This is a genomic window from Marichromatium bheemlicum (assembly GCF_012276755.1).
In the GTDB taxonomy this organism is placed as follows: domain Bacteria; phylum Pseudomonadota; class Gammaproteobacteria; order Chromatiales; family Chromatiaceae; genus Marichromatium; species Marichromatium bheemlicum.
In genome coordinates this window covers 1-228,004 of the sequence record NZ_JAAXKX010000001.1, presented here as the reverse complement: position 1 = coordinate 228,004, position 228,004 = coordinate 1, and the positions used below count along the sequence as shown (strand labels likewise).

Sequence of the window (228,004 nt, the reverse complement as noted above, 5' to 3'; positions counted from 1 at the left end):
GACCCATCCACGGGCGCTGCCGATTCGTCGATGGGGCGGTGGATAGCACGTAGGTGGGGTTGCCAACGGCAACCCAACACCGGCGCCGAAGCCCGGCGATCACGCGCCGCTGTTGGGTTAACCGTCCACGATCGTCGCCGATTCGTCGATGGGGTGGTGGACGGACGGTTAACCCAACCTACGAGACTTTGCGTCCTTGGCGTCTTTGCGGTTCGAACCAGCTTCCAGCGCCGTAGGTTGGGTTGCCAACGGCAACCCTACACCGGCCCCGAAGCCCGGCGATCACGCGCCGCTGTTGGGTTAACCGTCCACGACCGTCGCCGATTCGTCGACGGGGCGGTGGACGGACGGTTAACCCAACCTACGAGACTTCGCGTCCTTGGCGTCTTTGCGGTTCGAACCAGCTTCCAGCGCCGTAGGTTGGGTTGCCAGCGGCAACCCAACACCGACATCGGGTGATCGTGCACCGGCGCCGAAGACCGGCGATCGTACCTCGATGTTGGGTTAACCGTCGCCGAACGTCGTCGATTCGTCGATGGAACGGTGGACGGACGGTTAACCCAACCTACGAGACTTTGCGTCCTTGGTGTCTTTGCGGTTCGAACCAGCTTCCAGCGCCGTAGGTTGGGTTGCCAGCGGCACCCCAACACCGACATCGGGTGATCGTGCAGCGGCGCCGAAGCCCGGCGATCGCGCCTCGATGTTGGGTTAACCGTCGATGAACGTTGCCGATTCGTCGGTGGCATGGTGGACGGACGGTTAACCCAACCTACGAGACTTCGCGTCCTTGGCGTCTTTGCGGTTCAGTCTTGACGGCTGTCCGCGAGCGACTTGCGCCCGACGAAGCGGTAGTAGGGCACGCGCAGGCCGGGGAGGTAGGGGATCGGGGCGAGGTGTTCGTCGAGCTGGTGGTCGGGGAGGTGGTCGCGCAACCAGCGCAGCGGCTCGGGGCTGGGGTGGACGCCATCGTGGGCGAACCAGCGGGGCCAGAAGGCGCGGGCGAGGGCGCCGTGGCGGGTGTTGCCGGGGCCGCCTTGGGCGTCGGAGACGTAGAAGTCGACCACCCCTAGGGTGCCGCCGGGGCGGAGCATGGCGAGGGCGTTTGCGAGTACCGCCCGCCAGTTGGGCATCATCGTCAGCGAGTAGGCGCAGTAGACGCAGTCGACCGGCCCCTCGGGGCGATAGTCGGCGGCGTCGGCTTCGATCACCCGCACCCTGGCGAGGCCGGCGGTGCGCCGGCGCGCCTCGTCGAGCAGCGCCGGGCAAAGGTCGACGAGATCGATCCGGCCGAGGGTATCGAGGCGTTCTCCGAGATAGAGCAGGTTGCGTCCGGTGCCGGCGCCGAGTTCGACCAGATACGCGCCGGGCGCCGGGTCGAGTGCGGCGATCAACTGCGCGCGTCCGTGCAGCAGGCGCTCGCGGAAGCGATCGTAGTACGCCGCCTGGGGGGCGTAGAAGTGCTGTAGCCGTTCGGCGTGCGAGCCCTGGCGACGCTGGCCGCGCAGCAGGTGGAGGAGGATGCGCGCGTCGCTGCCGATCATGCGCGCACATCCGCGATGTGGAAGCCGGCGTAGGTGTGCACGCGATCGAGGCGGTTGAGCGCGGCGGCGCGCTCGGGGTGGAAGCGCAGACGCTCGCTCAAGCGGGTGCGCTCGGGGCCGAGTTCGAGCCGTTCGAGATAGCGCGGCGCGACATGGGCGCTGCGGAAGATGATCCGCGCATCGGCGCTGGCGCGTGCGAGGATCGCCTGCCACTCCTCGGCGAGTGCCTCGGGGTGGTAGGAACTCATCCAGTCCATGTGATCGAGCAGCACGTACTTGGAGATGGGCTCGTCCGTGGCGTGGAGGAACTCGGTGACGGTGCAGGTGTGCGGCACGATGCGCTCGACCAGCCCGGCCTTGAGCGCGGCGAAGTTGTCGCGCTTGAGATACTCGGGGCAGCACGCCGGGGTGTAGCGACCGCGCAGATAGACCGACCAGAAGTAGTTGTCGGCGAGCGGCAGTTGGCGCAGCACGTATTCGAGCGCCTCGCGGATGAAGCCGGCGACGCCCTGCGCGTGCTGTGCCTGGACCTCCTTGCGCTGCGGATGGGGGACACCGAGCAGGCTCATGGTGAGCTGGCGCGAGAGCGTCCAGTTGAGCGCCGGGGTCCAGAACAGCGGCTGGACGCGGGTGTCGTAGATCTCGCGCTGGTGGTCGAGGTCGGCGCTGGCGAACAGCGCGCGCACGTGGGCGGCCAGTTGGGGGCGGGCGCGCAGATAGGCGTGGAAGAGCCGGGCGACGACCCCGGAGAGACCGTGGAAGTAGAAGCTGCCATTGGGGTTGCCGAACCAGACCGCACGTTTATCCCAGAAGGTACGGGCAAAGGGCGTGAGCCGATCGCGCAGGGCGTTGTGGTAGAGCGCGCGGAAGTCCGGGTGGTAACCGTGGCCAAAGACGGCGAAGAAGTCGTCGAACTCGAGTGCGCGGATGCCGGCGAGCTTGAGTTCGAGCAGCGCGTTCTGACGCGGGTTGGCGTCCACCGCGTGGATCCGTCGCGGCGCGGTGAGGGCGTAGTCGAGCACGTTGCAACCGGCGCTGGTGATCACCAACAGGGTGTCGTCAGCGCTTAGCTCGAGGGCCAGCCGGTCGACCGCCGGGTCCTCCCAGCAGGTGTTGTAGACCAGCGCGCGTGAGTAGATGGCGTCGAAGACCCGTTGGTCGATGCGGTCGGCGAGTGTCGGTGCGGTTTTCAAGCGTTGGCTCCCTGGCCGGTGGACCGGATCGGGTTTTCGCAATGCGTGTTCACCCAGGTCGCGTCAGGATAGGCCGCTTTAGTGACCGTGGCGTGGCGTGGCCGCGACGAAGCGGTTGCGGATCGGTTGCGGCGGGATTGCCCCGGCCCTTTGCCCATCCCTGGCCTGAGCCGGTTTGATCACCGGGCTCAGGCGCTCAATAATGATCTGCCAACCATATGGAATTCGCGGAGAAACGAACGATGTCCGAAAAGGCCCCCTGGATCACCTTCCGGCCTGAACTCAAGGTCCTCGACTGCACGGTTCGGGACGGGGGGCTGGTGAATGCCCATCGCTTCGACGATGCCTTCGTCAGCGCCGTCTACCACGCCTGTGTCGATGCCGGGATCGACTACATGGAGATCGGCTATAAGAACTCGAAGCGGGTCTTCCCCAAGGACAAGTTCGGGCCTTGGCGTCACTGTGACGAGGCCGACATCCGCCGTGTTGTCGGCGATCACGATGCCGAGAAGACCGGGCTCAAGCTCGCGGCCATGGCCGATGCCGGCAAGAGCGACTGGGAGCAGGACCTGGTGCCGGCGGCCGACAGCCCGCTGTCGATGATTCGGGTGGCCTTCTACGCCCACCAGGTCTCCGAGGCGGTGGACATGATCCACCACGCCCACGAACTCGGCTACGAGACCACCGCCAACCTGATGGCCGTCTCCAACATCACCGAGGAGGAGATCGACAAGGTCCTCGAGGCCGTCTCCCACACTCCGGCCTCGACCATGGTCATCGTCGACAGCTTCGGCTACCTCTACCGCGAACAGATCGACCGGCTCTACCACAAGTACACCGACGCGCTCGCCGGCAAGGGCATGGAGATCGGTATCCACGCCCACAACAACCTGCAGCTGGCCTTCGCCAACACCATCGAGGCGATCATCCTCGGCTGCAATCGTGTCGACTCGACCATCTACGGTTTCGGCCGCGGCGCGGGCAACTGCCACACCGAGCTGCTGCTCGGCTTCCTGCGCAACCCCAAGTTCGACGTCCGTCCGATCGTCGAGGTGATCCAGAAGTACATGCTGCCGCTGCGCAAGGAGCTCGACTGGGGGCCGTCGCTGCCCTACAACCTCACCGGTCAGCTCAACCAGCACCCGCGCTCGGCGATCGAGTGGCGTGAGGGTCCGACCCCGGAAGACTTCCTCGGCTTCTACGACAAGCTGGTCGCCGAGATCTGAAGGGCACGGGGCGCGGTTGGTCGCGCGCGCGACTCGGCAGCCTTGGTGAAGGGCTGATCCGGTCGGCTCACGGGGTCTTCCCGTCGCGCATCCGCCGACGTTCCCAACGTACCGGTACGAACGCGCCCGCTCTGGCCCCCTTGCCAGACGGGCGCGTTCGCGTTACACCATCGACTCCGATCCCGAGCGCGCACGCCCTCTCCGGGGCGCGCCACCCGGTCCCTGTGCATCTTCTCGGAGTCTCTCTCCATGTCCGACCAAGCGACCCTGATCCTGGGTGACGCGCATCATTCACTGCCCCTCGTCACCGGCAGCGCCGGCGAGCGCGCGATCGACATCCAGACACTGCGTGCCCGCACCGGGTTGATCGCGCTCGATCCGGGCTATGCCAATACCGGCAGCTGTCGCAGCGCCATCACCTATATCGATGGTGAGCGGGGCATTCTGCGCTATCGGGGTATCCCCATCGAGCAGTTCGAGCACAACCCCAACTTCGTCGAGGTCGCCTGGCTGCTGATCTTCGGTCACCTGCCCAACGCCCGCGAGTATGCCGACTTCTCCGCCGAACTGACCGCCTGCGCCAACCTCGACGAGGGGATGAAGCATCATTTCGAGGGCTTCCCGCGCGCCGCACCGCCGATGGCGATCCTCTCGGCGATGATCAATGCGCTCTCCTGTTTCCATCCCGAACTCTTCGAACTCGACGACGAGCAGCGCTTCCGTGCCGCCGCCGCCGGGCTGATCAGCCGTATCCGCACCATCGCCGCCTACGCCTATCGTCACTCCATCGGACAGCCCTACATCTATCCCCACCCCGGGCTGCGTTATGTGCCGAACTTTCTGCATATGATGTTCTCCGACCCCTACGCCGAGTACGTCTGTGATCCGCTGGTGCGCGACGCGATCAACCTGGTGTTGTTGCTCCATGCCGATCACGAGCAGAATTGCTCGACCTCGACAGTGCGTATGGTCGGTTCAAGCCAGGCGAATCTGTTCGCCGCCTGTGCCGCCGGCGTGTGTGCGCTGTGGGGACCCTTGCACGGGGGCGCCAATGTCGCGGTGTTGCGCATGCTCGAGGAGATCCATCAGGGGCGGATCACCCCCGAGGAGTACGTCCGGCTGGCCAAGGACCGAGACAGCAAGGTGCGGCTGATGGGCTTCGGTCATCGGGTCTACAAGCAGTTCGATCCACGTGCGCAGATCCTCGGTCGGGTGGCCGAGCGCCTGCTCGCCCAGCTCGGGCTGCACGATCCGCTGCTCGACATCGCCCGCCGGCTCGAGGAGATCGCGCGCGAGGATGCCTATTTCATCGATCGCCAGCTCTACCCCAACGTCGATTTCTACAGCGGCATCATCATGCGTGCGGTGGGTATCCCCACCAACATGTTCACGGTGATGTTCGCGATGGGACGGTTACCGGGCTGGATTGCGCACTGGTGGGAGCAGACGCGCGCCGGGGGGCGTATCGCCCGGCCGCGTCAGCTCTATGTCGGCTCCGCCCCGGTCGATTATGTGCCGATGGATCAGCGCGACTGAGCGCCTGCCCGATCAGGCTGCCACCGCGCTGGGTTGATGGCTGAGGCAGCCCTTGGGACAGACCCGGGAGCAGGCGGCGCAGCCGATGCAATCGAGCGCATCGGCAAGGTGCATGACCATCCCCGGCGCGTCGTCGAAGTCGTCGTCGTCCTCGATCGTGTCGAGGTCGTCGCGATCGATCAGGGTGAAGACCTCACGTGGGCAGACCTTGTAGCAGCGGCCACAGCCGATGCAGCGCTCCTGGTCGATGGTGATGACGAATGACGGGGTCCACTCGACCCCGCCCCGAGTGATGCCGGTGATGACAGTCATGACGCGTGGCTCCCGATCTGCGGTACTGATGGTCGCGTGCCGTGGTTGACGCGACCGGCGCGTGGCCGGTCGCAGGGGCTGGAGGCGCGGTTCAGAGCCCGGCCACCTTGGGGTGTTCGCCGATCAGCTCGATGGCCACCGAGAGGTACTTGTCGGCCTCGTCCTTCATCCGCGACAGGCTGGGGAAGCCGAAGCGGTGCACGTCGCGCAGGGTGCGGTCGAGCACCACCAGCTTGCCGACGGTGATCAGCGCCCGGCCGAAACCCTCGTGGCTGAGATGCACCAGGGGCACGGCCATCAGCCCGCACTCGGACTCGATCAGCGCCGCGATGGCGTTGTAGAAGGCCTTGACCCGCTCGACCACGATCTCGTCGGGGTCGCCGATGATGGGGATCTCGCGTCGTGCTTCCTTGGTGAGGACGAAGGGATCGAGCAGATCGGCGTTGGCGAGGTGCTCGTACTGGCCATAGGCGTCGATCGCTCGCATCTGGCGCACCATCTCGATCATGAAGTCGCTCTCGAGCAGCCCTCGGCTGGCCATTGTGGCCGTCGCGGTGTCGGTCATCGTCGTGTCTCCTGACTGGGATCTTGGGTCGGGGGTGATGAATCAGCACAGGCGCCGTAGCACCACCGGCCGGGGTGCCGCGCGCCCGAGCCGCTCGGCCAGCCACAGCCCGGCACCGAGTGCGAGCAGCGCACCGCCGAGCGTGGCCCACAGCGGCAGCGCGAAGCGGGTGCCGACCCAAGCCGTCGCGGCCAGTGCCAGCAGCGGCAGCAGATAGGCGAGGATGGCGGCGCGTAGCAGTCCGGCGCCGGGGATGCCGATCACCACCGACTCGCCGGGGCTGAGTCCGAGTGGGTCGTCGATGGCGATCTGTCGGCCCCGCCCGCGGCGCCCGACCGTGGCGCCGGCGCAATAGCCCGACTGGGCGCAGCCGGAGCAGGCGCCGGCGTTGTTGGGCGCGACCCAGGCGCGTGGCGGGGCGCTCGCGGTCACTACCGCGATGGTCTCGATCATTCGCTCCATCCCTCGGCCTCCATCTGGTCGAAGCGTGCATGGGCCGGTTCGCCGCGAGGCGCCGGTGCGAGTGCGCGTGTCAGCCACGGGCTGGGGCGCCCGCGCAGCTCGCCCTGCAGCGCTGCGATCTGGGCGCGGATCCGGGTGCCGTGGGGCACCTTGAACGGCTGGATCCCGAGGGCGCAGAGCCGTCGGACCGCCGAGGCGCCGATCGCCGTGCAATAGACGGCGAGACAGCCCTCGAGCGCGCCGATACGCTCGCCGAGCTTGTCCCCGTTGCCGTCATCAACCCCCGGGGCGAACTCGATGACCTCGATGAGTCGATGACGGGCGTGATCGACGCCGTGGATCACGAAGGCCCGGGTGGCACCGAAGTGCTGGTCGATGCGCGTGCGGTCGCTGCTGGCGAAGGCCACCCGCAGCGGGCGCCTGGCCGGCGCGGTGGCACTCTCGAGCAGTCGCAGTCGTCGTTGCATCCGTGCCTCCCGGCTAGGCCGCCGTGCGTTCGTGCTCGGGCCATTGCTTGAGCCGCGAGCGATAGGGATGGATTTCGCCGCGCTCGAGTTCGAGCAGTAGGTTGGCGAGTTCGAAGAGGGTGTCGCGGGTGCCTTGGTAGCCGATCCAGGTGCGGCGGAAACCGCCGAGCCGATCGAACTGCGGGAAGCCGGCGCGCAGCAGCGGGATGCCGAGCCGGGCGGCGCTCTGCACGCCGTGGGCATTGGCCACCAGCAGCTCGGCGTGCGCGGCCCCGGCCTGTCGCTCGAGGTCCTCGAGGTCGCCGATGCGGACCTCGGCACACCGGGCGCGGGCGAGCACCGGGGCATTGCTCGGCGCGACTGCGGCCACGGTCTCGGCACCGACCCCGGCGAGCAGCTCGGTCCAGCCGACCAGCAGGTCGGGGTCGGCGGCGATCGCCACCCGGGTCATGCCGAGCATGAAGTGGCTGTCGAGCATGGCGTCCTGGAGCTGCTCGCGCTGGCGCTCGATGGCCGCCGGCACCGGCCTCTCGGCGATCGCCGAGAGGGTCAGCATCAGCTGGTCGACCGCCTCGATCCCGAGCAGATGGGTGAAGCGGTGATCGGGCACCCCGGTGCGCTCGGCGAGCAGGTCGGCGGCCTCGCCGAGGGCATCGCCGATCACCAGGGTGGCGGCGGCCCCGCCGAGCTCGGCGAAGGCGCCGATCGGCGTGCCGCCGGTGGTCAGCGCGCTGTAGTCGGCGGTGGGCAGGTGACCGTCGAGCGAACCCGAGAGGTCGGGTAGCACCAGCGCCTCCAGCTCGAAGGCGGCGATCAGCGTCTTGAGGTGTTCGAGGTCACCGGGGGTGAGGTGGGCGCCGGCGAGGACGTTGACCCGGCGCGATCGCCGTGCCGCGCGGCGCGGCTCGCCGCTCGGCACCAGGGCGTCGATCAGCGCGCGCACCGCGGCGGCATAGCCCGACTCCAGCGAGCCGCAGTAATCCGGGGTGGCGACCGCGACCACCGCGGTGTCGGCGTGCTCCGGGTGGGCGGCGCGGAAGGTGCGGATGCCACGCTCGACGTCCGCTCCCTGGGTCTCGACCAGCCCGGTGGTGGGGATGCCGATCAGCGCCGGGGCGCTCTTTGCGCAGAGGGTGCAGAGCCCCTCGACCAGCTGCTCGTCGCCGCCCATGATCGCGCTGACCTGATCGATGGCGGTGGTCTGCAGCGGGATCGGTTCGCGGAAGTGACGCACCAGGAACACCTTGCCGAAGGCGGTGCAGCCCTGCGAGCCGTGCAGCATCGGGATGGCGCGGTCGAGGCCGAGGAAGGCGAGCGCGGCGCCGAGGGTGGAGCTGGCCTTGAGCGGATTGACCGCCAGCGCCTTGTTACGTTTGCGGATCTCAGCCATGACGGGCGACCTCCTGGAGCGGGCGTGGGGGCTCGGCGCTGGTGCCCGACCACGGCGGCGGCTGGCGCACCGCGTCCCAGATCGGGCTCTCCACGGTCAGGCAGAGCTGGCGCGCCAGCTCCACCATCCCGGCATAGCCGGCGTAGCCGAATTCGCGCTCCTGGTTGATGTCGAGGAAGGGGATGCGCGCCTTGAGCGCGGTGTAGAGGTTGCGTCCACCGGCGATCAGCACGTCGACCCGGTGGGTGTTGACCAGGTCGATCAGGGTGCGCGGGTTGCCCTCCTCGAGCATCACCGCATCCTCGCCCATCAGCGCGCGGATACGCGCCTTGTCCTCCTCGGTGGACTTGCGGGTACCGGTGGCGACTACCGTCATGCCGAGGTCTTGCAGTGCGGAAATCACCGACCAGGACTTGACCCCGCCGGTGTAGAGCAGCACCCGACGCCCGGCCAGGCGCGCGCGCCAGGGGGCGAGTGCGGCCGCCGCAGTGGCCTCCTCACGGGCGATCAACGCCTCGGTGCGCTGGTGCAGGTCGGGGTCGTCGATCAGGCGGGCGAAGTCGCGCAGCGCCGCCGAGCAGTCGGCGATGCCGTAGAAGCTGCCCTCGAACCAGGGGGTGGCGAAGGCCTCCTCAAGCCGGCGGGCGACATTGATCATCGCCTTGGAGCAGACCATCATGTTGGCCTCCGAGCGGTGCATGGTCTGCACCTCGCGAAAGCGCGCGTCGCCTGAGAGCGCGCACAGCACCCGCAGCCCGAGTTCGTCGAACAGCGGCAGCATGTGCCACAGCTCGCCGGCGATGTTGTACTCGCCGACCAGACAGATGTCGTGGACCTTGAACCCGGGGCGCTCGATCCCCGGCGGCAGTGGGTCGGGCTCGCGGGTGCCGCAGACCTCGCGCACCATGGTCTCGCCGGCGATGCGGTTGCCGAGGTTCTTGCTGCCGTAGAAGCTGGCGGCGTCGACCAGCACCACCGGGATCGACCAGCGCCGCTCGGCCTCGCGACAGACCGCGGCCACGTCCTCACCGGTGAGCGCTGGTACGCAGGTGTTGTAGACGAACACCGCCGCCGGCCGATGGGCATCGATCGCCTGACGGATGCCATGGAACAGGCGCTTTTCGCCGCGTCCCATGATCACGTCCTGCTCGGTGAGGTCGGTGGTCATGCCGACGCGATAGAGGCTGGGACCGCTCGAGCGCGCGCCGCGGTTATCCCAAGAGTTGCCGGCGCAGGCGATCGAGCCGTGTACCAGGTGGGCCACGTCACCGATCGGCAGCAGTGCGATCTGCGCGCCGTCGAAGGCGCAGCCACCGGCGGTCGCCCCCGGCTTGGGCCGCGCGCACCCCGACTTGTGCTTGTGGTTGTGCGCGCAGGCCGGCTCGTCGAGTAGCGCGGCGATCTCTTTTTGCTTCATTCGGTCACTCCTGGCGAATCCCTCTCTGGGACCATGGAGCACGGACCGTGCCGCTTTCTATGCGATTGAATGTGTTGGTGATTTCTTCGTGTCGCGGCGCGTACGCTGTCGTACAACCGACGTCTTTGCAGGGTTTGCGACAGGCGAAGCGGATGTCGGCCACCAGCCTTCAGCGCCCAGCCGCCAGTCAGCGCGAGTCTCTGGCGTCGACGCTGGAGGCCGGACACTTACTGGCGGCTGGCGGCTGGCGGCTGGCGGCTGGCGGCTCGTCGCTCAGCCGTTGAGCTGTGGGGCGATGTTCGGAGGGGGCTCGGGCTGGGCGGGGAAGGGGTTGCGGTAGACGTGCAGGTGCAGCAGGCGTCCGTCGACGAGCAGTCCGCCACCGCTCAGCCCAGGGACAGTCAGGCGCAGTAACTCGCTGCCGGGGTGGAGCGGTTGGCTCATCACCGGGGCGCCGGTGAGGGCGTCGAGTAGGGTTCCGGGGGCGTCGAGCGGGGCACGGCGGCGTTTGAAGCTCAGGCACTCGATGGCATCGAGGGCGTAGCTGGCGATGATCCGTGGCAACAGCTCGCGCAACGTGGCTGGATGGGCGAAGAGTTCGAGTCCGCAGATCCGTTCGTTGATGGCGATGATGGCGCCGATCTGGTCCGGCTGTGGTGGTAGGGCGCTGATGTACTGACCGATGAATTCGGCGTAGTCGTCGTAGAGGGCGCCGAGTGGTGGGTGGCTGTCGTGACAGTCCATGCGCGTGAGCTTGAGGGCGATGTCCTCGCAGAGTGCCCGTGGGTGCGGGGGCGTGGCGGGCTCGCCGAACAGGCGTGCGGTGATCCGCGCCGCACTGCGTGCCCGGGCACTGGCGAACAGCAGTTGCCCGGCGGGGGTGAGTTGGGTCGGGGTCGGTTGGTTGGCGCGTTGTTCGAGTGGGATGAGCGCGAGGGTCATGGATTCCCGCGGCGCGACCAGTAGGCTGTGTTCGAGCACATGGTCACCCGTTGCACCGCTCAGTGCCTCGCCCTCGAGGAGCAGCAAGGGGCGATCGCCAGTGTTGTGGAGCCTGGCCCCGGGGGCTTGGGCGCGGGTGCCGTGGGTCTGGATGCGTGCCCGTCTGCTGGCCAGGGCCGCGCCCAGGGTCAGGTAGTCGGGTGCAGTTGGTCGGACCGCGCAGATCGGGGTAAGGGTGATGTTGCGATAGCGTCGCGGCTCGGCGAGCGCGAGCGCGGGGAGGTAATGATGGAGCCTATCCATGAGGCTTTCTCCTTGTGCCGGAAACACTCGATGTCCTGGGTCACTGGGGATGCGTCGGTTGTCTCCCTCCCTGAGAGCGCACCTGACCAGGGCGTGGTTCGCCGGTCGTCGCATCCGTCTCGTCAGCCAGCTGCACGCCTCGGAACGGATCGTCGTGGCGTGTCACAGCGGCCTCGGGCACGGGGGCGCCCCGTGCCCGAGGCCCCAGTGTATTCCGATCGGGCGCCTTATCCCCTAAAAAGCGTCGGTTTATTGCGTTTACGCAATACCTGATTGGCGTCGAGGTCGGGCGTCGTCGGTGAAGGGGCGGGTTGGTTCAGCGGCGGCGTTGTCTGGGGCGCCGTGGCGCGGGCGCGGTGCGGGCCGGCAGGTCGAGCACGCGGAAGCGTCCGGGTTCGAGCCCGTCGAGCCGCCACTGACCGATGGCCATGCGCACCAGCCGCAGGGTCGGCAGCCCGACGGCGGCGGTCATGCGCCGCACCTGGCGGTTGCGGCCCTCGTGGATGGCGATCTCGATCCAGGCGGTGGGCACCGACTTGCGAAAGCGTACCGGTGGCTCGCGCGGCCACAGCGCCGGCTCGGCGATGGCGCGCACCCGTGCCGGACGGGTCGGGCCGTCCTTGAGCGTGACGCCGGCGGCGAGTGCCTCGAGCTGGGCGGCCTCCGGGGTGCCCTCGACCTGCACCCAGTAGGTCTTCCAGGCCTTGTGTCGAGGGTGGCTGATGCGGTGCTGGAGCTGGCCGTCGTCGGTGAGCAACAGCAGCCCCTCGCTGTCCTTGTCGAGCCGCCCGGCGGGATAGACGCCGGGCAGCGGGACGTGGTCGCTGAGGGTTGGGCCCTCGCCGGAGAACTGGCAGAGCACGCCGTAGGGCTTGTTGAGCAGGATCAGGCGGGACATCGGATCAATCACGCTCCAGGGCGGCGCGCACGCACTGCAGCACGCCGTAGTCGAACTCACCGCCGAGGGCCTCGTGGAGCGCGCGCAGCGGGCTGATGGCGTTCTCGGGCAGCGCGGCGAAGGCCGTCTCGATGCGCTGCAGGCTGGCGGCGTCGAGCCCGGTGGCGGTGGCTGCGTCGAGCTCGCCGGCGGCCACCGCGCGGGCGAGATGACCGTGGATGGTGCGCGGCTTGAGACCGCGGCGCGCGGCGATGGTGGCAACATCGGCGCCGGTGCGCGCCAGCGCCAGGGTCTCGCGCTCGCTGTCGCCGAGCCCGCGCGGCGCGCGCGGCCGGGGGGCTGCGCGTGGCGGCGGCGCAGCGGTGCCCTCGGGGCGGCCGTGTTCGGCGGCGTGGGCCCCGAGCACGGCGAGCAGTCCGGCGCCGAAGCGTTCGAGCTTGGCCTCGCCGAGCCCGCTGATGCGCGCGAGTTCGTCGAGATCGCGCGGGCGGTGGGCGAGCAGCTCCTGCAGGGTGAGATCGTTGAAGATCACATAGGCCGGGACGTTGTTGGCCTGGGCCAGCTCGCGACGATGGCCGCGCAGCGCCTCCCACAGCGCCTGGGCCTCGGCGTCGCGCGGCGCGGTCTCGACGGTGCCTTGGCGGGCGCGCTGGGCGCGGCGCGGCTCGGGGTCGCGGCGCAACTCGATGCGGGCCTCGCCGCGCAGCAGCGGGCGGCTGCGCTCGGTGAGGCGCAGCGCGCCGTGGCCCTGATGGTCGACCTCGACCAGCCCGGCGGCGACCAGCTGGCGATAGACCGAGCGCCACTGCGCGGCGCCGAGCTCCTGGCCGATGCCGTGGGTGCTCACCCGGTCGTGACCGAAGCGGCGGATGCGCTCGTGGTCCTTGCCGAGCAGCACGTCGGTGAGATAGGCGCTGCCGAAGCGCTGGCCGGTGCGATAGATGCACGAGAGCGCCTTGCGCGCGGCCTCGGTGCCGTCCCAGGTGTCGACCGGCTCGAGACAGGTGTCGCAGTTGCCGCAAGGCTCGACGCGGTGCTCGCCGAAGTACTCGAGCAGCACCTGACGGCGACAGGCGATGGTCTCGCAGTAGCCGAGCATGCCGTCGAGCTTCTGGCGCTCGATGCGCTTGAAGCGTTCGTCGGCCTCGGAGTCCTCGATGATCCGTCTGAGGGTGACTAGATCGCCGATGCCGTAGGTCATCCAGGCATCGGCGGGCAGGCCGTCGCGCCCGGCGCGCCCGGTCTCCTGGTAGTAGGACTCGAGGCTCTTGGGCAGGTCGAGATGGGCGACGAAGCGCACGTCGGGCTTGTCGATGCCCATGCCGAAGGCGATGGTGGCGACCATCACCACCCCCTCCTCGCGCAGGAAACGGGCCTGATGGGCGCGGCGCTGCTCGGCGGCGAGCCCGGCGTGATAGGGCAGGGCAGTGAAGCCCTCAGCGGCGAGGAAGGCGGCGGTGTCCTCGACGCGCTTGCGCGACAGACAGTAGACGATGCCGGCGTCCTGGGGGTGTTCGCGGCGGAGGAAATCGAGCAGCTGCTGGCGCGGGTTGGCCTTCTCCACCACTCGGTAGCGGATGTTCGGGCGGTCGAAGCTGGAGACGAACTGGTGCGCCCGCTCCAACCCCAGGCGCGAGACGATCTCGGCGCGGGTGGGCGCATCGGCGGTGGCGGTGAGGGCGATGCGCGGCACCTCGGGCCAGCGCGTGTGGAGCAGCCCGAGCTGGATGTACTCGGGGCGAAAGTCGTGCCCCCACTGCGAGACGCAGTGCGCCTCGTCGATGGCGAAGAGCGCGATGCGCGCCTCGCCGAGCAGGCCGAGGAAGCGCTCGGTGAGCAGCCGTTCGGGGGCGACGTAGAGCAGATCCAGGGTGCCCGCGCGCAGCGCCTCCTCGACGCCCTGCGCCGCCTCCGGGTCGAGGGTGGAGTTGAGATAGGCGGCGGCGACGCCGAGCTGGCGCATCGCGTCGACCTGATCCTGCATCAACGCGATCAGCGGCGAGACCACGATGGCGGTGCCGGGGCGCAGCAGCGCCGGGATCTGGTAGCACAGCGACTTGCCGCCGCCGGTGGGCATCAGTACCAGCGCGTCGTCGCCGGCGAGCAGGCGGTCGATGATCTCGGCCTGGTCGCCGCGGAAGCGCTCGTAGCCGAAGACGCGGTTGAGGATCTGCAGGGGTGTCTCTTGCACCTGGGAACGGACTCCTCGCCGGCCTCGTTGCGCCGGCGTCGTGTGAAGCGGGCCTCGGCTACCAGCCGCGCGCGAGCAGCGGGGCGAGGAAGCGCCCGGTGTGCGAGCGCGGCTCGGCGGCGATCGCCTCGGGGGTGCCGGTGGCGACGATCTCGCCGCCCTTGTCGCCGCCCTCGGGGCCGAGGTCGATGATCCAGTCGGCGGTCTTGATGACGTCGAGGTTGTGCTCGATCACCACCACGGTGTTGCCCTGGTCGCGCAGCCGGTGGAGCACCTCGAGCAGCTGGCGCACGTCGTGGAAGTGCAGCCCGGTGGTCGGCTCGTCGAGGAGGTAGAGGGTGCGCCCGCTGCCGCGTTTGGCCAGCTCGCGACTGAGCTTGACGCGCTGCGCCTCGCCGCCGGAGAGGGTGGTGGCGCTCTGACCGAGGCGGACATAGGCGAGGCCGACGTCGACCAGGGTCTGCAGCCGGCGCTGGATCAGCGGGATGGCGGCGAAGAACTCCAGCGCCTCGGCGATGGTGAGGTCGAGCACCTCGTCGATGCGCTTGCCCTTGTAGCGGATCTCCAAGGTCTCGCGGTTGTAGCGCCGGCCCTGGCAGGTGTCGCACTGGACATAGACGTCGGGGAGGAAGTGCATCTCGACGCGGATCAGCCCGTCGCCCTTGCACGCCTCGCAGCGCCCGCCCTTGACGTTGAAGCTGAAGCGCCCCGGGCCATAGCCCCGGGCGCGCGCCTCGGGGACGCTGGCGAACAGCTCGCGCACCATGTTGAACAGCCCGGTGTAGGTCGCCGGGTTGGAGCGCGGGGTGCGCCCGATCGGACTCTGGTCGATGTCGATGACCTTGTCGAAGTGCTCCAGCCCCTCGATCGCGCCGTGCGGGCGCGGGCGCAGGCTGGCGCCGTTGAAGTGACGCGCGGCGACCGGGTAGAGGGTGTCGTTGATCAGCGTCGACTTGCCCGAGCCCGACACCCCGGTGACGCAGCACAGGGTGCCGACCGGGATGGCGACGTCGACCGCGCGCAGGTTGTTGCCGCGCGCGCCGAGGATGCGCAGCTGGCGCTCGGGGTCGGGGGGGTGGCGCTGTGTCGGGATGGCGATGCGCTCGGTGCCGCTGAGATAGCGCCCGGTGAGCGAGGCGGGGTCGGCGGCGATCTCCGCCGCGCTGCCTTGGGCGATCACCTGGCCGCCGTGGGCACCGGCGCCGGGGCCGAGGTCGACGACCTGGTCGGCGGCGCGGATCGCGTCCTCGTCGTGCTCGACCACGATCACGGTGTTGCCGAGGTCGCGCAGGTGGGTGAGGGTGCGCAGCAGCCGGGCGTTGTCGCGCTGGTGCAGCCCGATCGAGGGCTCGTCGAGGATGTAGAGCACCCCGACCAGCCCGGCACCGATCTGGCTGGCCAGGCGGATGCGCTGGGCCTCGCCGCCGGAGAGGGTGTCGGCGCTGCGCTCGAGGGTGAGGTAGTCGAGGCCGACATCGACTAGGAAACGCAGTCGGGTGGCGATCTCTCCGATCACCTTGGCGCCGATCTCGCCGCGCGCGCCGGTGAGGGTGAGTCCCTCGAAAAAGCGCAGCGACTCGCCCACCGGCAGCGCGGTCAGCGCCGGCAGGTTGTGTTCGCCGATGAAGACGTGACGCGCCGCCTGGTTGAGGCGCGAGCCCTGGCAGGCGGGGCAGGGCTGGTGGGAGAGATAGCGCGCCAGCTCCTCGCGTACGGTGTTCGACTCGGTCTCGCGGTAGCGCCGCTCCATGTTGCGGATCACCCCCTCGAAGGGGCGCTCGCGCCCGGGACCGCGCTCGTTGGGTAGGCGCACGCGGATGCGCTCCTCGCCGCTGCCGAACAGCACCCGTTCGCGCACCACCTCGGGCAGCTCGCACCAAGGGGTCTCGACGTCGAAGCCGTAGTGCGCGCCGAGCGCGCGGATCAGCCCGAAGTAATAGGCGTTGCGCCGGTCCCAGCCGCGCACCGCGCCGCCGGCGAGGCTCAGCTCGGGGTGGATCACGACCTTGTCGGGGTCGAAGAACTGCTCGATGCCGAGGCCGTCGCAGTCGGGGCAGGCGCCGGCGGGGTTGTTGAAGGAGAAGGCGCGGGGTTCGAGTTCGGTGATGCTGTAGCCGCAGTGCGGGCAGGCGAAGTTGGCCGAGAAGGTGAGCAGCGCCCGATTGGGCTGGTCGAGGGCGACGACGCTGGCGATGCCCTCGGTGAGCGCCAGCGCGGTCTCGAAGGACTCGGCTAGGCGACCGGCGAGATCGTCGCGCACGCGGAAGCGGTCGACCACCAGGGCGATGTCGTGCTTGCGCTTGGCCTCGAGCGCGGGCAGGGCGTCGAGTTCGTGCACGCTGCCGTCGATCAGCGCGCGCACGAAGCCCTGGGCGTGCAGCTCGCCGAGCAGGCGCTGGTGATCCCCCTTGCGGCCTCGTACCACCGGGGCGAGCAGCATCAGCCGCTCGCCCTCGGGGCGGGCGAGCACCTGGTCGACCATCTGGCTGACGGTCTGGGCGGCGAGCGCCACCCCGTGGGTGGGGCAGCGCGGCTCGCCGACCCGGGCGAAGAGCAGGCGTAGGTAGTCGTAGATCTCGGTGATGGTGCCGACGGTTGAGCGCGGGTTGTGCGAGGTGGTCTTTTGCTCGATCGAGATCGCCGGCGAGAGTCCCTCGATGTGATCGACGTCGGGTTTGTCCATCACCGAGAGGAACTGCCGGGCATAGGCCGAGAGCGACTCGACATAGCGTCGCTGGCCCTCGGCATAGAGGGTGTCGAAGGCGAGCGAGGACTTGCCCGAGCCCGACAGCCCGGTGAAGACGATCAACCGCTCGCGCGGCAGGTCGAGGTCGATCCCCTTGAGGTTGTGGGTGCGTGCACCGCGGATGCGGATGGTGTCCATGGGCTGGCCGCAGAGGTCTCGAGGTCGAAGGTGGCGGCGCGCTCGCCGTCGCGTGGATGATCCCCGGGGCTTGGTCCGGCCTGCGCCGGCCCGGGGCAAACTGCTATTATGCGAAGCTTCGCGTACCAGAAGCAAAGGCCACCGGCCGTGAGCCAGACAGAGATATCGAGCCCGCCCCTCTCTCCCACCGAACGGCGCGCCGCCGCCGGACTTGCCGCCATCTTCTCGACCCGGATGCTGGGTCTGTTCATGATCCTGCCGGTGTTCGCGCTCTATGCGCACGAACTCAGTGGCGCGACCCCGCTGCTGATCGGGTTGGCGATCGGCGCCTACGGCCTGACCCAGGCGCTGCTGCAGATCCCGCTCGGGCTGCTCTCCGATCGTATCGGGCGCAAGCCGGTGATCCTCGGCGGCCTGCTGCTGTTCGCCGCAGGCAGCGTGGTGGCGGCACTGGCCGACAGCATCCACTGGGTGATCGTCGGTCGGGTGTTGCAGGGGAGTGGTGCGATCGCTGCGGCGATCATCGCGCTGACCGCCGACCTCACCCGCGAGGAGGTGCGTACCAAGGGCATGGCGGCCATCGGTATCAGTGTGGCGCTGTCCTTCGCCGCCGCATTGGTGATCGGCCCGGCGCTGGCGCGCTGGGTCGGGGTTGCCGGGGTGTTCTGGGTCACCGCAGCGCTGGCGGTGGTGGGGATGGTGCTGCTCTACACCCTGGTGCCCGATCCCGAGCGCTCGCAGCTCCATCGCGACGCCCAGCCGGCGCTCGACCAGTTGCGCGGGGTACTCGCCAACCCGACCCTGCTACGGTTGGATCTGGCGATCTTCATGCTGCACCTGACCATGGTCAGCCTGTTCGTGGTGCTGCCGCTCTCGGTCGAGGCGGCGGGGCTGGAGGCGGCCTCGCACTGGCGGCTGTATCTGCCGGTGGTGCTGCTGGCGATCCCGGCGATGGTGCCCTTCATCATCCTCGCCGAGCGTCGCGGCCGGGCGCGCGGGGTGCTGCTCGGCTCGGTGATCGCGCTCGGCGTGGCGATGCTCGGCTTCGCCCTGTTCGGGCAGTCGCTGTGGGTGCTCGGCGTGCTGCTGGTAGTGGTCTTCACCATCTTCAACCTGCTCGAAGCGGTGCTGCCCTCGCTGGTCTCGAAGAGCGCGCGCGCCGGGGCCAAGGGCACCGCCATGGGGGTGTTTTCCAGCGCCCAGTTCGTCGGCGCCTTCCTCGGTGGCCTGCTCGGCGGTTGGGCACACGAGCGCTTCGGCCCGGATGCCGTCTATCTGGTCGGCGTGCTGGTGTCGCTGGCCTGGATCGCGCTGGTGGCGGGGATGCGCATGCCCGAGGATCTGGGGCGGCGGGTGTTGACGCTGGCGCCGGGGACCCGGGATGCGGCGGCGCTGGAGCGCCGGCTGCTCGCCGAGCCCGGGGTGCGCGAGGCGGTGGTGGCGCCCGACGAGGGCGTCGCCTACCTCAAGGTGGACAGTCGTCGACTCGATTGGGCAAGATTGCAGACCCTTTCGGCCGACGCCTGAGCACGGATCCGGGGCTGGCCCCGCAGGGTCGCCACCGGTCACGGTGGCGACGACGGAATCAACCAGATACCGGATCGGCGCGGCCCGGAGTGGGTGCGCGTCGATCCTCCATGTTTCACGCAACCGTATACAACACGTCCGGCGCGCGGCGCCCGGCGGGAGGAAGAGATGGCGACACGTGGTGTCAATAAGGTGATCTTGATCGGCAACCTCGGGGCCGACCCCGAGGTGCGCTACATGCCCAGCGGCGACGCCGTGGCCAATCTGCGTCTGGCCACCAGCGAGAGCTGGCGCGACCGCGCCACCGGCGAGACCCGCGAGCGTACTGAGTGGCACAATGTGGCCATCTTCGGCAAGGTCGCCGAGATCGCCAAGCAGTATCTGCGCAAGGGCTCGAAGGTCTACATTGAGGGCAAGCTGCGCACCCGCAAGTGGCAGGGCCAGGACGGTCAGGACCGCTATACCACCGAGGTGGTGGTCGACATCAGCGGCACCATGCAGATGCTCGACAGCCGCTCCGGCGGCGGTGGTGGCTACGCCAGCTCCGCGCCCTTCGACGACGAGCCGCCGCGCGGTGCGCCCCAGGGCGGCGGTCGCCAGGGTGGTCCTCAGAGTGGGCCCCAGGGCGGGGGCTACTCCGGTGGCGGCTATGCCGGCGGCGGCAGTGGCGGCGCCGGTGGTGGCGCCCCCTCGGGCGGGTTCGGCGGTGGGGCTGACTTCGACGACGACATCCCGTTCTGACCCGAACCTCAAGGAGTGATCCATGCAGACCCTGCTCGTCACCGGTGGCGCCGGCTTCATCGGCAGCAATTTCGTACGCCTGGCGCTCGCCCGGCCCGATGTCCGGGTGGTCAACCTCGACCTGCTGACCTATGCCGGTAACCTCGACTCGCTCGCCGACCTCGAGGACGAGCCGCGCCACCACTTCGTGCGGGGCGATATCGGCGATCGCGTGCTGGTCTCGCGGCTGTTGCGCGAGCACCGGGTCGACGCGGTGGTCAACTTCGCCGCCGAGAGCCATGTCGATCGCTCGATCGACGGCCCGGGCGATTTCGTGCAGACCAATCTGGTCGGCACCTTCAATCTGCTCGAGAGCGCCCGCGCCTACTGGACCGAGCGCGGTGAGCCGACGGGCTTCCGCTTCCTCCACGTCTCCACCGACGAGGTCTATGGCTCGCTCGGCCCCACCGGGGCCTTCACCGAAACCACGCCCTATGCCCCCAACTCGCCCTACTCGGCGAGCAAGGCCGGCTCGGATCACCTGGTGCGCGCCTGGTTCCACACCTATGGCCTGCCGGTGCTCACCACCAACTGCTCGAACAACTACGGGCCCTACCAGTTCCCCGAGAAGTTGATCCCGCTGATGATCCTCAAGGCCAGCCGTGGCGAGGCGCTGCCGATCTATGGCGACGGCGGCAACGTGCGCGACTGGCTGTTCGTCGAGGACCACTGCCGGGCGATCTGGCGGGTGCTCGAGGCCGGCACCCCGGGCGAGGTCTACAACGTCGGTGGCAACAGCGAGCGCACCAACCTCGAGGTGGTCGACACCCTCTGCGCGCTGCTCGACGAGCTGCTGCCCGAGGCCCCACACCGCCCGCACGCCGCGCTCAAGACCTTCGTCAAGGACCGCCCCGGCCACGATCGTCGCTATGCGATCGACGCCTCCAAGCTCCGGCGCGAACTCGGCTGGACGCCGCAGGAGACCTTCGAGAGCGGGTTGCGTCGCACCCTGGTGTGGTATCTGGAGCACCCCGAGTGGTGCGCGCGGGTGACCGATGGCAGCTATCGTGGCGAACGCCTCGGTGGTGCCGACAACTGAGATTCGACGCATGAACAGAAAGGGAATCATCCTCGCCGGCGGATCCGGCACCCGTCTCTATCCGCTTACCCGGACCCTCAGCAAGCAATTGCTGCCGGTCTACGACAAGCCGATGATCTACTACCCGTTGGCACTGTTGATGCTGGCGGGGATTCGCGACATCCTCATCATCTCCACCCCGCGCGACCTGCCGCACTTTCGCGCGCTGCTCGGCGACGGCAGCCAGTGGGGGGTGGGGCTCTCCTACGCCGAGCAGCCGAGCCCGGACGGGTTGGCGCAGGCGCTGCTGATCGGCGAGGACTTCCTCGCCGGCGATCCCAGTTGCCTGATCCTCGGCGACAACATCTTCTACGGTCACGGCCTGGTCAATCAGCTCAAGGCGGCGAGCGCGCGCGAGTCGGGGGCGACGGTGTTCGGCTACTACGTCTCCGATCCCGAGCGTTATGGCGTGGCCGAGTTCGATGCGGCGGGACGGGTGGTTGGGCTGGAGGAGAAGCCCGCCGCCCCCAAGTCCAACTGGGCGGTGACCGGGATCTACTTCTACGACGGTAAGGCCAGCGAATTGGCGCGTACCTTGCGCCCCTCGGCGCGCGGCGAGCTCGAGATCACCGACCTCAATGCGCGCTATCTCGAGCGTGGCGAACTCTACCTCGACCGTCTCGGTCGTGGCACCGCCTGGCTCGACACCGGCACCCACGAGTCGTTGATGGAGGCCGGGCAGTACATCGAGACCATCGAGAAGCGTCAGGGCCTGAAGATCTGCTGCCCCGAGGAGGTCGCCTACCTCAACGGCTGGATCGACGCCGCGACCCTGCGCGCCACCGGCGAGGCGCTGCGCAAGAGCGGCTATGGCGAGTATCTGTTGGGACTGCTGAAACGGGTGCAATGATGCAGGTGATCGAGACCGAACTGCCGGGCGTGCTGATCCTCGAACCCAAGGTGTTCGGGGACGCGCGCGGCTACTTCCTGGAGACCTATCGCGCCAACCGCTATGCCGAGTTCGGCATCCCGGCGCTGGTGCAGGACAACCAGTCCTATTCGACCCACGGCGTGCTACGTGGCCTGCACGTGCAGCATCCGCACGCCCAGGGCAAGCTGGTGCAGGTGCTCGAGGGCGAGGTGTTCGACGTCGCCGTCGACATCCGTCGCGGCTCACCGCACTTCGGTCGCTGGACCGGGGTGACCCTCTCGGGCGAGAACAAGCGCCAGTTCTGGGTGCCGCCGGGCTTCGCCCACGGCTTCGTGGTCACCGGCGAGCACGCCCTGTTCGTCTACAAGAACACCGACTACTACAGCCCCGAGACCGAGTTCAGCGTCCGCTGGGACGATCCCGCGATCGGTATCGAGTGGCCGCTCGACGGCGCGCCGTCGCTGTCGCAGAAGGACGGCGCGGCGCGCTGTCTGGCCGATATCCCGGCGGATCGTCTCCCCGGCTACGAGGATTACGCATGAGTCAGAAACACCAGACCCCCGAGCGTCCACGCCTGCTGCTGATCGGTGCCAACGGCCAGGTCGGCTGGGAGCTGCGTCGCACCCTCGCCGGGCTGGGCGAGGTGGTGCCCGCCTCGCTCGAGGGCGAGTACGGCCCGACTATCGACCTGATGGATCCACAGTCGCTGGCGCGACTGGTCGATGAGAGCCGCCCCGACGCGGTGATCAATGCCGCGGCCTACACCGCGGTCGATCGCGCCGAGCAGGATCCAGAGAGCGCGCGCCGGGTCAATGCCGATGCCGTCGGCGAACTCGGCGCGCTGCTGGCCAAGCGTGCCGTTCCGGTGGTGCACTATTCCACCGACTTCGTCTTTCCCGGCACCCTGGGGCGCCCCTATACCGAGGCTGATCAGCCCGATCCGCTCAACGTCTACGGTGAGACCAAGCTCGCCGGTGAGCGCGCGCTGCTCGACTCCGGTGCCCGTGCCTTGGTGTTCCGTACCAGCTGGGTCTATGGCGCGCGTGGGGCGAACTTCCTGCTGACCATGCGGCAGTTGTTCGCCGAGCGCGACGAGCTGCGCGTGGTCGACGACCAGATCGGCTCGCCGACCTGGAGCCGGATGCTCGCCGAGATGACCGCCCAGGTGCTCTATCGGGTGCTGCGCGGCGAGCTTGACCTCGACGAGGTCGGCGGCCTCTACCACCTCAGCGGCGGTGGTGAGGTGAGCTGGTACGGCTTTGCCTGCGCCATCCTCGAGGCCTGTGGTGAGGACTGCAACCTGCTTCCCATCCCCTCCTCAGAGTATCCCGCACCGGCGCGTCGTCCGACCTACTCGGTGCTCGACAACAGCCATTTCGAGCGCACCTTCGGGTTGGCGATGCCGCACTGGCGCGACTCGCTGGCGCAGTGTCTCGAGGAACTCGACTGAGCCATCGGCCCGGCGGCGCCGTCGCCCGCCGCCGGGCGCTGTCGCTGTAACCGTTGCCGCCCGCGCGTTGCTCATGGACAGGCGCGGCACCCGGGTGGCGTGGTCTCGGCGACGGGCGGGCCGATCTCCGCCCCCAGCGCGATCAGGGCGAGCAGTGCCGTGAGTGCGGTGAGCCAGCCCAGTGTCCGTTGTCCCTTCGATGTCGACATCCTCTCTTGCTCCTGCCTACGCTTGTTGAGTCGTTAGGCTAGGCGGTCCACCGCATCGGTCACAGAGACAAAACCAAGGAAAATGACCGGTACAGTTGTCGTTTGTGCGCCATCTGTACCCGTCGGTTGTCGGGAAACTGTACCTGTCATGTCGACATCCTATCGCTATGCCGAGATCGCCACCGCGCTGGAGGGACGGATGCGCGACGGGCTCTATCGCCCGGGCGAGCGGTTGCCGGGGGTGCGTCGGTTGGCGCACGAGTTCGGGGTGAGTATTGGCACCGTGCTCGAGGCGCTGCACCGGCTCGAGGCCCAGGGGCGGGTGCGGGCGCGGGCACGTTCGGGCTATTACGTGCAGGCGCCGACCCGCTCGGCCCAGCCGGCGATCTCGACGCCACCCCCGGCACCGGCGCCGGTGCGCGGGCAGGACATGGTGTTGCGGCTGCTGCAGGCGGCCAATGACCCGGCCTTCGTCCAGCTCGGCGCGGCGGTGCCCGATCCCCGACTGCTGCCGCGCAAGGCGCTGGCGCGGGCGGTGGCCAGCGCCTACCGGCGCTACCCCGACGCGGCGGTCGACTACGCCTTCCCGCCCGGGCTCGAGGCACTACGCCGTCAGATCGCCCGCCACCTGAGCGCACACGGTACCCCCTTGCACCCGGACGCGCTGTTGATCACCAGCGGTTGCCTGGAGGCGGTGACCCTGGCGTTGCGCGCGCTCACCCGTCCCGGTGATGTGGTGGCGGTGGAGTCACCGACCTACTACGGGTTGCTGCAGGCGCTCGATGCGCTCGGGCTGCAGGCGCTGGAGATCCCCACCGACCCGGCCCAGGGCATCAGCCTGGAGGCGCTCGGTTTCGCCCTGGAGCAGTGGTCGGTGGCCGCCTGTATCGTCACCACCAACTTCAGCAACCCGCTCGGCGCGGTGCTCTCGAGCGCGCGCAAGCGTGCCCTGAGCGAGCTGCTGGCCGCTCATGGGGTGGCGCTGATCGAGGACGACATCTACGGCGATCTGGCCTTTTCGGGTGTGCGCCCGGACACCGCCAAGTGTTATGACCGGGAGGGGCGGGTGATCTACTGCGGCTCCTTCTCCAAGACCCTGTCGCCGGGGATGCGGGTGGGCTGGGTCGCGCCGGGCGTCGAGTTCGAGCGCATCGAATTCCTCAAGTACGCCACCAACCTGGCCGCACCTTCGGTGCTCCAGCTCGCCCTCGCCGAGCTGCTCGCCAGCGGTGCCTATCTGCGTCATCTGCGCGAGGTCAGCGCGGGGTTTGCGCTGGCAGTGGGGCGGATGCGTCATGCCGTCGAGCGTCACTTCCCGCCCGGCACCCGGGTGACCCGGCCGAGCGGCGGTTTCCTGCTGTGGCTGCAGCTGCCGGCGGGGATCGACAGCATGGCGCTGCACGCGCGCGCCCATCGCGAGGGGATCAGCATCGCCCCGGGGCCGATGTTCTCGGCCAGCGGCAAGTATCGCGACTGTCTGCGGCTCAACGCCGCGGTGCCCTGGACCCCGGCGGTGGAGCGGGCGCTGCGCCGGCTCGGCGCGCTGGCGCACGAGCTGGCCGGCGACTGAGGGCGATCAGGCGACGCGGTAGAGACAGACCTGACCCTGCGAGCCCTCCTCGCGGATATAGTCGGTGGTCAAGGTCTCGATCTCCTGCCACAGCCCGGCGTCGGTGATCGCGGTGATCTCGCGGGCGTAGTCGTCCTCCTCCCAGGCGCGGTCGCGCACGGTGAAGCAGATGTGACCGCCGGGGCGGGTGATGCGGATCAGCTCACGCAGCGCCTGCGGGCCGACATGGCCGCAGGTGAAGGTGCCGACACAGAGCACGGCATCGTAGCGGTCGTCGTCGATCGCCAGACGGGCGGTGAGATCACCCTGGCTGAGGTTGCGATAGATGCCCTTGGCGCGTGCCTGTTCGAGCATGTCGGGAGAGTAGTCGAGACCGTCGAGCTGGTGGTAGCCGGCCTGGTGTACGCAGGCCCCGGCCAAGCCGGTGCCGCAGCCGGCGTCGAGGATTTCGGCGTCGGTGTTGGCGAGTTGGTTGACCAGTTGACGCCCGGCGATGGCCGGAGCGACATAGTCCATCTTCCCGGTGAGGTCGGCATCATAGTGGGCCGCCCATTCGCGATAGGCGTTGGTGATCGATGCCTTGTCGCCGGAGGCGAGTGCGCGGGCGAGGATGTCGTGGTGATCGCTCATCGAGGACTCCTTGAGGCTGGGCGAGCACGCGCGGGTCGTGCTCGGGACGCGTTCGTGCGTCCGGATGATGATGCGCCCTGGCCTGGTGAGACCGGGTCGATGGGGTGGCAGTCGGATCGAGACCGCCGTCGGGCGCATCGAGGTGTCCTTTCATGCTGGCGTGTTCGCGTGTGCGCTGTCAAACCGTCGCGGCCGTGACGGGTCTCGCTTGGAGGCGTTTCGTGTTCGCCCGCCCTCATGCCCGGCATGAGGGCGGGGTGGCGCTCAGCGGCGTTGGCGCGCCCGGGCACGTGGGGCGAAGAGTCGCGGTAGCAGGTCGTCGAAGCGCGAGGCGAAGTGCACCGTCAGGCCCTTGCGCACGTGCTCCGGGACCTCGTCGAACTCGCCGCGGTTGTCGGCCGGGAGCACGATCTCCTTGATCCCGGCGCGGCGCGCGGCGATCAGCTTCTCGCGGATGCCGCCGACCGGGAAGACCTCGCCGGTGAGGGTGATCTCGCCGGTCATGGCGATGCGCCGCACCGGCTCGTCGCGCGCCAGCGAGAGCAGTGCACTGGCGATGGTGATGCCGGCCGAGGGGCCGTCCTTGGGGGTGGCGCCCGCGGGGACGTGGAGATGGATGAAGGCGTGCTCGAAGAAGGCCGGGTCGACGCCGAAGCGTTCGGCGTTGCCGACCAGAAAGCCGTAGGCGATCTCGGCCGACTCCTTCATCACCTCGCCGAGCTGACCGGTGAGCTTGAAGCCGCGGTTGAAGCCATGGGTGCGCGCCGCCTCGATCGACAGGGTGGCGCCGCCCATCGCCGTCCACGCCAGCCCGGTGACCACACCCGGACCTGAGAGCTTGCGCTCGTCGCGGAACACCGGGCTGCCGAGATAGCCCTGGAGCTGGTCGCGACCGATCTCGACCGGGGCCTCGGCGTGTTCGAGCAGTTCGACGGCGACCTTGCGCACGATCTTGCCGAGCTGTTTCTCGAGCCGGCGCACCCCGGCGTCGCGGGCATAGCCCTCGATCAGCGCCCGCAGGGTGCGGGCGTTGAGCTTGACCGTACCCTTGGCCAGTCCAGCCCGCTCGATCTGGCGCGGCAGCAGGTACTTGCGCGCGATCTGCAGCTTCTCCTCGGCGATGTAGCCGGAGAGCTGGATCACCTCCATGCGGTCGAGCAGCGGGCCGGGGATGGTGTCGAGCTGGTTGGCGGTGCATACGAACAGCACCTTGGAGAGGTCGAAGCGCAGGTCGAGATAATGATCGAGGAAGTCGCCGTTCTGCTCCGGGTCGAGCACCTCGAGTAGCGCCGAGGCCGGGTCGCCGTGGTAGGAGGCGCCGATCTTGTCGATCTCGTCGAGCAGGATCACCGGGTTGGCGGTGCCGGCGTCCTTCATCGCCTGCACGAATTTACCGGGCATGGCGCCGATATAGGTGCGCCGATGGCCCTTGATCTCGGCCTCGTCGCGGATGCCACCGACCGAGAAGCGGTAGAAACGTCGGCCCAGGGCGTCGGCGATGGAGCGCCCGATCGAGGTCTTGCCGACCCCGGGCGGGCCGACCAGGAGGATGATCGAGCCGGCGATCTCGCCGCGATGGATGCCGACGGCGAGGAACTCGAGGATACGCCGTTTGACGTCCTCAAGGCCGTAGTGGTCGCGGTCGAGGATGCGCCGCGCGCGCTTGAGGTCGAGCTTGTCGGTGGAGTAGCGTCCCCAGGGCAGCAGACTCACCCAGTCGAGATAGTTGCGGGTGACGGCATACTCCGGCGAGCCGGTCTCGAGGATGCGCAGCTTGTCGAGTTCCTCCTCGACGCGCTTGGCCGCCTGCTCGGTGAGGTCGAGTTCGGCGATGCGCGCCTCGATGCGATCGATCTCGGCGGTGCGGTCGTCCTTGGCGATGCCCAGCTCCTTCTGGATCGCCTTGAGCTGCTCGCGGAGGAAGAACTCGCGCTGATGCTTCTGCATCTTCTCCTCGACGCTGCGGCGGATCTTTTGCTGGGCGCGCGCCAGTTCGAGCTCGGTGTTGAGCAGCGCCAGCACCTTCTCCATACGCGGCAGCAATGGCAGCGTCTCGAGCACCTCCTGGAGCTGCTCGGCGCTGGAGGTGGTGAGGCTGGCGGCGAAGTCGGCCAGGCGTGATGGATCATCGGGGCCAAAGCGTTCGAGGAAGGAGCGCAGCTCCTCGACATAGAGCGGGTTGAGCGGCAGCAACTCCTTGATGGTGTTGATCACCGCCATGGCATAGGCCTTAACCTCGGTATCGGGCCCGCCATCGGGCTCGGGGAGGTAGGCGACACAGGCGCTGAAGGGTGCCTCGCGACCGATCCAGTTGGTGATGCGAAAACGCTGCAGGCACTCGACGAGGACCTGCAGCTGGCCGTCCTGGTGATGGATGCGGTGCACCCGGCAGGCGGTACCGATGGTGTAGAAGTCCGCGGTGGTGGCCTCCTCGGAGCGCTCGGCCCCGACCAGCACCACGCCAAGGATCTTGTGCTCGCTGTCGGCCACCCGCTGTAGCGTCGGTGCCCAGTGCTCGGCGCTCATCGTCAGCGGCACCGCCTGGGCGGGGAAGAAGGGGCGGGCGGCGACCGGGAGCAGGGGTAGCTCGGTCGGCAGGACATCGTTGGCGCGCGCGAGGGTGACGGGTTCGTGCTGCGTCGGCGTCTCTTCGGTCTCGGCCTCGATCACCGCATCGTCCCCGTCCAATCGCTCCTCCGGCATGTCAGAACCTCTTCGCGTCGATACTCGAAAAACCCCTTAGTCTTCTGTTTCCGATCGGGTTTGGCAAGCCACGGCATTGGCCAGGGTGGCGAACTCGGTCACCGACAGGGTCTCGGCACGGCGTCCCGGATCGATCTCGGCGGCAGCGAACTGCTCTGGCATGACCAGCCCGGAGAGGCTGTTGCGCAGGGTCTTGCGCCGCTGGCTGAAGGCGGCGGCGACGATCCGGGCGTGATGCGCGGGATCGGTGAGCGAGTGAAGCTCGGGCGCCGGCTCCAGACGGACGATCGCCGAGTCGACCTTGGGCGCCGGGGTGAAGGCGCCGGGGCCGATGCGAAACAGGCTGCGGGCGTGACAACGGGTCTGCACCATCACCGAGAGTCGGCCATAGGTCTTGCTGCCGGGCTCGGCGACCATGCGATCGACTACCTCCTTTTGCAGCATCAGATGCAGATCGGCGAGACAAGGCGACTGGTCGAGGAAGTGGAACAGCAGCGGGGTGGAGATGTTGTAGGGCAGATTGCCGACCACCCGAACCCGCTCCTCCGGCCCTTGGCGCAGTGCGCAGAGGTCGAACTTCAGCGCATCGACATTGTGGATGCGCAGGGTGCCGCGGCCACCGAGCCGCGCACGCAACGGCTCGATCAGGTCGCGGTCGAGTTCGACGACATCGAGTTCCCCGACGGCCTCGAGCAGGCCCGCAGTGATCGCCCCCTGACCGGGGCCGATCTCGACCAGCCGCTCGCCGGGGCGCGCGGCGATAGCGGCGTGGATACGGGCGATCACGCCCTGGTCGTGGAGGAAGTTCTGCCCGAAGCGCTTACGGGGTTGGTGAGGGGTCAGCAATGTTGGCAAACCTCGCGGGTGAACTGCTCGAGCTTGCGGGTGTCGGCGGCGAACAGGCGGATGCCCTCGGCGAGCTTCTCGGTGGCCATGGCGTCCTCGTTGAGCGCCCAGCGGAAGCCGGTCTCGTCGAAGCTGACTCGGTCAATCTCCATGTCCTGGGCGTGCTCGGGGTCGAGGCGGCGGCAGATCTCGCCGTCGGTCGAGGCCAGCTCGCCGAGCAGTGCCGGGGAGATGGTCAGCAGGTCGCAGCCGGCCAGCTCGAGGATCTCGTCGAGGTTGCGGAAGCTCGCCCCCATTACCGCGGTCTGGTAGCCATGGCGTTTGTAGTAGTTGTAGATGCGGGTGACCGAGCGCACGCCCGGGTCCTCGTCGGCGGGGTAGCCGGCGACGTTCTCGGCGTTCTTGTACCAGTCGAGGATGCGCCCGACGAAGGGCGAGATCAGGGTGACTCCGGCCTCGGCGCAGGCCACGGCCTGGGCGAAGCTGAACAGTAGGGTTAGATTGCAATGGATGCCCTGGCGCTCGAGCCGCTCGGCGGCGCGAATGCCCTCCCAGGTCGAGGCGATCTTGAACAGCACCCGTTCGCGCGGATCGACGCCGGCGGCCTGGTAGAGCTCGACCAGGCCCTCGGCGCGCCGCACCGTGGCCTCGGTGTCGAACGACAGGCGCGCGTCGATCTCGGTGGAGACCCGGCCGGGGACGATCTTGAGGATCTCGGTGCCGAAGTTCACCGCCAGCTTGTCCATGGTCCAGCGGGTGCGTTCCTCGCCGCTGCCCTTGGTCTGACCGAAGTCGAGGGCGTCCTCTACCAGCTCGCGGTACTGCGGCATCTGCGATGCCTTGTAGATCAGCGAGGGGTTGGTGGTGGCGTCCTGGGGGCGGTATTCGACGATCGACTCGAAGTCGCCGGTGTCGGCGACCACGGTGGTCATCGCACGCAATTGATCGAGCTTGGTCATGATGCGAGGTCCTTGTGTTGGCTTGGTCTAGGGTGGATGGCGAGGCCTGTGGGGGGCTCATGCCATCACTTGACCCTAGTCCAATATGGTGACGATTCCGATTCCATCGGGGCGGGTCGACGGACCCTGGCCCGGAAAATTTCTCATAATGACACCGACACCCTGTTGAATGCACGTGCTGCGCCGGCCGGCGCCGTGCCAATGGGGGCGGTGCCGTCAGCAGGAGCTGTTCATGCGCGAATCGGAGATCGACTATCTGTTGCCCGAGGATGATGTCCCGCTCGCTCGACTCGAGGACTGGGCCCGCGGGCTGGGGCGGTTGGCGCCGCCCGCGAGCGAGACCACCCGCCGGGTCTATTACGATACCTTCGATTGGGCGGTACACGGCGCCGGTGCCATGCTCGCCTGCCAGGGCCGCGGTCCGCGTTGGCACCTGGTGCTGATCCCGCTGGCGCGGCATCGGGGCGGGCAGGTGCTCGAACTCGAGTCCCTGCCGGACTTCCCGGCGCGACTCCCCGCCGGGGCGTTGCGCGAGCAGCTGATCGATTGCTGCGGCGGGCGGCGTCTGTTGGCGCTGATGCAGCTCGATACCGAGGCCGAGGTCTATCGGCTGTTGGCCGAACAGGGGCATACCCTGATCCGGTTCGCTGTCGTGCGCACGCGCTTTCGCGATCCGCAGGGGCGAGGCTCGGGGCTGCTGCCGCTCCGCCTGCGGGTCCTGCCCGGGCAGGGCGAGCGGCGTCAGCGTGCGCGTCTGCTCCCCGCGCTCGAACGGGCGTTGGGGTTGAGGCGGATCGACGAACCGCCACTGTTTGCCGCGCTCGCCGCGGTCGGTCGCCGCCCGGGTGAGTATTCCTCCAAGCTCGACATCGACCTCGATGCCACGGCCAGCGCCGAGCAGGCCGCGCGCCAACTGTTGCTCGCCCTCCTGGCAGTGATCGAGGCCAATGTCGAGGGGGCGCGTACGGCGCTCGATCCCGAGTTCCTCCATGACCTGCGGGTGGCGACACGGCGTACCCGTTCGGCGCTCGGTCAGCTTCGCGGGGTCTTTCCAGAAGCGGTGATGGCGCGTTTCGGCGAGGGGTTCGCTTGGTTGCAACAGGTCACCGGGCCGGTGCGGGATCTCGACGTCCAGCTCGAGCAGTTCGCGGCGCAGCGTGCAGCCTTGCCCGAGCCGTTGCGTGCCGGGCTCGATGGGCTGTACGCGCGGTTACGTGCCGATCATCTCGAGGCCCAGCAGGCGCTGGCCGAGGTGCTCGGCGGTGCCGAGTGCGCGCAGTTGCTCGCCGACTGGCGTACCTTTCTCGAGACCCCAGGGGTTGCGTCCGCCTCCGCGCCCCTGGCGGGCCGGCCGGTCAAGGAGGTGGTCGATGCCCGGCTGCGCCGGCTGTTGCACCGGCTGCGGCGCGAGGGCAAGGCGATCGCTGCCGACGCGCCGCCCGAGGCACTGCACGCATTGCGTAAGCGCTGCAAGAAGCTGCGTTACATGATGGAGTTCTTCAGTCGCCTCTATCCGCCGCGTGAGATCCGCGCAGCGATTCGCCAGACCAAGACCCTGCTCGATCATCTCGGCGGCTTTCAGGACCGGACGGTACAGGCGGCACGACTGCGCCGTCTGGCCGAGCGCATGTACGCGATGGGCGAGGCCGACAGCGACACCCTGCTCGCCATCGGTGCCCTCATCGGTCAGTTGCTCGCGCAGCAGCAGCGCTATCGCCAGGACTTCGCAGCGGTCTTTGACGCGTTTTACGCGAAGCGTTCACGGGCGCGGCTGCGGGGGCTGTTCGGTCGCTGAGCCGGGCGTGCGTCGGGTGATCGGGTCCCGGCGCCCGCCCAGCGTGCGCCGGGGGTCAGGGCAGGGGCGGGGCGGCGACGGTCTCGGGGGGGGCGAACCAGTCGAGCTTGTCGTGGAGGCGCACCACCTCGCCGACGATGATCAGTGTCGGCGGTTCCGGTGGGTCGGCGTCGAGCTGCTCGACGATGGTCCCGAGGGTGCCGGCGTAGACCCGGTGTTTGGGGGTGGTGCCCTGTTGTACCAGCGCGACCGGCATGCTGTCGGCCACGCCGTGCTCGCGCAGTCGTGCGATGATCACAGGTAGCCCCGCCAGTCCCATGTAGAAGACCACCGTCTGATTGGGTTGGGCGAGCGCCGGCCAGTTGAGGTCGATGGTGCCGTCCTTGAGATGCCCGGTGACGAAGGTCACCGATTGCGCGTAGTCTCTGTGGGTCAGCGGGATGCCGCTGTAACAGGCGCAGCCGGAGGCGGCGGTGATCCCGGGGATGACCTGGAAGGGCACGCCCTCGGCGGCGAGGGTGTCGATCTCCTCCCCGCCGCGCCCGAAGATGAAGGGATCACCACCCTTGAGACGCAGCACCCGGTGCCCGTCCTTGGCCAGCTCGGCGAGCAGCTGGTTGATCTCCTCCTGGCGCATGGCGTGATGGTTGCGCTGTTTGCCGACGTAGATGCGGCGTGCGTCGCGGCGGGTCATCTCCAGGATCGGGGTGGAGACCAGACGGTCGTAGACGACCACGTCGGCCTGCTGCATCAGCCGCAGCGCGCGGAAGGTGAGCAGGTCGGGGTCGCCGGGACCGGCGCCGACCAGATAGACCTCGCCCAGCTCGCTGTGCTCGGGGTCGGCGTCGAGTTCGGCGCGGATCAGGCGCTCGGCCTCGCCCTGGCGCCCGGCGAAGACGCGCTCGGCGACCCCACCGAGCAGCACCCGGTCCCAGAACCGGCGGCGATCGCGGGCGTCGTCGAAGCGCTGCTTGACCGGCGCGCGATAGCGCCGACAGAGTTCGGCGAGTCGACCGTAACCGGCCGGGATCAGGCCCTCGAGACGGGTACGCAGCAGCCGCGCGAGCACCGGCGAGGCGCGTCCGGTGGACACCGCGACGATCACCGGTGAGCGGTCGACGATCGAGGGCAGCAGGAAGCTGCAGGCATCGGGGTCGTCGACCACATTGACCGGGATGCCGTGTCCCTTGGCGATCTCGGCGATCCGTCGGTTGGTGGCGCGGTCGTCGGTGGCAGCGATCACCAAGCGATGGCCGGGGATGTCCTCGGGTGCGAAACGGCGCGCGAGGTGGCGTACTCGTCCGTTGGCGGCCTGTTCGGCGAGTTCATCGCTCAGGGTGGGGGAGATCAGAGTGAGGGCGGCGCCTGCGCGCAGTAGGTTGCCGGCCTTGCGTGCCGCCGTGGTGCCACCGCCGACCACCAAACAGGGCTGCCCCTGCATATCGAGAAAGATGGGGAGAAGTTCCATGGTCATCTCAGGGGTTTTGGTCCCACAGCGTCATTGAGTTGGCTGTCAGAAGTCATTAATATACTTAAATACTTAGAATTGTGGTAGAACCCTAGGTGATCAACGAGATCGACTCCGAATCATTACGCGCCCGCATCAGTGCCGGCCAGGATCAACTGTTGGTCGATATCCGTACCCCGGCAGAGATGACGCAGGGCATGATTGCAGATGCCATGCCATTGCCGATGCACCTGTTGCCGGTGCGCCTTGCCGAGTTGCCGCGTGATCGCGATATCGTGCTCTACTGTCGCAGTGGTGCGCGCTCCTATCAGGCCTGCGCCTATATGCAACAGCAAGGCTATGATCGGGTCATCAACCTGCGTGGCGGGATCATTGCCTGGGCGCGCCATGGCTATCCGATCCAGGTCCCGAAAGAAGGCTGAGCGACGAGGGCCTGCTAATCAGGAAAAGAGCCACTGATCAAGCCCATATCTTGCCTTTTCAATGGGTTTCGCCTATAACGCCGAACCTTGGTTTTCAGCGATTCCTTCACCCTGCACCCTACCGGAGGTACCCGATGGCCGACTTCGATCAACAACTCGATGCGAGCGGACTCAACTGTCCCCTACCGATCTTGCGTGCCAAGAAGACGCTGAACGCGATGAGTTCCGGGCAGGTGCTCCATGTGGTGGCCACCGATCCGGGGTCGGTGCGTGATTTCGACGCCTTTGCCAAACAGACCGGTAATCAGTTGATGGAGTCCAAGGAGGACGGTGGCAAGTTCCACTTCCTGATCAAGAAGTCCTGACGCTGCGTTCGGCGCCGCTGTATTGCGCGCTGGATGCGCGCACCCCGAAGTGACCCACGAGGAGGACTGAATGGAAGACAAGAAGTTGGCGATCATCGCCACCAAAGGTTCGCTCGATTGGGCCTATCCGCCCTTCATCCTGGCCTCGACCGCTGCGGCACTGGGTTACGAGACACAAATCTTCTGTACCTTCTACGGGCTGCAATTGTTGAAGAAGAAGCCCAAGCTCGAGGTCACGCCGCTGGGTAACCCGGGGATGCCGATGCCGCTGGGCATGGACAAGTGGTTCCCGGTACTGGGGCTGGCGCTGCCCGGCATGCAGGGCATGATGACCGCGATGATGAAGAAGAAGATGCAGGACAAGGGCGTGGCCAGCATCGAGGAGCTGCGCGAACTCTGTCTCGAGGCCGAGGTCAAGCTGATCGCCTGCCAGATGACCGTCGATCTCTTCGAGATGGACACCGACGACTTCATCGAGGGGGTCGAGTACGCCGGGGCGGCCTCCTTCTTCGAGTTCGCCGGCGACAGCGATATCTGTCTCTATATCTGAGTCACGCCGCCTCCGCACCATCTGCTGACGCCGCCGACTGGCGGCGTCCTTGCTGTGGCGCCAGCGGTGTCACGCCGGCGCCCGGTCTCATCAGAAGACCTTGACCAGCTCAAGTCCGAATAGGTGGGCGTCCATCTCGTAGTCGCCATTGAGCGCGCTGGTACCGTTGACACCCTGACCGGTGAAAGGGGTGTCGCTGCGGTAGTTGCGATCCTCGGCCATCACGTACATGTAGCCGGCCTCGATCGAGAAGCCCTGTGCCAGGGTCTGTGCCAGACCGATGCTGAACAGGTGACGGTCGTTGTCGGGCACGCGCACGCTGAAGTGGTTGTCGCCCTGGCCGGTCTCGTCGAAGGCATAGCCGAGACGCAGCTGGGTGCTGGGACGCAGCTGATAGGTGATACCCAGACGATAGGCGTTGGTGTCGGTCCAACCGTTGGTGTCGGAGAAGATCAGGTCGCCACTGGAGCGCCCCTTGATCTCTAGGGTATCGAACTCGGTCCAGCCGGTCCGGGTCCAGTCGAACTCGACCGCAAGTTGCGGATTGACCTCGTAGCGCACCCCGAGCTGTACCCGCCAGGGCAGATCGAAGTCGATCTTGGCCGCCTGACTCGGCTCGGCCAGACCGAGCGCCACCAGGGTCTGGCTGTTGGCGACATAGTGGCCGTCGAGCCCGACGCTGGAGGCGGAGTGGAAGGAGGCACCCAGGCTCCACGGCCCCTGGACGTAGAGGGCGCTGAGGTTGAAGCCGATGCCGGAGCCGTCACCGCTGAGTCGGCCCGCGGTGGAGTTGAGTTTGGCGCTCTTGCCCCAGTAGAGATCGAGCCCGGCCGAGACGCTGAGTGTGTCGTTGACCCGATAGGCCACCGTCGGTGCGATCTGGATGACCTCCAACTTGCTCGCGGTCGGCTGACCGAGCGGGATCTCGGGGTCGAGCGGCGGGGGCACGGGGACACTGCGGGTGCCGCTGACGGCGGGGAAGGTGCCGTCGTCCCAGCGGGTCTCGAGCCCGAAGGGCGCGGTCACGCCGAGTCCCAGGCTCCAGCGCTCGTTGACGCGGGCGGCGATCTGCAACTGCGGGCTGGCGAGCCAGTCGGCGCCCTGGCTGTCGTGTTCACCGCTGCCGGTGCGTACCGAGAAGGTGGGGCTGATCAGCAGGCCACCGGCGGCGACGCTCGACTGGTCGTGGAAGGCGATCGCCGCCGGGTTGTAGGCGAAGGCGCCGGTCTCGTCGGGGTTGGCGACCATGGCATTGGCCGTGCCGAGTCCGGCGATCGAGGACTCGGGCAGGGCGAAGCCTGCGGCCTGGGCCGGTCCCTGGGTGGCGAGCGCGCCGACGGCTGCGCTCAACGCGAGTGCCTGGGTGAGCGGGCGTTGGAACATGGGCATCTCTCTGTGCTTGCTGTCTCTTAAGGTATCGTCGATTTGACGGTGATCTGGTATTGGCCGGTGGCCGTGTCGGTACGTACCGCCTCGCGACGGTGTTTTCGACCGCGGAGCCGGTCGGGCGAAACGAAACTACGGGTTCGTGTGAACCGCTGACATGCATCGGGCGCACGGGCGAGAGACAGGATGCGCCATGTTGCCGTTCTGTTACCCCCGGGCGGCGGCGCACAACTGTATGCGATGCGTCGGTCCTAATCCAGCCATTGGCTGCGGGAATGGCCCGCAACCCTCGGCATCTCGTTCATTTCGTGTACTAAATACCGGCTTGTCGGAATGCGCTTGATGGGGTGTTGGTATCAGATCATTGTGGTATAAGGAATTTTTATTAATCCTTTTTGAATCCACTATGGCTGATCGTAGACTTCAAGTGTTCCATACGGTTGCGCGCTTGTTGAGCTTCACCAAGGCGGCCGAGGCGTTGCACATGACCCAACCGGCGGTCACCTTCCAGGTGCGTCAGCTCGAGGATCAGTTCGATACCCGGTTGTTCGATCGCACGCACAACCGCATCAGCCTGACCGATGCCGGTCGGGTGGTCTATGAGGCGTCGGATCGTATCTTCGAGCTCTACGCCGAGATGGAGAATGCGGTGCGTGAGCTGACCGGCGAGGTCAGCGGTACCCTCACCATCGGCGCGAGCACGACCATCGCCGAGTATTTGCTGCCCAGGCTGCTCGGTGAGTTCAAGGGGTGTTATCCCGATGTGGCCATCCAGCTCAAGGTCGCCAATACCGATAGCGTGTTGGCGATGGTCGAGACCAATGCCATCGACCTGGGCATCGTCGAGGCCCCGGTGGGGAACAAGAACCTCGTGGTCGAGACCTGTCAGCGTGACCAGCTGGTGGCCATCATGCCGCCTGGACATCCGCTCGCCGCGCTCGAGGTGGTGCCCTTCGAGCAATTGCTCCGCTACCCCTTCATCTGTCGCGAGGAGGGCTCGGGGACGCGTAACGTGATCCGTGACTACCTGCGTGAGCAGGGCTTTTGTCTCGAGGCGCTCAAGGTGGTGCTGGAGCTGGGGAGCCCGGAGGCGGTGAAGGGCGCGGTCGAGGCCGGAATGGGGGTCTCGGTGCTCTCCCAGGCCACCCTGGCCAAGGAGCAGCGCCTCGGTACCCTGGTTGCCGTACCGCTTGACCCCCCGCTACATCGTCCGTTCTCATTCGTACATCAGAAACAGAAGTTCCGGCTGCGCGTGGTCGACGAGCTGTTCGATTTCGCGCGGACCTACTTCCAAGTCCATCATCCGTCTCAGGACGCGTCGTCAACGACCCCGCCCTGAGCGATGGGGTTTGTCGCGGAGGAGTGATGATGCATCTGCTCGAGTTCTGTCGCGCCGCCTCGGTCGCGATCCCAAGGTGCGCCCGGCGCGCCGGGCGGGTATGTTGACGCCAACCCCCGCGCCCGCCGATCCGGCGGCGCGGCTGCTGCGGCTGTTCCGTGCGCTCCCGGTCGCCGAGCGCGAGACCCTGCTCGCCTTCGCCGAGTTCCTGGCCGAGCGCGCCGGTGGCGCTGCCGCCACGAGACCGGCCATCGTGCCGGAACCTGCGCCCGAGCCGCGCCCCGAGGGTGAGCGGGTGGTGGCGGCGATCAAACGTCTGGCGCGTGGTTACCCCATGCTCGATCGTGCGGCGATGCTCGAGGAGACCTCGGCGTTGATGTCCGCGCATGTGTTGCAGGGTCGCCCGGCCGCCGAGGTGATCGACGCGCTGGAGGCCCTGTTCGAGCGTCACTATCAGCAACAGCGGGCCGATCGGCCCATGCAGGATTGAGTGCCCCTGAGTCATGAATATCATCACCGATTGGTTTCGCCGCCACTTCTCCGATCCCCAGGTGGTGTTCCTCGCGCTGCTCCTGGTGGTGGTCTTCGCCGTGGTCTTCTTCCTCGGCGATGCGCTGGCGCCGGTGCTGGCGAGTATCGTCATCGCCTATCTGCTCGAGGGACTCGCGGCGTATCTCGAACGCCGCGGAATGCCTCGCCTGGCCGCGGTGTTGGTGGTCTATCTGGTGTTCATCGCCTTTCTCGCGTTGATCCTGTTCGGGGTGATGCCGCTGGTCTCGCGTCAGATCACCGAGCTGGTGCAGCAGTTGCCGTCGATGATCGCCGAGGGTACCGAGGCGCTGTTGGCGCTGCCCCACGAGTACCCGGAATTGGTCACCGTCGAACAGATCGAGGAGCTGATCGCTGCGATCCGCTCCGAGGTCATCTCCTTCGGTCAGCAGGTGCTGTCGTGGTCGCTGGCGAGCGTGGTCGGCGTGATCACGGTGATGGTCTATCTGATCCTGATGCCGTTGCTGGTGTTCTTCTTCCTCAAGGACAAGGACCTGATCCTCGATTGGTTCAGGCGCCTGCTGCCGCGGCATCGTGGGATCGCCGGGCATGTCTGGCAGGACGTCGATCGCGAGATATCCAACTATGTGCGCGGCAAGGTGTGGGAGATCCTGGTGGTCTGGGGGGTGAGCTACGCCACCTTCTACGCCTTCGGCCTGAACTATGCAATGTTGCTCTCGCTGCTGGTGGGGCTGTCGGTGATCATCCCGTATATCGGTGCCTCGGTGGTGACCGTGCCGGTGCTACTGGTGGCCTGGTTCCAGTGGGGGTGGGGGCCGACCTTCGCCTGGCTGACGATGGCCTATTTCATCATCCAGGCACTCGACGGTAACGTGCTGGTGCCGCTGCTGTTCTCGGAGGTGGTCAACCTGCATCCGGTGGCGATCATCGTCGCCATCCTGGTGTTCGGTGGGTTGTGGGGTTTCTGGGGGGTGTTCTTCGCCATCCCACTGGCGACCCTGGTCAAGGCGGTGCTCTCGTCCTGGCCGCGTCGTGGGGGCGAGGAGGGGCCACCGACCCCGGCCTGAGGGTCATCGGGGCCGGCGCGGGTATACAATTGCAGACCGATGCAACCGGCCGGCCAACGCCCCATGCACGCCTTTGCGCTCTCTCGCTTTCTGTTCTGGTTCGTGGTTTTCTTCCTGGTGGCGCTGTTCTCGCGTCCCTGGATCGAGGACCTGATCTTCGCCCACTATGCCGAACCGCGTGCGGTCGAGGCGCGTGGTGAACTCGCCGCCGACGAGCGCACCACCATCGCGATCTTCGAGCGCGCGAGTCCCTCGGTGGTCTATATCACCACCTCGGCACGGGTACTCGACCTGCTCACCCGCAACGTGCTCGAGGTGCCGCGTGACACCGGCTCGGGGTTCGTCTGGGACCGCGCCGGTCATGTGGTGACCAACTATCATGTCGTCGCCGATGTCGAGGCGGCCTATGTCCGCCTCTCCAATCAGCGGACCTATGCCGCGCGGCTGGTGGGGATCAGTCCCGAGCACGATATCGCCGTACTGCGCATCGCCACCTCGATCGCAGGTCCGCCGCCGCTCTCGCTCGGCAGCAGTCATGACCTGCGGGTGGGACAGAAGGTGTTCGCCATCGGCAACCCCTTCGGTCTCGATTACACCCTCACCGCCGGGGTGATCTCTGCGCTCGATCGCAGCATCCCGGGTGATGATGGGCGCACCATCGATCACCTCATCCAGACCGACGCGGCGATCAATCCGGGCAACTCCGGTGGCCCGTTGATCGACAGCGCCGGGCGGCTGATCGGGATGAACACCGCGATCTTCAGCCCCTCGGGCGGGTTCGCCGGGATCGGCTTTGCCGTCCCGGTCGATACCATCAATCGGGTGGTACCCCGGCTCATCGCCCAGGGTCGCTATTTGCGCCCGACCCTGGGGATCGTGACCAATCGTGCCCTCAGTGAGCGTATCGGTGCGCTGCTCGGGACTGCCGGGGTGGTGGTGGTGAAGGTCGATCCAGGCTCTCCCGCCGCCGCCGCTGGATTGCGCTCGGCGCTGGTCTCGCGCGCCGGTGAGCTGGTCGCCGCCGACCTCATCATCGCCGCTGCCGGGCGCCGGGTGCGCTCGCTCGATGACCTGCTCGACGTGCTCGACAACTACGCCCCGGGTAATCACATCGAGATCGAGGTGGTACGTGGCGGTGAACGTCTGTCGCTGTCGGTGACCCTCGGTGAGGGCATCCCCCGGGTCGGCGCCGGGCTGCCTCGGCCTCTGCCGCACGCCTGAGATGATCGCTGCCGGCGACCCCGGCGGGTGTGAGCGGTATCGCGCGCTGCTCGCGCTGACCCTCGGCGCCACCCTGTGTGGGCTCTATTGGTTGCCGCTGCGTCTGGTGGTGGAGGCCGGGGTCGGCGGATTGTGGGCGGTGGCGCTGTTCTATGGGGGCGCGGCCCTGCTCGGGCTGTGGTTCGCTCGTGACCAGCTGGCGGTGGCACGGCGCGCGCCCTGGCGGTTGCTCGGTATCGGTGTGAGTGCCGCCTGCTCGGTGATCGCCGTCAGCCTCGGGGTGATCGAGGGCGCGGTGGCGCCGGTGCTGATCCTCTTCTATCTCGCCCCGTTGTGGACCCTGCTGCTCGGCTGGGTGTTGCTCGGCGAGCGGCCGGCGCGCCTCACCCTGGCGGCGTTGGTGGTGGCCTTGCTCGGGGTGTGGACGTTGCTCGGCGGTGCTGCGCTGGCCGAGGGGGCCGCCTGGCGGGGTGCGACCCTCGGGTTGGTCGCCGGCGTCGGGTTGGCGTTGACTACGGTGCAGGTGCGCGCCGCGCGCCACTTGCCGGCGGCGACGCGCAACCTCGCCGCCTGGTCGCTGGCGCCACCGCTGGCGCTGGGGTTGGCGGTAATGCTGGACAGCCCGCCACCGCCCGCGCTCGCGCCGGTGCTGGTCGCGCTGCTGGTTGGTGCACTGTGGGTGGGGCTGATGATGGCGGCACTGCAGTACGGGATGGCGCGCCTGCCCTTGGCGTTGTCGTCGCTGGTACTGCTGCTGGAGTTGGTGGTGGGGGTACTCTCGGCGGTCTGGCTGGCTGGTGAGCCCTTAGGGTGGCGTGAGCTATTGGGGGGTGCGGCGATCCTGCTCGCCGGGGTGGTGGTGGCACGCCAGCGTTGAGTGCCGGCGTGCCCGGGTCGGGGTCAGAGCCCACACATGCCGTTGCTGCAGCAGCTGCCGCTGGGGCAGCAGGCAGGTGCGGCGCCACTGCCGAGGCTGGTGCTGGCGATCAGGTTGCCGCCGGTGGCGAGACGACGTACCGGGGTCTCGGGGGCGGTGTCGCCGGGCTCGATGCCGGCGCGTGCGCACAGCTCGCCCCAGGTCGAGAGGGTCTCGCTCATGCGGTGGCTGACTTCGATCACCCGATCGTTGGCATCGCAACGGTAGTCATAGGTCGGCATCGCTGCTCTCCGTGTCTGGTTTGGTATATCGATGAATGCTAATGCGGGCGATTATAGGCGAGCCGCGGGGGGCGGCAAAGTCTCCGCCGCGGGCGTGCCCTGCGCCGCCGCCCACAGCCGGGCACGCAGCCCCGGAGCGGTGCTCAAACCCATGGTCGAGCTGTGGATGGCGCCCGTGGCGTCGATCACGAAGCTGGTCGGTACTGCGCCCACGCCCCAGCGTCCGGCGATCGCCCCGTCGGGGTCGGGGATGACCACCAGGTCGAGCCCCTGGGCGTCGAGATAGGCGGCGATGTCGGCGTCGTTGCCGGACTGCATTGCCACCGTCACGACCTGATGGTCCTCGGCGACGGCGGCGATCGCGTCTTCACTGAGGCGACAGATCGGGCACCAGGTCGCCCAGAAGTGCACCAGCAGTGGTGCGCCCCGATAGTCGGCGAGCGCGCGTATCTCGCCGTCGAGGGTGATGCCCTGCAGCGGTGGCGCGGCGCCGTTCGGCAGCGTTCGGGTCTTCCACCAGTCGATCGCCTGGAGCGCGGCGATGAACAGCAGCAGGTTGAGGGTCCAGCGCCACAGTTGGCGGCGACGTGGTTTCTTCGCGTCGGTGGGTGCGGTCATCGGCTCGGGGTGGGGCGCTGCGTGCGCCCCGGGCTCATCAGCAGGAGTGGCAATAGTAGCGTGGTAGTCCGGCGATCCGGCAGGCCTGCTTGCAGCCGCCGCCGGGGAACAGCGCCTCGAGGTGCTTGCGGGTGCAGGGGACATGGGCCGAGACCTCGCTGCCGATGGTACGGATCACCACCTTGGGCGAGGGCGGGATCTCGTGCATCGCGTAGTAGGCGCGGAGAAATTCGATCACCTTCCAGTGGCACTCGCCGAGGGTCAGTCCTTCCTCCTCGGCCAGGGCCTCGGCGAGTTCGCGGTCCCAGTCCTCGAAGTGCACCAGGTGTCCCTTCTTGTCGAACTCCAGCGCGCGACCGGCGATCTGGGTGGCGGTCATGGCTTGGCTCCTGTGGTGGTTGGCTGCCGCCCGTCGTCGCTGATGGGCTTCCTTGCTGGACGGCTCCCCGCGGGTCGGTGGCAGGCGACCCGCGCCGGCCGCGCGGCGGGTGGCGGACCGGGACCGGTATCGACTTAGTGTAGGCGCGGACTGGAGATGTTCCGCCCCGGCGTGTGCCGGGACGGTGGACGCGGCTCAGGGGGTGGTTCCGTGCTGATCCTTGAAGCGCCGGCGCATGCTGTGGAGGGTGGGTTCGGTATAGCCATTGGGCGCCGCGCAGCCGGCGAAGATCAGCTCGCAGGCGGCGGTGAAGGCGATGCCGTCGAAGCCGGGGGCCATCGGTCGGTAGCCGGGGTCGGCGGCGTTCTGGGCATCGACGACCCTGGCCATGCGCTCGAGCGCGGCGCGCACCTGGGCGCGCTCGACCACCCCGTGGTGCAGCCAGTTGGCCAGGTGCTGACTGGAGATGCGCAGGGTGGCGCGATCCTCCATCAGCCCGACGTCGGTGATGTCTGGCACCTTGGAACAACCGACGCCCTGGTCGATCCAGCGCACCACATAGCCGAGGATACCCTGGCAGTTGTTGTCGAGTTCCTGCTGGATCTGCTCGGCGCTCCAGTTGGCGGGGTCGCCGAGCGGGATCTCGAGGAGCTGTTCGAGGCGGGCGCGGGGACCGTTGGCGGCAAGCTCGGCCTGCACCGCGGCGACGTCGATCTGGTGGTAGTGCAGCGCGTGCAGGGTGGCGGCGGTGGGCGAGGGCACCCAGGCGCAGTTGGCGCCGGCGCCCGGGTGGGCCTGTTTGGTCTCGAGCATGGCGCGCATCTCGTCGGGCATGGTCCACATCCCCTTGCCGATCTGGGCGCGTCCGCGCAGTCCGCAGGCTAGCCCGACGTCGACGTTCCAGTCCTCGTAGGCGCGCAGCCAGCCGGCCTGCTTCATCTCCGCCTTGCGCAGTACCGGTCCGGCCTCCATGTCGGTGTGGATCTCGTCGCCGGTGCGGTCGAGGAAGCCGGTGTTGATGAAGATCACCCGCTCGCGCGCGGCACCGATGCATGCCTTGAGGTTGAGCGTGGTGCGCCGCTCCTCGTCCATGATGCCGATCTTGAGGGTGTTGCGCGCCAGCCCCAAGGCGTCCTCGATGCGGGCGAACAGCTCGACGGCGAAGGCGACCTCCTCGGGGCCGTGCATCTTCGGCTTGACGATATAGAGACTGCCGGCGCGCGAGTTGCGGTGCCGGCCGTGCTCGGGGTGGATGTCGTGGAGCGCGCACAGTGCGGTGACCATGCCGTCGAGCATGCCCTCGGGGATCGCCTCGCCGGCGGCGTCGAGCACCGCGTCGGTGGTCATCAGGTGGCCGACGTTGCGCACCAGCATCAGCGCCCGCCCGGGCAGGGTCAGCGCGGTGCCGTCGGGGCGGGTGTAGTGACGATCCTCGGCGAGGCAGCGTTCGAGGCTGCGTCCGCCCTTGTCGAAGCGCGCCGTGAGCGTCCCCTTCATCAGCCCCAGCCAGTTGCGATAGACCTCGATCTTGTCCTCGGTGTCGACCGCGGCGACCGAGTCCTCGCAGTCCTGGATGGTGGTCAGCGCCGACTCCAGCACGACATCGGCTAACCCCGAGCGACTCTCGCGCCCGACCCGGTGGTCGCGGTCGATCACCAGCTCGATGTGCAGTCCGTGATTGACCAGCAGAATCGCCTCGGGCTGTTCGGGGGCGCCGCGCGAGCCGGCGAACTGCGTCGGCTCGCGTAGCATGGTCTGGCTGTTGTCGGGCAGATCGACGAGCAGCGCGCCGTCGAGCACCCGATAACCGCAGGCGTCTCGGTGCGAGCCGCGATTGAGCGGCACGGCCTGGTCGAGTAGCTCGGCGGCACGCGCCACCACCGCCGCGCCGCGCTTGGGGTTGTAGGTGGCGCCGCGCGCGCAGCCGTCGTCCTCGGCGATGGCGTCGGTGCCGTAGAGGGCGTCGTAGAGACTGCCCCAGCGGGCGTTGGCGGCATTGAGCGCATAGCGGGCGTTGCTCACCGGGACGACCAGCTGGGGACCGGCGAGGGTGGCGATCTCGGGGTCGACGCCGTCGGTCTCGATCTGGACGTCCGGACCCTCGGGTTGGAGATAGCCGATCTCGGTGAGGAAGGCGCGATAGGCCGCGGCCTCGTGTGGTTGGTCGCGGTGGGTGCGGTGCCAATCGTCGATCTGGCGTTGCAGCCGGGCGCGGGTCTCGAGCAACGCGCGGTTGCGTGGTGCCAGGTCATCGACCACCTGGCCGAGGGCCGTCCAGAAGGCGTCGGGGGCGATCCCGGTGCCTGGGGCGATCTCGTCACGGAGCAGTTCGTACAGGGGCTTGGCGATGCGCAGACCGCCGACCTCGATGCGTTCGTTCATCCTAGCTACCTCTCCCTCCCTCGCGCGACGAGGGGCGATTCGATGATCCTTGGTGCCGCCATTGGGTCGATCGGGGCACAGGCTCGCGGGACGCCGCACGCCCGGGACGGGCACGCATGGCCGACCCCACCCAGGGTCAGGAGTAGATCAGGTCGCTTTTCGCAGGTGCAACAATTTGGTGATTGAATCTCTCAAGCCTGAGGATTCGCAATGACAATGCAGGCGTGCGGGAGAGGGCCGCCCCGGGCGCGCAACCCGGGGCGGTGGGCTCAGCAGTCGACGATCATCTCGCTGAGGCCCTGGCCCGGCGGCACCATCGGCACCACGTTCTCGGCCTTGTCGATCCACACGTCGACCACCACTGGGCCGGGCTCGGCGAGGGCCTCGGCGATGCCCGGGCGCAGCTCGTCGACATGCTTGATCCGGATCGTCTTCAGCCCCGGGTAGACGTGCTTGAGTCCGCTGAGGTTGGGGATCTGGCGGCGGCAGGTTTGGTCGAGTTCGGTGCAGTCGGGCGGGCAGTCGATGTTGCGAGCCAGGCAGGTCTCGTAGTGCAGCCCGCCGTCCATCATGTCCTCCCACTGGCGCACCATACCGAGGAAGCTGTTGTTGAGCACGAACATCTTCAGCGGGATGCGGTTGGCGACCACGGTGCCGAGTTCCTGGATATTCATCTGGAAGCTGCCGTCGCCGTCGATCAGTACCGCCGGGTGTTCGGGGTCGGCGTACCAGGCGCCGATCGCCGCCGGCAGGCCGAAGCCCATGGTGCCGAGACCGCCGGAGCTGATCCACTGCCGCGGACGACGGAAGCGGTAGTACTGCGCCGCCCACATCTGGTGCTGACCGACGCCGGTGGAGACGGTGGCCAGGCCCTCGGTGAGTTCGGAGATCACCTCGATGGCCGCCTGCGGCTTGATGTAGTCACCCTCGCCATAGGGCTTGGGCATCTGTTCGCGCCAGGTGGCGATCTGTGCCATCCACTCGGGGTGACGGGCCGAGCGGGTGGTGGCGAGGGCGTGGTCGAGGAAGACATCGATCGCGGCCACCAGGTTGAGGTGGCTGGAGATGGTCTTGTCGATCTCCGAGGGGTCGATGTCGATATGGGCGATGCGCTTGCCGGCGCCGAAGCCCTTGACCGCCACTCGATCGTCGAAACGACCGCCGAGGCTGAGGATGAAGTCGGCCTCGTGCAGCGCATAGTTGGCCGGGATGGTGCCGTGCATTCCCGGCATGCCGAGATTGTGAGGCAGCTCGAAGGGCAGGGCGCCGAGGGCGTTGAAGGTGGTGGTCACCGGCGCCTCGAAGCGCTCGGCAAGCTGTGCCAGCCGGGTGGCGGCATTGGCATGGATCACCCCGCCGCCGGCCTTGATCACCGGGCGTTCGGCGCAGGCCAAAGCCTCGAGGATGGCATCGGCGCGCGCGGTGTCGAAGGCCGGCTGCTCGCGGTGACGGGCCCGGGCCGGATTGGTGGTGGTGCGCGTAGCGAGCTGGACATCCTTGCACAGATCGATCACCACCGGGCCGGGGCGGCCGCTGGTGGCCAGGGCATAGGCCTCACGCAGCACCCACTCGAGATCTGCGACGTCCTTGATCAGATAGTTGTGCTTGGAGATCGGCCGGGTCATGCCGACGGTGTCGACCTCCTGGAAGGCGTCCGAGCCGATCGCGCCGCTGGAGACCTGGCCGGTGATGAACAGCGTCGGCAGCGAGTCCTTGTGGGCATCGGCGATCGGGGTGGCGAGATTGGTCGCGCCCGGCCCGGAGGTGACGATACAGATACCGACCCGGCCGCTGGCGCGGGCATAGCCCTCGGCGGCATGCCCGGCCCCGCCCTCCTCGCGACAGAGGATGAACTGAGGGGCGGCCCGACCATCACGCATGCGCCGGTTGAGCTCGACGTGTAGCGGGATGATGGCGCCCCCCGTGTGCCCGAACAGGTGCTCGACCCCGAGGTCGGCGAGAACGTCGAAGAAGATGGAGGCACCTGTCTGGGGAGGGTTGGTCATGGCGGCGGCTGCTCGAGGCTCTTGATTGTGGAAAACCCTATATGATAACGCTTCCGTCCACGAAAGGTAGAGGGCGTGCCGATGCATTGCGATCAGCAACCAGCAACCCGGAGGACCGAGTCGCGAGGTCAGGCTGGGCCAGGGGGGCGGTGTTCGATACCCCTGGCGCCGTTCCCGTTTTCAGGGCCGCCCCTTGCTCTAGCCTGGTGGGGTGACTGGCCAGGTCCGCCTCGACGCCAAGCGGTTGCGCCATTGCACGGTTACTCAGCCCACCGACTCGCCGCAGTCCGCCCCGTCGCCACCCCGTCAGGCGTGCTCTCGGGCAGCATCCCGCATGGGGGAGAGACGTTGGGCGCTCGCCACTGGACACCACATCCCTTTGTGTCTTGCGTGACTTCGCGGTTCAATTCCCCTCAGCCAGCTGGCCGCTGGCGGACACATTCATCTCAGAGATAGCGTCGATCACGATGGAGGTCAGCGAGAGAGGCCGCCTACGGGCGGGTGCTATCCCCTCGGTCCGTTCGACCGGGTTCTCGCGGTGAGAATGATGAAACAGTTGTGGAGTCTGTTCATGCGCCTGCGCCGGCTCGATTGGGAGCGGCTGCTGGTCCGTACGGTATTGGTGGCGACCTTGCTCGGGGGTGTCTACGTCTATCTGGTCGACTTCCATCCCGAGTGGTGGACGCAGCCGCGCGGTGAGGCGCCGTCGCTGGCACCGATCGGTCACGTGGTACACGCCCCGCTGGCTGAACCGGGGGGGGAGTCGCCCGCCCCCGCCCCATCGCCTGTCGATCCCGGACCCGCTGAGTCCGGACCGGACCGGACCGACCCGGTCGCCGCCGCTGAGCGCTTGGCCCCCGAGGAGGCGACGAGCGCCGTCGTCCCGCCGGCGCCCGGCGCAGTGGGGGCCGCTGCCGGTGTGCTCGGCGAGGAGGGACACGCCGGCCCCGAGGGGACGGCGAGCGCCGAGCCTGCCGTCGAGACCGCGGCGCCCGAGCTGTCGTCGAGCGCCGGCGCCGTGCCGGAGACGGAGGCCGTGAGTGCGTCCGTCGGGGGGGAGCTGGCAGCCGAGACCGCATCACCGACCGTCGCTGCCGATGATGTCGAGGTCTCGGTGGGGGCGGGCGGCGACCAGCCCACAGGGGATGAGATGCCCCCGGCTGCGTACGTGGTCGATGATATCGTTGCAGAGGATGGCGTGCCTGTCGCGGAGGAGGCCAACGGTGGCGCCGCGGTGTCCTCGCCCACAGACATGAACGCGATGTCGCCCCCGGCTCCGACCGCACCGCCGCGTCCGGCGTCGGCGCCTTGGTATCCGCCCCAGGGCTATTACCCACCGCCTCCTGCGCCCTATCCGCCGCATGGTGGCGTGCCGGTGCCCTACCCGCCACACCACCCGGGGCCTCATCCCCATCCGGGTGGCTGGGGCTACTGAGCGGCCCGGCTCAGAGTTGGGCGCGAGCGCGCTGGCTGGTGAGCCAGTAGAAGTGGAACGGCGGGATCACCATGCGGTTGTTGAACAGCGCCGGTGACTCGCCGGTGATCAGGTCCTCGATCTGGCCCTGACGGAACAGTCCGCGCTGGTTGAGCACGTCGAAATCGAGGAACTGTGGGTTGGCGTCGAAGTTGGCCGCTACCAGCACCGAGCCGCTCTGCAGTGTCGGGTGGGTGCGCAGGAAGACGAACAGGTGGGGGTTGGCGACCTCGATCAGCTCGCGATTGTTGAAGTCGGCGAATGCCGGGGTGCGCTTGCGCACCTCGATCAACCGCCTCAGCCCGTCGAAGATCCGCTGCTCGATCGTGCCCGGCTGGTGGCGGCGCTCGGCGCGTCCCCAATCGATGCGCGGGCGATGGATCCAGCGACTGTCGCCGGCCTTGGTGGCGTCCTCGAGGAAGGAGTTGTCGTTGAGGGTGCCGAGTTCGTCGCCGTACCAGATCAGCGGGATGCCACCGAAGGAGAGGATCATCGCGTGCAGGGTGAGGATCAGGTCGACGGCCTGGTCGATGGCCTGCTGATCGCCGCGTTCGAGCGCCGTCTCCAGCCCGGCGAGCGAGGCCAGCGCCCCGGAGATGCGCGCGTCCCCGGTCTTGGGATTGACGCCGAAGGGTCGGCCGCGTCCCGGTGAGCCCGCGTAGACGCCGGTGAACCAGTCGATCAGGAATCGTCGGTGGTGATAGGGGTCGTAGCCGCTGGCGCGGATGTCGGCGTCGTCGAAGCCAAGCCCGATGTCGTCGTGACAGCGCACGTAGTTCAGCCAGGTGGCGCGATCGAGCTTGTGCGGCAGGCTCTGGATGCCCTGGTTGAGTAGCTTGGCGTTCTTGGTTGCCACCGCGTCCCACAGCAGTGCCATGAAGGTGGCGTTGTAGGCGATCTCGCACTCCTTGGCGATCACCGCATCCTCGCCGAAGTACTTGATGATCTCCGAGGGCGAGACGATCGCCTCGGCGATGAACAGCGGTCCCGGTGCCACCACCTGACAGCAGTCCTTCATCAGCTGCAGGATCAGGTGCGCCTCGTGCTCGTTCTGCGAGGTGGTGCCGATCTTCTTCCACAGGAAGGCCACAGCGTCGAGGCGGATGATGTCGGCGCCTTGGTTGATCCAGAACAGGATGATGTCGAGCATCTCGATGAACACCGCCGGGTTGGCGTAGTTCAGATCCCACTGGTAGTTGTTGAAGACGGTCATCACCCAGCGCTGCATCTCGGCGTCCCAGGTGAAGTTCCCCGGCGCGGTCTCGGGGAAGATCTCCGGTAGGGTCGCCTCGAACATGTCGGGCACGTCGCGGTTGGGGAAGGTGTAGTAGAAGTCCTGGAAGGCGCGCTCGCCGGCGCGCGCGCGCCGTGCCCAGTCGTGCTCATCGGAGGTGTGGTTGACCACCACATCGAGGGTCAGCAGCATGCCGTGCTCGCGCATTCGTGCGCCGAGCGCGCGCACGTCCTCGACCGTGCCCATGCGTGGGTCGATGTCGCGGAAGTCACTCACCGCATAGCCACCGTCGCTTGCCCCCTGCGGGCAGCGCAGGATCGGCATCACGTGCACCATGTTGACCCCGAGTTCCTGCAGATAGGGCAGGCGCTCGATCAGCCCGGGCAGGTTGCCGGCGAAGCCGTCGGCATAGAGCGCCATCCCCACCCATTGTTGATCGAGGAACCAGTTGTGGTCGGCCTCGCGCACCATGTCGAGCGCCTTGAGCGGCGCCGGGCGCTCGACATAGGCCTGCGCCAAGCGCTCGGTGAGCCGCACCATTTGCTCCTTGAAGTCCTGGCGGTGTCCGTAGAGATGCCCGAACAGCGAGTGGATGGCGTAGAAGTTCGCCCCCAGGCGGGTATAGAAGTGCCGGAGGTCCTCACGTCTGACCCGGTGACTGAAGGCATCGAGGATGTCGTTCAGCAGGGCGTGTGAAACCTGTTCGTACATGCATGCTCCAGATGGACGGGGCGTCCGCCCGGGGTGTGGCCACCCGGACGGACGAAAGGGGGCCTGGGCTCAGGTGGTGAGTCCCCAGCGCTCGATGAAGGGGCGATAGAGCTCGGGGTCGGCGGCGGTGGCGCCGCGCTGGGCGACGATGCGCGAGGCGAAGGCCTGGGCGCGCTCGAGGGTGGTCTGCAGTGGCCAGTCCTGGAGTAACCCGAGGATGGTCACCGCGGCGAAGGCATCGCCCGCGCCGACGGTGTCGACGACCTCCTGTGTCGGCTGGGGGGCAACATGGACGGGGGCATCGTCGACGCCGAGCCCCAGCGCGCCGTCGCTCCCAAGGGTGACCAGCAGCCCACTGAGCTGGTGACGTTCGAGAAAGGCGCGCGCGCGCTGTGGCAGCGGGGTATCGGCAGGGCCCGTGTCGAGCTGGTCGAGCTCGTGGTGATTGAGCTTGACCCAGTGGGCCGTCTCGATCAGGGCCAGGGTCTGTTCGCGCGACCACCAGGGGTCGCGCAGGTTGACGTCGACGAAGACCTGGTCGACCCCGGCGGCGCGAGTCGCTGCCAGCGCGGCCTGGGCATCGGTGTGGCGCAGCGCCAGGGTGCCGTGATAGAGCAGGCCGCAACGGCCGGGGTCGGGGACGGGACGGAGGTGGTCGTAGGCGCAGTCGGCGACGATGTCGTAGCTCGGCTCGCCGTGCTCGAGGCTGACCTCGACCCGCCCGGTGGGGTGCGCGGGGTCGGTCTGCAGCGCGACGGTGTTCATCCCCCAGTCGGCCATGGCGGTGCGGACCCGTGCGCCCTCGGCGTCGGCGCCGACGGCGCTGATGAAGCGCGGGTCGGCGCCGAAGGCTTGGAGGTGCCAGGCGACATTGAACGGGGCGCCGCCGAGGATCTGACGACCGTCGGGAAAGTGGTCGAACAAGACCTCGCCGAAGATACAGAGTGGCGATGTGTGCACGATAACGGGCTCCTCGCTAGAGGGATACGTTCACGGGTCCGGCGGCACGGATGCCGCCTCCGAGTCCACGAGCAGACGCTCGACCAGGTCGGGGCGAAAGTGTGCCACCCCTTCGAGGATTCCGGCCGCGTAGTGGCCGTTCAACCCCTGCCAGCCGCCACGCGCGCAATACAGCCGTGCTGGATCGACGCAGTCGCGTCGTGCCGCGGCACGTACCTCGGCGTGGGCGTTGGCCACCAGCACCGCGGGGATCGCGCTGACCAGGACCTCGAGGTCGTTGCCGCTGTCGCCGGCAAACACCGTCGTCGTGGCATCGTGCCCGAGCCGCTGCATCAAGAACTCGACGGCATGGTACTTGGTCGCGTTGGCCGGCAACAGGTCGAGCAGCCCGCAAGCGGCCGCCTCGTCGACGCTCCACACCAGGCTGGCGCGGATGCCGCGCGCCTCGAGTCGCGCGCGCATGCGTGCGCGTAGCGACTCGACATCGAGGCGGGCCGGGGTGAAGTAGCTCAGCTTGAACCGACCCTGGCGGTCATCGGGTTGGGGGCTGAGGACATCGAGATCGGCGAACAGTGGCCGCAGCGCGGCGGCCTGTGCGCCGTCCCAGTCGGCGCCGATGCGTTGCTGCCACTCGGGCAGTGGTTGCCAGTGTCCAGCGTTGATGGCGTGGATGCTGGTGCCGACGTCGCCGACCACATAATCCGGCATCGGCAGATCGTAGTCGGCGATGGCCGCTTCGACCAGGGCGCGATGGCGGCCGCTGACGTAGGCGAGGGTGACCTCGGGCAGCGCCGCCAGCCGGCGGAACCAGGGGCGGGCGCTGGGCGACTCGGGCTCGGCGCCGTTGGGGATCAGGGTACGATCGAGATCGGTGCACAGCAGCAACGGGCTGCTCATCGGGGCCTCCACGGGATGCTTCGGGTGGCGAACGCGGTGGTGCCCCATGGTCGCGGGGCGGGCGTGTCGCGTCGGAGTGATGCGGCCCCGGCGTGCCGGGGCGAACAAGGCTCGGTCAGCTCGATTCGGTCGTCTCCGGCGTCTCCCTGGGGATGGTGCAGGCACCGAAGAAGTCGTAGTGCTCGACCGCCTCGATGATGCCGAGGGCATGGGCCTGCTCGGCGAAGTAGATGTTGTCCATCTCCTCGAGCTGGGAGAGTTCCTCGTCATGGCGATTGGCGACCACCACCGCCAGGGTGTTGCCGCGCATCATATCCTCGTCGGCGCCGGAGCCACCGGCCACCAGCACGTGCTCGAGCGGGATGCCGAAGCGGTGGGCGACGTAGCGCAACGCCTGTCCCTTGCTGGCGCGGGTCGGGATGATGTCGAGGAACTGACCGAAGGCGTGGACGACGTTGACGGTCAGCTCGCGGGTGCGCAGCAAGGTGGCGATCTCCTCGACCGAGGGGGCGATCGTGGGGTCGTAGTGGAAGGAGATCTTGAAGCGGCTCTGTTCGCCACGCGCCTGCGGGATCAGTCCGGGGATGTCGGCGAGCGCGCGGCGTACCGCCTTGGGCTTCCACAGGTGATCGACGTGCTCCTGCCAGTAGCTGTCGGGGACCAGCCGAGCGCTGTAGTGGATCTCGGTGCCGAGGCTGGTGATGAGTACGTCGGGGATCGGCAGGCCGTGGCGCTTGAGTTCGGTGAGCAGTGAGTCGAGCCGACGCCCGGTGGCGATGCCGAAGTTGGAGCAGCGGCGGTTGGCACGCATCATCGCGGCGAAGCGCTCTACCCCCTCGGGGCTGCCGAGCAGGCTCTGGTCGAGATCGGTGAACAGCGCGCGGTCGCGATAGATCATGCTGCGGCGCATCGGTGGGGTATCGGGCAGGGGCTCGCGCTGCTCGGCCAGCGGCTCGATACGCTGTCGGTAGGCGGCGGCGTGGGCCTGCCAGGAGTAGTGCTCGCGCACCCCGGCAAGGCCCTTGCGCGAATAACGCCGCCAGGTGTTGCGGTCCTCCAGGATCTCGAGCAGGGCGGCGGCGATCGCCTCGCGATCGAGCGGGTCGACGAGGATACCGTTGTCGCAGTTGCCGATGATGTCGACCGGACCACCGTTCTCGGTGGCCACCAGCGGTAGCCCGGTGGCGGCGGCCTCGAGCAGGGTCAGCCCGAAGGGCTCGGTGAGCGCGGGGTTGATGAACACCCCGCCGGAGCGGGCCACCAGACGGTAGATCTCCGGTACCTGATCGGGGGTGTGGTGCTTGGGGATGGCGATCTTGCCGAATAGGTCGTAGGCATCGACGGTGATCAGCAGGTCGGTGAGCACGGTGCGCGCGCCCTCGTCGAGTTCGCGGATGTCGTCGCGGTTGCCGGCGATCACCAACAGATTGGCGCGCGCCTGTAGCGCTGGGGACTCGCCGTAGGCCTCGACCAGGGCGATGATGTTCTTGCGGTGATCGGCGCGGGAGAGGGCGAGGATGAGTGGCTTGTCGGGGTCGTCGAGGAAGCGCTCGATCTCGGCGGCGAAGGTGGGCTCGGGGTCTTGGGGGACGGGCGGATGGAACTGGTCGAGGTTGGTGCCGGGTGGGATGACCTGCATGCGTTCGGGTTGGTAGTAATCGTAGAGCTGGTACTGCTCCTCGATCTCGTGGTGGGTGCTGGTGATCACCAGGTCGGCGGTGGCCAGGACCGATTCCTCGGCATCGATGCGCCGCACCATGTTGTACCGGGCATCGATCTCGGCGCCGTCGAGCCCGCTGGCGAGTAACCGCTGACGCTTGTCACGACCGAGCGAGTGACCGGTGTGGACCAATGGGGCACCGATCAGGTTGGCCAACCGCACCCCGACATAGCCGGCGTCGGCATAGTGGCTGTGGACGATGTCTGGCCAGCGGTTGAGGCCGTGGAGGTAGGCGCTGAGGTTGTCGACGAAGCTGTCGAGGTGATCCCAGAGCTGTTCCTTGGGGATGTATTCGTCGGGGCCGGCCTCGATGCGTACGATGCGCACCTTGTCGTCGAGTGGCTCGATCGGTTCGGCATAGTCGGAGCTGACCGCCGGATCGCGGACCAGGCGGGTGACCAGGTCGACCTGAGAGACGTCGTCGCGTTCGCCCAGTGCGCGGGCGAGATCGACCACGTACTTGGTCTGGCCGCCGGTGTCGGCATCACGTCCGAGTTCGAGGTCATGACCGCGGATGAGGCCGTGGATACTGAGTAATAGGATGTACATCGTCGTTCGGACCCTTTCGAGTTCGACGCCGTGCCCGTGGCCGCGGTCGTCGCGGCAGGTGGCGTCCCCCACCTGGGTGCGGCGTATGTGCGGAGGTGATAGATGGACGACGGATGGATCGGGAAAGCGCACTTGCCGGCGCAAATACGGTTTCCGGATCGCTCATGCCGCGTCCACGCGCCGGGACGGGGCCATGAGGGCATCCGCGTTGCGCACCGTCCGATGATGCGCGCGGGCAAGACGAAACGCCCGTGGTGCGATGGTCTCGGCGTCCATGCTTCCGGTCGTGGAGGAATGGATGCAGAGGACGACCGCTTACCCTAAGGTAAAGGACTCAAGGGCCGATTCCAAATCAGGCCCCATGGGGCGGCCGGGCCGAGTGTGCGTGATGGCGGCGGCGAGAGGTGTGGTCTGTGTGGCTGCGTCGGCCCGCGTCGGCCGTCGTCACGGGACAACGCATGGCCGCTGGCGCGTCGTTGCCACCTCCCCTAGCGTTTTTTGTCAACCGAAGGAGCAAGACCGATGTCGGACTCACCCATCGCCGTGGTCACCGGCGCCTATCGCGGCCTCGGCCACGAGGTCTGTCGTCAACTCGCTGGTCAGGGCTATCGTGTGGTGCTCACTGCGCGGCGTGCCGATCGCGGTGAGACCGCCGCCGCGGCGTTGCGTGCCGAAGGGCTCGACGTGCGTTTCCACGTCCTCGATGTCACCGACCTCGACTCCATCCAGGCGTTGGCCGACTTTGTGCGCGACACCTTTGGTCGGCTCGACGTGTTGGTCAACAATGCCGGTATCTTCCCCGATCCGCCGCCAGGGTCCGGGGCCGAAGGGGTCTTCTCGACCGATGTCGATTCCCTGCGGCGTGGTCTCGAAACCAATACTCTGGCCCCATTGCTATTGTGCCAGGCGTTGATTCCCCTGATGTATGAGCGGGGACGCGTGGTCAACGTCTCCTCCGGCCTCGGCCAGCTTGCCGCGATGGATGGTGGCATCCCCGGCTATCGCATCTCCAAGACCGCGCTCAACGCCGTCACCCGCATCTTCGCCGCCGAGCTGGCCGAGACCGGGGTCAAGGTCAACTCCGTCTGTCCGGGTTGGGTGCGCACCGAGATGGGCGGACCTCAGGCCGAGCGCTCGATCGAGGAGGGTGCCCGCGGCATCGTTTGGGCCGCGACCCTGCCCGACGATGGTCCGAGTGGCGGGTTCTTCAGAGACGCCACCGCCATCGACTGGTGAGTGTTTGCTGGGGCAGGGAGCCCCGACGGCCCTGATCGCATCCGGGTGCTGTGCGTGCGGCATGATCAACCCTGATCATTGATACCCTGTCGATCACGCTCCATTCTCTCAACGAGCACAGGCCAGGGGCGCGCGAGCTGCATCATCTCGTTCGATGTGCGCTGAGTGTCTGCTGCTTACCCTGGCGCGCCGCTCGGCGTGTTTCTGTGTGCGCCTGAAAATCGTGTTCGTCCGAGGGCCTGAAGGACACGCCGTCTGAAGCGGATCGGTGCTACCGCGTCGATCGCGAGCCTTGCCAGGGCGGAACCCATCCCCTGGCCAAGTCGTTGTCGCCTGTCGCCAAGGTCTCGTTCCAGTGCGGGTACGGATGTTGTTGCGCCATCGCCGTGTTGCCGCGAGCCCGCCTCCATCACTCTTGGGTAACGATCGGTCATGGGTGTCGTTATGGATAAAATCCCTGCGTCGGTACTCTTCTTTACCCGCACTCGGCGAACCATGACGCCGTTCTATCGCGTATTGAGCAAGATCGAGAGCCGGCTATTGCGGTCCAGGCTGGAGCAGGTCGATATCGTCAAGCCCATCTATATCACCGGGCTGCCTCGATCGGGTACGACCATCCTCCTGGAGATGCTGGCCCAACACCCCGTGGTGGCCAGTCATCGCAACTATCAATACGCACAGCCCTATCTGCCTTATTGGCTGGATCGGATCTACCCGCTGGTGCCCCTGGGAGAGGATCGCCGCTTCGAACGCGTGCACAAGGACAAGTTGACCGTGACTCGCACCAGTCCTGATGTGGTCGAGGAAATCTTCTGGACGACCTTCTTTCCCGCCATCCACGATGAATCACGCTCATCGGTTCTCGATGAGAAGACCCATCATCCGGATTTCGAGCGCTTCTATCGCAACCACATCAAGAAGATGCTGTTGAGCCGCGGCGCCTGTCGTTATCTGACCAAGAACAACTACAATTTCAGCCGTACTGGCTATCTCTCGAAGTTGTTTCCGGACGCAAGGTTTGTTTTCGTCATCCGTGATCCTGTCCATCATGTCGCGTCCTACCTGAAGCAGGACCGTTTGTTCAATGAGCTGAATGACGAGGATCCGCGTTGGCAGGATTATCTCTGTGGTCTTGGTCATCGCGAGTTCGGTCCGGCAAGGTCCATCATCAATCTTGGTGATGATGGCCTCGTCAAACAGATCTCAGAGGCGTGGCGGGCCGGGCAGGTCGTGCAGGCGTGTGCCCGTTACTGGAATGCGGTCTATCTGGACATCGATGCAAGACTCCAGGCCGACAAGGGCCTCGCTGCGCGCTCGCTGGTGTTGCGCTACGAGGATCTCTGTCGAGACTCCGCAAGCCAGATCGATCGCCTGCTGGAGTGCTGCGAACTGGATCCCGAACCCTTCGTCAAGACCAAGGCCCGCTATATGCAACGCCTGGCCGAGCCAACCTACTATCATCCCGACTTCAACGATTCAGAGTTGTCGATGATTGCTGAGCTGACCGGCCCCGCTGCTGAGCGCTATGGCTATGCCAGCTGATCCATATGAGGGCGTGATTGCCGGGGCAGGCCGAATAGCAGCCTGGCGCGAGTCATTCCGCGCAGATAGCGACACTCCCGCCGTGCCGCGAGCGCGGTCAGCCGCTCCGGCGCTCCGATCGCGGCGCCAAACCCCTTGAGCAGGAAACCGGCGTGCTCGACGAAGCGCTCCGGCGCGATGCCGAGTCGGGTGAGGATGTCGGGCAGCTCCGCCGGGATCGCCCCGCGCTTGCGCGGATGCAGGGCGCGACCGAGCGAGTCGACCAGGGTCAGATAGCCGTCGAAGGTGAAGGGGATCGTTGCCGGGACCTCGGCGGGGTTGCCGAAGGGCAGTAGTGGGGCAGGGGGGAGGCGGTCGAGTACAGCTTCCCAGAGATTGGTGCTGCGGGCCTCTGGCGAGCTGTCGGCGTGATCGGTCACGGCTGGTGAGGGCGGGTGCGTGGCTGGCGGGGTGTCATCCGTCTCGGTCGTCGCGGTCTCCTGGGCAGGGAGTGCACGTTGCGAGCCGGGATGGACGTCTGGCGGTGCTCGTCTTGCCGTATCGGGTGACGGCGCCACGACGAGAGGCCGCCCGTTCGCCGCGCCATCATCACCCGCCCGCAACGCAGCGATCCGCGCCGCAATCCCGGTATGCGCACTCTTCTCCGGCGTCTCCGCGATCCCCGCCCGAATCGGGTTGAGATCGACATAGGCCATCACCGCCAACAGCGCCGTCTCGTCGAGGATCGCCTGCGAACGGAAGCGCCCCTCCCAGAACCGACCCCGAACCCCGTCCTCCCGATTCGCCGCCCGCGCGATCGACTCGTTCAACACCCGCATGAACCACGAGAGATCCGCCAACCGCGCCCGATAGGTCGCAACCAACCCTGCGACCCCATCCAGATCCGCCTCGGTCATCCCCGCCCGCGTCACAGGCGATAGGAACCGCTCCACCACCACCGGTCCCCGGAACAGACACCGCCAGCGCCGCAACACCTCGGTATCCGACCACCCCGCCGCCCGATCGGCATCCACCCGCACCACCAGATGCACGTGATTGCTCATCACCGCATAGGCCGCCACATCGATCGCGAACACCCCCGCGAGCTGTCGCACCCGCAACTCCACCCACCCGCGCCGATGCTCGAAGCTCCGCCCGGTCAACCGGTCGAAGCCGCAGAGATACGCCCGGCGCACGCAGCGCGTGACGACGTGATACCAGGGCGTATCGGAGAGGGAGACGAGCGCGGCGCGGGGACGAGTCATGGGGCATCTCCGCAGGGGGTGTTGGGAGAAGCGTAGGAGAGCGCTTTGGGAGCGTCAACGGTAAATGGGTGTCCCTTTTATGTTTTATGCGATTGCTGTTAGGTTTTCCATGTATTTTTATTTTTCCAATCCATGGTGGTTGTAATCCATTTCCTTGCACATATCTCCTCAGCGCTCACTTTAGAGGAGCGAGCCTCGAGCGTAAGTATTTGATTTTTCGCTCTACACCTTTGCCCATCTAGACTTCGAAATGGCTCACATAAGTTATTGTTTTTTGGTCTTGTGTATAAGGAAATGATTTTTGGGAGGCCACAGGTTTCTCACTACGCGATGAAATATTTTCTCCATTGGTTGATAATTGACGTATACACCATCAATGTTTGCATTGACCCATTCTTCTTTTGATATATTCGTCCAGTCAAGCTCATAGCCTGCAGATAATGATAAGTGCTCAAAGAAAAGCCTTTGCACCCTGCCGTTACCTTCGCGGAATGGGTGTATCATGTTGAGTTCGCAGTAATATTCGGCAAGTCTGTTGCAGAACTGACCCTTGTTTGATTCACTAAGCCATTTTTCTTTTGATAGGTTGTGAAATATCTTTTTTGCTTCTGGATCTATTCTTGAAAAGTTACAAAAACGAGTTCTTCCTTTCGATATGTCTACGTCTCGCAAACATCCTGCCCACGAGTAAAGATCGGAAAAAAGTTGGTGGTGTATCCATTTTAGGTATTCTAGGTCATATGGTGGTGGGTGGTATTTTATTCTTTCGATCGTTATTTCTGTGATCTCTCTTTCGGCGATTTCCAGTGTGTTTGAGTCTTTTATTTCGAGTTTATTTTTTAGAATAAAGGTTCCTTTGTAACAATAGTGGTCGCTTGGTGCGTCGTATTTATCCATGGCGCCCGCTTTTGTATTTGGATATTATCTCACTAAGACTTTTGTGCTGAGTGGCCCCGCTAAGCTCTATGCCTTCCAGTCTTGAGCTGTTTTTGAAGTTCCTTTTTTTGGTTTCTTCATATCGCTGGTAGGGGTCAGTAGAAGGTGTGATAAATAAAAACTTAAAAGCCTCTATTTTTTCGCTAAATTCATTCTTGCTTCTTGCTGTAACATTTATTCCAAGAATTAAACGAATTTCATTTTTTGATTCTTTCAGTGATCTTTTTTTGAGCGCATTTGAGATTTTTTCGTGTTTGCTAGAGAGTGCCTTTTTTAAAGCTTGAATCCTGTTGAAAAGAGATTCCCATCCTTGTGTGTGTATTTTGTTTTTGAGGGTCAATTCAATTGAGCGCTTGATCTCAAGATATGAGCCGCAGCATTTGAGTGCTTCGATATCTTTTGAGGAGATTGCTCGGCTTGCTGTTTCTTTAATGCTTTCTGGCATCTTGTAATCCAACTGATTTGTCAAATTGCTTATCCAGGGTTTGTCTATCAAGCATCTCTGATGTTGTATGTCTGCTATTTCTCAAATACCCTGAGATTATATGTCCGCTTACTGAATAGCTCTGGCTTTTTCTGACCACCCTTTGAGTATTTGATTGGGGTGATATGTCTGAGCACTTTCAGGGGAATATTCTGGTTGTAAACCTGGACGTAGCTGTCACGTCCCGTGTGATCATATTCCCCGTCGAAGCTATCCTTTGTTCCGAGCCCGTGAGGTGCTTGAACTTTTGATTCACGAAGCCACTGCCCGCGCAACAGTCCACAGCCCGGGAGCCTGATCGTCGATGGACATCCGCTTGCACAAGAATGCTCGCACCACCCCAGCGATTCGTCGTGAGCTGCAGGCCTCGACGTTGCCGACCAAGGTCTTGGCCGCGCAGTACAACCTCTCGCCCCTGACGGTGCGCAAGTGGCGTCGGCGTGATGGCGTCGAGGACGCCTCGCACCGCCCACATCGACTCTCCACGACGCTCTCGCCGGCGCAGGAAGTCCTTGTGGTGGCGCTGCGTGAGACGCTGTTGCTGCCGCTCGATGACCTGTTGGTGGTGACCCGTGAGTTCATCCACCCCAAGGCCTCGCGCTCGGCGCTCGATCGCTGCTTGCGCCGCCACGGCGTCTCCAACCTCAAGACCCTGATCCCGCAGGAGGCCGACGCCACGAAGCGCCAGGTCAAGACCTTCAAGGACTACGAACCGGGGTTCGTCCATGTCGACGTCAAGTATTTGCCCCAGATGCCTGATGAGGACCGGCGCCGCTATCTCTTCGCCGCCATCGACCGCGCTACCCGCTGGGTCTATGTCGAGATCCTCGACGACAAGTCAGCAGCCTCGGCCAGTGGCTTTCTCGAGCGCTTGATCGCCACGGCTCCGTTCGCCCTCTCCAAGATCCTCACCGATAACGGCAAGGAATTCACCGACCGTTTCTGCGCCACCGGCGAGCGTGCCCCGACCGGACAGCATCGCTTCGATCAGCTCTGTGCCCAGCATGCCATCGAGCATCGTCTGATCAAACCCAGAACCCCGCAGACCAACGGCCTGGTCGAGCGCTTCAACGGACGCATCGCTGAGGTGCTGGCCACCACACGCTTCGACTCCGCCCTGAGTCTGGAACAGACCATCACCCGCTACGTCCAGGTCTACAACCAGCACATCCCCCAGAAAGCGCTCGGGCATATCGCCCCGATTCAAGCGCTCAAGGAGTGGGCGCAGAAACGCCCGGAGCTATTCAATAAGCGGGTTTACAATCTCAGGGGACTTGACATCTGATCAAAGCGATGATGTCCGGAACGAAACCAATCTACCCCCCCACATCCACAGCCCTAACCTCCACCCCAACCCCCAAACTCCTCACCCAAATATCCAACCCCCGAATCCCCTCCGGCAACGCCTTCCGCGCCGCTACGGCCTCGGCCCGGGTGGGATACAGGCTATGGATGAGCACGTACCAGGGCTTGCCCTGGTAGGTCTCCTGACGCCAGTAGAGACGATCGGGCAGGTCCTGTTCGTGGATGAAGCTCTCCAGGCCGTCGCGGGAGAAGGCGCCGAGCAGTTGGATGGCGTAGCTCGGCGCATCGAGGGTGATGGCCGGGGCGTTGTCGTCGAGCGCCGGATGGGCGGCGGGCGCCTCGGTGGTCTCGGGTGTTGCGGCCTCGGTCGGGGCGTCCGGCGCCGCTTCGTCGGCAGGAGCCGGCGCGATCGCCTCGGCCTGGGCGGGCGTGGGCTCGGCGGGTTGTGTCTCGGGTTCCGTTGAGACGCTCGACGATGCTGGGGTCTCTGGCTCGGGCTTGGGAGGCGCAGTCTCGACCGTCGTCGGGGGCGTCGCCTCGTCGGTCTCGATGACCGCCGGCAGGCTCGGCGTGACCGGGGCCGGGGAGAGGCTTTGTCGAGTCGCGCGCAGGGGCTGCTGCGTGTCGTTGAGCGCGCCGCTGTCGATCACCGAGGTGGAGGATAGCGCCGGTGCCGGGTCAACGACCATGGGGGCGGTGCGCGTCGTCGGTCCGGGCGTGGCGCGCAGCTCACGGGCGAGCTGTTCGATGGTGGCCGAGAGCGTATCGAGTTCGCGCTGGATCATGGCGTCGGACTGGGTGTTGTCGCTGGGGCGCGACTGGATCGCGGCGATGCGCTCGACGCGCTCGGCGAGCGCCTGGCGCTGGGCGTCGAGCTGACGGTAGGCGAGGGTGAGGGCGAGGGCGATGCCGATCAGCAGCACGACCAGGGTGGCGAACACCAGGGTGCGCCAGTGATGCAACCGACGGTCGAGTAGGGTGCGGTGGTTCTGCAGGGCGCGCTGGAGCTGGGCGATAGTGAGGCGACGGTCCTCGTCCATGTCGCCGAGTCGGTTCAGCACGGTGTCCCGCAACTGCTTGAGATCGCGGCGCTGCTCGGCGACGTTGACGGCGAGCTTGGCGATCTGTGCGGCCTGCTGGCTGATCCGGGTCCGGGCGGCGACGTCCTCGGCGCCGGGCGTGGGGTCGGACGCCGTCGATGGGTTCTGGGTGTCCGGCTCGAGGGTGGTGGTGTTGTCCATGGCGATCTGCCCCGCGACTGATCTGGGCGAGCGTGGGCCGGTGCTGTCCCGCGAGTGGCGTAGGTTGCGGGTGTCGGCCGAGGTTTGGGATAAGGCGTTGTTGGACGGGTGCGTCCGTCGCCGGCGGCTGACCGTCCTGGGGGTAGAGTATCTGTGTCTGGGGGGGCGAGGGCAAGCCTTGGCGAGGGGTGGTGCTTCCTTGCACCGAGGCGGGGCGAGGCGCCCCGGCCGGAGCCACGCGATGGCGTGGCTCAGCCGCGATCAGGAGATGGAAACCAGCTCCAGGGCGAAGGTAAGGTCCTTGCCGGCGAGCGGGTGGTTACCGTCGATGGTGACCTGCTCGTCGTTGAACGCCTTGACGGTGAAGGAGACGTGCTGACCGTCGGGGCCCTGGGCGTGCAGCACCATGCCCTCGTGCAGGTCGATATCGGCGGGGATGGCCGAGCGCGGCACCTCTTGCGTCATCTCGGGACGGTAATCGCCGTAGGCCTGGGCCGGGGGGATGGTGACGGTCTTGTTCTCACCGACGCTCATGCCCTTCACGGCCTCCTCGAAGCCGGGGATGATGCCGCCAGCGCCGATGGTGAACTCGATCGGCTCGCGTCCGACCGAGCTGTCGAACTGGGTGCCGTCCTCGAGGGTGCCGGTGTAGTGGATCTTGACGGTATCGCCGAGCTTGGCTTCAGACATGGGATGGTCTCCCGGAGTTTGGGGTGCATTGCGCCTACCGGGGCAGTCCGGCAGGCGAGCGAACGGAGGTCTCGGGTCGAGGGTTGGGAGGGTGACGAATCGCGCCGTCTTGCGGTCTGCGGGAGACGCGAGACGATCGAAGGAACGGGACGCCGGCCGGGACCGGTCGCTCCACCGAGGGGATGGCGTCCCGCCGAGGCCCGAGTGGTGGACGCGGCGACGGGTCGACCCGATCGGTTGCGTTGTTCGTCGCGATCGGTCTCTCCCAGGGATCCTTCGATGACGCGAGGCTCTCTGGGCGCACTCTAGAACAGGGGGGCGGTGAGTGCAAATCGCCGCCAGCCGCCAGCTGTCAGCCGCCAGAGAGATTGAACCGCAAAGCCACAAAGGACGCGAAGGCGAAAAGGGCGATCAGCTTTCTGCCGTCAGCCGTCAGCCGTCAGCCGTCAGCCGTCAGCCGTCAGCCGGAGGGGTTAAACCGCAAAGACTCGAAGGGCACGAAGACGCGCAAAGAAGAGAATCGCCTCCAGCGATCAGCCACCAGCCGTTAGTGGCTGCCTGTCCTCGAACGCTAGCGCGCTAAAGCTGATGGCAAGCAGAGTCATCATCGAGGGCACAGATGCACTGGCAGCTGGCGCTACTCGACCGCGACCATCACCGCCACGTCTCGCTGACAGGATGGCGTACAACGCAACATCATCAGCGCGAGGCGCTCGGACACGCGTGCGGAGCTGATCGACAGCGCCCACTGGCGACTGGAGGCTGAAGGCTGGAAGCTTCAATCCCTTTGCGCCCTTCGAGTCTTTGCGGTTCACCCTTTCCGGCTACCAGCGCTGCCTTTAGCGCAGTCGCGCGAGGATGGCGCGGGCGCGGTTGGCGGGGACGGCGAAGCCGATGCCGACGTTGCCGCCGGCCGGGCCGATGAGCGCGGTGTTGATGCCGACGACGGCGCCGCTGAGGTCGATCAGCGGGCCGCCGGAGTTGCCGGGGTTGATCGAGGCGTCGGTCTGGATCAGCTCGCCGAAGCGGTTGTCGGCGATGCCGCTGCGCCCGACCGCGCTGACGATCCCCGAGGTCACCGTCTGGCCCAGACCGAAGGGGTTGCCGATGGCGATGACGAAGTCGCCGACCTCGAGCCGGTCGGAGTCGGCGAAGCGCAGCGCGCGCACCTCGACCGGCGGGATCTGGAGGATGGCGATGTCGGTGTCGGTGTCGGCGGCGATGCGCCGGGCGCGGAAGCTGCGCCGGTCCTTGAGGGTGACGCGGATGCGGGTGGCACCCTGCAGCAGATGGGCGTTGGTCATCACATAGCCGCGTTCGGCGTCGACGATCACCCCGGAGCCGACGTTGCGCTGGCGCTCGATCTCGCCGGGTTCGGGCAAGGGCAGCCCGAAGCGTTCGAGAAAGCCGCGGAACTCGGGGTCGCTGAGAAAGGGGTGGGCGCGCGTGGAGACCTCGGCATCGACCGCGATGTTGACCACCGCCGGGGTGATCTCGCGCATCAGCGGCGCTAGCGAGGGATAGTCGGCGCCGGCCTTACGATGCGGGAAGCCGGCGAACTCGGGTACGGCGAGCTGGCGCTGGTCGGTGCTCTGGGGCAGGGCGCAACCGCCGAGCGCCAGCAGCACGGCCAGCGCCATCAGCGCGACGCGGTGACGAACGATGGGGTCGAACACCTGTACCTCCCGTGATTCAGCGCGCCAGCGCGCTGGCCAGCCGTTGGCGCAGGCCGCGATCGACCGGTTGCTCGACGAGCAGCGCGAAGCGTCCCCACTCGCCATTGCGCCGGACGTAGCCGGCATAGCTGCTGACCCCGGTCAGGGTGCCGGTCTTGGCCAGCACCCGGGGGTCGTTGTCCTGGCGCGGCATCAGGTCGCGATAGGGGGTGAAGGCGTCGAGCAGCTCGACGAGCTGGTGCGCGCTCAAGCGGTTGGCGCGCGACAGTCCGGCGCCGTCGTCGATCACCGCGTCGCGCCAGCCGAGGCGCGCGCGCACCAGCCGGGTCATTGCGCGCCGCGCCTCGGCCATCCCTGCTACCCCCTTGTCTTTGGGGTCGGAGAGCTTGATGAACAAGCCGTTGGCGATGAAGTTGGTCGAGTACTCGAGCATCGGCGCGATCATCTCAGCGAGGGTGCGACTGTTGTGGTGCCGATAGACCTGCCGCGCACCGCGTGGCGCCCGCGCTTGACGGATCGGCCCGGCGACGCTGATGCCGGCGCGTTCGAGCAGGGCTGCGAACAGCTCACCGAAGTGACGCTCGGCACGGGCGCGGTCGACCAGGTTGATGCGATAGCGCCCCGGTCCCAGGTCGGCGCCCAGCGCCCGCGCGGTGGCGGTCAGCGGCGTCTGCGACTCGCCGCTGCGCAGCCGGCCATCGGCCTCGCGTACCAGGCTCACGGTGTTGAAGTTGGCCGCGAGCGCGCTCAGCGGGGCATCGTAGGGGTTGGTGGTGCGCGAGCGCCCGGGGATCTCGGTATCGGCGCCGAGCGCGTGGGTGTCGAGCCCGAGGCCGTTGATGCGGGTGAGGCCGCGCGCGCGCAGCGCGGTGGCGATGCGCATCAGCTCCTCGGAAACCAGATAGGGATCGCCGTGCCCGATGACCCAGAGGACGCCGTCGTCGTCGAGGCGGACATCGGTGTGGAAGCGATGTTCGCGTCCCCAGGTCTCGAGCGCGGCATAGGCGGTGAGCAGCTTCATCGTCGAGGCCGGCACCCGTGGCGTGGTCGCGCCCTGGGCGATCGCGGTGGTGCCGTCGGGCTCGACCAGCAGCAGGCTGGCGTGCCCCAGCCCGCGCACGGTGGCGAGCGGATCGGCACCGCGCGCCAGACCGCTCAGACACAACAGGGCCGCGCCCAGCACGAGTGCGGCGTGGCGACGGGATGAATGGAGTGCGATCATCGGACGCTCGTCGTCAGTGGCATCAGGGTGCCCGGCACCGGGCCGGACCGTCGGGCGCACAGCATAGCCCAGGCGCGCTGCGGTGGAGAGGGGAGATTGACCACCAAGGCGCGAAGCGCGCCAAGGGGCACGAAGGTTTTTTGTTCAGCGTGTAGGTTGGGTTGCCGGTGACAACCCAACGCATGCCTCAACGTCTGCTGATCGAGCGCCGATGTCGGGTCTCCCGTCCTCGGGCTTGCCACTTCTACGGGCTTGCCGCTTTTTCGATGAAACGGTGGACGGAGGGGTCACTCAATCGACGCAAACTTCGCGTTCTTTGTGTCTTGGCGGTTCGAATCAGCTTCCAGCGATCAGCATCCAGCCTCCAGTCGGCGAGGCTGGTGTGCATGATCGGCGATTGACGGGCAAGACGGTATCTTGGCGGTTCAAGTTCTTTGCCCCTTCCGTCACAGCAACGGCGTCGGGTCGAGATGAGCGGCGACGGTGGCCGGGGTGAGCTGGTCGAGCCAGGGCACCACGCCGAGCCGGGGGGCGGCGATGGCGCGGGTGAGGGTGTCGAGGGTGGCCGCCGAGGCGGTCATGGTCGGGTCGACCTGATTGGCGACCCAGCCGACGAGCGGGCAGCCGCTGGCGCGGATCGCATCCTGGGTGAGCAGGGCGTGGTTGATGCAGCCGAGCTTGACCCCGACCACCAGCACTACCGGCAGGTCGAGCGCGCGCGGCAGGTCGCGCATCGACAGCCGGTCGCCGAGCGGGACGCGCCAGCCGCCGGCGCCCTCGACCACCACCCAGTCGGCCTCGTCGCTCAGCGCCCGATAGGCGTCGCGGATCGGCGCCAGCGCGATCTCCACCCCGACCTCGGCGGCGGCCACGTGCGGGGCGATCGCCGGGGCGAAGGCATAGGGGTTGATCCGCGCATAGGGCTGTTCGCACCAGCCGGCGGCAGCGAGCCGCTCGGCGTCGTCGTTGCGCAGTCCGTCGGCGGTCTCGACACAGCCCGAGGCGATCGGCTTCATCCCCAGCACGCGCAGCTCGTGCGCGGCCAGCGCGGCGATCAACCCCTGGCTGATCGCGGTCTTGCCGCTATCGGTGTCGGTTCCGGTGACGAACAGGCCTGGCATCGGCTGGGTACTCCTTAGCTTTGAATGATGGTCAGTCGCGCCCGCCGAGCTGGCGGCGGAGCTGTTCGAGGGGCACCGCGACGGCGCCGTCGGCGGTGCTCGACTGGGGCGCCTGTTCGGGCGCCCAGGCGTGGCCGTAGAGCACCTCGTAGGTCGCCGGCAGACGGCCGTCGTCGCGTCGTTCGCGCTCATAGGCGGCGGCGAGGGCGGCCAACCGCGCCCGCCCGGTCAGTCCGCGCGGGCGGTCCCGGCTGGCGTTGCGCGCGCCGATCGCCTTGAGGTCGTGCATCAGCTCGGTGGTGGTGGGATAGGTCAGGGTCAGCCGTTCGGCGTCCATCACCGGGTCGGCGAGGCGGGCGCGAACCAGCGCATCGCCGATCTCGTGCATGTCGGTGAAGGGGCTGACGTGGGCGTGACCGTCGACCTCGGCCCAGGCCGCGCGCAGCTCGCGCAGGGTGTCGGGGCCGAAGGTGGTGAACTGCAGCAGACCGCCGGGGCGGAGGATGCGCAGACACTCGCCGAAGGTGTGCTCGAGGTCGTTGCACCACTGGATGGTGGCGCTCGACAGGATCAGGTCGAACGAGTCATCGGCCAGCGGCAGCGACTCGGCGTCGGCGCAGACGCACAGCGGACGGCGCCACCAGCGCCCGCGCCGACGCGTCTGTTGCAGCATCGGCTGGGCGAAGTCGAGCGCCACTACCTCGGCGCGCTTGTAACGTTGCTGCAGCGCGGCGGTGCAGTAGCCGGTGCCGGCGCCGAGGTCGAGGATACGACGTGGCTGGAGACGGATGTAGTCGAGCCGTTCGAGCAGGCGGTCGGCGATCTCGCGCTGCAGCACCGCCGCGGCGTCGTAGCCGGGCGCGGCGCGCGCGAAGCTGGCGCGCGCGCGGCGCTTGTCGATCGGTGCCAGCCGTGGGTCGGGCGTCGACATCAGCCCAGCGCCTCAGCGACGAAACCCTCGATCGCCGTCAGGGTCTCGCGTCGGTGCGAGATGTGCGGCGCGTGCGCGGCGCCGGCGATCACCTGGGTGCGGGCGCCGGGCATGATCAGCTCGATGCGCTCGGCCACCGCCGCCGGCACCAGGGCGTCGTGACTGCCGAACAGCCACAGCGCCGGACAGGCGATGTCGGGGAGCTGGCCGCGCAGGTCCTCGTCGCGCAGCAGGTCGAGTCCGTCGGCGAGCGCGCGCGGATCGGGCTCGGGGCGTGCGGCGAGCTCCTGGCGCAGGGTGCGCAGGGTCTCGCGCGCGGCGTCGCTGCCGCGCACCTGGAGCGCGAGGAAGCGCGAGAGGGTGCCGCTGGGGTCGTCGAGCAGACCCTGGTGGAACTGACCGAGGGTCTCCTCGGCCATCGCCGGGCGCCAGTCGGCGGCCTGGACGAAGCGCGGCGTGGCGGTGAGCTGGATGAGGCCGCGCACCCGCTTGGGGGCGCGCAGCGCGGCGGCCTGGGCGACCAGTCCGCCGAGCGACCAGCCGAGCCACACCGCCTCCTCAGGGGCGGCCTCCAGGCAGGCGTCGGCCCAGGCCCAGAGGTCGGCGCGGGCGGGCGTCCGGGCGCCGTGGCCGGGGAGTTCGATGGTCTGGATCGGCAGGCCGCCGAGCTGTGGCGGCAGGCCGTCCCAGACGGCGGCGTTCATGCCCCAGCCGTGGAGCAGTACCAGCGGCAGGGACGGGTTGGATCCGGTGGACACGCGGGTCTCCTTACGATGCAGTGGGGTCAGTCCGCGCGATCGGCGCGGGGCAGCTCGGCGAGCGCCGCGAGCAGCCGGTCGACGTCGGACTCGGTATGGGCGGCCGAGAGGGTGATGCGCAGTCGCGCGCTGCCCTCGGGTACGGTCGGCGGACGGATGGCGCCGACGAGGATGCCGCGTTCTTCGAGCGCCCGGCTCCAGGCCAGGGCGCGCGCGGCGCTGCCGGCGACCAGTGGCTGGATCGGGGTGGCGCTCGCCATCAGTTCGAGACCGAGCCGGGTCGCGCCGTCGCGCAGCTGCATGATCAGCGCCTGCAGGTGCTCGCGGCGCCAGGTCTCGCGCTCGGCCAGACGCAGGCTGACCCGGGTGGCCTCGGCCAGCGCTGGCGGCGTGGCAGTGGTGTAGATATAGCTGCGGGCGCGCTGGATCAGGGTTTCGATCAGCACCGCCGGGCCGGCGACGAAGGCGCCGGAGACGCCGAGCGCCTTGCCCAGGGTGCCCATCAGGATGGGCGCCGCGTCCTGGTCGAGCCCGAAGTGCGCGAGCGAGCCGCGCCCGCCGGGACCGAGCACGCCGAGACCGTGGGCGTCGTCGACCATCAGCCAGGCGCCGGCGCGCCGCGCTCGCTCGGCGAGCGCCGGCAGCGGGGCGAGGTCGCCGTCCATGCTGAACACGCCGTCGGTGATCACCAGCCGGGCCTCTGGGTGACGCTCGAGCTGCTCGGCGAGCGCGTCGGCGTCGGCATGGGCGTAGCGGCGCAGGGTGGCGCGCGAGAGCTGCGCGGCGTCGAGCAGCGAGGCGTGGTTGAGCTTGTCCTGGAGCAGGGTGTCGCGACGCCCGGCGAGGGCGCTGATCACCCCGAGGTTGGCCATGTAGCCGGTGGAGAAGAGCAGCGCGCGCTCGCGCCCGGTGAAGGCGGCAAGCTCCTCCTCCAGCGCCTCGTGCGCGGCGCTGTGGCCATTGACCAGGTGCGCCGCGCCGCTGCCCACGCCCCAGCGCTCGGCGCCACGTTGCAGCGCGGCGATCACCTCGGGGTGGTTGGCCAGCCCGAGATAGTCGTTGCTGCAGAAGCTCAGCAGCTCGCGCCCGTCGATGCGGGCGCGCGGCTGCTGCGGACCCTGCTGGACGCGGCGGCGGCGATAAAGGTCGGCATCGCGCAGCCGCTCGAGTTCGGGGGCGAGGGCATCGAGGCTCATGCGTCGCTCGGCAGCATCTCTTCGAGCTTGACGTGACGCTTGCAGGCGCCGGGCTCCTCGCGCTCGCCGTGGTCCTCGACGAAGTGCATGTCGAGCCGCGCGAACAGGTCGCGGTCGCGGCCGGTGCCGGCGTTCTTGGTGGTGAGCAGGTGATCACCGTAGAAGATCGAGTTGGCTCCGGCGAGATAGCACAGCGACTGCATCTCGTCGCTCATGTCGTGACGCCCGGCGGAGAGGCGGATGTGCGAGGCCGGCATCACCAATCGGGTGGTGGCGACGACGCGGATGAACTCGAACGGGTCGATGGCGTCGCGTCCGAACAGCGGCGTGCCCTCGACCTGTACCAGCATGTTGATCGGCACCGACTCGGGGTGGGCCGGCAGGGTGGCGAGCTGCTGGAGCATGGAGGCGCGGTCGCGGCGCGACTCGCCCATGCCGAGGATGCCGCCGCTGCAGGTCTTGAGGCCGACCTCGCGGACGTGTCCGAGGGTGCGCAGTCGATCCTCGTAGGTGCGGGTGGTGATCACCTGACCGTAGAACTCGGGCGAGGTGTCGAGGTTGTGGTTGTAGTAGTCCAGCCCGGCGTCCTTGAGCGCGCGTGCCTGCTCGGCGTCGAGCATGCCGAGGGTGACGCAGGTCTCGAGCCCGAGGTCGTGGACCCCTTTGATCATGGCGATGACGTGCTCGAGATTATTGTCGGTAGGGTTGCGCCAGGCCGCGCCCATGCAGAAGCGGGTTGCGCCCTGATCACGCGCGGCGCGTGCGGCCTTGAGCACCTCGTCGAGTTCGAGCAGGCGCTCGCGCTCCAATCCGGTGTGGTTCTTCGAACTCTGCGAGCAGTAGCCACAGTCCTCGGGGCAGGCGCCGGTCTTGATGTTGAGCAGGGTGCTGACGTGGATCTGGTGCGGGTCGAAGCGGGCGCGATGGGCGCACTGGGCCTCGAACATCAGGTCGTTGAACGGCTTCTCGAGGATGGCGAGGACCTCGTCGACGGTCCAGTCGGTGCGGATCGGGGGGGCTTGCAGGGTGGCTGACATGGGAGGGTCCGGATGATTGGGAAAATCCACGAAATGCTATCGATTTTTATGGTCTTGTCAACCTGCGTGAGTGCGCAAGGTTTACCGCGCTATGATCGCTGATCGCCGATGGCGCTGCTGCAACGCTTGATCTGGGGGCTCTATCCGCCGACCTGCGTGCTCTGTGGCGCGCCCGGTGAGGCCGGGTTCGATTTGTGCGCCGGCTGTTGCGCCGAGCTGCCGCTGAACCGTTACCGGTGTGCGCGTTGTGCCCGTCCCTTCGACAGCGACCTCGGGGCCGGTCACTGGTGCGGGCGCTGCGTGGCGCAGCCGCCGCCGTTTGCCGTCTGTCATGCGCCGCTGCGCTACCAGGGGTTGGTGCCGGGGTTGATCGCCGATCTCAAGTTCCATGCCCGACTCGATCGTGCGGTGCTGCTCGGGCGGCTGCTCGCCGAGAGCCGCGCGGCGCTCGCGCCGCCGTTGCCCGAGCTGCTGGTGCCGGTGCCGCTGCACCCGGCGCGCCAGCGCGCGCGGGGCTACAACCAGGCGTTGGAGTTGGCGCGGGTGGTCGGTGCCGCGCTCGGTGTGGCGGTCGACCCCGGGCTCTGTCTGCGGGTGCGCGCGACCCCGCCGCAGGTCGGCCAGCAGCGCCGCGCGCGCCAGCGCAACATCGGTCCGGGCGCCTTCGCGTTGGCCCGGGCGCTGCCCGCGCGGCGCCTGGCGATCATCGACGATGTGATGACCACTGGGGCTACGGTGGGCGCGCTGGCGCGGGTGCTGACCGGCGCCGGGGCGCGCGAGATCGAGGTCTGGGTGGTTGCGCGCACGCCCTGAGCGTGGCGGTTCAGCGCCGTGGCCGAAGCACCGGACGCGGCAGGATCCTGACCGTCTTCACGCCGTTGTCGGCGGTCTGGATGATCTCCATCGGGTGACCACAGAGCTTGAGGCTGGTATCGGTCTCAGGGATGGTCTCGAGATACTCGAGGATCAGTCCGTTGAGGGTCTTGGGCCCATCGGTCGGCAGCTCCCAGTGCAGCACACGGTTGAGTTCGCGCAGCCCGATACCGCAGTCGACCAGCAGTGAGCCGTCTTCGGCCGGTTGGATCTCGGAGATGCTGTCGGAGGGATCGGTGGTGAACTCGCCGACGATCTCTTCGAGCAGATCGGCGAGGGTGATCAGCCCCTGGAAGTCGCCGTACTCGTCGACCACCAGACCGACGCGCTGCTTGATGTGCTGGAAGTTCAACAGCTGCTGGTAGAGCGGGGTGCCCTCGGGGACGAAGTAGGGCTGGCGCGCGATGGCGCGCAGGTGTTCCTTGCCGAGCCCCTTCTCGAGGATCGCATGCAGGGCGTTGCGGGCATGGAAGACGCCGATGACGTTGTCGATGCTGCCATCGTAGAGCGGCAGGCGGGTGTAGCTGGTATTGCGGATCGCCTGGATGATCTCCTCCTCGCTGTCCTGGATGTCGATGCCGTCGACCTCGTTGCGCGGGATCATGATGTCCTCGACGGTGGCGCGTTCGAGATCGAGGATGCCGAGCAGCATTGAGCGACTGCGCTCGGGGATCATCGCCCCGGCCTCGGTGACCACGGTGCGTAGCTCCTCGCGACTGAGCGCGGTCCCCTGGCTGCCGTCCTCGGGGGCGATCCCCATCAGTCGCAATAGCCCGTTGGTGAACAGGTTGACCAGCCACACCACCGGGTAGAGCAGCTTGAGCAATGGCCCGTAGACGTAAGCGGCGGGGAAGGCAAGGCGCTCGGGGTGGAGCGTGGCGAAGGTCTTGGGGGTGACCTCGGCGAAGATCAGGATCACCAGGGTGAGCAGGCCGGCGGCGATGCCAATGGCCGCCTCGCCGCCGAGCCGGATGGCGATCACCGTGGCCAACGACGAGGCCATGATGTTGACGAAGTTGTTGCCGAGCAGGATCAACCCGATCAGCCGATCGGGCCGGTCGAGCAGTTTGCGAGCCCGGCGAGCCCCGCGATGCCCCTGGTCGGCCTGGTGGCGTAGGCGGTAACGGTTGAGGGTGAGTAGCGCAGTCTCTGAGCCCGAGAAGAAGGCCGACAGCAGGATCAGCAGGAAGAGAATCAGGAACAGACCTAACAGGGGGAATTCGTTCACGTATGGTTACCGATTGGTCGGTGGGCGCAATGGCAGGAGGCGATGCGGTGGAGTGGCGATCGGGCGGTGTCGGATGTTCGTCGAGGCGGTGTCTGGACGATGAGACAAAGTCCTGGTGTCGAGGTGTGATTCTACCGTAAAGCCGGGGCGGTCGCTTTTCCAGCCGCCAGTCGCCAGTCGCCAGTCGCCAGTCGCCAGCCGGGGAGATTGAACCGCCAAGGCGCGAAGGGCGCGAAGAGAAGACAAGCCTCCAGCGAGGGGGCTGGTTAGTCGCGTGCCGCGGCAACCCAACCTCTGCGTCAAGGTCTCGGGATCGGCGTCGATCCCTGAGATAAGGTCCGCGTGGGTATTGGGCGACCCACCGAGTCAACGGCCATCGCCCCAGCGCTGGGGCAGCGCATCGGCGGGTAACTTAACCTACGATGCGACCAGTCACCAGCGGACCGTCACGGCGACACCGGGGTTCTGAACAGCGAATCCCTTGGGGCCCTTCGCGTCTTTGTGGTTCAACAATCTTGCTGGTCCCGTGTCCTTTTGTGGTTCAACAATCTCGTTGGTCGCTGGCCCTGTGTCCTTGCGGTTCCTCCCGTGTCGGGCATAATTCAGCGCTTTTTGCCGGGGAGGCCTATGTTCAAGAACGCCAGACTCTATCGTCTCGAGCAGCCCGTGACCATCGACGGGCAGGAGTTGGAGACCCAGCTCGACGGGCGCAGGTTCCGCCCCTGTGGTCCGCTGGAGACCGCGACCATGGGCTGGAGCGCGCCGCTCGGCGATGACGGCGGTGCCCTGGTCCATCCCCTCGAGGGCTGCCTGTTGATCTGTGCGCGCAAGCAGGAGCGTCTGCTGCCGACGGCGGCGGTGAAGGAGGCGCTGGAGGAGCGTATCGGCGAGATCGAGGCCGGTGAGTCGCGCGAGGTCGGGCGCACCGAGCGGCGCCGGCTGCGCGAGCAGATCGTCGACGAGATGCTGCCGCGTGCCTTCACCCGCTCGCGTCGCACCCGCGCCTATATCGACACTGAGAGCGGCTGGATGGTGATCGACGCGGCCAGCGAGAAGCAGGCCGAGGAGGTCGTCTCGCTGCTGCGCGAGACCCTGGGTAGCCTGCCGGCGTTGCTGCCGGCGCCGGCCGAGCACCCTGCTGAGGTGCTCTCGCGCTGGCTGCTCGAGGACAGCGCCCCGGCCGACTTTGTCGCTGGTGACGCCTGCGAGCTGCGCGACGCCGAGGAGAAGAGCGGGGTGGTGCGGATCAGCGGCGGCGATCTCAGCAGTGACGAGGTGCTTGCCCATCTGCGTGCCGGCAAGCGCGCGGTCAAGCTCGCGCTGACCTGGGACGAGCGCTTCAGCTTCACCCTCGCCGACGATCTGTCGCTGAAGCGTCTGCGCATGGCCGAGGAGCTGCTCGACACCCTCGACGACGAGATCGAGGACCCGGCGGTGCGCTTCGAGGCTGAGTTCGCGCTGTTCGCGCTGCAGCTGCGCAATCTGCTCGCGCGGCTCGAGACGGTGTTCGGGCTCGCCGAGGCGCGCGCCGGCATCTGAACCGTCGACGCCGGGCGTCTCCGCCCGGCGTCTTCCCCTCCGGCCCGCCCTCGGCGCGGGCCGACGCCTCGCTCACACCTGATAGAAGTCGCGATACCAGTCGACGAAGCGCGCCACGCCGTCGGCCACCGAGGTGTTCGGCTGGTAGCCGGTATCGCGCACTAGATCGGCGACGTCGGCATAGGTGTCGGGCACGTCGCCGGGCTGCAGCGGCAGCAGGTTCTTCTCGGCCTCGCGCCCGAGACAGCGTTCGAGTACCGCGATGTACTCCATCAGTTCCACCGGGTTGTTGTTGCCGATGTTGTAGAGGCGGTAGGGCGCGGCACTGGAGGCGGCGTCGGGGGCCGCGCCGTGCCACTCGGGGTTGCCCTCGGGGACGCGGTCGAGCACCCGGATCACGCCTTCGACGATGTCGTCGATGAAGGTGAAGTCGCGACGGTGCTTGCCGTAGTTGAAGACGTCGATCGGCTCGCCGGCGAGGATCGCGCGGGTGAACTTGAACAGCGCCATGTCGGGCCGGCCCCAGGGACCGTAGACGGTGAAGAAGCGCAGCCCGGTGGTCGGCAGCCGGTAGAGATGGCTGTAGGTGTGGGCCATCAGCTCGTTGGCCTTCTTGCTCGCCGCGTAGAGGCTGACCGGGTGGTCGACGTTGTGATGCACCGAGAAGGGCATCTCGGTGTTGGCGCCGTAGACCGAGCTGCTCGAGGCGTAGACCAGGTGTTCGACGCCGTGATGGCGACAGCCCTCGAGGATGTTGGCGAAGCCGACGAGGTTGGTGTTGACGTAGGCCATCGGGTTCTCGATCGAGTAGCGCACCCCGGCCTGGGCGGCGAGGTTGACCACCCGGTCGGGGCGATGCTCGGCGAAGGCGGCATGGAGCGCCGCGCCGTCCTCGATGTCGATGCGCAGGTCGTGGAAGCGCGGATGGTCCTGGGTGCGCGCCAGTCGGGCGCGCTTGAGGTTGACGTCGTAGTAGTCGTTGAGGTTGTCGACGCCGATCACCTCGTCGCCGCGCTCGAGCAGACGCAGCGACAGGGCCGAGCCGATGAAACCGGCGCTGCCGGTGACCATGACTTTCATAGGTGTCTCGCTCCGGGGCGCGCCGCTACGGGCGTGCCTGGTGTGATCAGGGCTGCCCGCCGGGTACGGCGGCGGGCTGGTTCAGAGGCGGCCGTCGACCTGGTCGCGCGGCAGCAGCTGCTTGACGTCGTAGAGCACCGCTCCGGGCTTGCCGTAGGCGCGGATGCGCTCGGCCCCGAGCGCGGCGTACTGGCGATGGGCGACGGCGAGCACCACGGCGTCGTAGGTGCCTGCGGCCGGCTCCTCGACCAGGGTGATGCCATACTCGGCCGCGGCCGCGGCACTGTCGGCCCAGGGGTCGTGGACGTCGCAGGCGATGCCATAGTCGGCCAGCTCGGCGAGGATGTCGACCACCCGGGTGTTGCGCAGGTCGGGGCAATTCTCCTTGAAGGTCAGCCCCAGCACCAGCGCCCGCGGCGCCTCGCCGAGTCCGCCGCGTCGCGCCATCAGCTTGATCACCTGACCGGCGACATAGGCGCCCATGCTGTCGTTGAGCCGCCGCCCGGCGAGGATGATCTCGGGGTTGTGGCCGATCTGCTGCGCCTTGTGGGTGAGATAGTAGGGGTCGACGCCGATGCAGTGACCGCCGACCAGACCGGGGCGGAAGGGCAGGAAGTTCCACTTGCTGCCGGCCGCCTCGAGCACCTCCTGGGTGTCGATGCCGAGCTTGCCGAAGATCAGTGCCAGTTCGTTGATCAGCGCGATGTTGAGGTCGCGCTGGGTGTTCTCGATGACCTTGGCCGCCTCGGCCACGCGAATGCTGCTGGCGCGATGGGTGCCGGCGGTGATGATCGAGGCGTAGAGCGCATCGACGAAGTCGGCCACCTCGGGGGTCGAGCCCGAGGTCACCTTCTTGATCGTCGGCAGCCGATGTTCCTTGTCGCCGGGGTTGATGCGCTCGGGGCTGTAGCCGGCGAAGAAGTCTTGGTTGTAGGTCAGCCCCGAGATCTGCTCGATGATCGGTACGCACACCTCCTCGGTGGCGCCGGGGTAGACGGTCGACTCGTAGACCACCACGGTGCCGGGGCGGATGATCTCGCCGATGGCGCGGCTGGCCGATTCCAGCGGGCCGAGGTCGGGCTGCTTGTGCTCGTTGATCGGGGTCGGCACGGTGACCACCAGCACCCGGCACTCGGCCAGGTCGGCGGCCTGTTCGGTGTAGCTCAGTCGCGTCACCGCGCGCAGCTCCTCGGGCTCGACCTCGAGCGAGCTGTCGCGCCCGGCGCGCAGCTCGGCGATGCGTGCCGCGGCGATGTCGAAGCCGAGGGTGTCGTAGCGCTTGCCGAACTCGACGGCCAGCGGCAGGCCGACGTAACCCAGTCCGATGATGCCAATACGCAGGTCGTGCAGGTTCGAATCGAAGGTCACGGCGGGAAGCTCCTTCTTGGGTCTGAGTGAGAGAAAGCCGGGTGGTCGGGCCGTCTTCGGCCACGAATCGTTGCATGTTAGCAGTCCGTCGCAAGGCCGTGCGACGTGTGTGCGACGCCTGCCTTCAGGTGTCGACGCCGGCGCCGCGAGCGAGCAGTGCGGCCCCGAGCGCCGCCTCCTGGTGCGGGGCGCGGAGCACTGAGCAGCCGAGCAGGCGTGCGCGGAGTCGTGTCCAGGTCGGATTGCGCGCGCCACCGCCGATGCTGAGCACCTTTTGTGGAGTTGGGGCGCCGAGTTCGGCGAGTCGGGCATAGCCCTCGGCCTCGATTCGGGCGATGCCCTCGAGCAGCCCATGGAGGCGGTGCACCGGGTCGCCGGGGTGCGGTTCGAGTCGGGGCGCGAGATGTGGATCGGGGCGCGGGAAGCGCTCACCGATCCCCGGCAGCGGATAGTAGTCGAGCCCGGAGTCGTGCTCGGGGTCGATGCGCGCGCTGAGGGTAGCGAGGGTGGCGTCGTCGAACTCGCGGCGCAGCACCCCGGCGCCGCTGTTGGAGCCGCCGCCGACCAGCCAGTGCGCACCGTAGCGATGGCTGTAGACGCCATGCTCCGGGGCCTCGATGCGGTGTGGCGAGACCACCTTGACCACCAGGGTGGTGCCGAGGCTGGTGAGCGCCTCGCCCGGTCGCGCGAGTCCGGCGGCGAGCGCCGCGGCGGTGCTGTCGGTGGTGCCGGCGACCACCTGGGTGGTCGGGGGCAGTCCGGTGGCGGCGGCCGCCGCCGGGGCGAGCGGTGCGATCACGGCGCCAGGGGCGAGCACCTGAGGCAGCCGCACACCGGGCGGGAGCAGTGCGCCGACCCACTCGGGCCAGCGCGCCTGTTCGGGGTCGTGACCGAGCTTGAGGGCGTTGTGCCAGTCGCTGGTGGCGAGGGTGCCGGTGAATCGGGCGGTGACCCAGTCGGCCTGGTGCAGCGCCCAGTACGGGCCTGTGGGGGCGAGTCGGTCATGGAGTGCGAGCAGCTTGGCGAGACCCGAGCCGGGACCACGCGCGACGCTGTTGGTCGGCGCGCGGGCGGCGATACGTGCACCGGCCTGGTGGGCGCTCTGGTCGTCATACATCAGTGCCGGGCCGAGCGGGTCGCCGGCGGCATCGGCGAGCAACAGGGTGGGGGAGGTGGCGGCCACGGCGAGTGCCGCCGGGCGGTGATCGGGGAGGGCGGCAACCAGTGTGCGCAGCACCTCGGTGAGCGTCTGCCACCAATCCTCGGGATGCTGTTCGACCCGGCCGGGGGCCGGTCGGGTCGAGTCGGGGAGTGCGCTACGGGCCTCGGCAAGCGGTGCTGCGGCGGCGTCGATCGCTACCGCCCGGCACCCGGAGGTGCCGAGGTCGAGCCCGATGAAGGCTGCTCTCCCGCGCATCGGCCTCAGGGCAGCTGCACCTGGGGCTGGGGCTGCCAGTCGGCGGCGCGATGCTCGGCGACCACCGTGGTGTAGATGCCGCCGCGCACGTTGAACTCGGCGGTCAGGCGCATGAAGCGCGGTTCAGTGGCGGTCACCAGATCGCCGAGGATGCGGTTGGTCACCGCCTCGTGGAAGGCGCCCTCGTCGCGATAGGACCAGACGTAGTTCTTCAGCGCCTTGAGTTCGACGCAGCGCGTCTCGGGGATGTACTCGAGGGTGAGCTCGGCGAAGTCCGGCTGGCCGGTCTTGGGGCACAGACAGGTGAACTCGGGCACGCGGATGCGGATGGTGTAGTCACGCTCGGGCTGGGGGTTGGGAAAGGTCTCGAGCGAACGGCTCGGGGCGCTTGGCATGTCTTGGTCTCTCCTGGGTTGAAGCAGGCCGCGCGGCTGGCGGCCGGGGCGCAAGTTTACGCGCTAGGCCGCCTCAAGGCGATGGTTCAACGCTGCTCGGGTGGGTCGTGGTGCGGTGGTTCGGTGGCCGCGTCGATGCTGTAGCGTTGACTGTAGCGCACGATGAGGATGGCGATGCTCACCAGCAGGATGGCGCCGCCCTCGTAGAGCAAGTTCTCGGGGGCGATGTTCTTGCCCTGGAGCACGATCAGCCGCGACAGCGCGGTCACTGCAATGAACATCGGATAGGTGAAGGGCACGGCATGGCGCACGAAATAGACATGGGTCATTGCCATGATCTCGATATAGATGAACATCAGCAGCAGGTCCTCGAGACGGACCTCGCGATGCGCGGCGATGCTCCACACCAGCTGTAGGATTCCCATCAGCGCCAGGGCGCCGACGCCGGTGAGTACCAGCTTCTCGGTGAAGCGGAACAGGGTCGAGAGCAGGGCGTTGATTCGCTGTTCCTGTTGCATCGGTGATCCTCCCTATGAATGGGACATCGGTGCTGCGGTGGCTGGGCATGCCGTCCCAAGGATAGCCAGCGATTGCTAAGAAGAAATGGGATTTTGCGATCTGAGTCCTGCACGCGAATGAGATCGCGTGTAAAGTTGATTGCTGGCCCGAGTTTCTGTTGCCCTCGGTGCAGCCACCTGAATCGGTGGTCACCTCGGGGCATGTCGCGAGTATCGAGTGACTGAAGTCCCCACTGCTGCATCCCTACCGAACTCGCCGCCCGCCCGACTTGGCGCGTTGATCCGTGACCTGCAGTCCCTGCCGCCACTGCCCGAACAGGCGCAGGTGCTGTTAGCCGAGCTGGTGGACCCCGAGCTTGATGTCAATCATCTGCTGGAGTTGATCGAGCAGAGTCCAGCGCTTGCGGCGCGATTGCTCGGTATCGCCCGCTCGGCCTTCTTCGCCGGTCCTATTCCGGCGCGAGACCTCAGCGACGCGGTGATCCGGGTGCTGGGGTTGCGATTGGTTCGTGACCTCAGTATCAGCCTGTTGTTGAGCGCGCCCTTTGAGCGCGATCGCTGCCCAGGTTTCGATCCGGGAAGTTATTGGCGTCGTGCGATGCTCACCGCGACGCTCGCCGAGGCGCTGGCGGCCAAGGCGGTGAGCGGTCGCGAGGAGACCCTGGCCGGGGTCTATCTCGCCGGGTTGTTGCACAACCTGGGGGTGCTGGTGCTGGTGCACCTGGCGCCGCAGACGATGGATGAGGTGTTTACGGAGGCCGCTGCCGAGTGCGAGGTCGGGGTGCGGGAACTCACCCGGTTGCGCCTGGGGATGGATCATTGCCAGGCCGGGGCCGAGCTGGCGCGTGCCTGGCGGTTGCCGCCGGAGCTGGCCGTGGCGATGGGGCGCCACTGTGCCCCGGACTATGCCGGCGCGCACTGGCGGCTGGTGTGCCTGGTGGGCTTCGCCGAGCGCTTCGCGGCACGTGCCGAACGTGACCCCGAGGCGGCGCAGCAACTCGATCTGACACCCCCCGCGGCGCTGGGGATCGAGGCCGAGGAATGGCGGCGGACCGCTTTGCGTTGGTGCGCCCGGATCGGGCATCTGTGCGAGATGGCGGATGCATTCAGCTAGAGGTCGACATGGATATCTTCCAACCGAGTGCAATGGACGCCGGCGGGGACTCCGGCATTATCTCCCTGATCGAGTCCCTGAGCATGCTGCGTACGCTGGTGGTCCCGGAGGCCACGGTATTGAGCGAGCGCGAGCTCTGCACCCACGCTGCCCACACCTGTATCGGCCATCGCGATCTCGAGTGCTGTGCCCTCTATCTCCAGCGTGATCCGGCGCTCGAGTGCCTGGCCCACGTCCGGCGCGATCTCGAGCACCCTGGATCACCCTCGGCGGGGCTCGCCGCGCTCGCGGCGCGGGCGTGCGCCACACGGATGATCCAGGGCGGCAGTGACGAGACGCATGCCTCCTTGCTGGCCGCGCCATTGACCGGATCGACGCGGGTGCATGGCGTGTTGGTGGTCGGGCATCCGACCAGCGGGCGTTATTCGTGCTGGCACGAACGCCTGTTGCAGCTCGTCTGCGACGTACTGGTGCAGATGCTCGAGCACGGTCGGTTGGTGCGTGGTCAGCGTGACACCATCGCCGCGCGCACCCGGGCGCTTAATCACTGTGACGCTAGCCTCGATGCCGAACGCCGGCGGCGCTCGGCGGCCGAGTCGGCGCTGGCGCGCGAGTCGCAGCTGCGCGACCATCTGGCGCGCCGAGACCCCCTCACCGGTTTGCTCAATCGTGCCGCCTTCGAGTCGGAGCTGGCGCGGCTGCTTGCCCAGCCGGCGGCGACCGGCGGCGGGCGAGCGCTGCTGCACATCGACATCGATCGCTTCCGGGTGATCAACGATGCCGCCGGCCAGGCCGCCGGCGATCAGCTGATCCGGCTGCTTGCCGGGCTGCTGCGTGAGCACTTCGCCGCCGCCACCCTGCTCGGTCGGCTCGGCAACGATGAGTTCGCCATCCTCGTCGAGGGCGCCGGCGCCGAGCGTGTCGAGCACCTGGCCGAGTCGTTGTGCGATGCGGTCGACGACTTCCAATTCAGCTTTCGTGGCTACCGCTTCGTGATCAGCCTCAGCGTCGGGGTGGCCGAGTATCATGATGGCGACTCGGGTGAGCAGCTGCTGCGCAAGGCCTATTCGGCCTGTCTCTCGACCCAGGAGGTCGGTGGCGGCAACATCCATCTTTATCGTGAGCACGATGGCAAGCTCAAGCGCCGTAGCCATGAGGCACAGGCGCTGTCGCAGCTGGTGCGAGCCCTCGAGGAAGATCGCCTGGAGCTGTTCTCGCAGCCGATCGTGGCCAACGCCAGGGCGCCGCAGGCCGCCGCCGAGCCGATCAACTACGAGATCCTGCTGCGACTCAAGGGGGAGGACGGTGATCTGATCCCGCCGGGGCAGTTCCTGCCGATCGCCGAGCGCTATGGCCTGTCGGTGAAGCTCGATCGCTGGGTGGTGCGCTCGGTCCTGCAGACGCTCGCCGAGCATGCCGAGCGCTTCGACCGCTTTGGCTACGTCACCATCAACCTCTCCGGCCACTCGCTCGGTAGTCGCGGTTTCCTCGACTATGTGATCGAACAACTACGCCACTTCGCCACCGCGCCGGGCAAGATCTGTTTCGAGGTCACCGAGACCGTGGCCATCTCCGATCTACAGGCGGCGCGCCGTTTCATCGCCGGCCTGAAGTCGCTCGGTTGCTGCTTCGCCCTCGACGACTTCGGCAGTGGCTACGCCTCCTATCTCTATCTGCGCGACCTCGAGGTCGATTTCCTCAAGATCGACGGCGAGTTCGTCCAGGGGATCGCCACCGATTCGGCCAACCTCGCGCTGATCCGCTCGATCAACGACATCGGCAAGATCCTCGGCAAGCGCACCATCGCCGAACACGTCGAGAACGACGCCACCCTGGCGCTGCTCGAGGAGATCGGCATCGATCTCATGCAGGGCTATTTCATCGGCCGTCCCGAGCCCCTGCGCAACATTCTCGAACCGAGTCGGTCTCACTGAGTGCGGCGAGGCGCGGCCATAACGCCGTGCCGCTCGCTGCGTCAACGAGATTTGACATCCAGCACCACTTCTGGTTTTTCTCCTGGGATGCCGATCGCCGGTCCAGGGCGAGCGGATGCGGCGTTGGGTGTCGTCCATGTGGGGCGTCGACCCTTTCTCATCAACGGCTTGAGGGTGCTCGGCATGATCGTGTCGGGGCGCGGCAGGGACGGCAGGGCGTATTGCCAGTGATCCCCCGTAGCGGGGCGGGCGCATGCGCATGGCCCCCTGCCATGCGCCACGGTCACGGGCCTGGCCGATCCGCCCCTGGTCATGCATTCTGGAGTTTGCACATGGCGCGTATCGTCATTCTCGGGGCAGGGATTTCTGGGCACTCGGTTGCCAGATATCTCGGCAAGTGGGTCAAGGGAAAACACCAGGTGGTGGTGGTCTCGCCCAACGCCAAGTGGAACTGGATCCCCTCCAACATCTGGGTCGGGATCGGTGAGATGACCGAACGACAGGTCACCTTCGAGCTGGCCCCGGTCTACAAGAAGCTCGGCGTCGACTTCCGCCAGGCGCGCGCGCTCTCGATCCACCCCGAGGGCGGGGAGGGGGGGGAGCGCCCCTATGTCACCATCGAGTACACCGACTCTGCTCGCCTCGGTCAGACCGAGACCGTCGATTACGACTTCCTCGTCAATGCGACCGGTCCTAGGCTCAACTTCGGCGCCACCCCGGGGCTCGGTCCGGAGGACGGTTACACCATGTCGGTGTGCACCGCGAGCCACGCACTCGAGGCCAATGCCCAGCTCCAGGCGGCGATTGCGGCGATGAAGCAGGGTGAGCGCCGGACCTTCGTGGTCGGCACTGGACATGGCATGTGCACCTGTCAGGGCGCGGCCTTCGAGTACATCTACAACATCGACCAATGCCTGCGCGATGCCGGGGTGCGCGCGCTCGGACGGCTGGTGTGGATCAGCAACGAGTACGAACTCGGCGACTTCGGCATGGGTGGGGTGCACATCACCCGCGGCGGTTATGTCACCAACGGCAAGACCTTCGCCGAGTCGTTGATGGCCGAGCGCGGGGTGGAGTGGATCACCCGTGCCCACGTCTACAAGGTCGAGCCCAAGGTGATCTACTACGAGCTGCTCGATGGCAGCTATGGCGAGCTACCGTTCGACTTCGCGATGCTCATCCCGCCCTTCGCCGGGGCCCTGCTCAAGGCCTTCGACAAGGCCGGCGAGGACATCACCAGCACCCTGTTCGCCCCCAACGGCTTCATGAAGGTCGATGCCGACTACACCCCCAAGGCGTTCGAGGACTGGCATACCGAGGATTGGCCCAAGACCTACCAGAATCCGACCTATCCCAATCTGTTCTCGGTGGGTATCGCCTTCGCTCCGCCGCACCCGATCAGCAAGCCGATGAAGAGCGCCAACGGCACCCCGATCAGTCCCACCCCGCCGCGGACCGGTATGCCCTCGGCGACCATGGGCAAGGCGGTGGCGACCAGTATCCGCGATATGCTCAATGGTGCCGAGAAGCCGACCCACACCGCCTCGATGGCCGAGATGGGGGCCGCTTGCGTGGCCTCGACCGGCTCCGGCTTGCTCACCGGTAGCGCGGCGACGATGACGGTCTTCCCGGTGGTGCCCGATTACGAGCGCTACCCGCAGTATGGCCGCGACATGAATCTGACCTTCGGCGAGGTCGGCCTGGCCGGGCACTGGATGAAGTATCTGCTGCACCACGTCTTCATCTACCAGGCCAAGCTGCGTCCCGGCTGGTCGGTGCTGCCGGACTGAGTGGTCCGCCTCCCTGGCCACGCGTTGTTGCCATGTCGGGGCGCATGCCGCCCCTGATCCCCCAACTAGAGAGACCGTCATGCCGATCAAGAACAAAGAGCCCTATCAGCAGGAGTACTACGCGCCGATCCCCACCGGCTTCACCCGTTACATGCGGGCCTCGCTGATCTGGCAGGTGGTGCGCTTCCTGGTCATCAACTGGAAGATCTTCAAGCTGATGACGCGCTCGCACATCTCGCGCTGACCTCGCTCCTGCGGCCCCGGCATCGGCCGGGGCCGCAGGCAGGGCTATCGCATCAAGCACTCCTAATATTCGATTACGCTAATATTAGATATAATTCAAAGCGATAGGGGGTTCTGCACTCGTTGCTTAAGACGAGGTTTCGCCGAGGGCTCGCTTCTTGGCGCCATGATCAAGACGAAGCCTCGCTCCAGTTGCGGATCTTGTCTTGCACAGTCCGAGATCTTTCGTGGGAATAAGGACGGAGTTTCGATGCACGATGGCGACAATAGACTGATATCAAAAGATATTGGCATCTTATAATATTAGAGATCCTTGATGCGATAGCCCTGGGGCCGCAGGTCAGTGGCCGCCGAGTTCACGCGCGGCCTGCTCCAACCCCTCGCGCATTCCCTCGATCCACGCCCGCGCCTGTGTCCCCATTGCCTCACTCACCGCCTCGGCGAGCGCCTGGCGTGAGAACTCGCGTCCGTCGATGCGCATCCGTGTCGGTGCCGTGCCATAGACCGAGAGCGGTTCGGCCAGGGCCAGGGCATCGTCTTCGACCGCGCGGTAGGGATAGAAGCACTGTGCCTCGGCGCGCTGGCCACCGGCAGTGGTGAAGCGCACCCTGACCTCGAGGTCCTGGTAGGAGCCGGGCTGGCGGGTCTCGATCTGCCAGTCGCTGGCTGCGCCCTGGGTCTGGGTGAGCACCAGGGTCTTGCACAGGGTGATGCGGACGTCTTCCCCGGGGGCCGAGCAGCCGGCGAGCAGCACGGCGCCGAACAGCAGCAGTGAACGTTGTCCGATGGACATGGATGGATCTCCTCCTGATTGCGGTCACCGGCATTCTCGCCGCGACGAGGGGCGGGGGCCAGGGTCAACCGCCAGCCTCGACCTTGCCCTGGGCGATGAGCTTGCCGAGCTTCACCGGTAGGATGTCGAGGGTGGTGTGGTAGCCGGCCTGGTAGAGCGCCAGCTTGGTCTCGGGGCTGAGACGGAACTCCAGCGGCGAGATCTCGCCGGTGTCGATCACTACGGTGGTGTTCCAGAAGGCATCCTGGACGAACTCGCGCGAGAGCGAGGTCATGAAGGCGCGGATGAGCATCTGCAGATAGCCCGGCAGCGGTACCCGGCGGCGCTCCGCCGGGCGTTCATTCTGCTCATTGGCACGCAGCCGGAAGCAGCAGCTGGGGGTGCCGTCGCCGGCCCAATCGCGACGCAGCGCGTCCTCGGAGAGGATGCAGCCGTCGATCATCAGGTGCTGACGGTACTCGCGATAGGCAAACAGCAGCGGGATCCCCATCGAATAGCGGATCGCCTGAGAGACGCGCATGTCGGGGTCGTGTGCGTGGTCGAAGACCACCGGCGAGCCATTGCGCACGTCGGTGGCGACGACGTGGAGGGCGCGCGACAGATCGCGGAAACGGGCGCCCTCGAGCATCTCGTCCATCCAACGCTCGAAGCCGTCACCGGATGACAGACCGCCACGAAACAGCAGTTGGTAGAGGTTGAAGTCGCGGAATTGGCGGAAGTCGACGCTGATCGCCAGTTCCTTCATCGCCTCGGCCGACCAGCCAGCGGCGAACAGCCCGGCGACGATACTGCCGCCGGAGACGCCGACGATGTGCTCGCAGCCGATGTCGAGGTCGTTGAGGGCCTGGATGACGCCGACGTGGGCCGGGAGTCGGGTGCCGCCGCCGGCGAGGATGGGGACCACCCTGTTGATGGCGGTGGGCACATGGGGTGTTGGGTTCGCGGCCTTGGCGGACGGCTCGGTCATGGCTCACCTCGGGGCGCGTGCCGCTCTGTCGGGACGTCTGTGGTGGCGTTGCGTGTGCTTGCGGAGGCTCGTTGCGGGGCGCCTCGGGGGTGCTGCCAGGGTGTCTCGTGGTCGCGATGGCGCCGATAGGGTATAAGCGCAACGTGTCCGGTTCAAGCCGTTGTTTTGACGGTTGGGCTTCACTTGCCTGAATCTGTCCCCATGTATCGGGACGATCGCCCGGTGTTGCAATCCATAGGAGTGACTCCCTTGCCCCTCGTCGTCTCCCCGCCCCAGTCCATGATCATCGATCCCGTGGTCCCCGCCGGTGCCCGGGTGTTGGTGGTGGCTAACCGAGCCTCGGGGAATGCCGCCGCGCTGGCGGCGGTGATCACCCTGCGCCAGCGGTTGTCCGCGCGGGGTGTGCAGGTCGACGAGCTGGCGCTGGTGGCGGGTCAGGTCGAGGCGATGCTGCGGGGTGCCTTTGCCGGGGCGAGTTATCGCGCCGTTTATGTCGCCGGCGGCGACGGCACCGTGTTGGCGGTGGTCGAGGCGCTGGCCGGGCGGGCGTTGCCGATCGGCATCATCCCCTGCGGCACGATGAACTGGACGGCGCGCGATCTTGGTATCCCGCTCGACCCCGGGGCGGCGATCGCGGCGCTGCTCGAGGCCGAGGTGCGTCACATCGACCTCGGCCGGGTCAACGGCCAGCCCTTCCTCTGTGCCTGCATGGTCGGCTTCGGCTCGCTGCTGGCACGCTGGCGCGAGCGTGAACGTGCCCGTGGCAATAGTCCTTGGGTGTTGTGGCCGAGGTTGGTGTGGCGTGGGCTGTCGCTGATCCAGCGCTATCGCCACCTGCGTTTGCGCTTGCTGACCGCAGAGCGCCGTGAGCGGTTGCGGGCGCGGGCGCTGGTGGTCACCGCCAACCTGATCGATACCCAGCCCGGCCCGGTGCCGAGCCGTACCCGACTCGATGGCGGCAAGCTCGGTCTTTATGCGGTGCGTGATGCCTCGGGCCTGGAGCTGATGCGCCTGGGGATGCGCCTGATGCTCGGCAGCTGGCAGCACGACGACGCGGTGCTCGCCACCGCCGCCACGCACGCCGAGATCGGCGTCGGGCGCCGTCGTGCCGTCTCGGTGATGTGCGACGGTGAGCGGGTGCGACTACGCGCGCCGCTGCGCTTCACCCTGGAGCGTGCCGCGGTGGCGGTCTTGGTGCCGCCGCCCACGGTGGCGGATTGAGCGGATGCGTATCGCCCATCTCTCCGATCTCCACTTCGGGCGCGATCGGCCCGATCTCACCACGGCCCTGGTCGCGGCACTCCGGACCCGGGGACCGGACCTGATCGTCCTCAGCGGGGACCTCACCCAGCGTGCCCGGCCTGCCGAGTTCGCTGCTGCCGCCGACTTCATCGCGCAGTTGTCGGCGCCGGTGCTGGCCGTCCCGGGCAATCACGACCTCCCCGGCTGGCGTCCGCTGCTGCGCTTCCTCGATCCCTGGGGACGCTGGCGCGCCGGGCTCGGTCGCGCGCTCGAGCCCGAGTACGTCGGGAGTGGATACATCGCCGTCGGGATCAACACCGCGCGCCGCTGGGGGCCGCACCCGGACTGGTCGCGCGGGCGCGTCAATCGCGCCCAGCTCGCCCGTATCGAACGCCTGGTCACGGCCGCCGATCCCGCGGCGTTGCGTCTCCTCGTCGCCCATCATCCCTTCCTGCTCTCCACCGAGCTGCGGCGGCGTGGGTTGGTCGGACGCGCGCGCCGGACCCTGGTGGGGCTGCGTCGCGCGCGCATCGACCTGATCCTCGGTGGCCACCTGCACCGTGGCTATGCCGGGGTCGCCGAGGGCGTGGTGGTGGCCCAGGCCGGCACCGCGATCTCCACCCGCCACAAGGGCGAGCCCAATGCCTTCAACTGGATCGAGGCCGATTCCCAGGAGATCGTGGTCGCGCCCTGCCGTTGGGACGGTGACGGTTTCACCGCTGCCGGGTGCTGGCGCTTCGGGCGTGGTGAGTCCGGCTGGGGGGCGCTCGGGACGGGGCGCTGAGCCGGGCGAACGGTGGCGACGATCGGGGCCTCGCTTGGCTTGCCAGGTGCTTGGGATCCGGAGTGCCAGCCCAAACTCATGCCTTGATCGGGATGCCCGCGCCCTTCGTTGTCGTGTTCGACGGGCTCTCTGATCGCCCCTGAGGCAGGCCGGTGTGCTGCCCCGCGAGTCGTCTCACCCGGTGCGGGATCGGGTGGATGGTGTTGCGGTCATTCATGGTGAAGCGATGAATCAACCTCCCTCGGAGTCAGGCCAGACGCTGCGTGATCGTGCCAGACAGATCCTGCGCGACGGGGATTTCGGTCGCGCCCTCGATGCGCTCGGCCATGGTGAATTCGATATCACCACGTTGCTCGAGGAGCTGCACATCTATCACGCCGAGCTCGAGCTGCAGCAGCAAGCGCTGCGCGAGAGCGAGCATGCCAACGAGGTCGCCTCGCAGCGTTTTCGCGCCCTCTATCACGAGCAGCCGCAGCCGGCGCTGCAGGTCTCCCCTGAGGGGGTGATCCGCGAGTTCAATGCCGCAGCCGCCCGGCTGCTCACGCTCGAACACCGCCGTTTCGAGCGCTTGGCCACCCCGCGTCACCAATCCTTCCTCCTCGCCGCGCTGCGCCGCGCGCTCGATGACGGCAAGGCCAGTTGCCGCGAGGTCGAGCTGGTCGGTCGCGGCAGTGCGGTGCTGATCGTCGATCTGGTGCTGATCCGGCTGCCGATCCCGGGGTCCGATGCGCTCGAGCTGATCTGCAACATCGTCGACCAGACCGAGCGGATCACCCAGCGCGATGCCCTGATTGAGGCCAACACCAAGCTCACCGCGGCCGCCGAGATCATCGATGCGAGCAACATCGTCGCCTTTCGCTGGGCCCCCGAGCCGGGGTGGCCGATCCGCTATGCCTCGGACAACGTCCGGCGCTGGGGGTATCCGCTCGACCAGATGCGTGCGGGGACGCTGCGCTTCGTCGACCTGGTTCATCCCGAGGATCGTCCCCGATTGGAGCGGGGGTTCAATCGCTTCCTCGATGTCGAGGGACCGGCCTTCAATCAGCGCTATCGTGTCTGCTGGGCCGATGGCTCGGTACACTGGGTCGAGGAAGACACCAGCATCCAGCGCGACGCCCTGGGTCGCATCCTCTATTACCAGGGGTTGGTCACCGATATCACCGAGCGTGAGCGCATCCAGCAGGCGTTGCGTCATCAGCTACAGTTCCAACGGCTGATCGCCGAACTCTCGACCCAGTTCCTCCATGCGACCCCGGATGCCCTCGACGGCTTGCTCCAGTGCGCGCTGGAGCGCATCGGGCGCTTCTTCCAGGCCGACCGTTGTGTCCTGTTTCGGCTCGACACCTCGTCCCAGACCCTGCGTCAGTATCGCCAGTGGTGTGCCGAGGGGGTGGCGCCGAGCAGCCCGCTGCTCCAGGCCACGCCGCTGGCGCAGACGCCGTGGCGCATGACCCAGATTCATCGTCAACAACCGATCGGGATCCCCGACATCGAGCGGTTGCCGCCCGAGGCCCATCTCGAACGGGCGATGTTGCGCGCGCGCGGCACCCGAGCGCTGCTCGCCGTGGCCCTGACCAGCCATGGACAGTTGTTCGGTTCGCTGGGGCTGGAGAGCGCGCGCCAGCCACGGGAATGGAGCGACGACGAGGGGCAGGTGCTGCAGCTCTTCGGCGAGACCATCGTCAACCTCTTGGTCCGCCAGCAGATCCAGCATGATCTGCTGCTCAGCGAGACGCGCTATCGTCAGGTCACCTCGGTGATGACCGATGTCGCCTATGCCAGTCAGCGTCACGATGGCGGTCGTTTCTGGATCGAGTGGATGACCGATTCCATCCTCGCGCTCACCGGCTATACGCTCGATGAGGTGCTGGCGCAGCGCAGCTGGCGTTTCATGGTGATCGAGGAGGACGGTGAGCTGTTCGACGACAACATCGTCGATCTCGAACCCGGCCAGACCTCGACCTGCGAGCTGCGGTTGCGCCACAAGGACGGTTCGTTGCGTTGGGTGCGGGCCACCACCGAGTGTCAGCTCGACCCGAGTGATCCAGGGGTGCGTCGCTACTATGGGGGTTTAGTCGATATCAGCGACGAGAAGACCCTCTCCGACAAGCTCGCCTTCCTCTCGCACTACGACCCGCTCACCGGTTTGGCCAACCGTCGCTTGATGCGCAAGCGCATCAAGCGTGCGCTTACCCAGGGGGGGCGTGGGGCGCGTAGCCTGGCGCTGCTCTCGATCGACCTCGACAATCTCAAGCTGATCAACGACTCGCTCGGTCACCAGGCCGGTGATCAGGTGTTGCGCGAGGTTGCGCAGCGGTTGCTCGGGATCCTCGGCGGTAATGACACACTGGCGCGCTTCGGCGGCGACAATTTCATCTGGTTGACCGCTGATCAGCCCACCCCGGAGACCTGTAGTGAGCTAGTCAAACAGATCCTGGAGGTGCTCGCCCCGCCGGTGGCGATCGAGGATCGCGCGGTGCTGATCAGTGCCTCGACCGGCATCTCGCTGTATCCCGACGATGCGGTGAGCGCCGATGAGCTGATCGGTCACGCCGATGCCGCGCTGCACATGGCCAAGGCCGAGGGGCGGGGGAGCTATCGCTTCTTTACCCCTGAGACCAACGAGCGCCTGCACGAGCAGTTCCAGCTCGAGCAAGACCTGCGCCTGGCGCTCGAGCGCGACGAGATCCTGCTCCACTTCCAGCCCCGCGTCGACCTGCGCGATGGCCGCATCCTCAGCCTCGAGGCACTGGTGCGCTGGCAGCATCCACAACAGGGGTTGATCCCGCCGGGGCGCTTCATCCCGCTGGCCGAGACCACCGGGTTGATCCTCCAGCTCGGCCCCATCGTGCTCGATCTCGCATGTCGTCAGCTCCTCGACTGGCAGGCGCAGGGCGTGCCCGTGGTCCCGATCGCGGTCAATCTGTCGGCCAACGAACTCTTTCTCGACGGTCTGGCGCAGCGGCTTGGCAATACCGCCGAGGGCTTTGGCATCGCCCCGGAGATGCTCGAGTTCGAGATCACCGAGAGTGCAGCGATGCGCTCGATCGAGCGGGCGGTAGCCGCGGTCACCGAGCTGCGTCAACGCGGGTTCTCGATCGCGCTCGACGATTTCGGTACCGGCTATGCCTCGCTGAGTTATCTCAACCGGTTGCCGGTGAACTCATTGAAGATCGACCGCTCCTTCCTCGCCGAGATCGACGAGCGCCCCGAGCTGCCCTATCAGGCGACCGCCATCCTCAAGGCGATCATCGGTCTCGGCGATAACCTCGGTCTGGCGCGGATCGCCGAGGGTGTCGAGACCGAGGCCCAGCGCCGCTTCCTGCTTGCCCACCACTGCACCGTCGCCCAGGGCTATTACTATTGCCGCCCGCTCCCCGCCGAGCAGCTCGAGCCGCTGCTGCGGGCGGGGCGGGTGGAGCCGGGTGGGTGAGGGGTGTCGGGGCCGAAACGCAAAACGCCCCAGACCCGAGGGCCTGGGGCGTTGCTTGGTATGGCGCGCCCGGAAGGATTCGAACCTCCGACCACCTGGTTCGTAGCCAGGTACTCTATCCAGCTGAGCTACGGGCGCATGTCTTGCTCTTTTGTGGCCTGGGGTTGCCAGACCCATCGGCGGTAGGCCGATGAACAACGCCTCAGACCCTGAGGGCTGAGGCGTCTTGTATGGCGCGCCCGGAAGGATTCGAACCTCCGACCACCTGGTTCGTAGCCAGGTACTCTATCCAGCTGAGCTACGGGCGCGTAAATTTTGCTCCATCCTTGGAGGCTCTATCCAGCCTCGCATGCCTGCAGGCTGATTGAGCGGCTTCGGCGGAGGTCGTTGCCGACATCGAACACCGAAGAGGCGCTTATTTTGTAGCGCGCCGGACCTGGTGTCAACCCCTGGGCGCGATCTTTTTCGTCGATGGACCCTCGTGTGATCGATCCGCTACCATCGGGTCACAGTGACACCGGCCTGGCCGCGTCGTCGTCAACCGGGTCTGGCAGGGGGAGGGGAGATGCGTCTGATCATCATCGCCATCGTCGCCGGCTGGGCGCTGGTCGCGCTGGCACTGGCGTGGCGAGTACGTGCCCACGACGTCGAGGCACGGGTGAGCGCGGCCTATTTCGTGCTCTGGCCGATGGCGGCGGTGTCGCTACTGCTGCAGGCGCCGGTGCCGGGCGTGATCGCGCTGCCAATGACGCTCGGTTTCCTGCCCTGGTTCCTCGCCGGTCCCCACCTCTGGGGGCGACTGCGCCGTGGCGTGCCGGCCGCGCCCGCAACCTTCATCGGACTCTCCCACCGGGTCTGGGGTTGGGGCATCTTGCTCTCCATGTTGCTCGGGTTGTTCTTCTGATGTCCATCACCGCTTCCGATCCCAGTGCACCACGGCGCTATGATCTCGATGATCTGCTCGCGATCATGGCCCGGCTGCGTGACCCGCAGGCCGGGTGTGCCTGGGACCTGGCCCAGACCTTCGCCACCATCCTGCCCTTCACCCTCGAGGAGGCCTACGAGGTCGCCGACGCGATCGAGCGCGACGACATGCCGGAGCTGCGCGACGAACTCGGCGACCTGCTGCTGCAGGTGGTCTTTCACGCCCGCATGGCCGAGGAGCGCGGTAGCTTCGCCTTCGCCGAGGTGGTGCAGGCGATCTGCGAGAAGCTGGTGCGGCGTCATCCGCACGTCTTCGCCGACACCGCGCTCGACGACGGCGCGGCGGTGCGCGAGCACTGGGAGCGGGTGAAGGCCGCCGAGCGCGCCGCCAAGGGCGCGGGCGCGACGCCGCCCGGGGCGCTCGATGGCGTGGCGCGGGCGTTGCCAGCGCTGCTGCGCGCCGAGAAGCTGCAGCGGCGTGCGGCACGGGTCGGCTTCGACTGGGACGACGTCGATGGCGTCTTCGCCAAGGTCGAGGAGGAGTTGGCGGAGTGTCGCGAGACCCTGGTGCGCCCGGCCGGTGACCCCGAACGGGTGCACGAGGTCGGCGATCTGCTGTTTTCTTGCGTCAACCTCGCCCGTCACCTCGGTGTCGACGCCGAGCAGGCGCTGCGCGAGGCCGGGCAGCGCTTCGAGCGGCGCTTCGGCGCGGTCGAGGCGCGGTTGCGCGAGGCCGGGCAGGTGCCCACCGCCGAGCGGCGCGACGAGATGGAGCGACTGTGGATCCAGGTCAAACGGGAGGAACGGGATTGAATCATCACCTGGCGTGCCGCTGGGCGCGCGCGACGGAGACCGATTGATGGGGCTGTACGACAAGATCCTCGCCTGTAATCGCTGGGACCCGGAGGACTTCGTGCCCTGGCTGCTCGACGGGGTGCGGATCGGCACCCTGCGCCATGCCGCAGCGCGGGCGCTGACGCGCTGGCCACGCTGGTTCCGCGTCGAGCCACAGGCGGTGCACTGGATCAATGCACCGCACGACTTCGCCGCCCGCTCGGCACTGCTCGCCGAGGTGGTCGAGACGCTGGTGGCGCACGGTGAGATCCCCTATATCCATGGTGAGCGTTATCCGGTGACCCCGACCGGGCGCGATCGTGCCTGTTGCGTGGTCGATCGCGCCAGTGCGCCGTTCTTTGGCATCCGCGCCTTCGGGCAGCACCTCAATGGTTTCGTGCGGACCGTGCGCGGGCTGGAGATGTGGGTGGGGCGGCGTGCTGCCGATCGCCGGGTCTACCCCAACCGGCTCGATAACCTCGTCGGTGGCGGCCTGCCGCATACCCTGGGGTTGCGCGAGAATCTTCGCAAGGAGTGTGCCGAGGAGGCCGGGATGGACGCGGCCTTGGCCGATCGGGCGGTGGCCGTCGGCGCGGTGAGCTACTGTCGCGACTCCGAGCGTGGCCTCAAGCCCGATGTCATGTACTGCTATGATCTCGAGCTACCAGAGGACTTCGTGCCCCGCTGCACCGATGGCGAGGTCCAGGCCTTTTATCGCATGCCGGTCGATGAAGTCCTGGAGATCGTGCGCGATAGCGACGAGTTCAAGCTCAATTGCAACCTTGTCATCATCGACTTCCTGATCCGGCATGGCTTGATCGGCCCCGACGAGCCGGACTATCTTGACCTCCTCCAGGGGCTGCGCTCACCACTGCCCTGAACGCGCCGGTGACCATCATCCCCCAACATCCATTCCGCGGAACCAACAGCACATGAGCCCAGATCGATCCCCCATCCAGCGACGCGCCTGCGTCCCCGTGCGCATCGGCCATCTCAGCGTCGGCGGCGACGCCCCGATCGTGATCCAGTCCATGACCAATACGGACACCGTCGACGTCGAGGCCACCGTGCGTCAGACCCTGGCGCTGGCACGGGCGGGCTCGGAGCTGGTGCGCCTCACCGTCAACAACGAGGAGGCGGCGCGCGCGGTGCCACGCATCCGCGAGGCGCTCGACGCCCAGGGCTGTGCGGTGCCGCTGGTGGGTGACTTCCATTTCAATGGCCATCGTCTGCTCAACGACCACCCGGCCTGTGCCGAGGCACTGGCCAAGTACCGCATCAATCCCGGCAACGTCGGGCGCGGCGAGAAGAAGGATGCGCAGTACGCGAGCATGATCGAGACGGCCTGCCGCTATGACCGGCCGGTGCGCATCGGTGTCAACTGGGGCAGCCTCGACCAGGAGCTGCTGGCGCGGATGATGGACGAGAACAACCGCGCCGCCACGCCCCAGGAACCGCAGCAGCTGATGTACGAGGCGATGGTCGAGTCGGCCGTCTCCAGTGCCGATCGCGCCGTCGCGCTGGGGCTGCCCAAGGACCACATCATCCTCTCGTGCAAGATGAGCGGGGTGCAGGACCTGATCGCCGTCTATCGCATGCTCGGCGCGCGTTGTGACTACGCCCTGCACCTTGGTCTGACCGAGGCGGGGATGGGCTCGAAGGGCATCGTCGCCTCGACCGCGGCGCTCGCGGTGCTGCTCCAGGAGGGCATCGGCGACACCATCCGCGTCTCCCTCACCCCGGCCCCAGGCGAGGCCCGCACCCGCGAGGTCGAGGTCGCGCAGGAGATCCTGCAGAGCATGGGGTTGCGCTCCTTCACCCCGATGGTCACCGCCTGTCCCGGCTGCGGTCGCACCACCAGCGACACCTTCCAGCACCTGGCGCAGGACATCCAGGCCTATCTGCGCGAGCGCATGCCCGAGTGGCGCGGCACCTACCCCGGGGTCGAGCAGATGCAGGTGGCGGTGATGGGCTGCGTGGTCAACGGTCCGGGCGAGAGCAAGCATGCCAACATCGGCATCAGCCTGCCGGGTAACGGCGAGCGCCCGGCCGCGCCGGTGTTCGTCGACGGCGAGAAGGTCGCCACCCTCAAGGGCGACGGTATCGCCGAGCAGTTCAAGCGCATGGTGGACGAGTACATCGAGCGTCACTACCGCGCACGCTGACCGGCCGTCGCCGCAGGGCGGCGGCGCACATCGAGACAAAAGGAGGAGCGAGAGATGCGCAAGCCGATCATCCCGGCCGCGATCGCGGTGATGCTGACACTGGCCGGTCCGCTCAGGGCCGAGGATCCCCTGGTGGTGCCGGTGCAGCGGTTGTCGCTGGCGGCCGCCAGTGCGGTGGCCGAGGGGGCGGTGGCCGAGTGCCGCGCGCGCGGCATCCAGGTCGCGGCCACCGTGGTCGATCGCGATGGTGTGGTGCTGGTGACCTTGCGCGACACCATCGCCGCGCCCATCACCGTCCCCATCAGTCGGATGAAGGCGGCGACCGCCGCCAACTTCAATGCCCCTACCGCTGATCTCACCGCCTTGGCCGATACCGCCATCGGGCGGGTCGATGGTCTGCTCATGGCTGCGGGGGGCGTGCCGATCCATGCCGCCGGCTCGACCCTGGTCGGTGCCGTCGGGGTGAGCGGTGCGCCCGGTGGCGAGATCGATGCGGCCTGTGCCCGTGCCGGGCTGGCCGCGATCGCCGAGGATCTGGACATGCTCTGACCCATCATCCCCGGCGATGTCGTGGCGGCATCGCCGGCCCGCTCACCGCCGGCCGCGCTGGCCGGTCAGCCGAAGGAGGGTGTGTGATGCGTCTGTTCGAGGCCGAACCTGCGTTGGTTGCGGATCTGCGTGAGGAGTGCGAGCTGGTCGAGCTACGTACCCGCGCCGGGGTCGAGGTGTTGGCGTTGCGTCATCCCACACTGGGACGTGTGGTGTTGGTGATCATGGCCGACGGCAGCGGCATCGTCGCCGAGTTCGGCGACTGAGTTCAGTCCTCGCCGGGGCGCACGCGCCGTAGCTGCTTGTCGCGCCCGCGTTTGCGCTTGGCCTCGAGTCGGCGGCGCTGCGAGCCCTTGGTGGGGCGGGTGGCGATGCGCGGACGGGGCCGGGCGGTGGCCTCGCGGATCAGCGCCACGAGGCGCTCGCGGGCGTCGGCGCGGTTGCGTTCGCGGGTGCGATGACGGTGTGCCTCGATGCGCACCACCCCGGCCTGGTCGATGCGCCGGTCGTTGCGCAGCAGCAGCCGGGCGCGCACCGCCTCGGGCAGCGACGGGCTGGAGGCGATGTCGAAGCTGAGCTGGACGGCGGTCTCGACCTTGTTGACGTTCTGGCCGCCGGGACCGGGGGCGCGGATGAAGCGTTCCTGGAGTTCGGACTCGGCGATACGGATCTGCGGGGTGATCTCGAGCATGATGCGGCGTGTCGGACTGGGCCGTGGCGACCAGGCGGTCGCGGTGTCCATGATCTGGACGACTGCCGATCGCGATGATGATGGTCGATAATCGACCTGTCCCTGGGGTGCAGGGGCGGGTGGGCAGTCTAGCGATGCCGTGGGTGTCGCCGCAAGGTCCGCCCTGGTCAAGTCCAGCGAGGTGTGTGATGGACACAGAGGATTATGGGCACTTGCTGCTCGCCACCGATTTCGAGCCCGAGAGCGAGCCGGTGGTGGCGCGTGCGCTGCGGCTGCGCACGCTGTTCGAGGCACGGCTGACGTTGCTGCATGTGGTCGAATACGTGCCGCCATCGATGGACTACATGCCGGTGGGCTATTCCGGTGATCCCTTGATCGGTGGCGAGGCCGGGCTCGAGGCCGAGCTGTTGCGGGTGGCCGAACAGGAGATGACCGCACTCGGCGAGCGCCTTGAGGTGCCCGCCGCCGATCGTCTGGTGCGCGTCGGCGCTACCGGCCAGGTGATCGACGAGGTCGCCGCCGAACTCGAGGTCGACCTGGTGGTGATCGGTAGTCATGGTCGTCACGGCCTGCTCGGGCTGTTCGGCGCCACCGCCCGGCAGGTGTTGCGCAACCCCGACTGCGACGTGCTCTGCGTCAAGCTCGGTCGCAATTGAGCGAGCGCGGAGCGTGCGCCCCGCGCCCGCGCCCGCGTCCGCGCCAGGCTCAGGCCGGGGTCTCAGTGTGGGGCGCGGGTGCCGGGGTCAGTGCTGCAACGACCCGCGCGAAGCGCGCTGCGAGCGCGGCATCGATCGGTGCCGGTGCGCTCAGGTACCAGTCGCGTAACAGCTCGCTGGTGCCACCGAGCGGGTCGCTCTCGCCATCGCCCATGCGCTCGGCCAGCCGCGCTACCTGATACTCCAGGCGCTGTTGGCTGAACTCCGGTGGCGAGTCGATGCCGGTGAGGATCTCGAGCTGGAGGCAGAGCTGCTGGCGGCGCTCGCCGTTGCGCTCCAACGCGGCGGCGAGCGCCGCAGCCGCCGCGCCGTCATCGAGCGCCGCGCAGGCCCGGCCCAGCCGCGCGTTCATCGCCTCTTGCAGCCCCTGCTCGCGTAGCTCGCCGAGGGCGGCCCACTCCGCCTCGATGGCGAGGCGGTCGAGCGGGTTCTCCGTGGTATCGAGCGCGGCCCGTTCCACCCGGGCGCAAAGCGCCTCCTGGCGTTCGAGTTGTGCGATCGCCTGTCCCCGTTCCTGATCGCGCGCGTGCTGGCGGGCCTGTACCAGTGCCTGGCGCGCGGCCTTCCAGCGATTGTTGAGCGCGCCTGCCGCCTGGCGTGGTACTGGCAGCGATTGTAGCTCGTGCCACTGGGCCTCGAGCGCGTGCAGTCGGGCACCGAGCTGTGCCGTGGTGCCCGTGCCTTCGGCGGCCTGCTCGGCCGCAGCGCAGAGCGCCTCGCGGCGGCCGAGATTGTCCTCCAGTTCCGCGAACTGGGCCTTCTGCAGTGCCGCACGGCGCGCGAAGACGGCGTCGCAGGCGGCGCGGAACTCGCGCCAGATGCGATTCTCTTCCTTCTGGCGCGCTGCGACCGTGGTGTGCCACTCGCGCTGCAGTGCCTTGGTGCGTTCGAGCGCCTCCTCGAGCGGCTCGTGACCGACCAGCGCCTCGACCTCGGCGATCAGCGAACGCTTGAAGGCGAGGTTGCGCTTGCGTTCGGCCTCGAGCGGGCGTTCCAGGCGCTTGAGCGTGCGATGGAAGCGTCGCTCCAGGGCATGACGATGTCGCGGCTCGACCGGGCCGATCGCGGCCCAGGCGCGGCGGGTCTCGGCGCGGGTCTGGACCAGCCGTTTCCAGTCCGCCTGCGTCCAATCGGTGTCGTCGATGATGCGCTCGAGCTGGGCGCAGAGTTGCTCACAGGCGGTGCGGTTGCGGGCACGCTCGGCCGCCTCGGCCTCGAGATGGGGGCGGCAGCGCTCGCGGATCCGCGCCGCCGTCTCCTGGAAGCGGTTGCGCAGCGTCTCGTCGGCGCGCGCCCCGGAGCGATCGACCTCCTTCCAGCGCTGCTGGAGCGACTGCAGCTGCGCTGCGGCCTGCTCGAGTGGTGGGGCCTCGGCCTCGAGTGCGGCGATCTCGGTGCACAGTGCCTCGCGCTGCTGATCGGCGCTCCAGCGCCGCCACTGCTGTAGCTCGCGCAGCTGGGGGGCGAGTTGTCGCAGTCGCTCGGCAGTGCGGACGCTGTCGGCGTTGGCGCAACCGCTGGCCTCGACCAGCTCGAGCCCGGCCTGCAGGCTCTGGAAGAGGGCGTCGGCCTTGCGTAGCTCGCCGGCCTCGAGGCGCTGTTCGAGTTCGGCGAGCTTGTCGCCGAGCCGGTCGCGACGTTGCTCGGCGTTGCGCCGTTGGGTGCGGAGGCGGGTGGCGAGCCTGTCGGCAAGCTGTTTGCACGCGATCGTTGCCGGGTCGCCGTCAAGGGTCGCGCAACAGTCATGGGCGCGTTCGAGCAGGCGCTCGGCGCGGTGACAGACCAGTGGCTTGGGGCTGTCGACCAGCTCGGCGATCCGTGCCTGGTGCTCGGCGAGCTGGTCGCGTGCCCGGGTGCGCGCTTGCGCCTGCGCTTGGTCATCGTGATCGGCGAGCCGGGCGCGGAGTTCCTGCCGGCGTGCATCGAACGTGGCCTGCTCGGTCTCGGGCAGCGTCTCGAGCGCCTCCCACTCGCGGTCGATGCGCGCTACCTCGGCGGCGTCCTCGTGACCGGCGCCGACGAGGGTCTCGAGTCGGGTGAGCAGCGACTGGTAGGCGGCGGTGCGCGCGGCGTGCTCCTGTTGCTCGGCCTGCGCTTGGGCTGCAGCCGCGGTGGCCGTCTCGAAGGCTGCGATGAAGCGCGTGCGGGCCTGCTGGTAGCGCTCGCGCAGCTCGGCTTCGGCGCGCGTCCCGATCTCGGCCCACTGCTGGTCGAGATGGTCGAGCAGCGCGCGGTCCTGGGTCCAGTTGCCGAGTCGGCCGAGGCGTTCGGCGCGTTCGCAGAGGTTGACGGCTTGATCGTGGATGCGGCGTGGCTCGGCCTCGCGCTCGGCGATCAGGCGCAGCTTCTCGCGGGCGCGACGGTGGACGATCTTGTCGCGCTTGCCGATCTCGCGTACCACCTGCTCGAGCGCCTCGCGTGTCTCCAGGCGTTCGATCGCCGCGCGGCGGTTGGCCGCCACCGGGTCCTCGAGGGCGCACTCGGCAAGTGCCGGGGCCGAGTCGAGTCGGGCGATGAGGGTCAGCCGCAGGGCAGCATCGGGGCAGTGCCGGGCGAGGCTGGCGAGTGCCGCCGGCTCGGTGATCGCCGCGAGGCGCTGCTGGCGCGCCGTCTCCGACTCGAGGCGGGCGAGCTGCGCGCCGTAGCGACGGGCGGCGGCATCGCGCGTGTCGGTCGCGGTGGCGCTGGTGAGCGCCGAGGCGAGCTGATCGAGATCGCGGGGTTGGAGCGGCGGCGGTGGCGTGGTCGGTTGCCGTGCGGCGGATGGCGACGACGTCTTCGAGGGTGCGGTTGCATCGGTCTTGCGCCGCTTGAGAAAGCGTTTGAATAACATCTCGGTCCACCCAGGTTTGTGCGCTCGGGCCAGCGCGGCGCGCGACGTCGCCGCGACCGTGGCTGATAGTGTCAATGGCGGAGCCGGCGTCAGGGTTCGTTCGGCTCCGAGTCGATCGGTTCTTCCGGGGGGCACGGAGGACGGTGGCATACTCGCCGCCCGCGCCCGTCGCCAGCCGTCTCAGCGACGGTGCGCGACCCCGGGACCGGGTGCTCGGCCGTGCTGGCGGGCGGTGCTGCTTGGCCTCGCCGCGTGTGGCCGACGCCGCCCTAGTGTAACCGAGCCCGGGAGCGGGGGGGCGTTGTGCTGCTCAGGCCAGGTCGCGAACGAAGGGGTTGGTGCGGCGTTCTCGGCCCAGGGTCGATAGCGGTCCGTGGCCGGGGATGAAGGCGATGTCGTCACCGAGTGGGAACAACCGCTCACGGATCGAGGCGATCAGCTGTGCGTGATCCCCGCGGGGGAAGTCGGTGCGCCCGACCGCGCCGCGAAAGAGTACGTCGCCGAGTTGGATGAGCCCGGCGGCGCGGCTGAAGTAGGCGACATGGCCCGGGGTGTGGCCCGGGGTGTGGATCACCTCCAGGGTCTGTTCGCCGAGGGTGAGGGTCTCGCCGTGCTCGAGCCAACGCTGCGGGGTGAAGGGCGTGACCGGCGCGAAGCCGAACAGCTCGCACTGGTGATCCAGGGTCTCGATGAGGTAGCCATCGTCGCGGTGCGGACCGATGATGGGGATGCCGAAGTGCTCGGCGAGCGGCGCGCTGGCGCCGACATGATCGAGGTGGCCATGGGTGAGCAGGATGTAGGCCGGGGTGAGCGCGAGCTGGTCGATCAAGGCGACGATGACCGCCGCCTCGCCGCCGGGATCGATGATCGCCGCGCGCTGGGTCTGCTCGCACCACATCAGGGTGCAGTTCTGCTGGAAGGAGGTGACGGGCTGGATCTGGTATTGCACGGATGTGTGGCCAGGATGAAGGGTCGATGGGCGCGGATGCTCGCAGTCCCGCGCCCGGGTGTCCAGCCCCGGAGCGGTCGGTCGCGCCGTCTGGCGTAGAGCTGGTCCTTCGAGTTGCTGCCGGCGTTTCTTCATCGCCTCCAGGGTCCTTGTCGGCGACCGGGGTGCCAAGCGCCTCGAGCTGGCCGATACGGGTGTCGAGTCCGTCGTATCCGTCCATCAGGCGCGCGAACTCGTGGGCTGCGCGCGCTGGGTCGCGATGCGGGTGTGCGGGTCGGGGAACTCGTGGAGCAGGTCGTGGGCCTCGCCGAGCAGGGGACGTCCTCCTGATGGCTGAGCGGGGCGGTGGCGGGGCCGAGTCACGGCGGAGGGCGGCCGCGCCGCTAGCGGGCGCGGCCGCCGACCGTGGTCAGTCGTCGAGACGCTCGATCACCGCCTCGGTGAGGTCGAGCCCATCGTCGATGTAGAGCAGGCCGTTCTGGCCGCGCTCGACGACCATGTCGAGGCCGCGCTTCTTGGCGATGGCGTTGACCGCCTCGCGTGCCGGCACCACGACTTCGCGGCCCTTCTCCTGCTGCGCCTTCATCAGCTCGCGCTGCAGTTGTGCGGCCTCTTTCTGGTAGGTGGCGATGCGCGCCTTGAGCTCGGTGCGCTGCTTCTCGACCTGCGCCTCGCTCATCAGCGGTGCGTCGCGCTCGAGCGACTGCTGCATCTGCATCAGGGTCTGTTCCTCCTCGGCCAGGGTGCGACCGCGCGGCTCGAAGTCCTCGCGCAGCTGCTGCTGTACCTGCTGACCGATACGGCTCTCCTCGAGCACCTTCTGCATGTCGACGTAGCCGACGCTCGCGCCGGCGAGCGCGGGCAGGGGCAGGGCGAGGGCGAGCAACAGGGCGGTGGACTGAAGCGGACGACTCATGAGCGGACTCCGGGATGGTCTACGGGTATCGGGTGAGCCCGACGCGGATGGCGGTCCGTGCCGGGCGGTTCGGGCCCTCTGGACCCGGGGCGATTCTAAGCCAGGGCGCCGGATCGCGTCACAGGCGCCGTGCGGTGACGCTGGCGAAAATCGCCACGGAAAGCGACAATATAGGGAACTTCACCGCTATTGCGGCCTCAACCGCTCGTCTCGCCGAGGGTGGTGGCGAGTCGGGGCCGTGCTGGCGAGCGGTGGTCGACCCTGGTCGCCGTCTGGCCTCATTACGTACACGACGACCGCGTCGCGGCAGGCGCGGACAGCTTTTCCGGAGATCCGCAACGTGGGCAACTCGCTCCAGGACCAACTGCTCAAGGCGGGCTTGGTCAACGAACAGAAAGTCAAACAGGCGCGCTCGGCCAAGCGCAAGAAGGTCAAGCAGCACCCCAAGGGCGGTGCCGGTGACGATGCCGCGCGCCAGGCCGTCGAGCGGGCGCGGCGCGAGAAGCTCGAGCGCGATCGCGCGCTTAATCGGCAGCGCCAGGAGGAGGCCGCGCGTCGCGCCGCCGAGAACGAGATCCGCCAGCTCATCCACAGCAACCGGGTGGTGCGCGAACGCGGCGACATTGCCTACAACTTCACCGACGGCAACAAGCTCAAGCGGATCTATGTCAACAAGGCGCAGCAGGCCAAGTTGGTCGCCGGTAGGCTTGCGGTCGTGCGCCAGGACGATTTCTATGAGCTGGTGCCGACCGAGGTCGCCGAGCGCCTGCTCGAGCGCGACGCACGTCTGGTCGTAGTACTCAACCGGCCCGAGGAGAAGCCCGCCGAGGACGACCCCTACGCCGAGTTCCAGGTGCCCGACGACCTGATGTGGTGAGCCGCTCCCACCCCAGTCACCGACAGGATCGCTGATGTCAGAACTCGCCAACCTCAAGCTCGCGGTATTGATCGATGCCGACAACGCCCAGGCGAGCATCGTCGAGGGACTGCTCGCCGAGGTCGCCAAGTACGGCACCGCGCACGTCAAGCGCATCTATGGCGACTGGACGCTGCCCAACCTCGGTTCCTGGAAGGAGACGCTGTTGCGTCATTCGATCCAGCCGATCCAGCAGTTCAGCTACACCAAGGGCAAGAATGCGACCGATGGCGCAATGATGATCGACGCCATGGATCTGCTCTATTCGCGCAACTTCGACGGCTTTTGCATCGTCTCCAGCGACAGTGACTTCACCCGGCTGGCCTCGCGGTTGCGCGAGTCGGGAATGACCGTCTACGGCTTCGGTGAGCGCAAGACCCCCGAGCCCTTCGTCGCCGCCTGTGACAAGTTCGTCTTCACCGAGGTGCTGCGCGAGGACGTCGACGAGGATGTCGGCGCGCGCAAGAGCACCAAGGAGCTCAAGTGCGACACCCGCTTGGTGACCCTGCTGCGCAACGCCGTCGACAGCGCCGCCGACGACACCGGCTGGGCCGGGTTGGGGGCGGTCGGTTCGGCGATCGCCAAGCGCAGCCCCGGGTTTGACGCCCGTAACTACGGCTATCGCAAGCTCAGTGAGCTGCTCAATGCCATTCAGCTCTTCGAACTCGAGGCGCGTCAGATCGGCCGTGGTCCCAATCGCGCGCTCTATGTCCGTGATCCGCGCGCCCATGTCGGTGACTGAGTTGCAGCTGATCGATACCCACTGCCACCTCGACCTGCCGGTGTTCGATCCCGATCGCGCCGCGGTGCTGGCTGCGGCCCATGCCATCGGGGTCGAGACCCTGGTGGTACCGGCGATCGAGCAGGCCGGTTGGTCACGGGTGCTGGCACAGCGCGCCACCGCGACCGCGGCGCGGCCGGCCTGTCGGGTCGCCTTGGGGTTGCATCCGCTCTATCTACCGCCGCTCGCCGAGGCCGAGGCGACGTTGGCGGCGTTGCAGTCGTTGCTGGCCGCCGAGCGGCCGGTGGCGATTGGCGAGATCGGGCTCGATTTCCACCGTGGCGATGCCGATCGTGCCTATCAGCTCGCGCTGTTCGAGGCGCAGCTGGTGCTCGCGCGTGAGGCCCGGCTGCCGGTGTTGCTGCATGTCCGCAAGGCCCACGAGGAGGTGCTCGCGGCGCTCGCCCGGATCGGCGGTGTCGGTGGTATCGCGCATGCTTTCAGTGGCAGCCTGCAGCAGGCGGCCCGGTATCTCGATCGCGGCTTCCGGCTTGGCTTCGGCGGCATGCTGACCTTCGCGCGCTCGACCCGGCTGCGTCGCTTAGCGCGGGCACTGCCGGTCGATGCCTTGGTGCTCGAGACCGATGCCCCGGACATGACCGTTGCCGCCCACCGGGGGGAGCGCAACAGCCCCGCTTATCTCGATCAGGTGCTCGCCGCCCTGGCCGAGGTGCGCGACGAGTCGCCGCAGATGCTCGCCGCCCACACCACCGCCAACGCCCGCGCGGTGCTGGCGCTATGAGTTCGGATCGACCGCTGTGGGATCGCACTCGAATCCTGATCGGAGAGGACGGGGTGGCACGGTTGCGCGCTGCACACGTCTTCGTCGCCGGGCTCGGCGGGGTCGGCGCCTTCGCCGCCGAGGCGTTGGCGCGAGCCGGCGTTGGCACCCTGACCCTGGTCGATCACGACCGGGTCGATCCCTCCAACCTCAACCGTCAGCTGCTCGCCCTCGAGACCACCCTAGGCCGCCCCAAGGTCGAGGTGATGGCCGAGCGTGTCGCCGCGATCAACCCCGATTGCCGGGTGCACGCGTACGCCGCCTTCCTGCCCGCCGAAGGGGCCGATGCCTTTCTCGCCGAGCGTCCGGATCAGCTCATCGACGCCATCGACAGTCTCGGTAGCAAGCTCGCGCTGATCGAGAGCGCGCTGCGCCTCGGGGTGCCGGTGGTCAGCAGCATGGGCGCCGGTGGCCGGCTCGACCCCACCCGGATCCAGGTCGGTGACCTGATGGACACCAAGGTCTGCGGCCTGGCGCGCGCGGTGCGGACCAAGCTGCGCCGCCGTGGGGTCGGACGCGGGGTGTGTGTGGTCTGGTCGGACGAGCAGCCACGTCCGCCGGCCCCGCCAGAGCCGGTCGGTCAGGGACGCGCGCGTGCGGTCAACGGCACGATCAGCTATCTGCCGGCGCTGTTCGGGCTGACCCTCGCCGGGGTGGTGGTCGAGCGCCTGCTCGAGGCCGGGGCCGACGCTGCCGGTTGAGGCTCAGGCGGGGCCCTTGCGGGTCACGACCCAGTCTGGCAGCGCCTCTGGGGCGAGCGGGCGGGCGAACAGATAGCCCTGGCCCAGTCGACAGCCGAGTTGGCGCAGCAGCAACGCCTGCGCGCGGGTCTCGATGCCCTCGGCGAGGATCTCCTGTCCCAGCGCCTCGCCGAGGGCGATGATCGCGCGGATGATGTCGCGATCCTGTCCTTGGGTGTCGAGTTCGTTGACGAACGATCGGTCGATCTTGAGCAGGTCGACCGGTAGCTCCTTGAGTCGTGCCAGCGACGAGTGCCCGGTGCCGAAGTCGTCGACCGAGAGGCTGATCCCCTCGGCGCGCAGCCGCTCGAGTTCGGCAATGACCTCGGTGTCGTGCTCCATCACCACGCCCTCGGTGATCTCCAACCCCAGATGATGAGCCTCGAGCCCGGTCTCGGCGAGGATGCGCTGGGTGGTGTCATAGAGCGCGCCCCGCTGGATCTGGGCGTGGGCGACGTTGACGTGCATCCGCCCGATCGCGATCCCGGCGTCGAGCCAGTGTCGTGCCTGACGACAGGCCTCGTGCAGTGCCCACTCGCCGAGCGTCAGGGTCAGCCCGCTGGACTCGGCGATGGGGATGAAGCGTCCGGGCGGGAGCAGGCCGTGTTGGGGGTGCTGCCAGCGCACCAGGGCCTCGAGTCCGACCAGGGCGCCATCGCTCAGCGAGACCTGGGGCTGGTAGTGGAGCAGTAGCTCGCCGTCGCGGATGGCGCGCCTGAGCTCGTGTTCGAGCCGGGCGCGCTCGCGGGCGATGCGGGTGAGGGTAGCGGTGAAGAAGGCATAGCCGTTGCCTCCGGCGCGCTTGGCTTGACGCAGTGCGACCTCGGCGTTGCGCAGTAGTTGGGTGCTGTCGGCGCCGTCGCGGGGGTAGAGCGCGACACCGATGCTCACGGTGATCAACAGCTCGTCACCGCAGAGTTCGAACGGACGGGCGAGGGCACGCAGCAGGTGCTCGGCGAGCCGCGCGCCGGCGGCCTCGTCGTCGAGGTGTTCGGTGAGCACCATCAGCTCGTCGCCGCTGAAGCGGGCGATGGTGTCGTCGCGCCGCAGCTGGGCCTGGAGGCGTCGCCCGACGGCGCGCAACAGGGCATCGCCTCCGGCATGCCCGAGGGCGTCGTTGATCCCCTTGAAGCGATCGATGTCGACGAACAGTACCGCGAGCCGGCCATGGCGGCGCTCGGCGCGGCGCCCGAGCGCGTGATCGAGCCGGGCCTGGAACAGCAGCCGGTTGGGCAGCTCGGTGAGGGCGTCGTGATGGGTGAGATAATCGACCCGGGCCTGGGAGTGACGGACCTGGCTGAGGTCCGAGAACACCCCGACGAAGTGCACCGTCTCGCCCTGGGCGTCATCGACGCGGTTGACGCGTAGCAGCGCCGGATGGACGCTGCGGTCGCGATAACGGATCCATACCTCGCCGCGCCAGTAACCGGTCTCGGCGAGGTCGCGCCGCATCGACTGGAACAGGTCGGGGGGATGGCGCCCGGACTTGAGCACCGAGATCGGGCGTCCGAGCAAGGTGTCGTGGTCGTAGCCGGTGATCGCGGTGAAGGCGCGGTTGACCTCGAGGATGTGCCCGGTCGCGTCGGTGATGTAGATGCCCTCGGCGGTGCTGTCGAAGACGGTGCCGGCGAGGCGCAGCCGGCGCTCGGCGGCGCGGATCTTGGTGAGGTCGAGGTCGACGCAGAACATCTCGCGCCGCCCGCTGCTGTAGCGCTGCATCACGTGGCTGGAGAAGACCTCGACGGTGGTACCGTCGCGCCGGCGCAGTCGCAGCTCGCCGGCCGGTGGGTCGAGGTCGCTTCGCAACCAGGCGTCGACCTCGGTGGTCATCTGTTCGCGAAACTCCTCGGGGATGATCAGCTCCTCGATCCGTCGGCCCAGCGCCTGTTCTGGGGTGTAGCCGTAGACGCGCTCATTGGCGCGATTCCAGAAGGTCACGCGGCGCTGCTCGTCGTAGCCCTGTACCGCGATCGCCGGCAGTTTCTCGAGGATGCCGCGAAAACGCGCCTCGCTCTCGCGCAGCGCCGACTCGATGCGGCGGCGCTCGCGGTGTGACAGCACCAGCAGAGCCAGGGGCTCGTCGAGTGGGTCGGTGACCAGCCGCAAGCGCACCTCGAGCGGGGTGCGCGGATCCGGTCCGGGGGCCTCAAGCACGCGTTCGCCGGCACGTGCGGCGATCAGCTCATCGGCCAGGTGGCGCTGCGCCGGCCAGCACGGCAGGGCGTCGAGTCGGTGCCCGAGCAGTCCCGGCTCGTCCTCGTGTAGCAGCTGGCAGGCGGTGAGGTTGGCGAGCAGGATACGACCGCTGGTGGGGTCGAGCGCGATCAGCCCCTCATGGCTGGCGGCGAAGAGCGTGCGCAGCAGCACCAGCGCCGGGGTGGGTGGGATGCGATGCGGGCAGGTCGGGGCGACGGGCATGGGCGGCTCCAGGGCTAATCGGGACTGGCCCGATTGTGTGCCGGTGGTCGAGTGGGCACTGCCGTCTGTGATGCGCGCAGCATCGGGGCCAGAATCATTCTAAAGGGTCTGAGTGATTCGGGTTGGGTATCGCGTCACGACTTGATCTCCTCCCAGCCGGCAAGGGCCTCGCGCCGCGATTGAGCCAGGTCGACCATGGGGGCTGGGTAATGGCCGCGCGCTAGGCCATTGCTCACCGTCCACGGCTGCTGCAGCACCTTGTCGGGCAGTCTCGCCAGCTCTGGACACCAGCGGCGCACGTAGGTCCCGCTGGGGTCGAAGCGCTCGCCCTGGCGCACCGGGTTGAAGACCCGAAAGTAGGGGGCGGCGTCGGCGCCGCAACCGGCGGTCCACTGCCAGCCGAGGGTGTTGCTGGCGAGGTCGGCGTCGACCAGGGTGTCCCAGAACCAGCGTGCGCCGAGCTGCCAGGGCAGGCGCAGGTTCTTGGTGAGAAAGGAGGCGACGACCATGCGTACCCGATTGTGCATCCACCCGGTGTGCCACAGCTCGCGCATCCCGGCATCGACCAGCGGGATGCCGGTACGCCCCTGTTGCCAGCGCTCGAGCAGCTCGTCATGGGGTGGCTCGCGCCAGGGATAGTCGGCGAAACGCGCGTCGAGCGGGTGCTCCGGGGTGTGCGGGAAGTGATAGAGCAGGTGATGCGCGAACTCGCGCCAGCCGAGTTCGCGCACGAAGGCGTCCTCGCCCGTGTCCGGGCTTGTGGGGAGCGCGGCGCGGGTCAGCGCGAGCAGCCGGCGGGGTCCGATCTCGCCGAAGTGGAGGTGTGGCGAGAGTCGCGAGGTGGCCGGACGATCGGGGTGATCGCGCAGCTCCCCGTAGTCGCTGAGACGGTCGGCGAGGAACTGCTCGGCGGCCATCCGGGCGCCCTGCTCGCCGGGCGTCCAGGCCTCGGCCAACCCCTGGTCCCAACGGATGCGCGGCAGCAGCCCGAGCGCGTCAACGGTGTCACCGCCCTCGACCTCCGCCCCCGGGATCTGCGCCGGGGTCGTGCATGCGGCGGGGAGATCGGTGAGTCGGGGCGCGCAGTGGCGCCAGAAGGCGCTGAACACCTTGTAGGGCCCCCCGCTGCCGGTCGCCGCCTCCCAGGGTTCGAACAGCAACGCGCCGTTGTGGCTGGCGCAGTCGAGTCCGGCGGCGCGAAGCTGCTGCTTGATCTCGGTGTCGCGAGTTCGGGTGGCGGGGTCGTAGAGACGGTTCCAGTAGATCGCCCGGGCGCCGCTGTGCTTGGCCAGCCGGCGCAGCTGCGCGAGGCTCTCGCCCTGACCGATCCACAGTCGGGTGCCACGTGCGCGCAGCGCGGCATCGAGCGCGGTGAGGCTGTGGTGCAACCACCAGCGGCTGGCCGCGCCAGGGGCCCAGGGGGCCTCTTCGGCGGGGGCGTGGATGTAGACCGGGAGGATGCGCGCGCCACTGTGCAGGGCGGCGCTGAGCGCGGGGTTGTCGTCGAGACGCAGGTCGCGTCTGAACCAGACGATGGCGGTATCGGACATGGTGTGGTGCTAGGTTCGGTGCGGTGTGCGTGATTGCGGACGAGGGCGCCGATGGTAGCGCGATCCGCGTCGCGGCGTGCAGGCCGGGTCAACGGCGCCGCCAGGGGGGGCGCGGCGGCCTGGGGCAATGGCTAGCGATGGCGGCGAGCCGTGGCGCTACGGGCATCGTCCTTCCCTCCGTGCGAATCGCTGAGACCGACCGGGGTGTACCTATGAGGGTGGATATCCGGGCGCCCGGTGACGATGGCAAGATGCCCGCGCGGCAGGATTGCAACCGTACCGGGGCCCGTCTATCCTGATGCTGCGTTGCAGCACGGCGACCCGACCCCGCCGCTTCAGACGTGGCCGATCAGCTCGTCGAGATGCGTACTGACACAACGGCCGAGCGCCGACAACGTATACCCCCCCTCCAGGCAGGACACCACCCGTTCCCCGGCGTGGCGCACGGCGAGCTGGTGCAGCTCGCGGGTGAGCCAGCCGAAGTCGGCCTCGCGCAGGTTGAAGTGTGCCATGTCGTCCTCGATATGGCCGTCGAATCCCGCCGAGATCATGATCAGCTCGGGCGCGAAGGCGTCGAGCCTGGGCAGCCAGGCCTGCTCGATCGCCGCCTTGAAGGCCGCCCCATCGGTCAGTCGCGGCAGCGGCAGGTTGAGGATGTTGGGCGTGGTGGTGTCGGCACCGCTACCGGGAAAGTAGGGGTGCTGGAAGCTCGAGCAGAACAGCACCCGCTCGTCGCCGCGGAAGATCTCCTCGGTGCCATTGCCATGGTGGACGTCGAAGTCGATGATGGCCACCCGTTCGAGGCCGTGATGGACGAGGGCGTGGGCCGCGCCGATGGCGACGTTGTTGAACAGGCAGAAACCGCCGCCGCTGCGCCGTCCGGCGTGGTGACCCGGCGGGCGTATCGAGCAGAAGGCGGCGTGATGGCGGTCGCTCATCACCAGATCGACGCCGAGGATCACCGCACCGGCCGAGTGCAGCGCCGCGGTCAGGGTGTGGCGGTTCATGCCGGTATCGCCGCCGTCGACCCAGGCGATCGAGTCGTCGCTCGGAGCGCTGTCGATGATGTGCTGGACATAGTCGCCGTCGTGCACCATCTCCAGTTGCTCACGGCTGGCGGCGGGGGCGTCGTAGTGGGTCAGCAACATCTCGATGCCGCAGGCGATCATGCGATCGCCGATCGCGTTGAGCCGCTCGGGGCACTCGGGGTGATGTTCACCCATGCGGTGCTCCATGCAGGAGGGATGGGTGATGAAGGCGAGATTCATGTCGGGTCCTCGGTCGTCGAGCACGGCGTCCGCGGTAGGCGCCGCCGGCATGGTTTCGTTCATCGCGACAGGGCGTCGACGGGGACGCGTCCGGGCTGCGATCGTGGCATCAAGGGGCTCGGGGCGAGCGCAGAGGGCTCGCCGGTGCGAGCCGTCATCCTCGCTCCGGCGAGGATTTGCGGTCAATGCTGGGGGTCGCCTCCGCGCCCCGGGGCCGACCAGCGGGGACGCTGGCGCTCGATATCCGCGACCGATTCCGTGCCGGCAGGTGCGGGATCGCCGATAATCAGCCCCTCTCGGAGGGTCACAATGCAGCTTAACCCCTTTCCTGCCTCGGAGGGCAGATCCCATGCGCTTGACCGACATTGACCAACTCTTCACCCCGAGTGCCGTGGCGGTGTTCGGTGCGAGCGACGAGGAGGGTTCGATCGGCGGAATGGTGTTCCGCAACCTGCTCGACGGTGGCTTCAAGGGCCATTGCTATGCGATCAACCCCAAGTACGAGGCCGTCGCCGGGCAGCCTTGCTACGCGAGTCTGACGGTGCTCGACAAGCACATCGACCTGGCGGTGATCGCCATCCCCGCCGAGCGGGTGCCGGCGATCCTCGATCAGTGTGGCAGCTATGGGGTCAAGGCTGCGGTGGTGCACTCGGCCGGGTTCGCCGAGCACGGTGAGCGTGGTGAGCTGCTCCAAGAGCGCATGGTCGAGGCGGCGCGGCGCAACCGTATCCGCGTGCTCGGACCGAACTGTCTGGGGGTGATGCGGCCGCAGCACGGGCTCAACGCCAGTGTCGGCGAGGCGTTGCCGCGCAGTGGCAACGTCGCCTTGGTGTCGCAGTCGGGTGCGATCTGCACCGCGATGATCGATTGGTCGGAGCCGCGCAAGGTCGGCTTCTCGGCGGTGGTCTCGCTCGGTGCGGCGGCCGATGTCGATTTCGGCGACATCCTCGATTATCTCGCCCTCGACAACCAGACCCAGTGCATCCTGCTCTATGTCGAGGGTATCCGTAACGCCCGCCACTTCATCAGTGGGTTGCGCGCCGCGGCGCGGCTCAAGCCGGTGGTGATCGTCAAGGCCGGGCGCCATCCGGCCGGCTCGCGGGCGGTGAAGTCGCACACCGGCGGCTTCGTCGGCTCGGCCGAGGTGTTCCGCGCGGTCACCGATCGCGCCGGTGTGGTGCAGGTCGACGACCTCGACCAGCTGTTCGCCGCCGCCCAGGTCTTCGGCGCCCGCCGGCGGCTCGCCGGTGACCGTATCGCTATCATCACCAATGGCGGTGGACCCGGTGTGCTCGCTGCCGACCGCACCGTGGAGCTGGGGTTGACCCTGGCGCAGTTGAGCGACTCCACCCGGCAGGTGCTCGAACAGGTGCTGCCCGACTATTGGTCGCACGGCAATCCCATCGATATCATCGGGGACGCCAACCCGGAGCGCTATCGCGCCGCGCTCGACGCCTGTCTCGCCGACCCCGAGGTCGACGGTGTGCTCTGTATCCTCGCGCCGCTGGTGTTCGGCGACCCGGTGGCTACCGCCGAGGAGGTGATCGACGCGGCCAAGGGGAGTCGTAAGCCGGTGTTGGCCTGCTGGATGGGCGGCGAGCACGTCGCCGATGCCCAGGCGCTGCTCGCCGAGAACGGGGTGCCGCACTTCGACAACCCCGAGGTCGCCGCCTCGGCCTTCGCCTTTCTCGCCGTGCACCAGCGCAACCAGAAGCTGCTGATGCAGTCGCCGGCACCGCTGGCCTTCGAGAACCCGCCCGACATCGAGGGTGCGCGACTGATTATCGAGGGGGTGATGGCCGAGGGGCGCAAGGTACTCGGCACCGTCGAGGCCAAGGCGATCCTCTCGGCCTTCCGCATCCCCACCATGCAGGCGGTGATGGCGCGCACCCCCAACGAGGCGCTGATGGCCGCCGAGGCGCTCGGTTTCCCGGTGGTGATGAAGGTCAACTCGCCCGATCTGGAGCACAAGTCCGCCGTCGACGGGGTCAAGCTCAACATCGCCGATGCCCAGTCGGTGCGCCGCACCTTCACCGAGATCATCGAGCGTGCCCGACGGCTGCGCCCGGACGCCCGGCTCGAGGGGGTGACGGTCGAGCACATGGTCTCGAGCCGCGCCGCGCGCGAGCTGATGATCGAGGTCTTTCGCGACAACATCTTCGGGCCGGTGATCTGCTTCGGCGCCGGCGGTACCAAGATCGAGGTGATCGAGGATCGCGCCCTGGGGCTGCCGCCGCTCAACGCCTTCATCATCCAGACGATGATCGACCACACCCGCATCGCGCGGCTGATGGGCAGCTTCCAGCACATGCCGCCGATGAACCGGGTGGCGCTGGCGAGGATCCTGCAGCGTGTCTCGGAGATGGTCTGCGAGCTGCCCGAGGTCATCGGGCTGCGCATCAACCCGCTGATCGGCAACGACAAGGAGGTGATCGCCGTCGACGCCTCGATCCACGTCGACTACCGCCCGCCGCAGCAGCGCATCTACGGTCACATGGCGATCTACCCCTACCCCAGCCACCTCATCGAGCGGGTGCAGCTGCCCGACGGGCGCGACTTGGTGATCCGCCCGATCCGCCCGGAGGACGCCGAGATGGAGCAGGACTTCGTCCGCGGGCTCTCCGAGCAGACCAAGTATTTCCGCTTCATGCAGGCGATCCGGGAGCTGACCCCGGAGATGCTGGTGCGCTTCACCCAGATCGACTACGACCGCGAGATCGCGCTGATCGGGGTGCTCGAGCACGAGGGCAAGGACGTCCAGGTCGGGGTGGCGCGCTACATGACGCGCCCGGGCGGTGAGGCCTGCGAGTTCGCCATCGTGGTCTCGGACCAATGGCGCAATATGGGTATCGGCGCGCGGCTGATGCGCTCACTGATGCAGAACGCCCGCCGGCGTGGCTTCCGGGTGATGGACGGTGAGGTGCTCTCGGCCAACAACCGTATGCTGGCGCTGGTCAAGTCGCTCGGCTTCCGTATCGTCAACGACCCCCAGGACATGTCGGTGAAGCTCGTCAGCAAGGTCCTCTGAGACCGGTGTCGGTGTCCGTGGATCCTGGATAAATCGCACTAATAATCTTCGGTAAGGTTATAATAGCGCGAGTAATTTTTGGGAGGGATTCATGGCACAGGCGACCCGCCGTGGGCAATTGACACTGAGCGACTACGTCGAGCGCATCCTGCGCGAGGGGGCGATGTGGGCACTGATGTGCCTGGCGCTCTATCTGTTGCTCGCGCTGGCGACCTATTCACCCCAGGACCCCGGCTGGTCCTATGTCGGCGACGTCGAGCGGGTGGACAATGCCGGAGGTCGCACCGGGGCCTGGTTCGCCGACGGCGCCCTCTATCTGTTCGGCTTCTTCGCCTACCTGATCCCGGTACTGGTCGGTTGGAGCGCCTGGGTGGTGTTCCGTGGTCGCGGTGAGGCGGCGGTGTTGCGGCCGTGGCTGTTGTCGCTGCGTTGGATTGGCTTCACGCTGACCTTGGGCGCCGGTTGCGGGATTGCCGCCATCCATTTCTCGACCCTCGGCGGTGGGCTGCAAAACGGCGCGGGCGGTGCCCTCGGGCAGAGCCTCAGCGAGGCGATGCGTGGTGCCTTTAACGTCCCGGGTACCGATCTGCTGCTGGTCGGTACCCTGCTGATCGGGTTGAGCCTGTTCTGGGGGATCTCCTGGGTGAGGATGCTCGATACCATCGGTGCCGCTGCGTTGCAGACCCTGCGCGCCGCGCGCGGGTTGATGGAGGACTCGCGCGCCCGGGTGATGGGGTTGCGGGCCGGCCCCGAACTCAGCCCCGAGGGGCTGCCCCGGGCGCTCAACCTGATCGAGCCGGAGGAGATCGACACGACGCCCCCGCCGGCCAAACCCCAGCTGCGGCGCCGCCGACCCGCCAGGCGTACGCTGCCCGATGCGGTCCGCGCGGCCTTGACCGATCCCGAACCGACCCCGGAACCGACCTCGGAGCCGGCCCCCGAACCGGAGGTGTCATCGCCTCGTGGCACCCCCCGGCCCGTAGCCAAATCGCCAGCGCCGACGCCAGCGGTCGCGACCCCGCCATCGCCCCGCCCAGCGCCTCCACCGGCCTCGGTCGAGCCGGCGCCGAGCGCCCCGGTGCCGGTGGCCGTGCGCGACATCCCCACCGAGGGCATGCGACCGCCACTCTCGCTGCTCGACGCGCCGACCAAGAGCGGTCGCGGCTACAGCGCCGAGCAGCTCGAGGAGCTGTCGCGTCAGGTCGAGCTGCGTCTGGCCGACTTCGGTGTCGAGGCGCGGGTCGAGGAGGTCTATCCCGGGCCCGTGGTCACCCTCTTCGAGATCGATCTCGCCCCTGGCACCAAGGTCAGTAAGATCACCGGCCTGGCCAAGGACTTGGCGCGCGCGCTGTCGACGATCAGCGTGCGCGTGGTCGAGGTGATCCCGGGCAAGTCGTTGATCGGTATCGAGATCCCCAACGAGCAGCGCGAGATCGTGTTCCTGCGCGAGATCCTCGGCTCGGACGCCTACCAGGAGGCGCGCTCGGTGCTCACCCTGGGGATGGGTACCAACATCGCCGGCCAGCCGGTGGTCGCCGATCTGGCGCGCATGCCCCACGCCTTGATTGCCGGTACCACCGGCTCGGGTAAGTCGGTGGCGATCAACGCGATGATCCTCAGTCTGCTCTACAAGGCCGACCCCAAGGACGTACGGCTGATCATGGTCGACCCCAAGATGCTCGAACTCTCGGTCTACGAGGGCATTCCGCACCTGCTCACCCCGGTGGTCACCGACATGAAGGAGGCGGCCAACGCGTTGCGCTGGTGTGTCGGTGAGATGGAGCGGCGCTATCGGCTGATGGCCAAGCTCGGGGTGCGTAACATCGCCGGCTACAACAAGCGCATCGCCGAGGCCGAGGCCGCCGGCACACCGATCGCCGACCCGCTCCACGACCCCGCGCTCGGCGCCGCGCCGGCGCTTGAACACCTGCCCTATATCGTGGTCATCATCGACGAGCTGGCCGACATGATGATGGTGGTCGGCAAGAAGGTCGAGGAGCTGATCGCGCGCCTGGCGCAGAAGGCCCGCGCCTCGGGGATCCACCTGCTGCTGGCCACCCAGCGCCCCTCGGTCGACGTGCTCACCGGGTTGATCAAGGCCAACATCCCCACCCGCATCGCCTTCCAGGTGTCCTCGCGGATCGACTCGCGCACCGTCCTCGATCAGCAGGGCGCCGAGCAGCTGCTCGGACACGGCGACATGCTCTATCTGCCACCGGGCGGTAATCTCCCCAACCGCGTGCACGGCGCCTTCGTCGACGATCACGAGGTGCACGCGGTGGTGGAACATCTCAAGCAGTTCGGTGGTCCGGACTATATCGACGACGTGTTGCGCGAACCGACCGAGACGCTGCCTGGGATCGACCCCGAGCCGCGCGGTGGTGACACCGAGGACACCGATCCGCTATTCGACGAGGCGGTGCAGATCGTCGTCGAGACCCGTCGTGCCTCGATCTCCGGGGTGCAGCGCCGGCTCAAGATCGGCTACAACCGCGCCGCGCGCATGATCGAGGAGATGGAACGTATCGGCATCGTCAGCCCGGCCGAGACCAACGGTAACCGCGAGGTGCTGGTCCCGCCGCCACAGGAGGAGTGATCGCGTGAATCGAGTCACCATGTCCGCCCGCGCCCTCGGCGCCGTCCTGCTCGCATCCTTGCTGCCCGTCGCGGCGCTCGCCGGGGAAGGCGCACAGCGTCTCGACGACTACCTCGCCGGCCTCAATAGCCTGCGCGCCGACTTCGTGCAATACACCTTCAACGCCGCGCGCACCCAGATGACCGAGTCGCACGGGCGCTTCTACTTGCAGCGCCCGGGCCGCTTCCGTTGGGAGTACGACGACCCGGTGGCGCAGGTCATCATCGCCGACGGCAAGCGCGTCTATGTCCACGACCTGGAACTCGAGCAGGTCACCCACCAGAGTCAGGAGCGGGCGCTGCGCGGCACCCCGGCGTTGTTGCTCGCCAGTGCCGCGCCCATCGCCGAGCACTTCGCCGTCAGCGAGCTGCCGAGCACGGATGGGCGCGACTGGGTGGCGCTACGCCCGCTCGCCGCCGACGCCGAGGTCGAGCGTATCGAACTCGGCTTCGGGCCAGCGGGGCTCGAGAGCCTGATCATGGAGGACGGCTTCGGCCAAAGCACCCGGCTCGACTTCAGCGCGGCGACCCGCAACCTCGCGCTCGAATCCGAGCTGTTCGAGATCGATCGCAGCGCCGTCGACGACTTCCTCTCCTTCGACTGAGCCATGCCCGCGACTCGCGACAACCCCCAGACCCCACTCGCCGAGCGGTTGCGCCCGGCCGCCCTCGAGGACTTCCGTGGCCAGACACACTTGCTCGGCCCGGGCAAGCCGCTACGCCGCGCGCTCGAGTCGGGACATGCTCACTCGATGATCCTGTGGGGGCCGCCCGGCACCGGCAAGACCACCCTGGCGCGGCTGATCGCCGCGCGCGCCGAGGCCGAGTTGATCACCCTCTCGGCGGTGCTCGCCGGGGTCAAGGAGATCCGCGAGGCGGTCGCACGCGCCCAGGCGCGGCTGGCCGCCGACGGTGCCCCCAGCCTGTTGTTCATCGACGAGGTGCACCGCTTCAACAAGGCCCAGCAGGACGCCTTCCTGCCGCACGTCGAGGACGGCACCCTGACCTTCATCGGTGCCACCACCGAGAACCCCTCGTTCGCGCTCAACAACGCATTGCTCTCGCGTGCCCGGGTCTATGTGCTGCGCTCGCTCGAGGCCGACGACCTGGTCGCGGTGCTCGAGCGCGCGCTCCATGACCCGCGCGGCGGGTTGGCCGCGCGCCGTCTCGTGCTCGATCCCGAGGCGGCGCGGCTGATCGCCGAGGGCGCCGACGGTGACGCGCGCAGTGCGCTCAACCTGCTGGAGCTGGCCGCCGCGGCGGTCGATGAGGGCGCGGTGATCGGGCGCGAGACGGTGGCGGCGGTGGCCAGCGCCTCGCTACGCCGCTTCGATCGCGGTGGCGACGACTTCTACGACCAGATCTCGGCGCTGCACAAGTCGGTGCGCGGCTCGGCGCCGGATGCGGCGCTCTATTGGCTGGCGCGGATGCTCGATGGTGGCTGCGATCCGCTCTATGTGGCGCGCCGCCTGGTGCGTATCGCCAGCGAGGACATCGGCAACGCCGACCCGCGCGCGCTCGATCTGGCGCTCAACGCCTGGGAGGCGCAGGCACGGCTCGGCTCGCCCGAGGGCGAGCTGGCGCTGGCGCAGGCGACCGTCTATCTCGCCTGCGCGGCCAAGAGCAACGCCGTCTACACCGCCTGGAAGGCCGCCCAGGCCGATGCCCGCGCCTCGGGTTCGCTGGGGGTGCCGCTGCATCTGTGCAATGCGCCGACGCGGCTGATGAAGGAACTCGGTCACGGTCGGCGCTATCGCTATGCCCACGACGAGCCCGAGGGCTATGCCGCCGACGAGCGCTATTTCCCCGACGAGCTGGGCGAGCGGCGCTATTACGCGCCGGTCGAGCGCGGGCTGGAGATCCGTCTCCGCGAGAAGCTCGAGCGCCTCGCCGCACTCGACCGTGCCGCGCGCGCGCGGCACGGCGGGCGCGGCTGAACGGGTCTAGTCGGCGAGGGTGCCGAGACGCTGGCCGAGGCGCACCGTCTGTCCCGGGGCAAGCCCGGTCTCCCAGTCGACGCGCCCGCGCGGCACCACCACCACCACGGTCGAGCCGAGGTTGAAGCGGCCCATCTCGGCGCCGCGCGCGAGTTCTACCGGCGCGGCCTCGCGATAGTCCAGACGGTTGGGCGGCCCGAGCCGGTGCGGCGGCGTCACCACCCCGGACCACACCGTCTCGATGCCGCCGACGAAGATCGCCCCCACCAACACCTGCGCCAGCTCGCCAGCGGCGGTCTCGAAGCGGGTCACCAGACGCTCGTTGCGGGCGAACAGCCCCGGCACCCGGTTGGCGGTGGCGGCGTTGACGCTGAACAGTGCGCCCGGGACATGGGTCATCTCCAGCAGGCGCCCGGTCAGCGGCATGTGGATGCGGTGATAGTCGCGCGGCGAGAGATAGATGGTGACGAAGTGTCCGCCCTCGAACGGGTGCGGCGCGCCGGGGTCGAGCCCGAGCAGGGTGTCGACGGCGTAGTCCTGGCCCTTGGCCTGGATCAGCCGTCCGTCCTCGATGCGTCCGATCTGGCTGATCGCGCCATCGACCGGGCAGAGCAGGGCGCGCGGGTCGGGGTCGAGCGGTCGCGCCTCGGCGCGCAGCGCGCGGGTGAAGAAGGCGTTGAAGTGGGGATAGGCGTCGAGGTCGGGTTCGGCGGCCTGCTGCATATCGATCCGGTAATGGCGGGCGAAGCCGTGGATCAGCAGGCGCCTCAACGGGCGCCAGCGCAGTCGTGAGAGACGGTGCATCAGCTCCGAGAGCAGACGCTGTGGCAGCAGGTACTGCAGGGCGACGAACAGCCGTTCGCCCCAGTCGGATCGGGTCATGGGGTCTCCGCGAGCAATGCCGGCGCGGCGGCGTGAAGCGCCGCCAGATCGGCGGCCAGGGTGGCACCGGCGGCGGTGCCGGGGAAGATCGCCAGCAGCCGCGCGCGCGGCGCGAACACCAGGATCGGGGCCGATCCGGCGTCCGTGTCGTCGCCCAGCGCGGCGAGCGGCGCGCGCGCCTCGGGCGCGCCAGAGACGATGTCGAGCGCCGGCGAGAGGCGGCTGAAGTCACGCGCCCGGGCCTGGTCGGCGCCGCCGTCGACCAGCACCAGGCGCAGCGCCCCGGCGATCTCGGGGCGGTCGGCGAGCCGATTGCGGGTCTCGATCAGGCGCTGTAGCGCGCGCTGACCGGAGGCGTCGGCGAGGTCGCCGAAGGCGAGCAGGGTCCAGTCGGCGCCGAGTCGGGCGCGGTCGAAGGGACGCCCGAGGGCGTCCTCCAGGGCAAACTCGGGGGCCGCCAGCGGTGGGCGCAGCAGCACCCCGTTGATCGTCGGCGGCTCGGCATGACGGCGCTGGTACTGGTTCCCCCACTGATAGCCGAGCACCAGTATCGCCATGGCGAGCAGCATCAGCATCAGGCGTGCCGCCAGCGGGCGGCGATTGGCGAGCAGCACCGCGATCCCCCCCTCAGTCCGTCCCCAGCAGCACCGCGCGCGCGGCGGCGAGCGCCGCGTCGGTGTCGGTCTGGTGGCCGAGCGCGCCGAGTTCGGTGCCGAGCGCGCCGAGACAGAGCAGGATGTTCTCGGGCCGGCTGCTGTAGCCCATCAGCCCGATGCGCCACACCTTGCCGGCGAGGCTGCCGAGCCCGGCGCCGAGTTCGAGGTTGTAGCGCGCGAGCAGCCGGGTGCGGACCTCGGCCTCGTCGATCCCGGCCGGTACCGCCACGGCGTTGAGCTGTGGCAGGCGCTCGGCCTCGGGCACGATCAGCTCCAGCCCCAGGGCCTCGAGCCCGGCGCGCAGCGCCTGGTGGTGATGGGCGTGCCGCGCCCAGGCCTGTTCGATGCCCTCCTCGGTGAGCATCACCAGCGACTCGTGCAGGGCGTAGAGGGCGTTGACCGGGGCGGTGTGGTGGTAGCTGCGCTTCTGCTCGCCGCTCCAGTAGCCCATGATCAGGTTGAGGTCGAGGAACCAGCTGTTGACCTTGGTGGTGCGGGCGCGGACCTTGTCGAGCGCGCGCTCGCTGAAGGTCACCGGGGCCAGCCCCGGGGTGCAGCTGAGACACTTCTGCGAGCCCGAGTAGACCGCGTCGAGCCCCCAGGCGTCGACCTCCAGCGGGCTGCCGCCGAGCGAGGTGACCGCGTCGCAGATGGTCAGGCAGTCGTGACGGCGGGCGATCTCGGCCAGCGCCCGGGCGTCGGAGCAGGCGCCGGTGCTGGTCTCGGCATGGACGAAGGCGAGGATGCGCGCCTCGGGATGGGCGGCGAGGGTGCGCTCGACCTGCTCGGGGTCGACGGCGCGCCCCCAGGTGCCCTCGACCACCACCGCGGTGGCGCCGGCGCGCTCGACGTTCTCCTTCATCCGTGAGCCGAACACCCCGTTGATGCATACCACCACGGTATCGCCCGGCTCGACCAGGTTGACGAAGCAGATCTCCATCCCCGCCGATCCGGGGGCCGAGACCGGCATGGTCAGCGCGTTGTCGGTGCGGAAGGCGCCGCGCAGCAGGGTCTTGAGTTCGTCCATCATGGCGACGAAGGCCGGGTCGAGATGACCGATGGTGGGACGGGCGAGGGCGGCGAGCACGCGCGGGTGGACATCGGCCGGTCCCGGCCCCATCAAGGTGCGTGCAGGGGGATTGAAGGAGTGGATCATGGTCTGCGTTCCGGTGTCGTTCGTTTTGATGGCGAGCGCCGGGGCGCGGGCGATGGATCTGCCGCGACTGGTCGCTGTCGGGAGCCTTCGGAGTATACGGGGCGTCCCCAGGGCGCTCAAGACAGCCCGGCGGCGACCCCGCCGACCCCGCAACCGCATCATGGGCAGAGGTGAACGATGAGTGATGAGATCGAGCTGAGCGACGAGGAGTGGCGAGGGCGCCTGACCCCGGAGCAGTATCAGGTGTGCCGTCAGCAGGGTACCGAACGCGCCTTCACCGGCGTCTATCACGACTACAAGGGGCTGGGGCTGTTCCGCTGTGTGTGTTGCGGCGAGCCGCTGTTCGACGCCGCGGCCAAGTTCGACTCCGGTACCGGCTGGCCGAGCTTCCACAACCCGCATGCCCCGGGAGCGGTGGCGCGCGCCGTCGACCACAGTCACGGCATGGACCGCACCGAGGTCCACTGCCGGCGCTGCGGTGCCCACCTCGGTCACGTCTTCCCCGACGGCCCGGCCCCCACCGGCGAGCGCTATTGCATCAACTCCGTGGCCCTCACGCTGGACACCGGGGAGGGGTAGCGGTCAGCCATCGGTCCCCAGCCGCCAGCCGCCAGCCGCCAGCCGGGGATTGAACCGCCAAGACGCGAAGGGCGCAAAGAGGCTCAAGTTGTAAGCGTCCAGTCTCCAGCAGCCAGTGGGAGTGCGTCCTTGAGGCAGGCTGCTTGCCCACATCCGTGGCGCAGGTCTTGGGCGCCAGTGTTCGAGGGTAGCCAGCCACTGGCGCCTGGAGGCTGACCACTGGAGGCTCTTTTCTCCTTTGCGCCCTTCGCGTCTTGGCGGTTCAATCCCCTGGTCGCTGGCGTCGCGCGCGGCTTTGCGGTTCAATCCTCCCGAACGCCGCGTCGGTCTCGGCCGTGTCGGTGTCGATCGTGTCCCTGCAATCGAGTCGAACCCTTGGATATCGCCCTGCTCAAGACCTTCATCGAGGTCGCCCGTCATCGTCATTTCGGTCGTGCCGCCGGTGCACTTTGCGTCAGCCAGTCGGCGGTGAGTGCGCGGGTGAAGTTGCTCGAATCGGTGCTCGGGGTGGTGCTGTTCGAGCGGCGGCGGGGGGATATCCGTCTCACCGAGTCGGGTCAGCGCCTGCTGCAGCACGCCGAACGTATCGTTCGCACCTGGGCGCGGGCGCGCGCCGAACTCGTCGGCGAGCAGCGTCATACCCTCGCCCTCGGCTGTGCCCCGGACCTGTGGTCGTTGGGGGTGCGTGAGCGGGTCGCCGCGCTGCGCCAGGCGCTGCCCTGGGTGGAATTGCGCCTCGAGCTGCTGCCAGCGGCCTCGTTGTTGCAACGCCTGGCCGACGCCACCCTGGATCTTGCGCTGCTCGGCGAGCCGGTCGAGTCGCGCTGTTGCCCGAGCGAGCCGCTGGCGCGCATCGAGCTGGTCCTGGTCAGTCGCGAATCGGGTCTTGCCCTGGAACAGGCGCTCGGTGAGGGCTATATCCTGGTCGACTGGGGGACACGGTTCCTGACGCTGCACGCCGAGCGACTGGCGGTCGACATGGCCAGCCGGATGCGGGTCGATCAGGGGCGGGTGGCGCTGGAGTTGCTGGAGGTGCTCGGCGGCGCGGCCTATCTGCCTTGGCCGTGGGTGGCACAAGCGGTCGAGGAGGGGCGGCTGGCGGTGGTCGACGGGGCGCCGACCTTCTCGTTGCATCCGCATCTGGCCGTCCGTGATGGCGCGATCGATCGCGATCCGGTCGATACGGCGGTCGCGCTGCTGCGCGAGACCGGGGATGCGGCGTCCCCGCGATGCCCACCGGGGCACACGAGCCCTACCCGGGGTGCGCCGTCCGAACCTGAATCTGTCTCCCCGCCCGGGGCCCCTTGGACGTGACACCATGCATAGTGCCTGCGAATCCACACCGTTGTTGCTGGGCTGGCGCGAGTGGCTGGCGTTGCCCGAACTTGGGTTGCCGCTGATCAAGGCGAAGGTCGATACCGGGGCGCGCACCTCGGCGCTGCACGCCTTCTATGTCGACCCCTTCACGCGCGCCGGTGCCCCCTATGTACGCTTCGGCATCCATCCGTTGCAGCACTGCCCTGACCTCGTGGTCCATGCCGAGGCCGAGGTCATCGATCGGCGTCGGGTGAGTGACTCGGGGGGGCATCGCGAGGAACGCTATGTCGTCTCCACCCTGCTTCAGGTGGCGGGGCGCGAGTGGCCGATCGAGCTGACCCTGACCAATCGCGAGTCGATGCTGTTTCGGATGCTACTCGGGCGGACGGCGATGGCCAGTGGAGGTGCCCGGGTCGATCCGGCGTGTTCCTTCCTGGCCGGGCGGGTTGCTGCGGCCGAGACGTGTTATCGGCAGACTGCGCCGCTGGGCGGGAGCGGACCCGCCGACGATCGAATATAGTAACCTGACGGCTACGGGCGTTCGTCGTCCAGGCGTCCTCGGCGTGCGCGCATCCCCCTCTGCGTCGGTGGGAGGCACCCTTGGCGAGCAATGCGCTGCGTAACTTCTTCATCCTTTATCTCGGTGCCCTGGGCCTGATCGGCGTCGGGGTGGCCTTCTTCGTCGACTCCGAGATCCGTCACGAGCGTGAGGTCATTGCTGCCGCCGAGCGTGAGGCCGTCGCCCTGGCCGCGCAGATGTTGCGCCAACACCTGCGCGACGCGGTCAGCGATGTCGAGTATCTGATCCGGCTGCCGGCGTTGCATGATGCGGTGGCCGGTCAGCGCGAGGATGCCATGCCGCGGCTGGCGCGCCAGTTCTCACTCTATATGATCGCCCACCCCAAGTTCGATCAGCTGCGCTGGCTCGATACCGCCGGTCGCGAGCAGATGCGGGTCGACTGGGTCGAGGGGCGGGCACAGGTAATCGACGCTCGGCAGCTGCAGGACAAGTCGGCGCGTCCCTATTTCCAGATCACCAGTGGGTTGCCCGCTGGCGGGATCTATGTCTCGCGTCTCGATCTCAATGTCGAGCACGGCGTTATCGAGCGTCCGTTCAAGCCGGTCTACCGAGTGGCAATGCCGGTGTTCGGCGATCAGGGAGAGCGCCGCGGGGTACTCATCGCCAACTATCTCGGCGCGCCCCTGATCGCGACCGTGGTCGCCTCGGTCAACGGCGATGGCGCGCGGTTGATGCTGCTCGATCAGGACGGCACCTGGATGCGCAGTGTCGACCCGACCGAGGAGTGGGGGCGCGCGCTCGGGACCCAGGCCAGCCTCGGGGCGCGTTATCCGAGCCTCTGGGCGGCGATCGAGTCGAGCGCGGATGGACAACGCCTCGATGACGATGGGCTCTGGACCTGGCAGACGCTGATGCCGCTGCGGGAGGTGGCGCAGGCGTTGCAAAACGAGACCGCCGACTCGCCAGTGGTCGTGGGGTTGGGGGGAGAGAATCGCTGGACGGTGTTGACCCGCCTCGAGCCGGAACGCTTGGCGGCGATGGCCCGACGGATCATCGGCGCGGTGGCAGTGGTCGGCGGGGTGATGGCGCTGGTCGCGGGGTTGCTGTGCGCCCTGATCACCCGCTCCCAATTCCGCATCGAGCGGCTCAACCAGGCGTTGGCCCATCGTGCCGAGGCGGCCGAGGCGGCGACCCGTGCCAAGGCCGATTTCCTGGCCAACATGAGCCACGAGATCCGCACCCCGATGAACGCGATCCTCGGTTTCAGTTATCTGCTCGGCAAGATGACCCTACCCGATCGCGCCGGTGCCTTGGTGGGACGTATCCAGGGCGCGGGGCGCGCGTTGCAGGGGATCATCAACGATATCCTCAACTTCTCCAGGATCGAGGCCGGTGGCCTGAAGCTCGTCGAGCGTCCCTTTGCGCTCGATGCCCTGCTCGAGGAGGTGCACGGACTGATGGCCGTCGAAGCGTCGGAGAAGCGACTGACCTTGCAGGCGGCGCAGGTCCCGGAGGGCTGTGCCTGGTTGCGGGGTGATGCGCTGCGTCTCGAGCAGATCCTGCTCAATCTGATCGGCAACGCGATCAAATTCACCGAGCGGGGCGGGGTGGCGGTGACCGTTGAGCGTTGCGCTGCGCTCGAGGCGCAGCAGGTGCGGTTGTTGTTCGCGGTGACCGACAGCGGAATCGGCATCGCGCCGGACCAGCAGCGCGAGATCTTCGCCCCCTTTACCCAGGCCGATGTCTCCACCACCCGCCGTTTCGGTGGCACGGGGCTGGGGCTGACGATCTGCCAGCGTTTGGTCGAGGAGATGGGCGGGCAGATCGGGGTCGAGAGCAGCCTGGGGCAGGGTAGTCGCTTTTGGTTCACCCTCGGGTTCGAGGTGCTGTCGGCACCGCCGCCCCATCAACTCGGTCTCGGTGAGGCACGCGTCGCGTCGCGTGCCGAGCGTTGTGGCCTCAGTGGGGTTCGGGTAATGGTGGTCGACGACAGTGAGATCAACCGTGATCTGGCCGAGACCATCCTCAGCGATGAGGGCGCCGAGGTGATCCAGGCCGAGAATGGACGCGAGGCGGTCGACTGGCTCTGTGCCAACCCCAATGCCATTGATCTGGTGCTGATGGATATCCAGATGCCGGTCCTCGACGGGTACGAGGCGACCCGACAGATCCGGGCCAATCCGGCGCTCGAGCGGATCCCGGTGGTGGCGGTTAGCGCCGGGGTGCTCGACAGCGAGCGTCAAGCGGCCTTGGCCGCGGGGATGTGTGCCTTCGTCGGCAAGCCCTTCGACGTCGAGGAGGTGGTCGCGTTGATCGCACGCCTGACCGAACACGGCGCCGCCGGTCAGGCCGCGCGGCGCTCGTCCGAGCAACCCCCGCGGTACCCCGGTCTGGATGTCGATCGGGGCCTGTCGTTGTGGCGTGATGGCGAGCGCTATCGACGCTATCTACGCCAGTTCGTCGCCGATCATCGTGAGGACGCACGACTCCTCGCTACCCTCGATCCTGCCGCCGGGGCGCGTCTGACCCATAAGCTCAAGGGCGCGGCGGCCAATCTCGGGCTCACCGAGGTGGCGGCGGTGGCCCAGTCGCTCAACCAGCTCCAGCGCCAGGGACGGGCGGACACCGAAGAGGCGCGCGCGCGCCTGCAGCGTGTCCTCGATCAGGCGCAGGCCAGTATCGAGCGCTTCGCGCCTGCCACCGTCCGCTCGCCGAGCGCCACCGAGGGCGCCGGCGCCAGTCTCGATCGCGAACGCGTGACCGCAGTGTTCGGCGCCCTGCTCGAAGCCCTCGACAGCGATAATCCCACCGAGATCAAGCCGCTGCTCGCCGAGCTCGAACGACTGCTCGGTTCGACTCGGGTCGAGGCGCTGCACCAGGCGGTCGAGCACTTCGATTTCCGGGGCGGTGAGACGGCGCTGCGCGCGCTCGCCGAGACGTTGGGGATCCGCTGCTGAGGGTTCAGGTCGATGTCGGGGACTCGGTCTCCTCGATCAGGTCGGCCAGGCTGAGTCCCTCGAGCAGCTGGGTGCGGTTGTCATCGAGCCGTGATTCGAGCGCGTTCAGGGCGGTATCGGCCGGGCGTGCGCGATAGCCATCGCTCTCCTCCTCGAAGGTACGGATGCGCTCGAGCAGCCAGGCAAGACCGATCCGTTCCGGTGCCTGCGCGGGGACCAAGCCACCGCCCTCGGTGGCGACCACCACCTCGCTCTGTTCGAGTAGCTGTAGCGGCTGATCGAGTGCCTGCTCGGCCATCCCCAGGCTGGTCGCCAGCACTTCCTGGCTGGGTGCGGGTTGGCCGCGATGGTGGGCGCCGGCGATGCGGCTGGCCAGCTGCAGGGTCAGGCGTTCGCGCAGCCGGTTGCTCAGGCGCGGTTCGCGCGAGCGACCATCGAGATAGTGCGGGTGCTGGTGATAGAAGGCGATGCTCGCCCCGACCAACAGGATCAGCCAGGCGACATAGATCCAGATCATCAGCAGGATGAGGATCGCCAGGCTGGAGTAGATCGCGGTATAGCGGGTGGAACCGCCGATGAAGGTCGAGAACAGGAGTCCCGCACCCTCCCACAACAGCCCCGCGGCCAGCGCCCCGACCAGTGCCGAGGGGATGCGCACCCGGGCATTGGGCACGAACACGTAGAAGAAGGCGAAGGTCAGCGAGATCAACAGATAGGGGGCGAGCACGCGGGCGAGTTCGAGCAGGACCCCGAACGGGGCGACCGCCATCAGCGAGCGTATATAGACGTTGTCGCCGAGCGAGGCCGAGAGCCCGAGTGCCGAGAAGAACAGCACTGGACCGACCAGCAGCACGCTCATGTACTGGGTGAAGCGCTGGGTGAAGGGGCGTGGGTGCTCGACCCGCCAGGTGTAGTTGAACGCCTGCTCAATCTTCTGGATCAGCGAGATCACGGTATAGAGTAGGAGTGCCAGGCCGACCGAGCCGAGCACCCCGACCTGCATTCGGTCGACGAACTCGATCAGACGGGTGTTGATCTCCTGTCCCGACTCGCCGAGTGGCGCCAGGGCGTTCTGCAACAGGGGTTCGAGTTGATTGTGGACGCCGAAGCCCTTGAGCACCGAGAAGCTCACCGCGAGCAGCGGCACCAGCGAGAGCAGGGTGGTGTAGACCAGTCCCATGGCGTGGAGCCTGAGGTTGCCCGCGGTGAGGTCGCGGGCGAGGGCGTGGAGCAGACGGGCGAACCCGAGCAGGGAACGCTGCCAGCGTGGGCGGTTGTCCGCCGTGCTCCACAAGAGCTGGTCCAGTCGCGTGACGAAGCCTGTCTTGGCCGGCATGGTGGCTGTCCCGATGGTGTTGGTGGCATGGATGCGGTGGTAAAGGGGGGAGGTGCTATCCTTGGTCGACGACGGTGCGGTCGTCACCGCAGATCGCCCCTCGGGTCAGATCCTACCCGTCGTGCAGGTCGATGCAAGACACGATCCGCCGAGCCCCTCCCGCCTCTAACCCGTTCCCGACCCCGGAGTCCCTGCCATGCCCCAGCCCCATTCCGTGCTTGCCCTGCTGCTGTTGCTGTCATCGATCCTGGCCGGGCCGCTCCAGGCCGAGACGCTGGCCCCCCTCCCAGCACCGCAGCCGGCGCCAGGCTTCACGCTGCAGAGCAGTGGTGGCGCGCCGGTGGCGCTGGCCGATTACCGGGGGCGGGTGGTGATCCTCAACTTCTGGGCGACCTGGTGCCCGCCCTGTCGCGACGAGATGCCCTCGATGCAGCGTGCCTACGAGGCGTTGGCCGCCGACGGGGTGGAGATCCTCGCCATCAACGTCGACGAGGACGCCGCCACCATCGCCGAGTTCGGCGCGCGTCTCGGGCTCGACTTCCCATTGCTCGTCGATCCCGCCTCGGCGGTGACACTCGACTACGGGGTGCGTGGGTTGCCGACCTCCTATGTGGTCGACCGCGATGGTCGGCTGGTGTTCGACGTCCTCGGGGATCTCGCCTGGGATGACCCCGAGGTGCTCGATCAGGTGCGGGCCTTGACCACGCCCTGAGGCCTGTTGTGAACGTCCCGGTGGCGCGCGTGGTGGGTTGACAGCTGGAATCATCGGGGATGAGAATGCGCACATTGCGTGTTGCTTGAAGCTCGACCCCGGTCGTCACAGACGGGCACGCGCTCCGCGCAGGACGTCGACCAGCGACGCTCCTGCTTCAGGATCCAATGGAGTGGAAGCCAAATGGATGTGACGCCCGAACCCACCCCCAATGCCCTCTTCGCTCGCCGCTGGCGTGCACTATTGATCTTCGTCGTCGCGCTGTTGACCGCCTCACTGGGGCTGAGTGGCTGCGCCACGACGGGTGGCAATCCCCTGGCCGCCGGCATGCAGGTCTTCGAGGATGCGCGTGGGCGTTACATCGACGTCTCCACCCCGGACCCCTGTGCCACGCTGCGCGAGCCCTTCGTCGAGGTGCGCGAGGTGCAGCGTCGCGAGATCGCCAAGTGGGCCGCGATCGGGGCCAGCGCCGGTGCCGCCGGCGGGGCCGCGATCGATCGTAACAACCGGCTGCGTGGTCTGCTCATCGGGGCGCTCACCGGGGCGCTGGCCGGCGCCACCATCGGCTATTACACCGACCTGCAGGAGCGTGCCGAGGGCACCAGTGCGCTGCGTCGCGCGGTGTTCACCGATGCGCGGGGCGATCGCCAGCGCAGCGACCGTCTGGTCGGGGCCGTCGCCAAGCTCAACCAATGCCGCATGCGCTCGCTCAAGTCCATCGCCACGGCGGTCCGCAAGGGCCAGATCAGCAAGGACGAGGCACGGGCGCGACTCGCCGCAGTGAAGCGTGCGACGCGCGAGGACAACCAGTTGATCGACAGTGTCTCGGCCGGTTTGACCAAGCGCACGAACATCTATGTCAACGCCCTGCAGCGCTCCGGTGCCGAGGACGCCGATGCCTATATCGCGCGTGCCGAGGCCTATCGCCCGGTGGTGCGCAAACCGCAGTTCGCCGTCTCCCGGCCGACCGCCCAGGTCTCCTCGATCAGCCTGACACGGCGCGATCGGCGCGGTGAGAACAGCGTCGAGGGTGTGGCCAAAAATGCCGCCGAACTCGAGGCACTGCAGCTTGCACACCGTGAGGCGGTCGATGACGGGATCGAGGACATCAACGCCTTGCTGCTCTGAGCGCCCCGCGTGATCAGGACGTGGTCGGTAGTCGGGTTGGCGGTGGTGACGGGCGTGCTGCAGGTGGGCGCCACGACGGCCGCCCCCGGGCGTTTCCCCGCCGCAGTGCAGGAACGCCTCGGCGAGGTCTGGGCCGTCTCCGGCGAGCGTTGTCTGGCCACCTGCCTCACCGCCGAGCTGGTGCTGACTGCGGCGCACTGCCTGCAGGATCGCCGTGCCCGACCACTACCGGCGCACACGCTCTCCTTTCGCACCGTCGCGGGGGAGTCGGTGGCGGTGCGCGTCGTGCAGCGCCACCCCGAGTTCTCCGCCCAGCAGGCCAGTCTCGAGGCCATTGGCGTCGATCTGGCGCTGTTGCGCCTCGTCCGCCCGCTCGCCGAACCGATGCCGGCACCACTGACAATCGGCACCGGGGTCTCTGTCGGGGAGACCCTGTTGATCCCGAGGCGAGGCCGCTCGCAACCGTCGCGCTGCCGGGTCATCGACCAGGTCGGCTTCGTCTTTACCCTCGACTGTCCTATCGCCCCTGGCGATTCCGGCGCGGCGGTGCTGCGTGCCGGTGCTGGGGCGGTGCCCGAACTCGTCGGTGTGATCTCGGCCTTCGAGACCGATGGGGCGGCGCACACCGCCATCGCCACCGAGTTCGACTCCATGTTCCTATCCCTGATCGAATCGTGCAGGTGATCGCGTGAAGCCAATCCGAGCGTTGTTGTTGCCGCTCTGTCTCGTCGCCGCCGATGCCGCCGCGACCATGACCCTCGAGGAGATCGATACCGAACTCCGTCTCATCGAAGCGCAGCTGCGCGCCGCCGAGGTGGTGCCTGCGCGCCCGTCGCTGCCGACCGTCCCGGTGTCATCCTCGGCGCCGGTCGAGCGTTGCCAGCTCTCGCTGCAGGACTTGCGTGATGAGCAGGCGGCCCTGGTCGCAGTGTTGCCGAAGAAACAGGTCGTGGTCGAGCGTCTCAGCGCATCGGTCACCGAGTTGCGCCAGAGGTTGCTGCGCGAGGGCTGCGGGGAGGACGACCGCGACCGTCTCGAAGCGCTGCAGCGCGATGTGGAAGAGATCGCGCTCGAGCCGGCATTCACGCGCGTCACCCAGCTCGGCGATTGTGTGAGTGAGCGCATCCTCGATGCCGAGGCCGAGAAGCAAGCGGCGATCGCACGGGGGGAGCACGGCTACGGGCTACTCGGCATTACCCAGCGGATCGATGCCCTCAATGACCTCTCCGAACAGGTGATGCAGCTGGCGATCGATCTCGAGGGTGTGGTCGATCTGCGCCAGCGGCTCGGGACCGCCCTCGGGGAATACCAAAATCTGTGTACAGGCGCTGACTTCTAATCGGGCGCGGTGCACGGCGCATCCTGGATGGAGAGACCAACCGTTATGAATCGAGGACTCATCGCCGCGCTGCTCGCGCTGGCACTGCCGGTGGCGGCCAATGCCTCAGACTCGACCCGCGAGGAACTCAAACAGGCCGAGGCCGCCATGAAGGAGGCGACCTCGACGGTGCAACAGGGGGTGAACGATGCGCTCATGGTGATCCGCGAGATCACCGATGAGAACGCTGCCTCGCGCACCAGCGAGGTGCTCGAGGCGATCGAGGCGATCGAGAATCAGGCGCTGACCGCCATCGACCAGCTGGCGCTCAACGGGGCCTTCATGAACGCACTCAACGATGCGCGCATCGAGATCCGCCAGACCCTGAAGACGGTGGAGAAGATGGAGCCGAGCCCCAATCGCGACCGCAACCTGGAGATCCTCAAGTCCCAGGCCGAGCGCTTCGACGAGCTGCAGCAATCGATCTCGCGCAAGGAGGGGGAGATCACCCTGCAGCTGGCGCAGTTCACCACCCTCAAGCGTGACATCGAGCTCTCCATCCGGATCGGTAAGATCACCGAACTCATCGGCAGTCTGGAGAGCGTGCAGGCGCACCTCGACAACATGAGCCACACCCTCGGTGAGGTCCTCGAATACCAGGTCGGCGATGTCGAGATCCCGGTGACCAACTGACACCGTCGAGGCGACGGTCAAACCACAACATGAGGAAGATGCGGTGCGCAAACTGACAATTGCGGTCTGTCTGGGTTCGCTGTTCGGTCTCACCCAGGCGCAGGCCGAGGGGATCGACGGAGAGCGGCTGCTCGAGGCGGCCAAGGAGATGAGCGGGGCGGTATTCACGCCCGAGGGGCAGCGGGAGCAGGCCGGGCCAAGGGTCTTGGTCGAGGGCGTGCAGCAGTCGGCCGTCAGGTTGCAGGATGCGGTCGACGGCTTCCGCGCGGCGATGGCGCAGGCCAACTCCCAGGACAGTGGCATGGCGGCGCTCGACGAGATGCTCGACGTGGCACGTGATGTCAACGAGAGCCTCAACAAGGACTCGGAGATCTGGAACGAGCTGCAGCGTCTGATCGACGAGTGGACCGCCAAGCGCGACTCGGTGATCGAGCGCGCTCGCACCAATCCGGGGCTGCAGAAGCTGGCCAAGAACTGGCAGGACAAGGTCGACCAGGTGATCGAGTTGCGCAGCCTGATCCTCGATCAGGCCACCGACTCGGAGATGCTGGTGCAGGACATCGAGAACAAGAAGGAGATCATCGCCGAGTACTACGAGCTCAATGCCATCGACCTGGTGCTCGCCGAGATGCAGGTAATGAGCGACGAACTCACCGCGATGAACGACTCGATGCGGCTGATCCTGGAGCAGACCGCCGGGGTCGAGGGTGACCTGACGCCGACGACCAACTGATGATCTTGTCCCGGCCCACGCCGTTGTTGCCGGCACTCGTCGCGCTGCTCGTCGGCCTCGGCTCGGCGGGCGCGGTGTCCGCCGACTCGCTGGCGCCCGCCCCAGCCGGGGCGGGTGCTGGGGTGTCGCTCATCGAGGTCCGCGCTGCGGCGGCGGCCAGTGCGCGTCAGCTCGACGCGCTGGAGGCGCTGATCGCCCGTCAGGATGCCGAACTCGAGGTACTGCTCGCGCGGCTGGAGGTCACCGAGGACGCCGAGCGTCGCGCCGCGCTACGTACCCTCGTCGATCGCTTGACACGGGTACTCGATCGGCTCGAGGCACAGCAACGCCGGCAACGCGACACCCTCGCCGAGCTGCATGCGAGAATCGATGCGCTGGAGGCGCAGCAGTGAATACATCGACCCCTGTGGCCGACATCTCGGCCGATGATGTGACCATCGCCGCGCCCTTGCTCGCCCCGGCGCTCGCCGCCAGTGGCGCTGGCGCGGTGGCGGTGATGAGTGGCGTTGCCGTGTTGTTGCCGACCCCGCCGGCAGCAGAGACCCCGGCGGTATCGTTGCTGCGTTATCTCGGCAACGACTTCTGCCTCGCCATCCTCACCCTCGGGCTGTGGGCGTTGCTCTATGCCTTGCTGCAGATCCAGGGGGCGCGTCAGGAGCTGGCGACCCTTGCCGGCGCCACGGGCTCGCGTTTGCTGCGTCGTCTCACCGGGGCGCATGCGCGAGCGGCGCTGCTCGCGCATGCGCCGGTCGCCGACGCCATGCTGCGTGCCGGGGTCAGCGCCGATCGTCTCGATACCCACCAGCGGTTGCGTGCTGCGCCGCTGAGCTACGCGATCTGGGTGCTGCCGCTGATGGGCTTCATCGGCACCGTGGTGGGGATCTCCGGTGCCATCGGTGGGCTCGGGTCGGTGTTCGGCGAGGCTGGGCGCGAGCAGGCGCTCGGCGAGGTGCTCGGCCATCTGCGCTATGCCTTCGACACCACCTTCGTCGGCCTGGCGGCGGTGATCCCGATCATGGCGCTGGCCACCTTCCAACGTACCCTGGCCGATCGGGTCAGACACCAAGTGGTGACACACGCCCTGCGTAGCGCCACCGTCGAGCCGCGGCGCTAGGGGCGACGATGGGCTCGCGGCTAGGCCTTCCGTTCGCGCCACCCGCCCCGGCGTTCCGCGGCGCCGGCATGACCTCGCTGGTCGATTTGCTGCTGGCGACCATTGGCATCTTCGTCATCGTCTTCGCCCTGCAGGAGGTGGTGGTGCCGAGCGAGCGGGTGGCCGCGCCCTTCGACGGCGCCGTCCTCTGCGATGCCGGTGGGCGCTATCGCGGCCATCTCCCCGATGGCCGAGTGCAGCCGCTCGATCGTGCCGACCTGGCCACTGCGGTGCGCCTGTGGGCGCCGGCGGGTGGTCGCTTCCTGATCGGGATCACCCCGGGCTGCGCCCAGACCGAGCTGACGCGCGGCCGTTCGGCCGCGGCGTTGGCCTTCGCGATACGCGCCGAGTTGGGTCTGCAGACCGATCCCTCGGGTGAACCCATCCATCGCTTCGAGATCGCGCCCCTGGTCGATGAGGCCCATTTCGCGGCGTTGCTCGACGAACTCGGTATCGATCCCGACCCCGACGCCGAGGCCGCGCAGAGATGATGGGGGATGATGGGCTGAGCGCCGCCGGGCGTGATACCGAGACCGGCTTTCTCGATGTCGCCGCCAATGCGCTGGCGGTGATGATCCTTGCCACCATGCTCCTGGTGGTGGTCGCGGCGCCGTTGCGGCTGCCGGGGGACACCCCGCCCGACACCCATGAGGCGAGGCTGCGTTTCCCCACCGACAGTGATCCGGTGATGCGACCGCTCTATCGCTACTTCCTGGTCAGCGATGCCGGCGTCGTCGCCATCGATCTCGATGGGCTGGCGCGTGCCTGCATGGCCGCCGCCGGCGATGCGCGTACCGCGCAGGGCCAGATGGGTCTGATCGTCGATCGTCGGGCGCGGCGCGACTGGAACCACTATCGCGCCAGCCTCCGCCCCGACTATGCCGTGCTCAAGGCGCAATCGCGCCAGCTCGATGTCGAGGAGCTGGCCGCGTTCGTCGCGACCCTGGGCGAGGATTACGCGCGTGCGCGCGTCTCGCCGACCTTCCTGGTGTTGCCCGATGGCCTGGCGACGGTGGCCCCGATTTATTGGGCGCTGCGTGAGGCCGGGACCCCGGTGCGCTGGTTTGCCGCGCGCTACGAGGCGGCGATCCCGTTCGAGCACTCGGCGCGGGTGTTCGAGTTGCCGGGGGCCCTCGACTGATGGCCGTGACCCAACCAGGACGGGCCTTCGCTACCCTGATCGCGGCACTGTCGCTGCTCGGACTCGGGGGCCTGGCCCGGCTCGAACCGCCGCGCCCCAAGTCCCCGGCGGTGTCCGCGGCGACCACGGCGCAGACCGAGCAGACGCGCAAGGCACTCGATGCGCTCGCCAGCGGTCGTCTCGATGACGAGGCCGAGCGTGTGGCCGCCGTCCCTGGGCTGATCCCCGCCGGGGACACCTGTGGGGCGCGTCGAGCCCAGCTGATGGCACCGATGCCACGCGTCGCGCGCGCGCGTTTCGCTGCCGCCTCGCTGGCGGCGAGCCCGGAGGTGCGACTGGCGTTGCTGACCGAACTCGAGGCCGAGTATCCGGCGATGGCCTGGCGGATCCGTCTGGAGATGAGCGAGGTCGCCCGCCGTGCCGGCGATCGCACGCGCGCTGGTGCCGACGCCGAGGCGGCGTTGGCGCTCGATCCCCCCGCCGGATGTCGCTCCGATGCCTGGTTCCGCAAGGCCTTGGTCAGCGATGGCGCGGCACGCCTGGCGGCACTGCGCGCGGCGGTCGCCGATGACCCGGGGCACTACAACGCCTGGGCTTATCTGGCCGTCGAACTGATGCGGCTGCTCGATCACGCCGCCGAGGGAGCGCACTGTGACGCCGCCGCCGCGCAGCTGGTGCGTGCCATCGTCTATCTCGATCGGTTGGCCAGGACCGATGCCCAGCTGGCCCGGCTCGAGCGTCTGGCCAACGCCGCCAGTCCCGCTCATGGACCCGGTCGTGCGTTGTTGCTGGGCATGGTCCAGGAACGCACCCGGCGTCTCGCGCAGGCGGCGGCGACCTATGGGCGTGTGGCCGCGTATGCCGCCGGCGACTGCATGGCACCGGTGGCGCTGGTGGCGCGCACCCGGCTCAACGCACTCGATCAGGACACTCACCGATGAAGACGTACCGTATTTTGCTGCTGCCGCTGTTGTGGCTGGCCCTACCGCTACAGGCGGCTGACTGTCCCTGGAAGGTCATGGAGATCGGGCCCCAGCTCGATACGGCGACCGCGATCGCGCGCCGGGCGTGGGCACATGCCGAGGTCAAGGATCGGGAGATCGCCCGCTTGCGGCGCGCGCTCCTGCGTGATTGTCAGGCGCCCTCCGGGGTCGCCGGACTGGAGGCGTTCTCGCCACGGATCGCTGACTTCGACCCCGTGCGGCAGCAGGCGCTGGCGGCGCAATTGCTGGCCTGTACCGAGGCGAAGCGCGACGAGGGTCAGGCCCGATTGGCCCGCGCCCGCGCCGCCGGACAGCGGGCGCTCGAACGGCGGCTGATCGACGTCCTCGGGGTGATCGAGCGCGACGCCCAACGCGCCTTCGCGCACGAGATCTCGGTCCATCAGCTCGTCTCCAAGCTCGAGCGGTTGGCCACCGAGCGCGAGCGTCTGCTCGCGACTTGCCGACAACTCGATTTCTGACATGTTGTTGGCCGCCTGTCTGCTCGTTGCCGGCTGGCTCGCCGCCTGGCTGTGGCCAGGGGCGCTGACCTGGGCCTGGTTCGCGGTGTTGCCGGCACTCGCCACCGATGCCGTGGGGGCGCGTGACTGGCCGGCGCTTTGTGTCGCGGCAACGCTTTGTCTGCTGATCGTGGTGATCACGCGCGTGCGGGGCGGGGCGGTGATGCTGCGAGGGATCTGGATCGCGCTACTCGCCACCGTGCTGGTGCTGCAGGGTGAGGCCTTGGCGCTACGGTTGGTGGGCCTGAGCGACGGGCCGGCACCCTGGGCACCCTGGGTGGTCAGTGGTGCCGTGCTGGCATGCGTGTTGAGCCTGGTGGCGATGACCCCGGAGCGGCGGACGATCCTGCCGTTCGCCGCGGTGGGGGCGGCGGCGCTGCTGCCGAGCTGGCCGTTACCGGCGCTGCTCTGGGGCGGCGTGGTGCTGTTACTGGTGGTCGTCGAACGGCGGTGTCTGGTCGAGGACTGAGCGCCGTCGCGCGCAAGGCGTGTCGGGGCGGACGAGGGGAGAGAGGATGTTACAACGACTGTGGATAATGGGGTTCCTGGTCGTCGTGTCGGTGCCGGGGACGAGCGGCCTGGTGCTCGCCGCCGAGGCCGAGCCGACCGATGACGTGGGTGTCGAGGTGGCGCCGTTGTCACCGGCGTTGGCCACGCGTGCCCGTGCCGCGCGACAACGGCTCACGGCCTTGCAACAGGCCGGTGCGGCCGAGGTGCAGTCCTTGGCCCGAGCGCGCGAGGCGGCCGACGCCGCCGAGCACGCGCGCGATCGGTTGGCGATCGAGGCCGCCGAGGCCGCGATGGAGGTCGAGCTGATGCGGGCCTGTCTGGAGGAGATCGGCGCTACGGCCGATGGGCTGCGGTTACCACCAGGGACCGTGAGTCGTGCCGAGGACCAGTCGCGACCGCTGCCGCAGCGCGACGCCATGCCGCTGACCTCGTTCGAACCGTCGCCCCGGGTGGTCCGGGCTACCCTCGACAAGCTCGTCTATGCCGATCTCGACTCGACCACGACGGTCGCTGAGATCGCCGCCGGCGAGGCCTTCGTGGTGCTCGGCACCCTGCGTGGGGCGCAGGGACAACGACGGCTGTTGGGGTGGATCTCCGGTCGTGGACAGGTGCTGGTGGCCGATGGCGATATCGCTGAAGTGGGGGGGCGCGATGAGTGAACCGATGCGAACCCGAGCTGACGCGGTGCGCGTCGGTGCGGGCCGGAAACCGGGACCTTTGCCGGGGATGCTGCTCGGCGTCGCGCTGGTCGCATCCATGGGGGCTGCCGCGCAGCCGACCGATGTCTCCAGCCCGGTGCAACGCCTCGATCGTATCGAGGCCGCGCTCGCGGCACACGAGCGTGCGCTGCAGGACGTACCGGCCGAGGTCGCCCGGCGGGCACTGGCCGAGGCGCAGCGCGCGGCACTGGCCGCGCAGCTGGAGCGCGATCGCGGCGACGGCGCTGCGTTGCGCGCGCGTCTGACCGAGACCGTGACCGCGCTGACCGTGCCGCTGTCGACGGTGGTGAGTGCACCGTCACCGGCCCAGACCGCGCCGCTGTCGGTGCCCGCCACTCTGGCCTCGTCACCCCGGGCCGTCACCGGTGGCCTGACATCTAGGGATGCGGGGCGCGCGCCGGCGCGCGCCGATTTTTCGGTCGCCGGTCTGGAACAGCCGTTGGAAGGCGCCGCGCCGGGGCTGTGGCGTCGGGTGCTCAGTCGTCCCGATGCCCAGCTGCGTACGCCTGCCGGAGAGCTGCGCCCGCTCGACACCTTCTCCGTGCTCTACGTCTACGGTGAACGGACCCAGCCCGACGGGCAGACCTGGCTGGCAGTGGGCGCGCGCGCCGACCGGGTCGATGGCTGGGTCCGTCATCACGCCACCGAGGATTGGACCTCGATGCTGGTGATGGAGTATGCGCCGCGCACCGATACCCGTGGGCCGGTGCTGTTCTTCTCCTCGCGCGAGCGCCTTGCCGACGTCGTTGCGGCCGCCGACGGGCCGAAACGGGTCGAGCGTCTGCGCGCGGCGGTGGCACAAGGTGAGAATGGCGAAGGCAGTATCCTCACCGTCGAGCCGAGACGGGCGGTGGCGCACGATGCCACCTATCTGATGCCGATCCTCGGGCACCAGGCGAGCTACTTCAACTACGGAGCCTATCTCGACGTCATGCTGTTGCAGCTCGCCGGGCTCACCGAGACTGCCGTCTCGCGCGCCGAGGCGGCCACCACCATCGCCGAGACCTCGGCTCGGGGCGGTGGCGGCAACCCGCTCGCCGATTTCCATATCGGGGTGGCCTTCGTCATCGACACCACCCGCTCGATGGGGCCCTATATCGAGGCCACCAAGGACTTCGTGCGCAACATCTACGCCCGGCTCGATCAACGTGGGCTGTCCGAGCGCTTCCGCTTCGCGCTGGTCGGTTTCCGCGACAACATCACCGCCGCCCCCGGGGCCGGCTACGTCACCCGGGTGTTCAGCGACCTCACCACCCCGGTCTCGGGACGGGCGCAGCTCGCCGAGATCGATGCGGTGCAGCCGGCGACCGTCTCCACCGTCGACTGGCGCGAGGATGCCTTCGCCGGGCTGCGTAGCGCCGCCCACGACCTCCACTGGGACGAGGTCGACGCCCGATTGGTGCTGTTGATCACCGATGCCAGCGCGCGCGCCGAGACCGATGACAAGGCGCGACATCCCGGCTTCGGGTCGCCCTCGGTCCGCGCGATCATGGATCAGCGCGATATCTCGGTGCATGTGCTCCACCTGCGCACCGCGCAGGCGCGCGAACTCGCCGGTGGCGCCGAGATCCCGCGCGCCCAGGCCCAGTACGAGGGGCTGGGGCGTTATTACCCGGTCGAGGGTAGCGCGCCACGTACCTTCGGCCGCGCCCTGGCGGCGGTCGAGGACGATCTCGTCGGGGTGCTGGTCGATGCCGCCGCCGGACGTGAGATCGCGCCACCGGCCGATGCCGAGGACCAGTATCGGGTGCTCGACCTGTTGGCCGGGCGCGAGGTGCTCACCGAGGACACCGCCGAGCTGGCCGCACGTCCCATCCTCAGCGATCTGTTCCGCTACCAGCAGGTCTATCTCGGTGCACACGAGGGGGTCGAGCCGCCCAAGTTCTATCGCGCCTGGGCCGCCGATCGCGATCTGATCAATCAGCATGAGCAGGCGTTGCGGGTCTCGGTATTGGTGACCCGCGCCCAGCTCGAGGCGCTCGCCGCCGCGCTGGCGCGGATCATCGACGAGGTCGACAGCAAGCAGGCCAACCTCTCGGAGTTCCACGACGGTGCCCGCAGTCAGGCAGGACGGGCGGTGGTCGATCCGCTGTTGCCGGCGGTCACTGCCGATTTCCTCAAGACGCTGCCTTATCGCTCCAAGCTCCTCGGGCTCGACCGCGAGCAGTTCCTCGGCCTCGGTCAGGGGCAGGAGGCGTTGCTCAACGAGGTGCGGGCGAAGCTCGCCGGCTATCGTGAGATCCTCACCAGCGATCAGCGCTGGATGCGGCTGAGCGAGCGCTCCGAGGAACAGCTCTATCCGCTGCCGCTGCGGGATCTGCCCTGATGCTGCGGTTGGCTGCCGCCGAGTTGCGGGTCGGGGATGCCGCCCGGGGTTTTACCCTGGAGCTTCCCGAGCTGCGTCTGGCCGCGGGGGAGCGGGTCGCGCTGGTCGGCCCCAGTGGGATCGGCAAGACCACCCTGCTCGAACTGGTGGCGCTGCTGCAGCGCCCGACCCGGCTCGCCGCGCTCGAGATCGCCGGGCATGACGCCCGCGAGCTGGCGTTGCGTGGCGGGTTGAATGCACGCGCCGCCTTCAGGGCACGCCATCTGAGCTATATGGTGCAGTCGGGTGGGGTGCTGCCCTTCCTCTCGGCCCGCGACAATGCCCTGGCCGCAGCGCGGGTGGCCGGTGAGCGGATCGATGCGGCGCTGCTCGAGCGGCTGGCCATCGGCGCCGAGCGGCTCGGGCTCGGCGCGGCATTGCAACGGGGACGGGCCGAGCTCTCCGGCGGTGAACGCAAGCGGCTCGGGCTGTTGCGAGTACTGGTGGCGCCACGCCCGCTGGTGCTCGCCGACGAGCCGACCAGTGCGCTCGACGGCGCTGCGGCGACGACGGTGATGACGGCGCTCGGCGAGCTTGCCAGCCGCCACGGTTGTGCGGTGCTGATCGTCACCCACGACGAGGTACGGGCCCGCGCCGCCGGCTTCCGGCTGTGTGCGCTACGCGGCGTCTCGCCGGGGCACCGTCGGCTGTGTGCGCTGGGGGGCTGAGCGATGTCGCGCGTCTCGACCGCCCTGCGCTTCGCGCTCGCCGACCTGTGGGCCGATCGCCTCGCTGCACTGCTCACCATCCTGTTGCTGATGGTGGTGATGACCCCGGCGACCCTGCTCTATGTCGCCAAGGTCGGTCTGGTCTCGGCCTGGACCGAGGAGATCGCGCGCGATGTCTCCAACCGCGAGGTGTTGGTGCTGGGGGGGACGGGGACGCGCGGTTGGCTGAGCGAGGCCGAGCTGGCGCGGCTGCGCGCCTGGCCGGAGGTCGGCTTCGTCACCCCGGAGCCGGTGTTCTCGGTGCGTGCCCACGACTGGGCGCCGGCCCCGGCCGGCGAGGCGCTGCCCGGCCCGGGACAGTTCGTCACGCTGGGGTTGCGTACCACCCTGCCGGGTGATCCGGTGTTCGCCGGTCATGCGGTGGCGCAGGGGATGACCGAGGTCGGGTGCAGTGCTGCAGCGGCGGCGAAGCTCGGTGTCGGGGTCGGCGATCGGGTGGTGGTGCAGGTGACCCGTCAGAGCGATGGGCGGCTGGAACGCGAGTTCCTGCCCCTGACCCTGGTGGCGGTGGTCCCGGCGTCGCGCTGGCCGCGTGCCAATGTGTTCGTCTCACCCGCGCTGGCGCGGGCGATCCGCGCCTTCCAGTACCACGAGGTGACGCGGGCCGATTTTCCACGGTTACCAGAGCAGGCCACGCTCACCTGGCCGTCGATCCGGGTCTATGCCCCGACCATCCATCTTGCGCCGGCGCTGCGCGAGCGGCTGCAGGCCGCAGGCTTCGACGAGGTGCGACTGCACTCCGACCAGATCGCCCGTCTACAGGGGCTCGAACGTGGCATCGATGCCGCCTTCGGCATGCTGCTGGTGCTCGGTGCCTTGGGCTTCTGCGTCAGCCTGTTCCTGCTCGAGTGGTTGAGTGCCGAGCGCAAGACCGGCGATCTCGCGTTGCTGGTGGTGCTCGGTTTCGGCAGCCGCGAGCTGGCGTTGCTGCGCCTGTCGCAGAGCCTGCTGCTGGTCGCCAGTGGCTGTGCGCTGGCGTTGTTGACGGCGTTGGCGGCCCAGGCGCCGCTGCAGGCCCTGGGCCACAGCCTGCTCGGTCTCGAGCACCTCCATCCCTTTCCTCTCGGTGACCTGATGCTCGGTGCGCTGGCGGCCTTGCTGATCGGTGTCGTCGGGTCGACCTATGCGACGCTGCGCTTGCGCAGCGCCGAGCTTACCGCAGCGATTCGCAAGGACTGATATGTCGAGCAAGACCGTCTCCCGTTGCCTGGCCCTGAGTGTCGCGCTGACCCTAGGCGCTGGCACGCCGGGCGCCAACGCCTCCGCCCCGACCGATCATCTGCCGCAACACGCCGATTGGTGCATGCGCGATGCCCCGGGTCACTTCCGCGCGTTGAGCGCCGAGGAGGGGGCGGATTGTCCGGCGCCGGCGCCGGTCGGTGAGCGTCTGCCGCGTACCCTGGTGGTGCCGTTGCCGTGTGATCGGTCGTTGCTGTTCCAGCGCATCGACGCGCCTGCCACCGACGTGCTCGATCAGGTCGCCGTCGATCTCGGTGGAGTGGCCAGCGACGATCAGGTGCGGCTGCGCTATGCCCAGGGGCGGCGCTTCGAGACCATCGCCGGTGGTTTCACCATCGATCGTGATGGGCGTCTGGTACGTGGCCGCTATCAGGGGGTGGTGTATCGCTCCTATTACATGTCCACCTACGAGCTCACCGAACTGCAGTGGAGCCTCTATGAGAGTGGCGCGCTGACCGCCTTCGCCGCGCCGCAGCTGCCCTCGCCGGCGCGCCAGGCCGAGGTCTGTGCGGCAACGCGCGCGCTGGCTGCGCGGACCCCGCCGCCACGGGTGCGGGCCAAGCTCGGGCTGGGGTACTACGACGCGGTCGATTTCACCCGCGCGCTCAACGCCTATCTCATCGCCGAGAACAACAGACGCATCGCCGTCAACCAGGCGCGCGCCGCGCGCGGTGAGCCGTCGCTGTCACTGGTGGTTCCCTGGGAGCGGGGGTCGAGTGGATTCGTGCGCCTGCCCTCGGAGGCGGAGTGGGAGTTCGCCGCGCGCGGCGGTGCGATCAGCGCCGAGGCGATGCTCGAGACCAGCTATCTGATCCGCGACGGTGAGCAGACACGCATCGGTCGGCTCGACGAGGTCGCCAACTTGGCCGGGCCTGGGGCGGGCGCCGATCGCGCCCTGGTCGGGACCCGCAAGCCCAATCTCGCTGGGCTCTATGACGTTATCGGTAACGCCGAGGAGATCACCCAGTCGCTGTTCCGGCTGGTCCGTCCCGATGGTGTGCACGGTACCCGCGGTGGGTTGGTCCTGCGCGGTGGCAGCCTGGTCACGCCTCGCGCTATCGCCGGGGTGCCGCGCCGTGCCGAGCTGCCGCTCTACACCGCCGAGGGCGAGGCACGGACCACCTATGGTGGGCTGCGCCTGGCGCTGGTCGCGCCGGTGTTGGTCGATGGCTGGAACGCTGAACAGGGCTATCGCTCGGGCTATCTCAACCCCGAGTTTGAGGCCGCGCTGGAGGCGTCGAACGCGCGGCTGACGGCGGTCGGCGAGACCCCTGGCGCGGCATTTCGCGATCAGGCCCATGCACTGATCGCACAGCTACGGCGTCGCGGTTCGATCTCGGCGGCCGACGCGCGTCAGCTGCTCGCGGTGGAGGAGGCGCTGCGTGCCTCTGAGAGCGCGATCAACACCGCCGAGCAGGACAAGCTCGAGGCACGGGTGACCAGCGCGGTGGCGACCATCCAGAACGTCCGGCTCAATGGTCGGCTGCTCTACACCATGCTCGACAAGGAGCGCGACTCACGTGCCAGCCTCGCCTGTCTCGATGACGATGGCGCGGTACGGCGGTTGCGTGCCACCCTTGATGGCTTGGCGCGCGAGATCGCCAAGATCGAGCGTCAGGTCGACTATCAGGTCAGTCATGCGCTGGTGCTGCTGCAGGGGCTGGCCGAGGGCGATCGCGGCCGGGCCGATGCGGCGGTGGCGCGGGTGCGCGAGCGCTTCGCGCGCGATCGGCTCGATGTCTTCGAGCGCGCCTGGGAGGCCTTCGACCTGGCGCTCGGTGAGGTCCGCGAGCGGCCGTCGCAAGACCTCGTGGGGCGCTTCACCCCGGTGTTCGACGACGTTCGCGAGCGTCGCCGGCAGCTCGTCGCACGGCCGCTGCGTCGTCTCGATTGCACACGCCTCCCCCCGACCGATTGAGCGGTTGATCGTGCAGCCCTCGCTCGAGGGCTTACAATGGGCCGAACGATCCCGGCGGGCGGCGCCGGTGTGCGTCTGTCCGGCTGCCGGGGAGACGCCGTGCCGTAGGGCCGCCATCCCGGTCACCTGATCGCGCGCGCCCCTCACGGGGTGGCGATCGCACGCCGCCGTTGGCCGGCGGGCGGCGTCGAGATCCGGTCCCGGTCGCTGCGTCCCTTATCTCCCGACAGACTTCAGCAGGACACCCGTGGAACCCAGCTTCGTCCATCTCCACGTCCACTCCGAGTACTCCCTGGTCGACGGCCTGGTGCGGATCAAGCCGTTGATCAAGGCCACCGCCGCCGCCGGGATGCCCGCCGTGGCGATCACCGATCAGTGCAACCTGTTCGCACTGGTGCGTTTCTACAAGGCGGCGCTCAGCGCCGGCATCAAGCCGATCGCCGGCGCCGACCTGCTGATCCGCGACCCCGACGATATTGATCGACCGTTCCGGTTGGTGGTGTTGGTGGAGAACGCCACCGGCTATCGCAACCTCACCCGGTTGATCTCGCGCGGTTACGTCAAGGGTCAGCACCAGGGCGTGGCCATGGTCGAACGCGACTGGGTCGAGGCCGCCGCCGAGGGGCTGATCGCGCTCTCGGCCGGTCCCGAGGGCGATGTCGGTCGGGCGCTGCTCGACGGTGACGCGGCGCTCGCCGAGCGGCGTCTGGCGCGTTGGCAGGCGGTGTTCGGCGATCGCTACTATCTCGAGCTGATCCGCACCGGTCGTCCGCGCGAGGCGCGGCTGGTCGAATCGAGCGTGGCGCTGGCGCTGCGCCGCGACGCCCCGGTGGTGGCCACCAACGACGTGCGCTTCCTTGCCGCGGCGGACTTCGACGCCCACGAGGTGCGGGTGTGCATCCACGACGGACGCACCCTCGACGACCCGCGCCGCACGCGCCGTTACAGCCCCGAGCAGTATCTGCGCACCCCCGAGGAGATGGCCGAGCTGTTCGCCGACCTGCCCGAGGCGCTGGAGAACTCGGTCGAGATCGCCAAACGCTGCAACCTCGAGCTGACCCTCGGCACCCACTCGTTACCCGACTTCCCGGTGCCCGAGGGGATGACCATCGAGACCTTCTTCACCGAGCAGGCGCGTCAGGGCCTGGAGTGGCGCCTCGGGCGCACCTTCGACACCAGTGCGCCGGCGTTCGTCGAGCAGCGCAAGGTCTACGACGAGCGCCTCGCTGTCGAACTCGACGTGATCCTCAAGATGGGCTTCCCCGGCTACTTCCTGATCGTCGCCGACTTCATCCAGTGGGCCAAGGAACACGGTATCCCGGTGGGGCCGGGGCGTGGCTCGGGTGCCGGCTCGCTGGTGGCCTACGCGCTCAAGATCACCGACCTCGACCCGATCGAGCATGATCTGCTGTTCGAGCGCTTCCTCAATCCCGAACGCGTCTCCATGCCCGACTTCGACGTCGACTTCTGCATGGAGGGACGCGATACCGTCATCGACTACGTGGCGCACAAGTACGGGCGCAACGCGGTGTCGCAGATCATCACCTTCGGCACCATGGCGGCCAAGGCGGTGGTGCGCGATGTCGGGCGAGTGATGGGCCATCCTTACGGCTTCGTCGACCGGGTGGCGAAGATGGTGCCCTTCGAGCTGGGGATGACCCTGGAGAAGGCGCTGATCGAGAGCGAGGACCTGGCCAATACCTATGAGCGTGACGAGGAGGTGCGCGCGCTAATCGATATGGCGCGCAAGCTCGAGGGGCTGACCCGCAACGCCGGCAAGCACGCCGGGGGTGTGGTCATCGCCCCGACCGTGCTCACCGACTTCGCACCGCTTTACTGCGAGCCCGGCGGCGAGAATCTGGTCACCCAGTACGACAAGGACGATGTCGAGCAGGTCGGTCTGGTCAAGTTCGACTTCCTCGGTCTGCGCACCCTCACCATCATCGACTGGGCGCTCAAGACCATCAACGAGACGCGTGCGCAACACGGTGAGGGTCCGCTCGACATCAACCTCATCGACCCCCACGACGACGACGCCTACGGACTGCTCAAACGCTGCGAGACCACCGCCGTCTTCCAGCTCGAATCGCGCGGTATGAAGGAGCTGATCAAGAAGCTCCAGCCCGACAGCTTCGAGGATATGACCGCGCTGGTGGCGCTGTTCCGTCCCGGTCCGCTGCAATCGGGCATGGTCGACGACTTCATCGACCGTAAACACGGTCGCGCCGAGGTCGCCTATCCGCATCCGGCGCTCGAACCCATCCTCAAGCCCACCTATGGCGTCATCCTCTATCAGGAGCAGGTGATGCAGATCGCCCAGGTGCTGGCCGGCTATTCGCTCGGTGGCGCCGACCTGCTGCGCCGCGCCATGGGCAAGAAGAAGCAGTCGGAGATGGACAAGCAGCGCGCCATCTTCGAGAAGGGCGCGGTCGAGCGCGGCGTGGAGCTGGCCACCGCGACCTACATCTTCGATCTGATGGACAAGTTCGCCGGCTACGGCTTCAACAAGTCGCACTCGGCCGCCTACGCCCTGGTCAGCTACCAGACGCTGTGGCTCAAGGCCCATTATCCGGCCGCCTTCATGGCCGCGGTGCTCAGCGCCGACATGGACAACACCGACAAGGTGGTGACCCTGATCGACGAGTGCCGGGCGATGAAGCTCGCCGTCGAGCCGCCGGCGATCAACCGCTCGGCCTATCGCTTCACCGTCTCCGGCGATCGCACCGTGATCTACGGCATGGGCGCGATCAAGGGCGTCGGCGAGGGCGCGATCGAGTCGATGATCGCCGCGCGCGAGGCCGGCGGTCCCTTCCGTGACCTCTGGGACTTCTGCCTGCGTATCGACCTGCACCGCGCCAATCGCCGGGTGCTCGAGGCCTTGATCCGTGCCGGTGCGCTCGACGAGCTCGGCGCCAACCGCGCCACCCTGATGGCCGAGCTGCCGCTGGCGCTCAAGTTCGCCGAGCAGCAGCACGCCACCGAGGCGGCCGGGCAGGGCGACCTGTTCGGCGCGCTGGAGGACGCTGCGGCCCCCGAGCCCGATCCCCAGTTGGCACGTGAGCCGCACCCCGACTGGGACGACGAGCAGCGTCTGCTTGGCGAGAAGGAGACCCTCGGCCTCTATCTCACCGGTCACCCGATCGATCGCTTCGAGGAGGAACTCGGCGCCATGGTGGGGCTGCGCATCGGCCGCTTGCTCGAGACCGATCGCGACCAGGGGCGGCGTGGGCGCGATCGCGAGAAGCGTACCGTGGTCGGGCTGGTGGTCGGGGTGCGTCACGGCAAGACCCAGCGTGGGCGGATGGGTTCGGTGGTGCTCGATGATCGCACCGGGCGCATCGAGGCGACGGTGTTCTCCGATCTCTACGAGGAATGTCGTCATCTGCTGCAGTCCGACCAGATCCTCGCCATCACCGGCACCCTGAGCTTCGACGAGTACCGTGACAGCTGGAGCCTGCGCGCCGATGACGTGCGTACCTTCGAGCAGGCGCGCGCGGCGCGTGCCGATCACCTGATGCTCGAACTCGACCTCTCCGACCCGGTGGCGCACGCCGCCGGGCTGGAACGGGTCGAGGCGCTCGCCGCGCTGCTCTCCGAGTTCGGTGACGGCGACCTGCCGGTGCGGCTGCGCTATCGCCGTCCCGGTGCCTGCGGCGAGCTGGTGCTCGGCGAGGAGCACCGGGTGCAGCCGACCGATCTGCTGCTCAAGCGGCTGCGCCAGCTGCTCGGCGCCGGCGCGGTGCGGGTCTCCTACGAGCGCCCGGCACGGCCGGCCGTGCAGCGCCAGCGTCTACGCGCCGTTTCCTGAGGGCGCGATGCGGCGTCGGATCCGCGCCTTCTCCCACTCGACCAGGAAGAACACCGTCGAGCCCACCAGCACGATCGCCAGCCAGTCGCCACCGCCGATCGGTGCGGTGCCGAAGAGTTGCTGCAGTGGGCCGAAGTAGGTGAAGGCGAGTTGGAAGAGCAGCAGCACCGCCACCGCGAGCAGGGCGTAAGGGTTACCGAACAGACCGCGCAGGCCGAGTGCGGAGGCGTCGATATAGCGGGCGTTGAACAGATAGAAGATCTCGAACATCACCAGGGTGTTGACCGCCACGGTGCGCGCCTCCTCGATGCTCGCCTCCCGCGCCAGCGACCACAGAAACAGCCCGAAGGTGCCGATCATCAGGATCAGCGAGACATAGCCGATGCGCCACAGGTGGCGCCGATCGAGTACCGGCGCGCGAGCATCGCGCGGGGCGCGGGCCATTACCCCCGGTTCGGGCGGCTCGAAGGCCAGGGCGAGGGCGAGGGTGACGGCGGTGATCATGTTCACCCAGAGGATCTGCACCGGGGTCAGCGGGAACTGGTGGAAGCCCATCACCAGGGCGCCGAGCACCACCAGCGCCTCGCCGCCGTTGGTGGGGAGGATGAAGACGATCGCCTTCTTGAGGTTGTCGTAGACGGTGCGTCCCTCCTCGACGGCGTTGGCGATGGAGGCGAAGTTGTCGTCGGCGAGCACCATCTCGGCGGCCTCCTTGGCCGCCTCGGTGCCGTTGATCCCCATCGCCACGCCGACGTCGGCGCGCTTGAGCGCCGGGGCGTCGTTGACCCCGTCGCCGGTCATCGCCACCACCCGGCCCTCGGCCTGCAGCGCCTCGACCAGCCGCAGCTTGTGCTCGGGGGTGACGCGGGCATAGACGTCGACCTCGTCGACCCGGGCACGTAGCGCCGGCTCGTCGAGACCATCGAGTTCGGCACCGGTGAGCACCGCTTCGGGGTTGGCGAGCCCCACCTGACGGGCGATGGCGCGGGCGGTGGCGGCGTGGTCGCCGGTGATCATCTTCACCCGGATGCCGGCCTCGGCGCAGGCGCGCACCGCGCTGATCGCCTCGGTGCGCGGCGGGTCCTGGAGTCCGACCAGACCGAGCAGTACCAACCCCTGGTCGAGGTCGGAGAACCCCAGCGTGGTGGTGCCGCCCGGCATCGGTTTGAGCGCCACCGCGAGCACCCGCTGGCCGGCGTCGGCCAGTTGCTCCATGCGCGCGAGCCAGTCGGCGCGATCGAGCGTCTGCGGCCCAGCGACACCCTGGACCTGTTCACAGCGCTCGATCAGCGCCTCGGGTGCACCCTTGACGAAGACGACGCACTCGCCCTGGTGGTCGTGGTGCAGGGTGGCCATGAACTTGTGCGCCGAGTCGAAGGGGATCAGGTCGGTGCGCGGCAGCTCGCGGTTCAACGTCTCGGGATCGAGTCCGGCCTTGATGGCGGCGACCAGCAGCGCGCCCTCCATCGGGTCGCCGTTGACCCGCCAGCCCTCGGTCTGTTGCTCCAGCGCGCTGTCGTTGCAGCAGACGAGCGCCCGCAGCATGCGCCCGAGCAGCGCGTCGTCACTCGGTTGCAGCGCCTGTCCGGCGACGCTGAAGCCGCCGTGGGGGTCATAGCCGCTGCCCTCGATCTCGACCGTCTGGGTGGCGTCGACCAGGGTGCGCACGGTCATCTCGTTGCGGGTGAGGGTGCCGGTCTTGTCCGAGCAGATCACCGCCACCGTGCCCAGGGTCTCGACCGCCGGCAGGCGGCGGATGATGGCGTTGCGCCCGGCCATGCGCTGCACCCCGATCGCCAGGGTGATGGTCATGATCGCCGGCAGCCCCTCGGGGATGGCCGCCACCGCCAGCCCCACCGCGGCGAGGAACATCTCGGCGGCGGTGTAGTCGCGCACCAGTACGCCGAAGGCGAAGGCCAGCCCCGCCACCAGCAGGATCACCGCGGTCAGCCAGCGCCCGAACTGGGCCATCTGGCGCAGCAGCGGGGTGGTCATCTGCTCGACCCCGGCGACCAGGGCGCTGATCCGGCCGATCTCGGTGGCGCCGCCGGTGGCCACCACCACCCCGGTGCCCTGACCGGCGGTGACCAGGGTGCCGGAGTAGGCCATGCAGCGCCGATCGGCGAGCGCGGCGTCGCTGGCCAGGGGCTCGACGCCCTTCTCGACCGGCACCGACTCGCCGGTGAGCGCCGCCTCCTCGATCTGCAGTCCCTTGACCTTGAGCAGCCGCAGGTCGGCGGGGATCTTGTCGCCCGACTGCAGCTGCACCAGATCGCCCGGCACCAGATCGCTCGCCTCGACCGTGACCAGTCGTCCGTCGCGCCACACCAGGGCGTGTTGCGAGAGCATGTCGCGGATGGCGCGCAGCGCGTCCTCGGCCTTGCCCTCCTGGACGAAGCCGATGATCGCGTTGACCAGCACCACGCCGAGGATCACCCCGGCGTCGAGCCAGTGCTGGAGCAGCGCGGTGACCACCCCGGCGACCAGCAGCACATAGATCAACACGTCGTGGAACTGGGCGAGGAAGCGCGCCCAGGGGCCGCGTTGCTCGCCCTCGGGCAGCCGGTTGGGACCGTGCTCGGCGAGGCGGCGCGCGGCGCTCGTGCCGCTCAGCCCCGCGGCCGGGGCGTCGAGTCGGCTGAGGGTCTCGTCGGCATCGAAGGCGTGCCAGTCCGGCGTCGGTGGCGTGTCGATGATGGTGGGACCGTGCTCGCGCATGCGCCACCGCAGCCACAGCCAGCCGCCACCGACGGCCAGTGCCACGAGGATCCAGATCAGGGGGAGGGGGATGTCGGACATACGGGCGGTCTCCTGTGCGCCTGCGCGGGCCCGCGCGGTGATCGCCGGGCTTCGCTGAAACGGTCTTGCCGTGGTCGTCGCGCGGGGCCAGGTCGCAACCAGGCCGGGGTTCGAGGTGTTGAACCCCATTGATCTGCGCGGACGGGGTCGGCAGTCCTGACCTCATTAGGGTATGACTCGCTCGACCAAGTTCAGTCTAGTCGGTGGGGGCCGGGTTTCAGCTTTCAGCCGCCAGCCATAAAGACTGAACCGCAAAGACACAAAGCGCGCAAAGGGGAACAGAGCTGCCAGCGACCAGCCTCCAGTGGGTGTGCGCGCTCGGCGCCGGCGCCGCTTGCCATCCGGCGTGGCCCACGCTCCAGGCGTCAGTCTTTGAGGGCAGCGCAACTGGCGACTGAAGGCTGACCGCTGGAGGCTCTGTTCCCCTTTGCGTTCTTTGCGGCTTAGCGGTTCAATCCCTGGCCGCTGGCCGCTGGCCGCTGGCCGCTGGCCGCTGGCCGCTGGCCGCTGGCCGCTGGTAGAGTGCCCGCGTTGATGACGATCGCTCAGGGGAGGGTTGATGTCTGCCGCATTGATGATCCGCCGAGGGGGGATGGTGCTGGCGCTGGCCGCCGCCATGGTGTTCGGGGCGCAGCTGGTACAGGCGCTCGGACAATGGCAGCAATTCGAAGGGGATCGCGCCGAGCTGCGTCACGCCCGTTACGGCATGCTCGATACCGCGCAGTGGAGTCGGCGCCTGAGCGCGGTGCTCGCCGAACGGATCGCGACCTTCGAACTCGACGAGCAGCGTCGTCCACAGTTGCTCGCGGCCCTGACCGCGACCCTCGAGTCGTTAATCACCGAGATCGAGCGGGAGCTGCTGCCATCGCGTCCACCGCCGCCGAGCAATGACTGGATGGCGCAGCTACAGGGGGCGCTGGAGCAAGAGTTGCGCGAACGCCTGGTCGACTTCGATGCCTTGCGGGCCCAGGCGCCGGAGTATGCCGAGCGGTTGCTCACGGCGTTCGAGGGGGCGGAGGCCGAGGCGCTGATCCGGGCCGAGTTGTTGGCGTTGCTCACCGCGGCCACGCCCACCGAGGTCGAGGTCGCGCCGGGGCTGGCGGTGTTGCTCGAACGCTACGACTGTGCCGCGGCCGCGCCCTGTGCCGCGCTGCTCGAGGGTGAGGTCGTGGCCTTGCGTCCTGCGATCGAGTGGCGTCTCGGTGCACTGCTCGGGCTGACCGTGGTGGTGTTCGTGCTCGCCGCCTGGGGGCGTGATCGGCGCGGCGGGCTCGATGCTTTCGCCCTGGGGGCGGTGGTGACGATGACGCTGATCCTGCTGCTCGGTGCACTATTTACCCCGATGCTCGCCATCGAGGCGCGTGTCGATCGACTCAGCCTTGATGTCCTCGGTGAGTCGGTGGTGTTTACCGATCAGGTGCTCTACTACCAGTCCAAGAGCCTGTTGCAGGTGGTCGAGATCCTGATCCGCGCCGGGGGCGTGGACCTGTGGCTGGTGGCGCTGCTGATCACCCTGTTTAGCGTCGTCTTCCCGGCGCTCAAGCTGCTCGCGACCCTGGTCTATCATCGCGCCGCCGGCGCACCGGTCGCGGCGCCGGTGCGTTTCTTCGCGCTACGCTCGGGCAAGTGGTCGATGGCCGACGTGCTGGTGGTGGCACTGTTCATGGCCTATCTCGGCTTTGACGCGCTGGTGGCCAATCAACTCGGCACCCTGGATGCCACCGATGCGACCGTGCTCACCACCAATGGCACCGCGCTCGCCCCGGGATTCTATCTGTTCCTCGCCTTCGTGCTCGCCAACCTGGTGTTGTCGAGCCTGATCGAGCGTCCGGCGTTCGCGCCGGTGGATCATGACCGGCGGGGTGAGGGGTGAGCCGTTGGGTGTTGCCGCTGCTGGCGACGCTGGCCTGGTCGGTGGCGTCGGTCGCTAGCGACTGGCGTGCATCGCTCGACAGTGGGGGCGAGGTGCGGGTCGAGTCCGATACTCGGCGTGCCTGGGTGGAAGATGGCACGGGTGGCCGACGTCCGTTGTGGGACGGGGTGCACCGGCTCGAGGACGGTTCGGTGGTGATCGTGCGCGACGGTACCGTGGTGCCGAGTGCGCCGATGCTGCAGCAGTGGTCGGCGGGGAAGCGGCCGGCGCGTGAGGCGCCGCCGCAGGTCCCGGCGGAGTGTGATGCGCTGGTCGAGCAGGTCTGTGGGCCGGCGGTGCATTGTCTGCGCTCCGAGGCGTGTCGCTTGGCGCTGGAGCTGCGCGCCCTGGCGCAGGACGAGGCGCGTGTCGAGGCGACCGCCCCCGCAGGTCGGGCGCAGTGTCGCGAGGCGCTTGCCAACGCCCTCTTCGGGCCGTGTGACGATTGACCGGGGTTCAGGGCAGGACCAGGGTCATCCCCGGAGTGAGTCGATCGGGATCGTCGAGCAGGTGACGGTTGGCCTCGAATAGCGCTTGCCAACGCCCTTCGGGCCCATATACACGACGGCTGATCAGCGCCAGCGAGTCGTTTTCCCGCACGCGGTAGAGTCCGCTCGCCTCGGTTAGCACGGCGAGCAGTGCCTGGTCGATCTGGAGTTGAGTGCTGGCGGCATCGTGCTCGATCTGACGGGCTGCGCCCCGGGCCGGTTGCCGCAGAGTCTCGACTAGGACCTGGTAAGAGGTGGTGGCTGCGGCGCGCGCTTCTTCGATGCCCAGGGTGCCGCCGAGCGCCGGCGGTAAGCGGCGGTAGAGCTGGTCGAGTTGTTGCGTGTCGGTGCGCACCTCGGCGAGTCTTGCGACGGCGTCGAGATGGGCCTGTGCCTGGGCACGTAGCGCCTCGCTGAGGGCGTTGCGTGCATCCTCCACCCGCGCCAGTTCGTAACGGAGTTGCTCGATGGTCTGGATGCTGGCGGCGAGCCGGCGTTCGGCCTCCATTCGTGCTTGATCGGCGGCCTTGCGTGCGCCAGCCGATTCCCGCAGCTTGTCCTGCATGCCCTCGATATGTGCCTCGAGTGCATCGATGCGGGGGCCGGTGGCGGTGGCCGGCGGTGACGGATCGGTGGGGATCGGCGTAGCCGTGACCGTGACGGCGGTACCGAGTGCTCCGAGGGCGAGGACGAGGTTGCGCAAGGCGGTGAACTCCATCCGGCGATTCGGGACGAGGCCCTTGCTCGCCATCCCTGGCGAGGCGGGGCGATGGGTACCGGTGTCCCGGTACCCGGGGTGGTCAGTGTGGTGGCTCAGTCGACGCTCGGCAGTCCGGCGAGCGCCATCGCGACCTCGCTCTCGGCATAGTCGAGATCCTTGAGCTTGCCGCCGAGATAGTCGGTGTAGGCCTGCATGTCGAAGTTGCCGTGACCGCTGAGGTTGAACAGGATGGTCTTCGACTCACCCGACTCGCGACACTTTTCGGCCTCGTGGATGGCGGCGCGCACCGCGTGGTTGGACTCGGGCGCGGGCAGGATGCTCTCGGCCTGAGCGAACTGCAGTCCGGCGGCGAAGCACTCGAGCTGATTGTAGGAGCGCGGGTCGATGTGGCCGAGTTCGGTCAGATGACTGACCAGCGGTGCCATGCCGTGATAGCGCAGCCCACCGGCGTGGAAGCCCGGCGGTACGAAGCTCGCACCGAGGGTGTGCATCTTGCAGATCGGGGAGATCCGGGCGGTATCGCCGTAGTCGTAGGCGAACTTGCCCTTGGTGAGCGACGGGCAGGCCGAGGGCTCGACGGCGATGCACTGCACCTTGCGTCCACCGCGCAGATGGTCGCCGATGAAGGGGAAGGCGATACCGGCGAAGTTGCTGCCGCCGCCGGTGCAGCCGATGACCATGTCGGGCTCGGCGTCGGCCATCTCGAGCTGCTTCTGCGCCTCGAGCCCGATCACCGTCTGGTGCAGCAGGACGTGGTTGAGCACGCTGCCGAGGGCGTACTTGGTGTCATCGTTCTGCGCCGCGAGCTCCACCGCCTCGCTGATCGCCATGCCGAGGCTGCCGGTGTTGTCCGGGGTGTCGGCGAGGATCTGACGACCGCACTCGGTGGTGTTGCTGGGACTGGCGATGCACTGGGCGCCGAAGGCCTCCATGAAGGCGCGACGGTAAGGCTTCTGCTTGAAGCTCACCTTCACCATGTAAACCAGCACCTCGAGCCCGAACATCGAGCCGGCGAGCGCTAGCGACGAACCCCACTGTCCGGCGCCGGTCTCGGTGGTGAGGCGCTTGACCCCCTCGACTTTGTTGTAGAAGGCCTGGGCGACGGCGGAGTTGGCCTTGTGGCTGCCGGTGGGGCTGACGCCCTCGTACTTGTAGAAGATCTTGGCCGGGGTATCGAGTGCCTGCTCGAGTCGGCGGGCACGATACAGCGGCGAGGGGCGCCACTGCCGCAGCACGTCGCGCACCGGACCGGGGATCTCGATCTCGCGCTCGGTACTCATCTCCTGCTCGATCACGCCGCGCGGGAAGATCACCTCCAGCTCGTCGGCGGTCAGCGGCTGCTGGGTGGCCGGATTGAGCGGCGGGTGCATCGGCTCGGGCAGGTCGGCGTTGATGTTGTACCAGAAGCGGGGCAGGTGCTGCTCGTCGAGCAGGTACTTCACTGGGTCGCTCATGCTGTCGTCTGACCTCGGTAATGGATGGGGCGGCCGATGGCGAATCCGCCGCGCTCTCGTTCGCTCGCGACGCGCGGGTGGGTCGCGCGCTTGGGTTTCTGGTTGCGGTGGGATGCCCCGAATGACGCGATCCCCAGGGTGACGAACGATGGTGGCGCAAAAGTGCGCCACGCGCGTTGCCTGACATCAATCGGGGGGCGAAATCCTGCCGGTTGGTGGGCGCTGGATCGGCATCGCGGGGTCAGCCGGGGCGCGTTCGGGCAGGGCGCCGGCGCGCCTCGGGTCATGCGGGTCGCGCCGTCGGTTTTAGGGGCTCCACCCGAGCATGATACCCCGCGATCCGGTGTGGGGTCGAAACACCTGGGCGCCAACCCGGGTCAATGCCCCCAGCAGGCGGCGGCGTCGCGGCTGGCATCGTCACCGACACGGCGTTGGCCGACATGGTTGATGGTGAGGGTGCCGCAGGCGTCGCCGGTCATGTTGCCGGTGGGCACGGCCTGGAGCTGGAAGCGATGAGCGTCGCCGTCGTAGCTGATGGTGTAGCGGGCTGCGCCATTGGTGGGGACCTGCTGGAAAGGGAGGTCGTAGCGCTTTCCCGTGGGATCGGTGTAACTGTTTCCCTTGACGTATTGACGCTCAAGGTACTGTGCGTTCTGGATCAGGGCGGTCTTGGCCTCGGCGCGGTAGGCGCGTTCGACATAGATGCGATAGCTCGGCACGGCGATGGCGGCGAGGATGGCGACGATCGCGACCGTGATCATCAACTCGATCAGGGTGAAGCCGAGCAGGCGACGTGGCTGGGGATGTGACATAGGGGTGACCAAGTATTGCGCCCGTCACGATGGACGGGCGCATGGGTGGGTGGATCAGGGGTTAGAGCAGCTGACGCCAGTCGATGCGGTGCAGGGTCTTGCCGCTGTCTGGGTCAGGATCCGGATCGGGGTCGGGATCCGGATCGGGATCAGGATCCGGATCGGGGTCCGGGTCCGGGTCGGGGCGTGGTGGGGCATCTCCGCGCTTGAGCGGAATCAGCCGCGAGCGGCTGTCGTTGCTGTCCTCAGTCCCGGTCGAGTTGGGCACATAGGTGTAAAGGTTGCCTTGCTCGTCGATGAGCTGCAGGCTGCCGCGGCCCAGGCCGGCCAGTGGGTCGAGGACGATGCCGATAACCGCCGGCCCGCCGTTGACGCGGTCGGCGGCGTCGTACAGACCATCACCATTGACGTCGTAGATGGAGGTGTCGCTGGGGACATCACCGGTGACTAGCGAGAAGGTGTAGTCGGTCTTGTGGCCGCCACGGTCACAGGGGTCGTTCGAAGGAGCGTTGGTGATGAAGGTCACCCAGCTCGGTACGTCCTCGAAGCGCTGGATGTCGATATCGGAGAAGAAGCGCTCGGCTGGGTTGCGACCGTCGGCCTCGAGATTCATGTACCACCCCTGGTGGTTACTCCAGCTCACCACCCCCTCGGACCTGAAGAACTTCACTTGGCGGTCGTGGAGCAGGGTTCGGGAGACCTGGCGCTCGACCAGGTTGCGACGGGTGATCGCGCCAGCGCCCTGGCCGGCCTTGTCGAACAGGACATAGAAGCTCTGCTGCTGGGCATCGGTGATGTCATCGCGGGCGAGATAGCGCCCGGTTCCGAGATAGACGATGGCGCCATTGCCAGCGGGTGAGCCGATGACCGCCGGGGTTCCGGTGATCGGCTGGCGTCGATCGTTGTCGTCGGTGGCGACGAACAGCGGCGCCTGTTCCCCGTTGGCGTTGCGGGCGATCTGCCACGCCCCCTGGGCGTCGCGCACGATCTTCCACAGGTTGCCCTGGAGGTCGCCGGCATAGATGCGGTCGATGACGCCGTCATTGTTGGCATCGTAGAGCGCAGTCGAGGACAGGCCATTGTCGTCGGTGACCCAGCCGGAGGGTAGCTCGATCTTCTGGTAGGCCGACTTGTTGTCGAGCGGGACGACATAGAGCGCCGCAACCTGATTGCGGCTGTTGTAGCCGTTGCCGAAGATCAGGCTCCACTGATCCGGCGCGGTGGCGGCGATTCGCGGGGCGCTGTAGGTCAGGCCGAGGTCGCCATCATCGGCGTCGGTGAACTCCCAGACCACGTCGCTGGCGTCGAAGCCCTCGGGGTTGCTGACATCGAGCAGGAAGATGCCCTTGCCGCCACCCCCGAGTGAGCCGGCGAGATAGGTCCGCCAGCGACCGGTGATATAGGCGTCACCGAGTGCGAGCGCACCGTCGACGAAGGGCTTGTGCTGATAGTTGATCTCGGGTAAGTCGGCGAGGTGGTGGTAGACCGCGCCGGGCACATAGGCGAACAGCTCGCGCCCTGAGTCGGGGTGGCCCTGGTCGGCACGGAAACCGTGCACCATGCCGTCGTTGGCGCCGACATAGACCATTGGTGCTCGTTGGCGTTTGCTGGCGAGATAGGCTTTGTAGCTGCCACTGCCGGAGACACCCGAGGTGGTGTCGCCATAGCCTTGGTCCGCCTCGCCGCTATAGACCGGGTCGGCGTTGAGGATGTCGCCGAGTTGGCTGGTGGCGCGGGCACGCAGGGTGGCGTCGTGGATACGACCAGGGTTCGGCAAGTCGTCGCTGGCCGGGTCGTGGAAGTCGCCGATGTTGGCGCAGGTGGTGGTGTCGAGTTCCACGGTCAGGGTGTCGGCGGTGGTGGCCACGACCCTGAAGGTGCCGTTGTAACGCCCCGAGTCCTGAGGGCCGTTTTTGCCCTCGACCTGGACCCCGGAGACGGTCACCTGATCGTTGACCGCGAAGGCGTGGCCATTGACGGTGAAGGTGGCGCGAGCCTTGCCATAGCGGCCATCACAGCTGGCCTGCTCGATCCAGCCGTCACCGCGCAGCCAGTCGAGGCGCTTGGTGCAGTCCGGGCTGAGTGCCGTGGCGAGTGCACCGGTGCATTGATCAAGGCTGCCGGCGCCGGCCCGCCCATTGGTGGTGAAGATCCGCCGCTCGTAAGGTGCCGGTAGGCGCTCGGAGGCGCGCCACAGCTCTTCGTTGCGGCCCGGGTGCTTGGCGATCAGGTCGCCGCTCCAGTCGGCATGGAAGGTCGGCTTGAACAGCATGGCCGCAGCGGTGTCCTGGCGTTTGCCATTGGCCGTCGGCGAGGCGAAGTCACCGGTATCGGTGGCGGCACTGATCGCGCCGATGATGTCGCTGAAGGCGGCGGTCAATTGTGCCGGATCCTCGGCGCTGTAGAAGCGGCCTCGACTGTTGATGGCCGCGTGCCAGAGGTCGTAGACCTTGCGGTTGTCATAGCTGTCGATGTCGAAGCTCGGCCACCGGGCCTCGCCGTCGAGTAGTGCCTGATAGTCACCGCCATAGGTGTTGCCGCCCCAGGCTGGGTCGGTCAGGCTCGCGCCCAGCCCCAGGCCAACGGTGAAGTTGGTCATGTGTTGCCAGGTCGCAGGGTCGTTTTTGGGGTTCCAGTAGCGCTCGTCGGCGTCCCCCGTGGAGACGAATTCGAAGGTCGGCACGTTGTCGCAGGTCGCGCCGGTGCAACCCGGTTGCTGGTCGCCACTGCCGGGTCTGAGGTCATTGGCCCAGAAGTAGAAGGCGAGATCGCTGACCGTGGCATCTCGCATCCGGTCCTGGTACGGCGGGCGGGGGATGTAGCGCGTGCCGTCGGGGAGCCTTAGGGATTTGTTGGTGATGTTTTCGACGGATCTGAAGTTGTAGCCCCGGTCCTCATCGCGGGCGTTCCAGATGCCGTCGGTCATCATGATGTGAAAATTACGCCGGCAGGCATAGCTGGCATCGCTTCCGCGGTCGATGGTGTCGCGATAGGGGGCGTCGGTGGTGAAGTAGTTGCCAGCCCGGGCCATTGCCGGACGCAGCGGGGTACCGCCGTTGGTTTGTACCTGGAACAGCCAGTCGAAGAATTGCGAACGGTGGCTGCCTGTGAACTCATCGAGATGATTGGTGTTGCGACCGAATCGGGTTCGCGTCCCGATGCAACGCTTGTCACCGTCAAGCGGACACTCGTTGAGTGTTTGCCAGGCGACGCGGTCGTCCTCTCCGAGCATCGAGAAGCTCAGTGCCGCAGCCGAGATGGTAGCGAGGTTACGGGTGCGGTAGAAGGCGTACCAATTGGCGAAGTTCTGGCGCTCGTCACTGCCACCAGGGCCGGAGTCCTCGCCGACCTGAACCAGGGTGTAGCAGTCGTTGTCGTTGATGCGGCCGTTGCAACGATAGTTCTCAGCTGAGAAGTTGTAGTAATAGGCCGTTACGCCATAACGCGAGTGACGATCATCGTCGTCATCGTCATCGTCATCGTCATCGTCATCGTCATCGTCATCGTCATCGTCGTCGTCATAACGATAGTAGGAATTCCATGAATAAGCGTTGCTGCTGACCGTCTTCCTGACCTCTGACGAATAGTGCGGCATGAAATTTTCGTCGACATCGCCCCGATAAGATAGGAACATCTCTTGGGTCGGACGATAGCTGCGCGACAGGTCGATGGTGCCCTGTCGGTCGTCGAAACCATTGCGGTAAACGGTCGCGAAGATCCGCGTCGGGCTGGACATGTCATAAGACGAGGGTAACGGCTTCCCGTCTGGCCCAGGTGGCGGTGTATAAGTGATGTTCGGGTTGTAATAGATACCGTTGTAGGTGCTCGACTTGAAGTATCTGTCCTTGAAGTCTTCTCTGTCATTCTGGTCTGGCGCATAGCCGTAGCTCATGCTCCCAGAATCATCGATGGTCAGCAGGATGTTCGGCTTGACGCCAGCGCTGATGAGAAACGGCGGGATGTCCGAGATCTCGACCGCCGCGGCGCTCGAACAACCGAGCAGCAGCCCGATGAAGAGGGCGGTGAGGCGGGAGTGACTGCGAAGCAGGTTCATGACGACTAGCTACTCCTTAAACTCGTAAACGCTCTGCAGGATGACCACCGAGTCGGAGTCGGCGCCCATGCCGCGGGCAGTGACACGATAACTATCACAGGTCTCCTCTGTGGGTGTTTTTTCGTCGTCAAGACACTCGATGATATAGCGTGGGTCTTCGCCCAATCCCTCGAGTTTGGTCTCGACGACGAAGACGCGACGACCCTCCCAGCCGAAGGTGTCACGTCTGTAATTAGGGGTGTTGTTGGGGTCGTAGCCAATTGCCCAGTCCTTGAGGTCTTCGGCAATGTTCGCAGTGCCCGTCAGCTTGTCGTGGGCCTCGGCCAATGCCGCTTCGGCGGCCTGGAATGCCAGGTCGTAGTTGCGGACGCCGATGCTCATGCGCTCCTGCTGGGTGTTGCGCAGTGCGCCGGTAGTGGCGATCAGGGTGAGGATTGCGAGAAAGATCAAGGAGATGATCAGAACGGCGCCACGCTGGTGCTGAACGATGTGGGGGGTCATGGCTGCTGCTCAGGGCTCGTTACGGTGTGGGTGTGGGCTCGTCGTCGATCCCGCCGAGACGGTTTCTGATGGCGATGGTCTGAGTGAATGTGGTGTCATCCAGATCGTGGTTGCTCGCCGAGCACATCTCGAGTGTGATCCGGACGGACTTGACGTGCCCCCAGTCTGCTGGGTTTTTATCAAGAGTGGATGCAGTTTGATAATCCTCGATGCTGCCATCTCCGTCGTCGTCGACTCCATACCTGATCTTCATGTTCGAAACGCCTTCGATCAACTCGTAGGTGACTTCGTAATCGACCGCCTCGTCATCATCGTCCGGTTGCTTTGTGAAGATCTGGGAGACCTTTAGCGATGTCTTGCAAGCGGGGTTGATGATGTTCTCAGGGTCTTCCGCATCACCGATGAAGTAAATACGGGCGAGTAGACGATAAACCCTTAGTGTTTCGGTGTTCGTCAGGTTCGCAGGGCACTCATTGCCCGTGTCTTTTTCTTCTAACGTGAGCGTAAGGGTTGAAGGTGTTGTAGTGCCACAGCCGTTCTCTGGAGAAATTGACTCGACTGCAAATACATTTGCATTTTTGGGGCTCGATTCTATCCAGTATTCATGCTTTCTCGGAAAGCCGGCGCTTTGGCACTCGACTTTACGCATTCTTGGTCCGGATGTATCACATGGCGATTCAAGTTTGAACGGATGATCCGTATCGGCCCGCACGACGAAGAGCTTGTCCGGAGTCTCGTCTCCGCTACCGTCGTATCCCTGTAGCGGCGGGGACAGTGTCTTGCCCCCGGCGATGAACTCCGGGTGCAGGTCCAGGCCCGGTGAATCGCTCTCCAGACCGGGTAGCCACAGCTCTTGCAATGAGGTACCGCCAGCCTCTTCGGAGGATGGCATGGGTCTGCCCCCGGTGTAGCCCGCCATCCGAATGTCACGCCCCAGCGCCATGAAGGCATAACGGGCATCCTCCTGGAGCGAGGCAAGCTCTTCGAGGTTGGTGTTGGCGGTACGGGTGCTGACCATCAATGCGCCGAGCGCACCGATCATCAGCAGGCTGATGGTCGAGGCGATCATCAGCTCGATGAGGCTGAAACCATGCTGGCGGGTCATAGTGTTGTCTTCGACTCTGGTTTCGGGAGCAGCGCCTGGGTCTCGAATTGGACCCACTCGAGTGTCGGTTCGCCATCGGGATCAGCGGGCAGTTGGGTCTCGTACCAGCGGATGGCGACCTCGACGAGGTCGCCATCAAAGGTGATGCGTCCCTCTCCACTAGGCAGGTGCTTGGCCAACCCCTGTTTCCAGTACTGCAGGTCGGCGCTGCTGAGCGCCGTGCCGTTGGGTTCATCGGTGAAGCCGGTACGATAGCCGTCGCGCTGCTGGAGGTTGGCGCGCATCGACTCGATGATGTCGTGCGCGTGGAAGGTGGCGTAACTGCGTTGCAGGGCGACGAGGTTGTGTTTGAGGGTCAGCGCCTGTAGTGCGCCGAGCCCGAGCAGGCCAACCCCGAGGATGACCATGGTCACCAGGACCTCGATCAGGGTGATGCCTGCTTGCGTGTGGCGGTCAGTCATAGCAATCACGCCCTCTGTCCTTGCTGAGGTGGCCATTGCGCTTGATCGTCAGGGTGCGCTTGCAGTGGGCCGCCGTGCTGATGGTGAAGGTGATCTCGGTAGTGGTGGCGATCTCGCCGAGTGGTGCCTCGAAGGTGACAGGTCCCTTGATGCTGGCCGCGACCTTGCCCGGACCAGGGCGCACGACTCGAAGTAGGGTGTCGTCGCTGCCGATATCGGTGCAGGGTTGCGTGGCGCAGGCGAAGACCATCCAGCCATTGCTCCAGTCGGTCGTGTCGACACAGCGCGGGGTGTCGGCATCGCTGTCGTCGACCGCGCAGACCACCATCGACTGCCCGCGCCCCATGGCCTCGGCCCGCGCTTGCTGCAGGCTGCCGGCGAGGGTGTTGGTGAGGCTGGCGCGCCTGGCATCGAAGACCAGGTGCTGGAAGCTGGGGACGGCGATGGTGAGCAGGATGACGGCGATGCTCAGGGTTACCATCAGTTCGACTAGGGTGACGCCACGCAGGCGGTGTGGCGTCGTCATTGGAACACTTCCTGTGTTGGCGGCGGCGTCTGCGGACTGGGGCGGGGATATCGGTCGGGGATCGGGTTCACTGCGTGCTCGGCTGCTCCTGGTGCGACTGGGACCTCCTCTGCCTGTCCCAGCGTCTGGGTGCTCATTGTACACGGCGATGACTTCGTTGGTGAGTGGTGCGTCTGCGGGGCCGTCCCGCGTCGGTCTTTGTGTTTGCCGCCGGTTGATCCGGTGCGGTCGTCGTCGTTGGCTCGACCACCCCTGATTATGGCCGATCGAGCGGAGCTGAGTTGTATGATGGCTAACGCTTTCGGTCATTGGCCAAGGGCATCGGCCTCCCGCCGATGCCCTGGCTGCCTCAGCGCAGCGAACTCATATAGGCGACCAGATCGGCCAGTTCCTGAGGGGTCAGTTCGGTCTTGGGCATCTGAGCCCCGGGCAGGGTCCCGGCGGGGTCGAGCAGGTAGTCGCGCAACCACTGTGTGCTACGGTTGGCGCCAACCTGATCGAGCACGCCACCGAGTTCGGCCATGGGGCCGGCCTCGCCGCCCAGGGTGTGGCAGAGGTTGCACATCTTGGCCTCGTAGACCTGGGCGCCGCGCGCGGCGTCGCCGCTCGGCTCGGCCAGGACAGTGGTGCTCAACAGGGTGGCGCCGATCAGGATCGGGATGGCACGGGCTGACATCTTCACTCCTCGGTTGTGGTGGTGGGCTGGGCGTCGCCGGCGAGGTGTGCGCGCAGGTCCTTGTGACCGACGTGGGCATGACAGTCGGCACAGGTCAGGGCGTTGTCCGGCGCGAAATAGGTGCGATGGCCGAAGGCCGCCGCCGCGCTCTGGTCGGGGGCCTGTTCGAGCTTGGCGTGACAGGTCAGACAGGCCGAGTCGTAGAGGAACTCGTTGCGCTGCTCCATGCTGGCGATCCAGTCGGGCTCGAAGACGAGCGAGACCACCTGACCCCAGCCGGCCTTGAGGCCGAACAGCCCCTTCTGCACCAGATAGTTGCCTGGGGTGTCGTGTGGCAGGTGGCAGTCGACACAGTTGGCGCGCAGCCCTTGTGGATTTTGTCCACCATGGACGTCCTGGTCGTAGGAGGCCACGAAGGGGGCCATGGTGTGGCAGCTGCTGCAGAATGCCCGGTCGGATGTGGCCTGGAGGGCCGTCTCGGTCACGACCCAACCCCCGGTGGCCAGACCGGCCAACAGCAGCACGCCTCCCGTCCCGAGCAGCAGCCACTTGCGTGTCTTCATCGATTCCTCCACGAACACCCCAGCCGCGACGGCGGGGATGGATGAGGGCCGCAACCTCGGCAGCCCGCGAAAAACAGGTACAGGTCCGCTGCATGCCAGGTTCGTCGGGGTGCGGTTCGCGCCTCGCGACGGCGTCGGATCCTGCGCTCTCCGGTCCTCTCCGCGCTCGCCTGGGTGACCCTGTCTCGGGCTCGATCGGGGCGCGTAGAACCGTCAGGAATATACCAATTCGACTGATTCCGGCCCTTGAGGTTCGGGGAAAATTACCGAGTTGATTGCTTGTGATCAGCGCTTGTGCGTTTTTCCAGGAGGACACCGTCCATTGCATGGGAAACGCCCCTGGCTTAACCTGCCGCGCCCTGTCCCCAGCCCTTGCCGCCGCCATCCGATGATCGCCCCATTCCACCCCTCGCAGCCGTTTGCTCCACTCGGTGGGGAAAGGCGATGTCGTTGAGTCCCGAACTCGGCTTGATCCTCAGTGCCGTGCTGCTCGATGCGCTGCTCGGCGACCCGGTCTATCGGTTCCATCCGGTGCGGCTGCTCGGTGGCTGGATCGTGCGCTGCGAGCAGGCGTTGTTCGCGCGCGGGCTCGACGGTCATCTGGGCGGCGTCCTGCACTGGTTGCTGGTGGTCGGTGGCGCGCTCGCCGCCTGGTGGGGCGTGCGCCTCGGGCTCGCGGTGCTGCACCCGCTGCTGGCGTTTGCTTGGGACCTGTTCATCGCCTACAGCCTGCTCTGTACCCGCGACCTGCTCGAGCACGGTCGGCGGGTGCTGGCGCCGCTCGCCGCCGGCGACCTGCCCGGCGCGCGCGCGCGCCTGGCGATGCTGGTGGGGCGCGACGTCGAGCCGCTCGGTGTCGACGGGGTGACCCGCGCGACCATCGAGAGCCTGTCGGAGAATCTGACCGACGGTGTGCTCACCCCGCTGTGGGCGCTCTGTCTGTTCGGGGTGCCGGGGCTGGTGGTGGTCAAGGCCGTTTCCAGCCTCGATTCCATGGTCGGTTATCGCAACGAGCGCTATCGCCGCTTCGGCTGGGCCGGGGCACGCTCGGACGATCTGGTGCACTGGCTCCCGGCCCGGCTCTCGCCGCTGGTGGTCGCGCTTGCCGCGGTGCTGCTGCGCGAGCACCCCGGGCTGGCGCTGCGTGCGGCCTGGCGCTATCACGCGTTGCTGCCGAGTCCGAACTCGGGCTGGAGCGAGGCGGCCTGTGCCGGGGCGTTGCGGGTGCGGTTGATCGGACCGGTGTGGTCCGGTGGGCGCCTGGTCACCGATCGCTTCCTCGGCGATCCGGCATGGCCGGCGGCGCTTAGCGTCGTCGACCTGCGGCGTGCGCTACGGCTGCTGGGGTGGAGCTCGGTGGTGGCGCTCGCCGTCGGGCTGGGGCTCGCGGCGCTGGGGTAAGGGCGCTCAGCCCGGCTCCAGACGGAAGATCACCGGCACCGTGAGCTGTGCCGCGACCGCGCGTCCGGCCTGCCAGGCCGGGGCGAAGCGCCAGCGTGCCACCGCGCGCAGCGCGGCGTCGTCGAGCAGGCGATGGCCGCTGCTCTCGATCACGGTGGTGGCGCCGACCCGCCCATCGGCGCCGACCGCGACCCGGATCAGGACCTGGCCCTCGAGTCCGCGACGGCGTGCCAGTCGCGGATAACGTGGGGGGGGATTGCCGGCCAGGGCGCGTGCTGGACGATTCTTTCCCGCCTGAGCGGTGTGTGTTCGCGCGGCCCCGGTGGTGATGGGGCGTGTCGTCGAGTCGGGCGGCGAAGATGGCGCTGGCGTCGAGGTGTCGCCCCGAGGGCGCGCCGTTGGTGGCGGGGTCTTGGTGCTCGGGCGTGGCGCGGCCATACTCGGCTCTGGCTCTGGCTCTGGCTCTGGCTCTGGCTCTGGCTCTGGCTCTGGCTCTGGCTCTGGCTCTGGCTCTGGCTCTGGCTCTGGCTCTGGCGCTGGCGCTGGCGCTGGTCGGGGGGGCGTCGGTTCGGCGCTCGCAGGTGCCGCGTCGGCGGTGTCAGCAGGTGCGTCGGGCGTGCCCCGGCCCTGCAGCGAGAGCCGGATCTCGCCCGTCCCGAGCGTCGGTTCGCGCAGCGGTGGTAGCAGCCAGGCGAGGGTCAGGTGCGCGCCCAGCGCCAGGACCAACGCCACGCCCCACAGCAGGCGGGTCGTGGTCCGGTTCATGGCGACTCCCGGGTGATCAGCGAGAGCGCGTCGATCCCCTGCGCGCGCAATATCGCGAGGACCTCGAGCAGAGTGCCGCTCGGGGTGTTGGCGTCGGCCTCAATGGCGATCGTGCGCCCCGGCTCGTCTGCCAAGCGTGCGGCGATCTCCGCGTCCAGCTCCGCGCGCGTGAGCGGTACGCCGGCGAGGGCGATCCGGCCGTCGGCGGCGAGTACGAGTCGCAGGCGGCCATCGGGCAGGGGCTCGCCCGGCGCGGCCTCAGGTGGGGTGACCGATAGCGGCGAGGGCGTCTCCAGGGTGCCGACCAGGAGGAAGAACACCAGCAGCAGGAGCACGACGTCGACCAGCCCGCTCATCGGGTCGCGCTGGCCTCTGCGGGGGGGGGCGGGGATCTGCATCCGTGCGGCCTCAATGCTCGACCAGGGTAAGGGATCGGACGCCGGCCAGACGTGCCTGATCGATGACCTGGACCAGGGTCTGCAACGGTGTCTCAGGGGCAGGGGTGATCGCCAGCGGGTGGGTCGGGTCCTTGGCGAGGCGGGTGCGTAGCCGTTTCACCAGGGCATCGGACGGGCAGGGCGTGCCGTCGAGCCGCAGCTCGCCGTCGGCGGCGACGTCGAGTCGCAGTATGGTCGTGACGGTGTCGGCGCCGCCGCCGTCACGGGTCTCGATCGGCAATTGTTGCAGTGGATCGAGTCGGGCGGCGAGCAGGAAGAAGAGCAGCAGCAGGAAGACCACGTCGACCAGCGGCGCGAGCCCGATGCCGCGACCGTGGCGGTGCCGCGGCTCAATGCGCATCGGCCACCGGCATGGTGAACAGTCGGGTCAGGGCGTCCTCGGTGTCGTGACGCACGCGCTCGATGATTGCCTCCAGCCCGTGCAGCGCGGCGGCGGCGGGGATGGCGATCGCCAGGCCCGCTGCGGTGGTCAGCAGCGCCTCCCAGATGCCCCCGGCGAGCAGCGCCGGGTTGGCCTGTCCGCCGGCCTGCTCGAGGGTGCGGAAGGCCTCGATCATGCCGAGTACGGTGCCCAGCAGCCCGAGCAGCGGCGCCAGGGTGACGACGGCGTCGAGCCCGCGCAGATGGGCGTTGAGCCGCTGCTGCTGGGCCGCGGCCTCGCGCAGCACCTCCTCGCGCAGTTGCTGCGGGGTACGCCCACCGTGCGCCAGTCCGTCGATGGCCACCGCCAGCACCGCAGCGATCGGCTGGGGGGCGGGGGCGAGTGCGCCGCGCGCCTCGGTGAGCCGTCCGGCGGCGCAGGCGGCGAGCGTCGGCGCGATGAAGGCGCGCGCGCCGACCCGCAACCGCGCGAACTGCAGCAGCTTGAACAGCACCAGGGTGAGCGCGAGCAGCGAGAGCGCGCACAGCACCAGCATCACCGGGCCGCCGACGCTGACGAACTCGAGCGTCGATCCTATGGTGGCAGAGAGGTTGGCGAGATCCATGTCGACGGGCGCCTCCAGGCGGTGTTGCTGGGCGGGGCGGTGGATCTCGGGGGAGGGACTGGACGGTTGGCACGACCGGCCCGGTGAGCGAACGCCGGGGCCGGGCACGGCACCAGGGGGTCCCACCCTCGGCACACCCCGTCCGACGGTCAGGCGATCGGTGTCTCGATGGCAGGTCTCCTGGCTCGCGGGTCGGGGTCGGGCGCCCGGCCTTCCCGGTCCGGCGTGGACCAGTGGCGTCATGAGGGGGCGCGGACTCGCCGCTGACAGTTGCGGGGGCAGCCACGGCCTTGACCCGGATGGGCCGCACCGTGTTCCCTTTTGATCCCCTTGCGGGGAACCATCGCTGGCCGAGCATCATACCGCCGGTCGAGGGTGAGTCAAGCGGTTAGCCGGTGGCGACACGGATTCTGAACCGCGAAGACACAAAGGGCGCGAAGGGAGGGTAAAAGCGAACGGTCGCCGGTCTCCAGTCGTGGACGCCAATCCGCTCTGCCAGCTGGGAGCTGGCAGTTGAGTAAGATCCCTTTGTGTGCTTCGCGCCTTTGTGGTTCGACGCTGCCTTGATTCAAGGGTTGCCCGCGTCAGCCTGCCTCCAGTCGCCCCTGGTCGAGTCGGTAGTGGCGGGTAGCGAGGGCCTGACGCAGTGGGCTGTCATGGCTGACCAGCACCAGGGTTTGATCGAGGTCGGTGAGGATCTGTAGGAGACGGGCGCGGGTGGGTGCGTCGAGCGCGTTGGTCGGCTCGTCGAGCAGCAGTACCTCGGGCGCCATGGCGAGCACCGCGGCGAGGGCGACCAGTCGACGTTCGCCACCGGAGAGACGGTGGGTGACCCGATCGCGCAGGTGTTCGAGTCCAAGTCGGGCGAGGGTGTGCTCGACCGTCGCCCGGGCCTGCGCCGGCGACTGGCCGAGGTTGCGTGGACCGAAGGCGATGTCCTCGGTCACCGTGGGGCAGAACAGCTGGTCGTCGGCGTCCTGGAACACCAGCCCGGTGCGCCGGCGTACCACATGGAAGTCACGCTCGACGCAGCGGGGTGCGCCGAAGGCGACCAGGGTCCCGGCGGTGGGGCGCAGCAGCCCGACCATCAACTGCAATAGGGTGCTCTTGCCCGAGCCGTTGGCGCCATGGACGGCGATCCGTTCCCCGGGCCGGATCGTCAGCCCCACCCCGGCGAGCACCGGCGGACGGCCAGGGTAGGCGAAATGGATGTCGGTGAGCCTGAAGAGTGGATCCATCCGGGATGCTCGAATACGGAAGATGGGGAACGCTATCAGCTTCCAGCTTTCAGTCGCCAGCTACCAGCCGCCAGCTAGTGGCGCCAAGCTTCCCCACTGGAGGCTGGGAGTTGGAAGCTGGCAGCCCGCAATCAGCCGCCAGCTACCAGCCAGTGGCGCCAAGTTTCCCCACTGGAGGCTGGGAGCTGGAGGCTGGCGGCTCGCAATCAGCCACCAGCCACCAGCTTGCACGAACCCCGGGCAGCTGGCAGATTGCCCGATTGTCTTCCAGCCGGTATCGCCGCCACGTCGAGCGTCTCAGCATGACAGCCACCATTGTCCCGATCCATTCCGATCTGCCCCGTCCCGAACACGGCGGGCGGCTGCGTCAGGCCGCCGTGCGCTTCGACATCCCGCTGACCGATTGGCTCGATCTCTCCACGGGTATCAACCCCAACGCCTGGCCGGTGCCACCGCTGCCGCGCGCGCTCTGGTCGCGCCTGCCGGAGGCGGGGGACGGCTTGGAGCAGGCGGCGGCTGGCTATTATGGCGCCCCTGACGCGCTTGCGCTCGCCGGCTCGCAGGCGGCGATCCAGGGCCTGCCGCAGCTGCGCGCGCCCTGTCGGGTGGGGGTGCCCGAGGTCGGCTATCAGGAGCACGCCCATGGCTGGCGGCGGGCCGGGCACCAGTTGGTGCGCCTGTCCGAGGGTGATCCGCGTGGCCGGATCGAGGCCGATGCCGCCGAGCCGCTCGATGTACTGGTGGTGATCAACCCCAACAACCCCACCGGGAGGCGTTGGTCGCGTGAGACCCTGCTCGGCTGGCACGCGGCGCTGGCCGCGCGCGGTGGCTGGCTGGTGGTCGACGAGGCCTTCATGGATGTCACCCCGGAGCACAGTCTGCTCGGTGTGGTCGGTCGACCCGGACTGGTGGTGTTGCGCTCGCTCGGCAAGTTCTTCGGCCTGGCCGGGGCGCGGGTGGGTTTCGCCTGGACCGAGCCGCAGTTGCGCCAGCGCCTCGACGCCTGGCTCGGTCCCTGGACGCTGTCGGGGCCTGCGCGCGAGCTGGCGCGCTTGGCGCTGCTCGATACTGCCTGGCAGGGCTCGGCGCGGTTGGCGCTGGCGCGCGACTCGGCGCGGCTGGCGGCGTTGCTCGATCGTCACGGGTTGACGCCGAGCGGCGGCAGCGCGCTCTTCCAGTGGGTGCGGACCCCGGCGGCGCTGCGGATCCACGAGGCCCTGGCGCGCCAGGGCATCCTGGTGCGGCTGTTCGAGCAGCCGTCGAGCCTGCGCTTCGGCCTGCCCGGGGACGCGACCCAGTGGCGGCGGTTGGAACGGGCGTTGGCGGGGTTGACGGTGTCCGAGGGCGTGCCCGCGTGAGGCCGCAGTGGCTGGGTGTCCCTGCTGCGCCGACGGCGGACGGGGAGGCGTCCGGGGGACGGCGGCGGGTGTGGATGGTGCCGGCCGGCGCAACCGACGTGACCGAGGTGATCGATGGTGAGCGGATCGTGTTGCCCGAGAGCGCCCCGCACGGCGCGGCGCTCTCGGTGCACCGGCTCGACGTGCTGCTGAGCATCGGTCGGCACGCCGCCGAGCGGGCGCGGCTCGCCGGGGTCGCTCGGTTGCGCGCTCAGGGTCCGCTGCTGCTCTCCGCCACACCGCCGCTCGGTGATCCCTATCCGTGGCTCGCCCGGCACGGCGACCCGGTCCTGGTCGCGTTGGTCGGGTTGTGCGTTGCCGCCGGGCAGATCGGGTTGCGCGCCACGGTCGACGCGGCGGTGGCGCGCGCCGCGTGCGCCCTGCACCCGGGGGTAGCGTGTTGGCTCGATCACCCAGCGCCGTCGCGTTCTGTGCCGGTGGCGGCGCGGCGCCCGGCGCCGACACGCCCGCCGCTGGTGCTGGCCGGCTGAGTGCGGCGTCCCACGCTGGGTGAGGCACCGCCGACCTCGGCCTATTCTCGCTCGAACCCGATCTCGCAGCTGCCGGCGCGTGCTGCTGGTGGCGCGTCCTCGAGGATGCGCCGCTTACCCTCCAGCAGGAAGTCGATCGCCCGTTGCAGGTCGGCCTGGGCCACGCGCTGCTCGGGCTCGGGGCGCATCGCCGCGTAGGAGGCGGCGAGCAGCACCGCGTTCTGGATGTCGCCGCCAGCGGCGCCCTCGGAGTGTGCGGCCAGATCCTGATGGTCGACGTCTGCGGCCAGCGGCAGCTCGTCGGGGATGTGCGCGGCCCAGAGACGCGCGCGCTCGTCGGCGCCGGGGAGCCGGAACTCGACATGGGCGAGCATCCGTCGCAGGAAGGCGGTGTCGTAGTTGCCGACCAGGTTGGAGGCGAAGATCACCGCGCCCTCGAAGTTGTCGAGTTCGATCAGGGTGGTGCTGCGCGCGACATTGATGCTGTTGTCGGCCGATTGCGAGATATCGCGCAGCCGGCGCCCGAGGATCGAGTCGGCCTCGTCGAAAAACAGCAGCGCGCCGCTTTCGCGGGCGCGGGCGAAGGCCGCCTGGATGTTCTTCGGCGTCTCGCCGACATACATCGACTCCAGCTCGGCGTAGCTCACCCGTAGGATCGGTCGGTCGAGCAGATCGGCGATGGCATCGGCGGCGAGGGTCTTGCCGGTACCCGGCGGGCCGTAGAAGTTGAGCGCCAGGCGTCGCCCGGTGCGTGCCACCGCCGCCAGGTTCCAGGTGTCGTAGATCAGCCCCTGGGCGAGCAGGACATTGGTCGCCTCGCGAATACGGGTGAGGGTCTCGGGGTCGAGGATGAGCTGGTCGAGGCGGTGACGCGGGCGCTCCGGGGTGATCCAGTCGAGCCGTGGCGTGACCGTGGGGGCGGCGTTCGCCGCCTCGGGGGTGGCCGGTTCGGTCGTGCTCGACTCGGCGAGGGCCTCGGGTTCGGGCGTGAGCCCGGCGGCGCGGGCGATCTCGGGGTCGATCGGTGCGCCCTCGGGGTTGGCGTGGGCGCGGCGCGCGAGGGTGGCCTGCCAGGGGTTGAAGTCGATGCGGACCTTGGGGCGCAGCAGTGCGCCGGGGAAGCGGCTGCGCGCGAGGGTACGCCCGAGGCGCTTGATCAGCGCGTTGGTGGCCGCCGGCTCGGCCTCGATGGTGTAGGGCTCGCCCTGCTCGCGACAGCGCGGGCAGTCGTACATGGGCACGCCCACGGCCTCGATCAGCGGGTGGCCGGGGAGGCGCTTCTCGCCCTGGAGGACGAGTTCGAGCGGGCAGTCGTGGGTCGGGCAGCGTGGGGTTCGGTTGATCAGTGACATGGTCGCGGGTCTGGGCGCCGGCCTGGTGTGGCCGGCGCGACTGTGGGCCGTGGATCAGGGATGGTGGGTGAACACCAGGTTCAGCATGGTCAGCGAGACCACCAGGAACAGCACCGTCATGATACCGCCGGCGCGCAGGAAGTCGGTCACCCGATAGCCGCCCGGTCCCATCACCAGGGCGTTGACCTGATGGGTGGGGATGAGGAAGGAGTTGGAGGTGGCAATCGCCACGGTCAGTGCGAACAGCGCCGGGTCGGCGCCGACCCCGAGCGCCAGGTTGACCGCCAACGGCACCAGCAGCACGGTGGCACCGACGTTCGACATCACCAGGGTGAAGGCGGTGGCGAGGATCGCAAGCACCGCTTGCACCACCCACACCGGCACCGTGCCGAGTGCCTCGAGCGTTTGCGCGGCGATCCAGGCGGCGGTACCGCTCTGCTCAACCGCCAGCCCCAGCGGGATCAGCGAGGCGAGCAGGAACACCGTCTTCCAGCTCACCGCCGCGTAGGCCTCCTCGATCGACAACACCCCGGCGAGCACCATGCCCACGGCGCCGGTGAGCAATGCGACCGAGAGCCGCAGGTCGGTGAACAAGATCAACCCGAGGGTGAGTGCGAACAGCGCCAGCGCCACCGGGACCTTGTGCGGGCGCAGCGCCTCGTGCGGGTACTCGGTGGTGACGACGACGAAGTTGCGGTCGCGCTCGAGCCGCGCCAGGTCGGTCCAGGTGGTATGCACCACCAGCGCGTCGCCGGCGGCGAAGGGGGTGTTACGTACCCCGCCGGTGGTGTAGTTGATGACGTTGCCGCCGCGGTGGATCGCCAGTAGCGACAGCCCGTAGGTCTTGCGCAGCCACAGATCGCGCGCGCTCTTGCCGATCAGCGCTGAGCCCGGCGGCACCACCAGCTCGGCGATCCCGGCCTTGGACTCGGAGACGACCTCGGCGAAGTGGTCGAGCGCGGCGCTGCGTTCGAGCCGGTTGGCGGCGACGAAGGCGTCCATCGCCTCCGCGGTGCCGATCAGCGCCAGGCGGGTGTCGGCGGCGATGCCGAGGGCGCGGTTGACGCCGTCGGCGCCGACCCTGAGCCCGTCGCCCTTGTCGAGCGCCACCACCCGCACCGTCCAGGCGTCCTCCATCTCGTCGACGCTGGTGTCGACCAGCGGGCTGTCTGCCGGCACCCGTAGCTCGTGCACCGCGCAGCCGTCGAGATTATAGGTCTCGGCGAGATAGGCGCGGGTGGCCGCGCCCTCGTGCAGCTCGGTCTCACCGTCCCCACCGCGCGGCAGCACCAGGCGTCCGGCGACGACGAAATAGAGGATGCCGGTGATCAGCAGGGCGATGCCGATCGGGGCGACGTCGAACAGCGCGAAGGTGCGCAGCGGCGCGCTGTCGGCGGGGAGGGCGGCGTTGGCCTGGAGGATGAGGTCGTTGAGCAGGATCAGCGGACTCGATCCGACCATGGTGATGGTGCCGCCGAGGATGGCGCAGAAGCCCATCGGCATCAGTAGCCGCGAGATCGGTAAGCGGGTGCGCGCGGCGATGCGCCCGACCACCGGGATGAACAGCGCCGCGGCGCCGACGTTTTGCATGAAGCTCGAGATCACCCCGACGGTGCCCGAGACCAACGGGATGATGCGCGCTTCGGTGGCGCCGCCGAGACGCATGATCAGCCCCGCCACCCAGGACATGATGCCGGTACGATCGAGTCCGGCGCCGACGATCATCACCGCGATGATCGAGATCACCGCGTTGCTGGAGAAGCCGTCGAACAGCCGCTCGGGCGCGACCAGCCCCTGATCGAGTCCGATCCAGGGCGCGACCAGGCTGCTCAGGCCGAGCAGTACCATGACGCTGATCGCGGCGACATCGACGCTCACCACCTCGAAGGCGAAGAGGAAGACGGTGAGCAGCAACACGGCGCTGACCCAGGCGATCTCGACCGAGGGGGCGATGCCAGCGAGATAGATGGCGAGCAGGGTGAAGAGCGCGGCGGCCAGGTGCTCCCTGGGTAGAGCGCGGGTGGCGTCGGTCATCGGGGGTCCTCCTCTCGGCGCGGGCGATGGGTGTGAACCGGCGATCGATCATACATTAACGTTTGCTTATATTTTGTGCTTTTTTCATCTCACAGGACGTCGATGTCACGGCCGTTCGTGCTGTTCTTGATGCTGCTGCTGGGGGGAGCGGGGCAGGTGCGTGCGGCGCCCGAGGTCGAGGTCGGCGCGACGCTCGATCACCTGGCGCAACGGCATGGCTTCAGCGTCAGTGGACGCGAGCTGGCGCGAGGACACCTTGGACGGCTGCGTGCGGGCGGACTGGAACGACGCCTGCGCCATCTGCTCGCCGGGCTCGATCATGTCATCCTGCGCACCCCCGACGGGCGGGTGGTACGGGTCATCCTGGTCGGTGCCCGGAGGACGCCCGGGGCGATCTCCGGGGCACCGCTGCCCGAGGCCGCGCCGCTGCAGTTGCCGTTGCGTCGCAAGGGTGCGGCGTGGGTGGTGGTATTGACGCTCGAGTCCGGCGATGCAGCTCCCAGGCGGCAGCCGCTACTGCTCGATACCGGGGCCACGCGCACCCTGCTACCGGCAAGGGTGTGCGCCGAGCTGGGGCTCGATCTGGAGGCGCCACCGGTCGCGATCGCGCTCGGCGGCGCCGAGGTGCTGGCGCGACCCGGGCGCCTGACCGCGGTGCGTGCCGGCCCTCGACGTCTGCTGGAGGTCGAGGTGGGCTGTGTCGAGGGTCGCGCGCTCGGCGGCAACGCGTTGCTCGGCGAGGACCTGTTCGAGCGGCTCGGCGCTCGGCTCGATCGCGACGGCGCGCGTCTGCTGCTCGATCCCGCGCCGGGCGACTGAGTGGTCTCAGAGGATGCTCGGTCCCGCCTCGGCCTCGTCCTCGGGATCGAGCGCGACGCGATACTGCTCGACGGCCTCGACCGCGCTCTCCAGGGCGCCGAAGCGGGCGATGTGATAGAGCGCCTCACCCTCGGTGACCAGCGGCAGGTTGGTGCGACCGATGACGATGCCGCTGCAGGGCGCGCGCACCGGCTCGTCGGCGGGGCGGAAGGGGTCGGTGAGCACCCCCAGGGTGTCGCCGCGCTCGACCTGGGCGCCGAGCGCGGTGAGCGAGAGCAGCACGCCGCTCTGCGGGGCGCGCACCCACAGGCTCGAGCGCGCCACCACCGGGGCGCGCACCCGGGCGCGGCGCCCGCCCGAGGCGCGGATCATCCCCAGCCGGCGCATCACCCCGAGGATGCCGCGCACCCCGGCGCGGATCGAGAACTCGTCGAAGCGCAGCGCCTCGCCGGCCTCGAACAGCAACAGCGGGATGTCGTGCTCGGCGGCCACCGCGCGCAGCGAGCCCGGGCGCGGCTCGGCGTCGAGGATCACCGGTGCGGCGAAGGCGCGAGCCAGCTCCGAGGTCTCGGGGCTGGCGTCGAGGGTGGCGCGGATCTGGGGCAGGTTCTCGCGATGCAGGGCGCCGGTGTGCAGGTCGATGCCGTGGGTCGCCTTGGTGACCACCTCGCTGACCAGGGTAGCGGCCAGGCGCGCGGCCAGCGAGCCGGTGTCCGAGCCGGGGAAGCTGCGGTTGAGATCGCGCCGGTCGGGCAGGTAGCGCGACTGGCGGACATAGCCGTAGACGTTGACCACCGGCACCGCCAGCAGGGTGCCGCGCAGGTGACGCAGTGCCGGGTGGGCGAGTAGCCGGCGGATGATCTCGACACCGTTGATCTCGTCGCCGTGGACCGCCGCGGTGACGAACAGCCGTGGCCCGTCGCGCCGCCCGCGCAGCACGTGCACCGGCATCGCCACCGGGGTCTGGGTGTAGAGGTTGGGGAGGGCGAGGTCGATGCGGGTGCGCTCGCCCGGCGAGATCGCGTGCCCGGCGATGCGCACTGGCTCGGTCATGGGCGCTGCTCAGCCCTGACCGCGGGTGCGGGTCTTGCCGGCGGCGGCGTGTTTCTCGATGAAGGCGACGATCTGGTCGGCGATGTCCTTGCCGGTGGCCGCCTCGATGCCCTCGAGTCCGGGCGAGGAGTTGACCTCCATCACCACCGGGCCGTGGTTGGAGCGAAGGATGTCGACGCCGGCGACGTTGAGCCCCATGATCCGCGCCGCGCGGGTCGCGGTGGAGCGTTCCTCGGGGGTGATGCGGATCAGTGAGGCGCTGCCGCCGCGGTGGAGGTTGGAGCGGAACTCACCGGCCTTGGCCTGACGCTTCATCGCCGCCACCACCTTGTCGCCGATGACGAAGCAGCGGATGTCGGCGCCCTTGGCCTCGTGGATGTATTCCTGCACCAGGATGTTGGCCTTGAGCCCCATGAAGGCCTCGATCACGCTCTCGGCAGCCTGCTGGGTCTCGGCGAGCACCACGCCGATGCCCTGGGTACCCTCGAGGAGCTTGATCACCAGCGGTGCGCCGCCGACCATCTTGATGAGGTCGGCGATGTCGTCCGGGGCGTGGGCGAAGCCGGTGATCGGCAGCCCGATGCCCTTGCGCGAGAGTAGCTGTAGCGAGCGCAGCTTGTCGCGCGCGCGGGTGATCGCCACCGACTCGTTGAGCGGGTAGACGCCCATCATCTCGAACTGGCGCAGTACCGCGGTGCCGTAGAAGGTCACCGAGGCGCCGATGCGCGGGATCACCGCGTCGAAGCCGGTCAGCTCCTCGCCCTTGTAGTGGATCGAGGGGGCGTGCGAGGTGATGTTCATGTAGCAGCGCAGCACGTCGAGCACCTTGGTCTCGTGACCGCGTGCGCGCGCCGCCTCCACCAGTCTGCGGGTGGAGTAGAGCGAGGGGTTGCGTGAAAGGATCGCAATTCTCATCGCATGAGAAGGCCTGTAGAGAAAAATGGCCGGGGAAGCGCCTCCCCCGGGGTGGACGACCATCCCTGGTCGTGGCCGGGTGCGCCGGCCTCAGTCCTGATGATGCGGTTCGGGGCGCTCGAATAGGGTGACGATGAACAGGATGACGACCCCGATGCTGATCGCGCTATCGGCGACGTTGAAGGCCGGCCAGGGGTTGAACAGGTCCATCGGCAGGAAGGGCAGATAGACCTGGACGAAGTCGATCACATGGCCGAGCACCACCCGGTCGATCAGGTTGCCGAGCGCACCGCCGAGCAGCAGCGCTAGTGCCGCGGCGCTCCAGCGCTGGTCGCGGCGCAGCCGCCCCAGCCAGATCACCAGCGCGACGCTGACGACCACGGCGATCAGCGCGAACAGCCAGCGCTGCCAGCCGCCGGCCCCGGCGAGCAGGCTGAAGGCCGCCCCCTCGTTGAACACCAGGGTGAGATGCAGGGTCTCGGTCAGTGCGATGACCTGGAACGGCTCCAGCACAGCATAGACCAGCCACTTGCTGGCCTGGTCGAGGACCAGCACCAGCAGCGACAGCCACAGCCAGGAGCGGGCGCCGGGCTCAGCCATAGCGACGAGTCTCGCCGGAGCCGGCGACGTTCTCGACACAGCGCCCGCACAGCTCCGGGTGCTCGGTGTTGTGGCCGACATCGGCGCGACGGTGCCAGCAACGCACGCACTTGGGGTGGCTGCTCGGCGTGACCGTCACCCGCAGGCCGTCGAGGTCGGTGTCCTGGGCGGCCTCGGGTGCCTGCTCGAGTGGCGCGAGGGTCACCGCCGAGGTGATCAGCACGAAGCGCAGCTCGTCCTCGAGGCGGGCCAGCGAGGTCTGCAGTTCGGGGGCGCAATAGAGGGTGAGTTCGGCGTCGAGCCCGGCGCCGATGGCCCCGGCCTTGCGCGCGGCCTCCAGCGCCGGTCCGACGGCGGCGCGCACCGCGATCACCTGATCCCAGAAGGCGCGGCCGAGTGGTTCGTCAGCGGCGAGGGTGAACAGTCCCGCGTACCACTGCTCGGTGAACGGGGTCTCGCCGCGCTCGCCGGGGATGTGGCGCCAGATCTCGTCGGCGGTGAAGCTCAGGATCGGCGCCATCCAGCGTGCCATCGCCTCGATGATGTGATACATCGCGCTCTGGCAGGAGCGCCGCGCCTGGCTGTCGGCCTGGGTGGTGTATTGACGGTCCTTGATGACATCGAGATAGAAACCGCCGAGGTCGACCACGCAGAACTGCTGCAGCTTCTGGCAGATCAGGTGGAACTGGTAGTCCTCGTAGGCGGCGACGATCTCCTGCTGGAGGCGTGCGGCGCGATCGACCGCCCAACGGTCGAGGGCGAGCATCTCGCTGGGGGGCAGCAGGTCGCTGACCGGGTCGAAGCCGTTGAGGTTGGCGAGCAGAAAACGCGCGGTGTTGCGGATGCGTCGGTAGCTGTCGGCGGTGCGCTTGAGGATCTCGTCGCTGACGCTCATCTCGCCGCGATAGTCGGTACCCGCGACCCACAGTCGGATGATGTCGGCGCCGAGGTTCTTGACCACTGCCTGCGGCTTGACCACGTTGCCCTTGGACTTGGACATCTTCTCGCCCTTGGCGTCGACGGTGAAGCCGTGGGTGAGTACCTGACGATAGGGGGCGTGATCGTGGATCGCGGTGGAGGTCATCAACGAGGACTGGAACCAGCCGCGGTGCTGATCGGAGCCCTCGAGATAGAGGTCGGCCGGGCGGCCGAGTTCGGCGCGCCGTTCGAGCACGCAGGCGTGGGTCACCCCGGAGTCGAACCAGACGTCGAGGGTGTCGTGCACCTTGTCGTAGTGCGCGGCTTCCTCGGCGCCGAGGAGTTCGGCCGGATCGAGCGCGAACCAGGCCTCGATACCCTCGCGCTCGACGCGCTCGGCGACCTGCTCGATCAGCTCGGCGGTGCGCGGGTGCAGCTCGGCACTCTCCTTGTGGACGAACAGCGGGATCGGCACGCCCCAGGTGCGCTGGCGTGAGATGCACCAGTCGGGGCGGCCTTGGACCATCGCCTCGATGCGGTTGCGCCCCCACTCCGGCAGCCACTCAACCTTGTCGATCTCGCGCAGTGCCGCCGCGCGCAGCCCCTGTTGGTCCATGCTGATGAACCACTGCGGGGTGGCGCGGAAGATGATCGGGGTCTTATGCCGCCAGCAGTGCGGGTAGCTGTGGGTGATGCGGGTCTCGAGCAGGAGTGCGCCGTGGTGTTTGAGCACCTCGATGACGTGTTCATTGGCCTTGAACACGTGCTCGCCGGCGAACAGCTCGGTATCGGGTAGGAAGCACCCATCACCGCCGACCGGGTTGTCGATTGGCAGGCCATAGCGCTGACCGACGAGGTAGTCCTCGAGGCCGTGGCCCGGGGCGGTGTGTACCGCGCCGGTACCGGCATCGAGGCTGACATGCTCGCCGAGGATCACCGGTACCTCGCGGTCGTAGAAGGGGTGGTGCAGTCGCAGCCCTTCGAGATCGATGCCGCGGGCATAGCCGAGCACGCGGTAGTGTTCGATGCCCCAGCGGTCCATGGTGTCCTTGAGCAGCCCTTCGGCGACGATCAACCGCTCGCGCCCGCCCGGGGCGGCGTCATGCTCGGCCTCGACCACCACGTAGTCGAGCTCGGCGTTGAGTGCGACGGCTTGGTTGGCCGGTAGGGTCCAGGGCGTGGTGGTCCAGATCACCACCGCCACCGGACCGCTGCCGGCACCGTCGGGGGCGGTGTGACAGCGGCCCTCGAGGGCATTGGGGTCGACCAGTCGGAAGCGCACGTCGATCGCGCTCGACTGCTTGTCGGCGTACTCGACCTCGGCCTCGGCCAGCGCCGAGCCGCAGTCGACGCACCAGTGCACCGGCTTGAACCCCTTGTGGACGTGCCCATTGTCGATGATGCGCCCGAGCGCACGGATGATGTCGGCCTCGAAGCCGTAGTCCATGGTGAGATAGGGGTTGTCCCAGTCACCGAGCACGCCCAGGCGCTTGAAGTCGGTGCGCTGGCCGTCGACCTGGCGGGCGGCATAGTCGCGACAGGCGCGGCGGAATTCGGCGGCACTGATCTTCTGCCCCGGTTTACCCTTTTTCTTCTCGACCTGGAGTTCGATCGGCAGACCGTGACAGTCCCAGCCCGGGACGTAGGGGGCGTCGAATCCGGCCAGGGTGCGCGACTTGACGATGATGTCCTTGAGCACCTTGTTGACGGCGTGGCCGATATGGATGTCGCCGTTGGCGTAGGGTGGGCCATCGTGCAGCACGAAGCGCTCGGCGCCGGCGCGGGCCTCGCGGATGCGTGCGTAGAGATCCATCGACTCCCAGCGTTTGAGCATCTCGGGCTCGCGCTGTGCCAGGTTGGCCTTCATCGCGAAGCCGGTCTTGGGAAGATTGAGCGTCTGTTTATAGTCTGTCACGTCGATCTCAACGGGTCGGAAAGAGTGGGGCGCGCCGGTCCCGGGGCGCGCGTTCGGGGCAAGCTACAAGTCGCCCCGATGATAATCAAGCAAGGTCGTCAACCCTCGGTGTTGCGTCTCGGTCGCGTGTTGACCGCCCGGATCGCGGTCGCTAGCTTACCGGCCACGCCGAGGCCTGGCGCTGCCCGTGCCGAGACATGGGCGCGGCGGTGTCGGGGCGGTCATGGTGCGAGCGCGCCGGGGAGCCGACGTGGCGCGGGCGAGCCGGTCAGATGTCGGATCCAATGTCGGTCAGTGCAGGTTGCGCCGTGAGTGAGAACACACAAGGTAAACCCAGGTTACGTATCGGGATGTTCGTACACCTCGACCTGCCCTGGATGGCGCATCCGTTCTTCACCAATAGCTTCAAGATCCGCACCCGTAAGCAGCTCGAGACGCTGCTGCAGCTCGACCTCGGACGGGTACGGATCGATCCGGCACGCAGCGATCCCGAACCCGAGGAGCTGCCCCCGGTCGAGCCGGAGATCGACGCCGAGGCCCGCGATCAGCTCCGCGCCGACCTCGAGGCCTCCCTGTGGGAGGAGAAGAACGCGCGTATCCGCGTACTCAAGGAACGGCGCAAGCGTCTCAACCTCTGCGCCAAGCGTTATCGTCAATCGGTGGTGCTGGCGCGCAAGCTGATGTCGCACCTGCGCTCGGCCCCGGCGCAAGCGGCCGAGGAGGCCGATGTGCTGGTCTCGCAGATGGTCGAGGACCTGACCGCCGACCACGAGGCCACGGTGCAGCTGGTCAACCTCAAGAGCCAGGACGAGAACACCTATCATCACGCCATCAACGTGATGGCCTTGGCGCTGGTGGCGGGGCGTAAGCTCAGGCTCGACCCTGACACCCTGCGTTTGCTCGGTCTCGCCGCGCTCTTCCACGACCTGGGGCTGCAGCGCATCCCCTCGCAGATCCTGCACAAAAAGGGCGACTGGAACAAGCCGGAGCGTGCCCTCTACGAACAACACCCGCGTTACGGGGTGGAGATCGCCCGGAGCATCGGTACCCTGCCCGAGGCGGTGGTCGAGGTCATCGGCAAGCATCACGAGCACATCGACGGCAGCGGTTATCCCGAGGGTCTCAACGGCAACGCGCTGGGCATGCTCACCCGCATCGTCAGCGTGGTCAATCGCTACGACAACCTCTGCAATGGTGCCCGCAGCGGGCGTGGGCTGTCGCCGCACCAGGCCGTCTCGAGCATGTATACCAAGGAGCGCGCGCGCTACGACCCGCGGGTGCTCACCACCCTGATCACCAATCTCGGTGTCTACCCGCCGGGGACCGTCGTGCGGCTCGACGACGAGCGCATCGCGGTGGTGATCTCGATCAACCCGGATGCGCTGCTCAAGCCCAATGTGCTGGTCTATTCGCCGGAGATCCCGAACGATCAGGCGCTGATCCTCGATCTGTCGGAGGAGGAGGCGAGCATTCGCGAGAGTCTGCACCAGTCGGAGCTGACCGAGGACATCATCGAATATCTCAACCTCTCCGACAAGCTGAGTTATTACGTCCAGTCGGGATCGGGCAAGGGGCGTTGAGCAGGCGTCCGGTGGCGCTTTGCCTGATGGTGTCGGGTTGGCGTAACGTGATGTCGGACCGGCTGGCGATGCCTGACCGGGTGCCCGGCGATCTGGCACAATGCGCCGCCTGCACGCCGGGCCAGCCGGTCCGAACCCACTCCCGCCATTGGCCACGGTAACGAGAACATGTCCTATCCGACCATCGAAGACTTCGTCGGCAACACGCCGCTGGTGCGTTTGCAGCGTCTGCCCGGCGAGACCTCCAACCTGATCCTCGCCAAGCTCGAGGGCAACAACCCCGCCGGCTCGGTCAAGGACCGGCCCGCGCTCAACATGATCCGTCGCGCCGAGGAGCGCGGTACCATCCGTCCCGGCGACACCCTGATCGAGGCCACCAGCGGCAATACCGGCATCGCGCTGGCGCTGGCGGCGGCCATTCGCGGCTATCGCATGGTGCTGATCATGCCCGAGAACATGAGCGCCGAGCGCCGCGGGGCGATGCGCAGCTATGGCGCCGAGATCATCCTCACCCCCGCCACCGGCGGCATGGAGGCGGCCATCGATCTCGCCCTGGAGATGGAGGCGCGCGGTGAGGGGGTACGGCTCGATCAGTTCTCCAACCCCGACAACCCCGAGGCGCATACCCTCGGCACCGGCCCCGAGATCTGGCGCGACACCGCAGGTCGGGTGACCCACTTCGTCAGCTCGATGGGCACCACCGGCACCATCATGGGCACCGGGCGTTATCTCAAGGCGCAGAACCCGGCGGTGCAGGTCGTCGGCGTGCAGCCGGCCGAGGGCGCGAGCATCCCCGGCATCCGCCGCTGGCCCGAGGCCTATCTGCCCAAGGTCTACGACCCGGCCGGGGTCGATCGCATCATCGACGTCAGCCAGCAGGACGCTGAGGAGACGATGCGCGCGCTGGCCGCGCGCGAGGGCATCTTCGCCGGCGTTTCCTCGGGCGGCGCGGTGGCCGCGGCGCTGCGTCTCTCCGCCGAGGTCGAGAACGCGGTGATCGTGGCCATCATCTGCGACCGCGGCGACCGTTATCTGTCGACCGGGGTGTTCCCGGCCTGATCCCCATCATCCACAACGAACGAGTATCTAAGTCCGTGTCGAGAAGAAAACGCAAGCCGCTCCCCCAGGACCCGGTCGAGGTCGAGATCGAGAGCCTGACCCACGAGGGTCGGGGGCTCGCCCACCTCGACGGCAAGGCCGTGTTCGTCGACGGCGCCCTGCCCGGCGAGCGCGTCCGCTTCCAGTACACCCGGGTGCAGCGTCGCTACGACGAGGGCCGGGTGGTCGAGGTGCTGCACGCCTCGCCCGAGCGGGTCGAGCCGCGCTGCGCGCACTTCGGGGTGTGCGGCGGTTGCTCGCTGCAGCACCAGGACACGGCGGCGCAGATCCGTGCCAAGCAGGCCAGTCTCGCCGATGTCTTCGAACGCATCGGCAAGGTCGAGCCCGAGCGTTGGCTCGATCCCCTGGTGGCCGACCACTGGGGCTACCGGCGCAAGGCCCGGCTCGGGGTACGTCGGGTGGAGAAGAAGGGGCGCACCCTGGTCGGCTTCCGCGAGCGCGGCAACGCCTTTCTCGCCGACCTCGAGCGCTGTCCGGTGCTGCACCCGGCCGTCGGCGAGCGGCTGGTGGAGATCGGTGCGGCGATCGACGCGCTGAGCATCCGCGACCAGGTGCCGCAGATCGAGGTCGCCGTCGGCGACAAGCCCTGCGTGCTGGTGTTCCGCGTACTGCAGGCGCCGAGCGATGCCGATCTGGAGGTGCTGCGCGCGCTCGGCGAGCGTGAGGGCTACCACATCTATCTCCAGGAGGGCGGCCCGGAGACGGTGCGCCCGCTGCCTGGTCACGAGATCGACCTGTCCTACAGCCTGCCGCGTCACGGCCTGACCTTGGAGTTCCTGCCCAACGACTTCACCCAGGTCAACCTCGCGCTCAACCGCGCGATGATCGACCAGGCGCTCGGTCTGCTCGACGTCCAGCCCGATGAGACCGTGCTCGACCTGTTCTGCGGGCTCGGCAACTTCACCCTGCCGCTGGCGCGCCAGGCCGCCAGCGTGGTCGGGGTCGAGGGTGACGCCGGGCTGGTGGCGCGCGCCGAGCGCAACGCCGCGCGCAACGGCATCGACAACACCCGCTTCCACACCGCCGATCTCTACGGCGAGCTGGAACTCGAGCCGTGGATGCGCGAGCGCTTCGGCAAGGTGCTGCTCGACCCGCCGCGCAGCGGTGCGCTGCAGGTGCTCGACTGGCTGCCGCGGCTCGGTGCCGAGCGTATCGTCTATGTCTCCTGCTACCCCTCGACCCTGGCGCGCGACGCCGATCGCCTGGTCAACGGGCTCGGCTACCGGCTGCGTGCTGCCGGGGTGATGGACATGTTCCCGCACACCGGACATGTGGAGTCGATGGCGCTGTTCGAGCGCGCCTGAACGGACGCGGCGGGCATTGCCCGCCGTGCATCCTGGAGGTCAGTCATGGCAATCGAGATCGAACGCAAGTTCCTGGTGTGCGACGCCGGCTGGCGCGAGGCGGTCAGCCGCAGCACCCGCATGGTGCAGGGCTATCTGGTGGCCGAGCCGGGGTTGACGCTGCGGGTGCGGATCGCCGGCGAGCAGGCCTTCCTCACCCTCAAGGGGGCGAGCCGCGGCATCGCCCGCGCCGAGTATGAGTACCCCGTCCCGGTGGCCGACGCCGAGGCGATGCTGCGCGATCTGGCCTGCACCGCGCTGGTCGAGAAGGTGCGTCACCTGGTGCCGGTCGCGGGCCGGGTGTGGGAGGTCGACGAGTTCGCCGGGGCCAATGCCGGGCTGGTGCTCGCCGAGCTCGAACTCGAGGACGAACGGGCCGCCTTCGTCCGTCCCGACTGGCTCGGCGAGGAGGTCAGCGACGACCCGCGCTACTTCAACGCGCGCCTCGCCCGTCACCCCTACCGCGACTGGTGAGCGGCGCGCGGCCGCTCGCGCTCGGCGCAGCCGCCGTGCTCGGCGGCTGCGCCCAGGGGGCGCGCGAGGACGCGGTGATCCGCTTCGCGGTGGCGCGCCCGCCGCGCAACCTCGATCCACGTCTGGCCACCGACGCCACCTCCGAGCGGGTCAACCGGCTGCTCTATCGCACCCTGGTGCGGCTCGATGCGGCCGCCCGGCCGGTGCCCGGGCTGGCGCGCTGGGAGCGGCTGGGGGCGACCCGTTACCGTTTTCGGCTCGGCGAGCAGGGGCGTCTGTTCAGCGACGGTAGCCGGCTCACCGCGCACGATGTCGTCGCCACCCTGGAGTCGATCCGTGCGCCGGGCTCGCGCTCGCCGCACCGCGCCGCGCTCGCCGGTATCGCGGCGCTGCGCGCGTGCGACGACGACACCCTGGAGCTGGCGCTGCACGCACCCGACGCGGCGCTGCCGAGTCGGCTGGTGCTGGCGGTGCTGCCGGCGGCGGCGATCGCCCGCGACCATCCCTTCGTCACCGCACCGATCGGCAGCGGACCGCTGCGGCTGGTCGAGCGACCCGACCCCGACGCGCTGCTGCTCGAACGCTGCGCCGACGGTCAGCGGATCGCGCTGGTGACGGTGCGCGACCCCAGCGTGCGGGTGATGAAGCTGCTGCGCGGCGAGGTCGACCTGTTGCAGGGCGACCTGCCGCCCGAGCTGGTCGATCATCTGGCGCGCGCCCCGGGTATTGCGGTGCGCGCCGTGCCCGGCGCCAACCTCTCCTATCTCGGCTTCAACCTCGAGGACCCGCGCACCGGCTCCCTGGCGGTGCGCCGCGCCATCGCCCAGGCGATCGACCGGCCCTTGTTGATCCGCACCCTGCTCGGTGGTCGCGCGCGACTCGCCGAGTCGATCCTGCCGCCCGAGCACTGGGCGGGGCGGGGTGATCTTGCGCCCTGGCCTCATGACCCCGGGCGCGCCCAAGCGCTGCTCGCAGGCGCCGGGTTCGGCCCCGGGAATCCGTTGCACCTGACCCTCAAGACCTCGAGCGATCCCTTCCGGCTGCGCCTGGCCGGGGCGCTGCAGGCGCAGCTCGCCGCAGCCGGGATCGCGCTGGCGGTGCAGGGGCACGACTGGGGGACCTTCTTCGGCGACGTCAAGGCCGGGCGCTTCACCCTCTATGCGCTGACCTGGGTGGGGGTGCGAAGCCCCGACATCTTCCGCTACGCGCTGCACTCCGAATCGCTGCCGCCGGGGGGCGCCAATCGGGGCCGCTATCGCAACGCCTCGGTCGACCGGCTGATCGTGACTGCGGCGCGCGCGCCCTCGCTGGCCGCCGCGCGTGCGCCCTATGCCGCGCTGCAGGCGATCGTCCATGCCGAGCTGGCGTTGGTGCCGCTGTGGTACGAGGATCAGGTGGCGGCGCAGCGCGCGACCATTCGCGGCTATCGACCGGCCGGCGACGGCAACTATGATGGGCTGGCGCAGGTCGTGCGCGTCCCGGTCGCAGCAAAGGAGGAGTGATGAGCGAGCGCCGTATCCTGATCGATGTCCCTACCCAGACCCTGACCCTGTCGGCCGGCGCGCGCGTGCTCGCCCGCTACCCGGTCTCGACCGGGCGCAACGGGGTCGGTGAGCGCAACGGCAGCGGTTGCACCCCGCGCGGGCTGCACCGGGTGCGCGCGCGCATCGGCGCGGGCTGCGCGCCGGGGACGGTGTTCCGGGGCCGCCGGCCCACCGGCGAGATCTGCGACGCGGCGCTGCGCGCCGCCCACCCCGGTCGCGACTGGATCACCACCCGCATTCTCTGGCTCACCGGCTGCGAGCCGGGGCGCAACCGCGGCGGCGAGGTCGACACCCTGCGCCGCTATATCTACATCCACGGTACCCCGCCGAGCGAGCCGCTCGGCGAGCCGCGCTCGCACGGCTGCATCCGCATGCACGACGCGGCGCTGATCGCGCTCTTCGACCAGACCCCGGTCGGCACCCCGGTGGAGATCCGCGGCTGAGATGGGCGCGCTGCTCGGGCGTCTCGGCGAGGCGGCGGCAAGCCTGCTCGGGGTCTGCACCCTGGTGTTCCTGCTCATCCATCTGGTGCCGGGCGATCCGGTGGCGGCGATGCTGGGGGAGGGCGCGCGCGCCGTCGACCAGGCCGAGCTGCGCGCCGCGCTGGGTCTCGATCGGCCGCTGTGGACGCAGTACCTGGATTATCTCGGTGGGCTGGCGCGGCTCGATCTCGGGGTCTCACTGCACAGTGGCCGGGCGGTGACGGCGCTGCTCGCCGAGCGCGCCGGGCCGACCCTGGAGCTGGCCGTGGCCGCGCTCGCCCTGGCGGTGGTGGTGGCGCTGCCGCTCGGGGTGCTGGCGGCGCTGCACCAGGGCGGGTGGATCGATCGCGTCGCGATGGGCTTCTCCATGCTCGGCGCGGCGATCCCCAACTTCTGGCTCGGGCCGTTGCTGATCCTGGTCTGCTCGCTGTGGCTCGGGTGGACGCCGGTGAGCGGGCGCGACGGGCCGCTGTCGCTGCTGCTCCCGGCGCTGACCCTGGGAACCGGGCTGGCGGCGGTGCTGGCGCGGATGGTGCGGTCGAGCCTGCTCGAGGTGCTCGGCGAGGACTATGTGCGCACCGCCCGCGCCAAGGGCGCGGGACCGGCGCGGGTGCTGTGGCGCCACGCCCTGCGCAACGCCTGGCTGCCGGTGCTCACCCTGCTCGGGCTGCAGTTCGGCGCGCTGCTCGGCGGCGCGGTGATCACCGAGACGGTGTTCGCCTGGCCGGGGCTCGGCAGCCTGGTGGTGGAGTCGATCCAGGCGCGCGACTACCCGCTGGTGCAGGGCGCGGTGCTGGTGATCGCGCTCGCCTATCTCGTCGTCAACACCCTCACCGATCTACTCTATCTCGCCCTCGACCCGCGCATCCGCAGCCGTTGATCACTCCGAGTAGCGCCCACGCATGTTGGGGTCGAGGACGTCGCGGGCGTAGTAGCTCAGTCGTCCCATGGGGACCACCGTCACCCCGCCGGGGCTGACGTGGAAGTGCTCGGCGTCGTGCGCGCGGTCGAAACCGATGCGTGCGCCCGGCTCGATCATGTTGTGGCGGTCGACGATGACGTTGCGCAGCCGGGCGCCGCGCCCGATGCGCACATAGTCCATGATCACGCAATTGTCGAGCTCGACGTCCTCCTCGATCACCGTCTCGCGGCGGATGATCGAGTCACGTACCCGCGCCCCCTCGTGGATCACCGTGGCTGCGCCGAGCAGGGTATTGCGCACCTCGCCGCCGACCAGCTTGGCCACCGGGCCTTGGTAGTTGCTGGAGAAGATCGGCCACTCGGGGTTGAACATGTCGAAGGCCGGATCGGCGCCGAGTACGTCCTTGTGAGCCTCGAAGTAGGCGTCGATGGTGCCGACGTCGCGCCAGTAGACCTGGTCCTCGTAGGGCTGGATGCCGGGGATGCGGTTGGTCGAGAAGTCGTAGGCATAGAGCCGGTGGGTGCGCAGCAGGCGCGGCAGTACGTGCTGACCGAAGTCGGTCTCGCCGGCGTCGCGGCAGGCCTTGAGCGCCTCGAGCAGCACCTCGGTGTCGAAGATGTAGTTGCCCATCGAGGCGAAGGCCAGCGCCGGGTCGTTGGGCATCGGGGTGGGCGAGGCCGGCTTCTCCTCGAAGCCCTGGATACGGCCCTCGGGGTCGGCGGCGATGACGCCGAAGCTCGCGGCCTCGGCCAGCGGTACCGGCAGCGCGGCGATGGTGACGTCGGCCTGGCGCTCGCGATGGAAGGCGAGCATCTGGCGCACGTCCATGCGATAGATGTGATCGGCGCCGAACACCGCCACCCGGTCGGGACGGTGCTCCTCGATCAGGTTGATGTTCTGGTTGACCGCGTCGGCGGTACCCTGGAACCAGTGCTGCCCGGAGAGCATCTGCGGCGGCACCACGGTGACGAACTGACTCTGCAGCAGCGGCGAGATGGTCCAGGCCTTGCGTACGTGCTCGATGAGCGATTGCGACTTGTACTGCACCAGCAGATAGATGGTCTGGATCTGCGAGTTGACCAGGTTGCTGAGCACGAAGTCGACGATGCGGTAGCGCGAGCCGAAGGGCACCGAGGGCTTGGAGCGGGCGGCGGTGAGCGGCTGCAGGCGCGAGCCCTGGCCGCCGGCCATGACGAAGGCGATGATACGATCGGTGTTCATTGAGTGCTCTCCTCCGGGGCGCCGCGTGGTGCGGGCTGTTGTCGTGGCGGTATTGCTGGGGCCCTGGCCCGATCGAACGGGGTCGGATTCCTGCGCCGATCTTAAACCTGTGACCTGAAGGTTTCTTGATGATCGTCATCGGCGCGTCCATCTCTGTGCCGGAAGGGGCCTGCGGGCGGGCGTGGGATGGTGGACGCGGTCGAAGGGCGTCAGCGGTTAAACTAGGCGGTTTTCCTGTCGCGTGGTCCGGTCCCTCGTCCCCGGCCCCGTGAACCTGACCGTCTTCGAGGAGAGAGTGATGAGCGACCCCATGCAGCAACTGCCCCGCCGACCGGTGATCCTGATCATCCTGGACGGCTTCGGCGTCAATCCGGCCAAGGCCAACAACGCGGTCGCGATCGCCGACACCCCCAACCTCGATCGCTACTTCTCCAGCCACCCGCACACCACGCTGATGGCCTCGGGGCAGGCGGTGGGCCTGCCCGACGGGCAGATGGGCAACTCCGAGGTCGGCCACATGTCGATCGGCTCGGGCTGTGTGGTGCGTCAGGACCTGGTGCTGATCGACGACGCCATCGCCGATGGCAGCTTCTACGACAACGCCGCGCTGATCGCCGCAGCGCGCGCGGCGGCCGCGGCCGGCCGGCCGGTGCAGCTGATGGGGCTGGTCTCCGACGGTGGTGTGCACAGTCACGTCAACCATCTCGCGGCGCTGATCGAGCTGTGCCGGCGCCAGGGTGCGCGCGCCCAGGTGCATCTGTTCGCCGACGGGCGCGACACCCCGCCGCGCTCTGTGCTCGGCTATCTCGACGCCTTCGAGCCGGCGCTGCGCGAGGCCGGCGGTCAGATCGCCACGGTCAGCGGTCGCTTCTATGCGATGGATCGCGACAACCGCTGGGAGCGCACCGAGCAGGCCTGGCGCGCCATGGCCGATGGTGAGGGGCGGCGCGCGCCCGACGCGCGCGCGGCGATCGCCGCGGCCTATGAGGCCGGCGAGGACGACGAGTTCATCGTGCCAACGGTGCTTGAGGGCGCCGAGCCGATCCGTGACGGCGACCAGGTGATCCACTTCAACTTCCGCAAGGACCGTCCGCGCCAGCTGGTTGCGGCCTTCGCTGATCCGGCGTTCGCCGCGTTCGACCGCCGCGGGGTGACCGGCGTGCGGGTCACCGGGATGATGGAGTACGACCCCAAGTACGGCCTGCCCGCGGCCTTCGCCAGCGATGCGCCGCGCACCACCCTCGGGGGCGTGCTCGCCGCGGCCGGACTGGCGCAGTTTCACTGCGCCGAGACCGAGAAGTACGCCCACGTCACCTTCTTCTTCAACGGCGGCGAGAACGAGTCGCTGCCGGGCGAGGAGCGGGTGCTGATCCCCTCGCCTAAGGTCGCCACCTACGATCTGCAACCGGAGATGAGCGCCCCCGAGGTCGCCGACACCCTGGTCGAGGTGCTCGGTCGGCGCGCCTTCCCCTTCGTTGTCGCCAACTTTGCCAACGGTGATATGGTCGGTCACACCGCGGTGCGCGAGTCGGTGATCCGCGCCGTCGAGACCTTGGACCGCGAGGTCGGGCGGGTGCTCGACGCCGCCGTCGCCGCCGGCTACTCGGTGATCCTCACCGCCGATCACGGTAACTGCGACGAGATGGTCGACCCGGTCACCGGCGCGCCGCACACCCAGCACACCACCTATCCGGTGCCCTGCCTAGTGATCGACGAGCAGCCCTGGCGGTTGTCGCTCGGTGGCGCGCTCAAGGACCTCGCGCCGACGGTGCTGGCGCTGATGGGGCTCGATCCCGACCCGCGCATGGACGGGCGCTCGCTGCTGCTCGGTCCGGTGGGCTGAGCGATGCGCGTCTATCTCGACCTGCTGCGCGACGTGATCGACAACGGTCACGATCGCGACGATCGCACCGGGGTCGGTACCCGTTCGGTGTTCGGGCGTCAGGTGCGCTTCGACCTCGCCGAGGGCTTCCCGCTGCTCACCACCAAGCGCGTCCACCTCAAGAGCGTGGTCCACGAGCTGCTGTGGTTCCTCTCGGGCTCGACCAATGCCGCCGACCTGCAGCGCTACGGGGTCAGTATTTGGGACGAGTGGGCCGCGCCGGACGGCGACCTGGGGCCGGTCTACGGCGCCCAGTGGCGCAGCTGGCCGGCGCCCGACGGGCGTCGCATCGACCAGCTCGCCGCGCTGCTCACGGCAATCCGCGAGCGCCCCTACTCACGCCGGTTGGTGGTCAGCGCCTGGAATCCGGCCGACCTCCCCGACGAGGGCCACGGGCCGCAGGACAACGTCGCCGCCGGGCGTATGGCGCTTGCCCCCTGTCACTGTCTGTTCCAGTTCCAGGTGGCCGACGGGCGGCTGTCCTGCCAGCTCTACCAACGCAGCGCCGATCTCTTCCTCGGCGTGCCTTTCAATATTGCCAGTTATGCCCTATTGACAACCATGATCGCCCAGCAGTGCGACCTGCTGCCCGGTGAATTCATCCACACTTTCGGTGACCTGCACCTTTACCGCAATCATCTCACCGCGGATATTGTGTATGCCCAGCTCGCACGCGAACCCCGGCCACTGCCTCGGTTGCGGCTGCAACGTGCGCCAAGTCTGTTCGAGTACCGATACGAGGATATCGCCGTCGAGGGCTATGATCCGCACCCGTTGATCCGGGCGCCGATCGCGGTCTGAGTGGTTGATCTCCTGCGCCTGAGGATGTCTGCCGATGCCACCATTGATGGAGCTGTTGTTCGACTACGGATTGTTTCTCGCCAAGACCCTGACCCTGTTGCTTGCGCTCGTGGTGCTGCTGATCGTGGTGGTGCGCGCGCGTGCCAGCGGACAGCCCCCGGCGCCGGTCTCGGGGCGTCTCGAGGTGGTCGACCTCGGGGCGCGATTGCGTGATCAGGCGATGCGACTGCGCCAGGCCACCCTCACCGGCAAGGCGCTGCGTGAGGCGCACAAGGCCGAGCGCAAGCATGACAAGCAGCGCGCGCAGGCGAGCGCGACCCGGCCCCGGCTGTTTGTGATCGAGTTCAAGGGCGATATTCGCGCCACCGAGGCCGCCGCGTTGCGTGCCCTGGTCAGCGCGCTGCTGCTCGAGGCACGGTCCGAGGACGAGGTGCTGGTGCGCCTCGACAATGCCGGCGGCATGGTCAGCGAGCATGGCCTGGCCGCCTCGCAGTTGGCGCGGTTGCGCGAGCGCGGTATCCGCCTGACGGTGGCGGTCGACAAGGTCGCGGCCAGTGGCGGTTACCTGATGGCCTGTGTCGCCGATCGCATCATCGCCGCGCCCTTTGCGGTGCTCGGTTCGATCGGGGTGCTTGCCGAAATCCCCAACTTCCATCGTCTGCTCGAACGTCATGGGGTCGACTTCGAGCTGCACACCGCCGGTGAACACAAGCGCACCCTGACCCTGTTCGGCGAGAATACCGAGGAGGGGCGACGTAAGCTGCGCGAGCAGCTCGAGGAGACCCATGCGCTGTTCAAGCGCTTCGTCGCCGAGTATCGCCCCGGGCTCGACCTCGATCGGGTGGCTACCGGTGAATACTGGCACGGCACGCGGGCCGTCGAGCTGGGGCTGGTCGATGCCATTCAGACCAGTGATGACTATCTGCTCGCCGCCAGTGACAGCCATACCCTGTTGGGGTTGTCTTGGCGGGTGCGCAAGCCGCCGCTCGAGCGTCTGCTCGAGGGTGGACGCGCGGTGTTCGAGCAGGGGGTGGTGCGCTGGCGTCAGCCCAGCGCCGGGTAGGTTCAGTGGGTTGCGGGGCGATCCGGCAGGCTGGCCAGGGTCGTCATAAAAGCGCAAACTAAGCCCGATTGGCTGGGTCCAAGGGGCATATTGCCGGGACCTGGCGGGAAATGACCTGGATCATGCGCGAGGAGAGTCACGGGGAACGCCGAATCAGGGACGTTGCGGTCTACGACCGCCGCGGTCGTGGGCGTCTCGCGTCTTTACCTGTTGTGGTGTTGCATGACGATGATCTCTGCTGGTGTCGCAACCGGGCGATGGCGCCCGGTTGTCGGTGGTCGCTGGCTGCCAGGGGCGCACGTTCTGGAAGAGGGAAGCGCTGATGGCTAACGATGGCGCACACGGCGAGACCCGAGAGCGGCGGCGCCAGCGTCGCACCGCCGTCGATCTTCCGGCCGAGATCCGAGCCCCCAACCAACCGCGCCTCGAGTGTCGGGTGCGCAATCTGTGCAGCGGCGGGCTGCTGCTCGACATGGGCAAGCGCGAGTCCGAGCTGCAGCTGCAGGCTGGCGAGCGTTGCCAGATCCGCTTCAAGCTCCCACTCGACGATCGCCGCCGTACCCTGCAGGCGGTGATCGTCGTGGTGCATCGCGTCGAGGGTGGGGTAGGGGCCCGTTTCATCCACTTCGCCGCCGATGGGCAGATGCATCTGGAGCGCTTCCTATCCGACTCCGGGGCGACGCCGCCACCGGCCTCGGCGACGGCCGTGGCCTCCCGGGCCCAGGCGCTGATCGAACAGTTCAGCCGCGAGCAGCTCTCGCCGTTGGTCGATGACCTCTTTGCGACCTTGATCGATACCCTGTGGAGCCACAGCGAGCGCGCCGAGAACGATGCGCAGCGCGCGCACTTCGTCGGGGGGATCGGTCAGCTCGGGCGTGCCTTCCAGGCCGGGGCGCTGGCGCAGGGGCTGAGCGGCGCAGTGCTGGAAGGGCTCGGTGGGCTTGCCGTGGCGGGGCGACAGCAGCCGCGAACCACCGCGAGCAAGACGGCGCGGGATGGCTCGCTCGAACTCGTCGATCCGCACGAATTCGAGCTGTGGTTGGCGCGCTCGGAGCTGATCAATCGGCTCGAGCGTGAGCTTGCCGAGCCATTGCGTGCCCTGCGTGCCCATCTGACCGGGGTCTTCGGCGAGATCCGTGTGGCCTTGGAGCCCGAGCCACTGGTCGAGGCCCTGACCGATGCCTTGCGTCAGGCCGGGGTGGAGGGGGAGCTGCTGTGCCGTACGCTGCAGTTGGCGGCGACGCCCATGGTGCAGCATCTCGAGACCTTTTACCTGGAACTGTTGCAGCACTGGCACACCCAGGGGTTGCCCGAGTTCGCGCCGATCCAGCCGCGTGTCACCAACACCGCCGCGGACGGCGACCGCCGTGCGGCGAGTGCGCCGCGTCAGCCGAGGCCGGATGCCCGTGCCGCTGCCGAGGCCGCTGAGCCGCGCCGTCAAGGGGTTGGGCTCGGCAAGCTGTTCCAACAGTTGACCGAGCGCGCGCTGGGCGGTGGGGAGGCGCCGGCCGGGGTCGCGCAGCTGCTCGCCGCTCAGCCGGGCGCGGGTGGGAGCGCTGGACTGCAGGCACCACGGGTGCGCGAGCAGGTCGATATGACTGACCAGATGCTCTCGCAGATCCTCGATGATCCGCTCGCCCCCGAGGGTATCAAGACCCTGATCCGACGCCTGTCGATCCACTTCCTGGCGATGGCCGTCAGCAGTCGTGGTGGTGGTGGCGTCGATGCTGCCGCACACCCGCTGGTCGAATTGATGAACCAGCTCGAGGAACTCTCCTCCTTCCTGCTCAACGGCGATGCCGACGACCGGGTGTTGAGTGGTGAGTTCGAGGACTTCGTGCATCGGCTGGTGGTCACCGACGCGGGTGACCTCGACACCTTGCGGGCCATCTCGGCCGGGCTGCATTCGTTGCGCGAGCGCGTCGGCGCGCGCTATCGAGCCAATGTCTCGCGTTGGGTCGGGGCCAATGAGGCGCGTGAATGCGAGCGCCGTGCCCGCGAGCGGGTACGGCGACGGTTGCAGGAGACCTTCGGTGGTGAGTTGGTGCACCCGCTGCTCCCGCAGCTACTCGATGCCGGTTGGCGCAATCTGCTCGAGTCGGTGTGCAACTATACCGGAATCGACAGCGCTCGCTGGCTGCGCTATTGGGGGCCGCTGTGGAACCTGCACCGGGCGTTGCGCGGCGAGTATAAGGTCGATGATATCCCCGCCTTGGCCGGAACGATCTACGAGGGGTTGGTCTATATCGGGCACGATCCCTTCGGGGCCGATACCCTGGCGCAACAGATCGACACAGCCCTGCACCAGGTGGCGCGGGGACAGCTCGGGCGTGATCACTGGGTTGCCTTCGTCGGCGAACCGCCGACGCGGAGCGAGCCCGAGCCCCGAGATCCGCCCGAGGGGGTCGAGGAGGGGGACTGGCGCGCGGCCCGCAAGACGGTCGCCGAGTTGGCCCTGGGCAGTGTGATCTGGCTGACCGAGTCGTCCGGCGAGCGTGCCTATCGGTTGGTGTGGCGTAGTGAGAACGGCGTTCGGTTGGCCTTGAGCGATCCGATGGGGCGGCGGGTTCGTACCTTCACCCCGGCGCGCCTGGCCGCGCAGCTCGCTCAGGGGCAGGCGCGGGTGCAGGCGCCGCCGCGCCGTCCGCTGATGCAGCGTGCCGCCGAGGCCACCCTCGCCGAACTCGATGACCAGGTCCGGGGACAGACCGTCGACGACGCCCTGACCGGGCTGCCCGGGCAGCGGCGACTGGTGGGGGTGCTCACCGGGCTGCTGACCAGCACCACGACGAAACCGCGTCATCTGCTCGGCTTCCTCGAACTCGATCGCTTCGAGCTGCTGACCGCCACCCATGGCTACGCCGTCGGGGAACGGCTGTTGGTGCTGATCGCCGAGCGGCTGCGCGCGCTGCTACCCGATGCCCCCTGTCTGGCCTATCTCGGCTGGAATCGGTTCGCGCTGATCGCGCCGGCGCACGACGCCGAGACGGCGTTGGCGACCGCCGAGCAGGTGCGGGCGGCGTTGGAGTCGGTCTCGGTCAACCTGCAGGAGCGGATGCTGCGACTGTCGGTGAGCCTCGGCGTGGCGCTGGTCGACACCCGGGTCGAGAGCCCTGAACACATCCTCTCGGCGGCCAATGTCGCCTGTCTCGCCGCCCAGCACGCCGGCGGTGGTCGAGTGGTGCACTATGTCGAGGACGACCCGCAGATCATCGCCCAGCTCGAGCGCATGCGTGGCTGGGCCCAGGCCGAGGAGGCGATCAAGACCGGGCGCAAGCGGTTGCGCCTGCAGCCGATTGCCGCAGTGGGCGAGGGGGACGCCGTCGGCCCCTTCCATCATGGCGAGATCCTGTTGAGCGTCTATGACGCCAACGACACCTTGCTGCCATTGCCGGATTTCATCGGCGCCGCCGAGGCGATGAACCTGATGCACGAGGTCGATCGTCAGGTGATCGAGGAGGCGCTGCGCTGGCTGCACGAGAACCCCGAACTGGTGCGCGGCTACGGGGGGGTGGCGATCAACCTCTCCGGCCAATCGTTGAGCGATCCGGGGCTCGACGCCTTCATCCGCGCGGCCTTCGAGCGTTGGCAGGTGCCACCGGGGCTGGTCGGCTTCGAGGTCACCGAGACCGCCGCCATCGTGCATCTCGATCAGGCGGTGCGGTTGCTCGAGTCGCTGCAGTCGATGGGCTGTCCGATCTCGCTCGACGACTTCGGCTCGGGGATGTCCTCCTACGGCTATCTCAAGCAGCTGCCGGTCGACTTCGTCAAGATCGATGGCTCCTTCGTCAAGGACATCCTCGACAACCCCCACGACCGGGCGATCGTCAAGTCGTTCAACGAGATCGCGCACTTCATGGGCAAGGAGACCATCGCCGAGTATGTCGAGAACGAGGAGATCCTGGCGCTACTACGCGAGCTCGGGGTCGACTATGTCCAGGGCTATGGGATTGCCCGGCCCTGCTTCGTCGATGAACTCGAGGTCCCGTCCGAGGCGCGCCGCGCGCGTGCCTGAGGCGGGACGGGGGTGCCTGTACGCCGTGTTCCGGCCTCAGCCGGGGCGACACGGGGCGGTGCAATGCCGTCGCCGAGCGCGGTGATGGGCCGCGCTCTGTCCGTCTAGAGGTGCAGCCTGGCGACCTCTGGGTCGCTGTCGCTGCGTTCCCACATCTGGATGAATTCTTCACGCAACCGACGCGCCTCAGCGGCGGCGCCGAGGACCAATTCGGCGCTGTAGGCGGCGCCATGGTGACGGTAGAGATATCCTCGGGCGTCGACGACGAGAAAGGCGTCGGTGCGCTCGCGGTCGTCCTCGGCGCAGCGGCGGATCGCGATGCGCGAGGTCAGGCGGCGTGCCAGCTCGATCAGCCGATGACCGTGGCGGCGCGCCTCGCGGGTCTCGCCGACCAGGATCCGGACCGGTTGGTCGGGACGCTCGAGCGCCAGCCGCTGCACCGCCCCGAGGAAGTCCTCATGGTCATAGAGTTCGGGGGCGAGGCCGGGGCCGAAGAGCAACAGCTCGCGCCTGGCCTGGGTGGCCAGTTCGATCCCGGCGGCGCGGATCGGTTCGACTCCGTCGAGGGTTCGTGGCGTGTCGGGTTGGCGCATGGTGGCTCTCCTAGTGGCGGCGGGGTGTTGGTTTCCGGATATTTCCTACCGCGTCGTGGCCGTCGCCGGGTCCGTCGTCGACGTACTGTTGTTTTATGATGACTTTCGTTGTAAATATGTTGCGGTTAGTGAAAAAAGTTGCGCTGTTGCGGCAGTTGTAGGCTAGAATGTCTGTGTCGCGAGTGTGGTCCCTGGTGTTCACGGGGTCAGGATCGGATTGAAATCCCGCGTCGGGGGCCAGACATTGAGTCGCTGGTGAGATTAACGCACCACGCTGTTGCTTTTTACTGACATGTGCTACAGCTTATAACGTGTCGCCGATCGGACCACTCACCCACCTGAACAGGAAACCGTGAAGATGCGCAAGTTCAAACAGACCCCCCGCGCCGCAGCAGCCGCCGCCTCCTTGGCGCTGGCCCTGAGCGCCCCGCTGGCTGCCAATGCGGCCGATCTGATGGACCACTTCTGGTCGGCCCAGCCGACCGGTACCGCTTGGGTCACCGGTTATGGCGAGTGCTGGCAGAGCACCCAAGGCCCGAACGATCTCGAGCCCTGCGTCAAGCCAGTGCCGGCCGAGTTCGTGGTGCGTCTGAACTTCGAGTTCGACAAGTATCGTATCGAGAACGTGGTCAACGACAACGAGTTGGCGCGTCTCGACGACTACATCGCTGATGTCAACGCCACCGAGTCGCGTGAGCAGCTGACCCTGGTCGGACATACCGATGCCAAGGGGGCAGAGTCCTATAACTACACCCTGGGTATGAATCGCGCCAACGCGGTGCGTGATTACATGGTCTCCAAGGGGATCCCGGCGAGCGATATCGTCTCCGTCGAGAGCCGTGGTGAGCTGGAGATGCTGCCCGAGTTCGATATCTACTCGGTCAAGCAGCGTCGCGTGACCATCCGCTCCCAGGTCGAGGGCTGAACCGACCTCGTCACGCGCCAGGGATCGGCGCCTGCTGCCTCAGCCGACACGCCGATGCGGCCCTTCGGGCCGGTCGGCGTGTGTCGCGAGCGATCGCCCATCCCAACCCCAGTTTCTAGTCGTCTGCTCGGTCGGACCGGGCGGGCGCGCAGGTCCAGTTAAGCCCCACTCCCCCCCGACAGGGGCTTGATGGAAGGCCGGTCACGTTCTACGTGACCGGCCAATTTTTTTCGTGGGGCCGTGGGCGCGGCCCGTGTGGGAGCGCCTCCTGCCCTCAGACCTCGCGTGCGAGCCGGACGGCATCGCCGACATAGGTCGCCGGGGTCAGCGCCTTGAGTTCGGCCTTGGCCGCCTCGGGGATCTCCAGCCCATCGACGAACTCGGCCAATGCCTCGGGACCGATGCGGTGACCGCGCGTCAGCGCCTTGAGCTTCTCGTAGGGCTTGTCGACGCCATAGCGACGCATCACCGTCTGGATCGGCTCGGCGAGCACCTCCCAGTTGTCATCGAGGTCGGCGGCCATGCACTCGGGGTTGGCCTCGAGCTTGCCAATGCCCTTGAGCGCCGATTGCAGCGCGATGGTGACGTGGGCGAGGCCGACACCGAGGTTGCGCAGCACGGTCGAGTCGGTGAGGTCGCGTTGCCAGCGCGAGACCGGCAGTTTGCCGGCGAGGTGCTCGAGGATGGCGTTGGCGATGCCGAGATTGCCCTCGGCGTTCTCGAAGTCGATCGGGTTGACCTTGTGCGGCATGGTCGAGGAACCGACCTCGCCGGCGACGGTGCGCTGCTTGAAGTAGCCGACCGAGATGTAGCCCCAAACATCGCGGCAGAAGTCGATCAGTACGTTGTCGAAGCGCACCACCGCGTCGAACAGCTCGGCCATGTAGTCGTGTGGCTCGATCTGGATGGTGTAGGGGTTCCAGGTCAGCCCCAGTGACTCGACGAAACCACGAGCGAAGCCCGGCCAGTCGATCTCGGGGTAGGCGACGCGGTGGGCGTTGTAGTTGCCAACGGCGCCGTTGATCTTACCGAGTAGGGCGATCTCGGCAATGCGGGCGCGTTGCGCCTGCAGTCGGCGTACGACATTGGCCATCTCCTTGCCGAGGGTGGTGGGCGAGGCCGGCTGACCATGGGTGCGCGAGAGCATCGGCTGCTCGGCATAGCGGTGTGCGAGTTCGCGGATCGCGGCGATCACCTGATCCATCTCGCCGAGCAGCTGCTCGCGTCCCCGGGTGAGCATCAGCCCGTGGGAGAGGTTGTTGATGTCCTCGGAGGTGCAGGCGAAGTGGATGAACTCGGCCACGGCGGCCAGCTCGGGTCGCTCGGCGGTCCGTTCCTTGAGGAAGTACTCGACGGCCTTGACGTCGTGGTTGGTGGTGCGCTCGATAGTCTTGATGCGCTCGGCGTCGGCGAGGTCGAAGTGCTCGACGATGGTGTCGAGGTGCTGGTTGGCCGCGTCCGAGAAGGCGGGGACCTCGCTGATCTGGGGGTGCGCGGCCAGTGTCTGCAGCCAGCGCACCTCGACCTGAACGCGATGGCGGATCAACCCATACTCGCTGAAGATCTCCCGCAGCGCGGTGGTCTTGCTGCCATAGCGGCCGTCGACGGGGGAGATGGCGGTGAGTGAGGATAGCTCCATCGGCATGAGTGACTCCGGGTAATGAGGTTCGATGTCCGGCTGTCTATGGGCAGCGACGGACGGGTTGTCGGCATGGGGGTCGGGCGACGTCGTCGTGGGCGTCGTCGTCATCCGTGGTGATCGTTGGTCGCGGCACTGTGCCGGCGACACCGTTGGCCATCCCTGTCTTGGGGCGATGTTGGCCCATTATGGCGTGCGCGTGCCGCTCCTGCTCGTGGCCACGCACTGCATTTTTTGTGACGTACAACGCAGATCGCCCGAGCCCCGGACGGGACTCGGGCGATCGCGCCAGGGCGCCGCACGCGGCGCCCGTGGGGTCGGCCTCAGTGCGCGGCCAGCTTGCGCAGCACGTAGTGCAGGATACCGCCGTTGCGATAGTAGTCGACCTCGTTGGGGGTGTCGATCCGTACCTTGGCGTTGAAGCGCTTGACGCTGCCGTCGGCGGCGGTGGCGGTGACCTCGACCTGCTTGGCCTCGCCGTTGTTGAGGCCCTGGATGTCGAAGGTCTCGGTGCCGGTGAGGCCGAGCGACTCGGCGCTGTCGCCGTTGACGAACTCCAGCGGCAGGATGCCCATGCCAACGAGGTTGGAGCGGTGGATGCGCTCGTAGCTCTCGGCGATCACCGCGCGCACCCCGAGCAGACGGGGGCCCTTGGCCGCCCAGTCACGCGAGGAGCCCGAGCCGTACTCCTTGCCGGCGACCACGATCGCCGGGATGCCGGCCTCCTGGTAGCGCATCGCCGCGTCGAAGATCGACATCTGCTCGCCGCTCGGCTGGTGCAGGGTGACACCACCCTCGGTGCCGGGGGCCATCAGATTGCGCAGGCGGATGTTGGCGAAGGTGCCGCGCATCATCACCTCGTGGTTGCCGCGCCGCGAGCCCAGACTGTTGAAGTCCTTGGGGTCGACGCCCTTCTCGATCAGGTACTTGCCTGCCGGGGAGTCGGGCTTGATGGCGCCGGCCGGGGAGATGTGGTCGGTGGTGATGGAGTTGCCGAGCAGTGCCAGGCAGCGCGCGCCGGTGATGTCGCCGACCGGGGCGACGTCGAGCGACATGCCCTCGAAGTAAGGCGGGTTCTTGATGTAGGTCGACTCGGGCCAGTCGTAGGTGTCGGTCTGCGGTGCCTCGAGACCCTGCCAGCGGGCGTCGCCGGCGAATACGTCGGCGTAGGCGGCGGTGAACTCCTCGGCGGTGACGAACTCGCGGATCGCGCTGCTGACCTCGTCTTCGCTCGGCCAGATGTCCTTGAGATAGACCGGGTTGCCCTTGGCGTCGGTGGTCAGCGGGTCGTTGAACGGGTCGATGTCGATGCGGCCGGCGATGGCGTAGGCGACCACCAGCGGCGGGCTGGCGAGGTAGTTCATGCGCACCTCAGCGTGCACCCGGCCCTCGAAGTTACGGTTGCCCGAGAGGATCGAGACGGCGCACAGGTCGTTGTCGGCGATCGCCTTGGAGATCGGCGCCGGCAGCGGGCCGGTGTTACCGATGCAGACGGTGCAGCCGTAGCCCACATTGTGGAAGCCGAGCGCCTTGAGCGGTTCGGTGAGTCCGGCACGGTCGAGATACCGCGTGACCGCCATCGAACCGGGACCGAAGGCGGTCTTGACCCAGGGGGCGCGCTCGAGACCAAGCGCGGCGGCCTTCTTGGCGACCAGACCGGCGGCGATCAGCACGCTCGGGTTCGAGGTGTTGGTGCAGGAGGTGATGGCGGCGACCACGATGGAGCCGTCGGAGAGCTCGAATTGCTTGCCGTCGAGCTCGACCTTAGCCGGACCCTTGGTGGGGATGCCGCGCTCCTCCTTGAGGGCTGCGAGGGCCTTGGGGAAGTGCTCGGTGATGGTGTCGAGCGCGACGCGGTCCTGCGGGCGCTTGGGGCCGGCGAGCGAGGGCACGACGTCGCCGAGATCCAGCTCCAGGGTCTCGGAGTAGTCGGCCTCGGCGGCATCGGCGGTGTGCCACACGCCCTGCGCCTTGCAGTAGGCCTCAACCAGCGCGATCTGCGACTCGCTGCGGCCAGTCAGACGCAGGTAGTCGAGGGTGATCTGGTCGATCGGGAAGAGGCCGCAGGTGGCGCCGTACTCGGGACCCATGTTGGCGATGGTGTTGCGCTCGCCCATCGGCAGCGAGCTGATCGCCGGGCCGTAGAACTCGACGAACTTGCCGACCACGCCGTGCTGGCGCAGTCGCTCGACGATGGTCAGCACCAGGTCGGTGGCGGTGACGCCCTCGCGCAGCTTGCCGGTGAGCTTGAAGCCGACGACCTTGGGCACCAGCATCGAGATCGGCTGACCGAGCATCGAGGCCTCGCCCTCGATCCCGCCGACGCCCCAGCCGAGCACGCCGATGCCGTTGACCATGGTGGTGTGCGAGTCGGTGCCGACACAGGTGTCGAAGTAGGCCTGGGTGGTGTTGCCGGTGTCCTTGGCGAAGATCAGCCGCGACAGGTACTCGACGTTGACCTGGTGGACGATGCCGGTGTCCGGCGGCACCACCTTGAAGCCGTCGAGGGCGTTCTGACCCCACTTGAGGAACTGGTAGCGCTCGCGGTTGCGCTGGAACTCGAGTTCGGCGTTGAGCGCGAAGGCGCTGTCGGAGCCGAAGTGATCGACCTGTACCGAGTGGTCGATGACCAGCTCGGCGGGCTGCTGCGGGGTGATCTTGCTCGGGTCGCCGCCGAGTCTGGCCATGGCATCGCGCATCGCCGCCAGGTCGACCACCGCGGGCACGCCGGTGAAGTCCTGCATCAGTACGCGCGCCGGGCGGTACTGGATCTCCTTGGAGGGTTCGGCCTTGGCGTCCCAGTTGGAGAAGAACTCGATGTCCTCGCGAGTGACGGTGACCCCATCCTCATTGCGCAGCAGGTTCTCGAGCAGGATCTTGATCGAGTAGGGCAGGCGCTCGCTGCCGGGCACGGCGTCGAGACGGTAGATCTCGTAGTCCTTGCCCGCAACACTCAGGGTGGACTTGGCGTTGAAGCTGTTGGTCATGCAATGGCTCCGGATGTGGCTATCGTCATTTCGCGAAAACGCGAAATTCTAGCGTCCAGGGGGGCGACGCGCCATACACCGTGCGCTGACGGGGTGCGGCGGGTCCCTCCGGGCGGGTGTGACGGGGCGTGTTCAAGCCCCGTCGGATGAAGGCGGTTCAGTCTTCGTGACGGTCGAGATAGGCGCGCGCGTCGTCGAGGATCTGGCGGTTGCGCAGCAGCAGGTGCCAACGTGAACCGCCGACCTGGCGCCACAGCATCGCGGCGCGGATGCCGGCGAGCAGCAAGGCACGTACCCGACTCTGGTTGTCGGGATTGCCGAGGTGCAGCTCGCTGCCCTGGACCATCACCCGAGGGGTCAGGGTGCTGATGGTCTCGCTGTAGAGGTCGGCGAAGTGACCGAGGATCGCCGGGTGCAATAGTGGGAAGTGCTCGAGCTTGGCGCGTGCGGCCTCGATGCCCTCGCCGAGCCGCGCGAGGCGCCCGGGCTCGCGGGCGAGTGCGCGTTCGAGCCGGATCAGGGTCACCACGTAGCGGGTGAGTTCGAGGTTGCGTTCGGGCAGCCCGGTGAGTTGGGCAATGACCTGGCGTGCCCCCGGCGCGACCGCGCCTGGGGCGCCGAAGACCGCGGCGGTGCTCTCGGCATCGACCTGGAACAGGCTGTAGATGCAGGGCTCCATCATCTCCGCCTCGGCACTGCCGCGGTGGGCGATGCGGGTGACGCAGGCGGCGCCCTGGTGAAGACCGGCAAAGGCGATGAGCCGGTCGAGGTTGTCGTAGGACATGGGAAAATGCTCCGCTACGCTCTGGGCTCGGCGTGCTCGATCACGGCGCCGCCGAGACAAGTCCCGTGCTGATAGAAGACGATCGACTGGCCAGGGGTGACCGCGCGCTGTGGCTCGGCGAAACGCACTCGACAGCCGCCGGCGTCGAGGCGCTCGACGGTGCACTGCTGCAGTGGTTGGCGGTGCCGCAGCCGCGCCAGGCAGTCGAAGGGGACGCCCGCCGGGGCCGCGCCGGCGATCCAGTGTGGCGATTGGGCATGCAGCGCGGAGGTCATCAACAGGGGATGATGCTTGCCCTGGACGACGATCAGACGGTTGTGGGCCGGATCCTTGGCGGCGACGAACCAGGGGGCCTCGCCGCCGCCGGCGATGCCGCCGATGCCGAGCCCCTGACGCTGGCCGATGGTGTAGTAGGCCAGGCCGTGGTGCTCGCCGAGCACCCGTCCCTCGGGGGTCTCGATCGGTCCCGGGGTGCGGTCGACATAGCGCGCGAGGAACTCGCCGAAACGCCGCTCGCCGATGAAGCAGATCCCGGTGCTGTCCTTCTTCGCGGCGTTGGCCAGGCCGAGCCGACGGGCGATGGCGCGCACCTCGGGCTTGGTGAGATCGTGCAGCGGGAAGCGGGCGTGGGCGAGCTGGTGCTGGTCGAGCAGGTGGAGGAAGTAAGTCTGGTCCTTGTTGGCGTCGGCGCACAGACAGAGTCGATGGCCGGTCGCGCCGTGCTCGACCCGGGCATAGTGGCCGGTGGCGATGGCCTCGGCGCCGAGGTCCAGGGCGTGTTCGAGGAAGGCGGCGAACTTGATCTCGCGGTTACACAGGATGTCGGGGTTGGGGGTGCGTAGCGCGCGGTACTCGGCGAGGAAGTGCTCGAACACCCGATCCCAGTACTCGGTGGCGAAGTTGACGGTGTGCAGGCGGATGCCGAGCCGTTCGGCGACGGCGCGGGCATCGGCCAGGTCCTCGGCGGCGGCGCAATAGCCGCCGTAGGGGTCGTCGTCCTCTTCCCAGTTCTTCATGAACAATGCCTCGACCTGATGGCCCTGCTCGAGCAGGCGATAGGCGGCGACGGCCGAGTCGACGCCGCCGGAGAGGCCGATGACGATACGTTCGGGGCGAGGTTGGGGGGCGCGGGAAACCATGGCGCTAATCTAGTGGGTACGACGAGGGTGAGGCGCATTTCGGACACGCCCCGTCAGCGGTGATGGCCTCGGGTGCGGGCCGCCGATCTGGCATCGGGTCTGCGCAATGAGTAACCGAGGATGGTAGCATATTCCCTTTTGATCACCCGATAGAGAAAACTGCTTATGGCCTACGACAAGATTACGGTCCCCAACGGCGAGAAGATCCAGGTCAACGCCGATCTGTCGCTCAACGTCCCCGATCGACCGATCATTCCCTTCATCGAGGGTGACGGCATCGGTGTCGACGTCACTCCGGTGATGCGCTCGGTGGTGGATGCCGCGGTCGAGAAGGCTTACGGCGGTGCGCGCAAGATCGAGTGGATGGAGATCTACGCCGGCGAGAAGTCGACCCGCACCTATGGTGAGGACGTGTGGCTGCCGGAAGAGACCATGGCGGCGATCAAGGAGTTCGTGGTCTCGATCAAGGGCCCGCTCACCACCCCGGTCGGCGGTGGCATCCGCTCGCTCAACGTCGCCCTGCGTCAGCAGCTCGATCTCTATGTCTGCCTGCGTCCGGTGCGCTATTTCAACGGTACCCCGAGCCCGCTGAAGCGCCCCGAGGACACCGACATGGTGATCTTCCGTGAGAACTCGGAGGACATCTATGCCGGCATCGAGTGGCAGCAAGGCAGCGCCGAGGCGGTACGTCTGGTCGACTTCCTGCGCGAGCAGATGGGGGTGACCAAGATCCGTTTCCCCGAGACCTCCGGTATCGGTATCAAGCCGGTCTCGAAGGAAGGCACCGAGCGTCTGGTGCGTCAGGCCATCCAGTACGCGATCGACAACGATCGTCCGTCGGTGACCCTGGTGCACAAGGGCAACATCATGAAGTTCACCGAGGGTGCCTTCAAGGACTGGGGCTATGCCCTGGCCAAGGCCGAGTTCGGTGCCACCGAGCTCGACGGCGGCCCCTGGTGCAGCTTCAAAAACCCCAAGACCGGTCGCGAGATCGTGGTCAAGGACGTCATCGCCGACGCCTTCCTGCAGCAGATCCTGCTGCGCCCGAAGGAGTACTCGGTGATCGCTACCCTCAACCTCAACGGCGACTACATCTCCGATGCGCTGGCCGCGCAGGTCGGTGGTATCGGCATGGCGCCTGGCGCCAACCTCTCGGACTCGGTGGCGATGTTCGAGGCCACCCACGGCACCGCGCCGAAGTACGCCGGCAAGGACCAGGTCAACCCCAGCTCGCTGATCCTCTCGGCCGAGATGATGCTGCGCCACCTCGGCTGGACCGAGGCCGCCGACCTGATCATCAAGGGGGTCGAGGGTGCCATCGAGGCCAAGCAGGTCACCTATGACCTGGATCGGCTGATGGAAGGTGCCACCAAGCTCAGCTGCTCGGGCTTCGGTCAGGCCGTGATCGAGCGCATGTAAGGCGCCCACAACGACGAGGGGCGCGACCCGGTCAGGTCGCGCCCCTCGGTTGAGCGATCGGGGGGGACCCCGGTCGCGCTCCGGCATCAGCTGAGACGATGCACCTTCGCTGCGTGCAGGCCCTTGGGCCCCTGGTTCAGCTCGAACTGGACCTTCTGTCCCTCCCTGAGCGTCTTGTAGCCCTCCATGTCGATCGCCGAGAAATGGACGAAGACGTCCTCATCGCGCCCATCGGGTTGCACGAACCCGTAGCCCTTTGCGTTATTGAACCATTTAACGACTCCGGTGATCATTGGCGCAGTCCTCCAGGGTTTGCGGGTCTTGCCTTGGTGGTCATCATCGTCTTCTTGTTGTCAGGCACCATTGTCTTGAATCGACTCCGTGGCGCCCTAGTTCGCTAGTATAGTGAACTGATTTCGTTGGTCAAACCAGGGTTTCGGGCGCGTTCGCGCCGCCGTTGGTCGGCCCCTCAGGGCTTCCCCATCCAGGCCGCTGCGCCGGCCCGACGTCCCCCTCAATCCTTTGTCTAGAATCCGCAATCATGAGTGACGATATCCCGAGCGAGGAACGCGAATCCGGACTGACGGTCCAGGAGAGCCGCCCGCAGCTGCGTCGCCCGCCGCAGTTCAAGGTGCTGCTGCTCAACGACGACTACACCCCGATGGACTTCGTGGTCGAGGTGCTCGAGGGCTTCTTCGGTATGAATCGCGAGAAGGCGACCCAAGTTATGCTCCAGGTGCATACGCGCGGGGTCGGGGTCTGCGGCGTCTACACCAAGGACATCGCCGAGACCAAGGTCGCCCAGGTCAACGACTACGCCCGTACCAACCAGCATCCGCTGATGTGCACCATGGAAGAGGCTTGAAATCGAGGCCGCGCGCGCGCATGGCGGCATTCAACCACCGCGGTTTTCTCAACCCCCTGCTTGGAACAGGTCGATGCTGAGCAAAGAACTCGAATTTTCGCTGAACCGGGCCTTCAAGGAGGCGCGCGAGAAGCACCACGAATATATGACCGTCGAGCACATGCTGCTGTCGTTGCTCGACAATCCCACCGCCGCGCGCGTGCTCCGGGCCTGTGGGGCCGATGCCGAGCGGCTACGACGCGAGATCTCGTCGTTCATCGATGAGACCACGCCGCTGATCCCCGAGCACGAGGATCGCGACACCCAACCCACGCTCGGTTTCCAGCGGGTGTTGCAGCGCGCGGTGTTCCACGTCCAGTCGGCGGGCAAGAAGGAGGTCACCGGGGCCAACGTGCTGGTGGCGCTGTTCAGCGAACAGGATTCGCAAGCGGTCTATCTGCTCAACCAGCAGGACATCACCCGTCTCGATGTCGTCAACTTCATCTCCCATGGCATCTCCAAGGTCCCCGGTGAGACCCAGGAGGACGAGGTGCCGGGCGAGGTCGATGAGTCGCGTGCCGAGGACAAGGAGAACGCCAGCCCGCTCGAGAGCTTCGCCACCAACCTCAACGAGCTGGCGCGCCAGGGGCGGATCGATCCCTTGATCGGTCGCGCCGCCGAGGTCGAGCGCACGGTGCAGATCCTCTGCCGGCGGCGCAAGAACAACCCGCTGTTCGTCGGCGAGGCCGGCGTCGGCAAGACCGCCATCGCCGAAGGGTTGGCCAAGAAGATCGTCGACGGCGAGGTGCCCGAGGTGTTGGCCTCGGCGGTGATCTATGCCCTCGACCTCGGCGGTCTGGTGGCCGGCACCAAGTATCGCGGCGACTTCGAGAAGCGGCTCAAGTCGGTGCTCGCCCAGCTCAAGCGTCAGCCGCACGCGGTCCTCTTCATCGACGAGATCCACACCATCATCGGCGCCGGTTCGGCCTCGGGCGGGGTGATGGATGCCTCCAACCTGATCAAGCCGGTGCTCGCCTCGGGTGAGCTGCGCTGCATCGGCTCGACCACCTATCAGGAGTATCGCGGCATCTTCGAGAAGGACCGCGCACTGGCACGGCGCTTCCAGAAGATCGACGTGCCTGAGCCGAGCGTCGAGGAGACGGTGGAGATCCTCAAGGGGCTCAAGTCGCGCTTCGAGCAACACCACCAGGTGACCTACACCAACACCGCGCTGCGCGCCGCCGCCGAGCTGGCCAATCGTCATATCAACGATCGCCACCTGCCCGACAAGGCGATCGACGTCATCGACGAGGCCGGGGCCAACGTTCAGCTCAAGAGTGGTGCCAAGCGGCGCAAGCGCATCGATGTCGCCGATGTCGAGGCAATCGTCGCCAAGATCGCGCGCATCCCGCCGAAGCGGGTCTCGGCCTCCGACGCCGAGGCGCTGAAGAACCTCGATCGCGATCTCAAGATGGTGGTCTATGGCCAGGACCCGGCCATCGAGGTGCTGACCTCCTCGATCCGTATGAACCGCTCCGGGCTCGGCAGTCTCGAGCGCCCGATCGGCTCCTTCCTGTTCACCGGCCCGACCGGCGTCGGTAAGACCGAGGTCACCCGTCAGCTCGCGCGCATCCTCGGCATGGAGCTGATCCGCTTCGATATGTCCGAGTACATGGAGCGCCACACCGTCTCGCGGCTGATCGGCGCACCGCCGGGCTATGTCGGCTTCGATCAGGGCGGGCTGCTCACCGAGGAGGTCAACAAGCACCCCCATGCGGTGTTGTTGCTCGACGAGATCGAGAAGGCCCACCCCGATGTCTTCAACCTGCTGCTGCAGGTGATGGACCACGGCAGCCTCACCGACAACAACGGGCGCAAGGCCGACTTCCGCAACGTGGTGCTGGTGATGACCACCAACGCCGGCGCCGAGGAGACGGCACGGCGCTCAATCGGCTTCACCGAACAGGATCACTCAAGCGATGGCCTGGAGGCGCTCAAGCGCTACTTCTCGCCGGAGTTCCGTAACCGGCTCGATGCCGTGGTGCAGTTCTCCTCGCTCACCGAGTCGACGATCGCCAGCGTGGTCGACAAGTTCATCTTCGAACTCGAACAGCAACTTGAGGACAAGAAGGTCGCGCTCAGCGTCGATCAGAGCGCGCGTGACTGGCTCGCGACCGAGGGGTATGACCCGCAGATGGGTGCCCGACCGATGGCGCGAGTGATCCAAAACCACATCAAGAAGCCGCTCGCCAGCGAGCTGTTGTTCGGTGCCCTTGCCAACGGTGGCGAGGTGCGGGTGGCGGTACGCGAGGGTGCGCTCGCCTTCGAGATCAATGGCGAGTGGCGCGCGCTCTAGTGGTGCGCGGCCGTGGGTGGGCTGGTGGATGGTGAGCCCGGGTGCATCGCGCTCGACCGCGACGCGCAGCCCCGCCGTGCCGGCTCGGCCCGATGGCGAGCGGCGAGGTCGCGTGTAACGGTACGCGCGAGTGCGCGATCTGGGTCGGGGCGCTCGGCGAGGGCCGGCGCGCACCTGCCCGAGGGGCAGGTGTGATCAGCGGGCGCGGTAGACGATGCGGCCCTTGGTGAGGTCGTAGGGGGTCAGCTCGACGGTGACCTTGTCACCGGTGAGGATGCGGATGTAGTGCTTGCGCATCTTGCCGGAGATGTGGGCGGTCACGGTGTGACCGTTCTCGAGCTCGACCCGGAACACGGTATTGGGCAGGGTCTCGGTGACCGTGCCTTCCATTTGAATGACGTCGTCTTTTGCCATAGTCGAATTACTGAAGACAGCTCTGTTCTTAAAGCCGCCGGATTATACCATATTCATTGTGTCGATCACCGTCGATACACTGCCCCGAGCCGTTCCCCCTCATCCTGTCACCCTTGGCGAAGCGCTACCCCGCGCGGGAAACGCTCCCAGCGGCGACCATCCCAGGCCTCGAGCGGGCGAAAGCGTGCCTTGTAGATCATCTTTTCGCACCCCTCCACCCAGTAGCCGAGATAGAGATAGGGCAGCTCGAGCCGCCGTGCCAGCTCGATCTGGGCGAGGATCGCGAAGGTGCCGAGGCCGAGTGCGCTCCGCGCCGGATCGTAGAAGGTATAGACCGCTGAGAGCCCCAGCTCGAGTCGGTCGGTGACCGCAACCCCGAGTAGCGTGCCCTCGAGCCAGAGTTCAAGAAACAGGCTGGACCCGCCCCAGGGTTCGACGAGGAAGCGTTGATAACTCTCCTCGCTGGCGTCGTCGGCCATCTGTCCGTCGCCATGACGCCCTAGCAGGTAGTCGCGATAGAGCACGTAATGCGCGGGGTCGAAGCAGGCCGCGCGCTCGCGCAACACGATGCGTGAGGCGTTGCGTGACCAGTTGCGTCGTTGCGAGCGGTCGGGTCGAAAGTCGTCGACGGCGATGCGCACCGGCACGCAGCGCGCGCAGCCGCGACAGGCCGGGCGGTAGACATGGCTGCCGCTGCGGCGGAAGCCGAGGTCGATCAGCAATTGATAGATGGCGGTGTCGATGGTGGCGCTGGGGTCGACGAACAGGGTGCGCGCGCGCCTGCCCTCGAGATAGGAGCAATCGTGCTCGCCGGTGAGATAGAGTGCCAGGTGGCGTTCGGGATGGACCGCATCGTCCTGCTTCATCGCGCACGCGCCTCGTCGTCCCAGGAGTGATCGTGACCGGGCAGGGTGCAGAGCTGGTCGAGCCGGTCGGTGAAGCTGCGCCTGGGGATCTCGATCGCGCCCATGCGTTGCAGGTGCGGGGTGTGCATCTGGCAATCGATCAGCCCGAACCCCCAGTCGGCGAGGCGTCGACACAGGTGCACCAGCGCGATCTTGGAGGCATCGCTGGCGCGACTGAACATCGACTCGCCGAAGAACGCCTTGCCCACTGCGACCCCGTAGAGCCCACCGATCAGGTGATCGTCGCGCCAGACCTCGACCGAATGGGCCAGTCCCTGAGCGTGGAGGCGGTCATAGGCCCGGATCATCTCCGGTACCAGCCAGGTGCCGGCCTCGTCGTCGCGAGGGGTGGCGCAGGCGCGGATCACTGCAGCGAAGTCACGGTCGAAGGTGACTCGATGGTCGGCGCGGCGTAGCCGCTTGGCGAGGCTGCGAGAGACGTGTACGCGCTCGGGCACGAGGATGCTGCGTGGGTCGGGCGACCACCACAGGATGGGGTCGCCCTGGCTGTACCAGGGGAAGATACCGTGGCGATAGGCCTGGCGCAGGCGAGTGGTGCTGAGATCACCGCCGACGGCGAGCAGTCCGTTGGGCTCGCGCATCGCCTGCGAGACATCGGGGAAGTGGTTGCGGTCTTGCGGGTCGAGCAGGGTGAGCATGTCCGGCCTAATCCGAGGGTAAGGATGACGGTGTTGGTCTGCGATAGGGGCTGTGTGCCTGCATCCGGCGTAGATGTGCGCGCATCCCCCGGGTCTCGTGCTCGAGCGCGCGGGCGATCGTGACGCCGAGTTCGGGGTCGGCGACCCAGTGCGAGGACCAAGTCGCAGTCGGCAGGAAACCGCGACTGATTTTGTGTTCGCCCTGGGCGCCGGGCTGGAAGTGGTCCAGACCGGTGGCGATGCAGTGCTCCAGCCCCTGGTAGTAACAGGCCTCGAAGTGGAGGCTGTGGAAGGTGTCGCGACAGCCCCAATGGCGGCCATAGAGGGTGCGGGCCCCGACTAGGTTGAAGGCCGCGGCAACGATCCGCGCGCCCTGATAACAGAATACTACCAACAGCGACTCTCCCATGCTCTCGCCGAGTGCGGCGAAGAACTCCAGCGATAGCGTGGGGACGCCGCCGAGGCGCGTGAAGGTGTCGCAGTAGAGGTGGTGGAGCGTGGCCCACTCGGTGGCGCTGAGCTGGTCGCCGCGCAGTCGTGCGAGACGCAGGCCGGCCTCGGTCACCCGCCGGCGCTCGCGGCGTATCTGTTTGCGTTTGGCCGAGGTGAACTGCGCGAGCAGGTCGTCGAAGTCGTGTTCATCGTGGCGGTGCCAGTGAAACTGGCAACCGAGCCGGGGCAGGAATCCCTGGGCTGCGAGCGGCGCGCCCTCCTGTTCGGTGTGGAACAGCCAATGCATCGACGAGAGTCCGAGCCGTTCGGTGAGGTGTCGGGCGCCCTCGATCAGGGCCCGAGCGTGGCGTGGGCGATTGGTATCTGCGGCGGCGGTGAGGATGCGTGGGGCGACGGCCGGGGTGTAGGGGGCGGCGACCACCAGCTTAGGGTAGTAGGGGAGACCTTGTCGATGATGCGCCTCGGCCCAGGCCCAGTCGAACACGAATTCGCCATAGCCGTTGGTCTTGATGTAGCAAGGCGCGGCGGCACACAGCACGCCCTCGGTGTCGTGTAGCGCCAGGTGCAGCGGGATCCAGCCGAGCGCCTCGCCGACACAGCCGTGTTGCTCCAGGGCGGCGAGGAAGGCGTGGCGCAGGAAGGGGGCGTCGTCGCCAACCAACCGGTCCCAGGACGCGGCCGGGATCTCGGTGATCGCGCCGTGGGTAGTGAGGCTGAACGACGGGGTGGACGCTTCGTGCATGTCCCCTCAGGTTGGGGCGCTCGGTGCCGGCGCAAGCCGTTGGCGCCAGCACCGAGCCGGGCTCAGGACGAGGGCTGCTCCAGGGCCAGGGCGTCGAGATACTTCTCGGCGTCGAGTGCGGCCATGCAGCCGGTACCGGCGGAGGTGATCGCTTGACGGTAGATCTGGTCCATGACGTCGCCGGCGGCGAACACCCCAGGCACCGAGGTGGCGGTGGCATTGCCCTTGAGGCCGCTGTTGATGCGGATGTAGCCGTTGTCCATCTCCAGCTGTCCGCTGAACAGCTCGGTGTTGGGACGGTGACCAATGGCGACGAACACCCCGGTGAGGCTGAGCGTCTGGGTGCTGTCGTCGCGCGTGCTCTTGACGCGGATGCCGGTCACCCCGCTGGCATCGCCGAGCACCTCGTCGAGGGTGTGGTCCCAGAGGATCTCGATATTGCCGTGCTCGGCCTTCTCGAACAGCTGGCGCTGGAGGATCTTCTCCGCGCGCAGGCTGTCGCGGCGATGGATCAGGGTGACCTTGGCGGCGATGTTGGACAGATACAGCGCCTCCTCGACGGCGGTATTGCCGCCGCCGATCACCGCGACCTCCTGGTTGCGGTAGAAGAAGCCGTCGCAGGTGGCACAGGCCGAGACCCCGCGCCCGCGGAAGTTCTGCTCGGAGGGCAGGCCGAGATACATGGCGCTGGCACCAGTGGCGATGATCAGCGCGTCGCAGGTGTAGGTCGCCGAGTCACCCTCCAGGGTGAAGGGGCGGCTGCCGAGGTCGGCGGAGTGGATGTGGTCGAAGATGATCTCGGTCTCGAAGCGCTCGGCGTGGCGGCGCATCCGCTCCATCAGTTCGGGGCCCTGGACGCCGTCCGGGTCACCGGCCCAGTTGTCGACCTCGGTGGTGGTCATCAGCTGGCCGCCTTGCTCGAGGCCGGTGACCAGCACCGGGTCGAGGTTGGCGCGCGCGGCATAGACCGCTGCGGTATAGCCGGCGGGGCCGGAGCCCAGGATCAGCAGCCGGCAGTGCTTGGTGTCGCTCATGTCGATGATTACTCCAAAGGGGGTGGATCGCCGCGTTGCTGGGGTGTGGCGACGGGCGTGGAGGAGAGCCGCGGCCGGATCGGGGTGGCCGCTCGATAAACCGCCGTAGACTGTAAGGGCTGGCCTAGGGCGCGTAAAGCCTGCGTAAGGCGCTAGGTCATCGGTCGTGAGGGTTTGGTTCCTCATCCATCGGGCGCATGAGCAGCGGTCGGTGGCAGGTGTGCTGGGGCGTGGTGAGTGGGGTGGGGGCGCTTGACAGGCCTCGATGTCTTTTCTAAATGTAATTTGCACAACATCTTAGAAAAGATTGCTGCAATCAATGATGAAGAATCGGCTGGTCCCGATAGGTGTCCTCGCCGGGATCTTGGTGGTTGGGCTGCTTGGCGGGTGTGCCGGGTCGGGTGGGGCGCGTGAGCAGGTGATCGCCGCCGGGCTCGCCCAGCTCGGCGCGCCCTATCGCTATGGTGGCGAGGATCCGGCGACCGGGGTCGATTGCAGTGGCCTGACCTATTACGCACACCATGCTGCCGGAATCGCCATCCCACGTGTCTCGAGCGCGCAGCGAACCCATGCTCGGGCGCGCTCGGGGCGGCGTGCGCGCCCCGGTGATCTGGTCTTCTTCCGCACCGCCCCTGGAGTTCACCATGTCGGGCTGATGGTCGACGAGGAGCGCTTCGTCCACGCCTCGACCTCGCGCCGCGAGGTCCGCCTGGCCCGGCTCGATGCGCCCTATTGGCGCGCGCGCTATCTCGGCGCCGGCACTTATCTGGACTGAACCCGCCGGCCAACGGCCTTTATCGTGCTCGCCTTTTCGGGCCTCATGTTGCACAATGAAGGACGACTTCCGGGGTCTCCGGGAGTGTCGAGATCACCAAGTGTGCCTTTTTGAAGGAGTTGATCCCATGTCCGATAAGCCAATTTGCAAGAGCCGTCGTGACGCCGTCAAAGTGATGCTGGGTACCGCTGCTGCGGTCCCGGTGATCAACCTCGTTGGTTTCGGTACCGCGCGTGCCGAGGTTCCTGCAAACGCTGTGACCGAGGACGATCCCACCGCTGTCGCGCTGAAATACCACCGCGATGCGACCCAGTCCGAGCGCCTCGCCGCTGCGCGTCCGGGTCTGCCTCCGGAGGAGCAGCACTGCGAGAACTGCCAGTTCATGCTGCCCGACCAGGGCGCTGGCGAGTGGCGCGGCTGCAGCCTGTTCCCCGGCAAGCTGATCAACCTTAATGGTTGGTGCGCCTCCTGGACCCTGCGTGCAGGCTGATCCGGGTTGACGGACCCCTCCGGGGGTACACTGACGGGGCCACATGGCCCCGTTTGTCGTTTCAGGGGCGGCGTTCGTCGGCGACATCTGGGCCGCGGGTCACGCGGATCTCTCGGCACCCCTGCTTTAATCTAGAGACAGCGACCGTATCTCCGACGGGAGCGATGTCGCGACCGGGTTTGACACCTCGCCCGATCCCGCCCAGGCACCAACAGCGGTAACCCTGCCATGTCTCTATCCCGTCCCGAAGCCTCCTCCAGTCATTGCTACGACGTACGCGTCCACGGCAGCCTCGAGCCTGCGCTGAGTCGGCAGGGCGTGCGCTGGCGCTTGCTGTTCTTGCGCATCATCGTGTGGGGCCTGATCGGGATGATCCATGCACCGTTGTTCATCGGTTTGGTTGAGCTGTTGCGCGTGCACGGCTGGTCGCACTGGGCCTATGTCCCAGCGGCGGCCCTGGCCGGTGCGGTGGGGGCGGTGCTCTATGGGGCGCGTGAGATCTCGTTGATGGCTACGGCCATCGGTGGTGTGGTCGGGGTGGCGACGCTGATTGTACGCAACGGCATGCTCGGCTTCATGGAGTCGGCGCTGCTCGCTGCCGTGCTGGCCGCGGTGGTCGGGGCGTTGGTGCCCTTTCGTGCCCGCTGCTCGCGCCATGTCCCCGGCAAGACACTGGCGGGTTTGATGACCGGGGCGCTGGTGGGGGCGGCGGTGGCCTTTGCCGAGTCGCGCCAGCCCGGTGGTTTCGCGGTGTTCGCGGTGCTGCTGTTCCTGGTCAGCGTCAATGGTGTGCTCTATGTCTCGACGGTACCCGGCTGGGTCGGCCTGGCCCAGCGCCTGCTTCGCGAGACGCGGTTATGCTGGCTGATCGAGGCACTGGTGATGGCGTTGCTCGCCGGGGTTGCCGCCGGCAGTGTGTGGCTGATCAGTGGGCCGCTGGTCGTTGCCGGCCAGGGGTGGTGGGTGCCGGCCAGCCTGGCCCTGCACCAGGACATTGCCCAGGCGGTGGTCGGTGCCGTGATCGGTGGTGCCCTGGCCGGTCTGCTGCTCGAACTCTTCCGTTTCCCCTGGGTCCACGAGCTCTGAGTCGGTGCGCCGGCGCGCCTGGGACTGCCGGGCTGTGGTTCAATAGCCTATCCATGCGCGCGGATTCCCCGTGCCGCACCAGTCCACCGGTTTTTCGATCCATGGCAAGAAGCAAGTCCAGTCGTCGCTGGCTCGACCGTCACGTCGGCGACCCCTTCGTCAAACAGGCGCAGCAGGACGGTTACCGTTCGCGCGCCGCCTACAAGCTGCTCGAACTCCAGGAGCGCGACCGTCTGCTCGCGCCGGGGATGCGAGTGGTCGATCTCGGCGCTGCACCCGGGAGCTGGTCGCAGGTGGCCGCGCGTCTGGTCGGTACGCAGGGGCGGGTGGTCGCACTCGATCTGCTACCGATCGACCCGCTGCCGGGTGTTGAGATCCTCCAGGGCGATTTCCGTGAACAGGCGGTGCTCAAGCAGCTCGAGCGTGTGCTCGAGGAGGCGCCACTCGATGTGGTGCTCTCGGACATGGCACCGAACATCACCGGGACGGCGGTGGTCGATCAGGCGCGGGTGATGTATCTGGTCGAACTCGCGCTGGAGCTGGCCCGGGTCCGGCTCAAACCTGGTGGCGCACTCGCGGTCAAGGTCTTCCAGGGGGCCGGGTTCGACGACTACCTGAGGGCCCTGCGTCAGTCCTTCTCGCGGGTGGTTACACGCAAGCCGAAGTCCTCCAGATCGGAGAGCCGCGAGGTCTATCTGGTGGCCAAAGGCTTTAATCCTTGAGCGGTCGATGCTAGTTTCATCGGCTTGAGTCCGACATTGCCGCAGCGTCGGCAATCAACCAGCTAAGGGCACCTGGCCGTGAGTGACATGGCGAAAAACATACTTCTTTGGGTGGTCATCGCCATCGTGCTGATGTCCGTGTTCAACAACTTCACCACCACCCAATCGACCCCGACCAAGCTCGACTACTCGACCTTCATCGAGCAGGTCAAGCAGGGTGATGTCAAGGAGGTGACCATCCAGGGACGGCAGATCGAGGGTCTGACCGCCTCCGGACAGCGTTTCACCACCTTCAGCCCGGGCGATGACGGCCTGGTGGGCGATCTGCTCAATAACGATGTGGTGATCAAGGCCGCGCCGCCCGAGCAGCAGTCGGTGCTGATGCAGGTGCTGATCAACTGGTTCCCGTTGTTGATCCTGGTCGCGCTGTGGATCTTCTTCCTGCGCCAGATGCAGGGCGGCGGCGGTGGGCGTGGGGCGATGTCCTTCGGCAAGAGCCGCGCGCGCATGCTCTCCGAGGACCAGATCAAGGTCACCTTCCAGGACGTCGCCGGCGCCGAGGAGGCCAAGGACGAGGTCACCGAGATGGTCGACTTCCTCCGTGACCCCGGCAAGTTCCAGAAGCTCGGTGGCAAGATCCCCAAGGGCGTGCTGATGGTCGGTCCGCCCGGCACCGGCAAGACGCTGCTGGCGCGTGCGATCGCCGGTGAGGCGCGGGTGCCCTTCTTTACCATCTCCGGTTCGGACTTCGTCGAGATGTTCGTCGGTGTCGGTGCCTCGCGGGTGCGCGACATGTTCGAGCAGGCCAAAAAGCACGCCCCCTGCATCATCTTCATCGACGAGATCGACGCCGTCGGTCGTCACCGTGGCGCCGGTCTCGGCGGCGGGCACGACGAGCGCGAGCAGACCCTCAACCAGTTGCTCGTCGAGATGGACGGCTTCGAGGGCACCGAGGGGGTGATCGTGATCGCTGCGACCAACCGCCCCGACGTGCTCGATCCGGCGCTGCTGCGCCCGGGCCGCTTCGACCGTCAGGTGGTGGTGCCGCTGCCCGATGTGCGCGGGCGCGAGCAGATCCTCAAGGTGCACATGCGCAAGATCCCCGCCGCCGAGGACGTTAAGGCCTCGGTACTGGCGCGCGGTACCCCGGGCTTCTCCGGCGCCGACCTGGCCAACCTGGTCAACGAGGCGGCGCTGTTCGCGGCGCGGCGCAACAAGAAGCTGGTCGACATGGACGACATGGAGCAGGCCAAGGACAAGATCATGATGGGCGCCGAGCGGCGCTCGATGGTGATGACCGAGGACGAGAAGCGGTTGACCGCCTATCACGAGTCGGGGCATGCCATCGTCGGCCGGCTGGTGCCCGATCACGACCCGGTGCACAAGGTCAGCATCATCCCGCGTGGTCGGGCCCTGGGCGTCACCCTGTTCCTGCCCGAGGACGATCGCTTCAGCTACAGCAAGCAGCGGCTCGAGAGCAGCATCTCGAGTCTGTTCGGTGGTCGCGTCGCCGAGGAGCTGGTGTTCGGCTCCGAGAGTGTCACCACCGGCGCGCAGAACGACATCCAGCGCGCCACCGAGATCGCCCGCAACATGGTCACCAAGTGGGGGCTGTCCGACCGGCTCGGCCCGTTGACCTACGGCGAGGACGAGCAGGAGGTCTTCCTCGGCCATTCGGTCACCCAGCACAAGAATGTCTCCGACGAGACCAGCCACCTCATCGACGAGGAGATTCGCGACGTGATCGAGCGCAACTATGCGCGTGCTCGCGAGATCCTCGAGACTCATCGCGACAAGCTCGAGGCGATGACTGCGGCGTTGATGAAGTACGAGACCATCGACTCGAACCAGATCGATGACATCATGTCCGGGCGCACGCCGCGCCCGCCGCGCGACTGGGACGATGATCAGCCGCGCCGTCCGGCCGGGCCTGATACCGCCAATGAAACCAAGGAGGGTCACGTCGGCGGACCGGCGGGCGAACACTGAATGCGCAGATACTTCGGAACCGATGGCATTCGTGGCCGGGTCGGCGAGGGCATCATCACCCCCGACTTCGTCCTCAAGCTCGGCTGGGCGGCTGGGCGGGTGCTCGGCAAGGGTGGGGGCGGCAAGGTCCTGATCGGCAAGGACACCCGGATCTCGGGCTATATGTTCGAGTCGGTGCTCGAGGCCGGTCTGGTCGCTGCGGGGGTCGACATCCGTCTGCTCGGCCCCATGACTACCCCGGCGGTGGCCTATCTCACCCGTACCTTTCGCGCCGATGCCGGGATCGTTATCACCGCCTCGCACAACCCCTATCAGGACAACGGCATCAAGTTTTTCTCGGCCGAGGGCGACAAGCTGCCCGACGCCGTGGAGGCGGCGATCGAGGCCGAACTCGAGCGGCCGCTGCGTACGGTCGACTCCAGCGCCCTCGGCAAGGTGGTGCGGATGGGTGATGCCGGCGGTCGCTATATCGAGTTCTGCAAGAGCACCGTTCCCTCGGCGATCGATCTTCACGACCTGAAAATCGTTGTCGATTGTGCCAACGGGGCGACCTATAATACCGCCCCCCATGTCTTCGAAGAGCTCGGCGCCAGCGTGATTCGCCTCGGGGTCGAGCCCAATGGGTTCAATATCAATCGCGACGTTGGATCGACCCAGCCCGAGGCACTGCGCGAGGCCGTAGTGCGTGAGGGTGCGGACCTCGGTATCGCCTTCGATGGTGATGGTGACCGGGTGCTGATGGTCGATTCGCGAGGCGTACTGGTCGACGGCGACCAGCTGCTCTACATCATCGCCAAGTCCCGGCTGGCGGCCGGCGCAATGCGCGGCGAGGTGGTCGGCACCCTAATGAGCAACCTCGGGCTCGAGCATGCGCTCGACCGTCTCGGGGTGGGCTTCGCTCGCACCAAGGTTGGTGACCGCTACATCATGGAGGCCCTCAAGGGGGCCGATGGCATCCTCGGTGGCGAACCCTCCGGGCACATTATCTGCCGCGATCGCACCACCACCGGCGACGGGATCGTCTCGGCGCTGCAGGTGCTGGCCGCGCTCAAGCAGCTCGATTGCTCGCTCGAGACGCTGTGCGCCGAGGTCGAGCGTTACCCGCAGGTGTTGATCAATGTGCGTCTCGATCAGCGTCGCGACCTCAATGCGCTGCCAGCGGTGCGCGAGGCGGTCGCCGAGGCCGAGCGTGAACTCGCCGGCAGTGGCCGGGTGCTGTTGCGGATGTCCGGGACCGAGCCCCTGGTGCGGGTGATGGTCGAGGGGACTGATGAGGAGCAGGTGCGCCGTGTGTGCGAGTGGCTCGCGGACGTCGTACGCGAACAGATCGCAGCTTAGGAGTTTTTGACACATGGCCGTCACTTCCATCCATGGGATGTGGTCCACACGTCTCGCCTTTATCCTTGCGGCCAGCGGTTCGGCCGTCGGTCTGGGCAATATCTGGCGCTTTCCCTATACCGCTGGCGAGTACGGCGGCGGTGCCTTCGTCCTGGTCTATCTGCTCTGTGTCGCCGCCATCGGGATCCCGATCATGATGGCCGAGATCATGCTCGGTCGGCGCGGCCGTCAGAGCCCGATCAACACCATGCGTACCCTCACCTCGCAGGAGGGACGTTCCAAGGGCTGGCAGTTGGTCGGCTGGATGGGCATCGTCACCGCCTTCTTGATCCTGTCCTTCTACAGCGTCATCGCTGGTTGGGGACTGGCCTATATCTTCCGTACCGCCACCGGTGTCTTCAACGGGATCGATGGTGCCGCCGCCGGTGAGGTCTTCTCCGGCCTGGTAGGTGATGCCGAGCGGTTGCTCGCCTGGCATACCATCTTCATGGGCATGGTGATCCTGGTCGTCTCGCGTGGTGTTGCCAGCGGTCTCGAGAAGGCGGTGCGCTATCTGATGCCGGCACTGTTCGTGTTGCTGGTGGTCATGGTGATCTATGCCGCCAGCACCGGCGACTTCGCCGGGGCCGTCGACTATCTGTTCGCGCCCGACTTCGAGAAGTTCAAGGGGCATGCCGGTGAGGCCATCCTCAGTGCCATGGGCCAGGCCTTCTTCAGCCTCAGCCTGGGTATGGGAGCGATCATGATCTATGGCTCCTATCTCAATCGTGATGCCTCGATTGCCCGTAACTCGGTGATCGTCGCCTCGATGGATACCCTGGTCGCCCTGCTCGCCGGTCTGGCGATCTTCCCGGTGGTGTTCGCCAACGGCCTGGCGCCGAACAGCGGGCCAGGGCTGATCTTCCAGACCCTGCCGATCGCCTTCGGCGAGATGCCCGGCGGGCAGTTGTTCGGGGCGCTGTTCTTCGTGCTGCTGACCTTCGCCGCCTGGACCTCGGCGATCTCGCTGCTCGAGCCGATGGTCGCCTGGCTGGTCGAGAACCTTAGTTTCAGTCGGGTGCGTGCCTCGGTGCTGGCGGGTGTCACCGTCTGGCTGCTCGGTGTCGCCTGTCTGCTCTCGCTCAACGAGTGGTCGGGTTTCACCATCTTCGGCAAGGGGATCCTCGACCTCTTCGACTTCGTCACCGCCAACATCCTGCTGCCGCTCGGCGGTATCCTCATCGCCATCTTTGCTGGTTGGAAGATGGCCCGCGCCTCCTCGCTCGACGAGTTGCGCCTGGGCGAGGGCGTGGCCTATCGCGTGTGGCGGGTGCTGATCCGTTACGTCGCGCCGACGGCGGTGATGGTCGTCATGCTCAACGCCCTGGGCGTCCTCAAACTGATTGGTCTTGAATAGTTGTGGCTACTGTCAGAAAAAGTGCGCTGGTGCCGTACTCCGCGGCCCAGATGTTCGATCTCGTCTATGACGTCGGCTCTTATCCGCAGTTCCTGCCCTGGTGCAGGAACGCCCGGGTGATCTCGGAGAGCGCGGAGCAGATCTGTGGTCAGATCGAGGTGTCGCGGATGGGCATCCAGCAGACCTTTAGCACCTGCAACCACTACGAGCGCCCGGCGCGCATGAGCATCAACCTGCTCGATGGTCCTTTCCGCAAGCTCGTCGGTGGTTGGTCCTTCACCGCGCTGCGCGAGGACGCCTCCAAGGTCGAGCTGGAGTTGGAGTTCGAGTTCTCCGGACGGTTGATCGACAAGGCCTTCGGTACCGTGTTCAACCAGATCGCCAACACCCTGGTCGATGCCTTCTGCAAGCGCGCCGACGAGGTGTACGGTGGCTGAGTACCTGCAGGTCTCGGTGGCCTATGTCGGCGAGCAGGGGCAGCTGCTGCGCACGCTCGAGGTGGCGCGTGGCACCCGGCTCGAGGAGGCGTTGCACCAGTCCGGTGTGCTCGAGCGCTTTCCCGAGATCGATCTGACGCGCAACAAGGTGGGGGTCTTCGGTAAGCTCGCCAAGCTCGATCAGGTGCTCGAGGATGGCGATCGGATCGAGGTCTATCGTCCGCTGATCGCCGACCCCAAGGCGGCGCGTAAGCGCCGCGCGGCTGGAGGGGGCTGAGAGGCCCTGCGGCGGGCTGCAGCCCGCCGTTACTCCTCCGGCTCGAGACCGACGGCCTCGAGTCCTCGTTCGACCAATCCCTTGCGCCCCTCGTGGTCGGGCACCTTGACCAGGATCTCCCTGGGCTCGCGTGACTGGGCGCGGACGGGGTCGGGTTTGATGTCCCCTTCGATCCGCACTAGGCTGTCCTCTTCGAAGAACAGCGTCAGGTAGCGGACCTCCATCGGCTGATGTCCACGCTTGATGGTATAGGTGTAATCCCAGCGGTTGCTATGGAAGAAGTCGGTCAGCAGCGGGGTGCCGAGCAGGTACTGGACCTGGCGTCTGGTCATCCCCGGCTGGAGCTGGTCGACCATCTCTTCAGTGATGATATTGCCTTGCTGCACCGTCATCTTGTAGACGAAAGGCAGGTTCTCCAGCATGGAGCTTCGGTACTCGTCGGGGCGTTTGTCCCGCGAGCAGCCGCTCATGACGACAATCAACAAAGAACCTAGGATCAAAAACGTGAGAATCTTGCGCATTGTTTTGCGTCGATGACTGTGCAAATAACCGTGGCATGATACAGCAGCGCCGGATCCCGATCACCGGGCGGCGCGTGAGCAACGCAGCCCGGGCGGTCGCCGTCGCCCCTGGGCTAGACGGGGAGAGCGGTTTTGGAAAATCAACAGATCAAGCGTGCGGGCCTCAAGGTGACGGCCCCACGGGTGAAGATATTGGGCATCCTCGAGAAGAGCCGCAAGCGCCATCTCAGTGCCGAGGACGTCTACAAGCAGTTGCTGAGTCAGGACGAAGAGGTCGGGCTGGCAACCGTCTATCGGGTCCTGACCCAGTTCGAGAGTGCCGGGCTGGTCTGCCGGCGCAACTTCGAGGGTGGCCAGTCGGTGTTCGAGCTCAATAGCGGCGATCACCACGACCACCTGGTCTGCGTCAAGTGCGGTAAGGTGGTCGAGTTCGTCGACCCGATCATCGAAGAGCGCCAGTCGCAGATCGCCGCAGAGAAGGACTTTCATATCCAGGATCACTCGCTGGTGATCTACGGCGTCTGCGCCGCCTGTCAGGGCGAGGGCTGAATCGCGCCGTTCACGACGTCTCGGTCAGGCGCTCGACGACGGCCTCGACCTGGCGCAAGCGCTGTTCGGGCTCCGGCATCTGGTGGTAGAACCTGAGGGTGTCGCCACCGTCGAGTCGGTAGTGTTTGGGCTGTTCCTGGATCAGCCCGATCAACCGTGTCGGGTCGACCTTTGGATTGGCGTCGAAACAAATCCGCCCACTGGTGGCGCCGACCTCGATCTTGATGATCCCCCACGGCTGGACCCGCAGCTTCAGTGCGGTGATCTCCAGCAAACGCTTGGCCGGTTCGGGCAGCAGCCCGAAGCGGTCGATCATCTCCACCTGTAGTTCCCGCAACGCCTCCTTGCTGGTGGCGCTGGCGATGCGCTTGTACATCACCAGGCGGGCGTGCACGTCGGGCAGGTAATCGCTCGGCAGCAGCGCCGTCACCCCCAGATCGATCTCGGCGCCGTGGCTGAGCGGTCGGTCGAGTTCCGGGGTGCGTCCGGCCTTGAGCGCCTCGACCGCGCGTTCGAGCAGCTCCATGTAGAGCGAGAAACCGACCTCGGCGATCTGTCCCGACTGCTCGTCGCCGAGCAGCTCGCCGGCGCCACGGATCTCGAGGTCGTGGGTGGCGAGGGTGAAGCCCGCACCGAGGTCCTCCATCGCCTCGATCGCCTCTAGTCGCTTGACCGCGTCCGGCGTCATCGCCTTGGTCGGCGGGGTGATCAGATAGGCATAGGCGCGGTGGTGCGAGCGCCCGACCCGGCCGCGCAGCTGATGGAGCTGGGCCAGGCCGAGCTTGTCGGCGCGATTGATGATGATGGTGTTGGCGCTGGGCACGTCGATGCCGCTCTCGACGATGGTGGTACACACCAGCAGGTTGAAACGCTGGTGGTAGAAGTCGCGCATGATCCGTTCGAGCTCGCGCTCGCGCATCTGACCGTGGGCGACCTGGACGCGTGCGCTCGGGATCAGCGCCTCGAGCTTCTGCGCCTGGTTCTCGATGGTCTCGACCTCGTTGTGGAGGAAATAGACCTGGCCGCCGCGCTTGAGTTCGCGCTGTACCGCCTCTTGCACCAGACCGTCGTTCCACGGGCTGACGAAGGTCTTGATCGGGTGGCGCTCGACCGGCGCGGTGGCGATGATCGACAGATCGCGCAGCCCCGACATCGCCATGTTGAGGGTGCGCGGGATCGGGGTGGCGGTGAGGGTGAGGATGTCGACCTCGCTGCGCAGTTGTTTGAGTCGCTCCTTGTGACGCACCCCGAAGCGATGCTCCTCGTCGACGATCACCAGCCCCAGGTCGTGGAAGTCGATACCCGGTTGGAGCAGCTTGTGGGTGCCGACGATGATGTCGATGGTGCCATCGGCTAGCCCGGCGAATATCTGCTTCTGCTCGCGCGCGGTGCGGAAGCGCGACAGGCTCTCGACCTTGATCGGCCAGTCGGCGAAGCGGTCGGAGAAGTTCTCGAAGTGCTGCTGGGCGAGCAGGGTGGTCGGCACCAGCACCACCACCTGACGCCCGCCGTTGGCGGCGACGAAGGCCGCGCGCATCGCCACCTCGGTCTTGCCGAAGCCGACGTCGCCGCAGACCACCCGGTCCATCGGCTTGGTGTCGGCCATGTCGGCGAGCACGCTGTCGATCGCGCGTCGCTGGTCCGGGGTCTCCTCGAAGGGGAAGGCGGCGGCGAAGGCGTCATAGTCGGCATCGGGCGCGGGGCTGGCTACGCCCTGGCGAGCGGCGCGCCGGGCGTAGACGTCGAGCAGCTCGGCGGCGACGTCGCAGGCCTTCTGTGCCGCCTTGCGCTTGATCCGCTCCCATTGCTCGCCGCCGAGTCGGTGCAGCGGTGCCTGCTCGGGGGTGGCGCCGGTATAGCGCGAGATCAGGTGCAGCGAGCTGACCGGGACATAGAGCTTGTCGCCCTTGGCATAGCCGAGGGTGAGGAACTCGGTGCTGCTGCCGCCGACCTCGAGCGTCTGCAGCCCTAGATAGCGCCCGACGCCGTGCTCCTCGTGGACCACCGGCGCGCCCTCGGTCAGCTCGGTGAGGTTGCGTACCACCGCGTCGCCGTCGCGCTCGCGGGCACGACGGCGACGCTCCTGGCGCACCCGCTCACCATAGATCTGGGTCTCGGTGATCAGTGCCAGCCCTTGGTCGGCGAGTCGCAGCCCCTGCTCAAGGGGGGCGACGGTGAGCGCCAGTGGCTGCTCGCCGTTGACGAAGGCGCCCCAATCGGCAACCTGGCTGGCATGGATGCCGAAGTCGCGCAACTGCTCGGCGAGTAGCTCGCGCCGTCCGGTGCTCTCGGCCACCAACAGTACCCGCTGCCCCGGGGTGGCGAGGAAGCGCTGTAGTGCTCGTGCTGGCTCGGCGGCGCGCGCCTGTAGCTCCAGTGGGGGTAGATCAAGGGTGGCGAAGTTGTCGACCCCGGCATAGCCCTTGGGGCGCGTGGCGAGCGGTTCGGTGCGGTAGTTCACCCCGGGCATGCGGTTGAGCGCGGCGGCCAGTTGCTCGGCACTGAGATAGAGCTGCGCCGGGGCGAGCAGCGGGCGTTCGGCGTCGTGACGGCGTTGCTCGTAGCGCTCGGTGACGGTGGCGAGGAAGCCTGCGCCAGCCTCGCGACAGCCCTCGGACTCGACCGCCAAGGTGGTCGTCGGGAGGTAGTCGAAGAGGGTGGCGGTGTCGTCGAAGAACAGCGGTAGGTAGGATTCGATCCCGCCCGGGGTGCGCCCTTCTGAGACCTCACGATAGATCAGGCTGCGCTGCGGGTCGCCCTCGATACTGGCGCGATAGCGGCTGCGGAAGCCGGCGATCGCCGGCTCGTCGAAGGGGAACTCACGCGCCGGCAGCATCCGTACCTGTTCGACGTGGTCGTGCGAGCGCTGGGTCTCGGGGTCGAACAGGCGGATGCTCTCGACCTCGTCGTCGAACAGGTCGATGCGCAGCGGTTGCTGGCTGCCCATCGGGAAGACGTCGAGCAGCGAGCCGCGCACCGCGTACTCGCCGTGTCCCATCACCTGCGAGACACAGCTGTAGCCGGCGTGTTCGAGGCGCAGTCGGGTGGCGTCGAGATCGAGCCGGTCGCCGCAGGCGAGCACCAGCGAGTGGGCGTCGACGTAGTCGCGCGGCGGCAGTCGCTGGAGCAGCGTCGCCACCGGTACCACCAGCACGCCACGGGTGAGCCCCGGCAGGCGGTGCAAGGTCAGCAGTCGCTCCGAGATCAGCTCCGGTAGCGGTGAGAAGACGTCGTAGGGCAGGGTCTCCCAGTCGGGGAAGCCGAGCACCGGGAGTGCGCTGCCGGCGAGGAAGAAACCGAGTTCGGCGTGCAGCCGTCGCGCCGCCTGCACGTCCTCGGCCAGCGCCAGCACCAGCCCTGGGTGGCGTCTGGCGACGGTGGCGATGGCGAGTGCCGCGCCGGCCCCGTGCAGTCCGCCCCAGCACCGGCGTTCGTCCGCGCGCTGCGGTAACGGAGGGGCGAGCGGGGAGCTCAGGGGGGCGGGGCTGGCCTGGTTCACGAACGGGTCCTCGTCATGTCGACAAGCGTGGAATTCTCGCACAGCACCGGCCGACATGCAGATGCGTGGAGTCGGGGTGGTCGGTGTGGGGAGGGCGTTTGAGGTGTCAGATCATTTTACACATCGGAGGTGAGTGGGGGCGGCCAGCCCATCGATGCGACTTAAAAAAATTTATCGATCAGTCTTTTATATTTTATTGGCCTGAAAAATGCTAATGCGTGTTCGGTGTCCCTGCCGCCGAGGTGGCGGTGGATGCCGATCCCGGGGCAGGGGCCCTGATGTACTGATTCGCAAGGAGTGTGAAGGCATGCTGAGGCAGGGATTGATCAAGGGGCAGGTCGCATTGGTGGCGGTGATGCTCGGAGGGATGGGGCAGGCGCTCGCCGGGCCGGTGGTGAGCCAGTGGGGATATCAGACAGACGCCCGTTTCGTGGAGGCGCGGTTTACGGGCGCGCGGGGCGATCTTCAGACCAGTGACCATGAGTTGTCCTGGGGGTCTGCCGACTATCGCGACACCAGTCGCTGTGGATTCTTGGGGGCGGGCTGCTGGTTTCGTGAGCCGCCGATGGTCAGTCCCGACTTTCGCAATCCCTCTGCCGATCCCGATCGCAACCGCAGCGCCTTGACCATCGGCAATGGGGTGAGCGGTGAGCGCACCGGTGGCGGTCCGGCAACGGGGTCGGTTGTGACGGTGCGCGACGGTGAGATCGATAGCGGCGCCGAGATCGGTGTCGGGACCAGCCTGACGCATTGGAACAATCGACTCTCGTCGAGTTATTCCAGCCTCGAATGGGGACGGGTGGCGACGACCTTGACGTTGACCCCGGAACTCCCGGGTCGAGGAAGCCGGGTCGATGCCTCGACCCTGGACTTCGAACTCTTCTTCAAGGAGACCCCGAACGATGGCAATTGCCCGGGCGAGAGTCTCTCGCCCTGTCCCGACCTGTTCGGCTTGCTCGTCACCCAGACCCTCGATATGCCATTGCTCTACGACGGTAACGAATACCTGGTGAGCCTGCTGCTGCAGGATCCCAACGGTGGAGTTGCGCCGATCGCGACCCTGCACGACGAGGAGTGCGCGGCCCTGGGGTTGGGGGCCGGCTGTCAGGGGTTCCGCACCGCCGAGGCGCAGGCGACGACCTTCCAGTTCGCCTTCGCCGTCAGCACTGCGGCATTGTTCCCGCCGAGCGGGAGTCAACCGGCCCAGTCGGTGCCGCTCCCCGCCCCGCTGGCGCTGCTCGGTGGCGGGCTTTGCGCGCTGGGTCTGGCACGTCGCCTACACACCCGGCGCAAGGTCTGACCGGCACCGGGATCACGTCGGCCCGCGCCGCACGGGCCCAAGCCCGGGCGCGGTGTCGTCGATCAAGGCAGGCCGATCGGTCTGAGGCTGGATACAACAGGTGCTGCTCGATGGCGTGCCAGGCCGTGGTGGCGTGCGGCTGGGCTGACTCGCCGAGCAGCCCGGGGAGCGACCCGGCGAGCCGTTGCGGCGCCTCGGTCGAACCGATCAGACCCAGCTGCTGATCGCAGCGCACCGCTCTGCAATGCTTCCCTGGTGTCGGGTGAGGGCGGCGTGGATCCGCTGGCGCCGCATCCCCGACTTCAGGCTCAGTTCGGCGGCGAGGTTACCCGAGCGGCGTGCCGTATCGTCGTCCCTGTGCCTCGGCCAGGGAGAAGCCGGCGGCGAGACCACCGAGCCGGTGTCGCTGTGGGGGCGTGGACCCTCCGGGGCGTGTTCCGGCGGGGACGGCGAGTGCCTCCAGGATGGCGCTCGAGTACGGCGTATAAGCGCCTCCTGATTGCGGAGGGAATAGGGGACCAGCCCTTGTCGTCCCCGGTCTCGGCGATGAGGCGATCGATTCCCGTAGCGTGATAGCCATGGCTGTGAACGTGCGCCAGGGCCGTCTCCAGGAGACGGCCAGGGTTGCTGCACGCCTTGGCGGTGTGCATGAACGAACAGGTCTTCTCAAGACCC

Annotated in this window: 196 protein-coding genes, 2 tRNA genes and 1 riboswitch; of the genes, 101 read left to right on the top strand and 97 right to left on the bottom strand. The window is 67.7% G+C overall.

All coding sequences use genetic code 11. The annotated features are described in order from the left end of the window. Window positions 1-803: 803 nt before the first annotated feature. Complete coding sequence (locus HF203_RS01000) at window positions 804-1,541, bottom strand: class I SAM-dependent methyltransferase (protein WP_168665690.1); 738 nt, start codon at window positions 1,539-1,541, stop codon at window positions 804-806. Beyond that, a complete protein-coding gene (locus HF203_RS00995) occupies window positions 1,538-2,734 on the bottom strand; it encodes a BtaA family protein (protein ID WP_168665688.1) in 1,197 nt (398 codons plus the stop codon). The genes HF203_RS01000 and HF203_RS00995 overlap by 4 nt, the downstream gene beginning before the upstream one ends. Before the next feature lie 242 nt (window positions 2,735-2,976). Between HF203_RS00995 and HF203_RS00990 the strand changes: the two genes are divergently transcribed. Further along, window positions 2,977-3,960 carry an aldolase catalytic domain-containing protein gene (locus tag HF203_RS00990; RefSeq protein WP_168665686.1) on the top strand — a complete coding sequence of 328 codons (984 nt, stop codon included), beginning with the start codon at window positions 2,977-2,979 and terminating at the stop codon, window positions 3,958-3,960. A gap of 249 nt (window positions 3,961-4,209) precedes the next feature. Then, a complete protein-coding gene (locus HF203_RS00985) occupies window positions 4,210-5,496 on the top strand; it encodes a citrate synthase (protein WP_168665684.1) in 1,287 nt (428 codons plus the stop codon). Between the two features lie 12 nt (window positions 5,497-5,508). Here HF203_RS00985 and fdxB read toward each other — a convergent pair whose 3' ends face one another. The 10 genes from fdxB to uvrA all read right to left on the bottom strand — a co-directional run bounded on the left by fdxB (window position 5,509) and on the right by uvrA (window position 17,327). Further along, the gene (gene fdxB / locus HF203_RS00980) at window positions 5,509-5,808 is read right to left on the bottom strand and encodes a ferredoxin III, nif-specific (protein ID WP_168665682.1); all 300 of its coding nucleotides are present in this window, start codon (window positions 5,806-5,808) and stop codon (window positions 5,509-5,511) included. A gap of 91 nt (window positions 5,809-5,899) precedes the next feature. After that, on the bottom strand, window positions 5,900-6,373 hold the full coding sequence (locus HF203_RS00975) for a NifX-associated nitrogen fixation protein (protein ID WP_168665680.1): 474 nt from the start codon (window positions 6,371-6,373) through the stop codon (window positions 5,900-5,902). Between the two features lie 42 nt (window positions 6,374-6,415). Continuing rightward, window positions 6,416-6,835: a SoxR reducing system RseC family protein gene (locus tag HF203_RS00970; RefSeq protein WP_168665678.1), complete on the bottom strand. Its 420-nt coding sequence runs from the start codon at window positions 6,833-6,835 to the stop codon at window positions 6,416-6,418. Then, complete coding sequence (locus HF203_RS00965) at window positions 6,823-7,302, bottom strand: NifB/NifX family molybdenum-iron cluster-binding protein (protein WP_168665676.1); 480 nt, start codon at window positions 7,300-7,302, stop codon at window positions 6,823-6,825. Before HF203_RS00965 ends, HF203_RS00970 begins: the two co-directional genes overlap by 13 nt. 13 nt (window positions 7,303-7,315) lie before the next feature. Further along, complete coding sequence (gene nifN / locus HF203_RS00960; protein ID WP_168665674.1) at window positions 7,316-8,692, bottom strand: nitrogenase iron-molybdenum cofactor biosynthesis protein NifN; 1,377 nt, start codon at window positions 8,690-8,692, stop codon at window positions 7,316-7,318. Beyond that, window positions 8,685-10,109 (bottom strand): nitrogenase iron-molybdenum cofactor biosynthesis protein NifE, encoded by a 1,425-nt coding sequence (gene nifE / locus HF203_RS00955; protein ID WP_168665672.1) that lies wholly within the window; start codon window positions 10,107-10,109, stop codon window positions 8,685-8,687. The genes nifN and nifE overlap by 8 nt, the downstream gene beginning before the upstream one ends. Window positions 10,110-10,382: 273 nt before the next feature. Further along, the gene (locus HF203_RS00950) at window positions 10,383-11,354 is read right to left on the bottom strand and encodes an ARPP-1 family domain-containing protein (RefSeq protein ID WP_168665670.1); all 972 of its coding nucleotides are present in this window, start codon (window positions 11,352-11,354) and stop codon (window positions 10,383-10,385) included. 316 nt (window positions 11,355-11,670) lie between these two features. Next, window positions 11,671-12,252 (bottom strand): pseudouridine synthase, encoded by a 582-nt coding sequence (locus tag HF203_RS00945; RefSeq protein WP_168665667.1) that lies wholly within the window; start codon window positions 12,250-12,252, stop codon window positions 11,671-11,673. A gap of 4 nt (window positions 12,253-12,256) precedes the next feature. Then, a complete protein-coding gene (gene recQ, locus HF203_RS00940) occupies window positions 12,257-14,443 on the bottom strand; it encodes a DNA helicase RecQ (protein WP_168665665.1) in 2,187 nt (728 codons plus the stop codon). A gap of 58 nt (window positions 14,444-14,501) precedes the next feature. After that, window positions 14,502-17,327, bottom strand: a complete 2,826-nt coding sequence (gene uvrA / locus HF203_RS00935) for an excinuclease ABC subunit UvrA (RefSeq protein ID WP_168665663.1) — start codon at window positions 17,325-17,327, stop codon at window positions 14,502-14,504. A 108-nt stretch (window positions 17,328-17,435) separates the two neighbouring features. Here uvrA and HF203_RS00930 point away from each other — a divergent pair, with 108 nt between their 5' ends. The 6 genes from HF203_RS00930 (at window position 17,436) to rfbD (ending at window position 23,033) form a co-directional block, all read left to right on the top strand. Beyond that, on the top strand, window positions 17,436-18,854 hold the full coding sequence (locus HF203_RS00930; protein ID WP_210424566.1) for an MFS transporter: 1,419 nt from the start codon (window positions 17,436-17,438) through the stop codon (window positions 18,852-18,854). Window positions 18,855-19,022: 168 nt separating this feature from the next. Further along, entirely contained in the window at window positions 19,023-19,595 is a 573-nt protein-coding gene (gene ssb / locus HF203_RS00925; RefSeq protein WP_168665661.1) for a single-stranded DNA-binding protein, read from the top strand. Window positions 19,596-19,617: 22 nt separating this feature from the next. After that, entirely contained in the window at window positions 19,618-20,673 is a 1,056-nt protein-coding gene (rfbB, locus tag HF203_RS00920; RefSeq protein ID WP_168665659.1) for a dTDP-glucose 4,6-dehydratase, read from the top strand. A 10-nt stretch (window positions 20,674-20,683) separates the two neighbouring features. Next, on the top strand, window positions 20,684-21,562 hold the full coding sequence (rfbA, locus tag HF203_RS00915) for a glucose-1-phosphate thymidylyltransferase RfbA (RefSeq protein WP_168665658.1): 879 nt from the start codon (window positions 20,684-20,686) through the stop codon (window positions 21,560-21,562). Beyond that, window positions 21,562-22,125 (top strand): dTDP-4-dehydrorhamnose 3,5-epimerase, encoded by a 564-nt coding sequence (gene rfbC, locus HF203_RS00910; protein WP_168665896.1) that lies wholly within the window; start codon window positions 21,562-21,564, stop codon window positions 22,123-22,125. The genes rfbA and rfbC overlap by 1 nt, the downstream gene beginning before the upstream one ends. Continuing rightward, on the top strand, window positions 22,122-23,033 hold the full coding sequence (gene rfbD, locus HF203_RS00905) for a dTDP-4-dehydrorhamnose reductase (RefSeq protein ID WP_168665656.1): 912 nt from the start codon (window positions 22,122-22,124) through the stop codon (window positions 23,031-23,033). Before rfbC ends, rfbD begins: the two co-directional genes overlap by 4 nt. Window positions 23,034-23,104: 71 nt before the next feature. Here the strand turns inward: rfbD and HF203_RS00900 are convergent, their stop codons facing one another. Then, the gene (locus tag HF203_RS00900; RefSeq protein WP_168665654.1) at window positions 23,105-23,242 is read right to left on the bottom strand and encodes a hypothetical protein; all 138 of its coding nucleotides are present in this window, start codon (window positions 23,240-23,242) and stop codon (window positions 23,105-23,107) included. A gap of 148 nt (window positions 23,243-23,390) precedes the next feature. On the opposite strand from HF203_RS00900, the gene HF203_RS00895 reads away from it, so the two are divergent. Continuing rightward, window positions 23,391-24,812 carry an aminotransferase-like domain-containing protein gene (locus tag HF203_RS00895; protein WP_168665652.1) on the top strand — a complete coding sequence of 474 codons (1,422 nt, stop codon included), beginning with the start codon at window positions 23,391-23,393 and terminating at the stop codon, window positions 24,810-24,812. A gap of 6 nt (window positions 24,813-24,818) precedes the next feature. Here the strand turns inward: HF203_RS00895 and HF203_RS00890 are convergent, their stop codons facing one another. The 4 genes from HF203_RS00890 to tal all read right to left on the bottom strand — a co-directional run bounded on the left by HF203_RS00890 (window position 24,819) and on the right by tal (window position 29,950). Next, window positions 24,819-25,442 carry a class I SAM-dependent DNA methyltransferase gene (locus HF203_RS00890; RefSeq protein ID WP_168665650.1) on the bottom strand — a complete coding sequence of 208 codons (624 nt, stop codon included), beginning with the start codon at window positions 25,440-25,442 and terminating at the stop codon, window positions 24,819-24,821. 264 nt (window positions 25,443-25,706) lie between these two features. Further along, window positions 25,707-28,145 carry an endopeptidase La gene (gene lon / locus HF203_RS00885; RefSeq protein ID WP_168665648.1) on the bottom strand — a complete coding sequence of 813 codons (2,439 nt, stop codon included), beginning with the start codon at window positions 28,143-28,145 and terminating at the stop codon, window positions 25,707-25,709. A gap of 36 nt (window positions 28,146-28,181) precedes the next feature. After that, window positions 28,182-28,991 (bottom strand): 16S rRNA (adenine(1518)-N(6)/adenine(1519)-N(6))-dimethyltransferase RsmA, encoded by an 810-nt coding sequence (rsmA, locus tag HF203_RS00880; protein ID WP_168665646.1) that lies wholly within the window; start codon window positions 28,989-28,991, stop codon window positions 28,182-28,184. Then, on the bottom strand, window positions 28,985-29,950 hold the full coding sequence (tal, locus tag HF203_RS00875) for a transaldolase (protein ID WP_210424565.1): 966 nt from the start codon (window positions 29,948-29,950) through the stop codon (window positions 28,985-28,987). Before tal ends, rsmA begins: the two co-directional genes overlap by 7 nt. 232 nt (window positions 29,951-30,182) lie before the next feature. Here tal and HF203_RS00870 point away from each other — a divergent pair, with 232 nt between their 5' ends. Further along, entirely contained in the window at window positions 30,183-31,745 is a 1,563-nt protein-coding gene (locus HF203_RS00870; RefSeq protein WP_168665645.1) for a CHAD domain-containing protein, read from the top strand. A 55-nt stretch (window positions 31,746-31,800) separates the two neighbouring features. Here HF203_RS00870 and cysG read toward each other — a convergent pair whose 3' ends face one another. After that, complete coding sequence (gene cysG, locus HF203_RS00865) at window positions 31,801-33,213, bottom strand: siroheme synthase CysG (RefSeq protein ID WP_168665644.1); 1,413 nt, start codon at window positions 33,211-33,213, stop codon at window positions 31,801-31,803. Window positions 33,214-33,308: 95 nt separating this feature from the next. On the opposite strand from cysG, the gene HF203_RS00860 reads away from it, so the two are divergent. From HF203_RS00860 to dsrE2, 3 genes are all read left to right on the top strand, one after another. Next, window positions 33,309-33,635, top strand: coding sequence for a rhodanese-like domain-containing protein (locus HF203_RS00860; RefSeq protein WP_168665643.1), 327 nt, complete (start codon window positions 33,309-33,311; stop codon window positions 33,633-33,635). A gap of 134 nt (window positions 33,636-33,769) precedes the next feature. Then, window positions 33,770-34,000 (top strand): sulfurtransferase TusA family protein, encoded by a 231-nt coding sequence (locus tag HF203_RS00855; protein ID WP_168665642.1) that lies wholly within the window; start codon window positions 33,770-33,772, stop codon window positions 33,998-34,000. A 70-nt stretch (window positions 34,001-34,070) separates the two neighbouring features. Continuing rightward, on the top strand, window positions 34,071-34,550 hold the full coding sequence (dsrE2, locus tag HF203_RS00850; protein ID WP_168665641.1) for a sulfur carrier protein DsrE2: 480 nt from the start codon (window positions 34,071-34,073) through the stop codon (window positions 34,548-34,550). 90 nt (window positions 34,551-34,640) lie between these two features. Here dsrE2 and HF203_RS00845 read toward each other — a convergent pair whose 3' ends face one another. Next, on the bottom strand, window positions 34,641-35,933 hold the full coding sequence (locus tag HF203_RS00845; protein ID WP_168665640.1) for an OmpP1/FadL family transporter: 1,293 nt from the start codon (window positions 35,931-35,933) through the stop codon (window positions 34,641-34,643). 409 nt (window positions 35,934-36,342) lie between these two features. On the opposite strand from HF203_RS00845, the gene HF203_RS00840 reads away from it, so the two are divergent. The 5 genes from HF203_RS00840 (at window position 36,343) to HF203_RS00820 (ending at window position 40,950) form a co-directional block, all read left to right on the top strand. Further along, window positions 36,343-37,275, top strand: coding sequence for a LysR family transcriptional regulator (locus tag HF203_RS00840; RefSeq protein WP_168665638.1), 933 nt, complete (start codon window positions 36,343-36,345; stop codon window positions 37,273-37,275). A 100-nt stretch (window positions 37,276-37,375) separates the two neighbouring features. Then, window positions 37,376-37,765, top strand: a complete 390-nt coding sequence (locus HF203_RS00835; RefSeq protein WP_168665636.1) for a hypothetical protein — start codon at window positions 37,376-37,378, stop codon at window positions 37,763-37,765. A 13-nt stretch (window positions 37,766-37,778) separates the two neighbouring features. After that, window positions 37,779-38,852: an AI-2E family transporter gene (locus HF203_RS00830; protein WP_168665634.1), complete on the top strand. Its 1,074-nt coding sequence runs from the start codon at window positions 37,779-37,781 to the stop codon at window positions 38,850-38,852. Between the two features lie 39 nt (window positions 38,853-38,891). Beyond that, window positions 38,892-40,073 carry a S1C family serine protease gene (locus HF203_RS00825; protein WP_246221593.1) on the top strand — a complete coding sequence of 394 codons (1,182 nt, stop codon included), beginning with the start codon at window positions 38,892-38,894 and terminating at the stop codon, window positions 40,071-40,073. A 1-nt stretch (window position 40,074) separates the two neighbouring features. Continuing rightward, window positions 40,075-40,950 carry a DMT family transporter gene (locus HF203_RS00820; protein WP_168665632.1) on the top strand — a complete coding sequence of 292 codons (876 nt, stop codon included), beginning with the start codon at window positions 40,075-40,077 and terminating at the stop codon, window positions 40,948-40,950. A gap of 23 nt (window positions 40,951-40,973) precedes the next feature. Here HF203_RS00820 and HF203_RS00815 read toward each other — a convergent pair whose 3' ends face one another. The 5 genes from HF203_RS00815 to ilvB all read right to left on the bottom strand — a co-directional run bounded on the left by HF203_RS00815 (window position 40,974) and on the right by ilvB (window position 46,616). Continuing rightward, window positions 40,974-41,231, bottom strand: coding sequence for an FmdB family zinc ribbon protein (locus tag HF203_RS00815; protein ID WP_168665630.1), 258 nt, complete (start codon window positions 41,229-41,231; stop codon window positions 40,974-40,976). A 51-nt stretch (window positions 41,232-41,282) separates the two neighbouring features. After that, window positions 41,283-41,849, bottom strand: a complete 567-nt coding sequence (locus HF203_RS00810) for a protein disulfide oxidoreductase (protein ID WP_168665627.1) — start codon at window positions 41,847-41,849, stop codon at window positions 41,283-41,285. Window positions 41,850-41,886: 37 nt separating this feature from the next. Further along, window positions 41,887-42,228 carry a TusE/DsrC/DsvC family sulfur relay protein gene (locus HF203_RS00805; protein ID WP_168665625.1) on the bottom strand — a complete coding sequence of 114 codons (342 nt, stop codon included), beginning with the start codon at window positions 42,226-42,228 and terminating at the stop codon, window positions 41,887-41,889. Between the two features lie 195 nt (window positions 42,229-42,423). After that, a complete protein-coding gene (locus HF203_RS00800) occupies window positions 42,424-44,610 on the bottom strand; it encodes a malate synthase G (protein ID WP_168665623.1) in 2,187 nt (728 codons plus the stop codon). A gap of 269 nt (window positions 44,611-44,879) precedes the next feature. Continuing rightward, window positions 44,880-46,616: a biosynthetic-type acetolactate synthase large subunit gene (gene ilvB / locus HF203_RS00795; protein WP_168665621.1), complete on the bottom strand. Its 1,737-nt coding sequence runs from the start codon at window positions 46,614-46,616 to the stop codon at window positions 44,880-44,882. Window positions 46,617-47,163: 547 nt separating this feature from the next. On the opposite strand from ilvB, the gene HF203_RS00790 reads away from it, so the two are divergent. Beyond that, entirely contained in the window at window positions 47,164-48,051 is an 888-nt protein-coding gene (locus HF203_RS00790; protein WP_168665619.1) for a hypothetical protein, read from the top strand. Window positions 48,052-48,061: 10 nt separating this feature from the next. Here HF203_RS00790 and HF203_RS00785 read toward each other — a convergent pair whose 3' ends face one another. The 4 genes from HF203_RS00785 to HF203_RS00770 form a co-directional block, all read right to left on the bottom strand. After that, entirely contained in the window at window positions 48,062-50,035 is a 1,974-nt protein-coding gene (locus tag HF203_RS00785; protein ID WP_168665617.1) for an amylosucrase, read from the bottom strand. Window positions 50,036-50,104: 69 nt separating this feature from the next. Continuing rightward, entirely contained in the window at window positions 50,105-50,995 is an 891-nt protein-coding gene (locus HF203_RS00780; protein ID WP_168665615.1) for a PfkB family carbohydrate kinase, read from the bottom strand. 30 nt (window positions 50,996-51,025) lie between these two features. Further along, window positions 51,026-51,892, bottom strand: a complete 867-nt coding sequence (locus tag HF203_RS00775) for an HAD-IIB family hydrolase (protein ID WP_168665613.1) — start codon at window positions 51,890-51,892, stop codon at window positions 51,026-51,028. A gap of 115 nt (window positions 51,893-52,007) precedes the next feature. After that, window positions 52,008-54,233, bottom strand: a complete 2,226-nt coding sequence (locus tag HF203_RS00770; RefSeq protein ID WP_343043848.1) for an HAD-IIB family hydrolase — start codon at window positions 54,231-54,233, stop codon at window positions 52,008-52,010. A 450-nt stretch (window positions 54,234-54,683) separates the two neighbouring features. Here HF203_RS00770 and HF203_RS00765 point away from each other — a divergent pair, with 450 nt between their 5' ends. Then, the gene (locus tag HF203_RS00765; protein ID WP_168665609.1) at window positions 54,684-55,397 is read left to right on the top strand and encodes an SDR family oxidoreductase; all 714 of its coding nucleotides are present in this window, start codon (window positions 54,684-54,686) and stop codon (window positions 55,395-55,397) included. Between the two features lie 495 nt (window positions 55,398-55,892). Then, a complete protein-coding gene (locus HF203_RS00760; protein ID WP_168665607.1) occupies window positions 55,893-56,939 on the top strand; it encodes a sulfotransferase family protein in 1,047 nt (348 codons plus the stop codon). Here the strand turns inward: HF203_RS00760 and HF203_RS00755 are convergent. The 3 genes from HF203_RS00755 to HF203_RS00745 all read right to left on the bottom strand — a co-directional run bounded on the left by HF203_RS00755 (window position 56,927) and on the right by HF203_RS00745 (window position 59,564). Beyond that, entirely contained in the window at window positions 56,927-58,183 is a 1,257-nt protein-coding gene (locus HF203_RS00755; protein WP_168665605.1) for a transposase, read from the bottom strand. The two genes, HF203_RS00760 and HF203_RS00755, sit on opposite strands and share 13 nt — an antisense overlap. Before the next feature lie 264 nt (window positions 58,184-58,447). Further along, window positions 58,448-59,080, bottom strand: coding sequence for a putative adenosine monophosphate-protein transferase Fic (locus tag HF203_RS00750; RefSeq protein WP_168665603.1), 633 nt, complete (start codon window positions 59,078-59,080; stop codon window positions 58,448-58,450). Continuing rightward, a complete protein-coding gene (locus tag HF203_RS00745; RefSeq protein WP_168665601.1) occupies window positions 59,073-59,564 on the bottom strand; it encodes a YhfG family protein in 492 nt (163 codons plus the stop codon). The genes HF203_RS00750 and HF203_RS00745 overlap by 8 nt, the downstream gene beginning before the upstream one ends. Window positions 59,565-59,907: 343 nt before the next feature. Here HF203_RS00745 and HF203_RS00740 point away from each other — a divergent pair, with 343 nt between their 5' ends. Next, a complete protein-coding gene (locus HF203_RS00740) occupies window positions 59,908-60,888 on the top strand; it encodes an IS481 family transposase (RefSeq protein ID WP_168665598.1) in 981 nt (326 codons plus the stop codon). 31 nt (window positions 60,889-60,919) lie between these two features. Here HF203_RS00740 and HF203_RS00735 read toward each other — a convergent pair whose 3' ends face one another. From HF203_RS00735 to bioB, 9 genes are all read right to left on the bottom strand, one after another. Continuing rightward, complete coding sequence (locus HF203_RS00735) at window positions 60,920-62,149, bottom strand: SPOR domain-containing protein (protein WP_168665595.1); 1,230 nt, start codon at window positions 62,147-62,149, stop codon at window positions 60,920-60,922. Window positions 62,150-62,410: 261 nt separating this feature from the next. Continuing rightward, window positions 62,411-62,839 carry an FKBP-type peptidyl-prolyl cis-trans isomerase gene (locus HF203_RS00730; RefSeq protein WP_168665593.1) on the bottom strand — a complete coding sequence of 143 codons (429 nt, stop codon included), beginning with the start codon at window positions 62,837-62,839 and terminating at the stop codon, window positions 62,411-62,413. 839 nt (window positions 62,840-63,678) lie between these two features. Further along, the gene (locus HF203_RS00725; protein ID WP_168665591.1) at window positions 63,679-64,515 is read right to left on the bottom strand and encodes a trypsin-like peptidase domain-containing protein; all 837 of its coding nucleotides are present in this window, start codon (window positions 64,513-64,515) and stop codon (window positions 63,679-63,681) included. A gap of 16 nt (window positions 64,516-64,531) precedes the next feature. Next, complete coding sequence (locus tag HF203_RS00720) at window positions 64,532-65,737, bottom strand: D-alanyl-D-alanine carboxypeptidase/D-alanyl-D-alanine-endopeptidase (RefSeq protein WP_168665589.1); 1,206 nt, start codon at window positions 65,735-65,737, stop codon at window positions 64,532-64,534. 446 nt (window positions 65,738-66,183) lie between these two features. Further along, entirely contained in the window at window positions 66,184-66,858 is a 675-nt protein-coding gene (gene bioD / locus HF203_RS00715; RefSeq protein ID WP_168665587.1) for a dethiobiotin synthase, read from the bottom strand. 31 nt (window positions 66,859-66,889) lie between these two features. After that, on the bottom strand, window positions 66,890-67,789 hold the full coding sequence (gene bioC / locus HF203_RS00710; RefSeq protein WP_168665585.1) for a malonyl-ACP O-methyltransferase BioC: 900 nt from the start codon (window positions 67,787-67,789) through the stop codon (window positions 66,890-66,892). Then, complete coding sequence (gene bioH, locus HF203_RS00705) at window positions 67,789-68,547, bottom strand: pimeloyl-ACP methyl ester esterase BioH (protein ID WP_168665583.1); 759 nt, start codon at window positions 68,545-68,547, stop codon at window positions 67,789-67,791. Before bioH ends, bioC begins: the two co-directional genes overlap by 1 nt. Before the next feature lie 26 nt (window positions 68,548-68,573). Then, window positions 68,574-69,743 (bottom strand): 8-amino-7-oxononanoate synthase, encoded by a 1,170-nt coding sequence (gene bioF, locus HF203_RS00700; protein ID WP_168665581.1) that lies wholly within the window; start codon window positions 69,741-69,743, stop codon window positions 68,574-68,576. Continuing rightward, window positions 69,740-70,780, bottom strand: coding sequence for a biotin synthase BioB (bioB, locus tag HF203_RS00695; protein WP_168665580.1), 1,041 nt, complete (start codon window positions 70,778-70,780; stop codon window positions 69,740-69,742). The genes bioF and bioB overlap by 4 nt, the downstream gene beginning before the upstream one ends. Window positions 70,781-70,888: 108 nt before the next feature. Here bioB and HF203_RS00690 point away from each other — a divergent pair, with 108 nt between their 5' ends. Then, window positions 70,889-71,593 (top strand): ComF family protein, encoded by a 705-nt coding sequence (locus HF203_RS00690; RefSeq protein WP_168665578.1) that lies wholly within the window; start codon window positions 70,889-70,891, stop codon window positions 71,591-71,593. A gap of 10 nt (window positions 71,594-71,603) precedes the next feature. On the opposite strand, the gene HF203_RS00685 is transcribed toward HF203_RS00690, so the two are convergent. Continuing rightward, on the bottom strand, window positions 71,604-72,881 hold the full coding sequence (locus tag HF203_RS00685) for a CNNM domain-containing protein (protein WP_168665576.1): 1,278 nt from the start codon (window positions 72,879-72,881) through the stop codon (window positions 71,604-71,606). Window positions 72,882-73,508: 627 nt separating this feature from the next. On the opposite strand from HF203_RS00685, the gene HF203_RS00680 reads away from it, so the two are divergent. Further along, entirely contained in the window at window positions 73,509-74,420 is a 912-nt protein-coding gene (locus HF203_RS00680; RefSeq protein ID WP_168665574.1) for a recombination-associated protein RdgC, read from the top strand. Window positions 74,421-74,492: 72 nt separating this feature from the next. On the opposite strand, the gene HF203_RS00675 is transcribed toward HF203_RS00680, so the two are convergent. The 5 genes from HF203_RS00675 to HF203_RS00655 form a co-directional block, all read right to left on the bottom strand. Beyond that, the gene (locus tag HF203_RS00675; RefSeq protein WP_168665572.1) at window positions 74,493-75,500 is read right to left on the bottom strand and encodes an NAD-dependent epimerase; all 1,008 of its coding nucleotides are present in this window, start codon (window positions 75,498-75,500) and stop codon (window positions 74,493-74,495) included. An 81-nt stretch (window positions 75,501-75,581) separates the two neighbouring features. Then, complete coding sequence (gene tviB / locus HF203_RS00670; RefSeq protein WP_168665570.1) at window positions 75,582-76,868, bottom strand: Vi polysaccharide biosynthesis UDP-N-acetylglucosamine C-6 dehydrogenase TviB; 1,287 nt, start codon at window positions 76,866-76,868, stop codon at window positions 75,582-75,584. Window positions 76,869-76,992: 124 nt separating this feature from the next. Continuing rightward, the gene (locus HF203_RS00665; RefSeq protein ID WP_168665568.1) at window positions 76,993-78,285 is read right to left on the bottom strand and encodes an FGGY-family carbohydrate kinase; all 1,293 of its coding nucleotides are present in this window, start codon (window positions 78,283-78,285) and stop codon (window positions 76,993-76,995) included. A 5-nt stretch (window positions 78,286-78,290) separates the two neighbouring features. Then, window positions 78,291-78,680: a preQ(1) synthase gene (queF, locus tag HF203_RS00660; protein ID WP_168665566.1), complete on the bottom strand. Its 390-nt coding sequence runs from the start codon at window positions 78,678-78,680 to the stop codon at window positions 78,291-78,293. Window positions 78,681-78,766: 86 nt separating this feature from the next. Further along, window positions 78,767-79,198 (bottom strand): phosphate-starvation-inducible protein PsiE, encoded by a 432-nt coding sequence (locus tag HF203_RS00655; protein ID WP_168665564.1) that lies wholly within the window; start codon window positions 79,196-79,198, stop codon window positions 78,767-78,769. Between the two features lie 217 nt (window positions 79,199-79,415). Between HF203_RS00655 and HF203_RS00650 the strand changes: the two genes are divergently transcribed. From HF203_RS00650 to HF203_RS00635, 4 genes are all read left to right on the top strand, one after another. Then, window positions 79,416-80,312, top strand: coding sequence for an HDOD domain-containing protein (locus tag HF203_RS00650; protein WP_168665562.1), 897 nt, complete (start codon window positions 79,416-79,418; stop codon window positions 80,310-80,312). An 8-nt stretch (window positions 80,313-80,320) separates the two neighbouring features. Next, window positions 80,321-82,246 (top strand): putative bifunctional diguanylate cyclase/phosphodiesterase, encoded by a 1,926-nt coding sequence (locus HF203_RS00645; protein WP_168665560.1) that lies wholly within the window; start codon window positions 80,321-80,323, stop codon window positions 82,244-82,246. A 332-nt stretch (window positions 82,247-82,578) separates the two neighbouring features. Further along, window positions 82,579-84,036: an NAD(P)/FAD-dependent oxidoreductase gene (locus tag HF203_RS00640; protein WP_168665558.1), complete on the top strand. Its 1,458-nt coding sequence runs from the start codon at window positions 82,579-82,581 to the stop codon at window positions 84,034-84,036. Between the two features lie 79 nt (window positions 84,037-84,115). Continuing rightward, on the top strand, window positions 84,116-84,280 hold the full coding sequence (locus tag HF203_RS00635) for a hypothetical protein (protein WP_168665556.1): 165 nt from the start codon (window positions 84,116-84,118) through the stop codon (window positions 84,278-84,280). 339 nt (window positions 84,281-84,619) lie between these two features. Here the strand turns inward: HF203_RS00635 and HF203_RS00630 are convergent, their stop codons facing one another. After that, window positions 84,620-85,072 carry a hypothetical protein gene (locus HF203_RS00630; protein ID WP_168665554.1) on the bottom strand — a complete coding sequence of 151 codons (453 nt, stop codon included), beginning with the start codon at window positions 85,070-85,072 and terminating at the stop codon, window positions 84,620-84,622. A gap of 64 nt (window positions 85,073-85,136) precedes the next feature. Next, the gene (locus HF203_RS00625; RefSeq protein ID WP_168665552.1) at window positions 85,137-86,039 is read right to left on the bottom strand and encodes a patatin-like phospholipase family protein; all 903 of its coding nucleotides are present in this window, start codon (window positions 86,037-86,039) and stop codon (window positions 85,137-85,139) included. 249 nt (window positions 86,040-86,288) lie between these two features. Between HF203_RS00625 and HF203_RS00620 the strand changes: the two genes are divergently transcribed. The 3 genes from HF203_RS00620 to HF203_RS00610 all read left to right on the top strand — a co-directional run bounded on the left by HF203_RS00620 (window position 86,289) and on the right by HF203_RS00610 (window position 91,498). Beyond that, the gene (locus HF203_RS00620) at window positions 86,289-87,260 is read left to right on the top strand and encodes a diacylglycerol/lipid kinase family protein (protein WP_168665550.1); all 972 of its coding nucleotides are present in this window, start codon (window positions 86,289-86,291) and stop codon (window positions 87,258-87,260) included. A 4-nt stretch (window positions 87,261-87,264) separates the two neighbouring features. Then, window positions 87,265-88,065 carry a metallophosphoesterase family protein gene (locus HF203_RS00615; protein WP_168665548.1) on the top strand — a complete coding sequence of 267 codons (801 nt, stop codon included), beginning with the start codon at window positions 87,265-87,267 and terminating at the stop codon, window positions 88,063-88,065. A 226-nt stretch (window positions 88,066-88,291) separates the two neighbouring features. Beyond that, on the top strand, window positions 88,292-91,498 hold the full coding sequence (locus HF203_RS00610) for a sensor domain-containing protein (protein ID WP_168665546.1): 3,207 nt from the start codon (window positions 88,292-88,294) through the stop codon (window positions 91,496-91,498). A gap of 61 nt (window positions 91,499-91,559) precedes the next feature. Here the strand turns inward: HF203_RS00610 and HF203_RS00605 are convergent. Together HF203_RS00605 and HF203_RS00600 are read right to left on the bottom strand one after the other, a co-directional pair. Next, window positions 91,560-91,636: transfer RNA gene (locus HF203_RS00605), tRNA-Arg, on the bottom strand. A 93-nt stretch (window positions 91,637-91,729) separates the two neighbouring features. Then, window positions 91,730-91,806 (bottom strand) — tRNA-Arg (locus HF203_RS00600). 257 nt (window positions 91,807-92,063) lie between these two features. Between HF203_RS00600 and HF203_RS00595 the strand changes: the two genes are divergently transcribed. The 6 genes from HF203_RS00595 to HF203_RS00570 all read left to right on the top strand — a co-directional run bounded on the left by HF203_RS00595 (window position 92,064) and on the right by HF203_RS00570 (window position 96,236). Then, entirely contained in the window at window positions 92,064-92,402 is a 339-nt protein-coding gene (locus HF203_RS00595; protein WP_168665544.1) for a hypothetical protein, read from the top strand. Continuing rightward, complete coding sequence (gene mazG, locus HF203_RS00590) at window positions 92,402-93,235, top strand: nucleoside triphosphate pyrophosphohydrolase (protein ID WP_168665542.1); 834 nt, start codon at window positions 92,402-92,404, stop codon at window positions 93,233-93,235. The genes HF203_RS00595 and mazG overlap by 1 nt, the downstream gene beginning before the upstream one ends. Window positions 93,236-93,281: 46 nt before the next feature. Further along, complete coding sequence (locus tag HF203_RS00585; protein WP_168665540.1) at window positions 93,282-94,136, top strand: DUF4743 domain-containing protein; 855 nt, start codon at window positions 93,282-93,284, stop codon at window positions 94,134-94,136. Window positions 94,137-94,188: 52 nt separating this feature from the next. Next, the gene (gene ispG / locus HF203_RS00580) at window positions 94,189-95,421 is read left to right on the top strand and encodes a flavodoxin-dependent (E)-4-hydroxy-3-methylbut-2-enyl-diphosphate synthase (protein ID WP_168665538.1); all 1,233 of its coding nucleotides are present in this window, start codon (window positions 94,189-94,191) and stop codon (window positions 95,419-95,421) included. Window positions 95,422-95,475: 54 nt separating this feature from the next. Beyond that, window positions 95,476-95,970 carry a GlcG/HbpS family heme-binding protein gene (locus HF203_RS00575; RefSeq protein ID WP_168665536.1) on the top strand — a complete coding sequence of 165 codons (495 nt, stop codon included), beginning with the start codon at window positions 95,476-95,478 and terminating at the stop codon, window positions 95,968-95,970. An 86-nt stretch (window positions 95,971-96,056) separates the two neighbouring features. Further along, window positions 96,057-96,236, top strand: a complete 180-nt coding sequence (locus HF203_RS00570) for a hypothetical protein (RefSeq protein ID WP_168665534.1) — start codon at window positions 96,057-96,059, stop codon at window positions 96,234-96,236. A gap of 2 nt (window positions 96,237-96,238) precedes the next feature. On the opposite strand, the gene arfB is transcribed toward HF203_RS00570, so the two are convergent. Then, on the bottom strand, window positions 96,239-96,661 hold the full coding sequence (gene arfB / locus HF203_RS00565) for an alternative ribosome rescue aminoacyl-tRNA hydrolase ArfB (RefSeq protein ID WP_168665892.1): 423 nt from the start codon (window positions 96,659-96,661) through the stop codon (window positions 96,239-96,241). Between the two features lie 188 nt (window positions 96,662-96,849). Here arfB and HF203_RS00560 point away from each other — a divergent pair, with 188 nt between their 5' ends. Further along, window positions 96,850-97,317: a universal stress protein gene (locus tag HF203_RS00560; RefSeq protein ID WP_168665532.1), complete on the top strand. Its 468-nt coding sequence runs from the start codon at window positions 96,850-96,852 to the stop codon at window positions 97,315-97,317. Between the two features lie 49 nt (window positions 97,318-97,366). Here HF203_RS00560 and HF203_RS00555 read toward each other — a convergent pair whose 3' ends face one another. The 3 genes from HF203_RS00555 to HF203_RS00545 form a co-directional block, all read right to left on the bottom strand. Continuing rightward, window positions 97,367-100,210, bottom strand: a complete 2,844-nt coding sequence (locus HF203_RS00555; RefSeq protein WP_168665530.1) for a DUF349 domain-containing protein — start codon at window positions 100,208-100,210, stop codon at window positions 97,367-97,369. 310 nt (window positions 100,211-100,520) lie between these two features. Continuing rightward, a complete protein-coding gene (locus tag HF203_RS00550; RefSeq protein WP_168665528.1) occupies window positions 100,521-101,159 on the bottom strand; it encodes an MBL fold metallo-hydrolase in 639 nt (212 codons plus the stop codon). A gap of 409 nt (window positions 101,160-101,568) precedes the next feature. Then, on the bottom strand, window positions 101,569-102,075 hold the full coding sequence (locus tag HF203_RS00545; RefSeq protein ID WP_168665526.1) for an OmpH/Skp family outer membrane protein: 507 nt from the start codon (window positions 102,073-102,075) through the stop codon (window positions 101,569-101,571). A gap of 340 nt (window positions 102,076-102,415) precedes the next feature. Between HF203_RS00545 and HF203_RS00540 the strand changes: the two genes are divergently transcribed. The 4 genes from HF203_RS00540 to HF203_RS00525 are packed head-to-tail and all read left to right on the top strand — an operon-like array spanning window position 102,416 to window position 105,254. Further along, entirely contained in the window at window positions 102,416-102,952 is a 537-nt protein-coding gene (locus HF203_RS00540; protein WP_168665524.1) for a DUF2058 family protein, read from the top strand. A gap of 34 nt (window positions 102,953-102,986) precedes the next feature. After that, window positions 102,987-103,733 carry an NYN domain-containing protein gene (locus HF203_RS00535; protein WP_168665522.1) on the top strand — a complete coding sequence of 249 codons (747 nt, stop codon included), beginning with the start codon at window positions 102,987-102,989 and terminating at the stop codon, window positions 103,731-103,733. Then, a complete protein-coding gene (locus HF203_RS00530) occupies window positions 103,720-104,514 on the top strand; it encodes a TatD family hydrolase (protein ID WP_168665520.1) in 795 nt (264 codons plus the stop codon). The genes HF203_RS00535 and HF203_RS00530 overlap by 14 nt, the downstream gene beginning before the upstream one ends. Further along, window positions 104,511-105,254: a tRNA threonylcarbamoyladenosine dehydratase gene (locus HF203_RS00525; RefSeq protein ID WP_168665518.1), complete on the top strand. Its 744-nt coding sequence runs from the start codon at window positions 104,511-104,513 to the stop codon at window positions 105,252-105,254. The genes HF203_RS00530 and HF203_RS00525 overlap by 4 nt, the downstream gene beginning before the upstream one ends. A gap of 3 nt (window positions 105,255-105,257) precedes the next feature. Here the strand turns inward: HF203_RS00525 and HF203_RS00520 are convergent, their stop codons facing one another. The 3 genes from HF203_RS00520 to HF203_RS00510 form a co-directional block, all read right to left on the bottom strand. Then, the gene (locus HF203_RS00520) at window positions 105,258-107,711 is read right to left on the bottom strand and encodes a sensor domain-containing protein (protein ID WP_168665516.1); all 2,454 of its coding nucleotides are present in this window, start codon (window positions 107,709-107,711) and stop codon (window positions 105,258-105,260) included. Between the two features lie 134 nt (window positions 107,712-107,845). After that, complete coding sequence (locus tag HF203_RS00515; RefSeq protein ID WP_168665514.1) at window positions 107,846-109,261, bottom strand: cryptochrome/photolyase family protein; 1,416 nt, start codon at window positions 109,259-109,261, stop codon at window positions 107,846-107,848. Between the two features lie 335 nt (window positions 109,262-109,596). After that, window positions 109,597-110,529, bottom strand: a complete 933-nt coding sequence (locus tag HF203_RS00510) for a histone deacetylase family protein (RefSeq protein WP_168665513.1) — start codon at window positions 110,527-110,529, stop codon at window positions 109,597-109,599. A gap of 349 nt (window positions 110,530-110,878) precedes the next feature. On the opposite strand from HF203_RS00510, the gene HF203_RS00505 reads away from it, so the two are divergent. The 4 genes from HF203_RS00505 (at window position 110,879) to HF203_RS00490 (ending at window position 118,128) form a co-directional block, all read left to right on the top strand. Then, on the top strand, window positions 110,879-113,557 hold the full coding sequence (locus HF203_RS00505) for a bifunctional acetate--CoA ligase family protein/GNAT family N-acetyltransferase (protein ID WP_168665511.1): 2,679 nt from the start codon (window positions 110,879-110,881) through the stop codon (window positions 113,555-113,557). Window positions 113,558-113,648: 91 nt separating this feature from the next. Further along, window positions 113,649-116,153: a DNA translocase FtsK gene (locus tag HF203_RS00500; protein ID WP_168665509.1), complete on the top strand. Its 2,505-nt coding sequence runs from the start codon at window positions 113,649-113,651 to the stop codon at window positions 116,151-116,153. Window positions 116,154-116,157: 4 nt separating this feature from the next. Then, window positions 116,158-116,796, top strand: coding sequence for an outer membrane lipoprotein periplasmic chaperone LolA (gene lolA, locus HF203_RS00495; RefSeq protein ID WP_168665507.1), 639 nt, complete (start codon window positions 116,158-116,160; stop codon window positions 116,794-116,796). A gap of 3 nt (window positions 116,797-116,799) precedes the next feature. Next, window positions 116,800-118,128: a replication-associated recombination protein A gene (locus tag HF203_RS00490; protein WP_168665505.1), complete on the top strand. Its 1,329-nt coding sequence runs from the start codon at window positions 116,800-116,802 to the stop codon at window positions 118,126-118,128. A gap of 6 nt (window positions 118,129-118,134) precedes the next feature. Here HF203_RS00490 and asd read toward each other — a convergent pair whose 3' ends face one another. The 3 genes from asd to HF203_RS00475 are packed head-to-tail and all read right to left on the bottom strand — an operon-like array spanning window position 118,135 to window position 120,822. After that, on the bottom strand, window positions 118,135-119,010 hold the full coding sequence (asd, locus tag HF203_RS00485; RefSeq protein ID WP_168665503.1) for an archaetidylserine decarboxylase: 876 nt from the start codon (window positions 119,008-119,010) through the stop codon (window positions 118,135-118,137). Continuing rightward, complete coding sequence (locus HF203_RS00480) at window positions 119,007-119,624, bottom strand: hypothetical protein (RefSeq protein WP_168665501.1); 618 nt, start codon at window positions 119,622-119,624, stop codon at window positions 119,007-119,009. Before HF203_RS00480 ends, asd begins: the two co-directional genes overlap by 4 nt. 13 nt (window positions 119,625-119,637) lie before the next feature. After that, window positions 119,638-120,822 (bottom strand): pyridoxal-phosphate-dependent aminotransferase family protein, encoded by a 1,185-nt coding sequence (locus HF203_RS00475; RefSeq protein ID WP_168665499.1) that lies wholly within the window; start codon window positions 120,820-120,822, stop codon window positions 119,638-119,640. 177 nt (window positions 120,823-120,999) lie between these two features. On the opposite strand from HF203_RS00475, the gene msrB reads away from it, so the two are divergent. The 4 genes from msrB (at window position 121,000) to HF203_RS00455 (ending at window position 126,195) form a co-directional block, all read left to right on the top strand. Further along, window positions 121,000-121,401: a peptide-methionine (R)-S-oxide reductase MsrB gene (msrB, locus tag HF203_RS00470; protein WP_168665497.1), complete on the top strand. Its 402-nt coding sequence runs from the start codon at window positions 121,000-121,002 to the stop codon at window positions 121,399-121,401. Between the two features lie 375 nt (window positions 121,402-121,776). Continuing rightward, on the top strand, window positions 121,777-122,715 hold the full coding sequence (locus HF203_RS00465; protein WP_168665495.1) for a LysR family transcriptional regulator: 939 nt from the start codon (window positions 121,777-121,779) through the stop codon (window positions 122,713-122,715). A gap of 4 nt (window positions 122,716-122,719) precedes the next feature. Beyond that, the gene (locus HF203_RS00460; protein ID WP_168665493.1) at window positions 122,720-123,238 is read left to right on the top strand and encodes an ATP-dependent zinc protease family protein; all 519 of its coding nucleotides are present in this window, start codon (window positions 122,720-122,722) and stop codon (window positions 123,236-123,238) included. A gap of 80 nt (window positions 123,239-123,318) precedes the next feature. Then, window positions 123,319-126,195: a hybrid sensor histidine kinase/response regulator gene (locus HF203_RS00455; RefSeq protein ID WP_168665491.1), complete on the top strand. Its 2,877-nt coding sequence runs from the start codon at window positions 123,319-123,321 to the stop codon at window positions 126,193-126,195. A 4-nt stretch (window positions 126,196-126,199) separates the two neighbouring features. Here the strand turns inward: HF203_RS00455 and HF203_RS00450 are convergent, their stop codons facing one another. After that, window positions 126,200-127,531, bottom strand: a complete 1,332-nt coding sequence (locus HF203_RS00450; RefSeq protein WP_168665489.1) for a YihY/virulence factor BrkB family protein — start codon at window positions 127,529-127,531, stop codon at window positions 126,200-126,202. Window positions 127,532-127,727: 196 nt separating this feature from the next. Between HF203_RS00450 and HF203_RS00445 the strand changes: the two genes are divergently transcribed. The 19 genes from HF203_RS00445 to dnaE all read left to right on the top strand — a co-directional run bounded on the left by HF203_RS00445 (window position 127,728) and on the right by dnaE (window position 147,197). Continuing rightward, window positions 127,728-128,243: a peroxiredoxin family protein gene (locus HF203_RS00445; protein ID WP_168665487.1), complete on the top strand. Its 516-nt coding sequence runs from the start codon at window positions 127,728-127,730 to the stop codon at window positions 128,241-128,243. 183 nt (window positions 128,244-128,426) lie between these two features. After that, a complete protein-coding gene (locus HF203_RS00440; RefSeq protein ID WP_168665485.1) occupies window positions 128,427-129,371 on the top strand; it encodes a YMGG-like glycine zipper-containing protein in 945 nt (314 codons plus the stop codon). A 9-nt stretch (window positions 129,372-129,380) separates the two neighbouring features. Continuing rightward, window positions 129,381-130,055, top strand: a complete 675-nt coding sequence (locus tag HF203_RS00435; RefSeq protein WP_168665483.1) for a trypsin-like peptidase domain-containing protein — start codon at window positions 129,381-129,383, stop codon at window positions 130,053-130,055. 4 nt (window positions 130,056-130,059) lie between these two features. After that, the gene (locus HF203_RS00430) at window positions 130,060-130,710 is read left to right on the top strand and encodes a hypothetical protein (protein WP_168665481.1); all 651 of its coding nucleotides are present in this window, start codon (window positions 130,060-130,062) and stop codon (window positions 130,708-130,710) included. 45 nt (window positions 130,711-130,755) lie between these two features. Then, window positions 130,756-131,382 (top strand): hypothetical protein, encoded by a 627-nt coding sequence (locus tag HF203_RS00425; protein ID WP_168665479.1) that lies wholly within the window; start codon window positions 130,756-130,758, stop codon window positions 131,380-131,382. A gap of 43 nt (window positions 131,383-131,425) precedes the next feature. Next, window positions 131,426-132,115, top strand: a complete 690-nt coding sequence (locus HF203_RS00420; protein ID WP_168665477.1) for a hypothetical protein — start codon at window positions 131,426-131,428, stop codon at window positions 132,113-132,115. After that, window positions 132,115-132,507 (top strand): hypothetical protein, encoded by a 393-nt coding sequence (locus HF203_RS00415; protein ID WP_168665475.1) that lies wholly within the window; start codon window positions 132,115-132,117, stop codon window positions 132,505-132,507. The genes HF203_RS00420 and HF203_RS00415 overlap by 1 nt, the downstream gene beginning before the upstream one ends. Beyond that, complete coding sequence (locus tag HF203_RS16285; RefSeq protein ID WP_168665473.1) at window positions 132,504-133,229, top strand: MotA/TolQ/ExbB proton channel family protein; 726 nt, start codon at window positions 132,504-132,506, stop codon at window positions 133,227-133,229. The genes HF203_RS00415 and HF203_RS16285 overlap by 4 nt, the downstream gene beginning before the upstream one ends. A 68-nt stretch (window positions 133,230-133,297) precedes the next feature. Further along, window positions 133,298-133,759 carry a hypothetical protein gene (locus HF203_RS00405; protein ID WP_168665471.1) on the top strand — a complete coding sequence of 154 codons (462 nt, stop codon included), beginning with the start codon at window positions 133,298-133,300 and terminating at the stop codon, window positions 133,757-133,759. Beyond that, window positions 133,756-134,409: a hypothetical protein gene (locus HF203_RS00400; RefSeq protein WP_168665469.1), complete on the top strand. Its 654-nt coding sequence runs from the start codon at window positions 133,756-133,758 to the stop codon at window positions 134,407-134,409. The genes HF203_RS00405 and HF203_RS00400 overlap by 4 nt, the downstream gene beginning before the upstream one ends. A 5-nt stretch (window positions 134,410-134,414) precedes the next feature. Next, on the top strand, window positions 134,415-135,350 hold the full coding sequence (locus tag HF203_RS00395; protein ID WP_168665467.1) for a hypothetical protein: 936 nt from the start codon (window positions 134,415-134,417) through the stop codon (window positions 135,348-135,350). Then, on the top strand, window positions 135,347-135,871 hold the full coding sequence (locus HF203_RS00390) for a hypothetical protein (protein WP_168665465.1): 525 nt from the start codon (window positions 135,347-135,349) through the stop codon (window positions 135,869-135,871). The genes HF203_RS00395 and HF203_RS00390 overlap by 4 nt, the downstream gene beginning before the upstream one ends. A 1-nt stretch (window position 135,872) precedes the next feature. After that, a complete protein-coding gene (locus HF203_RS00385) occupies window positions 135,873-136,379 on the top strand; it encodes a hypothetical protein (RefSeq protein WP_168665464.1) in 507 nt (168 codons plus the stop codon). 46 nt (window positions 136,380-136,425) lie between these two features. Then, entirely contained in the window at window positions 136,426-137,079 is a 654-nt protein-coding gene (locus HF203_RS00380) for a hypothetical protein (protein WP_168665462.1), read from the top strand. Between the two features lie 4 nt (window positions 137,080-137,083). After that, window positions 137,084-139,465 carry a vWA domain-containing protein gene (locus HF203_RS00375; RefSeq protein WP_168665459.1) on the top strand — a complete coding sequence of 794 codons (2,382 nt, stop codon included), beginning with the start codon at window positions 137,084-137,086 and terminating at the stop codon, window positions 139,463-139,465. Beyond that, window positions 139,465-140,172, top strand: a complete 708-nt coding sequence (locus HF203_RS00370; protein WP_168665457.1) for an ATP-binding cassette domain-containing protein — start codon at window positions 139,465-139,467, stop codon at window positions 140,170-140,172. The genes HF203_RS00375 and HF203_RS00370 overlap by 1 nt, the downstream gene beginning before the upstream one ends. A 3-nt stretch (window positions 140,173-140,175) precedes the next feature. Beyond that, window positions 140,176-141,411: an FtsX-like permease family protein gene (locus HF203_RS00365; RefSeq protein ID WP_168665455.1), complete on the top strand. Its 1,236-nt coding sequence runs from the start codon at window positions 140,176-140,178 to the stop codon at window positions 141,409-141,411. 1 nt (window position 141,412) lies between these two features. After that, window positions 141,413-143,389 carry an SUMF1/EgtB/PvdO family nonheme iron enzyme gene (locus tag HF203_RS00360; RefSeq protein ID WP_168665453.1) on the top strand — a complete coding sequence of 659 codons (1,977 nt, stop codon included), beginning with the start codon at window positions 141,413-141,415 and terminating at the stop codon, window positions 143,387-143,389. 247 nt (window positions 143,390-143,636) lie between these two features. Continuing rightward, window positions 143,637-147,197, top strand: coding sequence for a DNA polymerase III subunit alpha (gene dnaE / locus HF203_RS00355; RefSeq protein ID WP_168665444.1), 3,561 nt, complete (start codon window positions 143,637-143,639; stop codon window positions 147,195-147,197). Here the strand turns inward: dnaE and HF203_RS00350 are convergent. Continuing rightward, entirely contained in the window at window positions 147,180-149,894 is a 2,715-nt protein-coding gene (locus tag HF203_RS00350; RefSeq protein ID WP_168665890.1) for an HAD-IC family P-type ATPase, read from the bottom strand. The two genes, dnaE and HF203_RS00350, sit on opposite strands and share 18 nt — an antisense overlap. Before the next feature lie 661 nt (window positions 149,895-150,555). Here HF203_RS00350 and HF203_RS00345 point away from each other — a divergent pair. Beyond that, window positions 150,556-151,869: a paraquat-inducible protein A gene (locus tag HF203_RS00345; protein WP_168665442.1), complete on the top strand. Its 1,314-nt coding sequence runs from the start codon at window positions 150,556-150,558 to the stop codon at window positions 151,867-151,869. Continuing rightward, window positions 151,866-152,357, top strand: coding sequence for a hypothetical protein (locus tag HF203_RS00340; protein ID WP_168665440.1), 492 nt, complete (start codon window positions 151,866-151,868; stop codon window positions 152,355-152,357). Before HF203_RS00345 ends, HF203_RS00340 begins: the two co-directional genes overlap by 4 nt. A 7-nt stretch (window positions 152,358-152,364) precedes the next feature. Here HF203_RS00340 and HF203_RS00335 read toward each other — a convergent pair whose 3' ends face one another. The 10 genes from HF203_RS00335 to HF203_RS00280 form a co-directional block, all read right to left on the bottom strand. Next, on the bottom strand, window positions 152,365-153,114 hold the full coding sequence (locus HF203_RS00335) for a LysM peptidoglycan-binding domain-containing protein (RefSeq protein WP_168665438.1): 750 nt from the start codon (window positions 153,112-153,114) through the stop codon (window positions 152,365-152,367). A gap of 95 nt (window positions 153,115-153,209) precedes the next feature. After that, on the bottom strand, window positions 153,210-154,571 hold the full coding sequence (locus HF203_RS00330; protein WP_168665436.1) for a TrpB-like pyridoxal phosphate-dependent enzyme: 1,362 nt from the start codon (window positions 154,569-154,571) through the stop codon (window positions 153,210-153,212). Window positions 154,572-154,948: 377 nt separating this feature from the next. After that, entirely contained in the window at window positions 154,949-155,383 is a 435-nt protein-coding gene (locus tag HF203_RS00325; protein WP_168665434.1) for a type IV pilin protein, read from the bottom strand. A gap of 61 nt (window positions 155,384-155,444) precedes the next feature. Beyond that, window positions 155,445-159,437: a pilus assembly protein gene (locus HF203_RS16085; RefSeq protein WP_210424563.1), complete on the bottom strand. Its 3,993-nt coding sequence runs from the start codon at window positions 159,435-159,437 to the stop codon at window positions 155,445-155,447. A gap of 9 nt (window positions 159,438-159,446) precedes the next feature. Further along, window positions 159,447-159,938 carry a pilus assembly PilX family protein gene (locus HF203_RS00305; protein ID WP_168665433.1) on the bottom strand — a complete coding sequence of 164 codons (492 nt, stop codon included), beginning with the start codon at window positions 159,936-159,938 and terminating at the stop codon, window positions 159,447-159,449. 19 nt (window positions 159,939-159,957) lie between these two features. Continuing rightward, on the bottom strand, window positions 159,958-161,043 hold the full coding sequence (locus tag HF203_RS00300; protein WP_168665887.1) for a PilW family protein: 1,086 nt from the start codon (window positions 161,041-161,043) through the stop codon (window positions 159,958-159,960). Beyond that, entirely contained in the window at window positions 161,040-161,504 is a 465-nt protein-coding gene (pilV, locus tag HF203_RS00295) for a type IV pilus modification protein PilV (protein WP_168665431.1), read from the bottom strand. The genes HF203_RS00300 and pilV overlap by 4 nt, the downstream gene beginning before the upstream one ends. Continuing rightward, window positions 161,497-162,030, bottom strand: a complete 534-nt coding sequence (locus HF203_RS00290) for a GspH/FimT family pseudopilin (RefSeq protein WP_168665885.1) — start codon at window positions 162,028-162,030, stop codon at window positions 161,497-161,499. Before HF203_RS00290 ends, pilV begins: the two co-directional genes overlap by 8 nt. Window positions 162,031-162,379: 349 nt before the next feature. After that, entirely contained in the window at window positions 162,380-162,706 is a 327-nt protein-coding gene (locus tag HF203_RS00285; protein ID WP_168665429.1) for a c-type cytochrome, read from the bottom strand. Window positions 162,707-162,708: 2 nt separating this feature from the next. Then, window positions 162,709-163,269, bottom strand: coding sequence for a cytochrome c3 family protein (locus HF203_RS00280; protein ID WP_168665427.1), 561 nt, complete (start codon window positions 163,267-163,269; stop codon window positions 162,709-162,711). Window positions 163,270-163,713: 444 nt separating this feature from the next. Between HF203_RS00280 and cbiB the strand changes: the two genes are divergently transcribed. Then, window positions 163,714-164,670: an adenosylcobinamide-phosphate synthase CbiB gene (cbiB, locus tag HF203_RS00275; protein WP_168665425.1), complete on the top strand. Its 957-nt coding sequence runs from the start codon at window positions 163,714-163,716 to the stop codon at window positions 164,668-164,670. Between the two features lie 6 nt (window positions 164,671-164,676). Here cbiB and HF203_RS00270 read toward each other — a convergent pair whose 3' ends face one another. The 5 genes from HF203_RS00270 to HF203_RS00250 all read right to left on the bottom strand — a co-directional run bounded on the left by HF203_RS00270 (window position 164,677) and on the right by HF203_RS00250 (window position 168,117). Continuing rightward, the gene (locus HF203_RS00270; protein ID WP_168665423.1) at window positions 164,677-165,108 is read right to left on the bottom strand and encodes an energy transducer TonB; all 432 of its coding nucleotides are present in this window, start codon (window positions 165,106-165,108) and stop codon (window positions 164,677-164,679) included. Between the two features lie 323 nt (window positions 165,109-165,431). Further along, on the bottom strand, window positions 165,432-165,833 hold the full coding sequence (locus HF203_RS00265; RefSeq protein WP_168665421.1) for an ExbD/TolR family protein: 402 nt from the start codon (window positions 165,831-165,833) through the stop codon (window positions 165,432-165,434). A gap of 10 nt (window positions 165,834-165,843) precedes the next feature. Next, window positions 165,844-166,233, bottom strand: coding sequence for an ExbD/TolR family protein (locus HF203_RS00260; protein ID WP_168665419.1), 390 nt, complete (start codon window positions 166,231-166,233; stop codon window positions 165,844-165,846). After that, a complete protein-coding gene (locus HF203_RS00255; RefSeq protein ID WP_168665417.1) occupies window positions 166,223-166,879 on the bottom strand; it encodes a MotA/TolQ/ExbB proton channel family protein in 657 nt (218 codons plus the stop codon). The genes HF203_RS00260 and HF203_RS00255 overlap by 11 nt, the downstream gene beginning before the upstream one ends. 153 nt (window positions 166,880-167,032) lie before the next feature. After that, a riboswitch (cobalamin riboswitch) is annotated at window positions 167,033-167,239 on the bottom strand. Between the two features lie 224 nt (window positions 167,240-167,463). Then, window positions 167,464-168,117, bottom strand: coding sequence for an energy-coupling factor ABC transporter ATP-binding protein (locus HF203_RS00250; RefSeq protein ID WP_168665415.1), 654 nt, complete (start codon window positions 168,115-168,117; stop codon window positions 167,464-167,466). A 302-nt stretch (window positions 168,118-168,419) separates the two neighbouring features. Here HF203_RS00250 and cobD point away from each other — a divergent pair, with 302 nt between their 5' ends. Together cobD and HF203_RS00240 are read left to right on the top strand one after the other, a co-directional pair. Next, entirely contained in the window at window positions 168,420-169,475 is a 1,056-nt protein-coding gene (gene cobD, locus HF203_RS00245) for a threonine-phosphate decarboxylase CobD (RefSeq protein WP_168665413.1), read from the top strand. 98 nt (window positions 169,476-169,573) lie between these two features. Then, window positions 169,574-170,005, top strand: a complete 432-nt coding sequence (locus HF203_RS00240) for a hypothetical protein (protein WP_168665411.1) — start codon at window positions 169,574-169,576, stop codon at window positions 170,003-170,005. Window positions 170,006-170,046: 41 nt separating this feature from the next. Here HF203_RS00240 and HF203_RS00235 read toward each other — a convergent pair whose 3' ends face one another. After that, window positions 170,047-171,357, bottom strand: coding sequence for an ATP-binding protein (locus HF203_RS00235; RefSeq protein ID WP_168665409.1), 1,311 nt, complete (start codon window positions 171,355-171,357; stop codon window positions 170,047-170,049). Between the two features lie 54 nt (window positions 171,358-171,411). After that, window positions 171,412-173,391 (bottom strand): SLC13 family permease, encoded by a 1,980-nt coding sequence (locus HF203_RS00230; protein ID WP_168665407.1) that lies wholly within the window; start codon window positions 173,389-173,391, stop codon window positions 171,412-171,414. 102 nt (window positions 173,392-173,493) lie between these two features. Here HF203_RS00230 and HF203_RS00225 point away from each other — a divergent pair, with 102 nt between their 5' ends. Further along, window positions 173,494-174,210 (top strand): retropepsin-like aspartic protease, encoded by a 717-nt coding sequence (locus HF203_RS00225; protein WP_168665405.1) that lies wholly within the window; start codon window positions 173,494-173,496, stop codon window positions 174,208-174,210. A 6-nt stretch (window positions 174,211-174,216) separates the two neighbouring features. On the opposite strand, the gene HF203_RS00220 is transcribed toward HF203_RS00225, so the two are convergent. From HF203_RS00220 to ileS, 4 genes are all read right to left on the bottom strand, one after another. After that, the gene (locus HF203_RS00220) at window positions 174,217-175,263 is read right to left on the bottom strand and encodes a succinylglutamate desuccinylase/aspartoacylase family protein (RefSeq protein ID WP_168665403.1); all 1,047 of its coding nucleotides are present in this window, start codon (window positions 175,261-175,263) and stop codon (window positions 174,217-174,219) included. A 9-nt stretch (window positions 175,264-175,272) separates the two neighbouring features. Beyond that, a complete protein-coding gene (gene rimK, locus HF203_RS00215) occupies window positions 175,273-176,178 on the bottom strand; it encodes a 30S ribosomal protein S6--L-glutamate ligase (protein WP_168665401.1) in 906 nt (301 codons plus the stop codon). Between the two features lie 90 nt (window positions 176,179-176,268). After that, the gene (gene lspA, locus HF203_RS00210) at window positions 176,269-176,778 is read right to left on the bottom strand and encodes a signal peptidase II (protein WP_168665399.1); all 510 of its coding nucleotides are present in this window, start codon (window positions 176,776-176,778) and stop codon (window positions 176,269-176,271) included. After that, window positions 176,771-179,611 carry an isoleucine--tRNA ligase gene (gene ileS / locus HF203_RS00205; protein WP_168665397.1) on the bottom strand — a complete coding sequence of 947 codons (2,841 nt, stop codon included), beginning with the start codon at window positions 179,609-179,611 and terminating at the stop codon, window positions 176,771-176,773. Before ileS ends, lspA begins: the two co-directional genes overlap by 8 nt. 350 nt (window positions 179,612-179,961) lie before the next feature. Here ileS and HF203_RS00200 point away from each other — a divergent pair, with 350 nt between their 5' ends. The 7 genes from HF203_RS00200 (at window position 179,962) to nikB (ending at window position 187,033) form a co-directional block, all read left to right on the top strand. Then, a complete protein-coding gene (locus tag HF203_RS00200; protein WP_168665395.1) occupies window positions 179,962-181,191 on the top strand; it encodes an HD-GYP domain-containing protein in 1,230 nt (409 codons plus the stop codon). A gap of 168 nt (window positions 181,192-181,359) precedes the next feature. Further along, a complete protein-coding gene (gene cysM / locus HF203_RS00195) occupies window positions 181,360-182,250 on the top strand; it encodes a cysteine synthase CysM (protein ID WP_168665393.1) in 891 nt (296 codons plus the stop codon). A 35-nt stretch (window positions 182,251-182,285) separates the two neighbouring features. Continuing rightward, on the top strand, window positions 182,286-183,614 hold the full coding sequence (rlmD, locus tag HF203_RS00190; RefSeq protein ID WP_168665391.1) for a 23S rRNA (uracil(1939)-C(5))-methyltransferase RlmD: 1,329 nt from the start codon (window positions 182,286-182,288) through the stop codon (window positions 183,612-183,614). Between the two features lie 45 nt (window positions 183,615-183,659). Then, window positions 183,660-184,127 carry a CYTH domain-containing protein gene (locus tag HF203_RS00185; RefSeq protein WP_168665389.1) on the top strand — a complete coding sequence of 156 codons (468 nt, stop codon included), beginning with the start codon at window positions 183,660-183,662 and terminating at the stop codon, window positions 184,125-184,127. Then, window positions 184,124-185,629 carry an ABC transporter substrate-binding protein gene (locus HF203_RS00180; RefSeq protein WP_168665387.1) on the top strand — a complete coding sequence of 502 codons (1,506 nt, stop codon included), beginning with the start codon at window positions 184,124-184,126 and terminating at the stop codon, window positions 185,627-185,629. Before HF203_RS00185 ends, HF203_RS00180 begins: the two co-directional genes overlap by 4 nt. After that, window positions 185,629-186,114: a L,D-transpeptidase gene (locus tag HF203_RS00175; protein WP_168665385.1), complete on the top strand. Its 486-nt coding sequence runs from the start codon at window positions 185,629-185,631 to the stop codon at window positions 186,112-186,114. The genes HF203_RS00180 and HF203_RS00175 overlap by 1 nt, the downstream gene beginning before the upstream one ends. A 1-nt stretch (window position 186,115) precedes the next feature. Continuing rightward, window positions 186,116-187,033, top strand: a complete 918-nt coding sequence (gene nikB, locus HF203_RS00170; RefSeq protein ID WP_168665383.1) for a nickel ABC transporter permease — start codon at window positions 186,116-186,118, stop codon at window positions 187,031-187,033. Here the strand turns inward: nikB and glgC are convergent, their stop codons facing one another. Continuing rightward, entirely contained in the window at window positions 187,034-188,296 is a 1,263-nt protein-coding gene (gene glgC, locus HF203_RS00165) for a glucose-1-phosphate adenylyltransferase (RefSeq protein ID WP_168665382.1), read from the bottom strand. A gap of 298 nt (window positions 188,297-188,594) precedes the next feature. Here glgC and gpmI point away from each other — a divergent pair, with 298 nt between their 5' ends. The 4 genes from gpmI to HF203_RS00145 all read left to right on the top strand — a co-directional run bounded on the left by gpmI (window position 188,595) and on the right by HF203_RS00145 (window position 196,057). Continuing rightward, complete coding sequence (gpmI, locus tag HF203_RS00160; RefSeq protein ID WP_168665380.1) at window positions 188,595-190,139, top strand: 2,3-bisphosphoglycerate-independent phosphoglycerate mutase; 1,545 nt, start codon at window positions 188,595-188,597, stop codon at window positions 190,137-190,139. 3 nt (window positions 190,140-190,142) lie between these two features. After that, the gene (locus HF203_RS00155; RefSeq protein WP_168665378.1) at window positions 190,143-190,979 is read left to right on the top strand and encodes a thymidylate synthase; all 837 of its coding nucleotides are present in this window, start codon (window positions 190,143-190,145) and stop codon (window positions 190,977-190,979) included. A gap of 34 nt (window positions 190,980-191,013) precedes the next feature. Further along, entirely contained in the window at window positions 191,014-192,042 is a 1,029-nt protein-coding gene (gene sohB, locus HF203_RS00150) for a protease SohB (RefSeq protein ID WP_168665376.1), read from the top strand. A gap of 322 nt (window positions 192,043-192,364) precedes the next feature. Then, window positions 192,365-196,057, top strand: coding sequence for a DUF1631 family protein (locus tag HF203_RS00145; RefSeq protein ID WP_168665374.1), 3,693 nt, complete (start codon window positions 192,365-192,367; stop codon window positions 196,055-196,057). Window positions 196,058-196,161: 104 nt separating this feature from the next. Here the strand turns inward: HF203_RS00145 and HF203_RS00140 are convergent, their stop codons facing one another. Then, a complete protein-coding gene (locus tag HF203_RS00140; RefSeq protein ID WP_168665372.1) occupies window positions 196,162-196,650 on the bottom strand; it encodes a DUF7931 domain-containing protein in 489 nt (162 codons plus the stop codon). 358 nt (window positions 196,651-197,008) lie between these two features. On the opposite strand from HF203_RS00140, the gene HF203_RS00135 reads away from it, so the two are divergent. Continuing rightward, window positions 197,009-197,575 (top strand): OmpA family protein, encoded by a 567-nt coding sequence (locus HF203_RS00135; protein ID WP_168665370.1) that lies wholly within the window; start codon window positions 197,009-197,011, stop codon window positions 197,573-197,575. A gap of 274 nt (window positions 197,576-197,849) precedes the next feature. On the opposite strand, the gene purB is transcribed toward HF203_RS00135, so the two are convergent. The 4 genes from purB to mnmA form a co-directional block, all read right to left on the bottom strand. Continuing rightward, window positions 197,850-199,220, bottom strand: coding sequence for an adenylosuccinate lyase (gene purB, locus HF203_RS00130; RefSeq protein WP_210424562.1), 1,371 nt, complete (start codon window positions 199,218-199,220; stop codon window positions 197,850-197,852). 317 nt (window positions 199,221-199,537) lie between these two features. Next, complete coding sequence (acnA, locus tag HF203_RS00125; protein WP_168665368.1) at window positions 199,538-202,201, bottom strand: aconitate hydratase AcnA; 2,664 nt, start codon at window positions 202,199-202,201, stop codon at window positions 199,538-199,540. Window positions 202,202-202,358: 157 nt separating this feature from the next. Beyond that, window positions 202,359-202,985 (bottom strand): high frequency lysogenization protein HflD, encoded by a 627-nt coding sequence (gene hflD / locus HF203_RS00120; protein WP_168665366.1) that lies wholly within the window; start codon window positions 202,983-202,985, stop codon window positions 202,359-202,361. A 14-nt stretch (window positions 202,986-202,999) separates the two neighbouring features. After that, window positions 203,000-204,124 carry a tRNA 2-thiouridine(34) synthase MnmA gene (gene mnmA / locus HF203_RS00115; protein ID WP_168665364.1) on the bottom strand — a complete coding sequence of 375 codons (1,125 nt, stop codon included), beginning with the start codon at window positions 204,122-204,124 and terminating at the stop codon, window positions 203,000-203,002. 165 nt (window positions 204,125-204,289) lie between these two features. Between mnmA and icd the strand changes: the two genes are divergently transcribed. Then, a complete protein-coding gene (icd, locus tag HF203_RS00110) occupies window positions 204,290-205,543 on the top strand; it encodes an NADP-dependent isocitrate dehydrogenase (protein ID WP_168665362.1) in 1,254 nt (417 codons plus the stop codon). Between the two features lie 86 nt (window positions 205,544-205,629). On the opposite strand, the gene HF203_RS00105 is transcribed toward icd, so the two are convergent. Beyond that, window positions 205,630-205,836 (bottom strand): cold-shock protein, encoded by a 207-nt coding sequence (locus tag HF203_RS00105; protein WP_005223619.1) that lies wholly within the window; start codon window positions 205,834-205,836, stop codon window positions 205,630-205,632. A gap of 248 nt (window positions 205,837-206,084) precedes the next feature. On the opposite strand from HF203_RS00105, the gene clpS reads away from it, so the two are divergent. Beyond that, complete coding sequence (clpS, locus tag HF203_RS00100; protein ID WP_168665360.1) at window positions 206,085-206,408, top strand: ATP-dependent Clp protease adapter ClpS; 324 nt, start codon at window positions 206,085-206,087, stop codon at window positions 206,406-206,408. Window positions 206,409-206,481: 73 nt separating this feature from the next. Next, window positions 206,482-208,743 (top strand): ATP-dependent Clp protease ATP-binding subunit ClpA, encoded by a 2,262-nt coding sequence (gene clpA / locus HF203_RS00095; RefSeq protein WP_168665358.1) that lies wholly within the window; start codon window positions 206,482-206,484, stop codon window positions 208,741-208,743. Between the two features lie 195 nt (window positions 208,744-208,938). Here clpA and infA read toward each other — a convergent pair whose 3' ends face one another. The 5 genes from infA to trxB all read right to left on the bottom strand — a co-directional run bounded on the left by infA (window position 208,939) and on the right by trxB (window position 212,950). Beyond that, window positions 208,939-209,157, bottom strand: a complete 219-nt coding sequence (infA, locus tag HF203_RS00090) for a translation initiation factor IF-1 (RefSeq protein ID WP_005223622.1) — start codon at window positions 209,155-209,157, stop codon at window positions 208,939-208,941. A 107-nt stretch (window positions 209,158-209,264) separates the two neighbouring features. Beyond that, window positions 209,265-210,023, bottom strand: a complete 759-nt coding sequence (locus tag HF203_RS00085) for an arginyltransferase (RefSeq protein ID WP_168665356.1) — start codon at window positions 210,021-210,023, stop codon at window positions 209,265-209,267. Continuing rightward, the gene (gene aat / locus HF203_RS00080; protein WP_168665354.1) at window positions 210,020-210,721 is read right to left on the bottom strand and encodes a leucyl/phenylalanyl-tRNA--protein transferase; all 702 of its coding nucleotides are present in this window, start codon (window positions 210,719-210,721) and stop codon (window positions 210,020-210,022) included. The genes HF203_RS00085 and aat overlap by 4 nt, the downstream gene beginning before the upstream one ends. Window positions 210,722-210,728: 7 nt before the next feature. After that, window positions 210,729-211,916: a GNAT family N-acetyltransferase gene (locus tag HF203_RS00075; RefSeq protein WP_168665352.1), complete on the bottom strand. Its 1,188-nt coding sequence runs from the start codon at window positions 211,914-211,916 to the stop codon at window positions 210,729-210,731. A gap of 62 nt (window positions 211,917-211,978) precedes the next feature. After that, on the bottom strand, window positions 211,979-212,950 hold the full coding sequence (gene trxB, locus HF203_RS00070; RefSeq protein WP_168665350.1) for a thioredoxin-disulfide reductase: 972 nt from the start codon (window positions 212,948-212,950) through the stop codon (window positions 211,979-211,981). Window positions 212,951-213,269: 319 nt separating this feature from the next. Here trxB and HF203_RS00065 point away from each other — a divergent pair, with 319 nt between their 5' ends. The 9 genes from HF203_RS00065 to HF203_RS00025 all read left to right on the top strand — a co-directional run bounded on the left by HF203_RS00065 (window position 213,270) and on the right by HF203_RS00025 (window position 221,460). Beyond that, the gene (locus HF203_RS00065; protein WP_168665348.1) at window positions 213,270-213,725 is read left to right on the top strand and encodes a C40 family peptidase; all 456 of its coding nucleotides are present in this window, start codon (window positions 213,270-213,272) and stop codon (window positions 213,723-213,725) included. 127 nt (window positions 213,726-213,852) lie between these two features. Continuing rightward, entirely contained in the window at window positions 213,853-214,215 is a 363-nt protein-coding gene (locus HF203_RS00060; RefSeq protein WP_168665346.1) for a high-potential iron-sulfur protein, read from the top strand. Between the two features lie 228 nt (window positions 214,216-214,443). Next, window positions 214,444-215,301 carry a hypothetical protein gene (locus HF203_RS00055; protein WP_168665344.1) on the top strand — a complete coding sequence of 286 codons (858 nt, stop codon included), beginning with the start codon at window positions 214,444-214,446 and terminating at the stop codon, window positions 215,299-215,301. A 101-nt stretch (window positions 215,302-215,402) separates the two neighbouring features. Then, entirely contained in the window at window positions 215,403-216,023 is a 621-nt protein-coding gene (gene rlmE, locus HF203_RS00050; RefSeq protein WP_168665342.1) for a 23S rRNA (uridine(2552)-2'-O)-methyltransferase RlmE, read from the top strand. 87 nt (window positions 216,024-216,110) lie between these two features. After that, window positions 216,111-218,012: an ATP-dependent zinc metalloprotease FtsH gene (gene ftsH / locus HF203_RS00045; RefSeq protein ID WP_210424561.1), complete on the top strand. Its 1,902-nt coding sequence runs from the start codon at window positions 216,111-216,113 to the stop codon at window positions 218,010-218,012. Beyond that, window positions 218,013-219,350, top strand: coding sequence for a phosphoglucosamine mutase (gene glmM, locus HF203_RS00040; RefSeq protein WP_168665338.1), 1,338 nt, complete (start codon window positions 218,013-218,015; stop codon window positions 219,348-219,350). Between the two features lie 13 nt (window positions 219,351-219,363). Then, window positions 219,364-220,746 carry a sodium-dependent transporter gene (locus HF203_RS00035; protein WP_168665336.1) on the top strand — a complete coding sequence of 461 codons (1,383 nt, stop codon included), beginning with the start codon at window positions 219,364-219,366 and terminating at the stop codon, window positions 220,744-220,746. 2 nt (window positions 220,747-220,748) lie between these two features. Continuing rightward, a complete protein-coding gene (locus tag HF203_RS00030; RefSeq protein ID WP_168665334.1) occupies window positions 220,749-221,183 on the top strand; it encodes an SRPBCC family protein in 435 nt (144 codons plus the stop codon). Beyond that, a complete protein-coding gene (locus HF203_RS00025) occupies window positions 221,176-221,460 on the top strand; it encodes an RnfH family protein (protein WP_168665332.1) in 285 nt (94 codons plus the stop codon). The genes HF203_RS00030 and HF203_RS00025 overlap by 8 nt, the downstream gene beginning before the upstream one ends. Window positions 221,461-221,489: 29 nt before the next feature. Here the strand turns inward: HF203_RS00025 and HF203_RS00020 are convergent, their stop codons facing one another. Continuing rightward, window positions 221,490-221,882 (bottom strand): outer membrane protein assembly factor BamE, encoded by a 393-nt coding sequence (locus tag HF203_RS00020; RefSeq protein ID WP_246221592.1) that lies wholly within the window; start codon window positions 221,880-221,882, stop codon window positions 221,490-221,492. A gap of 231 nt (window positions 221,883-222,113) precedes the next feature. On the opposite strand from HF203_RS00020, the gene fur reads away from it, so the two are divergent. After that, window positions 222,114-222,530, top strand: coding sequence for a ferric iron uptake transcriptional regulator (fur, locus tag HF203_RS00015; RefSeq protein ID WP_168665328.1), 417 nt, complete (start codon window positions 222,114-222,116; stop codon window positions 222,528-222,530). Window positions 222,531-222,540: 10 nt separating this feature from the next. Here fur and mfd read toward each other — a convergent pair whose 3' ends face one another. Then, entirely contained in the window at window positions 222,541-226,029 is a 3,489-nt protein-coding gene (gene mfd / locus HF203_RS00010; RefSeq protein ID WP_168665326.1) for a transcription-repair coupling factor, read from the bottom strand. Window positions 226,030-226,336: 307 nt separating this feature from the next. Between mfd and HF203_RS00005 the strand changes: the two genes are divergently transcribed. After that, window positions 226,337-227,329 (top strand): THxN family PEP-CTERM protein, encoded by a 993-nt coding sequence (locus HF203_RS00005; RefSeq protein ID WP_168665324.1) that lies wholly within the window; start codon window positions 226,337-226,339, stop codon window positions 227,327-227,329. Window positions 227,330-228,004 lie beyond the last annotated feature (675 nt).

Bases quoted from the DNA above. Each gene is read 5' to 3' on its own strand.
- HF203_RS01000 (WP_168665690.1), bottom strand. From the start codon at position 1,541: ATGATCGGCAGCGACGCGCGCATCCTCCTCCACCTGCTGCGCGGCCAG.
- HF203_RS00990 (WP_168665686.1), top strand. From the start codon at position 2,977: ATGTCCGAAAAGGCCCCCTGGATCACCTTCCGGCCTGAACTCAAGGTC.
- HF203_RS00985 (WP_168665684.1), top strand. From the start codon at position 4,210: ATGTCCGACCAAGCGACCCTGATCCTGGGTGACGCGCATCATTCACTG.
- fdxB (WP_168665682.1), bottom strand. From the start codon at position 5,808: ATGACTGTCATCACCGGCATCACTCGGGGCGGGGTCGAGTGGACCCCG.
- HF203_RS00975 (WP_168665680.1), bottom strand. From the start codon at position 6,373: ATGACCGACACCGCGACGGCCACAATGGCCAGCCGAGGGCTGCTCGAG.
- HF203_RS00970 (WP_168665678.1), bottom strand. From the start codon at position 6,835: ATGGAGCGAATGATCGAGACCATCGCGGTAGTGACCGCGAGCGCCCCG.
- HF203_RS00965 (WP_168665676.1), bottom strand. From the start codon at position 7,302: ATGCAACGACGACTGCGACTGCTCGAGAGTGCCACCGCGCCGGCCAGG.
- nifN (WP_168665674.1), bottom strand. From the start codon at position 8,692: ATGGCTGAGATCCGCAAACGTAACAAGGCGCTGGCGGTCAATCCGCTC.
- nifE (WP_168665672.1), bottom strand. From the start codon at position 10,109: ATGAAGCAAAAAGAGATCGCCGCGCTACTCGACGAGCCGGCCTGCGCG.
- HF203_RS00950 (WP_168665670.1), bottom strand. From the start codon at position 11,354: ATGGATAGGCTCCATCATTACCTCCCCGCGCTCGCGCTCGCCGAGCCG.
- HF203_RS00945 (WP_168665667.1), bottom strand. From the start codon at position 12,252: ATGTCCCGCCTGATCCTGCTCAACAAGCCCTACGGCGTGCTCTGCCAG.
- uvrA (WP_168665663.1), bottom strand. From the start codon at position 17,327: ATGGACACCATCCGCATCCGCGGTGCACGCACCCACAACCTCAAGGGG.
- HF203_RS00930 (WP_210424566.1), top strand. From the start codon at position 17,436: ATGCGAAGCTTCGCGTACCAGAAGCAAAGGCCACCGGCCGTGAGCCAG.
- ssb (WP_168665661.1), top strand. From the start codon at position 19,023: ATGGCGACACGTGGTGTCAATAAGGTGATCTTGATCGGCAACCTCGGG.
- rfbB (WP_168665659.1), top strand. From the start codon at position 19,618: ATGCAGACCCTGCTCGTCACCGGTGGCGCCGGCTTCATCGGCAGCAAT.
- rfbA (WP_168665658.1), top strand. From the start codon at position 20,684: ATGAACAGAAAGGGAATCATCCTCGCCGGCGGATCCGGCACCCGTCTC.
- rfbC (WP_168665896.1), top strand. From the start codon at position 21,562: ATGCAGGTGATCGAGACCGAACTGCCGGGCGTGCTGATCCTCGAACCC.
- rfbD (WP_168665656.1), top strand. From the start codon at position 22,122: ATGAGTCAGAAACACCAGACCCCCGAGCGTCCACGCCTGCTGCTGATC.
- HF203_RS00900 (WP_168665654.1), bottom strand. From the start codon at position 23,242: ATGTCGACATCGAAGGGACAACGGACACTGGGCTGGCTCACCGCACTC.
- HF203_RS00895 (WP_168665652.1), top strand. From the start codon at position 23,391: ATGTCGACATCCTATCGCTATGCCGAGATCGCCACCGCGCTGGAGGGA.
- HF203_RS00890 (WP_168665650.1), bottom strand. From the start codon at position 25,442: ATGAGCGATCACCACGACATCCTCGCCCGCGCACTCGCCTCCGGCGAC.
- lon (WP_168665648.1), bottom strand. From the start codon at position 28,145: ATGCCGGAGGAGCGATTGGACGGGGACGATGCGGTGATCGAGGCCGAG.
- tal (WP_210424565.1), bottom strand. From the start codon at position 29,950: ATGACCAAGCTCGATCAATTGCGTGCGATGACCACCGTGGTCGCCGAC.
- HF203_RS00870 (WP_168665645.1), top strand. From the start codon at position 30,183: ATGCGCGAATCGGAGATCGACTATCTGTTGCCCGAGGATGATGTCCCG.
- cysG (WP_168665644.1), bottom strand. From the start codon at position 33,213: ATGGAACTTCTCCCCATCTTTCTCGATATGCAGGGGCAGCCCTGTTTG.
- HF203_RS00855 (WP_168665642.1), top strand. From the start codon at position 33,770: ATGGCCGACTTCGATCAACAACTCGATGCGAGCGGACTCAACTGTCCC.
- dsrE2 (WP_168665641.1), top strand. From the start codon at position 34,071: ATGGAAGACAAGAAGTTGGCGATCATCGCCACCAAAGGTTCGCTCGAT.
- HF203_RS00845 (WP_168665640.1), bottom strand. From the start codon at position 35,933: ATGTTCCAACGCCCGCTCACCCAGGCACTCGCGTTGAGCGCAGCCGTC.
- HF203_RS00840 (WP_168665638.1), top strand. From the start codon at position 36,343: ATGGCTGATCGTAGACTTCAAGTGTTCCATACGGTTGCGCGCTTGTTG.
- HF203_RS00835 (WP_168665636.1), top strand. From the start codon at position 37,376: ATGTTGACGCCAACCCCCGCGCCCGCCGATCCGGCGGCGCGGCTGCTG.
- HF203_RS00830 (WP_168665634.1), top strand. From the start codon at position 37,779: ATGAATATCATCACCGATTGGTTTCGCCGCCACTTCTCCGATCCCCAG.
- HF203_RS00825 (WP_246221593.1), top strand. From the start codon at position 38,892: ATGCAACCGGCCGGCCAACGCCCCATGCACGCCTTTGCGCTCTCTCGC.
- HF203_RS00820 (WP_168665632.1), top strand. From the start codon at position 40,075: ATGATCGCTGCCGGCGACCCCGGCGGGTGTGAGCGGTATCGCGCGCTG.
- HF203_RS00815 (WP_168665630.1), bottom strand. From the start codon at position 41,231: ATGCCGACCTATGACTACCGTTGCGATGCCAACGATCGGGTGATCGAA.
- HF203_RS00810 (WP_168665627.1), bottom strand. From the start codon at position 41,849: ATGACCGCACCCACCGACGCGAAGAAACCACGTCGCCGCCAACTGTGG.
- HF203_RS00805 (WP_168665625.1), bottom strand. From the start codon at position 42,228: ATGACCGCCACCCAGATCGCCGGTCGCGCGCTGGAGTTCGACAAGAAG.
- HF203_RS00800 (WP_168665623.1), bottom strand. From the start codon at position 44,610: ATGAACGAACGCATCGAGGTCGGCGGTCTGCGCATCGCCAAGCCCCTG.
- ilvB (WP_168665621.1), bottom strand. From the start codon at position 46,616: ATGACCAACCCTCCCCAGACAGGTGCCTCCATCTTCTTCGACGTTCTC.
- HF203_RS00790 (WP_168665619.1), top strand. From the start codon at position 47,164: ATGAAACAGTTGTGGAGTCTGTTCATGCGCCTGCGCCGGCTCGATTGG.
- HF203_RS00785 (WP_168665617.1), bottom strand. From the start codon at position 50,035: ATGTACGAACAGGTTTCACACGCCCTGCTGAACGACATCCTCGATGCC.
- HF203_RS00775 (WP_168665613.1), bottom strand. From the start codon at position 51,892: ATGAGCAGCCCGTTGCTGCTGTGCACCGATCTCGATCGTACCCTGATC.
- HF203_RS00765 (WP_168665609.1), top strand. From the start codon at position 54,684: ATGTCGGACTCACCCATCGCCGTGGTCACCGGCGCCTATCGCGGCCTC.
- HF203_RS00760 (WP_168665607.1), top strand. From the start codon at position 55,893: ATGACGCCGTTCTATCGCGTATTGAGCAAGATCGAGAGCCGGCTATTG.
- HF203_RS00755 (WP_168665605.1), bottom strand. From the start codon at position 58,183: ATGACTCGTCCCCGCGCCGCGCTCGTCTCCCTCTCCGATACGCCCTGG.
- HF203_RS00750 (WP_168665603.1), bottom strand. From the start codon at position 59,080: ATGGATAAATACGACGCACCAAGCGACCACTATTGTTACAAAGGAACC.
- HF203_RS00745 (WP_168665601.1), bottom strand. From the start codon at position 59,564: ATGCCAGAAAGCATTAAAGAAACAGCAAGCCGAGCAATCTCCTCAAAA.
- HF203_RS00740 (WP_168665598.1), top strand. From the start codon at position 59,908: ATGGACATCCGCTTGCACAAGAATGCTCGCACCACCCCAGCGATTCGT.
- HF203_RS00735 (WP_168665595.1), bottom strand. From the start codon at position 62,149: ATGGACAACACCACCACCCTCGAGCCGGACACCCAGAACCCATCGACG.
- HF203_RS00730 (WP_168665593.1), bottom strand. From the start codon at position 62,839: ATGTCTGAAGCCAAGCTCGGCGATACCGTCAAGATCCACTACACCGGC.
- HF203_RS00720 (WP_168665589.1), bottom strand. From the start codon at position 65,737: ATGATCGCACTCCATTCATCCCGTCGCCACGCCGCACTCGTGCTGGGC.
- bioD (WP_168665587.1), bottom strand. From the start codon at position 66,858: ATGCCAGGCCTGTTCGTCACCGGAACCGACACCGATAGCGGCAAGACC.
- bioC (WP_168665585.1), bottom strand. From the start codon at position 67,789: ATGTCGACGCCCGACCCACGGCTGGCACCGATCGACAAGCGCCGCGCG.
- bioF (WP_168665581.1), bottom strand. From the start codon at position 69,743: ATGAGCCTCGATGCCCTCGCCCCCGAACTCGAGCGGCTGCGCGATGCC.
- bioB (WP_168665580.1), bottom strand. From the start codon at position 70,780: ATGTCAGCCACCCTGCAAGCCCCCCCGATCCGCACCGACTGGACCGTC.
- HF203_RS00690 (WP_168665578.1), top strand. From the start codon at position 70,889: ATGGCGCTGCTGCAACGCTTGATCTGGGGGCTCTATCCGCCGACCTGC.
- HF203_RS00680 (WP_168665574.1), top strand. From the start codon at position 73,509: ATGTTCAAGAACGCCAGACTCTATCGTCTCGAGCAGCCCGTGACCATC.
- HF203_RS00675 (WP_168665572.1), bottom strand. From the start codon at position 75,500: ATGAAAGTCATGGTCACCGGCAGCGCCGGTTTCATCGGCTCGGCCCTG.
- HF203_RS00665 (WP_168665568.1), bottom strand. From the start codon at position 78,285: ATGCGCGGGAGAGCAGCCTTCATCGGGCTCGACCTCGGCACCTCCGGG.
- queF (WP_168665566.1), bottom strand. From the start codon at position 78,680: ATGCCAAGCGCCCCGAGCCGTTCGCTCGAGACCTTTCCCAACCCCCAG.
- HF203_RS00655 (WP_168665564.1), bottom strand. From the start codon at position 79,198: ATGCAACAGGAACAGCGAATCAACGCCCTGCTCTCGACCCTGTTCCGC.
- HF203_RS00645 (WP_168665560.1), top strand. From the start codon at position 80,321: ATGGATATCTTCCAACCGAGTGCAATGGACGCCGGCGGGGACTCCGGC.
- HF203_RS00640 (WP_168665558.1), top strand. From the start codon at position 82,579: ATGGCGCGTATCGTCATTCTCGGGGCAGGGATTTCTGGGCACTCGGTT.
- HF203_RS00635 (WP_168665556.1), top strand. From the start codon at position 84,116: ATGCCGATCAAGAACAAAGAGCCCTATCAGCAGGAGTACTACGCGCCG.
- HF203_RS00630 (WP_168665554.1), bottom strand. From the start codon at position 85,072: ATGTCCATCGGACAACGTTCACTGCTGCTGTTCGGCGCCGTGCTGCTC.
- HF203_RS00625 (WP_168665552.1), bottom strand. From the start codon at position 86,039: ATGACCGAGCCGTCCGCCAAGGCCGCGAACCCAACACCCCATGTGCCC.
- HF203_RS00615 (WP_168665548.1), top strand. From the start codon at position 87,265: ATGCGTATCGCCCATCTCTCCGATCTCCACTTCGGGCGCGATCGGCCC.
- HF203_RS00610 (WP_168665546.1), top strand. From the start codon at position 88,292: ATGAATCAACCTCCCTCGGAGTCAGGCCAGACGCTGCGTGATCGTGCC.
- HF203_RS00595 (WP_168665544.1), top strand. From the start codon at position 92,064: ATGCGTCTGATCATCATCGCCATCGTCGCCGGCTGGGCGCTGGTCGCG.
- mazG (WP_168665542.1), top strand. From the start codon at position 92,402: ATGTCCATCACCGCTTCCGATCCCAGTGCACCACGGCGCTATGATCTC.
- HF203_RS00585 (WP_168665540.1), top strand. From the start codon at position 93,282: ATGGGGCTGTACGACAAGATCCTCGCCTGTAATCGCTGGGACCCGGAG.
- ispG (WP_168665538.1), top strand. From the start codon at position 94,189: ATGAGCCCAGATCGATCCCCCATCCAGCGACGCGCCTGCGTCCCCGTG.
- HF203_RS00575 (WP_168665536.1), top strand. From the start codon at position 95,476: ATGCGCAAGCCGATCATCCCGGCCGCGATCGCGGTGATGCTGACACTG.
- HF203_RS00570 (WP_168665534.1), top strand. From the start codon at position 96,057: ATGCGTCTGTTCGAGGCCGAACCTGCGTTGGTTGCGGATCTGCGTGAG.
- arfB (WP_168665892.1), bottom strand. From the start codon at position 96,661: ATGCTCGAGATCACCCCGCAGATCCGTATCGCCGAGTCCGAACTCCAG.
- HF203_RS00560 (WP_168665532.1), top strand. From the start codon at position 96,850: ATGGACACAGAGGATTATGGGCACTTGCTGCTCGCCACCGATTTCGAG.
- HF203_RS00555 (WP_168665530.1), bottom strand. From the start codon at position 100,210: ATGTTATTCAAACGCTTTCTCAAGCGGCGCAAGACCGATGCAACCGCA.
- HF203_RS00545 (WP_168665526.1), bottom strand. From the start codon at position 102,075: ATGAGTCGTCCGCTTCAGTCCACCGCCCTGTTGCTCGCCCTCGCCCTG.
- HF203_RS00535 (WP_168665522.1), top strand. From the start codon at position 102,987: ATGTCAGAACTCGCCAACCTCAAGCTCGCGGTATTGATCGATGCCGAC.
- HF203_RS00530 (WP_168665520.1), top strand. From the start codon at position 103,720: ATGTCGGTGACTGAGTTGCAGCTGATCGATACCCACTGCCACCTCGAC.
- HF203_RS00525 (WP_168665518.1), top strand. From the start codon at position 104,511: ATGAGTTCGGATCGACCGCTGTGGGATCGCACTCGAATCCTGATCGGA.
- HF203_RS00520 (WP_168665516.1), bottom strand. From the start codon at position 107,711: ATGCCCGTCGCCCCGACCTGCCCGCATCGCATCCCACCCACCCCGGCG.
- HF203_RS00515 (WP_168665514.1), bottom strand. From the start codon at position 109,261: ATGTCCGATACCGCCATCGTCTGGTTCAGACGCGACCTGCGTCTCGAC.
- HF203_RS00510 (WP_168665513.1), bottom strand. From the start codon at position 110,529: ATGAATCTCGCCTTCATCACCCATCCCTCCTGCATGGAGCACCGCATG.
- HF203_RS00505 (WP_168665511.1), top strand. From the start codon at position 110,879: ATGCGCTTGACCGACATTGACCAACTCTTCACCCCGAGTGCCGTGGCG.
- HF203_RS00500 (WP_168665509.1), top strand. From the start codon at position 113,649: ATGGCACAGGCGACCCGCCGTGGGCAATTGACACTGAGCGACTACGTC.
- HF203_RS00490 (WP_168665505.1), top strand. From the start codon at position 116,800: ATGCCCGCGACTCGCGACAACCCCCAGACCCCACTCGCCGAGCGGTTG.
- asd (WP_168665503.1), bottom strand. From the start codon at position 119,010: ATGACCCGATCCGACTGGGGCGAACGGCTGTTCGTCGCCCTGCAGTAC.
- HF203_RS00475 (WP_168665499.1), bottom strand. From the start codon at position 120,822: ATGATCCACTCCTTCAATCCCCCTGCACGCACCTTGATGGGGCCGGGA.
- msrB (WP_168665497.1), top strand. From the start codon at position 121,000: ATGAGTGATGAGATCGAGCTGAGCGACGAGGAGTGGCGAGGGCGCCTG.
- HF203_RS00460 (WP_168665493.1), top strand. From the start codon at position 122,720: ATGCATAGTGCCTGCGAATCCACACCGTTGTTGCTGGGCTGGCGCGAG.
- HF203_RS00450 (WP_168665489.1), bottom strand. From the start codon at position 127,531: ATGCCGGCCAAGACAGGCTTCGTCACGCGACTGGACCAGCTCTTGTGG.
- HF203_RS00445 (WP_168665487.1), top strand. From the start codon at position 127,728: ATGCCCCAGCCCCATTCCGTGCTTGCCCTGCTGCTGTTGCTGTCATCG.
- HF203_RS00440 (WP_168665485.1), top strand. From the start codon at position 128,427: ATGGATGTGACGCCCGAACCCACCCCCAATGCCCTCTTCGCTCGCCGC.
- HF203_RS00425 (WP_168665479.1), top strand. From the start codon at position 130,756: ATGAATCGAGGACTCATCGCCGCGCTGCTCGCGCTGGCACTGCCGGTG.
- HF203_RS00415 (WP_168665475.1), top strand. From the start codon at position 132,115: ATGATCTTGTCCCGGCCCACGCCGTTGTTGCCGGCACTCGTCGCGCTG.
- HF203_RS00405 (WP_168665471.1), top strand. From the start codon at position 133,298: ATGACCTCGCTGGTCGATTTGCTGCTGGCGACCATTGGCATCTTCGTC.
- HF203_RS00400 (WP_168665469.1), top strand. From the start codon at position 133,756: ATGATGGGGGATGATGGGCTGAGCGCCGCCGGGCGTGATACCGAGACC.
- HF203_RS00390 (WP_168665465.1), top strand. From the start codon at position 135,347: ATGAAGACGTACCGTATTTTGCTGCTGCCGCTGTTGTGGCTGGCCCTA.
- HF203_RS00385 (WP_168665464.1), top strand. From the start codon at position 135,873: ATGTTGTTGGCCGCCTGTCTGCTCGTTGCCGGCTGGCTCGCCGCCTGG.
- HF203_RS00380 (WP_168665462.1), top strand. From the start codon at position 136,426: ATGTTACAACGACTGTGGATAATGGGGTTCCTGGTCGTCGTGTCGGTG.
- HF203_RS00375 (WP_168665459.1), top strand. From the start codon at position 137,084: ATGCGAACCCGAGCTGACGCGGTGCGCGTCGGTGCGGGCCGGAAACCG.
- HF203_RS00370 (WP_168665457.1), top strand. From the start codon at position 139,465: ATGCTGCGGTTGGCTGCCGCCGAGTTGCGGGTCGGGGATGCCGCCCGG.
- HF203_RS00365 (WP_168665455.1), top strand. From the start codon at position 140,176: ATGTCGCGCGTCTCGACCGCCCTGCGCTTCGCGCTCGCCGACCTGTGG.
- HF203_RS00360 (WP_168665453.1), top strand. From the start codon at position 141,413: ATGTCGAGCAAGACCGTCTCCCGTTGCCTGGCCCTGAGTGTCGCGCTG.
- HF203_RS00345 (WP_168665442.1), top strand. From the start codon at position 150,556: ATGTCTGCCGCATTGATGATCCGCCGAGGGGGGATGGTGCTGGCGCTG.
- HF203_RS00335 (WP_168665438.1), bottom strand. From the start codon at position 153,114: ATGGAGTTCACCGCCTTGCGCAACCTCGTCCTCGCCCTCGGAGCACTC.
- HF203_RS00330 (WP_168665436.1), bottom strand. From the start codon at position 154,571: ATGAGCGACCCAGTGAAGTACCTGCTCGACGAGCAGCACCTGCCCCGC.
- HF203_RS00325 (WP_168665434.1), bottom strand. From the start codon at position 155,383: ATGTCACATCCCCAGCCACGTCGCCTGCTCGGCTTCACCCTGATCGAG.
- HF203_RS16085 (WP_210424563.1), bottom strand. From the start codon at position 159,437: ATGAACCTGCTTCGCAGTCACTCCCGCCTCACCGCCCTCTTCATCGGG.
- HF203_RS00305 (WP_168665433.1), bottom strand. From the start codon at position 159,938: ATGACCCCCCACATCGTTCAGCACCAGCGTGGCGCCGTTCTGATCATC.
- HF203_RS00300 (WP_168665887.1), bottom strand. From the start codon at position 161,043: ATGACCCGCCAGCATGGTTTCAGCCTCATCGAGCTGATGATCGCCTCG.
- pilV (WP_168665431.1), bottom strand. From the start codon at position 161,504: ATGACTGACCGCCACACGCAAGCAGGCATCACCCTGATCGAGGTCCTG.
- HF203_RS00290 (WP_168665885.1), bottom strand. From the start codon at position 162,030: ATGACGACGCCACACCGCCTGCGTGGCGTCACCCTAGTCGAACTGATG.
- HF203_RS00285 (WP_168665429.1), bottom strand. From the start codon at position 162,706: ATGTCAGCCCGTGCCATCCCGATCCTGATCGGCGCCACCCTGTTGAGC.
- HF203_RS00280 (WP_168665427.1), bottom strand. From the start codon at position 163,269: ATGAAGACACGCAAGTGGCTGCTGCTCGGGACGGGAGGCGTGCTGCTG.
- cbiB (WP_168665425.1), top strand. From the start codon at position 163,714: ATGTCGTTGAGTCCCGAACTCGGCTTGATCCTCAGTGCCGTGCTGCTC.
- HF203_RS00270 (WP_168665423.1), bottom strand. From the start codon at position 165,108: ATGGCCGCGCCACGCCCGAGCACCAAGACCCCGCCACCAACGGCGCGC.
- HF203_RS00265 (WP_168665421.1), bottom strand. From the start codon at position 165,833: ATGCAGATCCCCGCCCCCCCCCGCAGAGGCCAGCGCGACCCGATGAGC.
- HF203_RS00260 (WP_168665419.1), bottom strand. From the start codon at position 166,233: ATGCGCATTGAGCCGCGGCACCGCCACGGTCGCGGCATCGGGCTCGCG.
- HF203_RS00255 (WP_168665417.1), bottom strand. From the start codon at position 166,879: ATGGATCTCGCCAACCTCTCTGCCACCATAGGATCGACGCTCGAGTTC.
- HF203_RS00250 (WP_168665415.1), bottom strand. From the start codon at position 168,117: ATGGATCCACTCTTCAGGCTCACCGACATCCATTTCGCCTACCCTGGC.
- cobD (WP_168665413.1), top strand. From the start codon at position 168,420: ATGACAGCCACCATTGTCCCGATCCATTCCGATCTGCCCCGTCCCGAA.
- HF203_RS00235 (WP_168665409.1), bottom strand. From the start codon at position 171,357: ATGTCACTGATCAACCGAACCCCACGCTGCCCGACCCACGACTGCCCG.
- HF203_RS00230 (WP_168665407.1), bottom strand. From the start codon at position 173,391: ATGACCGACGCCACCCGCGCTCTACCCAGGGAGCACCTGGCCGCCGCG.
- HF203_RS00225 (WP_168665405.1), top strand. From the start codon at position 173,494: ATGTCACGGCCGTTCGTGCTGTTCTTGATGCTGCTGCTGGGGGGAGCG.
- HF203_RS00220 (WP_168665403.1), bottom strand. From the start codon at position 175,263: ATGACCGAGCCAGTGCGCATCGCCGGGCACGCGATCTCGCCGGGCGAG.
- rimK (WP_168665401.1), bottom strand. From the start codon at position 176,178: ATGAGAATTGCGATCCTTTCACGCAACCCCTCGCTCTACTCCACCCGC.
- lspA (WP_168665399.1), bottom strand. From the start codon at position 176,778: ATGGCTGAGCCCGGCGCCCGCTCCTGGCTGTGGCTGTCGCTGCTGGTG.
- HF203_RS00200 (WP_168665395.1), top strand. From the start codon at position 179,962: ATGTTCGTACACCTCGACCTGCCCTGGATGGCGCATCCGTTCTTCACC.
- cysM (WP_168665393.1), top strand. From the start codon at position 181,360: ATGTCCTATCCGACCATCGAAGACTTCGTCGGCAACACGCCGCTGGTG.
- HF203_RS00185 (WP_168665389.1), top strand. From the start codon at position 183,660: ATGGCAATCGAGATCGAACGCAAGTTCCTGGTGTGCGACGCCGGCTGG.
- HF203_RS00175 (WP_168665385.1), top strand. From the start codon at position 185,629: ATGAGCGAGCGCCGTATCCTGATCGATGTCCCTACCCAGACCCTGACC.
- nikB (WP_168665383.1), top strand. From the start codon at position 186,116: ATGGGCGCGCTGCTCGGGCGTCTCGGCGAGGCGGCGGCAAGCCTGCTC.
- glgC (WP_168665382.1), bottom strand. From the start codon at position 188,296: ATGAACACCGATCGTATCATCGCCTTCGTCATGGCCGGCGGCCAGGGC.
- gpmI (WP_168665380.1), top strand. From the start codon at position 188,595: ATGAGCGACCCCATGCAGCAACTGCCCCGCCGACCGGTGATCCTGATC.
- HF203_RS00155 (WP_168665378.1), top strand. From the start codon at position 190,143: ATGCGCGTCTATCTCGACCTGCTGCGCGACGTGATCGACAACGGTCAC.
- sohB (WP_168665376.1), top strand. From the start codon at position 191,014: ATGCCACCATTGATGGAGCTGTTGTTCGACTACGGATTGTTTCTCGCC.
- HF203_RS00145 (WP_168665374.1), top strand. From the start codon at position 192,365: ATGGCTAACGATGGCGCACACGGCGAGACCCGAGAGCGGCGGCGCCAG.
- HF203_RS00140 (WP_168665372.1), bottom strand. From the start codon at position 196,650: ATGCGCCAACCCGACACGCCACGAACCCTCGACGGAGTCGAACCGATC.
- HF203_RS00135 (WP_168665370.1), top strand. From the start codon at position 197,009: ATGCGCAAGTTCAAACAGACCCCCCGCGCCGCAGCAGCCGCCGCCTCC.
- purB (WP_210424562.1), bottom strand. From the start codon at position 199,220: ATGCCGATGGAGCTATCCTCACTCACCGCCATCTCCCCCGTCGACGGC.
- acnA (WP_168665368.1), bottom strand. From the start codon at position 202,201: ATGACCAACAGCTTCAACGCCAAGTCCACCCTGAGTGTTGCGGGCAAG.
- hflD (WP_168665366.1), bottom strand. From the start codon at position 202,985: ATGTCCTACGACAACCTCGACCGGCTCATCGCCTTTGCCGGTCTTCAC.
- mnmA (WP_168665364.1), bottom strand. From the start codon at position 204,124: ATGGTTTCCCGCGCCCCCCAACCTCGCCCCGAACGTATCGTCATCGGC.
- icd (WP_168665362.1), top strand. From the start codon at position 204,290: ATGGCCTACGACAAGATTACGGTCCCCAACGGCGAGAAGATCCAGGTC.
- HF203_RS00105 (WP_005223619.1), bottom strand. From the start codon at position 205,836: ATGATCACCGGAGTCGTTAAATGGTTCAATAACGCAAAGGGCTACGGG.
- clpS (WP_168665360.1), top strand. From the start codon at position 206,085: ATGAGTGACGATATCCCGAGCGAGGAACGCGAATCCGGACTGACGGTC.
- clpA (WP_168665358.1), top strand. From the start codon at position 206,482: ATGCTGAGCAAAGAACTCGAATTTTCGCTGAACCGGGCCTTCAAGGAG.
- infA (WP_005223622.1), bottom strand. From the start codon at position 209,157: ATGGCAAAAGACGACGTCATTCAAATGGAAGGCACGGTCACCGAGACC.
- HF203_RS00085 (WP_168665356.1), bottom strand. From the start codon at position 210,023: ATGAAGCAGGACGATGCGGTCCATCCCGAACGCCACCTGGCACTCTAT.
- aat (WP_168665354.1), bottom strand. From the start codon at position 210,721: ATGCTCACCCTGCTCGACCCGCAAGACCGCAACCACTTCCCCGATGTC.
- HF203_RS00075 (WP_168665352.1), bottom strand. From the start codon at position 211,916: ATGCACGAAGCGTCCACCCCGTCGTTCAGCCTCACTACCCACGGCGCG.
- trxB (WP_168665350.1), bottom strand. From the start codon at position 212,950: ATGAGCGACACCAAGCACTGCCGGCTGCTGATCCTGGGCTCCGGCCCC.
- HF203_RS00065 (WP_168665348.1), top strand. From the start codon at position 213,270: ATGATGAAGAATCGGCTGGTCCCGATAGGTGTCCTCGCCGGGATCTTG.
- HF203_RS00060 (WP_168665346.1), top strand. From the start codon at position 213,853: ATGTCCGATAAGCCAATTTGCAAGAGCCGTCGTGACGCCGTCAAAGTG.
- HF203_RS00055 (WP_168665344.1), top strand. From the start codon at position 214,444: ATGTCTCTATCCCGTCCCGAAGCCTCCTCCAGTCATTGCTACGACGTA.
- rlmE (WP_168665342.1), top strand. From the start codon at position 215,403: ATGGCAAGAAGCAAGTCCAGTCGTCGCTGGCTCGACCGTCACGTCGGC.
- ftsH (WP_210424561.1), top strand. From the start codon at position 216,111: ATGGCGAAAAACATACTTCTTTGGGTGGTCATCGCCATCGTGCTGATG.
- glmM (WP_168665338.1), top strand. From the start codon at position 218,013: ATGCGCAGATACTTCGGAACCGATGGCATTCGTGGCCGGGTCGGCGAG.
- HF203_RS00035 (WP_168665336.1), top strand. From the start codon at position 219,364: ATGGCCGTCACTTCCATCCATGGGATGTGGTCCACACGTCTCGCCTTT.
- HF203_RS00020 (WP_246221592.1), bottom strand. From the start codon at position 221,882: ATGCTGGAGAACCTGCCTTTCGTCTACAAGATGACGGTGCAGCAAGGC.
- HF203_RS00005 (WP_168665324.1), top strand. From the start codon at position 226,337: ATGCTGAGGCAGGGATTGATCAAGGGGCAGGTCGCATTGGTGGCGGTG.